145 protein-coding genes and 2 pseudogenes are annotated in these 189623 nt (G+C 54.9%); 79 read left to right on the top strand and 68 right to left on the bottom strand.

All coding sequences use genetic code 11. From position 1 onward, the window contains the following. Positions 1–219 precede the first annotated feature (219 nt). A pseudogene (locus ACHUEV_RS15600) lies at positions 220–546 on the bottom strand (GDP-mannose 4,6-dehydratase); the annotation flags it as partial. A 138-nt stretch (positions 547–684) separates the two neighbouring features. Beyond that, the gene (locus ACHUEV_RS15605; protein ID WP_394181479.1) at positions 685–1590 is read right to left on the bottom strand and encodes a LysR family transcriptional regulator; all 906 of its coding nucleotides are present in this window, start codon (positions 1588–1590) and stop codon (positions 685–687) included. A gap of 92 nt (positions 1591–1682) precedes the next feature. Between ACHUEV_RS15605 and ACHUEV_RS15610 the strand changes: the two genes are divergently transcribed. The 3 genes from ACHUEV_RS15610 to ACHUEV_RS15620 are packed head-to-tail and all read left to right on the top strand — an operon-like array spanning position 1683 to position 4921. Further along, entirely contained in the window at positions 1683–2891 is a 1209-nt protein-coding gene (locus ACHUEV_RS15610; RefSeq protein WP_394181481.1) for an acyl-CoA dehydrogenase, read from the top strand. A gap of 12 nt (positions 2892–2903) precedes the next feature. Continuing rightward, entirely contained in the window at positions 2904–4007 is a 1104-nt protein-coding gene (gene buk / locus ACHUEV_RS15615) for a butyrate kinase (protein ID WP_394181483.1), read from the top strand. Further along, the gene (locus tag ACHUEV_RS15620) at positions 4004–4921 is read left to right on the top strand and encodes a phosphate acyltransferase (protein ID WP_394181485.1); all 918 of its coding nucleotides are present in this window, start codon (positions 4004–4006) and stop codon (positions 4919–4921) included. The genes buk and ACHUEV_RS15620 overlap by 4 nt, the downstream gene beginning before the upstream one ends. Positions 4922–4930: 9 nt before the next feature. On the opposite strand, the gene mmsB is transcribed toward ACHUEV_RS15620, so the two are convergent. From mmsB to ACHUEV_RS15680, 12 genes are all read right to left on the bottom strand, one after another. Next, on the bottom strand, positions 4931–5803 hold the full coding sequence (gene mmsB / locus ACHUEV_RS15625; RefSeq protein ID WP_394181487.1) for a 3-hydroxyisobutyrate dehydrogenase: 873 nt from the start codon (positions 5801–5803) through the stop codon (positions 4931–4933). Then, positions 5800–6837 (bottom strand): enoyl-CoA hydratase/isomerase family protein, encoded by a 1038-nt coding sequence (locus ACHUEV_RS15630; RefSeq protein ID WP_394181489.1) that lies wholly within the window; start codon positions 6835–6837, stop codon positions 5800–5802. The genes mmsB and ACHUEV_RS15630 overlap by 4 nt, the downstream gene beginning before the upstream one ends. After that, positions 6834–7973, bottom strand: coding sequence for an acyl-CoA dehydrogenase family protein (locus ACHUEV_RS15635; RefSeq protein WP_394181491.1), 1140 nt, complete (start codon positions 7971–7973; stop codon positions 6834–6836). The genes ACHUEV_RS15630 and ACHUEV_RS15635 overlap by 4 nt, the downstream gene beginning before the upstream one ends. Positions 7974–7977: 4 nt before the next feature. Further along, positions 7978–8739 (bottom strand): SDR family NAD(P)-dependent oxidoreductase, encoded by a 762-nt coding sequence (locus ACHUEV_RS15640; RefSeq protein WP_394181493.1) that lies wholly within the window; start codon positions 8737–8739, stop codon positions 7978–7980. Continuing rightward, entirely contained in the window at positions 8740–9921 is a 1182-nt protein-coding gene (locus ACHUEV_RS15645) for a thiolase family protein (protein ID WP_394181495.1), read from the bottom strand. After that, entirely contained in the window at positions 9922–11058 is a 1137-nt protein-coding gene (locus tag ACHUEV_RS15650; protein WP_394181497.1) for a phenylacetate--CoA ligase family protein, read from the bottom strand. Positions 11059–11074: 16 nt separating this feature from the next. Beyond that, the gene (locus tag ACHUEV_RS15655; protein WP_394181499.1) at positions 11075–11902 is read right to left on the bottom strand and encodes an ABC transporter ATP-binding protein; all 828 of its coding nucleotides are present in this window, start codon (positions 11900–11902) and stop codon (positions 11075–11077) included. An 89-nt stretch (positions 11903–11991) separates the two neighbouring features. Next, entirely contained in the window at positions 11992–13275 is a 1284-nt protein-coding gene (locus ACHUEV_RS15660; protein ID WP_394181501.1) for an ABC transporter substrate-binding protein, read from the bottom strand. Between the two features lie 79 nt (positions 13276–13354). Beyond that, the gene (locus ACHUEV_RS15665) at positions 13355–14431 is read right to left on the bottom strand and encodes a branched-chain amino acid ABC transporter permease (RefSeq protein WP_394181503.1); all 1077 of its coding nucleotides are present in this window, start codon (positions 14429–14431) and stop codon (positions 13355–13357) included. A gap of 27 nt (positions 14432–14458) precedes the next feature. After that, complete coding sequence (locus ACHUEV_RS15670) at positions 14459–15454, bottom strand: branched-chain amino acid ABC transporter permease (protein WP_394181505.1); 996 nt, start codon at positions 15452–15454, stop codon at positions 14459–14461. Positions 15455–15465: 11 nt separating this feature from the next. Beyond that, complete coding sequence (locus ACHUEV_RS15675) at positions 15466–16275, bottom strand: ABC transporter ATP-binding protein (RefSeq protein WP_375342201.1); 810 nt, start codon at positions 16273–16275, stop codon at positions 15466–15468. 52 nt (positions 16276–16327) lie between these two features. Then, complete coding sequence (locus tag ACHUEV_RS15680) at positions 16328–18292, bottom strand: AMP-binding protein (protein WP_394181506.1); 1965 nt, start codon at positions 18290–18292, stop codon at positions 16328–16330. Between the two features lie 154 nt (positions 18293–18446). On the opposite strand from ACHUEV_RS15680, the gene ACHUEV_RS15685 reads away from it, so the two are divergent. Together ACHUEV_RS15685 and ACHUEV_RS15690 are read left to right on the top strand one after the other, a co-directional pair. Beyond that, complete coding sequence (locus ACHUEV_RS15685) at positions 18447–20363, top strand: hybrid sensor histidine kinase/response regulator (protein ID WP_394181507.1); 1917 nt, start codon at positions 18447–18449, stop codon at positions 20361–20363. Then, positions 20360–21067 (top strand): response regulator transcription factor, encoded by a 708-nt coding sequence (locus ACHUEV_RS15690; protein ID WP_394181509.1) that lies wholly within the window; start codon positions 20360–20362, stop codon positions 21065–21067. Before ACHUEV_RS15685 ends, ACHUEV_RS15690 begins: the two co-directional genes overlap by 4 nt. On the opposite strand, the gene ACHUEV_RS15695 is transcribed toward ACHUEV_RS15690, so the two are convergent. From ACHUEV_RS15695 to ACHUEV_RS15730, 8 genes are all read right to left on the bottom strand, one after another. Next, positions 21064–21855 carry a crotonase/enoyl-CoA hydratase family protein gene (locus ACHUEV_RS15695; RefSeq protein ID WP_394181511.1) on the bottom strand — a complete coding sequence of 264 codons (792 nt, stop codon included), beginning with the start codon at positions 21853–21855 and terminating at the stop codon, positions 21064–21066. The two genes, ACHUEV_RS15690 and ACHUEV_RS15695, sit on opposite strands and share 4 nt — an antisense overlap. 2 nt (positions 21856–21857) lie before the next feature. Next, entirely contained in the window at positions 21858–22712 is an 855-nt protein-coding gene (locus tag ACHUEV_RS15700) for a hydroxymethylglutaryl-CoA lyase (RefSeq protein WP_394181513.1), read from the bottom strand. After that, positions 22705–24705 (bottom strand): acetyl/propionyl/methylcrotonyl-CoA carboxylase subunit alpha, encoded by a 2001-nt coding sequence (locus ACHUEV_RS15705; protein ID WP_394181515.1) that lies wholly within the window; start codon positions 24703–24705, stop codon positions 22705–22707. Before ACHUEV_RS15705 ends, ACHUEV_RS15700 begins: the two co-directional genes overlap by 8 nt. A gap of 10 nt (positions 24706–24715) precedes the next feature. Beyond that, positions 24716–26323: a carboxyl transferase domain-containing protein gene (locus ACHUEV_RS15710; protein WP_394181517.1), complete on the bottom strand. Its 1608-nt coding sequence runs from the start codon at positions 26321–26323 to the stop codon at positions 24716–24718. After that, on the bottom strand, positions 26323–27486 hold the full coding sequence (locus ACHUEV_RS15715) for an acyl-CoA dehydrogenase family protein (RefSeq protein WP_394181519.1): 1164 nt from the start codon (positions 27484–27486) through the stop codon (positions 26323–26325). Before ACHUEV_RS15715 ends, ACHUEV_RS15710 begins: the two co-directional genes overlap by 1 nt. A 10-nt stretch (positions 27487–27496) precedes the next feature. After that, positions 27497–28108, bottom strand: a complete 612-nt coding sequence (locus ACHUEV_RS15720) for a TetR/AcrR family transcriptional regulator (RefSeq protein ID WP_394181521.1) — start codon at positions 28106–28108, stop codon at positions 27497–27499. Between the two features lie 96 nt (positions 28109–28204). Continuing rightward, on the bottom strand, positions 28205–29260 hold the full coding sequence (locus tag ACHUEV_RS15725) for an ABC transporter ATP-binding protein (protein WP_394181523.1): 1056 nt from the start codon (positions 29258–29260) through the stop codon (positions 28205–28207). Between the two features lie 10 nt (positions 29261–29270). Further along, on the bottom strand, positions 29271–30059 hold the full coding sequence (locus ACHUEV_RS15730; protein ID WP_394181525.1) for an IclR family transcriptional regulator: 789 nt from the start codon (positions 30057–30059) through the stop codon (positions 29271–29273). A gap of 148 nt (positions 30060–30207) precedes the next feature. On the opposite strand from ACHUEV_RS15730, the gene ACHUEV_RS15735 reads away from it, so the two are divergent. From ACHUEV_RS15735 to ACHUEV_RS15775, 9 genes are all read left to right on the top strand, one after another. Further along, complete coding sequence (locus ACHUEV_RS15735; protein ID WP_394181527.1) at positions 30208–31464, top strand: ABC transporter substrate-binding protein; 1257 nt, start codon at positions 30208–30210, stop codon at positions 31462–31464. 99 nt (positions 31465–31563) lie between these two features. Further along, positions 31564–32478 (top strand): carbohydrate ABC transporter permease, encoded by a 915-nt coding sequence (locus ACHUEV_RS15740; protein WP_106358467.1) that lies wholly within the window; start codon positions 31564–31566, stop codon positions 32476–32478. A 1-nt stretch (position 32479) separates the two neighbouring features. Continuing rightward, positions 32480–33328, top strand: coding sequence for a carbohydrate ABC transporter permease (locus ACHUEV_RS15745; protein ID WP_106358466.1), 849 nt, complete (start codon positions 32480–32482; stop codon positions 33326–33328). Next, entirely contained in the window at positions 33325–35409 is a 2085-nt protein-coding gene (locus ACHUEV_RS15750; protein WP_394181530.1) for an alpha-galactosidase, read from the top strand. The genes ACHUEV_RS15745 and ACHUEV_RS15750 overlap by 4 nt, the downstream gene beginning before the upstream one ends. After that, positions 35406–37115 (top strand): IlvD/Edd family dehydratase, encoded by a 1710-nt coding sequence (locus ACHUEV_RS15755; RefSeq protein WP_394181532.1) that lies wholly within the window; start codon positions 35406–35408, stop codon positions 37113–37115. The genes ACHUEV_RS15750 and ACHUEV_RS15755 overlap by 4 nt, the downstream gene beginning before the upstream one ends. Then, positions 37115–37882 carry an SDR family NAD(P)-dependent oxidoreductase gene (locus ACHUEV_RS15760; protein WP_394181534.1) on the top strand — a complete coding sequence of 256 codons (768 nt, stop codon included), beginning with the start codon at positions 37115–37117 and terminating at the stop codon, positions 37880–37882. The genes ACHUEV_RS15755 and ACHUEV_RS15760 overlap by 1 nt, the downstream gene beginning before the upstream one ends. Further along, the gene (locus ACHUEV_RS15765) at positions 37879–38787 is read left to right on the top strand and encodes a 2-dehydro-3-deoxygalactonokinase (RefSeq protein WP_394181536.1); all 909 of its coding nucleotides are present in this window, start codon (positions 37879–37881) and stop codon (positions 38785–38787) included. The genes ACHUEV_RS15760 and ACHUEV_RS15765 overlap by 4 nt, the downstream gene beginning before the upstream one ends. Further along, entirely contained in the window at positions 38784–39392 is a 609-nt protein-coding gene (locus tag ACHUEV_RS15770) for a 2-dehydro-3-deoxy-6-phosphogalactonate aldolase (protein ID WP_394181538.1), read from the top strand. Before ACHUEV_RS15765 ends, ACHUEV_RS15770 begins: the two co-directional genes overlap by 4 nt. Before the next feature lie 18 nt (positions 39393–39410). After that, positions 39411–41306, top strand: a complete 1896-nt coding sequence (locus tag ACHUEV_RS15775; RefSeq protein ID WP_394181540.1) for a beta-galactosidase — start codon at positions 39411–39413, stop codon at positions 41304–41306. On the opposite strand, the gene ACHUEV_RS15780 is transcribed toward ACHUEV_RS15775, so the two are convergent. After that, positions 41307–42416, bottom strand: a complete 1110-nt coding sequence (locus ACHUEV_RS15780; protein WP_394181542.1) for a Gfo/Idh/MocA family protein — start codon at positions 42414–42416, stop codon at positions 41307–41309. It lies immediately after the preceding gene. Between the two features lie 9 nt (positions 42417–42425). Further along, positions 42426–43136 (bottom strand): GntR family transcriptional regulator, encoded by a 711-nt coding sequence (locus tag ACHUEV_RS15785; RefSeq protein WP_394181544.1) that lies wholly within the window; start codon positions 43134–43136, stop codon positions 42426–42428. 120 nt (positions 43137–43256) lie between these two features. On the opposite strand from ACHUEV_RS15785, the gene ACHUEV_RS15790 reads away from it, so the two are divergent. The 8 genes from ACHUEV_RS15790 to ACHUEV_RS15825 are packed head-to-tail and all read left to right on the top strand — an operon-like array spanning position 43257 to position 51695. After that, entirely contained in the window at positions 43257–44411 is a 1155-nt protein-coding gene (locus ACHUEV_RS15790) for an LLM class flavin-dependent oxidoreductase (protein WP_394181546.1), read from the top strand. Positions 44412–44413: 2 nt separating this feature from the next. Beyond that, a complete protein-coding gene (locus tag ACHUEV_RS15795; RefSeq protein ID WP_394181748.1) occupies positions 44414–45304 on the top strand; it encodes an aldo/keto reductase in 891 nt (296 codons plus the stop codon). Then, a complete protein-coding gene (locus tag ACHUEV_RS15800) occupies positions 45301–45825 on the top strand; it encodes a flavin reductase family protein (RefSeq protein ID WP_394181548.1) in 525 nt (174 codons plus the stop codon). Before ACHUEV_RS15795 ends, ACHUEV_RS15800 begins: the two co-directional genes overlap by 4 nt. 43 nt (positions 45826–45868) lie before the next feature. Next, positions 45869–47134 (top strand): ABC transporter substrate-binding protein, encoded by a 1266-nt coding sequence (locus ACHUEV_RS15805; protein ID WP_394181550.1) that lies wholly within the window; start codon positions 45869–45871, stop codon positions 47132–47134. A gap of 28 nt (positions 47135–47162) precedes the next feature. Continuing rightward, positions 47163–48227, top strand: a complete 1065-nt coding sequence (locus tag ACHUEV_RS15810) for a carbohydrate ABC transporter permease (RefSeq protein ID WP_394181552.1) — start codon at positions 47163–47165, stop codon at positions 48225–48227. Next, a complete protein-coding gene (locus ACHUEV_RS15815; RefSeq protein ID WP_394181554.1) occupies positions 48224–49660 on the top strand; it encodes a carbohydrate ABC transporter permease in 1437 nt (478 codons plus the stop codon). The genes ACHUEV_RS15810 and ACHUEV_RS15815 overlap by 4 nt, the downstream gene beginning before the upstream one ends. Beyond that, positions 49660–50724, top strand: a complete 1065-nt coding sequence (locus ACHUEV_RS15820; protein WP_394181556.1) for an ABC transporter ATP-binding protein — start codon at positions 49660–49662, stop codon at positions 50722–50724. The genes ACHUEV_RS15815 and ACHUEV_RS15820 overlap by 1 nt, the downstream gene beginning before the upstream one ends. Then, complete coding sequence (locus ACHUEV_RS15825) at positions 50715–51695, top strand: YeiH family protein (RefSeq protein ID WP_394181558.1); 981 nt, start codon at positions 50715–50717, stop codon at positions 51693–51695. Before ACHUEV_RS15820 ends, ACHUEV_RS15825 begins: the two co-directional genes overlap by 10 nt. A gap of 129 nt (positions 51696–51824) precedes the next feature. Here the strand turns inward: ACHUEV_RS15825 and ACHUEV_RS15830 are convergent, their stop codons facing one another. The 4 genes from ACHUEV_RS15830 to ACHUEV_RS15845 all read right to left on the bottom strand — a co-directional run bounded on the left by ACHUEV_RS15830 (position 51825) and on the right by ACHUEV_RS15845 (position 56844). Beyond that, a complete protein-coding gene (locus tag ACHUEV_RS15830) occupies positions 51825–52256 on the bottom strand; it encodes a universal stress protein (protein WP_394181560.1) in 432 nt (143 codons plus the stop codon). Then, positions 52253–54862 (bottom strand): TRAP transporter permease, encoded by a 2610-nt coding sequence (locus tag ACHUEV_RS15835; RefSeq protein WP_394181562.1) that lies wholly within the window; start codon positions 54860–54862, stop codon positions 52253–52255. Before ACHUEV_RS15835 ends, ACHUEV_RS15830 begins: the two co-directional genes overlap by 4 nt. A 115-nt stretch (positions 54863–54977) precedes the next feature. Next, complete coding sequence (locus ACHUEV_RS15840) at positions 54978–55946, bottom strand: TAXI family TRAP transporter solute-binding subunit (RefSeq protein ID WP_394181564.1); 969 nt, start codon at positions 55944–55946, stop codon at positions 54978–54980. Positions 55947–55980: 34 nt separating this feature from the next. Then, entirely contained in the window at positions 55981–56844 is an 864-nt protein-coding gene (locus ACHUEV_RS15845) for a MurR/RpiR family transcriptional regulator (RefSeq protein WP_394181566.1), read from the bottom strand. Positions 56845–56954: 110 nt separating this feature from the next. Between ACHUEV_RS15845 and ACHUEV_RS15850 the strand changes: the two genes are divergently transcribed. Next, complete coding sequence (locus ACHUEV_RS15850) at positions 56955–58274, top strand: aspartate aminotransferase family protein (RefSeq protein WP_394181568.1); 1320 nt, start codon at positions 56955–56957, stop codon at positions 58272–58274. After that, positions 58274–59056, top strand: a complete 783-nt coding sequence (locus tag ACHUEV_RS15855; protein ID WP_394181570.1) for a 3-keto-5-aminohexanoate cleavage protein — start codon at positions 58274–58276, stop codon at positions 59054–59056. The genes ACHUEV_RS15850 and ACHUEV_RS15855 overlap by 1 nt, the downstream gene beginning before the upstream one ends. A 63-nt stretch (positions 59057–59119) precedes the next feature. On the opposite strand, the gene ACHUEV_RS15860 is transcribed toward ACHUEV_RS15855, so the two are convergent. After that, positions 59120–61180 carry a hypothetical protein gene (locus ACHUEV_RS15860; protein ID WP_394181572.1) on the bottom strand — a complete coding sequence of 687 codons (2061 nt, stop codon included), beginning with the start codon at positions 61178–61180 and terminating at the stop codon, positions 59120–59122. A 388-nt stretch (positions 61181–61568) separates the two neighbouring features. On the opposite strand from ACHUEV_RS15860, the gene ACHUEV_RS15865 reads away from it, so the two are divergent. The 19 genes from ACHUEV_RS15865 (at position 61569) to ACHUEV_RS15955 (ending at position 87032) form a co-directional block, all read left to right on the top strand. Continuing rightward, the gene (locus ACHUEV_RS15865; RefSeq protein WP_394181574.1) at positions 61569–62255 is read left to right on the top strand and encodes a helix-turn-helix transcriptional regulator; all 687 of its coding nucleotides are present in this window, start codon (positions 61569–61571) and stop codon (positions 62253–62255) included. A gap of 229 nt (positions 62256–62484) precedes the next feature. Next, positions 62485–63804, top strand: coding sequence for a nucleotide sugar dehydrogenase (locus tag ACHUEV_RS15870; RefSeq protein WP_394181576.1), 1320 nt, complete (start codon positions 62485–62487; stop codon positions 63802–63804). Between the two features lie 6 nt (positions 63805–63810). Beyond that, positions 63811–65286 (top strand): glycosyltransferase, encoded by a 1476-nt coding sequence (locus tag ACHUEV_RS15875; RefSeq protein ID WP_394181578.1) that lies wholly within the window; start codon positions 63811–63813, stop codon positions 65284–65286. Between the two features lie 26 nt (positions 65287–65312). Continuing rightward, entirely contained in the window at positions 65313–66401 is a 1089-nt protein-coding gene (locus ACHUEV_RS15880) for a hypothetical protein (RefSeq protein ID WP_394181580.1), read from the top strand. A 95-nt stretch (positions 66402–66496) separates the two neighbouring features. After that, positions 66497–67897: a mannose-1-phosphate guanylyltransferase gene (locus ACHUEV_RS15885; RefSeq protein WP_394181582.1), complete on the top strand. Its 1401-nt coding sequence runs from the start codon at positions 66497–66499 to the stop codon at positions 67895–67897. Next, entirely contained in the window at positions 67890–69413 is a 1524-nt protein-coding gene (locus tag ACHUEV_RS15890; RefSeq protein WP_394181584.1) for a right-handed parallel beta-helix repeat-containing protein, read from the top strand. Before ACHUEV_RS15885 ends, ACHUEV_RS15890 begins: the two co-directional genes overlap by 8 nt. A 3-nt stretch (positions 69414–69416) precedes the next feature. Further along, the gene (locus tag ACHUEV_RS15895; RefSeq protein WP_394181586.1) at positions 69417–70862 is read left to right on the top strand and encodes an MBOAT family O-acyltransferase; all 1446 of its coding nucleotides are present in this window, start codon (positions 69417–69419) and stop codon (positions 70860–70862) included. Positions 70863–70875: 13 nt separating this feature from the next. Then, positions 70876–71952 (top strand): alginate O-acetyltransferase AlgX-related protein, encoded by a 1077-nt coding sequence (locus tag ACHUEV_RS15900; RefSeq protein ID WP_394181588.1) that lies wholly within the window; start codon positions 70876–70878, stop codon positions 71950–71952. Then, the gene (locus ACHUEV_RS15905; RefSeq protein WP_394181590.1) at positions 71945–72697 is read left to right on the top strand and encodes a hypothetical protein; all 753 of its coding nucleotides are present in this window, start codon (positions 71945–71947) and stop codon (positions 72695–72697) included. The genes ACHUEV_RS15900 and ACHUEV_RS15905 overlap by 8 nt, the downstream gene beginning before the upstream one ends. Then, entirely contained in the window at positions 72694–74031 is a 1338-nt protein-coding gene (locus tag ACHUEV_RS15910; protein WP_394181592.1) for an alginate O-acetyltransferase AlgX-related protein, read from the top strand. The genes ACHUEV_RS15905 and ACHUEV_RS15910 overlap by 4 nt, the downstream gene beginning before the upstream one ends. Continuing rightward, positions 74028–74648, top strand: coding sequence for an alginate O-acetyltransferase AlgF (locus tag ACHUEV_RS15915; RefSeq protein ID WP_394181594.1), 621 nt, complete (start codon positions 74028–74030; stop codon positions 74646–74648). The genes ACHUEV_RS15910 and ACHUEV_RS15915 overlap by 4 nt, the downstream gene beginning before the upstream one ends. Positions 74649–74670: 22 nt before the next feature. Continuing rightward, on the top strand, positions 74671–77442 hold the full coding sequence (locus ACHUEV_RS15920; protein WP_394181596.1) for a hypothetical protein: 2772 nt from the start codon (positions 74671–74673) through the stop codon (positions 77440–77442). Continuing rightward, a complete protein-coding gene (locus tag ACHUEV_RS15925; protein ID WP_394181598.1) occupies positions 77442–78488 on the top strand; it encodes an alginate lyase family protein in 1047 nt (348 codons plus the stop codon). The genes ACHUEV_RS15920 and ACHUEV_RS15925 overlap by 1 nt, the downstream gene beginning before the upstream one ends. Before the next feature lie 156 nt (positions 78489–78644). Continuing rightward, on the top strand, positions 78645–79556 hold the full coding sequence (locus ACHUEV_RS15930) for a helix-turn-helix domain-containing protein (protein ID WP_394181600.1): 912 nt from the start codon (positions 78645–78647) through the stop codon (positions 79554–79556). A 45-nt stretch (positions 79557–79601) separates the two neighbouring features. Then, on the top strand, positions 79602–81713 hold the full coding sequence (locus ACHUEV_RS15935; RefSeq protein WP_394181602.1) for a TonB-dependent siderophore receptor: 2112 nt from the start codon (positions 79602–79604) through the stop codon (positions 81711–81713). Positions 81714–81745: 32 nt separating this feature from the next. Next, on the top strand, positions 81746–82588 hold the full coding sequence (locus ACHUEV_RS15940) for an iron-siderophore ABC transporter substrate-binding protein (protein ID WP_394181604.1): 843 nt from the start codon (positions 81746–81748) through the stop codon (positions 82586–82588). Then, positions 82585–84540 (top strand): Fe(3+)-hydroxamate ABC transporter permease FhuB, encoded by a 1956-nt coding sequence (fhuB, locus tag ACHUEV_RS15945; protein ID WP_394181606.1) that lies wholly within the window; start codon positions 82585–82587, stop codon positions 84538–84540. Before ACHUEV_RS15940 ends, fhuB begins: the two co-directional genes overlap by 4 nt. Continuing rightward, positions 84537–85310: an ABC transporter ATP-binding protein gene (locus ACHUEV_RS15950; protein ID WP_394181608.1), complete on the top strand. Its 774-nt coding sequence runs from the start codon at positions 84537–84539 to the stop codon at positions 85308–85310. Before fhuB ends, ACHUEV_RS15950 begins: the two co-directional genes overlap by 4 nt. A gap of 21 nt (positions 85311–85331) precedes the next feature. After that, positions 85332–87032, top strand: a complete 1701-nt coding sequence (locus ACHUEV_RS15955) for an ABC transporter ATP-binding protein (protein WP_394181610.1) — start codon at positions 85332–85334, stop codon at positions 87030–87032. 73 nt (positions 87033–87105) lie between these two features. Here the strand turns inward: ACHUEV_RS15955 and ACHUEV_RS15960 are convergent, their stop codons facing one another. The 8 genes from ACHUEV_RS15960 to ACHUEV_RS15995 form a co-directional block, all read right to left on the bottom strand. Continuing rightward, a complete protein-coding gene (locus tag ACHUEV_RS15960) occupies positions 87106–88578 on the bottom strand; it encodes an oligosaccharide flippase family protein (protein WP_394181612.1) in 1473 nt (490 codons plus the stop codon). Between the two features lie 378 nt (positions 88579–88956). Continuing rightward, a complete protein-coding gene (locus ACHUEV_RS15965; RefSeq protein ID WP_394181750.1) occupies positions 88957–89595 on the bottom strand; it encodes a sugar transferase in 639 nt (212 codons plus the stop codon). Between the two features lie 358 nt (positions 89596–89953). Beyond that, complete coding sequence (locus ACHUEV_RS15970) at positions 89954–90892, bottom strand: hypothetical protein (RefSeq protein WP_394181613.1); 939 nt, start codon at positions 90890–90892, stop codon at positions 89954–89956. A gap of 16 nt (positions 90893–90908) precedes the next feature. Beyond that, positions 90909–91691: a formyl transferase gene (locus ACHUEV_RS15975; RefSeq protein ID WP_394181614.1), complete on the bottom strand. Its 783-nt coding sequence runs from the start codon at positions 91689–91691 to the stop codon at positions 90909–90911. Beyond that, the gene (locus ACHUEV_RS15980) at positions 91688–92575 is read right to left on the bottom strand and encodes a PIG-L deacetylase family protein (RefSeq protein WP_394181616.1); all 888 of its coding nucleotides are present in this window, start codon (positions 92573–92575) and stop codon (positions 91688–91690) included. The genes ACHUEV_RS15975 and ACHUEV_RS15980 overlap by 4 nt, the downstream gene beginning before the upstream one ends. 4 nt (positions 92576–92579) lie before the next feature. Continuing rightward, positions 92580–93749 carry a glycosyltransferase family protein gene (locus ACHUEV_RS15985; RefSeq protein ID WP_394181618.1) on the bottom strand — a complete coding sequence of 390 codons (1170 nt, stop codon included), beginning with the start codon at positions 93747–93749 and terminating at the stop codon, positions 92580–92582. Continuing rightward, complete coding sequence (locus tag ACHUEV_RS15990) at positions 93746–95806, bottom strand: acyltransferase family protein (RefSeq protein WP_394181620.1); 2061 nt, start codon at positions 95804–95806, stop codon at positions 93746–93748. The genes ACHUEV_RS15985 and ACHUEV_RS15990 overlap by 4 nt, the downstream gene beginning before the upstream one ends. A 386-nt stretch (positions 95807–96192) precedes the next feature. Next, on the bottom strand, positions 96193–97836 hold the full coding sequence (locus ACHUEV_RS15995; protein WP_394181622.1) for an ArnT family glycosyltransferase: 1644 nt from the start codon (positions 97834–97836) through the stop codon (positions 96193–96195). 497 nt (positions 97837–98333) lie between these two features. Here ACHUEV_RS15995 and ACHUEV_RS16000 point away from each other — a divergent pair, with 497 nt between their 5' ends. The 3 genes from ACHUEV_RS16000 (at position 98334) to ACHUEV_RS16010 (ending at position 102968) form a co-directional block, all read left to right on the top strand. Then, a complete protein-coding gene (locus ACHUEV_RS16000) occupies positions 98334–99968 on the top strand; it encodes a hypothetical protein (protein ID WP_394181624.1) in 1635 nt (544 codons plus the stop codon). Positions 99969–100089: 121 nt separating this feature from the next. Continuing rightward, complete coding sequence (locus ACHUEV_RS16005; protein ID WP_394181626.1) at positions 100090–101736, top strand: GMC oxidoreductase; 1647 nt, start codon at positions 100090–100092, stop codon at positions 101734–101736. A 14-nt stretch (positions 101737–101750) separates the two neighbouring features. Beyond that, on the top strand, positions 101751–102968 hold the full coding sequence (locus tag ACHUEV_RS16010) for an O-antigen ligase family protein (RefSeq protein ID WP_394181628.1): 1218 nt from the start codon (positions 101751–101753) through the stop codon (positions 102966–102968). 73 nt (positions 102969–103041) lie between these two features. Here the strand turns inward: ACHUEV_RS16010 and ACHUEV_RS16015 are convergent, their stop codons facing one another. From ACHUEV_RS16015 to ACHUEV_RS16035, 5 genes are all read right to left on the bottom strand, one after another. Further along, positions 103042–106830 carry a LamG-like jellyroll fold domain-containing protein gene (locus ACHUEV_RS16015; protein WP_394181630.1) on the bottom strand — a complete coding sequence of 1263 codons (3789 nt, stop codon included), beginning with the start codon at positions 106828–106830 and terminating at the stop codon, positions 103042–103044. 1190 nt (positions 106831–108020) lie between these two features. Beyond that, on the bottom strand, positions 108021–108974 hold the full coding sequence (locus tag ACHUEV_RS16020) for a glycosyltransferase family 2 protein (RefSeq protein ID WP_394181632.1): 954 nt from the start codon (positions 108972–108974) through the stop codon (positions 108021–108023). After that, positions 108971–109798, bottom strand: coding sequence for a sulfotransferase family 2 domain-containing protein (locus tag ACHUEV_RS16025; RefSeq protein WP_394181634.1), 828 nt, complete (start codon positions 109796–109798; stop codon positions 108971–108973). Before ACHUEV_RS16025 ends, ACHUEV_RS16020 begins: the two co-directional genes overlap by 4 nt. Positions 109799–109834: 36 nt before the next feature. Then, positions 109835–110755, bottom strand: coding sequence for a glycosyltransferase family 2 protein (locus ACHUEV_RS16030; RefSeq protein WP_394181636.1), 921 nt, complete (start codon positions 110753–110755; stop codon positions 109835–109837). Then, complete coding sequence (locus ACHUEV_RS16035) at positions 110752–111672, bottom strand: glycosyltransferase family A protein (protein WP_394181638.1); 921 nt, start codon at positions 111670–111672, stop codon at positions 110752–110754. Before ACHUEV_RS16035 ends, ACHUEV_RS16030 begins: the two co-directional genes overlap by 4 nt. Positions 111673–112024: 352 nt before the next feature. Between ACHUEV_RS16035 and ACHUEV_RS16040 the strand changes: the two genes are divergently transcribed. Beyond that, a complete protein-coding gene (locus tag ACHUEV_RS16040; protein ID WP_394181640.1) occupies positions 112025–112930 on the top strand; it encodes a family 16 glycosylhydrolase in 906 nt (301 codons plus the stop codon). Positions 112931–112933: 3 nt separating this feature from the next. Here the strand turns inward: ACHUEV_RS16040 and ACHUEV_RS16045 are convergent, their stop codons facing one another. The 3 genes from ACHUEV_RS16045 to ACHUEV_RS16055 form a co-directional block, all read right to left on the bottom strand. After that, a complete protein-coding gene (locus ACHUEV_RS16045; RefSeq protein ID WP_394181642.1) occupies positions 112934–114160 on the bottom strand; it encodes a polysaccharide biosynthesis/export family protein in 1227 nt (408 codons plus the stop codon). Then, the gene (locus tag ACHUEV_RS16050; RefSeq protein WP_394181644.1) at positions 114157–116469 is read right to left on the bottom strand and encodes a GumC family protein; all 2313 of its coding nucleotides are present in this window, start codon (positions 116467–116469) and stop codon (positions 114157–114159) included. The genes ACHUEV_RS16045 and ACHUEV_RS16050 overlap by 4 nt, the downstream gene beginning before the upstream one ends. 93 nt (positions 116470–116562) lie before the next feature. Next, a complete protein-coding gene (locus ACHUEV_RS16055; protein WP_394181646.1) occupies positions 116563–117525 on the bottom strand; it encodes a sulfotransferase family protein in 963 nt (320 codons plus the stop codon). A gap of 327 nt (positions 117526–117852) precedes the next feature. Between ACHUEV_RS16055 and ACHUEV_RS16060 the strand changes: the two genes are divergently transcribed. The 3 genes from ACHUEV_RS16060 (at position 117853) to ACHUEV_RS16070 (ending at position 122580) form a co-directional block, all read left to right on the top strand. Beyond that, entirely contained in the window at positions 117853–119040 is a 1188-nt protein-coding gene (locus ACHUEV_RS16060) for a glycosyltransferase family 2 protein (protein ID WP_394181647.1), read from the top strand. Between the two features lie 224 nt (positions 119041–119264). Further along, entirely contained in the window at positions 119265–120329 is a 1065-nt protein-coding gene (locus ACHUEV_RS16065; RefSeq protein ID WP_394181649.1) for a glycosyltransferase family protein, read from the top strand. Positions 120330–120486: 157 nt separating this feature from the next. Continuing rightward, positions 120487–122580, top strand: coding sequence for a hypothetical protein (locus ACHUEV_RS16070; RefSeq protein WP_394181651.1), 2094 nt, complete (start codon positions 120487–120489; stop codon positions 122578–122580). Positions 122581–122624: 44 nt separating this feature from the next. On the opposite strand, the gene ACHUEV_RS16075 is transcribed toward ACHUEV_RS16070, so the two are convergent. The 6 genes from ACHUEV_RS16075 to ACHUEV_RS16100 form a co-directional block, all read right to left on the bottom strand. After that, positions 122625–123683 carry an AI-2E family transporter gene (locus ACHUEV_RS16075; protein WP_394181652.1) on the bottom strand — a complete coding sequence of 353 codons (1059 nt, stop codon included), beginning with the start codon at positions 123681–123683 and terminating at the stop codon, positions 122625–122627. Positions 123684–123763: 80 nt separating this feature from the next. Continuing rightward, a complete protein-coding gene (locus ACHUEV_RS16080; RefSeq protein WP_394181654.1) occupies positions 123764–124738 on the bottom strand; it encodes a glycosyltransferase family 2 protein in 975 nt (324 codons plus the stop codon). 1 nt (position 124739) lies between these two features. Next, a complete protein-coding gene (locus tag ACHUEV_RS16085) occupies positions 124740–125486 on the bottom strand; it encodes an SDR family oxidoreductase (RefSeq protein ID WP_394181656.1) in 747 nt (248 codons plus the stop codon). Next, positions 125483–126817, bottom strand: coding sequence for an FAD-binding oxidoreductase (locus tag ACHUEV_RS16090; RefSeq protein WP_394181658.1), 1335 nt, complete (start codon positions 126815–126817; stop codon positions 125483–125485). The genes ACHUEV_RS16085 and ACHUEV_RS16090 overlap by 4 nt, the downstream gene beginning before the upstream one ends. Further along, positions 126814–127236, bottom strand: coding sequence for a GtrA family protein (locus ACHUEV_RS16095; protein ID WP_394181660.1), 423 nt, complete (start codon positions 127234–127236; stop codon positions 126814–126816). Before ACHUEV_RS16095 ends, ACHUEV_RS16090 begins: the two co-directional genes overlap by 4 nt. After that, positions 127233–128684 carry a UbiA family prenyltransferase gene (locus ACHUEV_RS16100; protein WP_394181661.1) on the bottom strand — a complete coding sequence of 484 codons (1452 nt, stop codon included), beginning with the start codon at positions 128682–128684 and terminating at the stop codon, positions 127233–127235. Before ACHUEV_RS16100 ends, ACHUEV_RS16095 begins: the two co-directional genes overlap by 4 nt. A 211-nt stretch (positions 128685–128895) precedes the next feature. Here ACHUEV_RS16100 and ACHUEV_RS16105 point away from each other — a divergent pair, with 211 nt between their 5' ends. Then, the gene (locus tag ACHUEV_RS16105) at positions 128896–129933 is read left to right on the top strand and encodes a glycosyltransferase family 2 protein (protein WP_394181663.1); all 1038 of its coding nucleotides are present in this window, start codon (positions 128896–128898) and stop codon (positions 129931–129933) included. A 91-nt stretch (positions 129934–130024) separates the two neighbouring features. Here ACHUEV_RS16105 and ACHUEV_RS16110 read toward each other — a convergent pair whose 3' ends face one another. Both ACHUEV_RS16110 and ACHUEV_RS16115 read right to left on the bottom strand, forming a co-directional pair. Then, entirely contained in the window at positions 130025–131116 is a 1092-nt protein-coding gene (locus ACHUEV_RS16110; RefSeq protein WP_394181665.1) for a ParB/RepB/Spo0J family partition protein, read from the bottom strand. A gap of 10 nt (positions 131117–131126) precedes the next feature. Next, on the bottom strand, positions 131127–132458 hold the full coding sequence (locus tag ACHUEV_RS16115) for an AAA family ATPase (protein WP_394181667.1): 1332 nt from the start codon (positions 132456–132458) through the stop codon (positions 131127–131129). Between the two features lie 475 nt (positions 132459–132933). Between ACHUEV_RS16115 and ACHUEV_RS16120 the strand changes: the two genes are divergently transcribed. Together ACHUEV_RS16120 and ACHUEV_RS16125 are read left to right on the top strand one after the other, a co-directional pair. Then, complete coding sequence (locus ACHUEV_RS16120; RefSeq protein WP_394181669.1) at positions 132934–133617, top strand: hypothetical protein; 684 nt, start codon at positions 132934–132936, stop codon at positions 133615–133617. Between the two features lie 77 nt (positions 133618–133694). After that, on the top strand, positions 133695–134777 hold the full coding sequence (locus ACHUEV_RS16125; RefSeq protein ID WP_394181671.1) for a Fic family protein: 1083 nt from the start codon (positions 133695–133697) through the stop codon (positions 134775–134777). 4 nt (positions 134778–134781) lie between these two features. On the opposite strand, the gene ACHUEV_RS16130 is transcribed toward ACHUEV_RS16125, so the two are convergent. After that, positions 134782–135723: a LysR family transcriptional regulator gene (locus ACHUEV_RS16130; RefSeq protein WP_394181673.1), complete on the bottom strand. Its 942-nt coding sequence runs from the start codon at positions 135721–135723 to the stop codon at positions 134782–134784. Between the two features lie 100 nt (positions 135724–135823). On the opposite strand from ACHUEV_RS16130, the gene ACHUEV_RS16135 reads away from it, so the two are divergent. The 10 genes from ACHUEV_RS16135 to ACHUEV_RS16180 all read left to right on the top strand — a co-directional run bounded on the left by ACHUEV_RS16135 (position 135824) and on the right by ACHUEV_RS16180 (position 149606). Further along, positions 135824–136759, top strand: a complete 936-nt coding sequence (locus tag ACHUEV_RS16135; protein ID WP_394181675.1) for an amidohydrolase family protein — start codon at positions 135824–135826, stop codon at positions 136757–136759. Further along, positions 136752–138668, top strand: coding sequence for a TRAP transporter permease (locus tag ACHUEV_RS16140; RefSeq protein ID WP_394181677.1), 1917 nt, complete (start codon positions 136752–136754; stop codon positions 138666–138668). Before ACHUEV_RS16135 ends, ACHUEV_RS16140 begins: the two co-directional genes overlap by 8 nt. Positions 138669–138697: 29 nt before the next feature. Beyond that, complete coding sequence (locus tag ACHUEV_RS16145; protein ID WP_394181678.1) at positions 138698–139663, top strand: TAXI family TRAP transporter solute-binding subunit; 966 nt, start codon at positions 138698–138700, stop codon at positions 139661–139663. A 69-nt stretch (positions 139664–139732) separates the two neighbouring features. Continuing rightward, a complete protein-coding gene (locus ACHUEV_RS16150; protein WP_394181680.1) occupies positions 139733–140395 on the top strand; it encodes a dienelactone hydrolase family protein in 663 nt (220 codons plus the stop codon). Between the two features lie 262 nt (positions 140396–140657). After that, the gene (gene speA, locus ACHUEV_RS16155) at positions 140658–142553 is read left to right on the top strand and encodes a biosynthetic arginine decarboxylase (protein WP_394181682.1); all 1896 of its coding nucleotides are present in this window, start codon (positions 140658–140660) and stop codon (positions 142551–142553) included. Continuing rightward, positions 142554–143780 (top strand): saccharopine dehydrogenase family protein, encoded by a 1227-nt coding sequence (locus ACHUEV_RS16160; RefSeq protein ID WP_243394544.1) that lies wholly within the window; start codon positions 142554–142556, stop codon positions 143778–143780. Positions 143781–143787: 7 nt separating this feature from the next. Further along, positions 143788–144960: a carboxynorspermidine decarboxylase gene (gene nspC / locus ACHUEV_RS16165; RefSeq protein WP_394181753.1), complete on the top strand. Its 1173-nt coding sequence runs from the start codon at positions 143788–143790 to the stop codon at positions 144958–144960. Then, positions 144957–145811 carry an agmatinase gene (gene speB / locus ACHUEV_RS16170; protein ID WP_394181684.1) on the top strand — a complete coding sequence of 285 codons (855 nt, stop codon included), beginning with the start codon at positions 144957–144959 and terminating at the stop codon, positions 145809–145811. The genes nspC and speB overlap by 4 nt, the downstream gene beginning before the upstream one ends. A 166-nt stretch (positions 145812–145977) precedes the next feature. Beyond that, positions 145978–147813 carry an ABC transporter ATP-binding protein gene (locus tag ACHUEV_RS16175; protein WP_394181686.1) on the top strand — a complete coding sequence of 612 codons (1836 nt, stop codon included), beginning with the start codon at positions 145978–145980 and terminating at the stop codon, positions 147811–147813. Continuing rightward, complete coding sequence (locus ACHUEV_RS16180; protein ID WP_394181688.1) at positions 147813–149606, top strand: ABC transporter ATP-binding protein; 1794 nt, start codon at positions 147813–147815, stop codon at positions 149604–149606. The genes ACHUEV_RS16175 and ACHUEV_RS16180 overlap by 1 nt, the downstream gene beginning before the upstream one ends. Here ACHUEV_RS16180 and ACHUEV_RS16185 read toward each other — a convergent pair whose 3' ends face one another. The 7 genes from ACHUEV_RS16185 to ACHUEV_RS16215 all read right to left on the bottom strand — a co-directional run bounded on the left by ACHUEV_RS16185 (position 149607) and on the right by ACHUEV_RS16215 (position 161469). After that, positions 149607–150425 (bottom strand): ABC transporter ATP-binding protein, encoded by an 819-nt coding sequence (locus ACHUEV_RS16185; RefSeq protein ID WP_394181755.1) that lies wholly within the window; start codon positions 150423–150425, stop codon positions 149607–149609. Between the two features lie 43 nt (positions 150426–150468). After that, on the bottom strand, positions 150469–152616 hold the full coding sequence (locus ACHUEV_RS16190; protein WP_394181690.1) for a condensation domain-containing protein: 2148 nt from the start codon (positions 152614–152616) through the stop codon (positions 150469–150471). 121 nt (positions 152617–152737) lie between these two features. Continuing rightward, the gene (locus ACHUEV_RS16195; RefSeq protein WP_394181692.1) at positions 152738–153787 is read right to left on the bottom strand and encodes a FecCD family ABC transporter permease; all 1050 of its coding nucleotides are present in this window, start codon (positions 153785–153787) and stop codon (positions 152738–152740) included. Beyond that, the gene (locus ACHUEV_RS16200) at positions 153784–154794 is read right to left on the bottom strand and encodes a FecCD family ABC transporter permease (protein WP_394181694.1); all 1011 of its coding nucleotides are present in this window, start codon (positions 154792–154794) and stop codon (positions 153784–153786) included. The genes ACHUEV_RS16195 and ACHUEV_RS16200 overlap by 4 nt, the downstream gene beginning before the upstream one ends. Before the next feature lie 4 nt (positions 154795–154798). Beyond that, positions 154799–155743, bottom strand: a complete 945-nt coding sequence (fepB, locus tag ACHUEV_RS16205) for a Fe2+-enterobactin ABC transporter substrate-binding protein (protein WP_394181696.1) — start codon at positions 155741–155743, stop codon at positions 154799–154801. Further along, complete coding sequence (locus tag ACHUEV_RS16210) at positions 155740–157134, bottom strand: condensation domain-containing protein (protein WP_394181698.1); 1395 nt, start codon at positions 157132–157134, stop codon at positions 155740–155742. The genes fepB and ACHUEV_RS16210 overlap by 4 nt, the downstream gene beginning before the upstream one ends. 15 nt (positions 157135–157149) lie before the next feature. Further along, positions 157150–161469: an amino acid adenylation domain-containing protein gene (locus tag ACHUEV_RS16215; RefSeq protein ID WP_394181700.1), complete on the bottom strand. Its 4320-nt coding sequence runs from the start codon at positions 161467–161469 to the stop codon at positions 157150–157152. Positions 161470–161673: 204 nt separating this feature from the next. Between ACHUEV_RS16215 and ACHUEV_RS16220 the strand changes: the two genes are divergently transcribed. The 3 genes from ACHUEV_RS16220 to ACHUEV_RS16230 are packed head-to-tail and all read left to right on the top strand — an operon-like array spanning position 161674 to position 164199. Further along, entirely contained in the window at positions 161674–163281 is a 1608-nt protein-coding gene (locus tag ACHUEV_RS16220) for a (2,3-dihydroxybenzoyl)adenylate synthase (protein ID WP_394181702.1), read from the top strand. 14 nt (positions 163282–163295) lie between these two features. Further along, complete coding sequence (locus tag ACHUEV_RS16225; protein WP_394181704.1) at positions 163296–163544, top strand: phosphopantetheine-binding protein; 249 nt, start codon at positions 163296–163298, stop codon at positions 163542–163544. Beyond that, positions 163537–164199 carry a 4'-phosphopantetheinyl transferase family protein gene (locus ACHUEV_RS16230; RefSeq protein ID WP_394181706.1) on the top strand — a complete coding sequence of 221 codons (663 nt, stop codon included), beginning with the start codon at positions 163537–163539 and terminating at the stop codon, positions 164197–164199. The genes ACHUEV_RS16225 and ACHUEV_RS16230 overlap by 8 nt, the downstream gene beginning before the upstream one ends. On the opposite strand, the gene ACHUEV_RS16235 is transcribed toward ACHUEV_RS16230, so the two are convergent. From ACHUEV_RS16235 to ACHUEV_RS16245, 3 genes are read right to left on the bottom strand one after another with little or no spacing between them, the layout of a single operon-like run. Then, positions 164196–164972 (bottom strand): SDR family oxidoreductase, encoded by a 777-nt coding sequence (locus ACHUEV_RS16235; RefSeq protein ID WP_394181708.1) that lies wholly within the window; start codon positions 164970–164972, stop codon positions 164196–164198. The genes ACHUEV_RS16230 and ACHUEV_RS16235 overlap by 4 nt on opposite strands. Next, a complete protein-coding gene (locus ACHUEV_RS16240) occupies positions 164963–165616 on the bottom strand; it encodes an isochorismatase family protein (RefSeq protein WP_394181710.1) in 654 nt (217 codons plus the stop codon). Before ACHUEV_RS16240 ends, ACHUEV_RS16235 begins: the two co-directional genes overlap by 10 nt. Positions 165617–165636: 20 nt before the next feature. Further along, complete coding sequence (locus ACHUEV_RS16245) at positions 165637–166836, bottom strand: isochorismate synthase (protein ID WP_394181712.1); 1200 nt, start codon at positions 166834–166836, stop codon at positions 165637–165639. Between the two features lie 434 nt (positions 166837–167270). Here ACHUEV_RS16245 and ACHUEV_RS16250 point away from each other — a divergent pair, with 434 nt between their 5' ends. Then, positions 167271–169352 carry a TonB-dependent receptor gene (locus ACHUEV_RS16250; RefSeq protein ID WP_394181714.1) on the top strand — a complete coding sequence of 694 codons (2082 nt, stop codon included), beginning with the start codon at positions 167271–167273 and terminating at the stop codon, positions 169350–169352. 379 nt (positions 169353–169731) lie between these two features. Here the strand turns inward: ACHUEV_RS16250 and ACHUEV_RS16255 are convergent, their stop codons facing one another. After that, the gene (locus tag ACHUEV_RS16255) at positions 169732–171177 is read right to left on the bottom strand and encodes a tannase/feruloyl esterase family alpha/beta hydrolase (protein WP_394181716.1); all 1446 of its coding nucleotides are present in this window, start codon (positions 171175–171177) and stop codon (positions 169732–169734) included. A gap of 435 nt (positions 171178–171612) precedes the next feature. Here ACHUEV_RS16255 and kce point away from each other — a divergent pair, with 435 nt between their 5' ends. Continuing rightward, positions 171613–172545, top strand: a complete 933-nt coding sequence (gene kce / locus ACHUEV_RS16260) for a 3,5-dioxohexanoate:acetyl-CoA acetone transferase (RefSeq protein ID WP_394181718.1) — start codon at positions 171613–171615, stop codon at positions 172543–172545. Between the two features lie 21 nt (positions 172546–172566). Here kce and ACHUEV_RS16265 read toward each other — a convergent pair whose 3' ends face one another. Beyond that, positions 172567–174495, bottom strand: coding sequence for a helix-turn-helix domain-containing protein (locus ACHUEV_RS16265; protein WP_394181720.1), 1929 nt, complete (start codon positions 174493–174495; stop codon positions 172567–172569). Between the two features lie 192 nt (positions 174496–174687). On the opposite strand from ACHUEV_RS16265, the gene ACHUEV_RS16270 reads away from it, so the two are divergent. The 9 genes from ACHUEV_RS16270 (at position 174688) to ACHUEV_RS16310 (ending at position 183550) form a co-directional block, all read left to right on the top strand. Beyond that, positions 174688–175395, top strand: a complete 708-nt coding sequence (locus ACHUEV_RS16270; RefSeq protein ID WP_394181722.1) for a CoA transferase subunit A — start codon at positions 174688–174690, stop codon at positions 175393–175395. A gap of 71 nt (positions 175396–175466) precedes the next feature. After that, entirely contained in the window at positions 175467–176129 is a 663-nt protein-coding gene (locus ACHUEV_RS16275; RefSeq protein ID WP_394181724.1) for a 3-oxoacid CoA-transferase subunit B, read from the top strand. A 43-nt stretch (positions 176130–176172) separates the two neighbouring features. Next, positions 176173–177405, top strand: a complete 1233-nt coding sequence (locus tag ACHUEV_RS16280; RefSeq protein ID WP_394181726.1) for a branched-chain amino acid ABC transporter substrate-binding protein — start codon at positions 176173–176175, stop codon at positions 177403–177405. A gap of 81 nt (positions 177406–177486) precedes the next feature. Further along, positions 177487–178428 carry a branched-chain amino acid ABC transporter permease gene (locus ACHUEV_RS16285; RefSeq protein WP_394181728.1) on the top strand — a complete coding sequence of 314 codons (942 nt, stop codon included), beginning with the start codon at positions 177487–177489 and terminating at the stop codon, positions 178426–178428. Continuing rightward, complete coding sequence (locus ACHUEV_RS16290; protein ID WP_394181730.1) at positions 178428–179708, top strand: branched-chain amino acid ABC transporter permease; 1281 nt, start codon at positions 178428–178430, stop codon at positions 179706–179708. The genes ACHUEV_RS16285 and ACHUEV_RS16290 overlap by 1 nt, the downstream gene beginning before the upstream one ends. Further along, the gene (locus tag ACHUEV_RS16295; protein WP_394181732.1) at positions 179705–180469 is read left to right on the top strand and encodes an ABC transporter ATP-binding protein; all 765 of its coding nucleotides are present in this window, start codon (positions 179705–179707) and stop codon (positions 180467–180469) included. Before ACHUEV_RS16290 ends, ACHUEV_RS16295 begins: the two co-directional genes overlap by 4 nt. Further along, complete coding sequence (locus ACHUEV_RS16300; RefSeq protein ID WP_394181734.1) at positions 180466–181176, top strand: ABC transporter ATP-binding protein; 711 nt, start codon at positions 180466–180468, stop codon at positions 181174–181176. The genes ACHUEV_RS16295 and ACHUEV_RS16300 overlap by 4 nt, the downstream gene beginning before the upstream one ends. Positions 181177–181212: 36 nt before the next feature. Continuing rightward, complete coding sequence (locus ACHUEV_RS16305) at positions 181213–182001, top strand: SDR family oxidoreductase (protein ID WP_394181736.1); 789 nt, start codon at positions 181213–181215, stop codon at positions 181999–182001. 529 nt (positions 182002–182530) lie between these two features. Then, on the top strand, positions 182531–183550 hold the full coding sequence (locus ACHUEV_RS16310; RefSeq protein ID WP_394181738.1) for an IS110 family RNA-guided transposase: 1020 nt from the start codon (positions 182531–182533) through the stop codon (positions 183548–183550). Positions 183551–183878: 328 nt separating this feature from the next. On the opposite strand, the gene ACHUEV_RS16315 is transcribed toward ACHUEV_RS16310, so the two are convergent. Together ACHUEV_RS16315 and ACHUEV_RS17855 are read right to left on the bottom strand one after the other, a co-directional pair. Continuing rightward, positions 183879–184574 (bottom strand): YoaK family protein, encoded by a 696-nt coding sequence (locus tag ACHUEV_RS16315; protein ID WP_394181740.1) that lies wholly within the window; start codon positions 184572–184574, stop codon positions 183879–183881. A gap of 147 nt (positions 184575–184721) precedes the next feature. Further along, a pseudogene (locus ACHUEV_RS17855) lies at positions 184722–185438 on the bottom strand (IS30 family transposase). A gap of 396 nt (positions 185439–185834) precedes the next feature. On the opposite strand from ACHUEV_RS17855, the gene ACHUEV_RS16325 reads away from it, so the two are divergent. Beyond that, positions 185835–186170, top strand: a complete 336-nt coding sequence (locus ACHUEV_RS16325; protein ID WP_394181744.1) for a hypothetical protein — start codon at positions 185835–185837, stop codon at positions 186168–186170. After that, positions 186170–189490: a DUF4132 domain-containing protein gene (locus tag ACHUEV_RS16330; RefSeq protein ID WP_394181746.1), complete on the top strand. Its 3321-nt coding sequence runs from the start codon at positions 186170–186172 to the stop codon at positions 189488–189490. The genes ACHUEV_RS16325 and ACHUEV_RS16330 overlap by 1 nt, the downstream gene beginning before the upstream one ends. Positions 189491–189623 lie beyond the last annotated feature (133 nt).

Consider the following 189623-nt stretch of genomic DNA (forward strand, 5'->3'; position numbering starts at 1 on the left):
ACGGGCGAGAGTGACATTCCTGAATTGCAGATGGGTGACATTTTAGCTTTGCGGCTACAATTACGTATTCGCATAATGATAGTTATGTTAACTTAATTATGTGTTGCTAAGATCACAGTTATTACACACCGTAATACCCGCGATCCCATTTTACGTATTGTACGACCCCATCAGTAACGCTGGTCTGTGGTGCGTAACCGGTTAGCTTGCGAAGCAAGCTGTTGCCGCATAATACGACATTTGATGATCGAGCTGATCTGTCTCGCGATACGGCATTTTGGAGTTTGCGCCATAAACCGAACTTGTTGACGCAAGAAGCAAATGCTTTGGTGGAAACGCACGTGCGGCCTCTAATAACTCAAATGTTCCCAATAGGTTATCTTCTGTATAAGCTCTTGGATTGTCGATTGAGTATCGTACGCCAGCTTGAGCGGTCAAATGGACGACTGCGTCAAAACAGATCAATAGGCTTGCGCGCTGCCATGCAATTTGTGTCCGCTTTCTCAACACCCTGCAGAAAAATTTCGTGTTTGACGACAAGCCCATAGATTTCGACCCAGATACGCTTTTGCGGGCGTGTCCTTTCTTGGTTCCATCCTAATATACGGCTTCTTTCGCTGACCTGCTTAGCAGACAATTGATAAGGGTCTTGGTACACCGGCGGTCAGCGCACTTAGGGTAACTCTAGTCTAAGTCACATTGCGTTGTGGTTTTGAGCCAGCTTCCGAATGCGGCTAATGTTTCGCTTACTTCTTGTCGGTTTGGTCGGATCAGGGCGTAGGGCGTTGGTCCGTTTAGGGTTCGTGCGTGGACTTTGTGTAATGTTCCGGATGCGATTGCTTGTTGAGCAAAGATGTCAGGCAGGAGCGCGATGCCTAGACCGGCCTGGGCCGCAGAAATGACCATGTCGAAATGCTGTACCCGTGGTCCCCGCAAACGATCAATCTCCATATCCTCGCTACTCGCGAACCATTGGTTCCATAGCTCGGGCCGTGTCGCGAGTTGGATGAGCGGGTATGACGCCAGGTCAGCGAACGACAGGTTTTGACCTGCGGGGATCAGGCTGGGTGCCGCGACGGTGATCAGGGTTTCATCCAAAAGAGGCGTCACGTCGGTATCATTACCGGCCATCACCGCCCTTTGTATTGCGGCGTCGAAAGGGCTTTCGTCAAAATTCACGGGATGCAGTGCTGAGGCAAGATCGATTGAAACCTCGGGATGTGTTTTCAGAAATTCGGGTAGCCGTGGGATCAGCCATGTTGCTGCAAACGTCGGTAATACTGCCAGTCGCAGAACATCGCCGCCCCCGCCAAACCCCATGACCATTTTGGCGGATCGGTCTAGTTGGGTCAGGATATCGCGTGCTTCATAGACCATTGCGCGGCCTGCGTCCGATAGCTGTAATCGCTTTTTAACACGGTAGAATAGCTGCACGCCCAACCGTTGTTCTAACGAACGGATTGATCTGCTAACTGCACTTTGCGTCAAGTCTAGCGCGTTCGCCGCACCCGAAACTGTTCCGAGTTCAGCGCAAAACACCAATGCGCGCAGCTCTTGAACGCTAGGTGTATAGTTGGGGCGATACGTCATAATATTCCAAAAACTCATCAAGTATTGATTTTCAATCGTTATCACTTGGGTGAAAAGTTTGCTAGAAAAGCTGAAACCAGAAGGACCCTGATATGTCGCTGAAAGCAAAAGACGCCCCTGACCTGAACCGTTTCGATTTTGCAGATCCCTTCTCGCTTGAAACTCAGCTGACTGAAGAAGAGCGCATGATGCGCGACGCGGCCAAGGCTTATGCCCAAGGCAAACTGCAACCGCGCGTGATTGCCGCCTATCGTGATGCTGAAACTGATCCAGCAATCTTTCGTGAGATGGGCGAGATGGGTCTTCTTGGTATTACCATTCCCGAAGAATACGGCGGGCTTGGCGCATCTTACGTGTCTTACGGGCTTGCTGCGCGTGAAATTGAACGTGTCGACAGCGGTTACCGTTCGATGATGTCGGTGCAAAGTTCGCTTGTGATGTATCCGATCTATGCGTTTGGGTCAGAAGAGCAGCGCAAGAAATACCTGCCCAAGCTCGCAACCGGCGAATGGATTGGGTGCTTTGGCCTGACAGAACCCGACGCCGGAAGCGATCCATCGGGCATGAAGACAGTCGCGAAGAAAACAGCGACTGGCTATGTGATCTCGGGCGCGAAGATGTGGATTTCCAATAGCCCAATCGCGGATGTCTTTGTGGTTTGGGCCAAATCAGAGGCCCACGGCGGTAAAATACGGGGCTTTGTACTGGAAAAAGGCATGAAGGGTCTGTCCGCGCCAAAGGTTGGCGGAAAGCTATCGTTGCGCGCCAGCATCACGGGTGAAATCGTGATGGATGGTGTCGAGGTTGGTGAGGACGCGCTTTTGCCAAATGCCGAAGGCCTAAAGGGGCCTTTTGGGTGTTTGAACCGCGCGCGTTATGGCATCAGCTGGGGCGTGATGGGGGCTGCCGAATTTTGCATGGATGCGGCACGCCAATACGGTCTGGACCGCCAGCAGTTTGGCAAGCCTTTGGCGCAGACCCAGCTGCATCAGCTCAAGCTAGCGAACATGCTCACGGAAATCAGCCTTGGACTGCAAGCAAGCCTGCGTGTTGGTCGCCTGATGGATGAAGCAAAAGCCGCGCCAGAGATGATTTCGATCATCAAACGCAACAACTGCGGCAAGGCGTTGGATATTGCGCGGATGTCTCGGGACATGCACGGCGGCAATGGGATTTCAGAGGATTTCCAGATCATGCGCCATATGGTGAACCTTGAAACGGTTAATACATATGAAGGCACTCATGACATTCATGCACTGATCCTTGGCCGTGCGATCACCGGGTTGCAGGCGTTCTTTTAAAGCCGAGAGATCATGAAAAAACCACTGATCCTCACCATCAATCCGGGCACCACCACCACCCGTCTGGGGCTGTTTGAACCGGCTGACGGGACTGTCATTTGCGTCACGGAAACAACGATTGAGCATGATGAAACCCGGATGGCAGAGTTCGCTACGATCTCGGATCAGCTAGATTTTCGTGCGCAAGAGATTGCAGGGTTCCTTGCCGATTTGCCGGATGATGTGTCGCTTGTCGCGGTGGCCGGTCGAGGTGGGATGCTAAGCCCGGTCCCGGCGGGGGTAATTGCGGTGAATGACACGCTTGTCGATTTTGCGCTGAACACGCCCGTCTATAGCCATGCGTCCAACCTTGGCGCGCCTTTGGCCCAGGCAATTGCAGAGCAACACAAGATTGACGCCTTTATCGTGGACCCCGTTTCGGTGGATGAACTGCCTGATGTTGCCCGCATCTCTGGCTTTCCCGAAATCGCACGGTTTTCATTCGTTCATGCCCTGAATATTCGGGCCTGCGGGCGGAGATTGGCAGATGAATTGGGTAAGCCGTTTGAGGCACTAAATGCCGTCGTAGCCCATATGGGGGCAGGAATTTCTATCGCTGCGATCAAAAACGGACGCATCGTTGAAAGCTCTAACCGGATGGAAAATTCGCCGTTTTCGCCAGAACGTGCGGGCGGGCTGCCGATCATGCCGCTGATTGCGCTGTGCTATTCCGGGAGATATTCCGAGGCTGACCTAAAGAAAAAGCTATACGGAAACGGCGGTGTCTTTGCCTATCTTGGGACCAAAGACATGCGTCAGGTCGAAGAGTTGATTGCAAAGGGCGATACGCAGGCGGCGTTGGTTTGGGATGCAATGCTGTATCAGATTAAGAAGACCATTGGTGCGATGGCTGGCGTGTTGGATTTTGAACCAGACGGGATCATTCTAACGGGCGGCATGGCACACTCAGCCAAGGTTATTGCCACCTTGACATCAGGGTGTAAGGCACTGGCCCCGATCCATATCTACCCCGGCAGCTATGAGAGCGAAGCGCTCGCCTCTGGCGTGGCACGCGTTATGGCGGGCATGGAAAAGGCGATGATTTGGCCCTTCACACCAAACGGGAAAACCGCATGACGATCCGCACTTTCGATGAATTGGAACGCCAGATGTCAAAGCGCCCGCCGCTTCGGGTCGTGGTTGCCGGCGCTGATGACAGTCGCGTTTTGGATGCTATGTCTGCGGCCGCCAATCATGGACAAATTAGCAAAGCAATTCTGGTTGGTGACGCCGCCGAAATTCGCCGCCTAATACCTGCTGACTTGTCGGAAATCGCGGAAATCATTGACGCCCAAGACGCGGGTAGCTGCGCAAACCTAGCCGTCGCCAAGGCGCGAAGCGGGGCGGCTGATGTCCTTGTCAAAGGTAATATTAGCTCTGCTCCCTATCTGCGGGCGGTGGTGAACAAAGATACAGGCCTACGTAAATCCAGCGTGCTGTCAAACCTGACATTGGCCGAGATGCCATCGCTTGACCGGCTGATCGGTGCGACGGACAATGGGATTATCGTGCTCCCTACCCTCGCGCAAAAGCGTGGGATCCTGCAAAATAGCCGTGCGTTTTTTGCGGGCCTTGGCATCGCGAACCCGCGTGTCGCAGCGATCGCTGCATCGGAAAAGGTGACAGATACGCAACCAGCCACGACAGACGCAGCCGCCCTTGCTGCGGAATCGCAACGTGGTGATTTTGGCGGGATGCGTGTCGAAGGTCCGTTTGGTTATGACGTCGCGGTGTCTGCGGCGGCCGCAAAGGCGAAAGGTATGACTGACGACCAAGTCGCTGGCCGTGCCGACCTGATCCTATTTCCAAACATCGAGGCCGGTAACGCAACGGTCAAAGCATGGAAATTCCACGGAATGGCCCGCACCGCCAGCATCGTTTTGGGCGCGTCGATCCCTGTGCTGCTCAACTCGCGATCAGACGGGGTTGAACAACGCAGGTTAGGATTGGTCCTTGCACATGCCGTCATTGCCGGGTTGGAACAGGCCTAACAGCCTGATTTATTCCCGTGATTTAGAAGCAAAACGCGGCAGCATTGCCGAGAAATCTTTGCCAAGACCGTCTTCGTTTTCGACAAACTGCGCGTAGAGCCCGAGCGCAAGCTGCCCCATTGGCGTGTCTGCATCAACGCTTCGCGCGGCCTGCTGGGACAACCGTAGATCCTTGAGCATCAATTCAGCGGCGAAACCGGGCTTGTAATCATTGTCGGCCGGGCTTGGCACGCCAACGCCGGGCGCCGGGGTGTATGCATTCATCGACCAGCTAGAACCCGAAGACGTCGACACCACATCATAGAGCTTCCGACGATCCAGCCCAATTTTATCAGCGAGCGCAAAGGCCTCGCAGGTGGCGATCATCGTGGCGCCTAGGATCATGTTGTTGCAGATTTTTGCGGCTTGCCCTGCCCCGGCATCACCGCAATGCACCGTCTTTTTTCCCATAATATCCAGCAACGGCGTCATGGCGGCAAAAGCCTTGGCCGATCCACCAGCCATAAAGGTCAACGTGCCAGCCTGTGCGCCGCCGATACCACCAGAAACAGGGGCATCAAGGCTTTCCAAACCATGCGACGCGCAAAGATTTGCGACCGCGCGGGCGCTTTCGACATCCACTGTCGAACAATCGCAAAGCACGGCACCTTTGGCCATCACAGGGATCAGCTCATCCGCGACGCCCCGCAATATGGCACCATTCGGCAGCATTGTTATAACGACCTGCGCGTCTTTCGCGGCATCGGCTAGGGACGCCACCGAATTCACACCCTCTATCGTGATGCCAGCCACATCAAATCCAGCAACCTCGTGCCCCGCCTTTGCCAAATTGGCCGCCATCGGGCCACCCATGTTGCCTAGGCCTACAAATCCAATTTTCATAATACTGTCTCCAAATTCAAAGCTTCGCTGCCAAGGTCCGATAGCATCGCGTCAACTTCGGATGATGTGACATCCGAGATCGCAGCATGTGCCCAGTTTGGCGCATTGTCCTTATCAATAATCGCGGCGCGCACGCCTTCGGGGAAATCGCCCTGCGCTACGGCACGCGCGGTAAACCGAAATTCTAGCGCTAAGGCATCGCGCAGGCCGTGTGTGCCGCGCAGTGTTTTCAAAACTGCCATACAGCAAGACAGCGCAAGCGGCGCACCGCGCTTAAGCCCCTTAACTGCGCGCTGTGCAAATTCAGTATCTGAATCCTGCAAATTAGCAGCAATCTTATTCAAAGTGTCTGACGCGAAATAGCGGTCTATGGTTGCCAGATCGTTAGCCATCGCACTGGCTGGTGCCGTGCTGGCAAAATTCGCAATCTCGGCAATGTCGCCCGTTTGAACGAGTGCCGATTTCAACTGATCCCACTGATCATAGGCGACGAATGTATCAGCAAACCCCGCAAATATCGCGTCGCCCGGCCCCATACGCGCCCCCGTTAGCCCAAGGTAGCGCCCCAAAAACCCTGGCGCGTTCGCCAATAGCAAAGACCCACCAACATCAGGCAAAAGCCCAATGCCGCATTCTGGCATCGCGATCTTGGTGCTTTCGCAGACGATACGGTGTGACGTGTGACAGCCAAGCCCAACGCCCCCACCCATCACGAACCCTTGCAGAAAACTGACAATGGGCACCGGGTATTCGGCAAGCTTGGCGTTCAAACGGTATTCGTCTTGCCAAAATTTGCGACCATAGGCGATATCACCGCGCTGTGCGCTTTCATAAAGGCTCGCGATGTCGCCGCCTGCGCAAAACGCCTTGTTACCAGCGGCTTCGATAATAACCAGACGGACACTGTCGCGCCATTCGTCAAGCGCGGCTTCGATTGCCAAGCACATCTCGTGCGTTAGCGCATTCAGCACATCGGGGCGGTTCAGCGTGATCCGCCCGACATGGCCGTCGATCCGGCAAGATACATCATTCATTTAGCCAATAGCCCTCGGCTGACAATCAAACGCATGACTTCGTTGGTGCCTTCTAGGATTTCATGCACCCGTAAGTCACGCACCAGTTTTTCGATTCCGTAATCCGCAAGATAGCCATAGCCACCATGCAGTTGCAGGCAGTCATTCACAATTTTCGATCCGGCTTCGGTGACGAATTTCTTGGCCATGGCGCAGTAGTGCGTGGCGTCCGGTGCACCTGTGTCCAATTTCCACGCCGCCTGTCGTAAAACCACCCGCGCGGCCTGCAATTCAATTTCCATATCAGCAAGACGGAATTGCAGGGCTTGGAATTGGTCGATCGTTTTCCCAAAGGCCTTGCGTTCGCCCATATAGGCAATCGTTTTATCAAGTGCCGCTTGCGCGGCCCCCAACGAACAGGCCGATATATTCAGGCGCCCGCCGTCCAGCCCGGCCATCGCATATGAAAACCCTTTGCCTTCATCCCCAACAAGGTTGCCAGCGGGGATTTCGCAATTGTCCATTTGTACCTGACGGGTCGGTTGCGACCGCCAGCCCATCTTGTCCTCAAGCCCGCCAAAGGTCAGGCCGTCAGTGCCGTCTTTGACGATCAATGTGCTCACGCCTTTGGGGCCATCTACGCCTGTGCGACACATGACGATATAGGCGTCGGCATAGCCGCCAGCGGAAATAAACGCCTTTGTCCCCGTCAACGCATAACCGGTGTCGGTGCGCACGGCTTTGGTTTTGAGCGCGGCGGCGTCCGACCCGGAACCCGGTTCCGTAAGGCAATAGGCAAGGAAGGTGTTCATGGTCACGACGTCCGGCAGCATCTGAGCCTTCAACGCGTCCGACCCAAATTTATCAATCATCGCAGCGCACATATTGTGGATCGACAGCAAGGCCGAAACCGATGGGCAAGCCATGCTCAGTGCTTCGAAAATCAAGGTGCCATCCAGCCGGGACAGCCCCGCGCCGCCAGCGTCCTCAGAAACAAACAGCCCGCCAAACCCTAGTTCAGCCAGTTTCGGCCACAGGTCTTTGGGGATCTCGCCTGCCTTTTCCCATGCCTGCGCATTGGGTGCGATCTCGCTTTCGCCAAACGCTTTGGCCATGTCAAAGATGGCCTCTTGTTCTTGTGTTAGTGCAAAATCCATTGCGTCACCTCGGAGCTAAGCGAGCGGCACCGTCAAGGCGGATCACGCTCCCGTTTAGGAAATCGTTTTCAATGATATGCATCGCAAGCGCTGCGAATTCTTCTGGGTCACCAAGCCGTGCAGGGTTCGGGATGCCTTGTGCCAATGCATCCTGCAGCTCTTGGGTCATCGACGTTACCATGGGCGTGCCAAAAATGCCGGGTGCGATTGCCATGACCCGGATCTTGTCCCGGGCCAGATCGCGAGCCATCGGCAGCGTTAGACCAACGATCCCACCCTTTGACGCGGCATAGGCCACCTGCCCGATCTGTCCTTCAAAGGCGGCAATCGACGCGGTGTTGATAATCACCCCGGTGCAATCGGCATCGATCCCGGCGGCAACCATCCCCGCAGCGGATTGCGACGCGACATTGAATGACCCGACAAGGTTGACGTTGATCACCGTCTGGAAAAGCCCCAGATCATGCACGCCATTGCGGCCAACCGTTTTCGCGGCTGGCGCGATGCCAGCACAGTTCACGCAGATACGTTCTTGGCCATGTGCCGCGCGCGCAGTGTTTAGTGCTTCGGCAACGCTGTCCGCATCGGTCACATCCGCTTGGGCAAATAGTGCACCCAATTCGGCCGCCCGTGCGGCCCCTTTTTCAGCATCGCGGTCGATCAGTGTGACCTTGGCCCCAGCGGCACAAAGCGCAGCGGCAACCGCGCTTCCCAGCCCGGACGCGCCCCCAGTAACAACCGCCGCGATGTCATTTTCAATTTTCATTTAGTCAGGTCTTTCCACTGCAATCGCTGTCGCTTCGCCACCACCCAGACAGACAGCGGCAATCCCGCGTTTTAGCCCGCGTTTTTCCAACGCGTTCAACAGGGTCACGATAATCCGGCTGCCAGAGGCGCCAATCGGATGGCCCAATGCACAGGCACCACCGTTGACGTTTACAATATCGCGCGACAATCCAAGATCACGGATGAACGCCATTGCAACGACGGCAAAGGCTTCGTTCACTTCCCACAGGTCTACATCACCAACGGACCACCCCAGCTGATCCAGCAGCTTTTGCGCGGCATGAACGGGTGCTGTCGTGAACCATTCGGGTTCATGGGCAAATGTTGCGTGGCCTTTGATCACGGCCCGCGCAGTTAGGCCCAGTGCGTCAGCCCGTGATTGGGACGCCAGAACCAATGCCGACGCCCCATCAGAGATAGAGGATGAATTCGCCGCAGTAACCGACCCGTCAGGTTTAAAAGCTGGCTTGAGCTGCGGGATTTTTTCGGGGCGTGCATTGCCGGGCTGTTCGTCGGCGTCGACAGTGACATCACCCTTGCGGGTTTTCAGCGTGACCGCTGCGATCTCATTTGCGAAATGCCCGCCATTTTGGGCCGCAACCGCATTGGCCAGCGACGACAGCGCGTATTGATCCTGCTCTTGGCGGCTGAATTGGTAACGCTCTGCGCATAGTTCGGCAAAAGCACCCATCAAAGTACCTTTGTTATAGGCGTCTTCTAAGCCATCGAGGAACATATGGTCTTTGAGCGATGCATGCCCAAGCCGCGCACCGCTGCGCGTCGTTTCCGACAGATATGGTGCGCCAGACATGCTTTCCATACCGCCAGCGACAGCCATGTTCAGCGTCCCGCAACGGATTTGATCGTAGGCGAGCATCGCCGTTTTCATGCCAGAGCCGCAGACCTTATTCACCGTAGTGCATGGCACATTGATCGACAGGCCCGCACCTAATGACGCCTGACGCGCGGGCGCTTGCCCTAGTCCGGCGGGCAAAACGCACCCCATCAGAACTTCGTCGATGTGGTCGCGGTCGATCTTTGCGCCGTCAATTGCGGCACCGATGGCATGCGCGCCTAATTCGGGCGCGGTCATTGTGCTTAGCCCGCCTTGAAAGCCCCCGATGGGCGTCCGGGCGGCTCCTACGATTACAACATCATCCATCTAATTCTCCACGGGTCTTTGGTCATCAACCAGCACACCATCGCGCGGTAAATCACCTTTGGCCACAGCTACGATTTGCGTTCGAAGCTTTAGAATTTCAGCAGCCGAGGCAGCGATTGCTTCGGTGCCCGACTCTTCGGTTTCAACCTTCAACGTCACCACGTCCTTTGTGCCGTCAAAACCGATTTCAACGCGGGCACGGTGGATTTCTGGGTGGCGGGTCATCAGGCTTGCCACTTGTTCTGGTCGGATGAACATGCCCTTAACCTTGGCCGCCTGATCTGCACGACCACGCCAACCAACAATACGCTTTGGCCCCGATGTGGCTGGCATAATGGCACTAAGATCACCAACAGAGAAGCGTAGCAAAGGATAATCGGGGTTCAAAACGGTCACGACGACTTCGCCTATTTCGCCGGGCGCGACAGGTGTGCCTGTCCCTGGCGTGACGATTTCGACGATCACGTCATCATCAATCACCATGCCATCGATGCTATCCGCCGTTTCATAGGCAATCAGGCCGACATCAGCGGTGCCATAACATTGGCGACATAGGATGCCCCGGTCCTCATAGGCCTGCCGCAGCTTTGGAAACAAAGGACCTGCCGTCACCGCGGCGCGTTTGATCCGGCTTAGATCCAGACCAAGTTCATCACCTTTGGCCAAGATCGCGCCCAGATAGTCAGGCGTGCCGACATAGGCGGTTGTGCCAATCGTGGCGGCGACTTCAGCCTGTTGGCGGGTGTTGCCGGGGCCGGCAGGAAAGACAGTTACGCCAATCGCACGCGCACCGCTTTCGAACATCGCCCCTGCTGGGGTGAAATGATACGCAAAGGTGTTCTGCGCGATATCACCGGGGACAAACCCCATCGCGGTTAAAAAGCGACCGAACCGCCACCAATCGGGGCCAGTACCACCGGGTTCATAGATGGGACCGGGTGACTGAAAGATCGTCGCGACATTTTTTGCGGCGACCGCGCCAAAGGGCGGGTTGTCCGCTTGGGCTTGCAGCAACGCGCCTTTGCGCATGACCGGCAACGTTGCCAGTGCGGCGAGGCTATCCAGCGAGATATCATCGGGCAGCAAGGCATTCAGCGCCTTTAGCTGCTCTGCTTCAAGTTGGTCATGGGTTTTCATTTGATAATCCCTCCCATTACGCCAGCCACCGTTTGCGGCGCCGATAGCTGCGTACATCGCGGAATGATTTGCGGCCTTCGTCTGACATACCAAGGTAGAATTCCTTGACGTCTGGATTTTCGCGCAGCTCTGCGGCGGGGCCTTCCATCACGACGCGGCCGCTTTCTAGAATATAGCCGTGATGCGCGTAACGCAGCGCAACATTCGTATTCTGTTCGGCCAACAGAAATGACACGCCTTCTTTTTCGTTCAGGTTCTTCACAATCGTAAAGATTTCTTCGACCAGTTGCGGGGCGATCCCCATTGATGGCTCATCCAGCAAAATCGTTTCAGGGCGTGACATCAGCGCGCGGCCAATGGCGCACATTTGCTGTTCCCCGCCAGAGGTAAAGCCCGCTTGGCTTTTGCGGCGTTCGCGCAGGCGTGGGAAATAGCTATAGACCATTTCAAGGTCCGCTTTAATATTCGCTGCCCCATCGGTGCGGGTATAGGCACCTGTCATCAGGTTTTCTTCGACGGATAGGTGTTCAAAACAGTGACGGCCTTCCATCACCTGTACGACCCCGCGCTTGACCAGCGCCTCGGGGGATAGGTTTTGGATGGGTTTGCCGTGGTATTCGATCTTGCCCTTGGTGACTTCGCCGCGTTCAGAATGCAGCAAATTTGAAATCGCCTTTAGGGTTGTTGTTTTGCCAGCACCGTTACCGCCCAGCAAAGCCGTAATGCCGCCCCTTGGGACAGATAATGAAACACCCTTCAGCACCAAAATCACGTGATTGTAGATCACTTCAATATTGTTGACCTCTAGCAACGTATCCGTCGGGGTCGCGGCTGACTTCGTCATTAGTATGCTCCGTTTGTGCGTGGGGTCGCTGTGAAAATGGGTACGGGCGGTGGTGAACGGCCCCATTCAGGGGCCGTTCAATTGTTAGTTTATAGGCAACCGGGTGTGATGTTGTTCTCGGCGGCAAAGGCGGCGGCATCTTCCGTCACCAATGGGCCAGTCACGCTATCGTCGGGTGCGATATAATCGGTCAGCGCAGTCCAAGTGCCCGATGCAGCGTCCCATTCTTGGACGATACCAAAGCCGGTGCCGCCGTGGTCCTGGCAAGACACAGAAAACGCCGGGCCGATCTGGGCCATACCCAGTTCTTCCATGCGTGCATCTGTGATCTCTAGCGCCTCCATGCCGTCACGCACCATCGCTGGTGTTACTTGCGCGACACCATGGATTTCTTGCGCTTTAGCGATCGCTTCGGCGGCCAACATCGCAGCGTACATGCCACGTGTGTAAAGCACCTTACCGATGTTGGACCCGTCGCCAGCAGCGTTACCCGCGTCGTGAACCAGCGAAGAAATCTCTGCAAAGACAGGCAGATCATCGATCCGGTTCATGTTCAGTGACTTATAACCGTTGGCAGCAGCCCCGGCTGGGGTCACGTCATGTTCGGCACCTGCCCACCAGTTCCCGATAAAGTTTTCCATTGGGAAACCAATGTTGGCGGCTTCTTGGATTGCGACTTGGTTCATCACGCCCCATCCCCACATCAGAACATAATCAGGACGTTCACGGCGGATTTGCAGCCACTGTGATTTTTGTTCCTGACCAGGGTGGTCAACGGCGATCTGCGTCAAGTTAAACCCGTGCATTTCAGACAGGGTTTCCAGCGTACGGATCGGTTCCTTGCCATAGGCAGAGTTGTGGTAAACCAGCGCCAGTGTTTTACCGTCCATTGATCCGCCGTTTTCATCCAGCAGATAGTTCACCATCACGGATGCAGCGTCCCAGTAGTTCGCCGGATAGTTAAAGACCCAGTTGAACACTTCGCCATCTGCCGCAGATGTACGGCCATAGCCCATCGTGTGCAGCGGAATCTGATCTGCGGTTGTTTTTGGAATTAGCTGATACGCGATGCCAGTCGACAGCGGTTGATAGATCAACGCGCCTTCGCCTTTTGTGGATTCATAGCATTCCACGCCGCGTTCGGTGCTATACCCTGTTTCGCATTCGAGGATACGAACCGGCTCCCCTCCGATCCCTCCGTCGCGTGCGTTCAACAGGTTAAAGTAGTCTTGATACCCATCAGAGAATGGTGTGCCACCCGCCGCATATGGGCCGGTGCGATAGCTAAGATCAGGGATCACAAGTTCGGCCATCACAGGCGCAGCCGTCACTGAGGCCGCAATGGCCAAAGCGGCCAGTTTCTTCATCTTCATTGGGTTCTCCTCCCTTGGTTTACCAATAAGTCGTGCAAGTGCCGTCATTGCGGCTTGGCGGGTTGATCCCGCCAATCGGTTAATGTGGGAACGGCCATAGGCGCAGTTTCTCTTTGGTGACGCGCCATAGCTGCGCGAGGCCGTGTGGTTCTTTGATCAAGAAAAACATGATCAGCGCGCCGATAATCACCAGCTGCAAATGGCTGACCAGATCCGTCGGCCAACCCATCAGGTCGCTGCCAACAAACTTCAGCGCGACCGGCAGTAGCACAAGGAACGCGGCACCTGCGAAGCTGCCGAAAATCGACCCAAGCCCGCCGATAATCACCATGAACAAGACGAGGAATGACTTTTGAATGCCAAAGGCTTCGCCAACCTCGACCGCGCCAAGGTAAACCGCAAAAAACAACGCGCCAGAAATCCCGATAAAGAATGACGAAATCGCAAATGCCGTCAGCTTTGTGCGTAGCGGGTTCACACCGATGATTTCGGCGGCAATATCCATGTCGCGGATCGCCATCAGCTTACGGCCAAGCGTGCCCCGCGTCAGGTTACGCGCCACCACGGCGCAGACCGTCACAAAGACCAGACAGATCATATATTGCGCCCAGGGTGCCGCGTTTGGACCTGTCACCGCGAAAGGGCCGACAAACCGCTCTGGCGCACTGATCTGACCGGAAGCGGAATAGTTGTAGAACCAACCGACCTTGTTAAACAGCCACACCAAAAAGAACTGCGCGGCAAGCGTAGCAACGGCAAGGTAAAACCCCTTGATCCGCAGCGAAGGCAGGCCAAAGGCCGCGCCGACCATTGCTGTGATGCCGCCAGACACCAAGATGTGGAACACGATGTTCACATCCGGGAATGCCGTCATTAATTTATAGCAAGCATAGGCACCCACCGCCATGAAACCACCGGTTCCAAGGCTCACTTGCCCGCAATAGCCCGTCAGGATGTTCAGCCCAATCGCAGCGATCGCATAGATCAAGAACGGCACGAAAATCGCGTTCGCCCAATAATCGTTGATCATGAATGGGATCACCAGATAGGCGACGGCCAGCACCAGCCAATACCGATAACGATCAAATTTGATCGGGAAGGTTTGGTTATCCTCGGCGTAGGATGTTTTGAAATCACCGGCTTCACGATAAAACATCAGAGCGCTCCTTGGGTGGGTGTCAGATCATACGCGTTCAATAATTCTCTCCCCGAATAGACCCTGCGGGCGAAAGACGAGAAACAGCAGCGCAAGCACATAAGCGAACCAGTTTTCCGTGGCCCCGCCAACAAGCGACCCAACCGTATATTCAAACAGCTTTTCCCCCATCCCGATGATCAGCCCGCCAACAATCGCGCCGGGGATGGATGTAAACCCACCCAGCATCAGCACAGGCAGCGCCTTAAGTGCGATCATCGAAAGCGAAAACTGCACGCCTGATTTCGCGCCCCACATGATCCCCGCGACAAGCGCGACAAAGCCAGCCAGTGACCAAACCAAAATCCAGATGAAGTTCAACGAGATACCAACCGAAAGTGCGGCTTGGTGATCATCTGCAACGGCGCGCATTGCGCGGCCATGTTTCGTGTATTGGGAAAATGCGATCAGCGACGCGACCAATAGGATAGCAACGATAGTCGCGACCATATCTAGCTTGTCGATATAGAACCCGTAAAAGTCATCACCGCCCCAACCGACAGTCATGTCCTCTAACCAGCGCGACCCACCTTGGGGCAGACCCAATGCAAGCGTCTTGATATCTGACCCCCACATCAAATCGCCAACACCTTCAAGGAAATAGGCAAGCCCAATCGTCGCCATGAACAGGATGATCGGCTCTTGTCCTACCAGATGGCGGAACACGAACCGCTGAACGCCCCATGCAAAGCCTATCATGACAACAATCGTCATCAGGATCGCAAGCACCGCAGGCACATGCCAGCCAAAGTGATGGATATTCGTCCCCAAGACCGCGTTGATGATATGGGCAAAGGGCACTTGCCCCTCCATGATCCCGGCAAGGGTCAGCGCGGCAAACAGCGCCATCACGCCTTGGGCGTAGTTGAAAATCCCCGAGGCCTTAAAGATGAGCACAAACCCAAGTGCGACAAGCGAATACATCACGCCAGCCATCAGACCGTTGATAAGCACCTCAACAAGGTAAAGAAAGTCAGTCGACATTGCGCAAATCCTTAATCATGGGCCACGCCTAGATAGGCATCAATCACTTCTTGGTTGCCGCGCACTTCGTCGGGGGTGCCATCCCCAATCTTGCGGCCATAATCCATCACAACCACCCGGTCGCTTAGGTCCATCACAACGCCCATGTCGTGTTCGATCAGGGCAATTGTGGTGCCAAATTCGTCATTCACATCTAGAATAAAGCGGCTCATATCCTCTTTTTCTTCGACGTTCATGCCGGCCATTGGTTCATCGAGCAGCAGCAATTTGGGGTCCGCGGCAAGCGCACGCGCCAGTTCGACGCGTTTTTTCAAACCGTAAGGCAAACGGCCCACCGGCGTTTTGCGGATCGCTTGGATATCAAGAAAATCAATGACGCGTTCCACATGGGCGCGGTTTTCAATCTCTTCGCGCTCTGCGGCACCTTTCCAGATCGCCTGTTTGATGATGCCCGCCTTCATGTAATTCAGACGACCAGTCATGATGTTGTCCAGAACGGTCATGCCTTCGAACAGCGCGATATTTTGGAACGTACGCGCGATGCCTTGGCGGGCAACCTGATAGGGTTTCATCGCAGGACGCAGCGCACCACGGAAATAGACCTCGCCTTCTTGGGGTTTATAGAACCCCGAAATGACGTTGAGCATCGACGACTTCCCTGCCCCGTTCGGGCCGATGATCGCGCGAATTTCACCTTCGCGAATGTCGAACGAAATGTTCTTGATTGCCTCGACACCACCAAACCGCAGGGTGATTTCACGCAGGTCCATCAGGACGCCGCCAATCGTGCGGCCGTCTTCGGTCACATAAGAGTCTGCCATGGCGTTCATGCGGCCTCCGAACAATGAGAAATTTGAGATGGGATTTGGCGCATCATTCCGCCGCCACTTTTTGTGGGGACACGGGGATGACACTGGCGTCACAGGCTTGCAGCGTCGCCTTGATCTTGCCTTTGCGGCCGTCCTCATAGGTCACTTCGGTTTCGGTATAGACCGACGCCGATCCATCATAGAGAGCCGTGACCAAATCATCGTATTTGTCGCCAATGACTGCGCGGCGTACCTTGCGGGTGCGGGTCATTTCACCGTCGTCGGCATCCAATTCTTTATGCAAAACCATAAAGCGGTGAATCTGACAGCCTGCCAGCATTTCGTCTTTGGCCACCGTTTCGTTCACCGCATTCACATGACCTTTGATAATCTCTAGCACCTTGGGGTGCTGTGAAATCTCTTGATACGACGAATAGGCGATGTTGTTGCGTTCCGCCCAGTTCCCCACGGCAGTCAGGTCGATATTGATCAACGCGCAGCAGCGATCTTTGCCAGCGCCAAATACCACGGCCTCTAGGATATTGGGGAAAAACTTGAGCTTGTTTTCGACGTATTTGGGCGCAAACAGCGCGCCTTCTTGCATTTTAGATACGTCTTTGATGCGGTCAATAATGCGCAGGTGACCTGATTTTGGATCAATGAAACCAGCATCGCCCGTAGCAACCCAGCCTTCTGGGTCTTTCGTCGACGCGGTGCTTTCTGGGTTCTTGTAGTATTCGACGAATGTACCGGGGGACCGATACAGAACCTCGCCCGCATCGGTGATCTTTAGCTCAACACCCGGACTTGGGACGCCCACGGTGTCCGATCTAACCTGCCCATCTGGCTGCTGCGTAATGAAAACGGTAGCCTCGGTTTGGCCGTACAGTTGTTTAAGGTTGATCCCAAGCGAGCGGTAGAAATCGAACAATTCGGGACCGATCGCCTCGCCTGCGGTATAGCCGACCCGCACGCGGCTGAACCCCAAACGGTTCTTAAGAGGGCCGTAAACTAGAAAATCACCGACGGCATATTTCAGACGCGCCCATAACCCAACGGGTTCACCGTCTAGAATGCGCGGACCGACCTCTTTCGCCTGCGCCATAAAGTAATGGAACATCTTTTGTTTCAGACGGCTCGCGTCCTCCATCCGGATCATCACTTGGGTCAAGTGGGCCTCAAAGATGGCGGGGGGCGCAAAGAAATAGGTCGGGCCAATCTCGCGCAAATCTGCATGCATCGTGTCCGCGCTTTCCGGGCAATTGACGCAAAACCCAGCCCAATAGGCGTGACCAATCGAAAAGATGAAATCTCCGACCCAAGCCATCGGAAGATAGGCAAGCGTCTCTTCCTTTTCAGTTAGGTGATCAAACCCGGCGGTATTCTTGGCGGTTTCAATGACGTTACGGTTGGACAGCACAACACCCTTAGGGCGGCCCGTTGTGCCGGATGTGTAAAGCATCACGCAGGTATCATCATAGGTCAGCGCGTCGGTCAGCGCCTTCAGCTTTGCCTTATCCCCGCTTTCACGGCCCTTGGCCTGAACATCGGCCAATGACGTCATGGCAGCGTGGTCGTATTTCCGCAGCCCCTGCCCGTCGTGATAAATAATATGCGCAAGACCGGGCAGATCTTCGCGGACGTCCGCAATTTTATCGACCTGTTCTTGATCACCAACAATCGCAAACCGTGCGCCGCTGTTGTCCAAGGCATAGGCGATTTCTTCGGCAGCTGCGTCTTGGTACAGCGGGACAGGGATAGCGCCAGTCCTTTGCACTGCGACCATCGACCAATATAGCGCTGGCCGGTTACGCCCAATGATCGCGACACGATCACCTTTGACCACCCCAAGCAACAAAAGCCCAAGCGCAAGCGCCTCTATTTCCTTAGCAGCTTCGGACCATGTCCAGCTTTGCCAGATGCCAAATTCTTTTTCGCGGTACGCCGGACGTTGGCCGTATAAGGCGACGTTACGTTCCAGCAATTTGGGCACAGAGGTAATATCCCCTGCGTGCGCATCGGCGTTCATTAATGGTCTCCTCCCAGTGAGCGCTGAATCATCAACAGCTCCACAAGAGGTACCGTTGCACATCCCGCGACATAAAAGAATATTTGAAACCTAACGAATTCCAACGAAGGCTGTTGGCGCTTTGCGGACGCAAAATTGCTGCTAGGATAGCGGCATGAAAAAGACACCTATCGAGCTGTACGAGATGACCTTGTCAGGGCTGAACCTGATCAAACAAGCCATCTCAATTCATGATGCTGACCTCAAGCTCATGGTCGCGAACCGCCAATTCCAAAAGATGTTCAATTTGCCCGACCATCTGGTGAAATCAGGGGCCGAATTTCGCGATATCCTGACCTATCTTTCGGAAATGGGTGACTATGGGCAGATCGATGACATCCCGTCATTTGTACAAGAAAAGATCGACCTCGCGCTTGGATTTCAGCCCCATTATTTTGAACGTTCACGCGCGAATGGCACGTTGATTTCCGTCGAGGGCAACCCGCTTAGCCAAGGTGGCTGGATATCAGTGTACACCGATATCACAGAGGTAAAGCAGCAAGAGGAATTCATTCGTTCACACGCCGAAAGCCTTTCGGACGAATTGATCAAGCGCTCTGAAACGCTAGCCCAGACCAACCGCCGGATGACCGCGACCGTTACCGCGCTTGAGGCGACGAAACAGGAACTGACAGATAGCCGCGAACAGCTAAATCTGATCAGCACAATGACACCCGCACATATCGCGCATGTCGATGCAAAGGGGATCTATACCCATTCCAACGGCAAACTGCACACGATCCTACCCAACGCTGGCGCAAAGATCGTTGGCAGCAAATTTAGCGAAACACTGGGCGAGACCGTCTGGCGACAGGTGGAACCACGTTTCAATAGCGTCTTGCAGGGAAATCCGTCGATCTCGGAACTTTATGACGAGGTATCAGGCCACTATATCCGCTTGGCGATGACGCCAGATTTGGACGATGAAGGTGTGCATGGTTGCTATATTCTATCGATGGATGTCACCGACGAAGTATCAGCGCGTACCGCATTGGCCCATGCCCGCAGGCGCGAATTGGCGACGCAATTGACCAGCGGCATGGCGCATGATTTCGCGAACCTTTTGACCATCATCATGGGCCAACAAGCCCAGCTCGAGGCCCGCGCCCCCCAAGACCCGGACATCGCCCAAATTAGCGCGACAATAAAATCCGCAGCCAAACGCGGTGCCGAACTGATTGAAAGCCTGAGCCTGGTTGAAAGCCAACGCAACCTAGACCCAGTGGTCGTCAATATTCCCACATTTCTGGACAATTTCAGCCAGCTTGCCCGCGCCGCTGTCCCCAGGGACATTGAGCTAAGCATCGTGGCCGACCTACCCGACAGCCGGCTTATCTTTGACCCAGGGTTTGCGCAGGATGCTTTACTGAACCTCGTGCTGAACGCTTCCGAAGCAATGAAAGGCGTTGGCCGCGTTGGCATTCAACTGTCACGTTCGCAACAACATGTCCTAGAAATTCGCGTGGACGACGAAGGGCCGGGATTTAGTGCCGACGGGCTGAACAACGCATTGGCACCGTTTTATTCGACAAAGACCGGGAAGGTCGGCAGCGGCTTGGGCCTATCCGCTGCCTTTGATTTTGCCAAATCCTGTGGGGGTACTTTGCGGTTGAACAACCGGCACGATAGGGGCGCGTCTGTCAGCTTGCGCATTCCCTATAAGGCAGTGAAAACCCAGCAGGCAGGGCTTATCTTGCTTGTCGATGACGACGATGATGTACGCGAAACCGTGCGCCAGCATTTACGCCAAGCAGGCCACGCCGTGATCGAGGCGATCTCTGTCACAGAGGCCCAAAAGCTGGTGCATATCGACGGGCTAACCCATGTGGTGACGGACCTTGCGATTGGACCATCTGAAACCGGACTTGATGTTGTTGAAATTGTCCCAGACCACGTGCCGGTTTTGATCATCACTGGCCTGCCACGATCCAATGCATTGCGCCAAACGGCTGAACGCGATCACGTCGTGCTAAGCAAACCTTTTCACTTTGATGCGATGGAAGACGCGCTTTTGAAGGCGGAAATGCGATGAGCGCCAGCAAACAGATCGCTATTATTGAAGACGAACCAGAGGTTCTTGCGCTGCTGTCCACCACGCTGACAGATGCAGGCTACGACATTAAGACCTATTCGCATGCGGTTGATTTTGAAGAAGCACTTGCTGAATCTCCACCCGATCTTTGCATCGTTGATCTGGGCCTGCCGGACAAAGATGGGCTTGGCGTGGTCAGCAATATTGCCGCGCAAAGCGATGCGGCGATCCTCGTTATTTCCGGGCGCACCGGGTTGAACGACCGGATCACCGGGCTGGAACTGGGGGCTGATGATTATCTGGCCAAACCCTTTGAACCCAGAGAGGTCGTCGCACGCGTTCGCGCGCTCATCCGGCGTCGCGCCGCAACGACATCACCTGCTGAAACGACCATCTATCGGTTCTCAGGCTGGGAGGTGGATTTTGCCACCTTTTTGCTGACAGATGAAAAAGGCGCGACGCAACGGTTGTCAGCAAGCGAGGCATCTTTGCTATTGGTGTTCTTGAAAAGCGCGAAGCGTTTGATCACCCGCGAACAACTGCAAGTCGCCCTTGATGACCGAAGCGATAGCATTTCCTTTGACCGAACAATCGACGTGCGCGTGTCCCGACTGCGTTCGAAACTGAACGACAAAACAAGAAACCCCAAGATCATCAAAACGATCTATGGGGCCGGATATATCTTTATATCCGACGTGACCTAGCGCGGCATTGCCCAGCTTGGTTTGCGTTTGGCAAAGAACGCCTCGATGCCCTCTTTGGCTTCGGGGTGTTCCCAGACGTCAGCCAGCCGCGCAATGCTATCGTCCACCATCGCATCTGTGATCGGCGTACCCATCTCGCGGGCTAATTTCTTGGCTGCCGCCACGGCGTTTGGTGCGGCATCTAAAAAGGGAGAGATTTCGGCGTCGACAGCCGCATCCAGTTCATCTGCGTCACAACATTTAGACACGATCCCCAGTTTTTCGGCCTCTGGCGCATCGAAAATACGGGCTGACAGCATAATCTGGCGCGCGCGCCCTTCGCCCATGCGGTTGATCACATAGGGGCCAATTGTTGCGGGTATCAGCCCCAACCTTGTTTCGGTCAGGCCAAATTTTGCGCCCGCCTCGGCGATAACAATGTCGGACACACAGGCGATCCCGACACCACCGCCAAAGGCACCGCCGGTGATCTTTGCGATCAACGACAACGGCATGTCATTCAGGGCACGCAGCATATCTGCAAGTTTGCGGGCCTCTGTCATACGCGTCGTGCGATCCGCCGCGATTTGCGCTTTCATCCAGTCCAGATCACCACCGGCACAAAAAACCTTGCCCCGCCCCGACAGAACCACAACACGCATCTCAGGCCGATCCCTGGCGGTTCTGGCGAAATGCGTTAGTTCTGCAATCATCGTCGCGGATAGCGCATTGCGTTTTTCCGCGACATCCAGCGCAAGCGATACAACACCGTTTTGGTCAACACTGACATCAAGCGTTTCATATTCCACGGTTATTTTCCTTTCAGCGATTGCGCAAAAGCAGCCGTTTCTTGAAGCCGCTGCAAATCGATCCCTGTCTCAAATCCCTTGTCATGCAGCAGCTGCACGACCTTTTCAGTTGCCACATTTCCCTTCGCACCGGGCGCATAGGGGCAGCCACCCAACCCACCAGCCGAGGCATCAAAACACCGCAAGCCAGCATCAAGGCTGACCTCGATATTGCCCAGTGCGTTGCCTTTGGTGTCGTGGAAATGCCCAGCTAACTGTTGGGCGGGCACTTTGGCCAGAACTGCATCCAACATCTTAGCGACGGTTTCTTGCGTCCCTGCCCCGATCGTATCGCCAAGGCTAACTTCGAAACAGCCAAGGCCAATCAACAGCGCCGCAACATCCGCGACGCGGGCTGGGTCCGTGGGGCCGTCATAGGGGCAATCGGTCACGCAGGACACATAGCCACGCACGGGCATTTGAATGGCCTTTGCGGCCGCCAAGACCGGTTCAAAACGGGCGATGCTTTCGGCGACAGAACAGTTGATGTTCTTTTGGCTGAACCCTTCAGAGGCCGACGCAAAAATCGCGACCTCATCCGCGCCTACGGCAACTGCGGCCTCGAACCCGCGCAAATTTGGGGTAAGAACACAGTAGCTCACACCGGTTTTGCGGGTGATGCCCTGCATGACCTGTGCCGCATCACCAAGCTGTGGCACCCAGTCCGGGCTCACGAAACTGGTGACCTCGATCTTCGAAAATCCACAGTCTGACAACCTGTCAACCAAGGCAATTTTATCCGCCGTTGCGATCATCCCCGGTTCATTCTGGAGCCCGTCACGGGGACTCATTTCGACGATCCTGACAAAGTCATTCATCTTCGGGTTCCATCTGTAGCAACAGATCACCGTCTACCACTTGCATGCCGGGCTGGACTAACACCTCTGCGACGATCCCGTCGCGTGGGGCGCGTAACGCATGTTCCATCTTCATCGCCTCAAGCACGAACAGGCTGTCGCCTTCGGTCACGGATTGCCCGGGTTTTGCAGACACAATTGTGACCATCCCGGGCATCGGAGCAAAAACATTGTCGCCACCATCAGCGCCCTCGGCATGCCCGGCAAGCGGATCTGGGATTTCAAACGCAAAACTGCGTCCGTCTTGAAAGGCGAAAATCGATCTGCCCTGAACAACCAAACCCAGCGTGCTTTGCACGCCATCCAAATCCAGTGTGTATTGCGTTCCGGCCTTAAGAACGGTCCCGATAGTGCGGGATGTGTCGCCATCGTGGACCAAGAAACGCCCCTCAGACAGCGGTTCTATTTTGCGCGATATGGGCTCTGCATCATGCACGATCCGGCTCGTGTAGGTAGCATTCGACCAATGCCGCCAGTTGGCCAAACCCTGCCACGGATCGCCAGTTTCAGTCGGAACAAGCCCCAACGATAAAACCGAGGCCGCAGCGATGATATGATCTGCCGGGGTGGTCGTATCAATCAACTCTTCCAAATCACGCGCGATCAGATTGGTATCGACGTTGCCCGCCTGAAATCCGGCGTGTTTTGAAAGCGCAGACAAAAATGCAATGTTCGTCGTCGCGCCACCGACGTGGCATTGGGCCAAGACCGCCGTTAACATTTTCAACGCCGTGCGCCGATCAGGGCCGTGCACGATGACCTTGGCAATCATCGGGTCGTAAAACGGGCTGATATCATCGCCAGACCGAATGCCGCTATCAATGCGCACAGAACCGGTTTCAAACGTTGTCCCTGCCGGAAACGCCAGATGGTTGAGCGTACCAATCGCCGGTAAGAACCCCTTGGGGACGTCCTCTGCATAAATGCGCGCCTCGAACGCCCAGCCATCGATGGACAGATCATCCTGACAAAACGGCAGCGCATCGCCCGCCGCTACGCGCAATTGCAGCGCGACCAGATCAAGCCCAGTGATCGCTTCGGTAACGGGGTGTTCGACTTGCAGGCGGGTGTTCATCTCCATGAACCAAAACCCGTCCTCTTTCAGGCCATCAGACCCATCAGCAATGAATTCAACCGTGCCCGCCCCGACGTAGCCGATGGCCTTGGCAGCCTCGACGGCGGCCTTTCCCATTGCGGCACGCACGGCTGGCGGCATGTCTGGTGCGGGTGCTTCTTCGATGACTTTTTGGTAACGACGCTGCAGCGAACAATCACGTTCAAACAAATGAACAACATTGCCATGCTGATCACCAAAAACCTGAATTTCAACGTGACGCGGTTGCGCGATATATTTCTCGATCAGGCAGATGGGATCGCCAAAGCTGGACTGACCTTCGCGCTGTGCTGCCTCGAATTCACTTTTGAAATCCGCTGGATTTTCAACCAAACGCATGCCCTTACCGCCACCACCAGCGCGAGCCTTAATCAGGATCGGATAGCCGATTTTATCGGCTTCTGCGGCCAGAAAGGCGACATCCTGATTGCTGCCTTGATAGCCCGGAACAACAGGAACCCCTGCTTCTACCATCAGTGATTTAGCGGCATCTTTCAGACCCATCGCATCGATTGCCGATGCGGACGGCCCGATGAAGGTAAGCCCGGCAGCGCCGACCTTGCGCACGAAATCAGGGTTTTCGGACAAAAACCCATACCCCGGATGAATGGCTTGGGCACCCGTATCAAGCGCGGCTTGAATGATGCGATCCGCCTGAAGATAGCTTTCAGCGACGGGTGACGGGCCAATGTGGACCGCCTCATCCGCTAGCGATACATGCTGCGATTGCGCGTCGGCATCCGAATAAACAGCGACCGTTCTCACGCCCATTTTGCGGGCCGTCATGATAACGCGACAGGCGATTTCGCCCCTGTTGGCGATCAGAATTTTATCAAACACATCGCTATCCTTACATCCGGAACAGACCAAATGCGGTCTCTTTGATTGGCGCATTCAGCGCCGCGCGCAAACTAAGCGCCAGCACATCCCGGCTTTTGCGCGGATCAATGATGCCGTCGTCCCATAACCGGGCCGAGGCATAAAGCGGGTGACTTTGCTTGGTAAACATGTCGATTGTGGGCTGTTTGAACGCCGCCTCTTCGTCGGCGGACCATGATCCGCCCTTGCGTTCGATCGCATCGCGTTTGACCGTCGCCAAGACGCCTGCGGCTTGTTCGCCCCCCATCACCCCGATGCGTGAATTGGGCCAGGTCCACAAGAACCGAGGATCATAAGCGCGACCACACATGCCATAATTGCCCGCCCCAAAGGACCCGCCAACCAGCATCGTAATTTTCGGAACAGAGGTGGTGGCAACGGCGGTCACCAGCTTTGCACCATTCTTAGCGATGCCTTCGGTTTCGTATTTCTGACCCACCATAAATCCGGTGACGTTCTGCAAAAACACCAGCGGGGTTTTGCGTTGCGAACATAATTCGACGAAATGCGCGCCCTTTACCGATGCTTCTGACAACAGGACGCCATTATTGGCGACGATCCCAACGGGCATCCCCATGATATGCGCAAATCCACAGACCAAAGTTGTGCCATAGCGGGCCTTAAATTCATCAAACCGCGATCCATCTACCAGACGCGCGATCACCTCGCGGATGTCATAGGGCGTTTTCAGATCGGCCGGAACGACGCCCAAAATCTCTGACGGATCATAAAGCGGGGCTTCTGGGGTGCGCATGTCCAGCTGCGCGATCTTTGGACGGTTCAGGTTGCTAACGACCTCTCGGGCTAAGGCCAAAGCATGATCATCATCATTGGCCAAATAATCAGCAACACCCGAAAGACGGGTATGAACATCGCCACCGCCCAGATCTTCGGCAGATACGATTTCACCTGTCGCAGCCTTAACCAAGGGCGGGCCAGCCAGAAATATCGTGCCTTGTTCTTTGACGATGATTGAAATGTCGCTCATCGCGGGAACATAGGCACCGCCTGCGGTGCAGGATCCCATGACAACCGCAATCTGCGGAATACCCTTGGCGGACATCTGCGCCTGATTATAAAAAATCCGGCCAAAGTGGTTCTCATCTGGGAACACTTCATCCTGATTGGGCAGGTTGGCCCCGCCAGAATCCACCAGATAGATGCAAGGCAGATTGTTTTGCTCTGCGATCTTTTGCGCGCGCAAATGTTTCTTGACCGAGATCGGGAAATAGGTGCCGCCTTTGACGGTCGCGTCATTGCAAACCACCATGACATCTTGGCCGCAAACCCGGCCAACACCAGCGATCACACCACCCGCAGGGCAGGCAATTTCTGTCAGCTCATAACCTGCAAAAATCCCGATCTCCAAAAACGGGGAACCGGGGTCGAGCAAGCCATTCACACGGTCGCGCGGCAGCAGTTTACCCCGCGACAAATGCCGTTCTTGCGAAGCAGCGCCCCCACCTTGATGGGCGGTTTGTTCGGCTAAACGTACCGCCTCTAACCCGCTTTGATGGGCGGCAACATTGTCTTGAAAGGCGGCAGACTGGGGTGAAATGCTTGATTTCAGGACAGGCATTAGCGCATCGCCTGCATCATCTCGCGGCCAATCAACATGCGCCGGATTTCAGAGGTCCCCGCCCCAATTTCCATCAGCTTGGCATCACGGAAATAGCGGCTGACGGCGCTTTCATTCATAAAACCCGAACCGCCCATTGCTTGCACCGCTTGGTGCGCCACGACCATCGCTTCCTCGGATGCGTATAGCACACAGGCCGCCGCATCATGGCGCGTGACCTCACCGCGATCACAGGCGCGCGCGACCTCGTAAACATAGGCACGAGCCGAGTTCATTTTGGTGTACATGTCAGCCATTTTACCCTGCATCAGCTGAAAATTCCCGATGCTTTCGCCAAACTGCTTACGTTCGACCATGTAGGGCATCACTTCGTCCAAACAGGCCGCCATGATCCCACACCCAATGCCAGATAGAACCACGCGTTCATAATCCAGCCCGGACATTAGAACGCGGACACCTTTGTTGACCTCGCCCAGCACGTTTTCGAACGGGATATCGACATCTTCGAACACCAATTCGACGGTGTTTGATCCGCGCATACCCAGTTTGTCGAAATGCTTAGACTGGGTGAAACCCGCCATGGATTTTTCGACAATAAACGCGGTCATGCCTTTTGATCCGGCTTCTGGATCAGTCTTTGCATAGACAACCAATGTATCTGCTTCACCGCCGTTGGTGATCCAGAACTTCGTGCCATTCAGACGGTAGTAACCGTTAAATTTCTCAGCGCTTAGCTTCATGCCAACCACGTCAGACCCGGCACCTGATTCAGACATGGCAAGGGCTCCGACCTTTTTTCCGCTGATTAGATCAGGCAGATATTTGGCCTTTTGTTCGGCATTGCCGTTCAGCTTGATTTGATTGACGCAAAGGTTGGAATGCGCACCATAGCTAAGCGACACCGACGCGCTCGCGCGGGCGATTTCCTCGACCGCAATGGTATGGGCAAGATAGCTCATTCCGGAACCACCGTCTTCTTCTGAAACAGTGATCCCGAGCAGCCCAAGCGCGCCCATCTCTTCCCATAGTTCAGCCGGAAAATCGTTTGTTTGATCAATTTGCGCGGCCATCGGTTTCACCCGGTCCTGCGCCCAACGGTGCACCATGTCACGCAGAGCATTCACGTCTTCGCCAAGATCAAACTTCATCGTGTGATTAAACATTATTCTCTCCCTAAGAATGCGTATCTGGCAAACGGTGGCCAACAGCCCCCAGCACCATTGATGTGTAGATGTCTTCGATTTTTTGTTGCGACAGGCGCCCGCCGCTGCGGTACCAAGTGTTCACACCCGTCAGCATCGACAAAATAGCCATCGCCGATACATGCGGATCATCCAGCTGAAATGTTCCATCATTCACGCCGCGTTCGAGGATCGACTTCAAAATACGCTCGTATTTCCGGCGCTTGCCTTCAATCAGCGCATAGCCCTCTTCCTCAAGCGAACGCAGCTCCATGTAGGACACGAATACCTCGTCTGGGCGTGTGATGTGGTACTGAATATGAAAGCGTGCGAACCGCTCTAGCGCCTGCACCGAAGTACAATCGCCCTGCTGGTTTTCAGCCGAAGCCGCTAACAGCCCATCCATATGCGTATCTAAAACAGCGACCAAAAGCTGCTGCTTGTTCCGGTGATGCTGATAAATCGCCCCGGGCTGCACCCCGACCTTATCCGCGATCTGACGCATGGAAACCGCAGCAAACCCATATTGAGCAAACAACGACAAGCTCTCTCGCAAAATCGCCTCTGCCGTAACACGGCCATCAGCCCCAGCCCTACGCGCCATAAGTTGCTTCCATTAATTAAACGAACGTTCAGTTAATTATTGAGGCAACGCGTAATAAGTCAACAAAAAAGACATAGAGTGAAACGAGATTGACGACTACCGCAGCCGAAGCTCTGTTTGGGCGTCGAATAGCATGACATCGTTTGCTTCGAATTCTAGCGTGACGGTTTCGCCTTCTTTCATCCGCTCTAGCCCGCGTTCTTCGATGACGATCTTTTCGCCGTTGTTCGTGACGATGTGGGTGTAGCTGACGCCGCCTAATGCTTCGGAGAGTTCGACTTTTTGTGCGCCACCTTTGACTGCCCGGCAGTGTTCGGGGCGGATGCCAACCCAAATTTCTGTACCGTCAGCCGGAAGGTTCATTGCCACTTCGATTGTCCGGTCGAGCGATGGAATCTGCACCTGGCCGTTTGTCACAGTGCCAGAGAGGAAGTTCATTGAAGGCGAACCGATAAATCCCGCAACGAATTTGTTATCCGGGTCGCGATAGAGGTCCAGCGGTGCGCCGACCTGTTCGATTTTGCCGGCACGCAGCACTACGATCTTATCGGCCAATGTCATGGCTTCGACCTGATCGTGCGTGACGTAGATCATCGTCGCGCCGATTTCTTTGTGTAGACGCGCGATTTCGACGCGCATTTCGACACGTAGTTCAGCGTCGAGGTTCGACAGCGGTTCGTCGAACAAGAATACTTCGGGGCCGCGCACAATCGCACGACCAATAGATACCCGTTGGCGCTGACCGCCTGACAGGGCGGCGGGTTTGCGTTTCAGGTAGTCATCCAGTTTTAGAATGCGGCTGGCTTCGGCGACTTTGGCTTCGATTTCAGCCTTGGGGTAGCCGTTCATCTTTAGGCCAAACCCCATGTTCTGTTTGACTGTCATATGCGGATAAAGCGCGTAGGTCTGGAACACCATTGCGACACCGCGGTCGGCAGGTTCCATGCGGGTTACATCACGTTCACCGATTTCAATCTTACCGCTTGTGGTTTCTTCTAACCCGGCGACCATCCGCAGCAGGGTAGACTTACCGCAACCTGATGGGCCGACAAACACGCAGAACTCACCGTCTTCGATTTCCAGATCGACCCCGTGGATCACCTGAACATCACCGTATTTCTTGATCACATTATTTAGCGTAACACCGGTCATTGGACCCTCCCTAGGCGGTGGCTTTGGTTTCGGGGAAACGCCAATTCTGGGTCTCTCGCGCGATTTGGTCAGCGGTGTCGCGGATCAGCGGAACAAAGGTGTCCAGCTTGTCCAATGACGCCCGCAATGTTGATGACGTGATCGACAACGCCCCCAGCACACGGCCAGAGTCGTTACGAATCGGTACAGCCACACAGATGATCCCCGGCTCGTGTTCTTCGCGATCGTAGGCGTGCCCGCGTTCACGAATTGCAACAAGTTCAGCACGCAAAGCGGCCTCGTTGGTCAATGTGCCATCGGTAAAACGGTGCCATGATTGCTGCGCCAGAACATCCGTTAACTGGTCTTCGGGTAAGTAGGCCATCATTGCTTTGCCGACGCCTGTGCAATAGGCCGGGCCGACTTTGCCAGCTTCAGAATACATAGGCAGCGGTTGGGATGCGTTGCGTTTATCCACATAGATCACCTGCGCATGATCCAGCTGGGCAAGGTGCACGGTTTCGCCCGTCTTTTCAGACAGTTTATCCATATATGGCCGTGCGATAGGTGCCAGTGAACTGGTTTTCCAGGCGGCGTGCGCCAAACACACAAGACGTACGCCCAATGTATATGTCCCACTGTCGGGGTCATACGACAGCATCCGTTGTTTGGTCAGCGTTTGCAGCAGCCGGTACAGCGTTGCCTTGGGGTAATCGCTGCTGCCTTGCAGCTCGCTAAAGCGCACAGGCCGCTCAAAGCCCGCGACCAATTCCAACACCGCGAGCGCCTTGCCTACCGTTCCGTCTGCCTTCGATTGCATGTGGCCTCCCTACCCCGGGTTATCCGAGGAACCTATTGACAAGCCTATACCGATCCGCGTTAAGGTTTCAATATTAGAAATGCGGTTCCATTATATGAAACTAGAATGTTTTGGCGGGATCGTTGGGAGCATAAATAGGGAGGACACTATGCGTTCCATGAAGAAGCTGATGCTGGCCGGTCTGGCCGCGACAACAATGCTAAGCAGTTCTGCGTTTGCAGAAGGCCTATCAGGCGAACTGCGCGTATTTTCCGACATGTCGAACCCGGCGCCCCGTGCCGTAATGGAAGGCATGGTTGAACGCTTTGGTGCGATGCACCCTGATCTGGACATCGAACTGACGGTCATCGACCGCGAAGCCTACAAAACACAGATCCGTAACTTTTTGACCGCCGATGCGCCTGACGTTGCGAACTGGTATGCGGCGAACCGTATGGGTCCATATGTGAACGCTGGTCTTTTCGAAGATATCTCTGACCTATGGGCAGAGCCAGAATTCGCAGCGCTTGCATCCACCAAAGGCGCGATGACTATTGATGATAAGCAGTGGGGCGTTCCCTATACTTACTACCAATGGGGTGTTTACTACCGTCAGGACATCTTCGAAGAGCTGGGTCTAACAGCACCTGCGACCTTTGAAGAAGAGCTGGCGAACTGCGAAAAGATCGTGGAGTCTGGCCGTGCTTGCTACACCATCGGTTCCAAATTCCTTTGGACTGCTGGCGGTTGGTTCGACTACCTGAACATGCGTACAAACGGTTATGATTTCCACATGCAGCTTGCACGTGGCGAAATCGAATGGACAGATGACCGCGTTCGCGAGACATTCGCAAACTGGCGCAAGCTGATCGACATGGGCGGCTTCATCGAAGACCACCAGACATACAGCTGGCAAGAAGCCCTGCCATTCATGATCAATGGCGATGCGACTGCTTATCTGATGGGTAACTTTGCAGTGCCGCACTTCCGTGACGGTGGCCTGACTGATGACCAGCTTGGTTTCTATCAGTTCCCAGTGATCAACCCAGATGTGCCGATGGCAGAAGACGCGCCAACAGACACGTTCCACATCCCTGCGAACGCGCAAAACAAAGAAGCCGCACGTGAATTCCTGCGCTTCATCGTTTCTGCGGATAACCAGACACTGATCAACGCAGGTGATGCACTGGGTCAGCTGCCTGTGAACGCAGAGTCTTCGGTTGATGACGACAAGTTCCTCGAAGCTGGCTTCAACATGCTGTCCAACGACGCACCGGGCGGCGTGGCACAGTTCTTTGACCGGGATTTCTCGGCCGAGATGGCAAAGGCTGGCATGGAAGGTCTACAGGAATTCATGGTTTACCCTGATAACCTGGACGACATCCTAGAGCGTCTTGAATTCGTTCGTCAGGATACTGCTGAATAATTACAACAATTGCGGGGTGGCTTATGCTGCCCCGCTTTTCGTTCTAGCTGCACGCATCTGCGCTGCGGGTTTTTGCACTTGGGACTTGAGGAGTAGAAAATGACTGACACGACGGCTGCTGCGCCGCACCACAGTTGGTTCCATCGCAATCGGAAAACGATCACGCCTTGGCTGTTTTTGCTGCCGGGCATCCTGTTTTTCTCGGTCTATGTGATCTATCCGATCATCCAAAGCATCAACCTGTCCTTCTATAAATGGGACGGGTTGGGCGAGGCCGAATATGTCGGCACTGCCAACTATGAACGTTTGGCAAGCGACCGAGCATTCACCGTGTCGTTGTTCAACAACATGAAATGGCTGCTGCTGTATCTGCTGGCGATCCCGGCGGGTCTGTTTATCGCGCTGTTTCTAAACCAAACCGTGCGCGGCATTCGCATCTATAAATCGCTGTTCTTCTTTCCCTTTGTGATCTCCCAAGTCGTCGTGGGCCTAGTATTCACATGGTTCTATGATCCAAACTTTGGCCTTTTGAACGGTATCTTAGGTGCTGTCGGGCTTGGTCCAATCAACGTGCTGGGTGACCCTGCGCTGGCCACCTATGGCATCATCGCTGCGGGTCTTTGGCCGCAAACCGCATATTGCATGATCCTGTATCTGACAGGTCTAAACGCTGTTGATCCTGAACAGATCGAAGCCGCCCGTCTTGATGGCGCAAAGGGGTGGCGGATGCTGTGGCACATCATCATTCCACAGCTAAAGCCCGCGACCTTTATTGCCTTTGTGGTAACGATTATCGGTGCGCTGCGGTCGTTCGATCTGATCTCGATCATGACCAATGGTGGGCCATTCGGATCAACCCGCGTGCTGTCATTCTACATGTTCGAAAAGGCGCTGTCCGAATACGGGTTCCGCATGGGTTACGGCGCTGCCATCGCGGTTGTGCTGTTCTTTATCATGCTGTTCTTCATCGCCTATTTCCTATGGTCGATGTACCAAGACGAGAAAGGTCGCTAAGATGTTCCCTACCCCACTCGAGCGAACATCCCGGTCGTGGCAGATTGGCTATCAGTCACTGCTGCCCGTTGCGGTGATCGCATGGTTGCTGCCTTTGCTCGCAGTTGCGATGTTCTCGGTCAAGCCAAGCTCTGATTTCACAGGTGGTGACTATTGGTCGTGGCCGTCACGCTTTGCGGGTTTCGAAAACTATGGGCGTGTGTTCACCGACAGCCCAATGCCGCGCTACATTCTGAATTCCTTCATGATCACGATTCCAACGGTAATCGGCGCGGTTGCACTGTCCTGCATGACTGGCTTTGCACTGGGTGTGTATAGGTTCCGTTTTAACCTGCTGGTGTTCTTCCTGTTCATCGCAGGGAACTTTGTGCCGTTCCAAATCCTGATGATCCCAGTGCGCGATCTGACGATTGATGCCGGGCTTTATAATACCAAGCTGGGATTGGTCCTGTTCCACATCGCGTTCCAAACGGGGTTTTGCACGCTCTTCATGCGTAACTTTATCCGCGCCCTGCCCTTTGAGTTAATCGAGGCGGCCCGCGTCGAAGGCATCACAGAATTTCAAATTTTCTGGCACATCGTTCTACCCTTGATGAAACCCGCGATTGCCGCGCTGTCCGTGCTGATCTTTACCTTCATCTGGAACGACTATTTCTGGGCGGTTGTCCTGACCCAAGGTCCACAAGCACAGCCCGTGACCGCAGGTATCACCAGCTTTAACGCGCAGTTTGGCGTGGCCTATCACATGCTTTCGGCGGGTTCGATCGTTGCGGCCCTGCCCCCTGTGTTGATGTTCTTCTTGATGCAACGCCACTTTATCGCGGGCCTAACACTTGGGGCTGTCAAATGATCCAATGCTGGCGACTAGACGATGCCCGTCAGACCTTGGTCTTGGGCGTGCGCGACAAACAATTGGCCGAGGCTATCTATTGGGGACCGCGCCTGCCAGATAGTGAAAATCTGGAAACGCTCTATGCGATCCATGGCATCGACGTCGCAGGCGGAATGCTGGACCAGCACCCAGAGCTGTCAATTTGCCCCGCCGCAACGCGTACTTTTCAAGGGCAACCCGGCATGGCCCTGCGTGACACGGCAGGCAAACCGCTGTTACCAAAGCTGGCGTTCGAAAGCGTTGAGGCGAAGACAGACGCGCTTAGCCTAACGTACACGGACAAATACATTGGCCTAACCTATCGCGCCCATTTCGCGATTGATCCCGACACCCATCTGATCTCCATGTCCGCAGAACTGGAATCAGAGCACCCCATCAACCTACAATGGCTTGCCGCACCCGTGTTACCTGCGCCGCAGCTATCTGATGAGATGATAGACTTTGCCGGGCGCTGGTGTAGTGAATTCCAGATGAACCGCACCCCTTGGTCTGCCGGAATGCGCACGCGCGACAACCGTACCGGCCGCACGGGACACGAACATTTTCCGGGCCTCATCGTCCCTTGTCGTGGCACAACCAACACACAAGGTGCGGCATATGGCTTCCACTATGGTTGGTCCGGCGGACATAAAATGGTTGCCGAAGAATTACCTGATGGTCGCCGCCAAATCCAATTTGGCAACGCGTCAGACACTGAACTGACCCCGCTAACCCATTTCAAAACCGCACCGCTTTTCGCGACATATTCGGGTACTGGACTAAACGGCTGCGCGACTGCGTTCCAACGCCACCTGCGCGACCGTGTGGTGACTTGGCCGCATCCTGACCGCCCGCGCCCGGTGCATTATAACTGCTGGGAAGCCATCTATTTCGACCACAAAATCCCAGAGCTTCAGGAAATAGCCACACGTGCTGCCAGTCTAGGCGCGGAACGTTTCGTGCTGGATGATGGCTGGTTCGGGAAACGCGATGACGACACGACATCGCTTGGTGATTGGTTCATTGATACGCGCAAATATCCCGATGGATTAACCCCGCTGATCGACCACATCCATGGGTTAGGCATGACCTTTGGCATCTGGTTCGAACCAGAGATGATCAACCCAGATAGCGACACCTACCGCGCCCATCCCAACTGGGCATTGGGGGATGAAGATCAGATTTTGGGGCGCCATCAAAAGGTGCTGAACATGGCGCTGCCAGCCGTCCGCGATTACCTATTTGATCGGATCGCCAAAGTGCTAACCGACTACGATATCGATTACGTCAAATGGGATCATAACCGGGTTCTGCCGACCCCTGATGCGGATCAAACACGCGGCACATACGCCCTGCTTGATCGGTTGCGCACTGCGTTTCCACAGGTCGAGGTTGAAAGCTGCGCTTCGGGCGGTGGCCGTATTGATTTCGGGATCATGGAACATACCCAACGTGTCTGGCTGTCCGACAGCAACGACGCGCTAGAGCGGTTGAAAATCCAACACAACGCAGCACTATTCCTGCCCCAATGCGTGACAGGCAGCCATGTTGGCCCGCGCGTCTGTCATACCTCTGGTCGCATCTTAGATATCAGGTTCCGCGCTTGGGTTGCTGCCCAACGCCACATGGGGTTCGAGATGGACCCGCGTGAACTGACCGACGACGAAGCCGATGTGTTGCGCCGTGTCACCGGGTGGTGGAAAGACAACCGCGATTGGATGCGCCGCGCCGATATTTTGCGGCTTGATGCGGCAGATCCGGCGGTTCTGGCTGAACAACATCTACATCAGGATCAGTTCGTCGTCTTTGCCGGTAAGGCCGATACATCCACGCAAATCGCGCCCCGTCCGCTGCGCCTGACCGAGCTTGATGCAAACGCAACATACCGCGTTGATCTGGCGAACCGCGATGAACTCACCCGCAAGGCGCTGTCACGCGGACAGTCCCCCTTGAAAACAAACGCGATAAAGGTCAGTGGCCAATATTTGATGCATCACGGGATCACCCTCCCATGGAGCTTTCCAGAAACCATGTGGGTTATCGAGGGCCACAAAATATGAAGAAACCACGCCGCAGCAGTAATTGGTACGGAATGATGGACAAAGACGGGTTTATCCGTCGGTCCTGGATGAAGAACCAAGGCTTCCCGGATCACGCCTTTGATGGCCGCCCCGTTATCGGGATCTGTAACACTTGGTCTGAACTCACGCCCTGCAACAGCGGGCTGCGCGATCTAGCCGAAGCCGTAAAGCGCGGCGTCTGGGAGGCAGGCGGTTTCCCGGTCGAATTCCCGGTGATGTCGCTGGGCGAAACCCAGATGAAACCGACCGCGATGTTGTTCCGCAACCTGCTGGCGATGGATGTCGAAGAATCCATTCGCGCCTACGGCATCGATGGTGTCGTGTTGTTAGGCGGTTGTGACAAAACCACCCCCGGCCAGTTGATGGGGGCTGCATCGGTAGATTTGCCGTCAATCGTTGTGTCCTCTGGTCCGATGCTGAACGGCAAATGGAAGGGCCGCGATCTGGGCTCCGGCACTGATGTCCGCAAATTCGCGACCGCTGTGAAAGCGGGCGAAATGACATTGCAGGACTTCATGGCAACTGAATCCGGGATGAGCCGATCCAAGGGTGTCTGCATGACCATGGGCACTGCGTCCACAATGGCGTCATTGGTCGAGGCAATGGGCATGGCCCTACCAACCAACGCCGCCCTCCCCGCCGTTGACGCCCGCCGCGCGGCACTGGCCCATATGACGGGAAAGCGGATTGTTGAAATGGTCGACGAAGACCTAAAACCATCCGACATCCTGACCAAAGCGGCGTTTGAAAACGCGATCCTCACCAATGCCGCAGTCGGCGGATCGACAAACGCTGTGGTGCACCTGCTAGCACTGGCAGGTCGTGTTGGCGTGGACTTGACGCTTGAGGACATCGAAATCGGTGGCGAAATCCCATTGCTGGTCAACTGCATGCCATCGGGCAAATACCTGATGGAGGACTTTTGCTATGCAGGTGGCGTGCCTGCCGTGTTGAATGAACTCAAAGACATCCTGCGCCCGTCAAAAACGGTGCTTGGCGGGGATATCAGCGCGTATCACGTTGGTGCCGAATGCTATAATCCCGATGTGATCCGCCCGTTTAACGACCCAATCAAACCTGCCGCTGGTCTACGCGTGTTGCGTGGGAACCTTGCGCCGAATGGTGCCATCGTAAAACCATCGGCGGCGTCAGATCATCTGCTTGAACACACTGGCCCCGCCTATGTTTTCGAATCCATCGAAGACCTAAAAGCCAATATCGACCGTCCTGATCTACCAGTGACCAAAGATACCATTCTGGTGCTCAAAGGCTGCGGGCCCAAAGGGTACCCTGGCATGCCAGAGGTTGGCGATATGCCGATCCCGGCAGTGTTGGTGAAACAAGGCGTGCGCGATATGGTCCGGGTTTCGGATGCGCGGATGTCCGGTACGGCCTTTGGCACGGTGATCTTGCACGTCGCACCCGAAGCGAATGCAGGCGGCCCGCTCGGGCTTGTGCAAACCGGCGATACCATTCGGGTATCGGCAAGCACCGGTGTGCTTGATCTTCAGGTCGATGATGCCGAGCTTGAAAAACGCCGCGCCGCGTGGGTTGCGCCCGAACCGCATTACACGCGTGGCTATGCCAAGCTATACGTCGATACCGTGCTTCAGGCCGACAAAGGTGCTGATCTAGATTTCTTGGTGGGCAAAGACACCCGCCCCGTCACAAGGGAGAGCCACTAATGAGCCAACCAATTTTCCCTGACCTCAAATCAGCATCGGTATTCATCACCGGCGGTGGATCGGGCATCGGGGCCGCACTGACCGAAGGGTTCTTGCGCCAAGGCGCTAAGGTCGCTTTTGTTGGGCAATCTGATGCGTCAGCTTTTGTCGACCAGTTGGAAACTGCGACAGATAACCGCCCGTTGTTTATCCAATGCGACATTACCGATACGGGCGCGTTACAGGCAGCGATTGAACAGACAGCTGCGGCTCATGGCCCGATCACAACGCTAGTCAACAACGCAGCCAACGACAAACGCCATACCACCGCTGAAGTCGACGAAGCTTTCTGGGACTGGTCCATGGCGATTAATCTCAAGGCCTATTTCTTTGCTTGTCAGGCGGTGCTTCCAGCGATGAAATCGGCTGGCGGCGGAACAATCATCAATATGTCCTCGATCAGCTATATAATGGGGAACGCAGGCTATCCGCTTTATACGACGGCGAATGCTGGCATCACGGGTATGACCCGGTCACTGGCCCGCGAATTTGGCCCTGACGGTGTTCGTGTAAACGCAATCGCGCCGGGTTGGGTGATGACACAAAAACAAAAAGACATGTGGGTGACGCCAGAAGCTCTCGCCGGGCATCTCGACCGACAATGCGTCAAGACCGAACTGGAACCCGAAGACATGGTTGGTCCGGTCCTGTTCTTGGCGTCAAGCATAAGCCGGGCGATCACCGGCCAACTGATCGCTGCAGATGGTGGCGTGGTGGTGACAGGATGAGCAACAACACCAAAAACCCAAACTGGATTGGCGTCGACTGGGGCACATCAAACCTGCGCGTTGCCCTGATGTATGACGACGGCACCACGCAGTGCCTGACGTCTGACCAAGGCATGAGCGGGTTAACCCCGGACGCATTTGAACCCGCACTTTTGGCGATGATCAGCGACCACCTTGGCGCTGGCGTGACCCCTGTGGTCATCTGCGGCATGGCCGGATCGCGCCAAGGCTGGGCAGAGGCCCCCTATATCGCGACACCTTGCAACCCGCCGTCCATCGCAGAAGCCGTGAAGGTAAAAGTCACCGATCCGCGTATTTCGGTGTCAATTCTACCGGGTGTAAAACAGGCCAAACCTGCCGACGTAATGCGCGGCGAAGAAACCCAGATCGCAGGCTTTCTGGCGCAAAAACCTGATTTTGACGGTGTGCTGTGCCTGCCCGGCACCCATTCAAAATGGGTCCATATCAGCGCCAAAGAGATCGTGAGCTTTCGTACCTTCATGACTGGCGAAATGTTCGCGCTGTTGGCCGAACAATCTGTGCTGCGTTTCTCGGTGCAGGCGGAACTTGATCTTGATGCCTTTGACACTGCCGTTGGCGACGCGCTCAGCCGCCCTGAAACCGTCGGCGCAGAGCTATTCGCGCTGCGTGCTGGCACCCTTTTGGCGACACTTAGCGAAAGCGCGGCACGCGGGCGCTTGTCTGGTCTACTGATCGGCACAGAACTTGCTGGTGCACGCCCCTATTGGCTGGGCCGCGATATCGCGCTGATTGGCGCTGGCAAACTAACCGCCCTTTATCAGCGCGCACTTGCGCAACAGGGTATCACCGCGCCTGCTGTTTCAGGCGAAGACATGGTGCTGTCCGGCCTATCCGCCGCTTATACCCAACAGGTAAAATCATGAGCCGCAATATCATCGCTATCTTGCGCGGCGTCACCCCGCCAGACGTCCACGCAATCGGTCAATCCTTGATCGACGCAGGTATCGACAAGATCGAAGTTCCGCTGAATTCGCCTGACCCATTGGAAAGCATCGGCATTCTTGCAGACGCGTTTGGTGAAGTGGCGCTGATTGGTGCAGGCACCGTCCAAACGACCAAAGACGTGGCGGATGTCGCAAGCGTTGGTGGCAAACTGATCGTGTCACCTGACTGCAATCCAGATGTTATTCGCGCAACGAAAGCCGCCGGATTGGCCAGCTATCCGGGCGTCATGACGCCAACCGAATGCTTTGCGGCGCTGCGCAACGGCGCGGATGGGCTCAAATTCTTTCCCGGATCACTTGTCGGCGTTGATGGGTTCAAGGCCGTCTCAGCTGTCCTACCCAAAGGCACGCGCAGCTATGCTGTGGGTGGCGCGGACGCATCCAATTTTGCCGACTGGGCCAAGGTCGGGATCACCGGGTTTGGCATCGGATCGGCCATTTATAGCGCCGGGATAACCGCCCAAGACGTGCGCACACGCGCTGATAAAATCGTTGCCGCATATGACGCGGCGATGCCTGCCTAAGAAACGAAAGATCACCCGATGAAACGCACCCTTGGCACCTGCTACTACCCCGAACATTGGGACGAAGAAATCTGGGCAGAAGACGCCCGGCGCATGACCGAGCTTGGACTGACATGGGTGCGGATCGGTGAATTTGCGTGGTCGCGGCTAGAACCATCGCCCGGTGATCTACAGCTAGATTGGCTGGATCGCGCGATTGATGTGCTGAATGATGCGGGGCTTTCTGTGGTGCTGGGCACGCCAACAGCCACGCCGCCACGCTGGATGCTTGATAAGCACCCCGACATGATCGCGCTGGATGCTGACGGCAAACCACGCGGGTTTGGATCGCGACGGCATTATTGCTTTAGCCACGCTGGGTTTCGCGCTGAATCGCAACGGATCACACGGATTATCGCCGAACGGTTTGGGCACAAAGTTGCAGCATGGCAGACCGACAACGAATACGGATGCCACGACACGGTAATCAGCTATTCAGACGCAGCCCGCGTTGCGTTTCAGGGTTGGCTACAGGCCCGATATGGCACGGTCGATGCGCTGAACGCTGCTTGGGGTAACGTGTTTTGGTCAATGGACTATGACCGTTTTGACCAAATCGGCCTACCTAACCTGACCGTCACAGAACCAAACCCTGCCCACGCGCAGGCATTCCGTCGGTTTAGTTCGGATCAGGTCGTCGCATTCAACCGCGAACAGGTCGATGAGATTCGTACGCACTCAACCGCGCCAATCAGCCATAACTACATGGGACGCGTCACAGACTTTGATCATTTCGAAGTTGGCAAAGACCTCGAGATCGCGACATGGGACAGTTACCCGCTTGGGTTTCTCGAAGACCGCGTGGGCGCAAGCCCCGAACACCAACGCGCCTTTGCCCGCCAAGGTGACCCCGATTTTCAGGCGTTTCACCACGACCTATACCGCGCTGTCGGCCGGGGCCGTTGGTGGGTGATGGAACAACAACCCGGCCCCGTAAACTGGGCACCGCACAATCCAGCCCCCCTGCCCGGCATGGTCCGCCTTTGGACGTGGGAGGCATTGGCGCATGGCGCCGAAGCTGTCTGTTATTTTCGCTGGCGTCAGGCCCCATTCGCCCAAGAACAACTACATTCCGGCCTTTTGCGCCCTGACAGCGTAGAGGCCCCAGCAATGGTTGAAGCCCGCCAAGTCGCGAGCGAAATCCAAGACGCGCCCGATGTCAGCATCCCGCGTGCCGATGTGGGGCTCATCTTTGACTACGACGCCGATTGGGCGTGGTCGGTACAGCCGCACGGTGCAGAGCTTAGCTATTTCGGCCTCGTGCTCGACCACTACCGCGCGTTAAGGCGTGCGGGGTTAAACGTGGATATCCTATCGCCAGACACGCAGAATTTCAGCGGGTACAAAATCGTACTCGCACCCGGCTTAATGCATCTGACCGACGAACTGCGAACCGCTTTGGCACAGACCGAAGCGCATGTTGTCTATGGCCCACGCACCGGCGCACGCGATGCTGATTTCAAAATGCCTATCCCGCTACCGCCCGCGATTGCCGGGCTGGATGTCACGGTCGCAAGGTTAGAGAGCCTGCGCCCCGACAGCCCAACCCCCTTGGCAGGCGGCGGTGCGGTGCAAGGCTATCTCGAAGAACTCGAAACCACCGCGACACCGATGTTCACACGCGAAGACGGGCAGCCAATAGTCGTAACAGACGGAAACCGGACCTACAACGGCGGCTGGCTAGACGACATCGGAATGGACCGACTGGTCGCACAGTTTTGCGAAACAGCCGGCGTCGCGACACGAACCCTGCCAAATGGCATCCGCGTTCGACGCACTGAGACCGAAGAATTCTGGTTCAATCACTGCGCGGAAGCTGTCGAAACTGAAATCGGAACCTTAGCGCCAGCATCGGTGACACGCCGGGCAATTTGATTAAGGAACAAGCTCCTCCATCCCAACTACGCGGTGTTCTTTAATGGATATCTGCGCGGCCATGCCCATCAGCACGGCCATTTTGCCGTCATCTAATGTGACTTCGGCTTTGTCGCGTTGACCGCGTACCAGTTCGAGGAACTTTTGATGTTGGTAATAGGTCGATCCGTTGTGATCGCCGGCGTCTAGCAACGCTGGATCAACGGGAATATCTTGCTTTACCGGGCCCTTGGGATGGCGCGGGCTTACAATCAGCTGTGGGGTTGGTGCGTCACCCAAATGTTCGGGCCAGAACCGCCCTGGTCCGGGAACAAAGGCTTCGACCTTGCCGGCTGGGCCGACGGCTGACACCTCTTCTTGGTATTCTGCACCTTCGGCGAACATGCATAATTCCAGCATCGCGCGGCTGCCATTGGCAAAATCCACGATGACATAGCCGTTGTCCAAAATATCAGGCTTTTGCCCATCATAACGTTCATCCAGATGGTTTGCGTCTTGGCCACCCGACGCCATCACGCGCAGTGGTTCGGATTTCAGCGCCAGGCGCATGAGATCGAAGAAGTGGCAGCACTTTTCAACGAACGTCCCGCCCGAATAGCGATCAAACCGGTTCCAATCCCCGACTTTTTCAAGAAACGGAAAGCGGTGTTCTCGGATCGTCATCATCTTGATGCCACCTGTCGCCCCATCAACACTGTCCAAAAATGCGGCAATGGGCGGCATATAGCGGTACTCCATCGCGACCCAGACGGGCGACGGATATGTTTCAGCGAAATCATTCAACCGCGCCAGCTGATCAAGATCGGTGAACAGTGGCTTTTCGACCAGCACAGGCAGATACCGTTTTGCTGCTAGCATTTCCAACTGTTCGACATGGCGAAAATTGGGGCTGGCAATCAGGATGCAATCCAGATCAGGGATCATCAAAAGCGTATCAATGCTATCAACCAGTAGGGCGTCCGGCGCGATAGATTGGGCGATTTGCGCCATACCCGCGTCGGGCTCAAAAATCCCCGCGACGGCGGCACCATCCAGCAAGGCAATATTACGCATGTGTTCGTGGCCCATCATGCCGCAGCCGATGATCCCATACTTCGTGATGTTTGGCATATTTCCTCCCTAACGCAGGCGCTGCACATAGCGGGCGCGCTGCGGGTCAAACCAAGTTCGTGAGAACTCGACCGAACCATGTTGTTCTGCATAGCTGATACGCTCGATGAACCCGACGGTTTGGCCGGGCTTGGGCGCGAAATCTGTTGGGGCCCAATCGGGTACTTGGCCGACAGATACGTAATCTTCGGCATGGGTGATCCAAAACCCAAGCCGCATTTTGTAATAACGGTAAAGCGAATCTGATAGATCCTCGGGGACGATCCGCCCCGCCTGTAGATCAAGCCAGATCTCTTCGACCGCGATCGGCACTTGGTTCAAAAATCGCAAACGGCGGATGCGTGTCCCGCGTGGTGATTGCCCGAATTCCGGCAAGCCATCGGGTTTATCCATTTCATCGACGGCTAAGACCTTCGCCGTTGGCAAGCCGCCGCCGCGCAATATCTCTAGCCGAAACATCGAATAGATGCTTTCGACATCCGGGGTCTTGCGGACATAATTCCCGGACCCTTGGATGCTTTCGATCAGGCCTTTTTCTTCCAATATTGCCAATGCCTTGCGTAATGTACGCACGGTTGTGCCGTGCTGTTTGGCAAGGTCACGTTCGGGCGGCAGCCGTGCCCCGTCTAGCAATTGACCCGATGCAATTTCACGGATCAGGACTTCGCTGATCTGCACATATAGTGGCAACGCGGTTGGGGTTTCGCTTTTGACATACATTGCGGGTTGGGTTGCCTTCGAAAAAAATTGATACACCATTGATCCAGATCAAAGACACTGTTAGCGATAGGGAAAGTCAAGCGATTTTATCAACGGATCGCCCAAGGGAGGATGACGACAATGACCGTAGTACCGGTGACATCAGCCGACCTAGACGCAGCCGAAGTGTCATGGTTTTCAGCCTTATGTTCAGACGACTACCAGTTCCTTGGCCAGCCCGATGGAGATTTGCGGTCATCATGGGACCATTGTTCAAACATTGTGAAAACAGCCGAAAAACAGGGGTTCAGGAATATCCTTTGCCCCTCGTCTTATCAGGTTGGGCAAGACACGCTTAGCTTTGTAGCGGGCTGCGCACCGATCACGACAGACATCAACATGCTGGCCGCCGTGCGCTGCGGTGAGATGCAGCCGATCATGCTGGCCCGCACAATCGCCACGCTTGATCACATGCTGAACGGGCGACTGACGGTGAACATCATCAGCTCTGACTTTCCGGGTCAGGTCGAAGAAAGCAACTACCGCTATCAGCGTTCCCGCGAGGTCGTTGAGATATTGAAACAGGCCTGGACGCAGGACGAAATCAATTACAAAGGCGAGATTTACAATTTCTCGGGCCTCACGACCGACCCTGTGCGCCCGTATCAAACTGGTGGTCCGCTTTTGTATTTCGGTGGATACTCTCCTGCTGCGCTTGAACTGTGTGGGCAGCACTGTGACGTTTACCTGATGTGGCCCGAAAAGGTCGAAGAACTGCAAGGCAGGATGAAGGCGGTCAACGCCGTTGCCGAAAAATACCAACGCACGCTGGACTATGGCCTGCGTGTGCACGTAATCGTCCGCGACACCGAAGCCGAGGCGCGTGAATATGCTGATTACATCGTATCAAAGCTGGACGATGACCAAGGCGACGCGATCCGCAATCGGGCGCAGGACGCAAAATCGCTTGGGGTTAGCCATCAGGCCAAGAACCGCGAGATCGCGGATGATCACGGCTATATCGAACCAAATCTATGGACGGGCGTTGGCCGGGCCCGGTCTGGTTGCGGCGCTGCCCTTGTCGGGTCGACAGATCAAGTTATGTCAAAACTAGAGACATATCAAAAGATGGGCATCCGTGCGTTTATCCTATCAGGTTATCCGCACATTGATGAGGCTGAACATTTCGGAAAGCGCGTGCTACCACTGATGAAAACATGTTCATTACCGCATGAATACGGGCGCGTACCCGCCGGTGTTCCTGCAACCCCACTCGGAAACGGAGTCCGCCGCTAATGATGCCCCGCATAGAAATCACCCCTGACCTATCCTTTAGCCAACTTGTCTATGGCATGTGGCGGATCGGGGACGCTTCGGACACCTCTGCCGCCCATGTCGAGGCTAAGATTCAAAGCTGCCTATCCCAAGGGATCACGACGTTCGATCAGGCCGACATTTATGGCGGCTATGTCGCCGAAGACATTCTTGGCACGGCCCTAAAGGCAAACCCTTCCCTGCGCCCGCAGATGGAGATCGTAACCAAATGCGATATCGTGGCCCCGATGGGCCGCTATGCGGATGCCAAATGCAAATATTACGACACCACACGCGCGCATATCACGTCGTCGGTTGATCTTTCGCTGACGGCGATGGGGATTGAACAGATCGATCTGTTGCTGATCCACCGTCCCGATCCGCTGATGGACCATAATGAAACGGGTGGCGCACTTGATGAGATGGTCACATCCGGCAAAGTCCGCGCTGTTGGCGTGTCAAACTTTCGTCCGTGGGATTGGGAACTGCTGCAATCAGCCATGAAAAACCCGCTGGTTACCAACCAGATCGAGATTTCAGCCGGTACAATCGACGCTTTCACAAACGGCGACATTGCTTTCCACCAACGCCAAGATCAGCCGATCATGGCATGGTCCCCGCTGGGTGGGGGCGACCTCATGACAGGGCAAAACGCGTTGACCGACCGGATGGATGAAATCGCCAAAGACCAAGGCGTAGACCGCGCCGCAGTTGCCGTCGCATTTCTACTGCGGCACCCGTCAAAAATCCTGCCGGTTCTTGGCACCAATAACCTTGATCGGATTGGTCGGCTGTCGGATGCACTAACTGTTACAATTTCGCGCGAAGACTGGTTCTATCTTTACGAAGCAGGCCTAGGAACAGAAGTGCCATGATTGCGACAGATACTGGCAACTTGGCGATGACGTCATTCACCCCGGACCCCAGCAACCCGCGCCAATTGCGGGATGCTTTCGGGCGGTTTGCGACAGGCGTTACGATTGTGACGGTCGCGACGGACGACGGGCCGATGGCGATCACCGCGAACAGTTTTTCGTCCCTGTCACTTGACCCGCCGTTGGTTCTTTGGGCGCCTGATAAATCTTCGCGGCGCTTTGCGCATTTCGCGCAGGCCGAACATTTTGCGATCCATATTCTGGCACATGACCAAGACGATATATGCTGGAAAGTCGCCCGCGATGGGGCCTGCCTTCTGGATGCTGAACTGACCCAAAATGTCGAAGGCGTCCCGATCTTGCCTAACTGCCTCGCGCGGTTCGAATGCAGCCAATACGCATCTTATGACGGGGGCGACCACGAAATTATCGTGGGCAAAGTCCTACGTGCCGCCACCCGCGAAAGCGGCGACGCATTGGGTTTTTTCAAAGGGAATATGAAAATATTCACCGACAAATAAGGCCAAAACCAAATTTACAATCTGAATGTCTAGGGAGGAAAACATGAAGGTAACGACAAAGAGGGGCGCAATCGCTGCGCTTATGCTGACAGGTGCATCCGGTGTATACGCGGACGAAGTATCGTTCCTGTGCTACCAAGATAGCAACGAATGCGACGTGATCGCCGACATGCTGCCTACATTCACTGATAAAACCGGGCACACCGTGAAATTGGAAACCGTCGCCTATGACGTGATCCGCGATCAGCTGGAAAACCAGCTACAGACAGATGCAGCCCCAGACGTGGCCCGGGTAACCAACTTGGGCGGTTTAAACCAATATTACCTCGATCTGGCCCCTTACGTGGACGGCGCAACATGGGAATCCAGCTATGGCGCAACCTTGCCATGGTTCCGTAAACCCGGCGGCGACGATAGCGGCATCTATGGCTGGATGACCCAGCTGACTGTCACCGGGCCCTATGTAAACGTCACCCTGTTTGAAGACGCAGGCGTTGAAATGCCCGGCGAAGGCGCGACCTGGGACGATTGGGCAACCGCCCTGATGGAAGTCAAAGAAATGACCGGGATCACCGCAGGTCTTGCGATGGACCGGACAGCGCACCGCATGGCTGGCCCCGCATTCAGCTATGGCGCGAAATTCTTTGACGATGCAGGTGAACCGATCCTTGTTGACGCTGGTTTCCGCGACTTCGCAGAAACATTTGTGGGTTGGCACGTCTCTGGCCTGATGCCCGCCGAAGGCTGGCCTGCTGGCGAAGGCACGCAATACCGCAACGCTGCACCATTGTTCCAATCGGGCGACGTTGCGATGCACATGTCCGGATCTTGGATGATCAACAGCTATGCTGACAACATCACCGATTTCGACTGGAAAGCCGTCCCTGCCCCATGTGGCACCGGTGGCTGTGGGGCGATGCCCGGTGGCGCTGCCATCGTTGCGTTTGCGTCCACTGACGTTCCCGAAGCCGCAGCAGCGCTGATTGATTTCCTTGCCGCTGAAGAAAACGCTGCCAGCTTTGCGGCCTCTACGCGCAATATCACCGCGCATCAGGGGCTTCAGGCATCTGGGATCGACTATGCGGACGCGTCCCCTGCGGTTGCGGCGGCCCTGTCTGTCTTTGCGGCCAACGCTGGAGTTGCTGCCGACACCACACCGCAGGCCTACACCCTGCAAGGCTACCCTAAGAACTTTGTCATCTATGGCGCCGTTCCTGATTACCTGACCAAGGCAATCACCGGTGAAATGTCACTCGACGAAGCCCTTGCTGCGATTGATGCGGATGTAGCCGCGAAAATCGCCGAGTAGCCTGTAAATTAAGGGGGGGGGGTACGGCATGACCGAAGCACTATCCGCTGCTTTTTCCGGTTCGCCGTGGCCGCTTTACCTTTTAGTTTATTTGATCATCGGGTGGGCGCTGCTGCGCCCGTCCGGCACCTTTTGGGATCAACTGATCAGCACGATCGGCTGGCCCATTGAAATGACCCAACGGCTGTCGGGGGCGACCGGCCTGCCCTATCTTTTCTTGCTGCCGAACATGCTCGTCTTTGGGCTGTTCACCTTTGCACCCCTGTTCATCAACATGGGATTTTCGGTCACCGAAGGGCAATCTATCCTGTTTTCTGACCGCGAATGGGCTGGGTTGGATAACCTGCGCCGCCTACTATCTGAAACGCAGATCGACACAGGCGCAGCGAACCTCGAAGACGACAAATTCCTAAGCGCTGTCTATGACACCGCCACTTTTGTTGTGTTCCAAGTCCCGATCATGATCGCCGTCGCACTGATTTCCGCGCTGGCACTAAACCGCAAAATCGTCGCACGCGGCCTGTGGCGTGCGGTGTTCTTTTACCCGGTGATGCTATCGCCCGTTGTGGTTGGTTTTCTTTGGAGCCTGATCCTCAAACGCCAAGGCGTGCTATCAGAAACGCTGATGCGCTGGGGCTGGCTGGATGAACCGATCCAATGGCTAACCGATCCATCTTGGACAATGTTCTGGTCCGTTTTCGTCTACACTTGGGCGCATCTTGGGTTCTATATGCTGATCCTGTTGGCCGGGCTTCAGGCAATCCCACGTGATGTCTATGAAGCCGCAGAAATGGACGGAACCCCGGCATGGCGGCAACTGACGCGGATCACGATCCCGCTTTTGGCCCCTACCCTGCTGGTCGTCACCGTGCTGTCGCTGGTCAAAGCATTCCAAGCATTCGAAGAACTTTACGCGATGTCCGTGCGCTGGACGTCATTGGTAGGCTACATTTTTGAAACCTCAGGTCTACGTGGGCAACCAACGGCCAACGGGCTTGGGATCGCGGCAATGGCGTCACTTCTTGTCGCGGTCGTTTTGATCATGCTGTCGCTGCTTCAGGTCTACCTTTCATCGAAGTCGAGCAAGCCATGACCGCAATCGTTACCTTTCTGACCCGCAAGGCTGGCGGACGCCGTGCCAATTGGCTTGATTGGATGACCTACGCCTATCTGTTCACTGGATTTTTGGTCATCGTCCTGCCCGTGATGTGGCTTGCGCTGAATTCACTCAAGTCCGCATCGCAGCTCGAAAAACAAGACCTTTCACTACTGCCATCAAGTTTTGAAAGCGTCGCACGGGCAACCGTTTCCGGACCTGATGGCAAGCAGATCTTCTTTATCCAAGAACTGCCCGACTGGGTGCTTAACTGGAACGATTTGTCCGACGCACAACAGGCAAGCCACGACATCCCAGCCTTCCTAGCCGACTGGTCAGGGCGGGAATTATACGCATTGCGGTCGCAACTGGGTTACGTGCCAACCTTGGTCCGTGATCTGGTCGCAGCCCAAGATTTACCCGATTGGTTGCTACGCTATCCGTCTATGTCAGCAACGGCCAAACAAGATTTCGACGCCGACGCGGTGATCGCGGCACTAAACGCCGAAGACCAGCGATTGCTGTCCGAATTCTTAGGCGTCGGATCATATGAGCCATCCCGGCTGACGCTTCAAATTCTGGCGCGTGCACCGGATCCGGTCACTGGCGAAGAAACGCAATTTGGCGTCTCGAATTTCAAGGCGACCCGTGAATTCACGCCCGCCCGTTACGTCGATAACCGCAGCGAAGAGGTCGTCCGCCTGAACACGGCTGAAATCACAATGCGGCGGCCCATTGATCCGTCATGGAACAACTTTTCCGATCCACTGACCGGCAACGCCTTTGGGGTGAACGTGAACTTTGCGACATGTTTCACCAATTCCGTGCTGGTGACGCTGATCGCAACGGTCCTAACGCTGCTGATCAACTCGATGGCTGCGTTTTCGCTGGCGAAATACAAATTCCGCGGCCAAGTCGCGTTCTTTATCGTCATCCTTGCGACGCTCATGGTGCCGCCAACAATCACTTTGGTGGGCGTGTTCAAGGCGGTAAACGCTACTGGTCTTTCGGGGTCTATCTGGGGGGTCATCATCCCCGGCGCTGCCACCCCAACAGGCGTTTTCCTCCTGCGCCAATACATGCTGTCGATCCCCGATGAACTGATCGAGGCCGCCCGCATGGACGCCGCATCCGAATGGAAAGTCTACTGGCGCATCGTGCTACCACTTGCGATGCCGGCGCTTGCGGCACTCGGTATCCTGTCGATCATCTGGCGCTGGAACGATCTGATCCTGCCGTTGGTCGCCATCGCCACCACCAAAGAAGCCTATACAATCCAGCTTTGCCTGCTCGAATTCCGGGGCGAACACCTGTCGCAGGAACACTACAGACTGGCCATGACCATGGTTAGCCTTGTGCCCTCGACGCTCGTCTTTGTGTTCCTGCAAAAATACATCACCACCGGCATTGCCAATACGGGACTAAAATAATGACCAACCTTGTCCTGAAAAACGTGACCAAATCCTATGGCGACGTTCCCGTAATCCACGGGATCGACATGGAGATCAAAACCGGCGAATTCTGCGTCTTTGTTGGGCCATCCGGCTGCGGTAAATCCACGCTGCTGCGCATGATTTCGGGGCTCGAGGACATCACCGGCGGTGAGATCGAAATCGACAACGAAGTCGTGAACCACATTCCCGCCGCACAGCGCGGTCTGGCAATGGTTTTTCAATCCTACGCGCTCTACCCGCATATGTCCGTGCGCAAGAACCTTAGTTTCGGGCTAGAGAACCTGAAAACCTCAAAGCCCGAAATCGAAAAGCGCGTGATTGAGGCCGCGCGGATGCTGCAAATTGATCCCTATCTTGATCGCAGGCCCGGCCAATTATCGGGCGGTCAGCGGCAGCGCGTCGCCATCGGGCGCGCAGTTGTGCGCGAACCCAAAGTCTTCTTGTTCGACGAACCGCTTTCCAACCTCGATGCCGAACTGCGGGTCAGCATGCGCCGCGAAATCGGGGCGTTACACCGACGGCTGGGGAATACGATGATCTACGTGACCCATGATCAGGTCGAAGCCATGACAATGGCGGATAAGATCGCAGTCTTGCGCGCCGGAAAGGTCGAACAATTCGGCACCCCGCTTGAGCTGTTCAACCACCCAAAGAACCGCTTTGTAGCCGGTTTTATCGGGTCTCCTGCGATGAATTTCCTCCAAGGCAAGGTTGGCCCGCAAGGAATCCAGCTGGACGACAACACAAACGTCGCCATCAACCCGGCCCGGATCAAAGGCCCACAAGACACGCCAGTCGAACTTGGCGTGCGCCCCCGCGACTTGATCATCGACCCCGATGGCCCAATCACCGTGCGCGTATCAGAGGTCGAACAGCTGGGCGCAGAAAGCTACTTGTTTGCGGAACTCAGCACCGGAGAGGCAATCGTTGTGCATCAACCAGGTCAAACGAACGTACAAATTGGAGACAATTTACATCTATCCATCAATAACGAAGCATTATTTCTATTCGACAAGGCAAGCGGCACAGCATGGTACTGAACGCAAAGTCGATCTTTCCCGGCCTTCTATTCGCCGGGATGGTCGCCATGGCCGCTCAGTTCCTGTCCGATCACTATGGTGCACCAGTTATGCTCATGGCGATCCTACTTGGGATACCGTTCCAGTTTCTATCAACCGAAGAACGCACCGCCCCCGGCATCGGTTTTGCATCGCGCATGGTGCTGCGCGTCGGTGTGGCACTGCTGGGCGTGCGGGTTAGCGTTGATATGGTCGCAGAAATTGGGCTGGCGAACGTCGCGCTGGTTGCCTCTGGCGTGGCTTTAACCATTGCGCTGGGGCTGATCATGGCCCCGCTATTCGGCCGCGACCGCGCCTTTGGATTTCTGACAGGCGGCGCTGTGGCGATTTGTGGGGCGTCCGCAGCAATGGCGATTGCCTCGCTCTTGCCCAAGGGTGAAAATACCGAACGCGATGTGACATTTACCGTCGTTTCCGTGACGCTTGCCTCAACGGTTGCGATGATCGCCTACCCGATTTTAATCAGCTACCTTGGCATGGATAGCCAATCCGCCGGTGTCTTTCTGGGTGGCACAATCCATGACGTGGCCCAAGTCGTCGGTGCCGGATATTCAGTATCGGACGAAACCGGTGACATTTCCACGCTGGTGAAACTGTTCCGGGTCGGGATGCTTGCGCCCGTCGTGTTCATCGGCACACTGTTCTTACGACAATCCGGCAAAGGGGCCGAAGGCGTACCGCTCATACCCGGCTTTGTCATTGGGTTCTTGGTACTGGCCGGGCTGAATTCATTCGGCTGGCTACCAGCATGGGCAATTCAATCCGCCGACACCGTGTCACGGGCCTGTCTGGTAACCGCAGTCGCCGCCGTCGGCATGAAAACATCATTCGAGGACCTAAGATCCGTAGGCAGATCCGCCCCAATCATGATCCTAATCCTAACCGCCGCACTTGCAGCATATGTCCTAATCGGGCAGCAAATGCTGGTCTAAACAGCCTGCAACCCAAGAATTTGAGGCCGGAATTTGCCCAAGTAAGACGAAATCACCTTACATTGATCAGTTAGCTAATATCGTCACCTGCACTTAAGAGAAGATCACACAACTGTCCGACCTCTTCGATCATCTGACGACATAAACGGAACAATTCGAATGCCGTACGACGCGCGCGGCGTTTGGACCCAGAAGGTAGTCTTTTAAGTCCGGCCGATGGGCGCCGATTACGATTAAGTCGGCGTTGGACAACCTAGCGGCTTTGAGGACCTCTTCGTAGACGCTGCCAATCGCGACGATGTGTCGGACTTTCTTGTTTGCTTCGTCGCCCACCACGCCGCGTACCAAGTCGTTTAGTGCCTTAACTGCGCCGTCGCGGGCGGTTTTGACGTGGTGTTCTTCGAAGTAGGCACCAACAAGTGATGCGCCGAAATCGGGAACGACGGCGATCACATCGAGTTGCGCACCGTCAAGATCCGCCATTTTTTTGGCCTGCACGAGAACGTGCGCATCTTCTTGGGGGCGGTTGATGTCAATGGCGCAGAGGACAGTCTTGATCATGCCGTTTCTCCTTCACGGATGTGGATGGCGCGTCGTGATTGCAGCAAAGCGATAAGCGCCAGCAACAACAGGGCCGGGATGAACATCAGCTCTTTGGGGAGTTGATCAGCCGTGGTCTGAACGCTGGCGATTTGAACAGGATCATCGCCGTAGAAGTCGAACGAAGCCAGCGCGTCCCCCAGATCGGTGCCGAACATCGGCTCGTCTAGGCGCTGGACGTCTCCCTCGGGGACGATCATGAAGCCGAGCGCATCAAGGCGTGCATCGGCGCCTTCGACGTCTGGCACGGTCAGCGGCACGGTCAGGTCTTTGACTTCGAGTGTGTCAAAGTCTGGACCAGAGATTACTGTGCGCAACTGGCTACCTGGCTCGGCCGCGCCAAGCGCTTGGGCAAATGAGGCCGGTTCGATCTCATCATATGGTGCTTGGAACTGGTTCATAAAGAAACCGGGTCTGAACAGCGCAAAGGCGATCACCAGCATAGCGACTGTTTCCCAAATGCGGTTCTTGGTCAGGAACCAGCCCATTGTGGCGGCAGTGAACACCAAAATGCCGACCGTCGCCGTCACAAATACGATTATCCCTTGGGTCCACGTCACATCGATCAACAAGAGGTCTGTATTGAAGATGAACACAAACGGCAGGGCAACCGTCCGCAGGCTGTAGAAAAAGGCGATGAACCCTGTGCGGATTGCGTCGCCACCTGACACCGCAGCAGCGGCGAAACTGGCAAGGCCCACTGGAGGTGTTACATCCGCCATAATCCCAAAGTAGAAGACAAACAGGTGCACAGCGATCAGTGGCACGACTAGCCCCGATTGTGCGCCTAGCTCCATGACCACGCCAACCATCAAGGAAGACACAACAATATAGTTGGCTGTTGTTGGCAGCCCCATGCCGAGGATCAACGATAGGATCGCGACGAAGATCAGCATTAGGATCAGGTTACCACCGGACAGGAATTCAACGAAATCCGCCATGACTTGGCCGATACCCGTCAGGGATACGGTGCCGACAATGATACCGGCCGTGGCGGTAGCAAGCCCGATTCCGATCATGTTCCGAGCACCATCAATCATGCCATCGATCAGGTCCATCAGACCATCGCGCAGACGGCTGATTGCGTTGCTTTCGCCGCGGAAGAACGCCTTGAGCGTTTTCTGCGTCAATAGGATGCCGAACAGCAAGAAGGTGGCCCAGAAGGCTGAAAGCCCAGGGGATTTACGTTCGATCATTAGGAAATAAACCAGAACGATGATCGGCAGTAGGTAATAGAGACCGGATTTGTAGATTTTAGCGACATCGGGCAGCTCGACCACTTGGGCATTGGGGTCGTCGGGTTCTAGGTCAGGGACCTGAGCCGCGAGATAAAGCAATGCGACATAGATCGCTGCCAAAAGAACCGTTAAGATCCAACCTGACCCTTCAGGGAAAGCCGAGACAATCCAGCTAACGGGGTATTGCGTCGCGTAACACAACAGCGCGAACCCTGCGAAAAACCCGAACATCCCCAACACGGTGTTGAATAGGTTCACCACCTTGTTGCCGATGGTCGGCATATTGGTTTTCACTGCTTCAAGGTGAACAATATAGACTAGCGCGATGTAGCTGATGATCGCGGGTAGGAACGCGTGAGTGATCACCTCGACATAAGAAATGCCGACATATTCAACCATCAGGAATGCGGCAGCACCCATCACTGGTGGCATGATTTGGCCATTTACAGATGACGCAACCTCGACCGCGCCGGCCTTTTCGGCAGAAAACCCGACGCGTTTCATCAGTGGTATGGTGAATGTGCCAGTTGTGACCACGTTGGCGATAGAAGAGCCAGAGATCAGGCCAGTTGCGGCAGAGCCAACAACCGCCGCTTTCGCAGGGCCACCGCGAAGGTGACCAAGCGCGCCGAATGCCATCTTAATAAAGTAGTTACCCGCACCCGCCTTATCGAGCAGTGCGCCAAAGAGCACGAACAGGAACACAAACTTGGTCGACACACCAAGCGCGATCCCAAAGACCCCCTCGGACGTGATCCACATATGGCTCATTGCTTTGCGCAGCGATGCACCGGCCCAGCGGATTTGATCTGGCACGGCCTCGGATGAGCCGAAGAAGACATAGAATAAGAAAACAAACGCGAGGATGACCATCACAGGGCCAAGAACGCGGTACGATGAAACGAAAAGGACAATTAGGCCCGCAAGTGCGAAATAGGCGTCCTGCATATCTGCAAGGCCACCATTGCCAACGATCTTATCATAGAAGAAATAGCCATAAAGCGCGAGGAACGCCCCAGAGAGGCCAAGCACCCAGTCATACCACGGGATGTGGTTGCGGGGGCTTGATTTGAACAGCGGATAAGCCATCGCGGCAAGGAATATGGCAAACGCCAAATGGATTTGGCGAGAGTTGTTAATAAGGTCACCGGGCAAGATATAAGGCGCGACAGGAGATGCCAGAAGCACTTGAAAGATCGACCAGATGAGGGCGACAGCTGCGATGAACCAGCCGACTGCTCCGGTCGGACTACGGGACCCGCTGTCACTGGCCGCGACCAGTTCCTGAAGTTCCTCTTCGCTTAAAGCGCGGTTCTCATTCGTTGACATCTATATCCCCCTACTACCGTTGTCCGGTTTTCATTCCGTTCAGATCTACCGGCAATTAGGCCAGCGATAGTTTCGGGGGCAGTTGCCCGCCCCCGATTGATGTTAATTGGTCTGGTTACTCGATCCAGCCTTTTTCACGGTAGTATTTAGCCGCACCGGGGTGCAGTGGCGCTGACAGGCCAGCTGTCGCCATTTCTTCGGGTACAAGGTTTGCGAATGCAGGGTGCAGACCGCGGAAGTCGTCGATGTTGTCAAACACTGCGCTGACAAGCGTGTAGACCACTTCGTCAGACACATCCGCAGAGGTCACGAAAGTCGCGCCAACACCGAATGTCATCGTGTCTGCATCGTTGCCGCGGTACATGCCGCCCGGAATGGTCGCAGTACGGTAGAACGGATTGTCAGCCACTAGGCCGTCAACTGCTTCACCAGAGACTTCTACCAGCACGGAATCACAAGCTGTGGTCGCTTCCTGAATGGAACCAGATGGGTGACCAACGGTGTAAACCATCGCGTCGATTTGGTTGTCACACAGAGCCGCAGACTGTTCAGCTGCTTTCAGCTCGGTTGCCAAAGCAAAGTCGTCTGTTGTCCAGCCAAGTGCTTCCATTAGGACTTCCATCGTGCCGCGCTGACCAGAGCCAGGGTTGCCGATGTTCACACGCTTACCTTTTAGGTCAGCGACTGATGTGATGCCACTGTCAGCACGGGCCACAACGGTAAACGGCTCTGGGTGGACAGAAAAGACAGCCCGCAGGCCTTCAAATGGGCCAGCTTCTTCGAAACGCGATGTTCCGTTATAGGCGTGGTACTGCCAGTCAGACTGGGCCACACCAAATTCCAACTCACCTTCGCGGATGGTGTTGATGTTGTAGACAGAGCCGCCTGTGGATTCCACGGAGCAGCGTACGCCGTGGTCGCGGCGGCCTTTGTTGACCATACGGCAAATTGCGCCGCCTGTCGGATAGTAAACGCCAGTGACGCCACCGGTGCCGATAGTGATGAATTCTTCTGCGTAAGCCGCAGGGGCCATCATCGCTGTCGTCACCGCAGCGGCGGCTGTAAGTTTGAGTTTAGCAAACATTTTCATCTCCCTTTGAGTGTATGTTCCTGGTCGTTCAAAGATCCCAGACTTCGGCTAGGACCCGGTTAGCACCTTCCACCTCGGCGATTCTTGCGCGGGCGGCCGGAACTGAGCGGCTTACCAGAACCCCGATCAGGGTTTCCACAAGAAACATGGTGACGACGTAGGAGGAATAGAAATGCGGGCTTTGTGTTGGCACGATAAATTGCGCCGCCGCATGTTTGAGGGCCGGGCAAGTGTGTGTGTCGGTAATCAAGACAACATAGACACCCTGTTCTTGCGCGAGCTTGGCCGCGCGCAACGCCTGACCCGAAAAAGGGGGCTTAGTGACGATGATCAACACATCGCTTTCGTCCAAGCCAACAATGCCTGCACCCAGCGACGCGCCCATCCGGCTTGCCATTGCCCAGTTGTCGGCACAAAAGTTCGCCATGTATGACAAGTATTCGACAACGCCGGTGGAGCCGAGCGCGCCCAACAAAAGCACCTTGCGGGCCTGCGCAATACGTTCCACCGCAGCATTAAGCGTGGCACGATCAAGATCATCCACAAAGGTCTGAAGGTTAAGCTGGCAGGCCGCCAAATGCGCAGTCACAAAATCCGTTTCATCCGCGCTATGGGTCTGGTGCAGACGTTCCGCCCGTTCCGCAAAGTTATTCACACGGCGGTTGATCTTTTTGCGCATTTCTTCGCGCAGCTCTTCGAAACCATTGTAATCCAACGCACGGGCCAGCCGCGAAAATGCGGCGGGGGAAATGCCGCTGTCGCGCGCAACCGCGCGCAAGGGCCGCGTGGCCGTATCAACCGGGTTGTTCGCAAGGTAGTCCGCAGCAGACCGTAGTGTCCCGCTAAGGTCACTATATCTTTGTGTCAGTCTGGTCTCGAATGATTGGCGCAAAAAAATGACCCCGGGCAAATATTTGTTAACTGTCGAGTTTGTTTCATGAGTTGTCAACATTTGAATCATCTGTTTCACTAGCGCATCGCATATTGAGGTCAGGGCCCTACATGTCACATGTCTTCCCACGTCATACTAAGTCGGTCATGCCCACAGCCGTTCGCGGCGAGGGTATCTATATTTATGATTCTAATGGCAAATCGTACCTTGACGGATCGGGCGGCGCGGCAGTTTCGTGCCTTGGACACAGCGACCCCGACGTAATAGCAGCGATTAAATCACAGCTCGATTCTTTGGATTTCGCTCATACGGGTTTCTTAACCTCTGAACCGGCCGAGGCGCTCGCAACCCGTTTGATAAAGCACGCACCAGAGGGAATCGACCGCGTGTATCTTGTGTCCGGCGGGTCAGAAGCGGTTGAAGCCGCCTTAAAGCTTTCCCGGCAGTATATGCTTGAGATTGGCCAGCCCAAACGTACCAAATTCATATCACGGCGCCAAAGTTATCATGGCAACACGCTCGGGGCGCTTGGGACGGGGGGTAACATGTGGCGGCGCGAACCCTTCGATCCAGTGATGGTTTCAGCCAGTCATATCGCCCCGTGCTACGAATACCGCGGCCGTGCCGAAGGCGAGAGCGCCGAGGACTATGGCTTGCGGGTCGCGAACGAACTTGAAACTGAACTGCTACGGCTTGGTCCAGAAACGGTCATTGGATTCTTGGCAGAACCTGTAGTCGGTGCAACGGCGGGGGCGGTGCCCTCTGTTCCCGGCTATTTCAAACGTATCCGGGAGATTTGTGACCAGTACGGCATCCTACTTATCCTTGATGAGGTCATGTGCGGGATGGGCCGGACCGGCACTTTCTTTGCCTGCGAACAAGACGATGTGGCCCCCGACATCATCACAATCGCCAAGGGCCTTGGTGCGGGGTATCAGCCGATTGGCGCCATGTTGTGCACAAATGAAATCTATGGCGCGATTGAACAAGGCACGGGGTTCTTTCAGCATGGGCATACATATTTGGGGCATCCGGTCGCCTGCGCCGCAGCCAATGCTGTGGTAACGAAACTTACAGATGGGGGGCTAACCAAGCGATCCGCCACGATGGGCAAGTATTTCGAAAAAGCACTACACGCCGAATTTGGTCAACACCCCCACGTTGGCGACATCCGTGGGCGTGGGATGTTTCGCGCACTGGAATTCGTGTCCGATTGCGGCACCAAAACACCGTTTGACCCTGACAAAAGAGTTGCAGCGCGCCTGAAAGCAAAAGCGATGGAAAACGGCCTGATTTGCTATCCAATGAACGGAACGATTGACGGCCACCACGGCGACCACGTCTTGCTCGCGCCACCGTTCATCAGCACCGAAGCGCAGATCGACGAACTGGTTGGTAAGCTTTCTGACAGTCTGGCGGCGATACTTTGATGTCGCTTCCAAAACTCATGGTCGCCCCAAACGGCGCCAGATTGCGCAAAGCGGATCACCCCGCTGTGCCATTAACGCATGATGAGATCGTCGCCTGCGCTGTTTCGTGCTATGAGGCAGGAGCAGATGGAATTCATGCGCATATTCGTGACGAAAATGGCAATCATCTGTTGGATACAAAGCGTTACGCGGAGCTGATTTCGACCCTGCGAAATACGCTACCTGAAATTGCAGTTCAGATCACGACCGAAGCAGTTGGCGTCTATGAACCTGACACACAAATGCATGTGGCGTTGGAATCTGGGGCGAATATGGTGTCCGCATCGATACGTGAAATTCGGCGCACTGGCCGCCAAACCGCTGCCGATTTTTACGCCGAATGCGCGCATAAAGACATCGCCGTACAACACATTCTCTATGACCTGTCCGACTGCCTTCTTCTAGAGGAAACGCTTGACCCAGCGGCACTGACCAGCCAGCAGCTTCAACTTCTTTACGTGCTGGGCCGCCACAGCCCGAATTCGACCGCTGACCCAGCCGAACTCACTCCCTTTCTTGAGTGGCAGCAGAAACGACAGCTGGCACCAGACTGGGCAGTTTGCGCATTCGGCACGACAGAAATGACCTGCCTACAAAACGCTGTAAAACTGGGCGGCAAATGCCGGATCGGATTTGAGAATTCGTTGTACCTATCGGACAGTAACATAGCAGCAGATAACGCTGAAAAGGTCGTGGACTTCGTCACAAAGTTAAGTCTCTTGCGGGCCGAAAACGGTGCATGAACAACACCAAGCTTCGGTAGGATTGTCTGTGCCACACTATTGCGACCCCTCCCCATACCCTTCTTAGACAAACAAATCGTTGATTGTCGTATCGAGAAGGATCAGCGTGCCTTCGTCGCCGTAGCTGATGGTTAGGTCACCGTCGGCATAGGTGAACTGGAACCCGTCGGTATCCTTGCCTGTCATCTGGTAATTGCTGAGCGCCGCGCTAAAGGTTGCGCCGGTGTCGGCGTTGAACTGTAGCTTGTCACCTTTTGATGCATCAAAATCGATGATCGTGCTGATGCCGCCGTTGGCAACGAACGTATCGGCGCCCACGCCACCGACCAATGTGTTCTTGCCTGCGCCACCAATTAAAACGTCGTCCCCTGATTGACCGTGCAAAAAGTCATCGTCGTCCCCACCAAACACAACATCGTCTCCTGCCCGCGCAAAGATACGGTCGTTGCCAGCGCCACCCTCGATAAGGTTATCGCCGATGTTTCCCAAGATGCTGTTGTTTGACTTGTTCCCGATGGCCGCTGCATTGCTTTTACCAATCATCAGCAGCCCTTCAAGATATTCGCCCATTGTGGCCGAACCAGTCACGGTTTCGCGTTGCCAGCCGCTACCGCCATCAACCTGTTCGAATGAATCGTCATCGCCCGTTTCAGTCCATTTCGGTTGGGTCGGCTGTGCTGGCGCGCTACGTTCCTGAACATCGTCAAATTCGTATATCGTGTCTGCGAAAACGACGACTTCAAAATTGGTGAGCTTCGTCACGTTGTTACCGTTTGCGACGATAAGCGTATCGCCGTCCCACGCGATGGCATAGCTTTCTTCGGGCAGTTCAAAGACAACTTGGTCAGTGCCTTTGCCACCATCAAACGTATCGATCCCGTCCGAGGCGTAAACAGTGTCGGTCCCTGTTCCCATATCGACAATATCGTTGCCCGCACCTGTATGTGCGATATCTGCGGCGCCCATCAATGAAATCGTCGCACCCTTATCAGAGGCGGTGACTTCGTCAGCGCGCACTGTTCCGACAACCTTTTCAAAGGTGACGTCGTTTGTGCTTTTGTCAGTTGGTGCGCCGTATGACGTACCTTCGTTAAAGAAGACAGACGGCGACATATAACTGATTTCATTGCCCGATCTGATCGAATCGCCAACGGTGACAGTGTTGTCCTGATCAAGCCCACCGTGAAAGTTGATGTCCCGGTTTGTGCTCGTAACATCGACAGTATTTCCGACAGCCGATGTATAGCTTGCGAAAACCACAGCGTGCCGCGTGTCCGTGATGGATAGGTCAGTAAAAGAGCTGTTGTAAACGTCGCGAATCCAAACGCCGTAACCGTTGCCGCCTGCACCTTTGTCATGCGCACCGTCGATGATGACGTCGCTCATCTCAAACCCGGTCGAGTTCGCAACCGTGATCCCATGCGACGCGGCATCCATCACTGCAACATCCTCGATGACTGCACCGCTTGTTCCAGCGACAAGGATCGCCGTCGCACCATTTGCGGTACCAAGCGTATTTGAAAACTTGGATGGGTCTGCATCGCCCCAGCTTCCGGCGACGGTAAAACCGGAAAGCGTGTTGTCCTCTAGAATTGTGCGGTGTTCGACTGTGGTGATGTCCGGATCAAAATCAAATGGTAGCTCGTCGTCAAAGGTCACGGTGTTCCCGCTGACACTTGTTACCTCGACCAACACGGTGCGCAGGGCTGAATCCTTTTGCCATTTTTCATCACCGATCTCTTTGAAAAATTCGTCCGTGTTTTCTTGGGTAATATAGATGTAGTCGCCGACACTAATATCATGTCCAGATTCCAGCGTGATTTTAGTACTGCCTGCTGACACGGCTTTTGAAAGCTTAAATATGTCGATGATCTCTGGTTCAAAGACATCATGCCCGACTTGAATGACTGGCACGTCTTCCATGCTTTTTGCGGCGTAGATAACTGTCTTTTCTGCGCCCGCACCGACCAAGGAAATATCGCTTCTGTCGATAACAAGCGTTTCCGAAAACTTGTATGTGCCAGCTTCAAGGTGAATCGTCGCGCCTGGGGCTGCCGAATTGATAAGCGCCTGAATCTCAGCAGCGGACATGTCAGTTGTTGTATAGATGTCGGTGGCAGGCATCGCCGTTATCCTCTCGGGCAAAAATGGGTCAAATTCGCAACACACGCGACTCGTTAGCGTTAGCAATACTGTACGCGTGTAAGGTTAAAACTAAAGCGTATGTGCTTATTAATCGGTCATATTCCGCCTAATCGGTGGAATTTCGCCGCATTGTCCACGCCACCAACAGAAACCACTGGCACTGTCACAATTATATAGACAATAACTAAGACAATATTCTCATTGGTTCACCTTTCGTGGGGGGAGGTCCGGACCAGCGGTCGAAATTTTTAAAAGGTGAGCCACTAGCCGGTTTTCGGCATTTTTAGTGGCATCGCGTGTGCTCTCGTTTGCCGGAATGGCAGCGTTTTGTGGGAGGAGCATGCCGAAGTTATAAGGAACGCCAGTTGTGACGAAATACGACGACCAGAACATGTCCTCGCTCGTAGGCGAGGGACAGGCAAAGCGCCGTGTGCTGATCTCCGAAAGGAATCCAGTACTCGCCGAGGTGCTTGCGAACGAATTGAATCTTACTGAAGTTCTTGAATGCAGTTTCGTACCGCATGGCGTCAAAATTGTTGACGAAGTCGCGGCGCGCAAACCAGAAGCGCTTATTCTTGATCCGGCGGATCTGACGCTATCTAAACAAAACGATATCTTAGAAATTGGTCGGGACATCCGGCGTGCAAACCCGACGACACGGGTGTTGGGTTACAGCTTTAAAACGACTAACGCGATGGTCCGCGCCACACTGGACGCTGGCTTTTGCGGATGCATTTCAAAAGACGCAAGCCTGCGCCAACTGGCCATCGCCCTCGCCGTGATTCTTGATGGCGGGTTATACTTTGACAAAGTCTTTGGATCGCACCTGCGGCCAATGCTGGCAGACACCTCTGATGCTGACGGCCTAAGCGAACGCGAAAAAGAAGTACTGGTTGGATTCGCCCGCGGCCTAAGCGCCAAACAGATCGCCCATGATCTAAAGATCAGCAATAAAACCGTCGATACCTACAAAGCACGCGCCAGCCAAAAACTGGATTTAAATGACCGTGCGCAATTGGTCGGGTACGTCCTTGAACAGGGCTGGATGAATTAGCCCCGCCTTCAAAACGACACATTCAAACATTCACTACAATGCAGGTGCAGCATAAGCGGCGCCTGCATTGTCGTTTTGGCTGCGTCATTTTTCTGCCTATTAAATCAACCCATTAAGCGGAGTTACGCCAAAAGGTGAATGAATCCTTACAGTGTAGGGATTTTTCCCGACTGGTGAATCTTCTGCAATGCGGCAATTTCGAGGCGAAGCAAATTACTGCGAGGAAAGAATGGCACGCATTAGTATTTTTGGAATCGGCTATGTCGGTGTTGTCGCGGCTGGTTGTCTGGCTAAGGACGGTCACGACGTAATCGCGGTCGATGTTGACCCCGGCAAGATTGACGCGATCAACGCGGGTTTGTCCCCTATTGTAGAAAACGGTCTAGACGACCTTATTAAAGACGTTGTCGCCGCTGGCCGCCTGACCGCCACTGACGATGTTGAATATGCGGTCAACAACACTGACGCGTCATTCGTATGTGTCGGCACACCAAGCGCCCCAGACGGGTCGGTTGGTCTGAAATACGTTGATGTAGTCTGCCAGAACATTGGCGAGGCGCTCGCGAAAAAAGATGCGTTCCACTCGGTTATTATCCGGTCGACCATCGTACCGGGCAGCTGTGAAAACACATGCATCCCGACGCTCGAATCCGCGTCCGGCAAGAAAGCAGGCACTGGTTTCGGCGTTGGCTACTATCCAGAATTCCTGCGCGAAAGCACCGCGATCGAAGACTACTATGATCCTGGTCTAATCGTATTCGGTGCACTGGATGACGGCACACGTGCAATCCTGACCGAGCTCAACGAGAACCTGAACTGCAAAATCCACACCGTGGATCTGCGTACCGCCGAGATGGTGAAATACACATCTAACACATGGCGCGCGGTCAAAGTGACCTTTGCAAATGAAATCGGGAACATCGCGAAATCATGCGGCCTTGATGGTCAAGACGTGATGGAAATCCTGTGTTCCGATCTTAAGGTAAACATGTCGCCCTACTTTATGCGGCCTGGTTTTGCCTTTGGCGGGTCTTGCCTGCCAAAAGATGTCCGCGCGTTGCGCCATCTGGCAGCCGAAAACAACACCCCTGCCCCGCTGTTGAATGCCGTTCTTGATGCGAACGAAGCACAGATCGTCAAAGCGGAAAAGATGGTCGCGTCTTCTAAGGCGTCAAAGGTCGGCTTTGTCGGGATCAGCTTTAAACCGGGCACAGACGATATGCGCGAAAGCCCATTGGCTGAACTTGCGTCGCGTTTGATCAAGTCCGGCGTTGCTGTCGAAATCTATGACCCCTTCGTGCACGAAGCCTATGCAAACGATAACTCGACTGCGGGTCGCGGCAACGATGTCGTTCCTGATCTTAAGGAACGCCTGAACCCGAACCTAACAGCGATGATCGACGGATCAGACATGATCGTGGTCGGCAATATCTATAAAGATACGCTTTCTGAACTTGATGCGGCAATCAGCAACAAACCAATGGTTGACCTGACACGCATCAGCCGTAACCGGGTGACCGGTGGTGGCTATGATGGGATTTGTTGGTAATCCGTCATGCTACAAGCCCTCAGCCACATCGCGTATCTTTCCGTCATTGTCATGCTAGCCGCGCTCGTCCCGGCAGGGCTGCTTGGGGACGTGAAAGAAGCCGTTGTTGTGCTGGGGGTGCTTGGCGCTTGGCGGTATTCGTGGGCGTCTATTAACTTTACCCGGGCGGCGATTTTCCGGTTCTACAGCTATCCCCGCCGCAAGGCCCGCGCCCACGCGCGTTACGCCAAACGCACTGTGCGTGCGCATGCTTACTTTCTAACGACATCATATATGATCGAAAGCAGCGTCACGATCCCAGTCTATCGCAGCATCTTTTTAGCCGCGTCCAAGTCTGAGAACGGCGCGACAATCGTGTCATCCGTCGTTGATGGTGCGGACGAACGGCTGATCCAGAATATTTACGCCACAATGCCTGTCGATATGTCGTCGGTAAAGCTGATCATCGACCGCATTCCCGGCACCGGCAAACGTGACGCGCTTGCCAAATCGTTAAACCTGATCGCACGTGAATGCCCGACAGCAAACGACATCGTTTTGTTCGTCGATGGCGACAGCTGCGTGCCCGAAGACATCGTCGCACAATCCGCGCCTGTCTTTACGAACCCGAAAATCGGCGCGCTGACCACCGACGAAGAAGTTGAGATCCCCCAACCCGGCCTATTCCGTGATTGGTTCGAACTACGCTTTGACCAACGCCAAGTCATGATGTGTTCGATGGGTCTTGGTAACCGCGTGCTGACTCTGACCGGCCGCATGTCCGTGTTCCGCGGTGATCTGGCGACTGACCCTGATTTCATCAATTCGGTCCAGCACGACTTTATCGACCACTGGCGTTTGGGCCGCGTCAACTTCCTGACCGGCGATGATAAATCAACTTGGTTCTGGCTGATGAAGAACGGCTATCAGATGGCTTATCTGCCCGATGTCGCCAGTTCTTCGATGGAAACACAGCCAAAGCCGACCTTTGTCGGCAGCGCCACCGCGCTCATGGTCCGCTGGTTTGGCAACATGCTGCGCACCAATGGCCGCGCGTTGGAATTGTCGCCGTCGCAGATCGGATACTTCACTTGGTGGTCGATCCTTGATCAGCGCCTTTCCATGTGGACCACGCTCGCTGGCCCAATCTGCATGGTCGCCGCAGCAATCTTTTTCGACCCAATGGTAATCCCGATCTACATCGCCTGGGTCATGTTGACACGTTATGTGTTCTGTACGGCAATTTGTTTGTTCCGAGGCCGCAGTTTCCCCATCGTTTACACGGGCTTACTGTATTTCGGCCAGCTATTTGGAGCAGCGGTAAAAAGCTACGTTCTGTTCCGGCTTGATCGCCAAAAATGGACACGACAGGCCAGCGCTGGATCCTCTGGAATCCGCCGCCCTGTTGGTGAACGTCTGCGCGCCGCCAGCTCTGCTTACCTGCACGTCTTAACTCTTGGATGGCTGACGATCGCCGCCCTGTACCTGACCGGCGTCGTCTAACTCACATTGAAGTATTGGAAATCACGATGAGCGAAACACAACCAACACAGCCAACGAGCCCCGACACTTCTGTTTCTGGCGGCTTCATCTATGAAAACGAACATCCGCAACTGCCGATCCCATTCACTGCACGGGTTGGTGACCGCCGGCTTGAAGGGAATTCAATCTCGATCACACAGGCGCTTGTTTCTGGGCTAATGCCGCCAAACGGCAACATGCAAAAATGCCCAGTCGCGCTTCAGTTCGATTTCGAAGGGTTTTCCGTAAACCTGTTCTTGGAAGCCAACGTTCTGAAAATCGGCGCACCCGATAGCCCTGAATACAGCCTGCAGTTCTGTGACCCGTCCGGCAGCCATCTTGCGCCGCTGCGTTACATCATGAACAGCCACTTGGCAGGCGATCTAGTCACCGTGGGCCGCTTTTTGGGTTACACTGGGCCAACGCAGGTTAAACCGAAAAAGCCCGTTGAAAAGCCGCGCCTAACGCAGCGCATTGGCCGTACCGTGCGGCAGGCTGGCATCATCGTCCTCAGCCTTGGGCTTGTTGCGATGGCTGCAAATATCGTGCGTGAACGCGTGGTCTTTAGCTATGAACCACGCCCCGTTGTGATTAGCCAAAGTGGTGAAACGCTGCGCGCGACTTCTGCCGGGCAAATCACCTACATCAACGAAGCAGCCGGTGTCGGTGACGTTGTTTACTCAATCGGTGCTAACTCTGGCGATCTACTTAGCGTGCGGATGCCGTGCGACTGCACCATGCTGCCATCCCCCGACTTTTATGAAGGTGCGACCATCCTAGCGGGCGCGCCATTGGTGAAACTTATCGGCCCAGATGCCGAAATCGAAGCCAACACCCAGATCAGTTTCGAAGGTGCTGCCCGCTTGCTTGCCGGTGACTCTGCGGAACTTGAACTCAGCGATGGGCGGGTTGTCCCTGTAACTGTCAAGCTTGCTGAAACGACCGACGGTTCGCGCGCGAACGATAACATAGCCGCGCAAATCATCATCAGTCCAGAAGCAGCCGAACAAATAGAAATCGGCGAAACTGCGCGGCTCCGGTTCCGGCGCCAGCTGCTGCCAGACAGCGTTACGAACAATTCCACGAACGCCCTTTGAAATAAGGAAAGGGCATCATCACCGGTTCACAACGAGCCGAATTAATTTCCCTAACAGCCCAACACGAACGGGCTCAAACTAGGAATTTTAGACCGATGCAAGACATTAGACCGATTATCCTGTGTGGTGGTACTGGTTCACGCCTGTGGCCCATGTCCCGCACCCAAAGCCCAAAGCAATTTCAACCTGTTGCGGGCGCAGGATCGCTTACGTTCTTCCAAGCCACAGTACAGCGTCACCGCTCTAAGGGGTTTGGTAAACCTGTCGTCGTCACAGCGATGCAGCATTACCGGACCGTTCAGCAACAGCTGACAGAATTGCAGTGCGACGCGACAATTATCTGCGAACCAATGGCCCGCAATACTGGCCCTGCTGTTCTCGCTGCCGCAATGGTCGTGGCCAATGAAGACCCCAAAGCATTGATGCTGATCCTTCCAGCCGATCACATCATCGAAGGGAACCTGAACACGCCAATCCTTGCCATGCGCCAAGCCGCCGCCGATGGTCGGATCGTCACATTCGGGATCACGCCGACCTACCCTGAAACGGGCTACGGCTATATCACTGATGGCGGTGCATTCTCAAACTACAAAGGTTTGCACAGCGTTGCGGAATTCGTTGAAAAACCCCCCCTTAGCAAAGCATCAAGCCTAGTCGGCACGGGCTGCGCTTATTGGGCATCTGGCATTTCATTGTATTCCACCAAGACAATCATCCAAGAATTCACCCGCCTTGATAAACCGTCGCTAGACGCCGTCACCGAAGCCGTCGCCCAAGGCGAATGGGCTGGTAACTGTCTTAAGCTACACGCAGATAGCTTCCGTAAAGCGACAAATGAACCAACCGAACGCGTCATCTTTGAACGCGCCAAATCGGTTGCATTCGCGCCGCTTGATGTCGAATGGAGCGACGTCGGCTGCTGGACATCAATGCATGCGATCGGCCACTCGGATACCGACGGCAACGTGCTGACCGGCGATGTGATATCGGTGAATTCTAAGAACACATTGGTGCGTGGCGACAAACGGCTGGTTGCAGTGGTTGGTGTGTCTGACGTGATCGTCGTGGATACGCCCGATGCTGTTCTCGTGACAGCACGTGGTCAGTGCCAAGACGTTAAGAAAGTCGTCGAGACGCTGAAATCAGAATCCCGCCGTGAATCCGTGCGTCACTTGGCACGCGAACACCAGTGGGGCCAAAGCCACCATGTCATGACGTCAAAAGACCACGACATGACCATGCTAAGCATCAACCCCGGTTCATCCATCACCGTTGATCCCCTGCCCGGTCGTCAGATCATCGCAGGTCGCGGTGGGCTGTCGGTCTTTGACGGGCTTAGCAACCGGACATTGGGCAAAGGTGAACGCGCCATGCTTGATGTTTTGGATCGGACAAAACTGACCAACACGTCGTCAGACAAAATCGACGTCATCATGGTGACGTTGAATTCTTCGATCTCAAACTCAATGCCAATGGATACTGCGTTGAATGCCTAAGCGGCGCGCACATATCGCTTTGGCCGCTGGCCTGACTGCACTGTTCTGCGGCGCTGGGGCATCTATGTCCCACGCCCAGACAATGCAGGGCTATACCGCGCTGCGCGAACAGGTTGCGGACATTTATGCTGACCTGAAAGAACAAGTGCCGCATATTCGGCAGCCATCAGAGCTGTCCGATGCCACCCACGCGCTTAACACGGCCCAGACCGCGCCCGGGTCACAAGTAGCCCAAGAATTGCCGCCTATGCCGGACGGCGAATTTGAACTAATGGACCTTCGACTTGCGCTGGTTCAGCTATCATTTGCAGTTGGCAGTAACGACCAAATCACTGTCGTCCGCGCCCAACCAGCAGAGCAGCCTCGCGTGATCGGCGTGCAAAACGGCACTGTTGATTTCGCACAATTGCGCGAATGGGTTGCGACGCAATCCAGCCCTGAAACGCTGATGACGGGCGACACTTTGCGGGTGCCGATTGTCGTGCTGCAAAACGCGCGGCTTCGCATTCAACCCGACGACATCCTGCACCTCAGTCGCGCCGACGGCGCGTTTATTGCCAACCTTGGGTCAATGATCATCGACGGCGCTGAAATCTCAGCGACCGCCGCGCCAAACACTGGTGCGTCTGACTTTGTACCCTTTGTGACCACCGCTGGCACAGGGATGGTGCAGATATCAAACAGCCTGTTCGAAGGTTTGGGCTTTGGCGACACCGCCGCCTTTTCCGGTGTGTCTGTGATTAACCGCGGACTTTACGCGCCGATTGGCGACTCTTTCATGGCCCAAAACGTGCTACGCGACATCGGAAAAGTCACCTTTGACGGCACCGATGCCGCCATCATCAAAGGCAATATATTCGCAGGCGAAGACGCCGGCACCGTTGAACTACGGCACACAAAAAACGCGCGCGTGATCGCCAATATTTTTGCCGATAGCGCAAATGGCAGCGCATTACGGATCACCGACGGTTCCACGGGGACAACACTAACCCGCAACGTCGTTCTTAGCAGCGCCAGCAACGGCATCACCGTCAACCACGGCAGCAGCAACACAATCATTTCAGACAATATCGTCTGGAAAAGCACAGGCGGTGGCATTTCGATCACCGGTTCTGACTGTGTTTATCTGGCAAATAACATCGCCATTGATAACCGCCGCAAAGGTATCGAACTGCGCACCAGCCAAAGCTCTGCGGTGGTCGCGAACCATCTGCTGGGCAACCAAAGCTCTGGTCTGTTTGTCGGCGACCAGCCAATCGGCAGCCACACAACGATCAGCGACAACATCTTTGTCGGTAACCGGATCGGGCTTTCGTCGGCCTCTGCGCACCGGCTGACCCTTCAGGGCAACAACTTCCTGAACCAGTTCCCGCGCTTTCTGGACGGTGACCTTGCCTCGCAAAGCCACAAAATCGTTGCCGACCTGCGCGGCGAACAAGACATCGACCTAACAGCGGGCGGGATCCGGTCCTTTGCCACTGCGCCCGTCACCTGCACATATAAATTGGATAGCTGAGCAATGGTATTCTCGTCAGAATCATTCCTGTTCCTGTTCTTGCCAGTGTTTTTGTTGGTCTATTACGCCACGCCTGAGCGGTTGAAATCCTATGCGATCCTTGCAGGTTCATATGTATTTTACGCGTGGTGGCGTGTCGATTTTCTGGGGCTCTTATTCCTGACGACTGCCTTTGCCTATGTGATCGGTCAAAAGGTCGCCAAACACCGCGGCACGTCACTGGGCAGGACCTATCTGATTATCGGGGTTGTGGGCTGTTTGGGTGTTCTGGGGATTTTCAAATACCTGAATTTCTTTGTCGACAGCTTTGCCGCGCTTGTTGGTACGGATGCCGCTGGTCTGGGCATTCACTGGCGCTTGATCCTGCCAATCGGGATTTCGTTCTATGTGTTTCAGGCCCTTAGCTATCTGATTGACGTGCATCGTGGCGACGCCACAGCCGACGCGCCATTCATCGACTTTGCGGCCTTTATCGCGCTCTTCCCACAGCTAATCGCTGGCCCAATCCTGCGCTACAAAGACCTAGAGGATCAGTTCCGCGAACGCACTCATTCGGTTGAGATGTTCAGCGATGGCTTTGCGCGGTTCATCATCGGGCTTGGTAAAAAGGTCATCCTTGCCGACGCGGTCGCGCCGCTCGCTGATCTGGCCTTTGCGACTGACAACCCCGGTATGGCGCTCGCTTGGGCAGGGGCGGCTGCCTACATGCTGCAGCTTTACTTCGACTTTTCTGGCTACAGCGATATGGCGATTGGGCTGGGCAAGATGATGGGGTTCAATTTCCTCGAAAACTTTCGGTTTCCATACATCAGTAAATCAATCACTGAATTCTGGCGGCGCTGGCATATCTCTTTGTCGAACTGGCTGCGCGATTATCTTTACATCTCGCTTGGCGGTAACCGCAAAGGGCCGACCCGCACCTATGTAAACCTAATGATGGTCATGGTTTTAGGTGGCCTATGGCACGGCGCGAACTGGACCTTTGTTCTGTGGGGCTTCTGGCACGGCGGTCTGCTGGCAACCGAACGCTTTGTCGGCTGGGATCGGAATGCCAAAAGCCACTGGTTCGCCCTGCCCCTGACGCTACTCTTTGTGTTGATCGGTTGGGTCATGTTTCGCGCGGCCTATGTTGGCGAAGCGTTCGAAATTTACGGTGGCATGATCGGATTGAACGGCATCATCGGTGATCCAACCGTCTGGCTGTCTGTAACCCGCGAAAGCCTTGTCCTGACTGCGCTCGCTATAATCGTCGTCTTTGCCGAACCCCGGATTTCGGCAGCAATAGAAGCCAACGGCACAGGCATGACGCAGATCCACCCCGATGGGACTGCGGTCGCCAACCCAACCGTGCAGGTGCTGAACACGCTGGCCATTTTGTTGATCGGCACGGTGACGATCCTCAAGCTGGCCGAGCAAAGCTTTTCACCCTTCTTGTACTTCCAATTCTGACCAGAGGACCGTGATGTATTTTCAAACTGCGACAAAACTAGCGGCCCCCGTAGCATTCTTTGGCTACGCCGCATTCGCGAATATCGCCCTGTTTCAGGCCGACGTCGAAGCTCTGCACCTTGGCGGCTTTGTCAAAGGTGGGTTCACCCAAGAGGTCGACACGCTCTACCGCGCAAACCTGCCCCACCGCGATGTCGCTGTGGGCTGGGTCGGTGCCGCCCGCTATGTCCTTCTGAACGAAGGCCGCAAAGGCGTGATCGCTGGCGAAAAAGGTTGGCTGTTCAGTTCCGAGGAATTCCGCACGCAAGACCCCGATCAGATTGGCCTGAACGATACGTTGGATTGGATGGTAACCGTCCAAGACCAGCTGGCCGCGATGGGAACCGAATTGGTTGTCGTGCCGCTTCCGGCCAAGCTTGAGATCGCGCAAATCCATGGCGGCGACGCAGAACAAGCGCGATCAATTGCAGGCACATATGACCTGTTTCTGGCCGAACTGGCCGCGCGCAACATTGCCACGGTCGACACACGCCCCGCCCTAGCCGCACAAAACGCAGCATTCTTTCAAACCGACACGCACTGGACGTCGGCGGGCGCGCAGACAGTTGCCCAAACTGTCGCCGCATCTGGCATAGTTGATCACGGCACCGATACCTTCATCCGCACTGACCTCGACCCTATCCACTTTACGGGTGATCTGGTGTCGTTTGTCACCTCTGATGAACTCGCGCCAACGGTCGGGCTAACGATGGAAATGGTCACACCGTACACAGCCGAAACAACTGCTGCGTCAGCTACGGTTGATCTATTCGGCAACGACGGCCCCATCCCGATCACTTTGGTCGGCACCAGCTATTCCGCCAACCCAAACTGGAGCTTCGTCGAAGCCCTGAAATTGGCGCTAAACCACGACGTTCTGAACTATGCCGAAGAAGGCAAAGGGCCAGTCGCGCCAATGCACACCTATCTAGAAACGCTTGATCCGGCTGATGCGCCGCCGGTCGTCATCTGGGAGTTCCCAGTGCGGTATCTTAGCGACCCCGCCCTGATGAATAGCCTTTTGCCAACAAACGAGGGCGACAATGTTTAAGCTCACCACCGCACTGATCCTTTGTCTGGCGGCACCCGCTTTTGCGCAAAGCAGCGAACCCATTGAACCTAGCCGGATCACCGTTAAAATGATGCCTGGCATCACATCCTCGGCACAACTGCCGTCGCAAGAACTGATCAACGCACGCAAGGCGCTGACACAGGGCCAAACGATCTATACATCGCAAATGCGCCAAATTGCCGACCTAGGCGATGGGTTTGCCGCTTTCAAATTCGCCGAATGGCTGGCCGCAGCAGAAAACGCGCAACCGTCGGACATCGCGCATTACTATGGCATGGCGGCGGCGACTGGTCGGCTCGTGGCGTTTAACAGGCTGATCGAAACGCTTGATCATATGGATCCAGCGGACTTGCCGCGCGCGCGCAGTAACGTTCTTGAAGGGATCGTTTTCGCCTATGCCCGCGCGGGCAACAGCCGCGCTGTCGATGCCGTCATCCGCTACCAGCTTTCACAGCGTCCCTTTGGGCGGCTCGATACCGAAGTCGAAAGCCTGTTGAAGGAAGCGCACGGCGAAACGGCCGCGGCAATTTCACTGCACCTTGCCCTGACCATTCTGCAAAACCCGGCACACACCGCCGACGATCTGGAACGTGCACAGACCTATTTGGCAACCGCATCGGCGTCAGAATCCTTAGAAACACAGCTGGTCGCATCCAACCTTGGTCCGATGCTTGAACAGGCGTTCGCCGAACAACCCACACTGCCGTCGGAGGTAATCCAATGATGCCGCGCAAATCCCCTTTCAAACGGTTCATGGCCATCGCCTTTTCCGCCTTGGCGACCACCGCTGCTGCCGATTCAAATTTTGATTGCTACGGACTGGCAACCGATAGTGAACTGCCAACAGTCGAAGGCAAAGACGGCGTCTTTTTCCGGATCAAAACTGACCTGCGCATGAACCACCCGTTTTCGGACCAAAGCGTCGAACAGGTGGCCGAGTTGTCGCGTGCGCTTGCCGAAAACGGCACCACGCTGATTTTCGTACCGATCCCAACCAAAAGCGTGACGATGCCAGACTACCTGCCTGAAGAAGCCGCGCTTTATGGGTTCGATCTGGATATCGCTGTCGCCGTTCACCAAGACATCCTTGACCGACTAAATGCGGCCGGCGTCACCACCGTCGATGCACGCGAGGCGATGCGCGAAACCACAGACGGGGACCTGCCGTTCTTTAAGGCCGATTTCCACTGGTCCGCAGCCGGCGCACGCGAAACGGCGCAGGCGATTGCCGATACAATCCAAGGCTTCCCAACCTACGAAGAACTGGACCCAACACAGTTTGAAACGACACCTTTGGTAGTCGGGATCGCGTTTTCGGGGATGCGCCGCGAACTGCAAGAACATTGCATGGATACGCTGCCAGAAGCCGAAACAATGACCTATGAAACCACCCAGACCGAGGCGCTTGACCTAGGCGAAGGCGGGCTGGATTTGTTTGGCGACGAGGAAATCACGACCCAAGTTGCCCTGCTAGGCACGTCGTTCTCTGACAGCCCGATCAACAACTTTCCGGGTTTTCTGGCGGAATACACCCAGCTCGAGGTCGTGAACTACGCGCTAACCGGCGGGAACCAGTTTGGCGCGATGACGTCTTACCTGACATCGACCGAATTTCAGGAAACGCGACCGCGTTTTTTGGTCTGGGAAAACCCGATCTACACCAACCTTGCACAATATGGCGATCAGCCGATGCGCGAATTGATCGCCGCTGCCGGACAGACCTGTACCGTTCCGCTGGACGCACAGGTCGATGATACGAACTCTGTGATCACTGTTGATCTAACCCCTTACGATTTGGGCCCTGAAGACACGATATTCTTTGATATCCACCAGCTTGCAGGCACCAAAGCAAATTTCCAGTTTCAGTCGCATGACGGCTTGAAGCGGAACAAAATTATCGAACGAGGCGAGCGTCTAAGCCGGACAGGCCGCTTTTACATGCCGTTGTCGGGACTTTGGGCCGATGGCGCAGCTTCGGTCGATATATCGACGTCGGGCCCTTTTACCACTCAGCCCAGCGTTTTTGCCTGTACCTCCCAAATAAAGGAAGAAATATGAAACGTCCGCTTATAGCCGCAGCCGCGGTGTTCCTTGCTCAGGTTAGCCCCTCTTTGGCCGACGATGGCCTATATCAGGACGTGGCAGACCCTAACTCTAGTTTTGTTCGGGTCGTCGCACCCGGCCAAACAGTCGCTTCGATCAATGGGGAAAGCGTCCGCGACATCGCTTCAGGTGTCTCTGACTATGTGAACGTCATGCCCGGTGAAATCGATGTGGTTTTACCAAACGGGACTGGCGTCGTCGAAGTCGGCCCAAGCGCCTATTACACTGTGCTGTTCACAGATGACGGGCAAACAGAAGTCATCACAGATGACATTACCAACAGCCCCTCAAAGGCCGATATTTCCGTCTACAACCTGACGGACACGCCGGGCATCGACGTATTTGTTCCACAGGCAAATGCAGTCGCGCTTGAAGGTATCGAAGCCATGCAAGGGCAGTCCATCGCGATCAAAGCGCCGCTGACGCTGGATTTCGAACTGCGCACTGGTGACGAAGTGCTTGCCACGGTTTCGCAGGTCGATCTGGTCCGCAACGCTGGTGTCTCTATCGTTCTGTTACAAACAGACGACGGATACTCCGCATTCGCTACGGAAAATTCCTACCTCAAGTGAGGTAGCTAACAGGAGTAACCACATGTTCGGTTTCGTTCATTCGCCAAAACAACACTGGTCAGCGATCCTTTCGGTGCTTGCCCTGTCAGTCGCACCGATCGCGACCATTGCCCAAGAGGCGAGCACAAACGTGCTCGACCTCGAATTCCTTCCTCCCGAAATCACACCGACTCGCATCTGTGTCCCGCGTGCGCCCGACGCTGATACCATCGCAGCATGGGAAAACTGGGACGGCAATGCGCTCCCTAATATTGAGCCATCCTTGATCAAACGCGATATCAATCGCCTGCAACAGATTGACGCGTCATATTGGCATGAAACGATCGAGCTGATGATCACCCGCCTTGCGGAATCCGACGATGGCTATGCCGGAAACAACGCACTGATGGCGCGCATTTCCGCGATGATTGCGGCCGGCAAATTCGAAGAACTGCGCAGCCAGCAATTGGTGACACAGCTGGCCGCCGACGAAGACCTGCTGTCCCCGCGCCTGAAAAACGCGCTGTCAGGTTACTTTCGTGACGGGGTTGGCGTTGACCGCGATATTGACCGTGCCAATGCGTTGCTTGTTGACGCCGGGTATTCCGGCAACGCTGACGCGCTATTGGCGCTCACCAGACTTGAACTGTCTGGCAAAGGCATCGAAGGCTGGGACGTAGCCCCAGAACTCGCCGTAACAATGGCCTTTGGGTCGTTGGTGGGCGAACTTGATCCCTCAATCTGCGACCGCGTTGCGCGGATCGCCCGCGAATATAACAGCGGTGAAATCGTAAAACACAGTCCGCAATTGGCGCATGACTGGTTCCGTTTTGCTGCCGACCTTGGCGATTCAAATTCAGCATGGAAGATCGTCGAATACCACATGCTGGCCGAGAACTTTGAAAAAGATAACGACGTTCTTATCCAATATCTGACCCAAGCATCAGACGCGCAGCTGCCCTATGCGCAAATTGCACTAGGGCGTATTTTTGAAACCGGTGCCTTGGTCGAACGCGACCTTGATAGATCCCTGCAACTGTTTCGCGCTGCGGCCAGATCAGGGCTGCGCCCCGGCCTAACCCGCCTTGCGCTATTCTTGGAAGCACACGGTGACCGCTACCCCGGCACCTATAATGAACGCATCGCTGCGCTTCATAAGCTTGCCGAATTGGACGACGTCGCCGGCTGGGTTTTTGCCCGCCTCGCAGAGGACGTCTATCAACGCGAAGGTCGTTGGGCTGGCCAAGAACAAGCCGTGGCCTATCTAGAACGCGCTGCCGAACTGGGTGACATGGATGGATCAATCGACCTTGCGCTTGCCTTGGTCGCACAACGTGGCAGCCCACAAGACTTTGAACGCGCCGTCGATTTGCTGTCCTATTCCGTTTCTGCACTGGGCGGCGGTACGCCAGCTAAGCTGCTGCACGGTGTTTTCATGTGCCAAGCCCAAGACAGCCCGCGCATTCAAGAGGCCCAATATTGGTTGGATGTGGAACGGGCGACAGGCACGGCAAACGCGGAAATCAGCGCACGTGACCTGATCGCGCTTGACCGCAAAGATGACGCGCTCACCATCGCGCTGATCCAGTCTCAGGCGCTTTACGGTCGTGCCAAAGCAATGGCGAGCTATCTCAAATACATCGAAAACGCCCCTGAAACCACGCCTGCGATGCTGGAATTCTGGCGCGACTATTCGAACCAATACACCAGCGTTCTAGAAGCCCTTGCCGATCTGGAATTCGAACTGGCCCAAAACCCATCGGAACGGGTCGTTGCCTTTGATCTGCTCCGCAAAGAATACCAGCAATCAGGTGCGCCTGCCGCGCTGGCCCTTGCCCAAGCGATGATCGACTACCAATCAGACGCATCATTTAGCACCGACGAAGTGCGCGCCCTGCTCGAAGTCCCTGCTTACGAAGGCCAAGGTGCCGCAATGCGCCTGCTGACAGCACTGGACACGGACGAAGAAAGCGGTCGCCGGGTATTCGAACAATTCGCTGATGTCATCGAAGCAAACGGCGACTTTGACGCGCTGGTCTTCGCGATCCCTCATTTGGATGTCGAAAGCCGGATCAACTATCTATCACGCGCTGCTGGTATCATTCCGTGTGACTATAAAAACGTCATGGCCATGTCCCGCCTGTATCTTGAAATCGGCGATACCGAAAAAGCGCTGCATTGGATGGGCATCGCTGAATATCTTCTCGAAGAAAACCCTTGGACCATGGTCGACCTTGCCCGGACAGAGCTGGACATCCTTGGCATGGAAGCCGCACCAAAAGCGATGGACCTGTTTGAACGCGCCGCCGCGCTGGGTGACACCAACGCCCCAAAGGGCATGTTCGATCTGCTGGTGACCACCGACGCCGAAACCTACGATCCAGAACGCGCCGCTGGTATGATTACCCAAGCAATGGACGATCCCGCCCACGCACATCTGACCCGCTTTCTTGGGGTGTACCGCGGTGCCAATGACGACGCCAAAGCCGAGATCGAGTCTCGATTGGATATGCCGCAGGTCTATCTGACCGCTGCAAATTCTGGTGATGTGTTCTCGATGCGGGCCTACGCGCTGCACCTACGCGAAAACGCCGCAAACAATGCGGAACTGGCCACCTCAACCGAATGGCTCGAACGCGCAGCCGAAGGTGGCGATACGACAGCAATGGCTGAATTTGGCTATGCTCTTGCCTTTGGGATCGGAACAGAAGCCAACCTCGAAAGCGCGGTATCGTGGCTCGAACGCGCAGCCGCGAACGGGTCTGAAAAAGCAGCCACAATCACTGCGCTGCTCAATATTAGCGAGGACACCTAATGCGTAGATATGTTGCACTGATGGGGGCCAGCGTTCTGATGTCCATAGCAAGCCCCGCAATCGCCCAAGACGAAACCTGCGCACCCGCGCCAGAACCGGTGATCACGCTGGGTTTTGGCAGCCGCTACACCGACGACAGCAAATCACGCTCTGAGATCGACAAAGAAAGCAATGACGCGGTGAACGCCGCGCTTGGGCCGATTGACGATTTCTTGCGCGATCTAACCCGAATGGCAAACAACGTCACCCGTGGTGACGACGACCAAATCGCCCAAGCCGATTGCGTCGTCGCGCAAATGGCGACATGGGCGGACGCTGACGCCTTTTCTGACCTTGAAACCATCACCGCCAATTTCTCAATCGGGTCGCGGCTAGCAGCCTTTGCCTTGGCTTATCGGCAGGTCGCACCCTTTGCGGCAGACACAAAGGCACGCCAATCCATCGAAGACTGGCTTGGCCGTCGCACAGATGAACAAATGACGTTCTGGGAAGAGGACGCAACGTCAGGCGCCAAGACAGGCAACCTTCGGGCATGGTCCACCCTTGGGATCAACCTCGTTGGGCAAATCCGCAATGATCCCGTCGCGCTACGTTGGTCCGCGTGGTCGGCCACATTCCTACAATGTCAGGCGCTAGAAGATGGCAGCCTTCCCCAAGAAATGCGGCGCGGAAAATACGCGCTGCACTATCAACTCCATGCAGTTGCACCGCTGGTTGTGACGACGCTTTTGCTTGAACAGCAAGGGCTGTCGATCAAAGGGGTCTGCGACAATGCATTAGACCGGATCGTCGCCTTCACACTCGCTGATCTTGAAACGGGCGAAGCCAGCGCCGCCTATTCCGGCGAAACGCAAACGCTGTTTGATGGAACCGAGGAACTGCAAAGCTTCCAAATGGCATGGCTCGAGGCATATTTGGCGCTTTCTCCAAACGCTGAACTTGATGCCTATGCTGACACTTTCCGACCTTTGGGAAACAGCAAATTGGGTGGGGATCAAGCATTGCTCTGGGCAAATGATGGGTTCGGCGCGGGCTCTGATGGGTAACTAAAGGCTAGGTTGGCGCTCCGTTGACGTTTTTGCTGCAATGCGGCACAATATCCTTGCTCAGCTGTCGCCAGGCCATCCCTTAATCATTTGTTCATAACACGTATCGTCGCGTTGCGCCGCGGCCGTTGTGAACCCCGTTCCAGCGAGTCCGCAATGACATTTATGCCCCGTATGACTGCCGAGACGCATGCGATCCGCACCGTGCGTCCCTTGTCGTGGCGTCGTTGGCCGGGTGTTATCGCAGACGTCTGGCACGTTCATGGCGATGCAGGTGGCGGCGGTTTCTACCGCTCGCCCGATCCGCGATTGGTCGTGTTTTTGGGGGACGGTGCCAACGATCTGCGCATTCGCACGGATGAAACCGCACCATGGACCCATGATGTTGGCGTCTTTTACGTCCCCGCTGGCGTCCCATTGTGGAGCGAGCTGGACCGCGAAGGCCCCTATGCCCATCTTGATCTGCATCTAGATGCTGGCCCACTCGCACAGCGCATGCAAACATTGGTCGCCCCGTCCGCGCTCACACAGCCACGGCTTTTGAAAAGCACCGACCGCATAAACGCGCTCGCCAGTATGATCGCCGAAGAAGTGATGACGCCATCGCGCCCCGATCTTATGATTGACGGCTTGTTTTCTGCGCTCATGACCGAGGTACTCGAACTGCCCGCGCCGCAGCCAGAGGCCGAGCGCGGTGGCCTCTCACCCCATACACTGACCAAACTGGAAAATTACGCGCGGCAAAGTCTGGATCGGCGTATCACGGTCGCCGAACTGGCCGATGTCGCCAACCTGTCCGAAAGCTGGCTAACGCGTGCATTCCGTCAAAGCCTTGGCACGACCCCGCAAAGATGGCTGACATCTCTGCGCCTTGCCACGGCCCAAGACCTGATGGCTAACTTGTCACTCCCCTTGGCCGAAGTCGCAGCCGAGGCTGGATTCGCCGATCAGGCCCACCTCACACGTGTTTTCCGAACCCATCACGGTCAGACGCCGGGTGACTGGAGAAAACGTCGTTTTGTCCCGAATCCGACAAATCACGACAGTTTGGTTCAAGCCAATCGTTAATTTCCGACTTAAACGGTCGGAAATTAAATTACCTCGGACACGCACATGACCCTTACATCTCGGCTTACCTTGCTGGCCAGCGCCAGCATTTTTGCGCTTTCATCATCAGCGCAAGCTCAATCAACGGCGGATCTTTACGATCTTGGCTCGATCCAACTCGAAGGAGAGATCGATCCATCCGACCCGGTCCCCGGCTACGTTGCCACAAACGCACAGACCGCGACCAAAACAGGCACGCCAATCCTCGAGACACAGCAATCTGTTTCTGTAATCACCGGCGAACAGATCGAAGACCAAGGCGCAACGACACTGGGCGATACGCTCGGCTACACTGCCGGACTGACAGCACAGCCTTTCGGCACCGACCCGCGCTTTGACAGCCCCACCATCCGCGGCTTCAACGGGTCTGACGCGCAGTACCTGAACGGCCTGCGTATCATGCGCGACTTTGGTGCGCCTTCGTTTGAGATCTACTCGCTTGAGCGCGTCGAAGTCCTAAAAGGGCCTTCATCTGTGATGTACGGCTCTGGCATCCCCGGCGGCGTCATCAACCAAGTCCAAAAACGTGCGCAATTTGTCGACTTTGGCGAAGCTGGCGTTGGCGTCGGTGACCCAACCGCGACTGAAGGCTTTGTGGATTGGAACCACAACTACACCGACAACTTTGCAGCACGTTTCACAGCAGTGGCACGCGACAGCGAAGAAGATGTCGAAGAACTCACAAACCAGCGTGGCTATTTGGGCGTGGCAACACGTTGGGAAATTTCAGACGCCACAACATTGCAGTTCCTCGGCTCCTACCAGAAAGACTCGCCAATCACTCCGGCTGGCGTTCCTTATGACCTAATCGGCCAGGTTAACGACAAAGACCTGCGTAGCTTCTATGCCGGTGATCCAACAGACGACAACAGCGACCGCGAAACATTGAACCTCGGGTTCGAACTCAGCCACGACTTGAACGAAGATTGGTCGATTGACGTTGGCTACCGCCACCAAAACTTCGATTGGGACTACACCGGTTTCTATGTGAACAACGCAGTTGCAGATGGCGACACAGTTACACGGGGCGGAAACAACCAATTCGAAGACAGCGTCACAGACAACCTAGACGTCCGCCTAAGTGGCACCGTCTGGACTGGGGCTGCTACACACGATCTGCTGTTTGGTGTCGATGTTCGTCGCTATGATGTTCAAAACCAAACTGATTTCTTATCTGCCGATGACATCAGCTTCTCTGACCCTGATTACAGCGGTGCAAACCTAGGTGCAGCTTGGTACACGGCAACTAACGATCTGGTTCTCGAACAGCTCGGTGTTTATGCTCAAGATGAAATTTCTATCGGTAACTTGCGTGCTTCCCTTGCGTTGCGCCATGACAGTGCCGAGCAGACTGGCACATCTTGGAACAACTTTGGTGGTGAATCTGACGCCAGCCAAAGCGACAAAGCGACCACCGGTCGGGCAGGTCTATCGTATGTGTTCGACAATGGCGTCGCACCCTATGCAAGCTATGCAACATCGTTCGATCCGACAGTTGGCAGCGATATCGATGGTAACGCACTGAAGCCAACTGAAGGCGAGCAGTGGGAACTGGGAGTCAAATGGGAACCAACAACCTTTAATGGCTTCTTCTCAGCAGCGGTTTACGACCTGACACAAAGCAACCTCTCAGCAGCGGTTGAGGAAAACGGCGTCTCGGGCACACGTCAAATCGGCGAAGTAACGTCCAAAGGTCTAGAGCTGGAAGGTTCTGTCGATCTGGACAACGGCTGGAACCTTCGTGGACAGTACACTTGGAACGAAACTGAGCAGACCAAGGGCGACAACGTCGGTAACGAAATGCCAAACGCACCCGCGCATAACGCAAGCCTTTGGGCCAACTATGGCTTTGGCAACGACAGCGCTCTCGAAGGGCTGCGCGTTGGTGGCGGTGTTCGCTACATCGGCACACGTTTCGGCGACACAGCAAACGCATACGAAATGGAAGACGTCACATTGCTTGATCTTCAGACAAGCTATGACGTGACCGAAGACATCGCAGTATCGCTGAACGTCACCAACCTGACTGACGTCGCATATGTCGCCAACTGTGGCGGGTTTGGTTGCTACTATGGCGACGGCCGCACCGTTCAGGCGCGTATGTCTTACAAGTGGTAAACGCTTCTAACACCTTTGGGCGCCGCGCATTTATGTGCGGCGCTCTTGCGTCGCTCGCGCTTCCTGCGCGGGCGGATACGCCTCGGATTGCGGCCATTGATTGGGCCATGCTTGAAACCGCTATGGCGCTTGGCATTGTTCCCGTCGCCGCCTGCGAACTGATCCGATTTCGCGCAGATGCCGTGACCCCCGACCTTCCGCAATCGGTTGTTGATCTGGGACTACGCAGCGCACCAAATTTCGAACTTTTGCAATTAACGCGCCCAACCCTGATCCTTTCGTCGCCATGGTACGGCTATATTGAGCCGCGCCTTTCCGCGATTGCGCCTGTGTTCAGCCAGACCTTCTATTTCGCCGACAAAGACCCGTGGCAAAAATCCATCGAGGCATTGCACGGCTTGGCCGGGCAGCTTGGTATCCCTGAAACTGCAAATCAGGTCGAAGCCGCTGCACAGGCTGAACTGGCCCAAATGCGCGACGCACTCACGCCATTTCGTGACCGTCCCGTTTACATCACCCAAATCGGCGACCCTCGCCATTTCCGCGCGTTCGGCGCAGATAGCATGTTTGGCGCCGTCTTATCCCTATTGGGTCTAACCAATGCGTGGGATGGCAGCACCGAATACTCATTTGCCGCGCCGGTCCCGCTTGAACGGCTTGCACCAAAGCCTGACGCCCGCATCATCGCGGTGTCCGGCATTCCTGCCGTCGCCGAACAAGGCCTACGCAATTCGGTGCTTTGGAACCGGCTAGAGCCAGTCGCCCAAGGCCGTTTTGCCACAATAGGCAACATCAACCCATTTGGCGGGCTTCCCGCCGGGCTGCGGTTTGCGCGGTTGTTGACCAACGCCTTAACCCAAGGGCACGCTGGATGAAGATCGCTATACTGCCACTTTCGTTTCTTCTTGCGGTTGGGCTTTGGCTCGCTGCGGCGCAGCCTTGGGTAACGGGTGGATGGCCGCTGCCGCCGTTTGACGCTGCAAGCCTTAGCTTTGACCACATCCTACTTGCCTATGGTCACATGCCGCGCGGGATTATCGCATTGCTGGTTGGGGCATTACTTGGACTTTCGGGTGCCTTGCTGCAGATCGTCCTGCGCAACCCTATCGCCGATCCGTCAACACTGGGCATTTCCGCGGGGGCGCAACTTGCCCTAGTCGCCGTGACTGTTTTGGCCCCCGAGTGGCTGGCGTGGGGGCGTTGGCCAATCGCCATGTTCGGCGCGATGGCTGCACTGGCAATCGTGATGGGCATCGGGGCGGCACGCGCATTCCACCCTGTGACAATGGTGATCGCCGGCATGCTTGTCGCGTTGTTCGCCTCATCATTTGCGGCGGCATTAACGCTGGCGCAGGGGCAATATCTGTTCTCACTGGTCGTTTGGAATGGCGGTTCATTGGTGCAAACAGGCTGGGGACCAACCTTCACATTGATCGCGGCCCTCATCATTGGCGGCATCGGCGCAGCGCTTTTGGCACGCCCGCTTAGCGTTTTGGGACTAGCGGCAGAAACGGCGCGATCGCTTGGGCTGAACGTCGCGTGGGTGCGCGGTTTAGCGGTGCTTTTGGCATGTGGACTGGCGGCAAGCGTATCGGCAACTGTTGGACTGGTCGCCTTTGTCGGGCTTGCAGCCCCCGCAATCAGCCGCGCATTGGGCGCACGCAAACCAGCGCAGGTGCTTTGGATGGCACCAATCGCAGGCGCGCTGCTACTGTCAGTATGTGATGGGCTGGTGCTGACCGTCGCTGGCGCAGGCGGCGAAATGTTCCCAACTGGCGCTGTAACAGGTTTGATCGGCGGGCCCCTATTGCTGTGGCTACTGCCGCGCCTTCGCGCAACACCGCCGCCAGCGCATTCAGATGCATTACCACGACGCAAACGCCCTGCCCTAATGCTATGGGCATTGGCAGTCTTTTCAATCGTCTTGCTCGTGATCCTTGTTATGGTCGGTCGCCTGCCTGATGGCTGGGCCTTACTTGACCGCGAAAGCCTTGCCCTGTTCCTGCCCAATCGGCTACCGCGTCTGATTGGCGCGGCAAGCGCTGGTGGGCTGCTCGCCCTTTCAGGCGCAATCCTTCAGCGGCTTACAGCAAACCCGCTTGCCTCGCCCGAGGTGTTAGGCGTCTCTGGCGGGGCGGCAATGGGATATGCTGGGCTGTTGTTCCTGACGGCGGCACCAACTGCATTGCAGCTAACGCTAGGGGCAACAGTCGGCGGGGCGCTGGCGCTGGCATTAATTACCCTATGCGTTTTGGGCCGGAACGCACGGCCAGAGCGGCTGTTGCTGGCAGGTGTGGCCGTGTCATCGCTTGCGGCATCGGTACTTTCACTTTTGATGGCCGCAGGCACAATGAAAAGCTTTGCTATTCTCGCTTGGCTGTCTGGGTCCGCATCGGCACTCACAGGTACTGGGGCGGCGGCATTGGCCGGATTGCTAGTCGGACTAACTATCGGCGCGCTCTTCTTGGGCCGTTGGCTGGCGATCCTCCCACTGGGGCCAGAGGTCGCGCGCGCGCTTGGCATTCCAGTACGGTTGGCGACGGTTGCTATGGTCCTTCTTGCTGGGCTGGCGACTGGGGCCGCCACAATCCTTGTTGGGCCACTTAGCTTTGTTGGCTTGATGGCACCACATTTGGCGCGGCATTTGGGATTTGCCCGCGCAACTGATCACTTGCTTGGCAGTATGCTTATCGGCGTATTGCTGATGCTTGCCGCCGATTTCGGCGCACGTATGGCAAGCTTTCCTTATGACCTGCCACTTGGCCTGTTTGCGTCGCTTTTGGGCGCACCCTGGCTGATCTGGCTACTACTGCGGAGACCCGCATGACCACACTGTATGACATTCAAAACCTGACCTTCACCGTGCCGGGACGCACGCTGCTGGACGATGTGAAACTGTCGGTGCCTGCGGGCAAGGTAACCGGGCTGATCGGGCATAATGGGTCTGGCAAATCGACACTGCTAAAACTGCTGGCACGGCAGATCACGCCCACATCCGGCACCATCGCCTTTCACGGTCAATCACTGCCCGACTGGAATGCACGCAAACTGGCACGGCGACTTGCGTATCTGCCGCAACACCTGCCCACGGCCGAAGGATTGCTGGTACGCGAACTCGCGGCACTCGGGCGATATCCTTGGCATGGGCCGCTTGGCCGACCCGGCCCCGAAGACCAAAACGCCATCGATGAAGCTGTCACCGCCTGCGGGTTGGATGGGCTTGCGGATCGACGGGTTGATACGCTTTCGGGGGGTGAGGCACAGCGCGCATGGCTTGCTATGTTGATCGCGCAAGAGGCCGATTGCCTGCTGCTGGATGAACCGATCTCGGCGCTGGATATCGTGCATCAGGTCGAAGTTCTGAACCTCGTGCAGAAACTTAGCCACGACAGCGGGCGCAGCATCATCGTCGTGTTACACGATCTCAATATGGCAGCACGGTTCTGCGATCACATCGTCGCACTACGCGGCGGGACAGTCGCCATGCAAGGGACCCCGACTGACCTGATGAACCCAACCGAACTGCAATCCATCTATGGTGCCAATATGGAGGTGCTTTCCCGCGCCGATGGCACCCCAATCGCACACCCCAACTAAACCCGAAGGTCACGCAGCCACATGCTCCGCAAATTCTTCGCCTACTACCGGCCACACAAGAAACTTCTGTGGCTGGATCTTTCCTGTGCCATCCTGTCAGGTCTTCTAGAACTGGTGTTTCCGCTCGCCATTGCAGCGTTTATCGACCAACTGCTTCCGGCGGGTGATTGGGCCATGACGGTATTGGCCGCCTTTGGGCTGGTTGCGGTCTATCTGGTGAATACCGGGCTGATGGCAGTGGTGATCTATTGGGGCCATACGCTTGGGATCAATATCGAAACAGAAATGCGCGCCCGCGCCTTTGCGCATATCACCCGGCTTAGCTGGACATGGTTTGACCGCAATGAAACAGGCAAACTGGTATCCCGGGTCACCCGCGATCTCGAAGAAATCGGCGAAGTCGCCCACCACGGCCCCGAAGATGTGCTGATCGCGCTGATGACGTTCATCGGGGCATTCGCACTGATGCTTTACCTGCATCCACCACTTGCGTTTATCACGCTCACGATTGTTCCGGTGATGGTCTGGCTTCTTGCCGTCTATGGCGGACGGATGACACGCACATGGCAGGCCATCTATGGCCGGGTCGGCGCGTTTAATGTTCGGCTCGAAGAAAGCATCGGCGGCATCCGTGTTGTCCAAGCCTTTACCAACGAAAACCATGAACGCGACCTGTTCGACAGCGACAACCAGCGCTACCGCAAAACCAAGCTAGAGGCATACCGGATCATCGCCGCCCTCACCGCGCTGCACTATATGGGGCTGCGCGCGGTGCAAGTCGTCGTGATGGTCGCTGGCGCTGGCTACGTGTTTCAGGGCGGGCTGTCTGCCGGGGGTTATGTCGCATTCTTGCTGCTGGTTGGCGTGTTTTTCCGCCCACTGGAAAAAATCGCCGCCGTGGTCGAAACCTACCCACGCGGGATCGCCGGATTCCGCAGCTATTTGGACCTGCTTTCGCAAAAGCCCGACATTACCGACGCAGCAGACGCAACACCCGCCCCTGCCCTTCGCGGCGAAATCACATTCGACAACGTAGAGCTCAGCTATGACGGCGCCCGCGGTGTGCTGCATGGAATTTCACTAGATGTGAAGCCGGGCGAAACCGTAGCCTTTGTCGGGCCATCGGGGGCTGGGAAAACCTCGCTCATGGCACTGATCCCACGTTTTTACGACCCAACCAGCGGCGAAATCCGGATCGACGGGGTGCCGCTGCAGAAAATGACGCTAGATTCTCTGCGAAAACAGGTCGGGCTCGTGTCCCAAGACGTGTTCCTGTTCGGCGGCACATTGCGCGATAACATTGCGTATGGACGGCTAGACGCGACCGACGCAGAAATCCGCGAGGCCGTGAAACAGGCCCGGCTTGAACCGCTCATCGAAACTCTACCCGAGGGGTTGAACACAATCGTCGGCGAACGCGGCGTGATGCTGTCTGGCGGACAACGCCAACGAGTCGCAATCGCGCGCGTCTTCCTGCGTAATCCACCTGTGCTTCTGCTCGACGAAGCCACTTCAGCGCTCGATCGCAGCACGGAACGCGAAGTACAGGCTGAACTCGCACGGCTTGCCGTCGGACGAACAACGCTGATCATCGCCCACCGGCTAGACACAATCCGCCACGCCGACAGGATCGTGGTGATCGACGCTGGCAAAATCGTCGAAATAGGGACCCACGACGAACTCGTCGCACGACAGGCCGCCTATTTCGCTATGTTGGGGTAACGCCCAGCATATCAAGCATGCACATCATCCGGCGTAATCGTGCACAGTCAAAAGTTTAGCGCATAGGTGCTTATCAACGACCGTTTGCGTTTGCAGAACTATGCAACCAGTTGATGTCTGCTTTTATGCCCTGCCACGTCACTAACGCGGTCAGCCCGCTCGCTAAAAGGCATAGTACGAGTATGAGAAGCGTCTGTACGGCGTCGGGAAAATCCAACGGCAGTATGATGAATGACCCCAACCAACCGATCACTAGCCCCACGAACGACGGGAGGACTAGCGGCATCGCGACGGATCGGATGCTCAGTGGCACACAGCGGTTCATGTAGCTCCAGTACCGCGGCAGGTAGGCAACGGCGAATAGGCTACGCACCAAAACCGCAATTTCTAACCCCAAAGGCAAAGCCGCGAGAAAGATCGCAACACCTAAGAAACAACGCTCAATAGCCATTCGTAGCCGCAGGTCAGTTCTGTCGGCGACCATGAAGACGCGAGCGCCAAGTGACGTGATCATATCGACAAGAAATCCGGGAGCAGCGAGCCCGAATATAATGGCGATCCCACCCCAAGGTTCAGAAAGCAGCCACGTGAAGACCGGTCGTCCATTAAAAGCCAACACCAGAATGCCCGGAAACATGAACGTCGCAAGCAACCGCGTGGCCGCAATATAAGATCGTCCAACATCCGCCCCACCCGCGCCATCACGCCATTGTCGTGACATCGAGACCATGGCGACTTGGGACAGTGGACCGGTAATACCAAGGCGCGGAAACCTGGATACGCGCTCGGCCATAGACCACAACGAAACGGCAAGGGTCCCGAATACCTGGTTAAAGGCGATGACCGGTGCCTGATTTTGCAGGACCATCACACCCGAAAACAGCAGCGTATTGGTGCCAAATTTCAGATGAGGCCGCAGCAATGACCGGCGAAAGACAAGCCGTGGCCGAAACGATGATAGCCAAAACACACCGAACATTCGTATCCCAACCAAAAGCACCTGCTGAATCACAAGTGACCAATAGCCGTAGCCAAGAAACGCCATACCAACCGCCACACCTACGCTTGTTATACCAGAAAAACCGATGACGCCTGACATGACATCAAAGCGGAACGACCGCTCAATCTCGGCCTGATGCACGGAAATAAGCGACTGCATCATGGGGACCGAGGCCAGAACAATTATGACCGCAACCAGTTCTGGTTGGTTCATGGCATGGGCGTAAAACGGTGCGATGGCCGCGACGATCAGGCCAAGAAAAACGCCCAAGGCGGCGAGGAACCAAAACACGGTGCTCCATTCGGTTTCGTCGTAATGCTGCGTCCGGATAAGCGAGCGGCCAAAACCCGCGTCGCTAAAGGTATTTGCAAAAACCGGAACCACCATTCCAAGGCTCACAATGGCAAAGTCTTCGATCGTTAAAAGGCGGGCAAGGATTGGCAGGCTGAGGAACTGCAAAAACATCATGATTGCGCGTGCGCCCATTAATTGGCTGACGCTCGCAAAGAAGTTGTCAGTGGAAGGGCGTGCCCGTGTCAGACGCACGATTGGACCTCAGGATAAAAACAATCGGCAGGCTTTCGCTGCTTTGTCGCCAATGATCGGCAAAAAGCCGCCGAAATGTCGTATTTGCGCCCCAATAACGACCGGGCAATATGATCAACATAAAAAATGACTGCTAACAGCACATATGCGCGTGATAAACACTCCGACATGCAATTACAGCGTGTAGTTCTCATCATATGCCTTACCGTCCTAGCTGCGGGCGTGCTGAGCATGAGCATTGGCGGCAACCTATTCGTCTGGGTCTGCGCTGGCTGGTTACTAAGTGGACCGCTCGTTCTGATCGATGCTCAGCTTTCCACGCGACGGAATAACACATCCCGCCGCGCGCAGCCACAGTTTGGTTCTGAACCGGCAGCCCTAGTAGGCACCGCTGGCGTTAAGTTTGAGAAACTTGCGAGCAGTCAGCAAGACAATCACGACATCCTTAACTAACGTTCCGTTGCGGACATAGTCCGCATCAAGACGCACACGTTCGCTGTAAGTGCTGTCAGAGCGCTGTGCAGATTGCCATGGTCCTGTTAGACCCGGACGCACCGACAAATACGCATGCCGATATCTGCCGTAGTACTCTAGCTCGTCCTCCACGACTGGGCGTGGCCCGACGATGCTCATATCACCAAGGATAACGTTAAAGACCTGCGGCAGCTCATCCAAGCTGGACTTCCGAAGAAGATGACCAATGCCAGGAATGATGCGAGGGTCTTCACGCAGCTTGCGCGTATCGTTCCATTCTGCACGCAATGCAGGGTTGTCTTTTAGAAGCGCATCCAGACGTTGGTCTGCATTCATCGCCATCGTTCTGAATTTATAGCAACGGAATTCCTCGCCTCCTTTACCGACACGAGTATGACCATAGAACACTGGGCCGCCGTCCATAAACTTTAGTAGCAAAGCAATGGTGAGCATGACAGGCGTGAATAGAACGAGCATGAATACAGAGAATACGACATCAAAAATACGTTTGCCGCGAGAAGAGGTCGTCCACGAATTGGGCACGTGTAGAGAATATGACTGATACATATCGATTGAATCCACCTATTTAACAAACAGCGGACCCAAGAACAGAAATTGGAAGGGGAACTCCGCCGTACTTAATTATTTCAATGCCTTTATACTTATCGGAGAAGGGTTAGATGGCAAGGAAATATTAATCATTTGCTGTCCTATGCATCACAACCTGTGGTTCTTCTGCCTAAAATTCGACCCAAGCGCCAAATAAGTTAGCGAGCTGCAACACCTTCCGTTAGGTAATCAACAAATTCCAATCACTAACAAAAGATCATTGTCGCTTTCAAAAATTGGTCAACAATCACTACTATGCTTATGAAATGTATCGCAAATATGACTGCCCAAATTATTCACGTGAAATAAAGTGAGTCGTTTTCGGCATTGGATCTTCGCCATATATTTCGATATCAAAATCCTTCAAAACGCGGCACATGCGTTCAATTTGACGATCAGAAAACTTTGTCCGCCACTTGCTAACCTGGTCTTCTGGATTCTCCAAAAGGCTCTGTTCTTGGGTCATTCGACTGGCTTTTTGAACTTGCGCAAGGGCATTTTCAGGAACCGATTCTCCCCAACCAGCAAAGAGCCTTTCGATCTCTTGCTCCGGAAATAGCGATAAGGTTTCGTAGTACATCCGCGTCACACACGCTTCGGTCACCTCGTCTTCAAGGGCTGTTTTTTGCGTCCGACACCACATCCCCACGATCTTTTCTTCGGGGGTTTCTAACCCGCGAATATAGGCCGCACTTTCGGCCAAATCTGACGAATATCTGCCGCGATTTAGGTCCGCGCCCATACCCGAAGTGTCAAAATTCCCCATCTTGATTTGCGAGGCCGTGATGGCAAATGGGTGACGCAGAAAGTGAATGGGCCGCCTGTTGAACGCGACCTTTCTTACCATCCAGGGTAGAAAACCATTCGCGCGGCAGCATTTTACAATCAGTCGCTCTGCCTTGATGTAATCAGCGACCGGGCTCGCCCAGCTTGTCCATTCATTAATCAAACCACCCGACAGAATTTTGCGTAGAAGCCTTTCCGCCTCGGGCCAGTCGGCCTCTGGCGGGATGTACTGGCGCCACGCAAAGCCGATGTCACGGATTTGCGGCACATGATCACGGTGAAATGGCTCCCAAATGACAGCACTTGGCGTCGACGCGCTTAGCACCTCACTCAGCCACGTCGACCCACTGCGCGGATCACAAGACAAAACAATCGCGTCTTCGGCCTTGTGCTGGCGTACCTGCAAAATCGCCGCAACGGCAGCTGATCTAATACGTTGTTTCATAGGCTTAGCGAAATCCTCATGTGTTCATCGCCCGGTAACCAAGTCCCGCAAGAAGACGCGCACGCAAGGCAAGCGTCTTATCTTGGCTGCGACGGGCGGTGCCCCCCTGCCCTTGTTGGCTCGGCTCAGCGCTGCCATCAAACACGCTTTCTAGGGCGTCGGGCATCGCATCCAATGCTGTGATTAGATTCCGCGTACGCACCATCTGCGGGGATGTCGTGGGGTCTGCTTGCGTCGGACGTTGCAGCACGATTTGACCAGTATCGACCCCCGCATCGATATAGTGAATCGTCACACCGCAGGTATCTACCCGCCCTTCAAGCACTTGCCAAAACTCGGCCTGCGTCCCGCGATAATCGGGCAAGATCGAAGAATGCATATTTAGCGCGCCCATAGGCGCAAGATCAAAGACCGGTTGGCGAAGAATAGGTGCGCCCGTGACCGCAATGATGTCAGGTGCGTGATCCGCCAGCCAAGCGACGCTAGCGGCGTTATTTGGGTTGTCGGTATAGTGAACCGCGATCCCTTGCGGCCATGTCTCAGGCGGTTTGGCCCGTTGTAAAAAGACGCTTTCCGCTTCGCGCGCTAACTTACGTTCTACCCGCAAGACGCGGCGCTCAAGTCGTGTTGTTGTTAGCGCCTTTTTAATACGGCTGCGTAGTTGTTTAAGCCGAGATTTCTTGCGGTCGATGGCAAGAACGCCAACAAAGCCATCCCCAAATCGTTCACTTAACGCCGCTGCCATTGCTTTGCCGAATGGTGCTTTGTGACAGATCAATATGATCGCTGGCTGCTTCATTCTGATCCCTTTTGTACGGGCGGCACATGGCGAAAGGTCTCAGTATTTCTAAGAAAATGATCAAGAAACGCGTCGGGCAGTCCAGACCAATGCGGCTCTTGCGGATAGTCCCCAAGCTGCGACCGATGGGCATACAGCGCCTCTGTCTTGATCCGCAACACTGGCCCGATGGACACCGACCGCATGCGCCAGCTAAACGCTGTGCGCATCATGTCGCGAACCCCAAACAAGAAGCCAAGCGTGTTTGTTTTGCCTTGATGGCGCCACGAACGAAAATCAAAACTCCAAACCGGATATTCAAACAGATCAACTCTTGGGTCAGACAGATTTTGCATCGCGAGATGGGCAGCCTGAGCCAGCGCAACATGGTCTGGATGTCCGTCGACTTCTGCACAAACATATACCTCGCGGGGCTGCGTCTGCCGGATGAGCGCCAGAATTGCCTCGCTCAGATCAGCGACTTGGTTCGCTAACTCACTGTCCTTAAAGCCAAGAAAGCGCACACCTTCGGGCGACATGCCAAGTGCCTCACAAGCCGTACGGGTTTCAACCTCGCGCAATGCGATCAACTGCTCCTTTGTGGTCGTCAGCCAACGCTCATGGCGATGACTAGCCGACCCATCGGTGGCAATTGCGACTGTCACCTGCGTGCCTGCCTGACGCTTTAGCGCAATGATGCCGCCGCAACCCAATGTCTCATCATCCGCATGTGGGGCAAGGATAAGCGCGGGCCGGGTCTTAACCGCTTCGGTCATATCTTGGGATTTCGCACGCAGAACCCAACGGAAAATCGTGCAGGCAGATTTCTCTGCCCGGTCCCAAAAGGCTTTGCGCAGCTCTTTAACACCTATCTTGCGGCTTGGTACGTCAGCGGGGATACTCATTCAGTTACTGCCTCGCGCCAAGCTGGGAAAGAAAATACTCGCGCCGCCGCATCATTCCGGCAGTCTTGCGTAGAACCTCGAGCGGCGAAACGACACGTTCCTCTGTTTGGTTATCCGCAGTCTTGCCCGCCATTAGGTCATTTAGCCGGCCAGGAACCGACCCAATACTATGGCGTGCAGCAATGCTGTTTCTGGCACGGTCGGCAAGGCTGCGGGCTGCAGCCGGGTCCGCGCGCAAGCGCCCGATCATTGCGGCGGTTTCATCTGGCAAGCAATACAAAGCAAGATCACCAAATGTCGGCTCTAGCCGCGGATCAAGGATACAAACCGCGCCCATCAACATCGCCTCAGCCACTGTACGGCCAAAGCTTTCACTGGAATTGGGGTGAAAATGATAAATGAACACGTCCAACTGATCGAGGAACTGCGCAACTGGTTCGGCATCAAACGGGATCACGGTCCAGCTGGAACGATCAACGCCCATCGTATCCAGTTCTGCCGTCGGCGCGCCCATGACCCGAATGCGCGTGTTTGGTAACGATGGCAGGCTCGCCGCGATCTCGGCCGCAGTTTCCGGCCATTTCAACAGATCAGCACGCCCGTGCCGCCCAATCGTGATGTGATCGCCAGTAAAAATCTCGCGCGTGGGGGTCCAAGCGCTGACATCGAATACGTTCGGCCAGTCTTGCGAGGCAAGGCGTATCAGGGGCGCAAAGGACTGTAATTGCTGACGACATATCCCCGACACCGGCGCCCAAATGGGCTTGGCCCCGGTCGCACGGTACGCACGCCACGACGTTACAATTGGATCATATTGCAGCGAGCCATCGCCCCGGAACGGCAGGTGATGCGCCACCATAAACGACTTTTCGACCTGCAACTGAATCGGCTGATCCAGCCCATAAAAAAACGTCATCGGATGATGAAGAAACGCCGCACGCGCCTTAACCACACGGTAGGCGGTATCGTGAATAACATGAAGACGGTTGTCTTCGCGGATCTTGGCAACGGCTTTGCTCCGTGCTTCGGTCACATCGCTAAGATAGGGGCTTTTTACCTCGACCAACCCCACTTCAAGTCCCGCATCCAGGAACGCATTGATATCGCTAGCCATCGCCGCAGCGGTCCCCCCGGCAAAACGCGGGTCGATGACACAGATCACATCAAGCGTCATAATGTGCCATCCCCTTCCATAACCTGCGCTGCCACTTGGCCCGCTTTCATGACGCGATCGAACTCGTGTCTCAACAGGGCCGCACCCGCACTGCTCAGGTGATCATCATCGTAATATAGCGCTTCACCTTCTTCATAAGTGCGGCAAAGCAGATCATCACATAGATACCGATAAGGTCGTATCTGCATCGCCCCAGTCTTGGCCGTTATCTCATCCAATCTTTCGATGATTGCATGATTACGCGCTTCAAAATCGGCACGCGGCAGTCCAAACTCTGCGACGGGCCGCCCCTGCAGCGAAAGTTTAGCTAGTGTTTCTGGCACTTTGTGCCCGATTTCGGGGATGGGATAGACGACCGCCACGTTTATCCCGGCATCGGTGATACGCGTGACGGTTTCATCAATTTTCGCCATCAACTGTTCAAACCGCTGTCCTTCTTCCCACCGACCCGAGGTAGCGTCTTCAAATATCGTTGGGCCAAAGCCCCTTTCGGCAAGCCCGTAATCTAAAAGATAGCCGTCGGCGGCCATCGCGTACCGCGCAACGATAATTACGGTCGTCAGCGACGGGGTGTCCAAAATATAGTCCATCGCGCCGTTGCCATATTCAACGCAGCGCCCTGTCCGCCCGTCTAAGCGCTCCACATTTTCCACTGGCAGGCAGCCCGACCGAGACAAATAAGCGACCCGCAGTGATGCCCGATGCGCTGCGGCCTCGACCTCGGGTAGCAACGCAGCGGCATGGCTATCACCCCATAGTGCGATGCTCGGATCACCCGCAGAGGCACCAAAGATACAAGGATCACTGGGTGCCCGCCACCCATCAAACCGCGCTGTGCATTCACGCAATTGCGGATGTCGGTCATCTGTAAATGCAGCTAATCGTACCGCTTCATCCGGCAGACGCCACGGCCAACCCTGCCCCTGAACAATCCCCCAAGACAACGCAGCAATGGCAAAAATCCCTGCCAGCGAAAGGCCAAATATCCGACCCTGCGAAAACGTGGGCGCAGCATTTTTTACGCGCCCGAATGCCGGAGATTTACGAAACGGCGCCTCGACGTATTTCCAACTGATCCACGCAAGAATGATCGACACAGCAACCACAATGACGCAGCCAACAAGGCCCGGCCTGTCAAATGTAATCTGCTGATAAAACACGATAACCGGCCAGTGCCATAGGTAAAGCGAGTATGAAATCAGCCCAATCCCAACAACCGGCGACATCGAAAGGAAGCGATCGCTGATTGTATCACCGTGCCCCCCGCAGGCCAAAAGCAGACCGGCACCTGCAACTGGCAACAACGCAGCATAGCCGGGGAAATTCGTCGTCTCATCAAAGGCGGCAACCGCAAACAGAATGCTGGCCAAACCAAAGAGGCTCAGACCTTCGCGCATACGACGGCCAAGGCGAATATCGTCCATACTCAGCGCGATCAGCGCCCCCAACCCCAGTTCCCATGCGCGCCAAGGCAGCAGGAAATACGCCATCTCGGGGCGCATCGATGTGGTTAACGCGCTCAGCGCGAATGAAAGCAATGTCAGCGCCGCAATTACTTTTCTAGGACCCTGACGCATCCATGCCAGCAGCATCATGAGCGGCGGAAAGAAGATATAGAACTGCTCTTCAATCGCGAGCGACCAAGTGTGTAGCAATGGCTGACTATAAATGCCGGGGCTAAAATACCCGGTTTCAGACCAGAACAGGATATTTGAAACAAACATGACAGTCGCGATTGCAGACTTCGCAGCATCTTCGAATTCTGTCGGCATAAAAAAGAAATAGCTCGCCGCCAGCGTCCCCACGATGACAGCAAACAACGCGGGCAATATGCGCCGGGCCCTACGTTCGTAAAAGCGCAAAATCGAAAAATTTCTGGTAGAAATTTCTCGCTGGATAATCGAGGTGATCAAGAAACCCGAGATCACAAAAAATACGTCCACCCCAACATACCCACCAGAAACGCCACTGACATGGGCATGAAACAAAACGACTGGCAACACTGCCACCGCCCGTAAACCGTCAATATCCCGCCTATACCTGTTCACAAACGCCACCCCCTACGTTCGAATCATTAGGCAACATACGACGTGGATGAAAATGTATGCTCTGGCTGGCTCGCGCAGTGGTCGTAGGAACGTTGTTAACAAAATGCTGATGAGCATTGAATGGAATAGAGAAATTGCCATTCGGCGAATGGGTATGAACTGCAATAGTTACGCCATTAGCTTCGAATATACCTAACAATAACCGGCTCCTACAGTGCCACTTTCGCAGCAAATAAATTAAAGTAAAAAATCAACTTTATTGAAATTTTACCGCATTTCAGGCGTTCATCAAATAACATTCTAAGACGCGCCCATTCGTAACCTAAAGTGCCAATAAGTACCCTTTTCACGTCTAATCGTGGCTCACCTGTACAAAACTGAAGCGCCCTATAACGTCATTCTCCGCAAAGATTTTCATAATAGGTAAATCTGAGTGTTTCTTGGTTTGGTCGAAATCGTTTCAGCGTTTCCGGGACTTCCAAAACGACACTGTTTTTATGATAGCACTCAGAGAACTGCTCAATTTGGCTAAGCTCGACGCCAGTCAAGAACCATTTATCCGCGTCGGCGGCATCGATCCCCTCGGCACCGCCTAGGACGATATAATCCGGCTGCCTCGAAAGTACGTAGGCTCCGTCACCTTTTCCATGGCCTGGCATCGCTTGGCGTCGCGCCAAGACAGGGACATCTTCGCGCAGCGCGATCGTGCGATCGTTCAGTCCCAGCATGTCGATGTAACGATGCGACGCCCCGAAATACGGCGTTGATCCCGCTGTATTCAGGGCGACCAGTGAGTCTGCGGGCCATGCTTCTTCGATATATTGACCAACGACTGTCCCATTGAACGCCGCCCAGTCCATCCGGAAAGAGCGTGCCTTGAACGTCGCGATAAACAACATGCCCAGCATAATCACAATGACCACCCTGCCCTGTGCCTTTGGCAGCCCCGATAATGCGACAACGGCTAGCAGCGTCGCAGGTCCGGCTATTGGCAATAACACGCGCGCGGCGGCCATATGGTCGCCTCCGGACCAAGCGACATACAGTGCAAAGCCCATGCAGACGGCCAATAGGGTCGCTCCAATTCGCGTGATACGGCCCCAGAACAAAGCTGAAGCGACCGCCACGGACGCACAACTTATCAATGGAAGATAAAGCAGCGATGATTTCACGAAGTAATCGACAACTTTTCCAAGGCGGTGCCCAAGCTCCAAACCAACCTTCGCGTGGAAAGTGTTGGGCACGACATCACCATAATAGGAAATGCGCCACGCCATATGGACCATAAAGATGACGAAAGGGATGCCAGCGATGATCGCTGCCCTACCCAAACGCCTTTGCCAGCTACCAGATGATGTGAACAGGTATGCGATGGCGGCAAAGGCAACCACAATCACCCCGTCAGGGCGCGTGAGGACGGCAAGCGCAAGGGATATTCCGGCGAGGATCAGTAATTTCACCTGCCGGGCTTCAGTGTCGGCGGCCATCCCTGCGACCATGAATCCCATACCCCAAGCGATAAACGCCGCTGCAACCGGCGCTTCCAAGCCGCCATAAATCCAGACGGCGACAGATACGTTTGCCAGAACAAGGGTTACGGCAAGCGCGTGCAGGTCTTTTCTGTCAGGAAAAACTGCGCGCGCGCCATAGACGACTGCAGCCACCATCAAAGCTATCGCAATACCGTTGATCACCCTAAGGGCCATGACCGGATCAAAACCAAGGTCGATGAAGGCAGCGGTCATCAAAACGTAAAGAAAGTTGGTGTAACCTTCGACACGATCACCCAAATTCCAGGACAGCTCTCCGCTTTCGACCAAATTGCGCGCGTATTTAAGCGAAATGAACGCATCGTCGTGAAGAAAGAAGCGATTACGCCATAGATTCATGCCAAATACGGCGATACCAGAGCAAAGGATCAGGGCGGTGAAATACCGCTCTGACCTGGCGCTGATCGTGCTTGAGCGATCGGAATGACCACTGAACAGCCGTCTGACGGCTGGCAGCACGCCGGCTTTTCCATCAGAAGACGAAGACATCAGCTTCAGCCCCTCTAACTTTGGCTACCGAGCCGTCGCCAGTAGGGTAAGTGCCGCAAGTGAGCACTGAAACGTTTTTTACCGCCTCAAACGATCTTCGGCATTCGTTTATATATTTACCTGTGGAAAGCATCTTTTGAATATCAATGCCCAAATTATCGGTCTCAAATACGTAGTTCACGACAGACCTACTCTCCTATTCAATCATTACAAAATGCTCTCTTAAACAATGGAAACGCGCAAACGAGAGCCGCGCCGGAAGGTAAAATTAATTGTACGAATTCGCTGTTCGGACCACGCACCGGTAATACTGGCACACTTGAATCAACAGACTAAGGACGCCACCACAACCTGTCAATCTTGCGACATAGGTTAGCGAAGTGCCTGCGTTCTACCTTGGATTATTTGCTCCGAATTAGGCCGCTTGCCGTATCACTGTTTTCTTTCTACGGTGGCTATAGAATTTTTTTGATTTTATTTGGTTTTTAGGGGCGCGCATGATCCAGCACCCAACGTTTTTTGGCCTAATAGCCCTAATCATGACGGGCATAGTCGCCGCACTGGCATGGCAATTGATTGGCGCACCCGCATTAGTCGGCATCGACGATGCGGCCATTACCCGTACTTACGCCGAAAATATCGCCGGCGGCTATGGCTTCGTTTACAATGCTGGCGGTGAACGCGTCGAAGGCGCAACATCTTTTCTTTGGACCGTTCTGGTAGCCCTGATCTACCTGCTGCCGTTCGATCCAAATATCGCAATTCTCCTCGCCTGTTTCGCGATTACTGTCGCAGCAACAGGGCTTCACCTTGCAATTGCAGCAAGGCTGGCTCACCTAACCGGGATATCAGCTACAACAAGCGTTGCCGCCGCTGCAGTTTTGCTTATCGGCGTACCCGATTTTTTCGTTTGGTCAGTTTTTTCGATGATGGAGCTAGCGCTTTGGTCAACAGCGCTCGCACTTTTACTGTTTCGTCTTATCGTTCTTTCTGATCCATCAGAACGTTCAATTGGACCTGTCGACCCTTGGCTTCTCATCGCTGCAATAACCCTTCCTCTAATCAGACCGGAAGGTGTTGCGATGGCTACGGGCCTGATTGTATTGTCGATGGTTCTGGTCCGCAGAGTAGCTAAGCCGCTCGTTGTGTCGCTTGTGGCAAGCCTTATTTCCTTTGCTGGGCTGGTCGCGTTTCGCTTGGCTTATTTCGGATTTCCGATGCCAAATACTTATTACGCTAAGGTATCTTCCGACCGTCTGCAGAATGTCGAAGACGGTACGAAATTCTTAGCTAGCTTTTTGCAGGCGCGCCCCTTTGCAGAGGTCGCCGTGTTATTCTGCGTGCTCGGTCTCATGCTCGCTGTTTTGCGCCTGCGTCAAAATTGGGCACCTGCAATTGTGCTTATCGGCTGCACCGTTCTTGGTGTTCTTGGCACATACGTCGTTTTGGGTGGCGACCACTTCGCGCTTTGGCGTCTCTACCAACCTGTCGTTCCGTTGATGATTGTATTTTTGGCGATCACCGTCCAAGTGATAGGCCAAAACGTAAGTAACATGTTACCGAATAAATTATTCGTGCCACTATCTCTTGTTGGCGTCGTGTTTTACCTCGCGTTGAACTGGCTTTTTCTTTTTCAAAGCCGTGCAGATGTGGTCAAGGAATATGACCTAACTGCCAAAGGAATTGAGTTTGGAACGTTCCTCAATTCAGTAAGCCCCCGTCCTCACTTAGGTGTTATTGCAGCTGGCGGTATCGCTCTTGGTTATGACGGCAAAATTTCAGACTTGATGGGCCTAAACTGGGTAAAGATGGCCCACGCAAATACAGTAAAAGAAGGCTTCCGAAATCATGCCAGCTTTGACAAGGAGACTTTCTATCAGTTCCCACCTGAAATGATTGCTATGTTCACGCGTGATCAATGTCAGACAACTGGTTGGATCGAACCTCGGGCAATTTCTGGCCCGCTCAAGGGCCTGCTGACCGAGCAAAGGTTCCAGGACATGTTTCAACCCATCATAATGACCTCTGACAATGGTGAATGTTGGAATGGATTTGCTCAGACGACATGGCTCGGGGTTATTGACGATCCTCGAATCCAGCAACTGTCTTGGGCAAGCCTAACATTGATGTAGAATGGGTAAATGCAGACCATCAGAATTTAAGCTGGAATGCCAAAATACTTGTATGAAATCACGGCGGACTTTGCGCCGATTATCTTTAACTTTTTGAGTACCGAACCGATTGGAGCAACCAATGCCGATGATCGACATCCACAAGGCTGCAGCGCGGACCTATGATGCATGCATCGTCGGGTCTGGCCCGGCCGGAACTGCCACCGCTATGGCAATGTCGGAAGCAGGCAAAGCCGTCTTGTTGATTGATGCCGGTGATATGGCACCTGCCCCCGGACCAAGCGCCGAGAGATCTGTACCGCGCGCGCATTCGCCATTGGATGAAACCAATTGCCGCGCCTTTGGTGGTACCTCTTGGCTGTGGGGCGGACGAATAATGCCCTTATCAGAACCCGAACTTCGTCGTCACGATTGGCCCGTTGATTACGAAACCGTTGCTCGTCATTTTGAAGAAGCGGCGGCTCTTCTTGGTGGCTCGTCTATTGATCGTCCTTTCTTGCAACCAGATAAAACAAAGCCATTTGATCTTAATGCGGTCGAGATGCTGGGACCTGACGGACCAGTTTCAGAGCGATTTCGTGACCGGCTAGAAGCGGCCACCGGTCCTGACATCCTGCTCTCCACTGTCGTCGTTGGTCTGATCCTCGTGTCAGAAGCAACGAACACGCCTTACTGTTCAGGTGTCCGCGTACGTCATGGGTCAGAAAACGCTATCAGAGAACTTAAGGCTGGCGTCACTGTTGTCGCTTCCGGCGGAGTCGAAACAGCGCGGCTGCTACTCGCGGATCAGGCACGGCATCCTGACACGCTTGGGCATTTGCAGGCACTCGGTGTCGGATATAGTGGGCACCTGACTGGCAGTGTGTCCCGTATTACGTTTCCCACAAAAACGGATCCACGTGAATATGGCTGGCGACCGCGCAAAACTGGAGAGTTCGTGCGTCGGGTTTTCCGAAGCACTGCGGTCGGCGTCGCCGAAGAAGCAAATATGTTCTTTTGGGCCAAAAACTGGCCACCAGAAAATGCCATACATGGCTCTGGGATTTTATCCGCCAAGCACCTCGTATCACGGGCACTGGGACGCGGCGGCCCACCCAAAGCCGATGGACCGGGAGTACCCGACCAATTGCGACCGACGTCGATGATGTCTCATGTGAAAAATATGTTCACTGACGCGCCCACTTCTTTTCGCGCTCTGCCAGATTTGTTTCGGGCAACGACAAATCGGTCGCGCCGCAGCCTTGATCATTTGATCCCAAACCGGGCCAACAGTTTTAGGCTATGTTATCATGCTGAACAGGAACGGAACCTCGACAACCGGATCGAACTTGCCGGGCCGGTTTCACATGACGAATTGCCAGATATCCGAATTCACTACGACTATTCGGATCGCGATGTCGATGCCGTTCTGCGTGGTCACGCCCTATTGGAAAAGGAACTAAAAGCATCCGGTCTGGCAGAAATGGTCTATGATAACGGCAAAGACGACCTGCGCGATATCGTACGTCAAAAGGCGCGTGATGGGTATCATCAGATCGGCACTGCCCGCATGGGCCGGGACCCCCAAGATAGCGTTGTTGACGGTGACTGCCGGATGCATGGGCTAAACGGTGTATACCTTGCAGGATCAAGCGTCTTCCGCAGCAGTGGCGCGGCTCTGCCCACGCAGACAATTGTCGCGCTTGCACTACGCCTGGCCGATCATCTGTGCGCAGACATGGACGGCGATAGCGAACCAAAGACCAAAGCCGGGGATCAACTGAAATGACGATGACCGCCAGCATGACCACTATGAAAGGGCTAACAGTCCCTGCCCGGCCAATCGAGAAGCTAATGACGGTCATGTGGTTTGTGGTCACTTTCACAGTGTTCCCAAACGATGAGCTGATCCTCTATCCGCTCGCCATATATTTTTTCTACGCGTTCTTTCGACATGGCCGAGATACACTGCCAATTTTACTAAGATGCTGGCCACTGCTTTTGCTGCCCGTTTGGGCCGTGCTGACGTCACCCTTCGCCGTCGTCCCTACCGTCGCGCTGCGATCAGCGATCCAAATGCTGCTGACATTTCAGGTCTGTATACTTCTGGTCGTCTGGATGCGGCCGCGCGAAATCCTCCTAACCGTACTAGCAGCGACGGGTATTTGCGGTGTGCTAAGCCTGTTCATCACATCCTACCATGACGGAGCGAGGACAGGCATCTTTGCCCATAAAAACATGCTCGGCGCGAAGATGCTGTTGCTGTGGTTGTCGGCACTATGCGTCGCCTTTGACCCTTGGATGCGACTATGGGTACGCAGCGTCGCGCTTAGTCTAGCGTTGCTAGCTTTCTTCCTCATTTTGGCCAGTCATTCGGCCACAGCACTGGTGCTAGCGGTCCTAATCGCAACGATGATTATCGGCTTTTATTTCTTTGCTGGTCGGGGCGCGCAGACACCTGTGGATCGGGCCGCTATCGGGCTCATTATTCTCGGCGTGCTCGGCATTGCGATCCCATTCGCGCTTTCAGCAACCGCGGAATCTCCGATTTCAATTCTTCTGCAGAAACTGGGGAAAAGCAGCACATTGACTGGGCGCACAGAGCTTTGGGACTATGCAAAGGATGTTATACGTCAACGGCCCGTGATTGGACATGGCTCCGGTGGTTTTTGGCGGTATGAAGAGAACGATCTGGTTAGACAGATCTTTGCAGAATTTCACAAAAGCCCAAACCAAGTTTTCTCGTTCCACAACTCATTCTATGAAGTCGCAGTGCACTTTGGTTGGATTGGCCTCGGCCTTACAACTCTTACACTTGGCTGGGCGCTACTCAGACATTTCCTGCAACTTTTACGAAGAGGCGGGATGCCTTTCGTCTTCTTTTCGACAATTGGCATCATCGAACTGATCAGGGCATTCGTTGAAAGCGAACTAATGCGGCCCTTTGTTCTCGCGCATATGCTGATTTGGATCGGTGCGATATACGTGTCCAAACATCCGCTGGCCGTCAGTAAGCGCTAGAAAAGACCTGACGCGGATCACCTACAGGCCATCCGCGTCAGGGTAACAAGTGACAAAGAACACCTAGATTGATTTAGATCAGATCATAAAGACCGATGTCGCCAGCAATCCAGCTGATGCTCTCGCCTAAGTGCCAAACTTCACTGTCCTTAGCTGTCTCTTCTTGCAAAAAGACGGATGCAGACCCGCTGTCCAAGTCATCAAGACGAAGTGCAACTGTATCATTGCCGTTGTGACTGGCAACAGAGCCTACGAACGCTACATCGTCAAAGTCTGAAGTGAAGTCGATGGTTCCGCCGTTATGGTTCAGGCTGTCGAATACACCGCTCGCAAACACAAACTGATCTGATTGGCCTTCATCAATCCGAACGACAAACACCGTCTCAGCATCGAAGCTACCAGAGCTTCCCTCTTGGCGTTGAAGTTCGACAGCCACGTCACCGTTGTCCTGAATGTCGGTCCGTACAACGACAGCCTCTTCGTTTTTGTCAGATCCGACCTGAGCGAAGACGACTTCAGAACTACCCAAATCGACCAGAGCTTCTCCAGCGCTGTTTGTTTCGACTCGTGCCGCAGAAATCGTACGCCCATCAGCAAGCGTATGCGTGCCCTCGGACAGAGCCATCCAACTGATTTCTTCAGTCGTATGCTTGCCATCAAGGTAATCCCATTCCTCGATCTGGTACTCAAAGCCTTCGTCCGTCACGTTGCGAACACGGGCAAAGCTTTCTTGAACACCATTGTTTGAAACTGGGCCCATCACGACCACTGCATCAGGGATTTCCTTGCTGAAGGTGACACTAATCCATTCCGAACTGCTGTTCTGCTTCGACTCAACCCGGCCCAATTCCATTACCGACGATGGTGATGGATCTTGAGACGCTGGTTGCGATGCAGCCGGAATTGAGGATTCAACGATCGACGTGCTGTTGCCTAAGTCTTTCTGATCTTCAAAGTCATAGACCGCGACAGGATCAGCATTCTCACCAATGGGCAGTTCGCCAACAAGAACATCGTTAATTTGTTCTTCGTTGTGCGCGCTGTCCCAGATGCGGACCTCGTCAAGCAGACCCACCAGGCCACGGGAGACGAATTGACCGTCGCCGAGCATGTTAACGTTGACCGGTTCGGTCCAGCTCGATTCAGATCTGCCAACCTCTGCACCGTCCTGATAGATACGGACTTCGCCGCCCTCGCGCACGACAGCGTAGTGTGACCATACGCCTTCAACGGATTCTTCGCTTGACGTAGCAATGACTTTGTTTCGATGGCTGACTGTCAGTCGACCATCCATAAAGTTGACATCAAAGCCATCGCCACCAACGATTGCGTCTGCAAGACTAATGCTCCGACCTTCTTTGAAATTGACCCAAGCAGCAATTGTGAAATCGTTGTTTAGGTTAACCTCAGGAATTTCTACGCCAGTTCTTGTAAGAGACAGAGCCCAATTCACAAGTTCACCAATGTCACCGCCCGTATTCGTAGGCCCTTCAACGACGACTGGTTCTTCAGCTGGAGTCTCTGGCTCTTCGACCGGCACCTCAGGCTGTTCAACTGGGGTTTCTGGCTCTTCTGCCGGCATCTCAGGCTGTTCAACCGGGGTTTCTGGCTCTTCGACCGGCACCTCAGGCTGTTCAACTGGAGTTTCTGGCTCTTCGACCGGCATATCAGGCATATGAGGTGTCGAGCCGTTGTCGCCAGAGTGGGTCATCGCATAGCTATCAAACACTTTAATCTCATTTGACGGTAAGGAGAATTCAGTGATCTCAAACTGCTCGAGATACGCATCTGTATAGCCCGTTAGTGTGATATCGATACGGTATGCAAAATGCTCGCCAGTAACGCGGTCAGTAATCCAAATAGCAACCGGCATGATCCATCCGCCGCCACCCCGCATCGCACCATGTACCGCCAGCAGTTCTTCGGGCTCTGAATTGCCATTCACGTTTGCAGTCGAGTCAATCCCGTCGTGATCAGACGTCGTTGTGCTTGTCCAACGATTGGACCCCAACTGAAGCGTTCCCGCACTGTCAGTGATCGTACCGGAAATAAAGATCTTGTCGTCACGCTGGCCCATTGTCAGGTCAGACGACTTGTCAATCGACAGGATTGGCTTGCTAACGAGATTGACGTTCGCATAGGATTCGAGACGGTTTTCGCCGTAAAGTTCGGCTTCCAGTTTGTTATTAACGTTATCAAACGTCAGACCAATATAGACACCATCGTTGTTCAAACCAGCATCGTAGATTGCTGAGCGGAAGTTTTCGAAATGGGTGTTAACGATGGACGTGCTTTCATGCTTCTCCGGCATGATAATGGCGCGCCCTGCTCCGTCTGCACCGATAAATAGCCCGTCACGGATGACGTATTCGCCCGTATAACTAAAGATGTCGAATACTCGGTTCACTTCCCAAGCGGTCATATCGACCATGTCGCTACGCAAGTCAGTTGTCGTAGATACGCCCTGGCGGTGCCCAGTATCCAAAACAGTTTTAACCGCGATAGCTTCGTTTCCGTGAAAGCCGATGATTGCTGGCTCTTCGTTATTGATCACATTTTTGAACGGTGCAGGGTCAAACTGAAGCGCATCACGATCAGGGTTATCAACACTTGTTGCCGCCGCGCGATACATCCAACCTGTATTGGCATTCGCGGCGATATTGTCCTGCTGAACGATTTGGCGCGCTTGGTTTTCATAGGCAACACCGCTGTGACCAAAATCAGCATCATGTTCATCACGTGCGATTGTGAACTTGCTCCCCGTGCCTGGAACGCCAGTCACAAAGTTGCCGATCCACTGGCCAATCTCATCGCCGTCTTCCGATACGATGCCTGCCCCATCAATGTCGTGCACAAAGTTGAAATCGACGGCAGCAGCGCTCGAGTGCTGGACGATCCCCCAGCTTGGAGAGCCATGGACAGAGTTACCGTAAAGAACAGCCATATCGCTATCCACAGTTGTCCCTGTTTCGTGCAGGTGTAGCGGATAACGCGAAGCAACGTTGTCTGTATCATTCAGCAAACGCGACTTGTCTGTACGGCCCAATTCAGTGAACTCGGCGAACTGTACGGACACGTCAGCGGTATGCATCATCATAACATGACCGCGAACGCCTTCTGGGTTCTCAGATGAGAATTCAATATTGCGGGTCGAGTTACCAACGTAGATATCGAGGTCATGGCCCTCAGGCGTTGTATGATTATGTGACAGCGCGCGATCAAGCTTAACAACAACGTCGCCACCGCTTTCACTGATAGACGTAATCGTGCGGTATTCATCCTGGAACTTACCCAGTGATGTACCCATAACAACGATCGTATCGCCAACGGCCCACCCTTCGGTGCCACCATCCAGCCTAAGCGTCGTCGCACCAGACAAAGCATTCCCTTCGAGAGTAGTATAAGGGCTCTTCTCATGTCCGTGGATTTCGACGCTGCCTTCAGCAATCAATCCGTGGCCAACCTGCTCTGGGTCAGTTGCTAGATCAATCTTACCATCTGCGAATACCATTTCAGCTGTGACATTCGCTTTGACGGGATCTTCAGCTGTACCAATCGTCAAACGTGACATCGTGCCAGTAAAAACTGTCTCAACGAACATGTATGTGTTCTGATCGGTCGCGAAGTTAAGCTCACCATCCACACGCACGACTTCTAAGCGTGCATCTGAGACTGAGTCATACTCGACCTTGATGCCCATTGGGATGTGGACTTTGGCATCTGCATTTGGGATACGTCCGCCCTTCCATGTGCTTGCATCAGTCCAAGCACCGGATGAAACCGCAACATGGGTCGCATCAGAACCGTCAAAAATGCTATCTGTCATACCGTGCGCCATCGCAGCGCCTTGAGTGTCGTTCATTTCCATTTCAATCTTCCCGATTGGGTCCCATTACGCGGAACCAAAGTTTCTACTACTCGTACTTCTTGCCCGCGGCAGTCTTTGCATCAGCGAGAGCCTAATCTTGGTCTTTCGAGGCGTCTCATCGTGCAGAAGCACAAAGCTAACTATCTATACGCGATTAGGAGAGCATCTACTCACCTTCAGGTTGTATACCCACATAAGTCTTCCCGAATTGGGGCGGGAATTGTGTCAAAATTGGGCATTGGTAGTTCCAAATTGTGGCAACTGATTTATCCACAGACTTGGATGTTCCCGATAGTGGTGGTCGTGCGTTCCTTCGTTTACGCGTTTACATATAGGCCCGTATCCACGCGTGAGTGGCGTAGGAGCTGGAAACCGGAGCCCATGGTTTTCCGGCAGTGCTTTTACTAATGTGATAACCGCTGAACACCGGGAAAATTGAAGGATTCATCGCACGCCCCAGTTGTGAGCGGATTCCCGTTAATAATCATTCAGAAATTGGCTGATTATCGCTTAGTTTTGACGTGCCCCAACGTAATAAATAGGCACCCAAAGCTGTTTTGAGAGCTTTTTAGACGTCAAAATGAAAGTGACAGACCCCATTCAGCGACAAAGATCACACGATGATCGAATCGTTTCCGAATCAAAGACACCCAAATCCAAGTTTTACGAGGCAGGCCTTTCAACTGTGGCAAAGATAGAAAAACGGCCTTGCAAATATGTCTTATCCGTGATTCCGGCCACATTTAAACCACAAATAATGATCTAATTATTAGATGAAAAAGAACCATATCAGCAGGGCGCCCATATGAATCGGCAGATACGAATCCTCATATGGCGGAAGATTCGGCACAAAATTTCACGAATTGCGGTAGATTCGACGGCTTAAAACCGGCATTAAACGCGCGCTCCACCCAAAGCATTCACCATTTGAAATGCGCTATTTAAATGCATCATTCTGACAGCCCGAAAATACACAAAACGAATGACACATTTCCCACAGGCTAGACCTTAAGAGCAGCCAGAAGTGAGACATTTTCTAGTCTGTCTGTGCCCTTGCTCACTTGACGCACATCTTGTGCTGCGCAGCTCAAGACGCGAGCTGCGACCGTGGGATTACCTCACTATGCGATAGTATTTCGCAAAACACGCTTAATGTCCGCTTTCAGGACGACACCAAACTGCACTTAATCTTCGGCACCTCGAATGCGTTTACGGACCGCCTCACCAAGGTGCCCCAAAACCCGTCCAGTCGCGCCCGGGTGCCGTACCAAGCTTGAGATCGCACTTAGTGGTTGGCGCGACTTCAACTTGCCCATCACATCCTCGGTCACAATCAATCGCATCAGGTTTTCCCGCCGTTTTCTTAACAAGGCACAGGCCACGGATTGCGCTTTCGGGTCCAACCTTGCTGCAACCGCATCGTCTGCCGTTAGCAGGGCACGCATGTGATCATCCTGCGCACGCCGCGATACTGATCCCGCCCGCCGGGTATAGCGATAGCCCGGATTTCCCGTGAAATAGAGAGTTGCCCCAGCAACGAGCGCCTCCAATATCAGGTGAAAGTCCTCACCGTTGCGCAGGGTTTCATTATAACGAAGACCCGTGCGAGCCAGAAACTCCCGCGAAATGATCGGTTTCGCGTATCCAAAACTCAGCTCTGATCGCTCAAAAGAATTCAGCGCAACCCAATCATCAAGGCCCAAAATCCCAGCTGCCCGCCGATCGGCCAGACAATCGCCATCAAGTATCTTCCCATCGGGATCCACGGAAACAAAATCATCAATAACAATGTCCGCTTCAGCTTCGACAGCCGCCCGGATCATTTCGGCCAATCGATCGGGTTCAAGGCTGTCGTCAGAATCCAGTATCGCAATCCAGTCGCCCCGCGCACGATCAAGCGCAAGATTACGCACGCCGGCCGGGCCGACATTCACCGGACTGAAAATAGGGATAATGCGGTCGTCCTTTTGGGACAGTTCTAAAAGGACGGATTGGGTAGTATCGTTTGAAGCATCATCTACAATAAGCAGTTCCAATTCGACCCCGCCTTGGGCCAACGCGCTGTCGATTGCACCAACGATGAATGCCTCTGCGTTGTGGGCCGCTATCACAACAGAAACGAAGGGAAGCTGGCTCATTGTCCTACTTGAGCCCGACTTTTACGCTTTGAAGATTTTCGAAAACGCTCAATCATACCGTAGTCCGAAGCATATCGCGCCTTAAGGCGACCTTTTAGATCTGCAGGTAGAAAGCTTTCATTGTCGGGCATGAATCCTTGCTCTTCGAAAACCTGACGGACCTGAGCCAACGGCAGCTCCGACGCCCCTGCAACATGTCTCAGCTCAATATCAGACGTCCGATTGACGGGACGCTGAAAATACCTGTCTGCAATCTCGGGGCCTAGGACTTCGGTCATACCCTCATGCAATTTCTTGACCGGAATGACGTCAGTATAAACCGCACGCCTCAGATGCACCGACTGAGGCTGAACATGTCGGTCAACTTGATGAAAATCGCGCTGCAGATAGCGTTCTACAAAATAGCGGAATGTTATTTCATCCGCCTGTCGTTCCTCCAGCCTTTCAAAGTTCCGGTGGATATCGACGGCGCCATTGACGGCAATGAACTTGTTACGGAACATCGACATGATGCGCTGCACCGGATCACGATAAACAAGCACAAGCCGGTCGCATTGGGCCAAATCACTTTCGGTCATAAGGTGATGTCGACGCATAAAATCAATTGGTCGTTCATCCGTCCGACGCTCATACTTCGCGGGTGCTAGATCAAGAAACATTCGCTTGAAGCTCGAACAGGCATTCTTGCGGATGTAGCAATACCCCAATCTCTGATCGCCAACATTAATTGCAAAGTGTTGACGCCCCTGCCCTCGGTAATCATCAAACCGCTTTTGCAGCCCTGACAATCCTACTTTGTTGATGAGCGTGCGATTATCAAACATGTGGGCTCAACCTCACAGTTTGCTTAGCAACCTCTTTCATGTTGGTTGATCCTTGCCATAAATCTCGTGCGAACGTCCTCCCAAGAACTGAAAAGCGACGCCTGCGTGAAGCGTCCCGCGCAAAAACCAAGAGATGCTCCTTTGTGCGGACGGGGCTGTAATTATCATCATACCCAAGCACGCAAGGCACTTGCCGGTAGCTCGCAAAAACTCACGCAGCTGACCAACGATTGAACCGTTCAGTCCCGCTTGCAACATCACTCCGTGAGTATGACCGAACCGAAACTTGCGCTGCAACAACCACCAAAGCGACGCGCGTTGCGGCAAAACCGCTTCTGTGACTTCCGCGTCCGGGGCATATGAAATTTTGCCACCGTTTCGATGAATGCTCGCAAAGTATATCGTGTCTTCGCCGCCGCTGCGGCCCAGCTTCTCACTAAACCTAAGGCCCACGACGCTCGGCGCGGTCCGCATCAAAAGCGCATTGCAACTGTACCCAGTCTTGATTTCGCCGTGGACATAGACAGGACGTGAAGAATGATGATCGCCAGCGCGCATCCAGCCGGGCGCATCGTCAGGGTAAATAGCACGGGCTGGCCCTAGCACGACTTCCGCCCCTGAAGCCTTCTGCTCTGCAACCAGCGCGTCGAGCCATCCGACACTTACCAATTCGTCATCGTCGATAAAGATCAATATTGGCGCGGTTGCAGCATCAAGGGCCGCGTTTCTTGCGATCGAAATATTGCGCCCAGGTGCATGTATATAGGCAAGCGCAAAGGGCATTTCACAAGCCTCAACGCGCACGCGCGCCGACGGTGTGTCATCATTATCTATGACAATCACCCGCACAGTTAATCCTTCTGGAACTGAAGCATCAGCAATCGATTTCAAAGTCGTGATGATATGATCACGTTGAAAGGTGCAGATCGCGATATCGATGTCAGTCGGCGCTGTCATCGCGCATATTCCAGCTTTCGGCGTCCAACCATGCCGGAAAGTATCCCAGCAGAGCGCGACAACAGCGCGACTCCGTTCGCAATACCAATTCGTCCTCTGAGCAAGGCAGTTACCAAAAAGCCAATACCAACAACAGCCATCCCACACCCGCGCACAAGACAATATAATGTAGCCTCTAGCCGAGATCGGCGAAGCAGTACTGTCATCGCGCGCGTCGTTCCATATCGAAACTGCCGGTTAATCGCCCACTTCCATGTTAGACGATTTGGCGGCTGTACTTCGCGCACCCAAGCATTCGCGGCATAAGCGCCTGAGCCACCGCTGTTTACAATGTCTTGAAAGAATAATGTGTCAGTTCCGCCATCGTACCGCAGCCGATTTTCGAAACGGCAGTCGTTCTCGGTAAGGAATGCTAAGTCTACCAATACGTTGTTCGTCCAGCTTTCGATCCGGCTCGCACCGTCAGCAAACTCTTTCTGCCGAAAAAACAGCGTCTTTAGCCACCATTCATCCTCGTTGTTATCAACCAGCATCTGAACTGGCCCCTGCACGAACGTTGCATTGGTTTCTTGTTCGATTCGCCACAGCTCCACGAGCCAATTTGGCGTTACAGTTTCGTCATCATCAACGAAAATCAAATACCCTTCAGTTCCCGCCTCCTGAACAACGCGGTTACGCGCTATTGGAATTCCAGGTTCTGGTTCATGAACATAGCGAAATGGCCAAGGAAAATCCCGTGTTATCTGCTCGAAAACTTCATAAGAAGAGGGTGTTAGATCATTATCAATAACAATAAATGTCAGTTCAATTTCATCCGGGACATTTAACGACCGATACGATTCTATGAGATTGGTCAAGCCATCAGGCCGTCGAAATGTACACGCCCCCACAGTTACCTTGGTTTTCGCACTGATCATAATAATAACCTTAGAAATAAATAGACAGGTAAAGACTTGAAACAACTTTAGTGTTGTTCATGAATGAATTAATCGCAAGTCTTAAGGTTGAAACGGGATTTCTCGCATTGCCGTGATGATGCACAGCAATCAGCACGATTGCATCAATCTATATTCTCTCTAGAATGTCACACTAAGCTAGCCTGCATACCGCTCTTTAAAAGTTGCGCGGGTGATATTTGCTCCGCAATTTTGGTGCTCCACCTCCGCGGGAACCAAGGCATGCGCGAACGGCATAATTTCTGTCGCTGCGCACTCGATACAAGACAAAGCAAGGATATTTATTAAGCGTTTAAACGAGGAACATATTTACATGTATGGAAATAAAAAGATGAATCTAAAGCGTTTTTTTGCCAAGCTAATTCTATTCGGCACGAGTCTTATAGCGGCGCAACTTGCAGCAGGAATTGCCCATGCTCAAGATGCAGCCGAGACCAATCAACGAAAACGCCAATTCGGCGAACCCTTCCAGAGCGTGTTTCCATTCTCTGGACTCGGTTCGCAATGGTGGATCGCACAATACGATCATCCTGCAAATTGGTTTCAAACAGCTTGGCGCAAATCCTCTGTTGATTTGGGCGCTGCAGGCATCGCCTTTAGTCTTACGGCGACGGACCAAGATAACATCGTTGAGGCATCCGTGCTCAAAGAGGACGACGGCACCTTAATCGGTGAGGGTATGACGACGAAAGCGTTCACAAGCGGCCAAATGCAACGCAACAAATGGTATGGTTATGGACGCTACGAAGTCATCATGCAGCCCGCCAGTGGTGACGGCTTAATCACGGCGTTTTACCTCTACACTGGCCCGTATTTCGGTGACACGCACGAAGAAGTCGATATCGAATTCTTGGGACGCAACCCGAATAAGATTCACCTGAATCGTTATCGTGACGGCCAGCCACTGGAAGAGCCTAAATGGATGGATCTTGGTTTTGATTCCACTGAAAGGCCCCGTCTTTATGCGTTTGAATGGAACGAAGACTCACTCGTATGGTACGCGGGAGAAACAGAACTATTCCGCATTTCAGATCCTGACGAAGTTCCCGTGCCACCAGCAAAAATCTACCTCGATCTCTGGGCAGGTGGAACAGGTCAAGCCGACTGGGCAGGTCAGGCCACGGAAACCTCGGCAGGTAATGCCTTAGTGCAATGCGCCTCCTATACCCCGCCGTCGCAAGATACACCGCAGTGCAGCGACCTGATGAACGGCGAGTAAGCTTTACTCGCTGGACATTTCCAACCTCAGCTCAACCTCGAAGACGTCTCCTGGCAGGATCATGTCATCGGGGCCGACTGATACGACTGAAACTTCATCATTCTCGGACCGGCGCACGCGCATGTCAGTCACAAAGGTTGTGTTCACCGGGCGCACGCCGCTCATCGCGGCTAGCCCGGCGAGCATCTCTTCGCGTTTCGTTTGCAGGACGATCTCATGCCGGGTGCTTTGCAATTCTGACATCACTTGCTGACGGCGGTTGTCGGTGATTTGCAGCAGGTCGCGCTGCGTTTCGCCAATCCGTTGCCGTGCCCGGAAAATCGCTGTGTTCAGGTCCAGTTCTTCCGCGCTTTGATCCATCAGGTTTTGTTCCATCGCGATCAGACGATTTGCGGGAACCAATCCGCGTTCCTCTAGTGATTTTAGGTTTTCAACCTGTTCGCGGGTCAATTCCAACTGACGTTGTTGACCCACAATCTTGCTTTCTAGACTGGCAAGTTCAGTCTCATATAGCGCGATCAAGGCTTCATTTGATTCAATCGACCGCTTTTGTGATTCAAGGCGAATGGCCATGATTTCACGTTCATCGGCCTTGATCCGTTCAACAACATGCGGACCGTCAGGGTGAAAAATTGGATCAGGGAAATCAATTGTCGACGTTCCCGTTAGCTCGGCCTCTAGGCGGGCAGCACGGGTTTTTAGCTGGGCCAGTTCGACCTGAACAGCTTGCAGCAAATTGACCTCGCGAAATCCGCTTGCCTCATCGAATGCATCTTCGCGCGCCCGCAGCACACCACCGGCAAGAGCTACGGCTTTTGTCGCGGTCAATGCTGGCCGCCATGCATAAGACCCCGGATTACTAACGTCACCGGTAATGTAAATCGGGCGGTATTCTACGATCTGCAAGGAAACAGCCGGCAACTGAAACAGACCGGCCGAGGATTGAAGACGTTCGGCAACACGGTCTCCCAATGCCTCTGGGGTTTGGCCTTCGGCCATCACGCTGCCGACCACCGGCAATGAAATCATGCCGCCGACAGAAACCTTATAGTCGCCCGTGATTGCCTGCATCGGAACATAAGTGGCCGTTGCATCGTCCCACGTCGCCACACGAACCGAAACGAGATCTTCTGGACCAAGTAGGTATTCCTCTGCGGCGGCGAAAACGGGGGTGAGTAGCGCGATCAATGCAATGCAAAGAGCGCAAATCGTTTTAGGCCATCCGTTCATTTGCTGACCTTTCCAGCCTTCAGCGATTTGCTGAATCCCGCGTATTCGTATTTGCGTTCCGCGCTGCGTTTTACCTGTGTCATCACCATATACATGTTCTCGGCAGCGAGATCGTGCAGCTTTTGAACACAGGCTTCGACGGTTTGGCGCGCCGTTGAATTCCAGCGGGACGTAATCACAATCGCATCCGCATCGCGCACAAACCGCAAGGCAACCGCCGAAGACAATACAGGCGGTGCATCAATCACGATGTAATCATATTTAGCGGTGATGGTTTTCATCAGCTCCATCTTACGCTTTTCTGACATTAGTCGTGGGTCGGTTTGCGCTGCGCCAGACAGCGTTAAGACTGGGACACCAGATTCCGTTTTGACAATCTGGATCGGATCCCAGTTTTGCGTCACCGCGCCATCGGTCGGGACGGACGCCGCTGTTGGGCCACCATGAACCGCATCGATCAGCAAAACGGATTCCTCTTGGTTGGCCAGTGCATCCGCGAATAGCAACGCTACAGTAGATGCCCCCTCGCCCGGCACAGCCGAGGTCACCAAGATCGTCCCTTTTTCCTCGTCCATGACATTCAGCAAGAACGATGAAACCGCATGACCTTCAGCCATCAGGGTCTTTTCATCGCGGGTCAATTTCGGCCGAACACCGGCCCGCAGACTGTCACGCAATTTGCGCGCATTTCCGGTGGCAATCTTGCTAAAGCTACCAATAACAGGAAGCCCCGATACCTGCCGCAACTGGCGATCCGTCTTGATGTTGTTGTTCACCGCTTCGATCATAATCGCGATGCCTAGGCCAATCGCAAGACTGGCCAGCCCCGACGCACCAAGCAACAGCAGCGATCTTGGCGAACTAGGTGCTTTGGGCACCTCTGCATATGACAACAGGCGCACCGTCGATTGCTGAAGCGCCTTATACTGGGCCGATTCCGTCGCGATGGTCAGGAATTCCTCGTATGCAATACGGTTCGCGTCAGCGATCCGGCGCAGCTTACTTAGCTCGACTGCGTTGCGCGACCGGGATAACATGACCTCTTCCAGCTCGAGCAGGTCTTCGTTAATGCCTGCCGCGATTGTCTCGGTGATGTTTAGCTCGGTCTCATACTCCGACACGATCCGGGCTGTCTCGATCTTAATCTCTTCCGAGATGCGGTTAATGACGGCGTCAATTCCCCGCACTTGGCTCGACTCCGGCCCGAACAATTCAATCGCGCGACTGCGGTCGATCCGCAGTTGCGAGAGTTCTGCACGAACATTGGCAAGGATAGGCGACGTCAGAACATCTGCCGCTGTCACGGCACCTTGTTCTGATACGATCTCAAGCACCTTTTGGTACTGCGCATTCGCCCGCACGACATCGGCACGGGCATCAACCAAACGACGGCTTAGGTCTGAAACTTGGCTCGTTAACCGGTCTGCACTGGTGTTATCGACGCGCATAACGCCTTGCTGAAAATCAACAACGGCTGTTTCCGCCTCTTCCAGATTACGGCCCAAATCATCAACGCGGTCGCGCAGCAAACGGACCTGTTCTTCAATCGCATCGCCCCGGATGTTCAGACTAAAACGGGTGTATTCAGCAGCGGCCGCATTGGCGATCCGCGCGGCAAGCGCGGGATCAGTTGACTGCGCCGACACGCCGATCACATAGCTGTTGCCAAGCTGGGCAACCCTGATCATCCCGCTTAGCTGGTCAGCCATATCACCATATTTTTCTAGATCAGCGGCCAAGACAACAAACGCGGCCTCTTGGGTCAGATCGACAGCTTCGGTTGGTACGTCACCTTCGGCAACCTCGCCCACTGTCGGCGATGGGGTGACGGGTTCAGCCACTTCGACAGGCGCAGGTGCTGGCATAATCAACCCAGACACAAACCGTTTCACGCCACGCAGCACCCGAACAGGCAAGATAGGCTCTGCCGGGGGATCAATAACCAATTCACCCGTTTCGGCCTCAAGCCGCTTAACGACTTCAATCATAAAGGCCTTGGACTGCATGGTGATGATTTCTTGCTGAACAAGCTGACGACTTAGCGGTACCCCGGTCACCAGATCGGCAATCGGCGTGCTTTGCTGTCTTTGATCGATCAGCGTAAGTTCAGCAGTCGCAGTATAGCGCGGCTGGATGGTCGTAAGCATCGCGCCTACCAAAATGACGATCACCGCCGCGATGGCTGCAATCATCAACCAACGACGTTTTAGAAATAAAACAACGTCCGCAATTCCAAACGCATACTCCCGCGGCGTCGCATCTAGCTGGTCGTCGACCATAAAATCAAAAGCCCCATACTGTCGATTCACTTTAGATACTCCGAAAAACAATTAATTAATAAGATGCCGAAATGATGGCAGATCACTGCCATTCAAAGCAAGTTTACAAATCCAAATCCAATTCTAGCACTTCATTCCCTCCCAAACCGCGGAAATATCGCGGCCAAGTAGATCGGATAAACCTGCATTACGCGCTGTAAGATGCTGTTCAAGATAGGCTTTGGTCGCGGGCGACATCGGCGGCGGTCGGTCGGCGGTCATCAGCCGGGCGTTCACATGTTTGAACCACCAATAATGTAGCTTGTTTATGACCCGTCCACGCAACCCCCTGCCCTGTGCCATGTGCCCACGATATTTGCGGCGCACAAGCGGCCCACCAATCAGATTTGCGACGCGTTGCACGCGCAGGTTCGCAGGGTATTTGGTCTTATTGAACCACGACTTTTCAGGGTCGATCTTCATTGGAGCAGCACCGATAAAATCGGTCACGTCGTCCAGACAGGCCTGATTGTCTTTGCGAAAATCTTCGAACAGGCACAGCTTCACCTGATCCGCGCCAAAGGTTTCAATGAACCGTCGAATGCCACAGGCATAGCTGGACCCCAGCAGAATTTGCGGAAACTGAATAAGCGCCTGTTCAAAGCTTGCCGTCGTGCGCGCGGTCTTAACCAGATGCCAATACTGCGAATAGGCGCGTTCAACCGGGTGACGCAGCATGAAGATCAGGCGCGCGTCAGGCAACACCGCATGAATACGGGCGGCTGCGACTTCTGACATCAAATAGGTTGTTGAATCCTCGCCGATGAGCTGGGCCGCATCGTCGTTGGCAAACCGATCTGCGTACCAATCCAGATTATCATCCGCCGCAGGACCAGAGTCCCACCAAACAAGCCGACCTTGCTGTACGCTTAGGAAATCAGGATGCGCAATTGGATCGTCAGCGTCAAAGAAATGGACCTCATCGAATGGGATGGAAATGTCGCTGTGCTGATCCAAAATGAAATGCAGCGAGGTGGTCCCGCATTTGGGAGCACCACCAATTATGAAATCCGGATAGCGTCGACCGCCAGATATACCTTGTGGCACCGGGGGCTGAATCCGGTGAAAGCCAGTTTGATCCAAACAAAAACTCCAACAAAAAACGGGTCGAACCTCGTCGTTCGACCAACGCCAGCTATAAATCGAATAAGTAATAAACACCGAATAATTACGGCATTTTACGCGTTCGGTCAATGTTCTAGGCTAGCGCGGACCCGCCCCATTCGGCGGCTCAAAGGGACAAACTGGCGACATCCCGCGACTTATTTTGCGCTGATATCAAAATGCCGATAGTCTTTTCATCAAGTCGAACGAATCACGACTTGCACCATTTTTATACGCGATCATTTTAATTTTTTGGGCGGCTCGTTAATTGTGTCTACGCTTTCCGTAATAATCCCGACCTTCAATCGAAAAGACTTTCTGTTAGAAGCCTTGGAATCCGTGCAGGCCCAAACTCGCCCGGTTGATGAAATCATCGTCTGGGATGATGGCTCTACCGATGGCACCCAAGATGTGATGGCTGGTTTCGATGATCCAAAGTTGCAATACCATCGTGCCGAAAACGCGGGCAAATCCGCTGCCCTGAACCAAGCGATGAAGCTTGCCAGTGGCTGCTATATCTGGATTTGCGACGACGATGATCTCGCCGTGCCTGACGCCGCAGAAGAATTGACACGGGTTCTGGACAACGATCCAACCATCGGCATTTCCGGCGGCAGCTATCAGCGTTTTCGCGATACGCAAAACGGACGTGAATTATCAGGCCCCGGTTACTGGCCCGATCTGGATAACGGAACGCCCCTGCGCCACCTGCTAGAAGATATCTACCTATTCCAGAACGCGACCATCGTGCGGCGCAGTTGCTATGATGAAGTCGGCCCTTTCCGCGAAGACCTCGCACGCTCCATCGACTATGAAATGCTGGTTAGGCTGGCGACCCGATACCCCATTCACATGTCTCAGGACGTGATGTTCCTTCAGCGCAAACATGACGGCGATCGCGGCCCAGCCAGTATGCGGCACGCGGCATCAGCCGTTGATAACGTATGGGCCGCGCAAGATAGGATCGTCTTTGACAGCCTGCGCGACCATATCCCTCTATCGCTGATACAAGCGATGTACGAAGGCGAAGACCCAGAGGTCAAACGGGCAGCCCACATCGAACGCGCGTGTATCTTCGCACGGCACGACCTATGGGATTACGCGCTCGACGATCTTGCAGCCGCCGCGCAAATTGCCCCTGCGACGCCGCTTGGACCAACTGAATTTGATATCTGCAGACGGGCTGTTTCTGGGAAGCACGGCGTCCATCTGACTGCAAAACACAAACACCGGATCACCCAGCTCAAACGTTCCGGAACGATCGGCAAACAAATCACACGCAGCCTTGGCCGTGGCCTGCTCTGGTCCGTGCGGCAGGCAATCCGCCAAGGCGACTTAACCGAAGTCATCCGATTAGGGCGCATCCTGCTCCGTACCGGCGTCCAAATGGAACCGCAGCAAGGCGGTTCAAAAGTGCGCGAACGCGGCGCCCTACCGCTAAATGCTTTTAAATGGTAATTTAAACTCCTCTGAAGCACAGTTGCAGCGCTCACGAACCACTAATTTTGGCTAGAGAACGAGGGGCAGTAGCTGGAAAAGCAATTTTACATAGAATTATTCCGAAAAATCGAAGCGGGTTTTGACTACGACGGCGCCGGTCTACGAAAAGGCATAACAAGATGGTGAAAGTGGCATTTTTCGGTCACAACTCAAACGAACCGACGGTGCGTAAAAGAACTAGCTTGTTTAAACTCGCTGGTGCTGAAGTGATTGGCGTCATGCCATACCGAGGCACATTGGATCCAACGCCATTTGATCTACTGTCCTTGGGCGAAACACACGACAATAGCTATTTCAGTCGGCTGGGCACCTTAGTCAAAAGCTTTGCGATGACGCCGCGCCGTCACGCACAGCTACGCAATATTGATCTGATCTATGCCCGCAATCTCGACATGCTGATGTGTGCACACGTCTTTCGGCTACGCAACCGTTTGAAAATACCAATCGTTTATGAATGCTTGGACATACATGTTCTATTGGTAGGCAACAAATTACAAACGTCTATTCTACAATGGCTCGAAGGTATCCTGCTCCGACGCAGTGATATGCTTGTCTATTCGTCCGAACGCTACATCGACCAATACTTCGCGATCCATCATCCCGGCGACTACAGCAAACGACTGGTCGAAAACCGCCTGAACCAAGCAGATGTCGGACCACGCCCAACGTCACGACCCAATCCCGCCCAAGGGCAACTAAAGCTCGGTTGGATTGGCAACTTGCGGTGCCGCCGCACGCTCGGCCTACTTAAACAACTCGGCGAAGAATTCGCGCCCCAGCTTCAGATTGAGATCCACGGCTATCCAGCCGCGAATGTCTTCCCAGACTTCGAAGCGGAGATCAAAAACGCACCGGGGTTAACCTACCACGGGCGCTACAACGGCGCTCAAGACTTGGCGAAAATATACGGCGATCTAGATGCTGTCTGGGCGGCAGACTGGTACGAGGCAGGGCATAACTCCATCTGGCAAATCCCTAATCGCATTTACGAGGGCGGCTATTTCGGCGTCCCGGCAATTACGTCACAAGGGACAGAGACAGCGCGCATGATCAACCAATGGAACGCAGGTTGGGATTTTGACGAACCCGCCGAAACGACAGTCCCTGCGTTGATCCAAAGGCTCCTGAACGATGGCAGCGAAGTAAAACAGAAAAGCGACGCATTATTCGCCCTGCCCTTATCCACTTTCGTCGAAACACCCGCCGAAACACGTGCAATGATCGACGAAGTCATCACCAAAAGCTAACGCTTGCGCCCGACAGCGTCGGCTCCAAACCAATCTACCATTCCCAAAATACTTGCGTGACAGTTGAATCACCTGCGGCTAATCCTAGAGCTGATTTTGATTCATTTCATTCTCGCCGCTAAACGCCCTAACTATAACGTATTAAAGAGTTCTACGCATGACGAACGACGGCAACGATTTTGCAAAGCGCCTTGAACGTATCCAAGAAAGATCTGGCGACCTTGGTTCTCCTATTGAAACAGTGGGCTCTGGCCGATCAGGATCAAAAACCATTGCAGGTGTAGTGTTTGTTGTCGGGATTGCTCTCATCGTCGGCGGCGGCACTACTGCCGTCATCACATCGCCAAGCTTTCAAGATTGGAAGGGCGAATTTCTTGCTGGCTTGAAAGACCTCACAACTTTTGAAATGGCCGCTCTGCCCGATGTACACGACATCCTGGTGGAATCCGCGTTCAACTCAGTCGATAAGCAGGCACAAGCGACGCTTGCCGAAAACGAAGAGGAGAGGCGCCGTACCTTGATCGCACCAGAGCGTGACTGGAGAGGCACACCCCCGACCGACCCAGTTACAACATCGCGTATGGGGCCAGAATACGGCGTTGACTATGCCGTAGCTGCATCGGGCGAAGCGGTGGCGTTAAATGCGATCGTTGCAAACTTTGAACCTAGCGGGCCAAATAGTGTGCATGGGGAAATCCAAGCATTCGAAGCGAATGAAAACTGTACGTTGCGACCCATCGGTGCTGATGAAAAATTCGTCAACATTAACGTCAGCCGCACCAATACCACTGGACCGATCCAAACCATTCACACCGAAAGCATCAATGAAATCATCCGCGATGCGGCCAAAGAAGCTATCGGTGAAGGGCACTCACCGGGTCTAATCAAAGTTCCTCGGGGCAAAATGGGAATCCTCGACGTTATTGTCACTGACACCAGCGGTCCGCTTTATCTTGCGTTACAAACCTCAAGCAGTAACACCCTGTGGAATATCCATGCGGCACCCGGTGTCGAAATTGCCCATATCGCAATGATTTCTGGCGGGCCTTCTGCGCTTACGGGCATGATCGGCAATGCAAGTTTCGAAGCTGTGCGGTCAAGCCGAGACGCTAACCAAACACGCTTTTATGATTTTCGCGGCGACCCCGGCGATATCGAATGTATGACCCGTCCCTTCCGGAAACCTGACGAAAGCTGGGGTGCTTGGGCAGGTGCCAAAGGAGGCAATTCAATGGATGGGAATTTGCTGTTTGGTCAGGACAAAGGCTTCGATTCATATGAGTTTTGGTTCAAAGACGCACTTGGCCTAAGCCCCACGCAGGACCTAATACATGCTGAGCGTGCCGGCACGATCCTTGTGGGTGAGATACCGGCAGAGCCAATTACTATGCCAACCGCGCCTACAACGGTTCACATGCCAACCCATAACCGAATTGTGACAGGTACTGAGGCCGAGCGTGAAAGCGAAATTGTACGTGTCTATACTGATCTTATTCGCGCCGCCGCTGGCGGAGACCATAGCGAGGTTATGCCTGCAGCTATATCGCTTAATCAACAAACAGACGTCGTCGAATCCGAGGTAAGCGGGGGTTATCGCAGTTTGGCCGACCGGGTCATGAATTCCAACGATATCGCAAGCAAAGTTAGCCTGACCGACCTAAATCGTGAGCGCCGTGTCAGTTTCTCAGTCAATCTAACGCTCGACGATCTACTACGCGAAGGTGAGGCAATGCCTCCCGAAGAGCAACGCCACAGTTATGCGATCATGCGCGCACCCCGCCATATGATGCATTTTTGCGAAGACACGTTGATAGAGATCGCGAGCAAATGCAAAATCTTCAAAGCGACCGTCCACGATCGGGGCGATGACCAATACCAGGTACGCGCTGATTTTGCCTACGTTCCTAACTATACTATTGGCGACGTAGAACGCATCCAAGGCGGCGATTTCATATCTGCTTTCATTCCAGATGAGACCGAGGGCAATACCCATGAAACACCTGAGGATCGCCGCGCGTTTTTAATCTCGCTCAAGGAGATGTGTGATGAGCTGCGCCCCGAATATGGTAACTGCCTGATTGGCACTGCAGGTTTCTATCTTGATCGTCCCGCAAGCTTTTCTTCAAGCGGCGTCCGAGCAAGCGCAGCGGGATGGCTTGAAGTCTACCAACCGGACAACCCCTTTGAAGAACGGAACTTTCAGGAACGCGTCGAAGCATTGCGAGAGGCAATATCTGAAACGGCTGACTAAATTGTCCCTCTTTGGAAACGCGTTCGGTATTTCGTAGGCCCCAACTAAACGATTTGTTTTGTTCGGGCGCCTAAGAAGTCTCCGAACGTGGCCAAGGGTTGTACGTTGTCGCAGATGACCTTCGTCACGACCAAGAATGGCACAGCCATGAGCGCTCCGGGTAGGCTCCACAGCCAGCTCCAGATGATGACGGCAAGGAATACCGACACGGTATTCATCTCGAGCCGTCTGCCAAGAATTGCGGGCGTCACGAATTGGCCTTCGAGGGACGTGAGAAGAAGATAAATCGCCGGTGCGCTTAGTCCTAAACCCAGCGTATCGAAGGCGATGATGCTATAGACGCCAACGGCGGCGACCCCGATCATCGCGCCGACAAAAGGTAAGAAATTAAGCGCAAATGCGAACACGCCCCACAGGATCGCGTTGGGCAAGCCAAGCCAATACAGTGACCCTGCGATGCACAGGCCAAGACCCGCGTTAATCAGCGTGATGGTTAGCAAATAGCGTGAAAGCCTGCGTTCCACATCGCGGACTGTTTTTACCGCGAGCTTCTTGTCTGACAAGTTGGGAAGGGCGTTCACCAATTTCACATAGAACAGATCACCAGACGCGAGGATAAACAGCGCCAGTATCATCCCAACGAACCCAAGCGAGAAAAAGCTCGCGACGCTTCCTGCTGCAAAGGCAAGCAGGCTTGGTTGCTCTATCGCGACTGTTGGTGCCTGTCCGCCGCCATTGGTAAGGCTTTCGACTTCATCCGTGGCGTCCTGAACAGCCTCTAAGGAATCGAACAAAAACCCTAATTTGGCGCGCAAGTCTGTTCCCAAATGCGGTGCGCGTTCGATGATATCGGCGGCTGGCCCCGATAGCGCGTAAACCCCACCCGCACATAGGATGGTTGCGCCAAAGATCAAAACGATTGCTGATATGACTTCTGGGATGCCAGCGCGGGCAAGGCCGCGCACGATTGGGCTAAGTGTGAGTGCGACCAATATGCCAATGACGATGGGCAAAAGCATATCGCGTGCGAAATAGACGGCCCCGAACGACAGTATAAGCAATATCCCAATCAACAGGTTTTTGATCTTACGTGTGTCGTCCATCGCATATCCCCTTTGAATCCAGACGCCAAAATCTGCGTTGAACGTAACTTGGGATAACGCGCGGGCACGCGAATGGTTCCTTACCCTGCCCTGCGAAGCCGTGCAGCACCGCGAAGCCAGACCTGTTCGACCAGTTTTCCGACGAGCGAAAGCACCACGCGCGGTGGCTCGGCGCATAGGCTGGCCATCGTCCGCAGGTCTTTGTCGTGCACCGCATCGATCAGCCGCCGCCAGGCCCATTCCTTGCGCGTATCAAGGCAGTGTTGCCGCAGAACGGCGCGGTCCTTTGGTGTCAGGGCGGGATGCAGGGCGAGGGCCAGGTCGGCCTTTACGATTGCGCCAAGGTCTTTGGTGCTGTGTTGGGAACTGAGTGAATCGTCGCGATAGACCGCGAAATACCCCAACGGATCGACCAACCGAAAACGCGCACCTGCGGCAAGCGCTTTGGCGTATAGCAGATAATCCTCGGCCAGCCGCAGATCGGGATCATAGGCCAGATCATTTGCATCGAAGAACGCACGGCGCATCAACGGTTTTACAAAGCCCAATTCGCCGCGTTGTCCGTTGCGATTGCGTCGGTTGCCATCCACGAATTGCGCGAATGTCACCGTGGTCTGCCCAATGTCTATTTGGCTCCACAGCCGTTTGTTCGTGGCGTTTAGGTCGGCATCGGTTACCCGGTAGATATCATCGGCAAGCAGATCAAGGTTGTCGGCTTCTGCCTGTTGGACAAGCTGCGCAATGCGGTCCGGCGCCATAAAGTCATCAGCATCAAGCACAGCAATCCACGGTGCGGTGCTATTCTTAATCGCCAGATTACGTGCGCCCGCCGGCCCCGTGTTGTGGGCCTGTTGGTAAACGCGGACCCTTGGGTCGGTTTGGCTGTAATCTTGGGCAATGGCATAGGTCCCGTCTGTCGAACAATCATCGACGACCACGATCTCGACCGGGGCGGTCTGCAAACTGGCGGATTGCAGTGCGCGCAGGATCGTCTTTTCCGCGCAATAGGCAGCAATCACAATCGTCGCGACAGGATTACTGGCCATTCCGTCCATGCTACAGGCTCATCTTTTTGAAGATGCGTTCCGGGATTGCGCGAATGATCCGCATGATCAGCCACCAAACCGGGCGCACATAGATCACATCGCGTTGGCGTTCGACGGCTTGGAACGTCTTTTCAGCGACTTCTTCGGGGGCGGCTGTCAGCGCCTTTGGCAGGTCCATGCCTTCGGTCATGCGGGTCGCGACAAAGCCGGGTTTGACAGTGACCACATGCACCCCTTGCTTAGCCAGCCGGTTACGTAGCCCCGACAGAAACGCGGTAAAGCCCGCCTTGGCCGAACCGTAGACGTAATTGGTTGCCCGCCCGCGGTCACCAGCGACCGAGCTAACGCCAACCAGCACCCCCTGCCCTGCGTCCGCCATCCGTTCTGCAAAGATGCCAAGCATCAACGCTGGCCCTTCGTAATTGGACCGCATGACGACTGCGGCGGCGTCTGGGTCTTTTTCATTGTCAGACTGTTCGCCCATTGCCCCGATAACCGAGATGACCACTGATGGCGCGGGGTCGATACTGTCGGCAAAGGCGGCCATCGCGCCGGTCTGAAGCACATCAAATTCGGTCAACGTCACATCGACGTTGTGGCGCAGGGCGATATCGCTGCGATTGGATTCGAGCCGTTCGACATTACGCGCGGCAAGGATGATGGGGTTTCCTGCCTGCGCAAATCGGTGCGCGATGGCCAGCCCAATGTCAGAGCCGCCCCCAAGGATAACGACAGGTTTCGTGGTCGGGCCGGTCATAAAAGTAGCCTTTCAGATTGTGCGGATGTGAATTGGTCATGCAGACCAGTATCATGCCGCATCTTGGTGAATGTGGTGGCGCGTGGATCGGCGCTATGCAGTGTTGTCGCGGCCATACGGGCGTCTTTTGCCAAATAAACGCGGCCCCCATGGGCGACTGTAATCGCGTCAAGCTTGTCCAGCAGGGTTAGCGTCCGCGCATTCGCCGGGAAATCAAGCGCGAGCGTGTAACCTTCCATCGGAAAGGAAAACCGGCTTTCTTGGGCGCCAAAGCGTTTGAGAACCGCCAAAAACGACCCCTGCCCCGTGCGGGCTGTTTCGGTCAGTATCTCGGTCAATCCGGCCTCTGATGTCGATAGCGGTAGAACGCATTGGTACTGCATAAACCCGCGACGCCCGTAGATCTTGTTCCAGCCCAAGATGCCGTCTAGCGGATAGAAATAGCTGTCCCAGTCAACAAAAGTCTCGCCAGCCGCGCGTTTGCCTTTGCGCCAGTACAGCGCATTAAAGGCTTTGACTGTCAGGCTGTTTAGCGCGGCAGATGGTGCATCAAACGGCACCGATTTTTTCGACTTATCTGGCGTCTTAAAGGGATGCAGCCGGTGCTGATGCGGTAAGTCGCTGTCGGTTGCATGTTCGCCCAGCATGACCAGCGATCGACCAAGGTCCGCACCAGTCGCCAAACAGTCGATCCATGCCACCGAATAGGTCGCGTCCTGTGCGGCTTCAAATGCGGCCATAGCGGATGACAGATTAGGGGTCACAATGGTTTGCTGCTTGATCCACGCACTTTGCACCGGGCGCAGCCGAACGGCGGCACGCAAGATTACCCCAGTTAGCCCCATGCCACCGATGGTCCATGCAAAAAGATCAGGATTTTCATCACGGCTTGCCCGCGTGATCTGACCATCTGCGCCGATCACGTCGATCCAATCAACAAATGATCCAAACGACCCATCGCTGTGGTGATTTTTACCATGCACATCAGCGGCAATGGCACCGCCAAGCGATACGAACTTGGTCCCGGGCGTCACATAGGGAAACCAACCGCGCGGCAGGAACGCATCGATAACATCGCCCAGTATCAAACCCGCCTCAGCCTCTAGCTGGCCTGTTTCGGGGTCAAAGGCGATCATCCGGTTCAACCTACGCATATCAATCGTGGCGGCGGCACCCATGGCGCTGTCACCATATGCGCGCCCATTGCCACGGGCGACCACGCCTTGCAGCTTTGCCAGATCACATGCCTCGGCCACTGTGCGCGGCGCGCCAAGCGGGCCGGGCCGCCGGGGGTAGCGCCCCCACCCCATAAGTTCAGAAGTACGCATCATGCGATCTTAGCACTTTCCGCGTCATTGAAAACAAAGCGGCGGTCCAATTGGTATTTGACGGTATAGCCAATAGCCAAGCCGATCACCGCCCCCAATTCACGCATCGCATCGGTGTGCCACGTCAGCCAAAACGCTGTCTCTGTGATCCAAAAGATCGCCGTCGTGATCAGGCCCATCGCGCTATAAAGCAGGAACTTTTTGCTATGCGCTGCCGCACCTGTCGATCGGTCCTCAAATATCCAGCGCTTATCCAGCACGTATTTCAACAGTAGCCCAACCAGCGTCCCTGAAAACACCGCAAACGCGAAACCAACTGCACCGTCATTTGCCGCCAATACGAGCCGCTGCATTGCGAGATTGGCAATGGTCGCCAGAACAGCAAAAGCCACGTAAAGGCCAAGATGGGAAAGGCGGCTCACCACAGGGCACCCAGAACGGCAAACCCAAAGATAAACAAGGCGCAAATAATCGAAATCCGGTCCCTTGCGGCAAAGACGACGGGATCATCATGCATCCAGCCACGGTGGGATATCATCACCATCCGGCTAAGCCAGTACAACAGAACAAGGCAAATCCCCCAAAGCGGAGCTGGATTTGAATACAGCCCAGAAACAGCGTCGGTATTCAAATAAAGCGCCATAACAAGCACCGAAACGTAGCCCGAAGACACCGCCATATTGGCAATCAAAGGCAGGTCGGTTGTCTGGTAACCACGGCCATGGGCCTTGCGCTGACCGGCGGCTTGGCTGGCCTTTAGTTCGGCCTGACGTTTCATCGCGGCAAGCGACAAAAAGAAGAAGATCGAAAAGGCCAGCAACCAGACTGACAGCGGGATCCCGGTCGCGACCCCACCTGCAATAATCCGCAGCGTATAAAGGCCCGCCAATGTACAAATATCGACGATCAATTCACGTTTCAGCCAAAAGGAATAGGCCGTCGTCACGGCGTAATAGAACAGCATCACCCCGACAAATTGCAGGTTCAAAAGCAGCGCCAAAGCAAAGCCAACAATCAGCAAAGTAGGTGCGATCAATGTGCCCCACAGCAAAGGTAAATCACCGCTCGCAAAGGGTCGCAGCCGTTTGCGCGGATGGACCCTGTCAGCGGCTAGATCGAGAAGATCATTCAACAAATAGACCGACGATGCGACCAGACTAAACACCACAAAACCCAGCATCGCTTGGCCAATAGTGACCAAGTTGAACTGATGCGCCGCCATCATGGGCAAGAAAACGAGAACGTTCTTCAACCATTGATGCGGGCGCATGGCCTTTATCAGCGGCTTTAGCCTGCTGCCGCGCGTTGTCAGATGCTCGACCCTGGCTGCCTGATCATCCACCCGTGCCGCAAGCGACGCAGACACATCTACCGTCACAGCGCAGGCCGCATCGCGCCAGATATCTAAATCTGCTTCGGCATCGCCGATATAGACAAAGCCGCCTTTGCCGTAGGTGTCATTCAGATGCGCGGCCTTATTTGGCCCTTTAAGGTTTCGCACCCCGTCAGAGCCGCAAACTTCGTCAAACAGCTCTAGATGCGACGCAATCTTTTCGACAACACGTTGATCGGATGCGGAAACAAGCGCGGTCCGGCCACCACGGCTACGCCAATCCTCAATGTATCTGATAACTTCTTGATTGTATGGCAGTAATTCAGGGCTAACCGTGCCCATTTCTTCGAGGGCACGTTTGAACGCAGCTTTACCTTTGAACAGGGCGCGCATTGCCGGAATGATATTCAGCCAGCGCACAGAAATGGCCGCCCAGAATGTCTCGAGCAGCATATCTGTATGGATCAAAGTATCATCTAGATCGACGACAAGCGTGACGCCTTCGACGCTGATCGCAAGACCTCGCGTATCATCCATAACCAACATCCCATCAAAAAATTCACTGCAAAAATGTACGCTCCGAAGACTAAAATGCGCCCTCGTCGAATAAAATTACACTGCCCGATTCGGGATTCTCGTTCAAGTCCCGCAACCTAATGGCTTGACAGGTCCTGTCGGACTGCGATCATTGCTGCATTCTTAATCGCTTATTTTTCAGTGTCCGGAACTTTGTTCTAAGGTTTTTTCAATGTCGCTTTCCAAGAACGAACAGGCCGACCTGTATCATTCAAATCAAGTTCTGGTTGTCATCCCCGCCCTGAACGAGGCCGATCATATAGAACAATGCCTTAGGTCCTTGATTGATGACGATCCGTTTATGGCGCGGGTTAAGATCGTTGTGGCAGATGGTGGCAGTACGGATGGCACCCAAGAGATCGTTGCGCAATTCACCCGCCACCATTCCGATCTGCACCTTGTCGATAACCCACAGCGTCTTCAGTCTGCCGGCATCAATATCGCGGTCACGCAATACGCCGCGCCACAGCATCGGCTGCTTATCCGCTGTGATGCCCATGCGATCTATCCCGTTAACTATGTCCGTAACATCGTCAGCGCATTTGAACGGCACCCAGAGGCAGCATCGGTAGCGACAGTGATGGACGCCAAAGGGTCATCATGTTTTCAACACGCATCTGCTTGGGTCGTAGACACGCCGCTAGGATCGGGTGGATCGGCACACCGTGGCGGATCAAAATCTGGCTGGGTCGATCACGCGCATCACGCAGGGTTTAGGCTAGACTGGTTTCAGCGCATCGGCGGGTATGATCCGGAATTTAGCCACAACGAGGACGCCGAATACGACCACCGTTTGGGGCTGGCAGGCGGACGGGTCTGGTTAGAGGCGGATATCCGGCTCGACTATCAAATGCGCCCTACCCCCGGTCGGTTGTTCCGCCAATATTGGACCTATGGCCGTGGGCGCGCGAAGACGGTTTTGAAACACAGCATGCGACCACGCCTGCGCCAAATCATTCCAGTCATCAATTTTGCGCTGATCGCGGACTGTCTGATTTTCGGAATTTTTTGGAAGCCACTGCTGATCTGGCCGGGCATTTATCTTGGCGCACTAATCGCTGTCTCATGCGTAGGCGCGATCAAAATGCGGTCCCCTTGCGGGGTTTGGGCGGGCGTTGTCTTAGGGATCCTACACAACGCATGGGCCGCCGGTTTTATATGGGAGGCGATAACGACCCAGATAGGCTCAAAACGTAAGGCAATAGGTTAAGAAGGCATCAAAAATACATATTTTTCATATAGTTAAGGTGCCTTCCTATCTGTTTTCCTAGACAAAACAGTGTTCTACGCTGGTAATCGCGTCAATCTAGCGCTGCAAGCAGCCTTGCGATGCCGTTTTCCAGCTTTTGCCGGTCAACGGCTGTCAGATCACGGTCCATTTTCAATGTCAGTTGCCCGACCCCTGCGACGCATTTCACCCGGTCGGCCCCTTCGCCGACTTCGAATGTGGTGCGTGGACGGCGGCCTGCGCCCTGCCCTGTTTCACTGGCTGCTTTGGTGGTTGTCCGCGCTGGTGTGTCCGCCACCATATCGCGGAGCACGCCGAGCTCATCAGCGACTGAACGGTTGTCCCAACCATCCAGCTTAGCCCGCAGTGCGCGCAGCGCCTTTGGGTCTGTCTCGATCAGCTTTAGGACAGCCAGCCCGAGATTACGCGACATTTCTTCGGGGTATTTGAGAACGCCATCGACCAAATCCATCAGCCGCGCAAATGATCTGATGTAGCTGCGGCGCTGATAGTTGGCAGATTGGAACAGCTCGGCAACCGCGTCATCGACATTCATCGGTGTGGTGTCAGGATCGGCGGCATATGCCTGCGCAGTTAGCGCCATTTCTGCAAATGACAAATCTTTACGGATCAGGTTTTCATCAACCATGCGACGGTACAATCCGGCGACACCTTCCCCGCGGGGAAGAATACCAGCAGGGATTTCGCCCCACCCTTCGCCATCCTCTGCAAGCAACGCGCGATAGGCTGACAGTCGACGGAAGCCTTGGATCAGTTCATATTTGCCGTCGTCGCGTTCTTCGACACGGATCGGGTTTGAAAGGCCCACGTCACGGATAGAGGTTACCAATTCGGACAGGTCCGGGTCTGGGCCCGGCTTGCGGTCGCGCACCAACGCCTGCGTTACGATAGCATCAAGCGGGATCATGGCGGTGACCAGCCCTGCCCGTTTCAGCGCGACGAACTCATGCGCAAGTGCGTCGTTTTCGGCTCTGATCTTTGCTTCGGCTGCGGCGCGTTCATTTAATGCACCCGCGTTTTCTGAAATTGCGCTGGCCATCGGACCTTTGCGACGTGTGCTGGCATCTGGGGTACTGACACGCGGCTTTTCAGGCTCGGCCATGTCGGGCATCGCGATGTCAAAAATGCGTTTCTTCTTGCTCATCTTCGGATCCTTATTCTGTCACATCTTCCCCGCGGGGAAGATCTTCTGCGGCCATCTTTTCCCACGCAGGAAGCATAGCATCGTGGAATTCGGTCCAAGCTTGATCAAACGATCCACGCGCACGGCGCCATGTTTCGCGCGTCATTTCCCGGTAGTCGATTTCATAAACCGAGCTAAGGAAGCGGTTGGATTGTTCGACAGCCCTTGTGGTTTCAATTGGGTGTTTTGCCAATCTATCGCCAAAGACCTGTTCAAATGCCTGATACATCGCGCGGTGCAAATCGTTGCCTTGTTCATAGCGCGTCAGCAAAAACCGGATTTCGCGGAATACTTTGGGCAGGTCGATCTTCCCCGCGGGGAAGGATCCGGTGAACCCGTCTGACAAATCCTCAAGCGCCTCGGCCAGCTGACCGATAAAGGATGTCGTGCTGTCGTATTCCCAATAGCCAGGACCGGATGGAATGCAGAGCATGTCGGCGGCGAACACAGCGTTCATCGACTGGTAGCCAATTGCTGGCGGGCAATCGAAAAAGATCAGGTCCCATGTGTCGTCAGGCAGCTGATCCAGATAGCGCGACACAGCCGCAAAGAACGACCATTCGGGGTTCAAGTGCCGGTACTGGGCGCTGGCGAATTCAACAAAGGCCGCGTTCGCACAGGATGGGATGATATCGATCGTGGGCCAGTTGGTTGGACGCACGAAGTCTCCGATGCGCAAATCCTGAAGGCCGAGCCCGCGAATTGAATCCGGGATTGACCGACGGGGCAGGGCGGTGCCGCTTTCGGCGGCAACGGGCGCTGCATTCATCCGATCTGTTTCGCGGACCAGATCGCGCGCCATGATGCCCCAGACGGTTTGTTCTTCGCTGACGTCAGTCAGCCCCATAGAGTGTGAGAGCGTGGCTTGGGGGTCAAAGTCGACCACCAGCACCCGGTAACCATCAAGTGCGGCGGCGTGCGCGAAGTGCAGAGCGACGGTAGATTTACCAGCACCGCCTTTGAAGTTGGCGATAGCAGTACGGAAAGCGCGGCCGGCAGGGCGGGCGGGCATCAGGGATTTACCCTTAACCTTCATCTTGCGGCGCAGGGTGTTCACCTCTTCTAATGAAAACCAACGCTGCCGCCCGTCTGGTTCGACCTTCCCCGCGGGGAAGGTGGGGTCAGCGGCAAGGCGCCCCCGAAAGGTAGACTGGTTCATCCCCAAGATCAGCTCTGACACTTCCCATGAGGAGAAGCGGCGCAGCACCTTTTGATCCTCTGGAGAGAAGGTCTGCTGGCGGATCCAGCTTTGCATTTTCAGTGAACGCGTTTGCATGTCACGCAGGTCTTCGTGTGTATACATTAGTTCCTCGGACGCTAATTCTTGTATAATTTTTAAATACGCCTAATTTGCACGTTGTGTCTACACGCGATATCGTTTTTTTATATCTTCCCCGTGGGGAAGGTCCCCAAGGAAAATAAGGGGCCGCAGGCAGGTGAACCGATTCGGAGCAATGAGGCTCTATCCTGCGGGTTGGTGACCATATTTAGGGGGACACGGGATGTGTTCTTCTAGCTGATGGGGGGACATCAAGACCCAATAGGGTGACACCCTGCATGTCCCCCTATACCATTATATATACCCATTTCTTTTTTCTTTGATTGGGAATGGGGTTGTAAAAACACGAATCCTTGACAATTCATCCCAACTCAACGCTAATCACGCCGAGGTTCGGAATAGCGTTGTAAATTCGTAAATCGACCGTACGGTTGGTACATAACAAATATACGAAGCAGCGTTCAAACTATCCGTGGCAGTGCCGCACGGGAGAGCAGTGATGCAGGTGAAAGCAACGGGGCCTAAGGCTTCCGTCGTCAAATATGATATTCTAACAGCCCTGATGACGCTGGGGCTGCATGATAAAGGTATTGATGGCCGCCTTGCGCAACGTCTGGCTTTGTTGATCACCGCACGGTTTAATTGGCAATCTGAGACATTCTGCGTTGGCTTGCGCGAGATTGCGCGGATGTGGTCTGTGACTGAGCGGACAACAAAACGCGAGCTGGCGCTTATGCGGGCGCGTGGGTGGATTTCTGTTCATCGCAATGCGGCGCGGGGCAGGGTGACAGAACATCGTGTGCATCTGAACGCTGTGCTGGACGCCACTCGTTTGTGCTGGCCACTGGTTGGCCCTGACTTTGTTGCACGGATGGGGCAGGGCCCCCAAGAACAGCCAGCGAGCGAAAACGTGGTACCCTTTGCCAAGGCGGGTGCAGAGGCCCCGCAAAACGACGGGACAATTTGGGCGGCTGCTTCGCGGGTGATGTTCGACAATGACCCGGCAGTGCATGCGGCGTGGTTTTCGAAGGTTACCGAAGTCGGTCGTGATGGTTCACGGTTAGAATTGGCGGCGCCAAGCGCCTTTGCTGCGCGTTATATTGAAACCCATTATGCGGGGCGTGTTTTGGCTGCGGTTACGGCCTGCGATCCAAGTGTGACGACGGTGCGGATCACTGGATAATGCTATGAAGTGATTGGCTGGGTTTTTCACATCAAAATAGTTCTTTATTTGATCTGAATAGCTGCTACAATCACCTCATGGTACAGATATGGCAGTCGGGGCTTTGGCCCAAGTTCATTTACGATCACGTAGCAGTGGAACCGCATTTGGCGGATGCGATGCAGGTTCTGGGCGAGGTGCAGGGCGTTCATGCTGGTATGGGGCCAGATGATCTGGCCGAGCTACGCCGCATGCAGATCGTGCAAGAGGCGCTTGCTTCGTTCGAGATTGAGGGCGTTACCCTTAACCATGATGAGATCGAAGCCTCTGTCATCGCGTCGATAAAACATCGCGAGGGTGCCGCTATTGCCCGCAGGTCTGATGCGATTGCGGCCTTGATGATGGCCGCCCGCAATGTGCAGGGACCTGTGACAGGGCAAGACCTGTGCGAATGGCATCGTTTGTTGTTCTATGGGATTGAGGTTGAAAACCTTGGTGCTTGGCGCGGTTTCGATATTGAGATCGTACGCTCTGCGACCGCAGGATCCCATGATGTGCTGTATAAGGCGCCGCCGCCTGATTTGGTGCCGGGGCATATGCAGGACTTTACCGCATGGTTGGCGGAGGAGGTCGCGTTGCCTGTGCCGATCCGCGCGGCGATTGCCCATTTGTGGTTTGAATCCATTCACCCGTTCTCGGATGGGAATGGCCGGATTGGCCGCGCGCTGATCGAGGCGGTTTTTGCCGCGTCTCATCCGCTGCCTTTTTCGCTGTCGCGTCAAATTGAGAAAGAAAAGCTGGATTACTACGCGGCCCTTCAGGCCGGTCGCCAAGAGGGCAGGGGGGGCATTGATGCGACCCCGTTTGTGGTCTGGTTCTTGAACACGCTGACCCGTGCCGCTGATGCTGGCCGGGCAGAGGCGATGTATTTGGTCCGTCGTAATCATTTCTTTGTGCGCCATGCGGCTGATCTAAACGCCCGTCAGCACAAGGCGCTGACGGCGGTGTTCGCGCAAGGTCCTGACCGAGTGATGCTTGGCCTAAGTGCGAAGGGGTATCGTAAGATTGCCAAAACCACAGCGCCCACTGCCACCCGCGATCTGGCGGCGCTGGAAAAGGCAGGGGTGCTGGAACGATCAGAGGCCGGCGGGCGTTCGACAAGCTATGAAATCTTGTACTGACGCATTATTTGCGTCGCCGCGGTTTTTCGGGATCTCGCATTTTGCCGGTGAAGGCCATTTCGATTTGTTGCCGTAGCCAGGCGTGTGCTTGGTCTTCTTCAAAGCGGCAGTGCCAGATCAGGTGGTTGGCGATTGGTGCGACTTCGAGTGGGACAGGTACCGTTGCCAGAGCGTAGCGCGATGCGAAGTATTCGCTGGCCCGGTGTGTGAAGACCCCGATCAGATCGGATTCCAACAGCAATTCGGGCACGATGGTGAAGCTCATCAATGTGGCTGCGATGGTGCGTTTGACCCCGTGTTCTGCGAGCACCGCATCAAAAGCGGCGCGGCGGTCGCTGGTCGAGCTTACGACAAGGTGGGAGTATTTGAGGATGTCATCGACGCTGGGCCGTTCCGTTTCTGCCAAAAGCGGATGATCCCGGCGGCATAGGCAGACAAATTGGTCTTCGTAGGCGAAGCTGCTTTTGAGATGTGGCGGCGTGCCGTCGATCCAACCCACAGCAAGGTCGATTTCGCCGTCTTCGATCAGGCGGGTGGCATAGTCCCGGTCGGTTGTCCGCAGGTTAACCACGATGCCCGGCGCGACCTTTCCCAGATGTTTGAGTAGCGGCAAGAACACAGGCAGGCTGAATCTGTCGGGCGCACCGATTGAAAAACTGGCTTGGGCGGTGGCGGGGTCGAAATCGGCCTTTGGTGTCACGCAGAATTTCACGTCTTGCACAATCCGGGCAACCAGCGGCGCAAGTTCTGCTGCGCGTGGTGTCGGGCTAAGCCCGTCGGGGGTGCGCACCAAAAGCGGGTCTTCGAACCGATCCCGCAGCCGTTTTAGGGAATTCGAAATTGCTGATTGTGTACGGCCCAGCCGTTCGCCTGTCCGCGTGACGCTACGCTCTTGGAGAAGAACGTGGAACACGACGAGAAGGTTGAGGTCAAAATTTGCAAGCATTTTCAATTCGCCATCATTTTAAATGATGTTTTAGAACACGAATATCCATTTTTCAAATGAATAGCCCTCAGGCAACATATGTGGAGGGAGGATTATTCTAATGGCGAAATTGAACGCAGCAAAAAGCATGGGCGATGGCCTGTCGGGGCCTGCCCCTGATTACCTATCGTTTCATCCTGCCCCATCGCGTCCGGCGTTCCGCTCGCCAGAGGGTGCAGTTGACGCGCATTGCCATGTTTTTGGTCCTGCGGCGCAGTTCAATTTTTCGCCGGCCCGAAAATATACGCCCGTTGATGCGCCTGCTTCGCAGTTGTTTGCCTTGCGGGACCATCTGGGTTTTGCCCGTAATGTCATCGTGCAGGCAACGTGCCATGGTACTGACAACGCAGCGATGCTGGATGCGATTGCCCGATCTGAGGGTCGCGCGCGCGGCGTCGCGGTCATTGAAAAGGACACATCAGATACCGAGCTGGCCCGCCTGCACGACGGTGGTGTGCGCGGTGTGCGTTTCAATTTTTTGAAGCGCCTTGTCGGTGACGCGCCCAAGGATGACTATATTCGCGTTGCTGCCCGTGCCGCCGAGATGGGTTGGCACATTGTTGTTTATTTTGAATCTGATGAATTGGCCGATCTCGCGCCTTTCATAACTTCGCTGCCCGGCACCATCGTGATTGACCATATGGGCCGCCCTGACATTGCGAATGGGTTGGAAGACCCTGGCTTTGCCCGTGTTCGCGGTTTGATGGATCGTGATGATCGGTTTTGGATTAAGGTGTCCTGCCCGGAACGCCTAACTGTTGCGGGGCCGCCTTATGGTGATGTCGTGCCGTTTGGTCGCAAATTGGTCGCGGACTATCCCGACCGTGTGCTTTGGGGGACAGATTGGCCGCATCCGAATATGCGTTCGCATATGCCTGATGACGGAGCGCTCGTGGATATGATCCCGCAGATCGCGCCCACCGCTGAGCAGCAGCGCAAGCTGTTGGTCGACAATCCGATGCGCCTGTACTGGCCAGAGGAGCAGGCAAATGACTGAGCCAGTAACCCAAGCCGTTTGGTCACGCCGTGCAATTGCAGTTCTTGCGACGACTATGTGTGCGGTTTGCATTCTGTGGAACATTGAGGCCCATACCCGCCTTGGCTTTGCCGTGCTACGGCAGCAATACATGGCGTTGCAGCTTGGTCTTGCGCTAACGATTGCGTTTCTTAGCTATGATTTTCGGGGTAATGTCGCCCGGGCACCGCATATCATTAACCTTGTGATTGCCGTGATCTGTTTGGCGACGCTGCTATATGCCGCCGCCAATTTTGTTTGGTTGCTGCAAGAGCAGTTTTATCGTCCTTGGCAGATCACCGTTGTTGGCACCGTTGTGGTGCTGGGCGTGATGGAAGGCGTGCGCCGCCGTGCGGGGTGGATGCTGTTTTCGATTGTGACGGTGTTCTTGATCTACGCACTGTTTGCGGATCGTATTCCCGGTCGGCTTGTTGGGCGAGGGATGTCGCCGGTGCGTTTGGTCGACTACGTGGGCTTTGACAGTTCAGCGGTGTTTTCGTCACCGCTAGCGGTGGGTACGATCACCGTTTTGCTTTTCGTTTTCTTTGGACAGTTGTTGTTTGCTGCAGGGGGCGGGGCGTTCTTTACCGACCTTGCCATGGCGGCAACAGGCCGGGCACGTGGCGGTAGCGCAAAGATCGCGGTTGTTGGGTCGGCGCTGTTTGGCTCCATCTCGGGTTCAGCCGTTTCGAACGTTGCCACAACAGGGGTCATCACCATCCCGATGATGCAGCGCGGTGGTTATTCCAAAGAAGACGCTGGCGCGATCGAGGCAGTTGCATCCACAGGTGGTCAGTTAACCCCGCCGATTATGGGTGCCGCTGCGTTCTTGATGGCAGAGTTCCTTGATATTCCTTACACAACGGTTGCTGCTGCTGCGTTGATCCCGGCGCTTTTGTATTATCTTGGCGTTTTCACGCAGGTTGATCTTATCGCTGCGCGCGACGGGATCGAGGCACCAGAAGACGCTGATCTTACCGTGCGCAAAGTACTTGCCGCTGGTTGGCATTTTCTGATCCCCTTTGCGGTACTGCTTTATGCGTTGTTTGTGATGCGGCTGGACCCAGAGGATTCTGCGCTGCTTGCATCGCTGGCGATTGTGGCTGTGGGGGGCATCCGAGGATATAAGGGCACGCGCCTTACGCTGGCTACTTTTGGTCAGGTCTTTGTGAAAACCGGAACGTCGATGGTGGATCTGATCCTTGTGGTCGCGGCTGCTGGATTTGTCATCGGGGTGCTGAACGTCACCGGGCTAGGCTTTGCGCTGACGCTGGTGTTGGTGGATTCCGTGGGATCCAGCCTGTTCCTGTTGCTGCTGATTTCAGCGGTCGTTTGCATCATCCTTGGGATGGGGATGCCGACGTCTGGGGTCTATGTGTTGCTTGCCAGCCTTGTCGCGCCGTCATTGGTGCAGGCCGGCGTGACCCCAATCGCGGCGCATTTGTTCATCCTATATTTTGGCATGATGTCGATGATCACCCCGCCCGTGGCACTTGCGGCATTTGCTGCGGCGACCATTTCGGGGGCAGGGGCCTTTGCTACTGGTGCCGCGGCGATGCGGATCGGTTGGGCCGCGTTCATCTTGCCATTCGCATTTGTTGCAACACCCGCGCTGTTGTTTGAGGGCACAGCACAAGAGGTGATCACCGCAACCGCCCTAACCGCTATCGGTGTAACCGGGGTGACAATCGGCATCGTTGGTTTTTGGGGGCAGAAACTGGGCAACCTGATGCGCGTCGCCTTTGGTGGGCTGGGGGCGTTGGCGCTGCCGCTTGGGTTCATCACGATTTCAATCTTGATCCACTTTGCCGCAGCGGCGGCGCTGCTGGGGCTAGGTGCCTTGTTCATGCTGAAAGGTGGAAAGACGCAAAACAGCAGCCAACCGACATAAGACATTAACAATCCATGGGAGGATACGAAATGAAACGACTTACTTTTGCAGGCATCGGCCTAAGCGCGATGATGCTGGCCAGTGCCGCGACAGCGCAGGTTGTGTCGATGGCAACCGGGGCGCAGGGGTCTTTGGCCTATAACTCTGGTCAGGCCGTTGCAGTTGTCGCAAACGACAATGGCATTACCGTGCGCACGCAGCCATTGGTGGGCTATATGCCTTTGCTCAATTCGGGCGAGATCGACTTTGGTTATTCTAACGGCGCCGAGGCAAGCTTTGCCCTGACGGGCACTGGCAACTTTAGCCGCGAGCACCCGAATGTGCGTCTGGTTGGGGAAATGTTTGGTCTGACCACGGGTATTATGGCGGCTTGTGATCTAGGGCTGAAATCCGTTGCTGACCTGAAGGGGCGCAATGATTTGCGCATCGCATCAGAATACACATCATCCACGATCATTCCGTTCTACATCAAGGGTGCCTTGGCGACTGGCGGTCTGGGTTATGACGATTTCGAACAGGTGCCAGTGTCCAGCTTTGTTGCGGGCATCAATGCGTTGGGTGACGGGCTTGTCGATCTTGCGCTGGTTAGTCTGAATGCTGGCGCTGGTCAGCAAGCAGCCGTCCAACTGAAAAGCCGCGGTGGTCTGTGCTATGTATCGATGGAAAGCGGCGATGAGGCAGCGGCGGCCCTAGCCGAGGTTCTGCCAAGCGGCACAATCGCGACGCTGCCACAAAACGAAAACATCAATGGCCTGCAAGACTGGGGTGCAAATTTTGTCAGCATACCTTGGATGCTACTCACCAACGCCGATGCGGACGACGACATGGTTTATGAACTGGTCAAAGTCATCCACGCCAACAAAGAAGCACTTGGCCAATCATTTGGCGCATTCAACCGTGCGAACTTTGATGCCATGGCCCCGGCAAGTGTGACGCCATACCACCCCGGCGCTATCCGCTTTTACGAAGAAGCTGGCGTTCCGGTCGGCGAGTAATCGCAAACGACCTGTCCCGGATAGCTGGGGCAGGTCACGGCACTTCATTTCTATAAGGATTATCAAACCATGATGACGACACTTACGGCCGAGGATGGCCATACGCTTGATTGCTGGATGGCCGAGGCACAGGGCACGCGCCGGGGCGGTATCGTGATCTTGCAGGAAATCTTTGGCATTACCGACCAGCTAAAGGGCGTCGCGGACCGCTATGCCAAGCTGGGCTATGACGTTGCCATCCCAGCGCTGTTTGATCGTCAACAAAAGGGCGCGGTTATTCCATTTGCCGAAGCTCTGCGCGGTCGCGATCTGATGCTTGCTGCGGAACTTGATACGACAATGAAAGACGTCGATGCTGCCGTGCAGGCGCTGAAGGTGAAGGGCGGTAAAGTTGGCGTAATTGGTTTTTGCTGGGGCGGTGGTCTGGCCATTCGCGCGGCGCAAATCCTTGATGTCGCGGCTTCGGTCGCTTTCTACGGCACGCGCCTGCCTAGCTATCAAATCGCCCCGCTTCAGGTGCCGGTCCAAGGGCACTGGGGCGCCGACGATAGCCACGTCCCCGCTGAAATGCTTGACGCTGCCCGCGCATATTTTCCGCAAATGGAAGTGCACAGCTACGAAGGCGCTGGCCACGCCTTTGCCAACGACGCAAGACCAGCCGACTACGACCATGACGCAGCCGAACAAGCCCACAAACGTACACAGGATTTCTTGGCGCAGCATCTTGGCTGACATAGCAACAGAACCAAGGCCGTTATTCGGCCTTGGTTTTATTTCGGCAATTTCCTCGCGGGGGACGGCCAATTACCGATCCAAAGATGGTTGCATCTTATTTGGCATGGCTCTATGCATTCGGACAACCGCCCGGTTGGTAAACTGATACCTGTATCGCATGTTACCTACCTAGCTATTCATCAATAGCGGGCAGCAATATGACCTTAGATAAAATATACGTCACATTGATGCCGTCTGATTACAAAAATACGGTGCATCCATGAGAGACGTTAAGCACGAAGTTACTGACATTTATGGTGTTTCTTCTTGGTCGGATGGCTTGGTCGATGTTGCTGATAGCGGCGATTTGGCGCTGCGTAATCCGCATGACGACAGCCCGCCGGTATCATTGCCAGAGGTGATGAACGCACTAACGCAGCGCGGAATTTCGGCACCGATTTTGTTGCGCGTTCAGCCCTATTTGGACCGTGCGCTAGACCGCCTTCATACCGCTTTTGACTCTGCATTTCGCGAGGTGAACTACAAAGGCAAGTATCGCGGCGTTTTCCCGATCAAGGTGAACCAGCAGTCCGATGTTGTAGAGCGTCTGACTGAAGTTGGGCGTCAGTATCACTTTGGCCTTGAGGTCGGTTCAAAGCCCGAGCTGTTGATCGCCTTGTCGCAAACCATGTCGCCGGATGCATTGTTGATTTGTAACGGGGCAAAGGATGCGGGTTTTATGCATCTTGCGATCTTGTCGCAGAAGCTGGGCTTTAACACGATCATCGTGCTGGAAAGCCTGCACGAGTTTGAAACTGTGTACCGGATTGCGTCTGAATTGGATGTGCGCCCGACGCTGGGCGTGCGGATTAAGCTGACTGAAACCGTGACCGGCAAATGGCAGGCGTCATCGGGTGACCGTTCTGTGTTTGGCCTAAGCGCGCTGGATGTGGTCAAGCTAACCGCGCGTTTGGAAGAAACCGGATTGATGGATTGTCTGGTGTTGCAGCACACCCATTTGGGGTCGCAAGTGCCCAACATCATGGATGTCCGCCGTGCCGCGACCGAGGCCTGCCGTTTTTACGTTGAACTGACCCGCTTGGGTGCGCCGCTTTCTTATATGGATTTGGGCGGCGGTTTGGGCGTTGATTATACCGGTGAACGCCGCCCTGATGAGAATTCGGTCAATTACACCGTGAACGAATACTGCACGAACCTTGTGGAAACCGTCGCTTATGCAATGGACGAAGCGGGCATTGATCACCCAACAATCGTGACCGAAAGCGGGCGCTTTGTCGTCGCGCAGTCGGCGATCTTTGTGTTCAATATCTTGGGCGCGACGCTATACGACAATTCGGAAAAGCCCGAGGTCCACGAAGGTGATCACCACCTGCTAAGCGATCTATTGGCGGTTGAAGGCTATATCGCGGGCGCGCGCCTGCAAGAGGCGTTGAACGACGCGATTTATTATCGTGATGAAATCCGTGCGTTGTTCCGGCGTGGTCAGATCGACCTGCAGCTTTTGGCGCGTGCAGAGCAGGCTTTCCTATATCTGCTGTCGCGTTTCAAGACTGCGGCAAAGCTGGAAGATAGTGCAGGCCAGATTGATGAACAGCTGACTGGGTTTGTTGACTACTACCACGGCAATTTCTCGTTGTTCCAATCGCTGCCTGACGTTTGGGCGATTGACCAATTGCATCCGATCATGCCGCTACAGCGCCTGAACGAAGAACCGACGCGTAGCGCTGTTTTGACCGATATTACCTGTGATAGTGACGGTAAAATTGATCAGTTTGTGCTGGCTGATGGTGTTTCCGGCGCGCTGCCTGTGCACGAGCTGCGCAAGGACGAGGATTACTATATCGGCGTGTTTTTCGTGGGTGCGTATCAGGAAACCTTGGGCGATTTGCACAATCTGTTTGGTGACCCGAATGTGGTAACCATTTCGCTTGATGGCGAAGGCGGCTTTGACATCGAACACGAAGTCGAAGGCGACACCATCTCGCAGGTGTTGTCCTTTGTGGAATACGACCCCCAAGACTGTCTTGCCACGTTCCGCAAGACGGTAGAAAAGGCCGTGAAAGCGGGCAAGGTGAATGCCGCGGAACGGCGTACGATGATGGCAGCTTATAAAGATAGTCTTGCAGGTTCGACCTACTTTGGCACGGACGGCTGAATGAAAATGAAGGATCAAAACATGGAAAAAGTTCTGGTTGTAGGGGCCGGTGGCGTTGGTGCCGTGGCAGTCGTTAAGATGGCGATGCACCCCGAGATATTCAAAGAGATCACATTGGCCAGCCGCACGGTTTCAAAGTGCGATGATATTGCGGCAAACGTTAAGACCCGTACTGGTGTGACGATCAAGACTGCCGCACTGGATGCGATGGACGTTGCCGCCACGGTTGCGCTGATCAAGGAAACTGGTGCTGAGCTGGTGGTGAACCTTGCGTTGCCTTATCAGGATTTGGCGTTGATGGATGCCTGCCTTGAGGCGGGCGTGCATTATCTGGATACCGCCAACTATGAACCCGAAGACGAGGCCAAGTTCGAATATCACTGGCAGTGGGCCTATCAGGAACGCTTTGAAAAGGCGGGTTTGACGGCTGTTCTGGGGTCTGGTTTTGATCCGGGTGTTACATCGATTTTTGCGACATGGATTCGTAAACACAAGCTGGACGGCATTCGCCTGATCGACGTTTTGGATTGTAACGGTGGCGATAATGGCAAGCCATTTGCGACCAACTTTAACCCAGAGATCAACATCCGCGAAGTGACCGCAACTGCGCGTCACTGGGAAAACGGTGATTGGGTCGAAACACCGCCAATGTCGCATAAGGTTGCGTTCGATTTCCCTGCTGTGGGCGAAAAGAACATGTACCTGATGTATCACGAAGAACTGGAAAGCATGAAAACGCACTTCCCCGAGATCGAGCGGGCGCGTTTCTGGATGACCTTCGGTGATGCCTACATCAACCACGTCACTGTTCTGCAAAACATCGGCATGACCAGCATCGAACCTGTGACCTATGAAGGCCACGAGATCATCCCGCTTCAGTTCCTAAAGGCCGTGCTGCCAGACCCAAGCGATTTGGGTGCGTTGACCAAAGGGAAAACCTGTATTGGTGACATCATCACAGGTCCTGCGGGCGACAGCGAAAAGACCTATTACATCTACAACATCTGCGATCACGAAGAATGCTTTGCAGAGGTCGGCAGCCAAGCCGTTGCATACACCACTGGTGTACCTGCGATGATTGGTGCGGCGATGATGATGAAAGGTATTTGGCTGGAACCGGGTGTTTGGAACACTGAACAGCTGGACCCAGACGCATTCATGGACATGCTGAACACCGATGGTCTGCCTTGGCAGGTGGTCGAGCTTGACGGGCATCCAGAGTTCTAAGCGGACGATGGATATCGAAGAACTCTCCCGCACGAGCTTTGCGCGGTTTGACCTGAACCGTGTGCCTTCGCCATGCTTTGTCGTGGACGAAGTCGCGATCGAACGTAACCTGAGCATCTTGGCCGATGTGGCCAAGCAATCAGGTGCGCATGTTCTATTGGCGCTCAAGGCGTTTTCGATGTTTGCGACGGCGCCTTTGGTCAACAAATACCTGTCGGGTGTTTGCGCGTCGGGTCTTTATGAGGCCCGGCTAGGCCGCGAAAAATATGCGGGTGAGGTCACCACCTATTGCGCCGGGTTCAAGGCGGATGATCTGGATGAAATCATCCATCTGTCCGATCACCTGATCTTTAACACACCAAGCCAGCATCAGCGTTTCGCCAGCCAGGTACAAGCGGCCCGGGACGCGGGCGAAACCATTAGCCTTGGTCTGCGTATCAACCCGGAACATTCCGAAGGGTGGAACCCAAAATACGATCCGGCCGCGCAATGTTCGCGGCTCGGTACGCCGATATCAAAGGTCAGCGCGGCTGATCTGATTGGCATCGACGGGCTGCATATGCACACACTGTGCGAACAGGGTTTTGAACCTCTCAAGCGGACTTGGGATGCGGTTGAAGACCGTCTTGGGCCGTGGCTGAAGAACATGAAGTGGCTGAACCTTGGTGGCGGGCATCACATCACCAAGTCTGATTATGATCGCGCGGGATTGATCGCGCTGATCCAGCACATCAAAGAAACCTACGGCGTCGCCGTATATCTGGAACCGGGCGAGGCCTGCGCGCTGCATGCAGGCATCTTGGTCGGCGAAGTGTTGGATGTTGCCGAAAACGATATGCCGCTGGCGATCACGGATATCTCGGCGACATGCCATATGCCGGACGTGATCGAAGCGCCTTATCGTCCTGATCTATTGGGTGAGGTTACTGAGGGCACGACCTATCGTTTGGGCGGGCCATCGTGTTTGGCGGGTGACGTGATCGGTGACTACACCCCAGCACAGGAATTGGCACCGGGCGACCGCATCGCGTTTTTGGATCAGGCGCATTATTCGATGGTGAAAACCAATACGTTTAACGGGGTTCCTTTGCCTGCGATTGCGCTTTGGAATTCTGACACTGATGACCTGCGGATGATCCGCGAATTTACCTACGAAGATTTCTTGGAGCGCTTGTCATGACTTATTTTCTTGAAGGCGAACTATCAGGTCGCGAACGCGATCCGCAGTCGGCCAAGTTTCGGGTGATCCCCGTGCCGTTAGAGCGCACCGTGTCTTACGGGGCAGGGACGGCGGGCGGCCCTGATGCAATCCTTGAGGCCAGCGTTGAGCTAGAGCGCCTGTTTCGCAATTCCGAACCCTGTGCGCAGGGTATCGCGACCGAAGATTTTGTGGATTGTTCCGGTCCATTGCCCGAAGTCATGGAACGGATTGCCGCCCGCACCGAAGGCGCCGTAAAGGCAGGCGCTGTTCCTGTCACCTTGGGTGGCGAACATGCGCTTTCCTATGGTGCGGTGCGCGGTGTGGTGCGCGGCTTGGGCCGCGATGTTGGTATTGTCCAGATCGACGCCCACGCTGATTTGCGGCTTGCCTATCAAGATGAACGCCATTCGCATGCATCGGTCATGCAATTGCTGGCTGAAGAAGACGGCATTCGCATTGCCCAGTTCGGCGTCCGGGCGCTTTGCACCGAAGAGGCCACGCGCCGTACCGATTGCGGTGTCTTTTATCGCGATGCCGAAGAATTGGTGACGCAAAACATTAGCGCGGTCGATCTGCCCGATGATTTTCCCCACGACGTCTATGTCAGCTTTGACGTTGATGGGTTGGATCCGTCGATCTTGCCAGCGACGGGGACGCCCGTGCCGGGTGGACTGGGGTACTATCAGGCGCTGAACCTTGTCCGTCATGCCCTAAAGGGGCGTCGTTTGGTTGGGTTTGATGTGGTTGAACTGGCCCCCCATGACGACAGCACCGTGTCCGATTTCACGACAGCGCAGATCACCTATGCCATCATGGAAATGGCTGATTAACCAACATTAATCAGTTTCTGAGCGATCAAAGAAATTGCGTCCGACTGACCTCGGGCGCTTGTAGTCGTGGTGCGCGGTTGTTATCGTCCGCCTCGATCAGCCAAGCTGCTGCGGCACCGCCGAAAGCCTAGCCAACAGTCCCGCATAAAGCATGAAGAGGCAGGCAATGGCGATCAAAGAGCCGCGCGCAGAACAAACCCCGAAACCAAAACGCGTTTCGCCCTGGCGCATTCTTACCCCGGTCAAGACACAGATTAATCTGGCGATGGCGATTTCAGCCAGTTCGGCGCTGTTTGGTTTGGCCGTGATGCTGCAACTGATGATGGTTGTGCAACGCCTGATCGAAGACCCAACCACGGTTCCGTGGCTTTGGTTTGCGGGTGCTGCAATCTGCACAGTCGGTGCCTATGTCGCCCGGCTGGGCGCGTTCAATCAGGCGCATTATGCGGCGTTTCGGTTGGAACGAGTACTGCGCACTGGTTTGGCAGAGCGTCTGGCGCGGGTGTCGCTTGGCTATGTCGAAACCCAAGGTGCGGGTGCGCTGGCCAAGGTGATCCATGACGATGTGAAGGCGCTGCATGTTTTTGTGGCCGATAGTACGCCGCTTTATGCGCGTGCTTATGTGACACCGGTCGTGACGCTAGCACTGTTGATTGCGTTGGATTGGCGGCTGGCCCTTGTGACCTTGATCGTCCTCGGGTTTGGCTATGGCATCTTGAACGGCGCACAAAAACGCCGCCGTGACATGGTGCGCAAATATAACGCCGCACGTGAACAGGTCAGCGCGGCGGTCGTCGAATACGTGCAGGCCATGCCTGTTGTGCGCAACTTTGACAGCGGCAAGATGAGCTTTGGCCGCTATCAGAATGCGTTGGACGGCTATCTGACGGTGATGTTGGATTGGTACCGCGCGGCTGGATTTCCGGCGCGGTTCTCTTGGCTTGTGCTTAGCCCGATGCCAACGCTGACCTTGGTGTTGGGTACAGGGCTTTGGCTGACATCAGCGGGTGATTTATCTGTATCGCGGTGGCTTGGCGTGCTGCTGATCTGTACCGGCATGGCCGAAGCGATGATGCCGATGATGATGCTGCGCCACATGATCGAGAAAGTATCGCTGAGCGTTGCGCGTATCGAAGAAGTAATGACTGCGCCCGAACTGGGGCAGGGCGCAAAGGCGCCATCGGAAACGCCGCTAACCTTGGACCCAACAGCGCCAGCGTTGCAGTTTGAAAACGTGACCTTTTCCTATGGTCCTGATTTGGACCCCGCGCTGCGCGATATCAGCTTTTCAGTTGCCGAAGGTAGCGTTACCGCTTTGGTCGGGCCATCGGGTGCAGGCAAGACAACAGTCGCGCGTCTGATCCCACGATTTTGGGATGTGACATCGGGTGCGATTTCTTTGGGCGGTCATGATATCCGCGACATGGGCCCTGATCAGTTGATGGAACAAGTCGCGTTCGTGTTTCAGGAAAGCTTTCTATTTGCTGAGTCGATCGCCGCAAACATTCGCATCGGTAAGCCGGACGCGAGTGACGAAGACGTAATTGCCGCTGCGACTGCTGCGCAGGCACATGGTTTCATCAGTGATCTACCCCAAGGATACGACACGCCCGTCGGTGAACGGGGCGTGTTCTTGTCCGGGGGACAACGGCAGCGGATCGCGATTGCGCGGGCACTTTTGCAAAGCCGTCCCATTCTGGTGCTGGACGAGGCGACAGCCTTTGCCGACCCCGAAAACGAGGCCGAGCTGATCGCCGCCCTGTCCGAGCTGATGCGCGGGCGGACTGTCATCATGGTGGCGCACCGTTTGGCGACGATCCGCGACGCCGATCAAATCTTGGTCTTTGATCGCGGGCAGATTGCCGAACGTGGCGAGCATGATGATTTGGTCGCGCAGGGCGGGGTCTATGCGCGCCTATGGAACAATTATGAACAGGCGCAAAACTGGTCGCTGGGCGGTGCACGCACCCCCGAAGCACCCGTGATCGAGATGGTGAAATGATGCAAAAAGCCGCAAATGTACCGCCGCGTAAAACAAGCGCGAGTTCCTTTTTCACGACCTTCCGTCAGCTAGCCGATAGCGTCGGACCAGAGGCCGCGCCGGGCCTGCGTTGGTCATTGGCTGGATTGATCGCTGCCGCAGCTTTTCAGGGCTTCGGCCTAGCCGCGATTGCGCCGCTGTTCACTGCCGCCGCGACTGATCCGGACCTAAGCCGGGCGTTGGTTTGGTTTGGCGTGATGATCGCCCTGATGGGCACGGCTTCGGGTTTGCGCTGGTTTGCCCAAGGGTTTGATTTCGACGGCCGCATGGTGCGTGCGACATGGCGATTGCGGGGCCAGTTGGGCGCGAAATTGCGCGAAATCCCGTTAGAGCAATTACAGAACAAACGCGCCGGAGAGTTGAACTCGATGGTTCTTGGCAACGTCGATGAGAACCTGCTTTATGCGCTGACGGTGCTTAATCTGGTGTTCACTGCGATTGTTACGCCACTGTGTGCCGCGCTTGGCATCGTGATGTTTGACTGGCGGCTGGGTCTGCTGTTGCTGATGATTTTCCCGGCCATCGTGCCGCTTTATCGTTGGCGCAGGCCCGCGCTGGGGCGCGGCAAACGTATTTTGGGCCAAGCCCACCAAGAAGCGAGCGCCGACGTGTTGGAATATACGCAGGGGCTTCCGATTTTGCGGGCCGCTGGTCGCGCTGGCGAAAAGGCCGAGAAGCTTTCCCAGACATTCCATAAACTGGAATCGATTCAGGCGTTCGGCCACCGCAAGGGCGCAAAGCCGAACATCATCGTAGCAAGCGTTGTTGAGCTTGGCTTAGTTGCAGTTTTGGGCCTTGGCGTTTGGCTGGTCGTTGCCGGAAGCCTGCATCCCGCAACGCTGGGTGCTGTCTTTGTGATTGTGGTGCGCCTGTCAGAACCACTGTCCACGTTTATCCTATACACCGCGATGCTAGAGGTGATGGAAGCCGCGCTTGAACGCATCGGCGCGTTGATGGCAACCAAGCCTTTGCCGCAAACCGAACCAGCGCAGGTGCCCACGGAATTCGGGATCCAGTTTAAGGATGTCGATTTCACATATGCGCAGGGCGATGGTCAGGCGATCAGCAGCTTTAACGCCGATCTGCCCGAACGGTCGTTGACCGCGCTTGTAGGTCCATCGGGCTGTGGCAAGACGACTCTGACCCGCCTTTTGCTACGGCATTTCGATCCACAGAATGGTGCAGTGACAATTGGCGGCGTTGATCTGCGGCAAATCCCTGCGGATCGCATCAATGGTCTGATTTCTGTCGTGTTTCAGGATGTGTACCTGTTCAACGACACGGTTCTTGCCAACATCCGCATGGGTCGCCCCGAGGCAAAAGACGAAGAAGTCCGCGCCGCTGCCAAGGCCGCGCAATGTTTGGATTTCATCGAACGCTTGCCACAGGGCTGGCAGACCCCGTTGGGCGAAATTGGTGGGCGTTTGTCTGGTGGTGAACGTCAGCGGATTTCAATCGCGCGTGCGCTGTTGAAAGATGCCCCGATTATTGTTTTGGATGAACCAACTGCGGCGCTTGATACCGAAAGCGAACTGGCCGTGCAGCGTGCGCTGGATGCGTTGGTATCACAAAAGACCGTGATCGTGATTGCCCATCGCCTGTCTACCATTGTTGGTGCAGACCAAATTCTGGTGATCGAAGACGGTACCCTTATGCAAGCAGGAAAGCATGCCGATTTGCTGGCCAAAGGCGGCCGCTATGCCCGGATGTGGGCGGCGCAGGGTGCGGTCAAAAAGTGGTCAGTCGCGAGCTAATCAACGCGGTACGATCATCGGCGTATGGCTGATGGGATCGTCGATGATGATCCCATCCAGCCCAAACACCTGCTGGAGCAAATCTGGCGTCATCAGCGCCTTTGGCGTGCCTTCGGCCACGATTTTGCCAGCGGTCATCACCACCAGATGATCGGCGTAGCGGCAGGCCTGATTAAGGTCATGCAGCACGGCCACAATCGTGCGCCCCCGTTCACGGTTCAACTGGCGCAGCAGCGAAAGCAGTTCAAGCTGGTGCGCGATATCAAGATATGTTGTCGGCTCGTCCAGCAGCAAGATTGGTGTTTCTTGGGCAAGGACAAGTGCGATCCAGACGCGTTGGCGTTGGCCACCAGAGAGCGCTTCGACGTCGTGATGTGCCAAATCGGCGACACCGGCGGCGTCCATTGCCATGGCGACGATACGTTCATCTTCCGCGCTTTGCTGGCGGAACGGGCCCTGATGTGGGTAGCGCCCGCGCGCGACAAGATCGACGACAGTGATCCCCGGCGGGGCCTGTGCGCTTTGCGGTAACAACCCGATTTCTTGGGCGAGCTTGCGCGGGGGGAGCCGCGCGATGTCATGCCCTTCAAGAAGAACCTGACCCGCGCTTGGCGGCAGCAGATTACAAAGCCCCCGTAATAGTGTGGATTTTCCACAGCCATTCGGGCCGATAATGACGGAGAACTTGCCCTCTTCGACGCCCATCGAAATGTCGGCGCTGACCGTTTTGCCAGCATAGCTAAGCGAAAGCCCCTGCGCCTGAAGGCGCGGGGTGTTTGTGGTGGGCTGCTGGTTGGGGGCGTTATGAGAGCGTGAAATTGCGTTCAAGGTGGCCTCTGACTGGCGAATTACGGGCAAGGGATTAGGGTAAAAGCTCGGCGAGCGGACGATCTGCGGCATTGTCGCTGGCGAAGACTGCACAGCTATTTTCGACTGCTGAAATCAGTGCTTTGACATCATCGGGACCGTAATGCGCGGTGCGATAGCTCATCATTACGCGCAGGCGTTTTGCGCCCTCGATCACGTCTTCGACGACCTCGAACTGTAGGCCAAGGACCGAGTCGCTTTTCTCGGGGTCGACTTGACGGAACCGGATCGGGCCTTGGGGTCCTTCTAGTGTGCCGTTCAGTTTGTTTTGCGCGTGGATTTGAATGAAGACTTCGAACATGTGTTCGCCCAATGGGGCTTTGCCACCCGTCAGCGCATCTTCGACAAGGTCAATTGGGATTTCGCAGTAAGGCAGCGAACCATTGATCATGTCGCGGACGTTGCCGATCAACGCCCGTGGCGTCAGATGGCCGGGGGTGCGCAGCGAATGGGCGGTCACAGTGGTGAAATACCCGATGGTGTCGAAATATTCGGGGTCGGTGCGCCCTGATGCCGATGTTCCGATTGTCAGATCATCGAGGCCCGCAAGCCGTTGCAGCGCACATGAAATCGCGGCGTAAACGGTGTTGAACAATGAAGCAGAGCAATCTTTGGATAGCGCGTAAAGCGCGTCTGAAACGGGCCGATCAAGCATGATCTCGGTCCAGCCACCGTCGGCGGCATGACCATCTGTTGGCGGCTGCCAAGGTGCGGCTGTCGCGGCGCGGATTGGCTGTGGCGGTGACGCGTCTTTGAGAGCATCAACCCAGTAGTCCAACGCGTCTTGGTCAAATCCAGACGCCGCTTGTTTGTGGGCAAAGGCGTGGAATGGCGCGATTGGTTGCCCCCAGTCAGATGCGTTGCCCGCGACCCTTGCGGCATAGGCCTTGGCAAGGTCATCCATCATCAGGTTCACGGACCATTCGTCAACGACGATGTGATGGAACAGGAACGACAGTGTTTGCCCTTCGGCGTCACGCACAAAACGCAGGCGGATCGGTAGTTCACGCGCCAGGTCAAAGTCGTAACCGGCCTCTGCGCCTAGGATCGGCGCGGGGTCTTGGACCCCTTCGGACGGCCAGAACCATTGCTGTTGGTCTACCTCTGACATCGGAATGCATTCTTGTTCGACGGTGTCGCCTTCGGCGATAAACCGGCTGCGTAGGGCAGGGTGGCGTTCAAGAATATCGCGGAAGGCTGCGGCGAATATGGTTTCATCAACCGGATCAAGAAAACGCAGCACAAAGGGGATGTTGAACATTGGGCCAAACCCAAGTGCGGCGTAGATTTTCCACAATGACGCCTGCGCGTGCGACAGGGGCGTGCGTTCTGTGGTTTCATAAAGCGTCGGAAGCGGCCCCGGTTTCACCGCAGCCCAATCGTCCGCTTGCTGATCGGTGGCAGGCGTTTCGATCTTGGCGACTTTGGCCAGTGACGCAGCGGTGGCATGTGAAAACAGGTCGTTGAACCGCAGTTCGATCCCATGTTGCGACGCAAGCCGCCCGATGACGCGTGTGGCCACCAGCGAATGCCCACCGAAATCAAAGAAATCACTGTCGGCGGCCATTTCGGGTGCATCAAGCGCGAGCCGGAATTCATCGAGGATGGTTTGTGTCGTGTGATCTGTCGCTGTATCCTGAAGGGCCAGGTCAGTCGCCTGATTTTCAGCTTTCGGAGCAAGTGTCGCCAACAGCGAGTTGCTGTCTGGCAGGTCAGCCGCAATCGGGTGCCGGATCAACCCAAGATGTGTCGTGTTTTCCGCCATAATCAGCGCGAGCCCCAATGGTCCACGCGTCGCTAGATCCCAGGTCTCGGCAGCCAAATCTGTTACGACTTGTGCCACCTGTGATGCGTTTTGCGCCCAGCGGATTTGCAGGCCAGCCGTGGTTTGTGACGGACGCACCAGCAATTCACCCGTATCATCGAAATGATAGCTCCGCCCCAATTCCGGCGTATCGATCACCAATTGGACAAAAGCCGCCGCGATTGTGCCCGGCTCGGTTTCTGCAGGCAGTTGGACAAGCTGAACAGAAGGCACAAGACCGTTTTCTGTCTGCATATGTTCAAGCCATATCCGCGCTTCGTCTGGTGTCGCAGGGCGAGAACCGAACTGGTCGTCGGTATGCGGGTTATGCTTGGTCATGATGGTGTCCTGCTGGTTCCGGGGGGCGTCATTTTGGGCTGGGGACCCTTGTGCGAGGGCCCGGATCTGGCGCGTGTAAACAAGGGCAGGGCCACCATAATGTCAAGTGTTTTTGTCGGATTTACGGGGCGCCGTTCCGCAGCCGATTTCCGGCCAGTAACCAGATCAGGTAGACCCCACCAATGATCCCGGTGACTTGTCCGATTGGCATGGTCAGGTCGAAGGGCGCAACGCGTGTCAGAAGGTCCGCGCCAAGCATGAGGCACGCGCCAAACAACGTCGCCCCGATAAGCGGTTGTGTTGGTGCACGCCCCAGCCGCCGCGCAAGCTGTGGTGCTGCCAGGGCGACGAATGCGATCGGGCCGGTGGCGCTTGTCGCGAGGGCGGCGAGTATCAGCGCGCCCAGTAGCATCCAGCGGCGCACGCGTTCGACAGGCACGCCTAGTGGCCCGGCCAAATCGTCGCCCATCTCCATCATTCCGAGTGGCCGCATTCCCAAAAGCATCGGCACCATCAGCGCGATCAGCCCGAGCCATAGCGGCCAAACATGCCCCCAATCGCGCGCGTCGACGGACCCTGCCAGCCAAAGGTTCGCCGAAATCGCGACGTCTAGATCGCCCTTTACCAGCAGCAGTGCGTTGATCGCGTGCAGCACTGCACCAACGCCGATCCCTGTCAGGACAAGCCGATAGGCGCTGACTCGTCCGTCTTTGCGTGCCAGCAGGTACACGCCGACGCCAGTCAGAAGTGCGCCGGCCATTGCCGCAAGCACGACGTTGGCACCTGTACCCCCAAAGACGATAATCCAGATAAGCGCACCAGTCGCAGCGCCTGCGGTAAAACCGATGACATCAGGCGAGCCAAGCGGATTCCGTGAAATCGTTTGAAACACCGCGCCCGACGCGCCAAGTGCCGCACCTGCGCCGATTGTAACCAAAAGCCGAGGTAGGCGGATGTCGATTAGCACATGTTCGACGGCGCGCGATGGGGCATTGCCCGTGATGACTTGCCAAATCTCTTGCGTCCCGATTGGAAGCCGCCCGAGCATAAGCGCAGTAGTCGAGCCAATCACGAGCAGCCCAAACAGGATCACATTCAGCCAAAACGCGCGGCGTGCCAAAAGCAATGACCACCCCCGCCAACGCAGGACAATGTTTGGTGCAATCGTCATAGCCCGCTCATCTTTAGGCGCCGTGCCAAAGCGACGAATATCGGCCCGCCGATAAGTGCGGACATGATACCAACATCGATTTGTGCAGCGGGGTCGATCAGCCGCCCGGCCAGATCAGCGACACTGACAAGCGCCGCGCCGATCAGCATGGAAAGAAGCAGCAAAGCACGATGCGAGGGACCAGTGATATGACGTGCCAGATGTGGCGCGGCCAAACCGACAAAGCTGATTGGCCCGGCTGCGGCTGTCGCTGTCCCGCAAAGCACGACGATCACGGCGGCTGCGGCAAACCAGACACGGCGCGGATCAGCACCAAGGCTTTGACCGAAATCTTGGCCCAATGCCAGCGCATCAAGCGGCCGCGCCAAAGCGATCGCCGCAAGGCCCCCAATGAGCGTCAGCCAGATACTGGGCCACAGAACATCCCAACCGCGTCCCTGCAATGATCCGACAGCCCAATGGCGGAACTGATCGAAAACATGGGCTTCGGCGTTTAACGTGATCACGCGTGTCAGCGTCATCAGCACGATAGATAACGCCGCACCTGCCAGCACCAGCCGCACCGGATCATGTGTTTTGGTCATCCCACCCAGCAAAAATACGGCTGCGCCACCAACCCCGGCCCCAAAGATGCCCGCCCAAAGCGAGGCACCGATATTGATTTGGCCAGTCGCAGCGATCAGGCAAACAATGGCGAGCGTCGCGCCCGCTGAAATGCCCAATAGCCCCGGATCAGCCAGCGGATTGCGCGTCAGCGTTTGCATCACCCCGCCTGCGGTCCCAAGCGCTGCGCCGACGCAAAGCGCAATGATCACGCGCGGCAGACGCTGGTCACGCACCAACAGATGTGCGCCGTTCGCGGCGTCAAAGTCTAGTAGCGCGGTCAATGTTGTCGCCGGAGTGATCGCTCGTGGGCCAACAAAGAGGCTGGCGATTGCGGTCAACACAACGAATAGAATTGCACCCCAAAGCAGCAGGCGCGGCATGGGTGAAAGGGGCGGTGTCATGTGTTTAGGCCCGGCCAAAGCGTTGTGCGATACCAGCGACGATTTCCGAGGCGCTGTAATAATCGACCCTGAATGAATTGCGCCCAAGCCCGTAAACTTGGCCCAGCTGCACCGATGGCAGGTTGTTTAGGATTGGATCGTCCAGCAAGCGCTGCGCGTCCTCATCCGTGCCTGCCAAAACAAATGTGGTCTGCGCGGTCAGTTCGGTCAGATGTTCATAGGCTGCGCGGATGAAATCGGCGGCTGGTGGGGTGTTGGCGCTTTGCCAGCTGCGCGGCGGATCTTCGAGCTGGAACCCAAGCGCGTTCAGCAACCGACCGTGTACGCCACCTGCTGTGGCAATCGGGTTAGGTGCGCCGGGGCCGTTATAGCTGATGATATTTGTCAGCCCTTGGGGTAGCTGTAGCTGCGCGCGGGTGGTTTGCAGTTCGGTTGCAAATAGGCTGAGAAGCGCATCGGCCTCGGCCTCGTGACCGATGGCTTGGCCAAGCTGCGATGCCAAATCTTCCCAGCCGATCGCGCCGTAATCTAGCACCAGAACGGGTGCGACTTCTTCTAGGGCGGCACGTTGCGCAAGGGCGGAATCCGCGCCGCTGGCGGACACAACGATCAGGTCAGGGGCAAAGGCCCAGACGGCTTCGAGGTCGACGGCACCTGCACGCCACAGTTTTTCAACGTCGCGTTCTTTTGCGATATCTTGCCATTGCCCAAAATAGTCACCGCGCACCGTTGTGGCACTGGCGACAAGCGGCGCGTCGATGGCCAGCAGACTGCCTGACAGCGTGACAGAGGTCGAAAGTATTCGTTTCGGCTGCGCCTGAAGGGTCGTTTCGCTGCCGTCTGCATTGATGACTGTGCGCGGCCAACCGGAGTTTGCCTGAACAGTGGTCGGCAACATAAATGCGCTTGCGGCACATGCGCCGCTGGTTATGAATGATCGACGTTTCATGCGCCCTCTAAACGGCCAGCGATGGGCCTGATTGGTGTTGATTTGTTTTGCGCAGCTATGGGCCGGGCAGGTGCCGCGTGCCGGAGCAATTCTGCAAGCGGCATATCAAACGCGCCATCCGCACAGGCCCGGATGATAAACGGCACCAGGTCAATGGTGCTGGCGGTGAATTGCGTCTGTGATGCGGGATCGGCATCAATCCACAATCCCAGTCCATCTGCATCGGATGCACCGCCCCACGTGAGGTTAAACCCGTCACCCGGACCAGCGGCCAGCACTTCGCGTTCTGCTGTGCAGCCGATGAATTGGGGTGGATCAAATGGGATGACGTTGATCAACGGCGAAAAGAAGAACCGTTGCCCTTCTTTCAGGCCACGGTCGGCGGCAAGCTGTTCCACCCGATACCGCCCGTGGCGGCGAAGTTTGCGCAGCACTTTGCCCATCCGCACAAGGTAATCGCCCAGCGTTTCATCAGCGACGTTTGTGACGATCAGCGGCAAAATATTCACGACGAGCGCTGGGATTTCTGCGCTGACGCTGCCGAACCTGCTCATATATGGTAGCCAAACCGGCAGGCCCGGACCATCGGCGGATAGGTCGCGTGTGACCCATGCCGCGCTAAGCAGCGTAAGCAGATCAGGCCAGCCCATATCGTTGTTTTCGGCGGTTTGCCTTAGCAAGGTGGGCAATGTTGGCGGCAGTTCGGGGGCCGCGCTAAGTGGCGAGCAACCGTAGTCTTCTTCGTCTTTTTCCAACACTGTCAGGTCGGGACCATCGGCAAGCGTTTGCGTCCAGCGGTCTTGGTCGCGGGTATGGTGGGGGCTTGCGCGATAGGCGGTTTCTTCTTCGAGGTAACGCGGGAACGGCTGAAAGGCACCCAAATCAGCCGCATGCCCAAGCGCCTGCGCATAAAGCGCAGCAGCGCGGCGTTCGATTAGCGAAACGCCGTAACCATCAAGCATGATGTGATGACCGCGAAGGTACCAAAGCCACCGCGTGCCGCTAAGCTTCAACAACCAAAGCGCGGATATCTGGTCACGCTCTAGATCAATCGGCTTGGCGATGTCGGCTTCCATCATTTTACGCGCCGCTGCTTCGGGGTCCGTATCAGATGTCAGGTCGTGATAATGCATCGTTGGGATGCGCGCGGGATCAATTTGTTGGCGCGGCCCGTCTGGCCCATCGCGAAACCGCAGCGCGAGAACGTCGGTTTCCTGCGCAAGCTGATTTAATGCGCCGATCAACGCGGCCTCGACCACCGGTCCTTCGATGATGGTGCAGTGGGCCACCGTTGAAAGCGACCGATCTGGGTGCAGCCGGAATTCTTCCCAGAAATCAAACTGGGCAAGCGTCAGATCAAGCCAGGGCGCAGCGGTTGGTTGGGCGGACATTGGGTTTCCTTCGCCTTAAGTCGCAGAGATTGCTGGCTGACGTACGATCAGCGCGGCGGCTTGCCGTGCTGTGCGTGCCCCAAGCAATTGTGCTGGGCTAAGCTTGCTTCCAAAACGTTCATTCATTGCGGTCGCGATAACCGCGAGGTGGTTCGGCAGCAGGCCAAGGCTAAGCAAGGTACTGTCTGCGGTCGCGTTTTCATGCGGCCCTAAGTGTTCAAGGTAGATCCCAAGCACTTGGTTCACGAGATCCTGATCCGGTTCTGCCACTTTTGGTGCGGCCGGGGCTGTCGGGCGTTCGTTCGCCAAACGCCGCGCGGCGGCCCTATCAATTTTGCCATTCGCCGAAAGCGGCAAAGCGGGAACCAGCATGAACCGATCAGGCAGATGCGATTGCGGTAACCTGTCACGCATGTAGGTCCGCAATTCGGCGGGGTTCGTCTGGGCGTCATCGTGTCCGACACAAAGTGCCGCAATCGTTGTCTCGCGGCCATCGGCGGATGCGATATCAACGACCATCGCTTGGCGCAGCGCAGGGTGATCGCCCAGCACCGTTTCGATTTCACCAAGCGACACACGGACGCCGCGGACTTTGACATAGCCGCCGACACGTCCCGCAAACAAGATGGTCCCTTCGGGCGTCCATTGGCCCAAATCACCTGTACGGAAGGCCCGTCGCTGATTGCCGTTTTCGTCGGGCAGGGTCACGAAATCTGTCGACACCAGTTTGCCGTCATCAAGATACCCAAGCGACAGGCAATCACCCGCTGTGTGGATGCGCCCGACAACGCCGGTGGGGCACAGTTCGCCTTCGGGATTGCAGATGAGGTATTCAGCGCCCTTTAGGCCGCGACCATATGGCACGGCCCCGGTTTCAGACCCGATTTCGTACCAGATGCTCCAGATCGTTGTTTCTGTCGGACCGCCCAACGAAAACAGCCGCGCATTCGGGCGCAGTTCATGCAGGCGGGAAATTTGGGCAGGCTTAATATAGTCACCACCCTGCGCGATCAGCCGCAATGAACGCAGCTGTTCGGGTCGTGCGCTATCCAACAGCATCTCAAGGATGGCTGGGACTGACACCCAGATCGTTACCTTATGATGGGCGACAATCTTGGCCCATTCCATCGCGTCTTTGTCTTGGCCGATGTCTGGCATGGCCAGCGTGGCACCCGCGCTAAGCGCGCCAAAGATATCAAACAGTGACATGTCGTGATGCAGCGGGGTGGCCGACATCAGAACGTCGTTTGCCCCGACTTGCCATTCATCGAGCGACTGTTCCAACACATTGGCCGTCGCGCGGTTGTTCAGCACGACGCATTTCGGTGCTCCGGTGGTGCCCGATGTGAACAGGTAATAACTAGGTTCGCGGGTCAAGCTGCGTTCAGCAAGCACAGCGTCTGATGGCAAAGCGCCGCCCGGTGCCGCCAGATCGGCCGGCCGGATACAGGGCCAATCAGCGATATCGTCGTTTGAAACAACAAGCGTCGGCGCACAGCGGGAAAGCTGATAATCCCGGCGTTCGGTTGGGGCCGATGCATCAAGCGGCACCCAGATCACCCCGGCAAGCGATGCTGCGAGTTGGAGCGCAATATGGTCAATGCCGCGTGGCAAATGGATGGCGAGTACAGAACCCGCATGAACCTCGCGTTCGGCAAATCCGCCAAGGATTGCTTTGACGCGCGTATGCAGGTCTGCATAGCTTAGCTGTGTTTCGCCTTGGACCAGCGCGGTGCCTTGTCCGGCACGCAGATACGCGGCGATTTTGGGTAGGTGTGCGACAGGGTCGGGAATATCTGGCTGTTGATCCGGCTGATTGGCGGGCACAACAGGCAGGCAGAGTGTGTCTTGGTCACAGATTTCGACAAGTGTGGCTGTGATCGCATCAAGCATGGTGTTGATCGTATCGGCGTTTAGCGCGCTTTCTGCATAATCGGCGGCGATCTCGATCCCGCCACCCGGCGCGTTCATCAATCTGATATCCAGCGCGACTTGCGGCGTTTGCGTTTGGCCGGCGACCTCTTGCATCTGGCCATTTGGCGTTGTCCAGTTCAGCCCGTTGGTTAACACAACTGGCAAGGCAAGCGGTTCTTGGGTTTGCGACAGCAGGTGGCGCGCGATATCGACGCCAGCGAACCCCATATGCGACAGCCCTTCCATCGTTTGGGTTTGAAGCGCAGCAGCCCGTTCAATTGGCGTGCCAACACGGGCGTCATGGTCCACGGCAATAAAGGATGACCGATTGCCTAGTCCCGTTTGTTCAAGCGCGGGCGCGGTTGGTAAGCCAACGCAAACCCGCATGTCTGGGGTGAAGCGCGCCAAAACGTCCAGCACCACAAAGCTAAGCAAGCTATTCAAAAACAGCTTATCCTTTGCCCCAGCCCGGCGCAGTTGGCGTTTTTGGGTGGCGTCAATTTGCCGGATGCAACGGCGATAGCGCGACGTTTCGATCTGATGCAGTGGTGTACGCCAAGGCAGGCGCGGCGCGGTTTCGACGGATTGCAGCGCCTTGGCCCAATATGCGGCGTCGGCCCGTTGTTGGGGCGCGGGCGCTGCAGGTGTCTTTGATGGGTTCTCTGGTACGAGTGGTTCGTGCCCGAACATCTCTGAGCAGATTTGCGCGATTGCGGGGCCGTCTAGCGCGATTGCGTCGAACTTGACGGCGACGGCATCTTGTTCACCTTCGGGCATCTGGACCGCAAAAACCTGCCACAACGCGCCATCAAGCGGGCAGGGGGTTTGCGCGTATTTATCCCAAAACGCGTCAAGCTGTGCTGCTGCGGTTTGATCGGCACTAAGATCGCGTACCTCAATGGGTGACTGTACTTGCGGCAGATAGGTTAGCCGCAGATCGGTTGCGTTCACGCGGGCGCGCAGTGCGGGATAGGCCGCGCAAAGCGCATCAAGCCGGGCCCGTAGCTGTGGCAAATCAAGCGTGCCGCGAAACAAGCGGACCTCTTGCATGGCGACACCGCCCAGCGGAAGCGCCTTGTCGCGGCCCATGATATAGGCGCGTTGCAATTGCGACAGTGGCTGACTGTTTGCGGCAGTTTCGTTTTCAGCCAGCAGGGTGCGAAGCCGGGCAACAAAGCCGTTGAACAGCTGTTCGATCCATTCTTGGTCAACAAGATCCAGTCGGATATCCCAGTTGATCAGAATCTGATCGCCCAGCTTTGCGATCTGTGCGTCTAGGGCCACGCCGGGGCCTTGTGAAACGCTCCAGACAAGATCGCCAAGCGTTTTGGCGGCGTTTTCGGGCAGGATCGAACCAAGTTCGTGGTCAAAGCCAGCGGTGAACACAACGGGCGCATTCGGCACATTACCCAAGTGACGCGCGAGATCGCGCATCAACTGTGGGCCGGGGCGGGCGGCGCGTGTCACGGCTTGGATCAGGTCAGTTTGTACAGTACGTGCCAGAACCCCTAGATCCGCGCCTGTGTTTTTGACCCCCAGCAAGGTGAAATCGGCGAAATCACCAACTGTCGTGGCACAGTCGGCGCGGTGGAACATTGGAACGGTCAATCGCAGTGCGGGTTGTGCGCAGGCTTTGGCAAGTTCTTGGCTGAATACAGCAAGCGCCAGCGCCGATGGTGTCACCCGAAACGCGCGGGCCAAAGTTATGAAATCGGAGGATTGTTCGGGGCTTAGCGTGGCTGCAAGCCGGGTCGTGTTGGTGCCCCGATCACGCGGTGAAACGCGGGGGGCCGGAAGATTGGGTTCTTGCGGTAGCGTCGGAATTTTGACCTTCCAAAAATCACGCGCGGCGGCCTCTTTTCCAGTGCGCGCAGGGTCATTGCGACGCGCCTGCAGGTAGGCCGCAAAATTACCAGCATCATCGGGCAGGGCGTCTGGCCCGGCTTCGTAAAGCTGTGCGAGTTCGGCCATCAGATAGGGAAAACACGACGGATCGGCGGCGACCATATCGATATCGATATGCAGCCGATGCCGCCCTTCGGGCAATTGGGTCAGCGTGAATTCGCAGGCTTCGCCGTTTGCCAATGCAAGCCGCTGGTGTGTTTTTTCATCGCGGATGCGGGCAAGGGCGGCGTCGCAGCCCAAAGGATCAAGCCCGCGCAGATCGTTGAAGTGCAATCGGTGCAGCGCAGATGGTTCGGCGATGCTGGGCTGCCCTTGGGCATCGACCGCCAGTCGCAACTGCGGGTGCCGGGTGATCAGTGCAGAAACCGCAACAGACAGCCGATCGGGGTCCAAAGCGGGCTGATTATCGGTGCTGTCCAATTCAACATAGAGATGGGCCGTGGGGCTTTTTTCGTCCTCGCCTTTGGCGTGTCCATTGACCCAGCAGGCGGCCTGCATCGCGGTTAGTTCGTACATCTGCAATCACCCGTTGACAATTCCAGACATAAATACTCAAGTATTAGAGCACGTCAACCTGTGGAATCCGCACGCCTTACAAATTGCCGGTAAAATGTTGAAATTGTTGTCGGTTCTAGAAAAACGACCGGCTGACGCGTTGGATTTGGACGAAGATAAATCTCGGGGTGGGTACAGGCTGCTTCGAAAAGAACCGGATACGCGATGACTGATTTCACCCCTTGGCCAGAAAATCTGGCGGAACTTTATCGGCAAAAAGGATATTGGATCGACAAGCCGCTAACGCATGGGTTGCGCTCTCAGGTCCAGGCCCGCCCCGACGCCTGCGCGATTCAGTGCGGTGCGCGGGCGATCAGCTATGCCGATCTTGATCAAATGTCGTCAGCTCTTGCCGTGCGGTTGTCGGCCCACGGTCTGAAGCCCGGTGAACGCGCTGTGGTTCAATTGCCGAACTGCGCGGAATTTTACATCACGTTTTTTGCGCTTTTGAAGGCGGGCATCATGCCTGTGAATGCGCTGTTTAATCACCGGGCGCTTGAATTGCGGTCCTATGTGGAACAGTTGCAACCGACATTGTTCATTGGGTCGCGGGGACATGCCTTGTTCAAGGATGATGCCTTTGGAACGGAACTGCGCGAGATTTCAAAGGGGTTGAAGCTGTGTCTTTATCTTGATGATGCAGATCCGAGGGCTGATTTGCAGCAATGGATGGCACCAGAGGTCGCTGAAATCGCCGAATTGCCCAAACTCGATCCCGGTAGCGTTGCATTTTACCAGCTTTCGGGGGGCAGTACCGGCACGCCAAAGCTGATCCCCCGCACGCATAACGACTATGATTATTCCGTGCGTGCCAGTGCCGAAATATGCGCATTGTCCCCGCAAACCCGGTTCCTCTGTGCGCTTCCAGCGCCGCATAACTATGTGATGAGCTCGCCGGGTGCGCTTGGTGTGTTTTTTGCGGGCGGTACGGTTGTGATGGCCGACAATCCAGACCCAAGCCTGTGTTTTGATATCATGGAACAGCACGGCGTCACGGTGGCGGCGTTGGTGCCATCTGCGGTTGGTCTTTGGCTAGAGGCCGTGCGCGAAGGCAAGACACCCCCGAAAAGCCTTGAGTTGCTTCAGGTTGGCGGAGCGAGCTTTGCCGAAGCGCTGGCGCGTCAGGTGCCTGAATTGTTGGGATGTCAGTTGCAGCAGGTCTTTGGCATGGCCGAGGGGTTGGTGAACTACACCCGCTTTGATGATCCCGAAGAACGCATCTTTACCACGCAGGGCTGCCCGATTTCGGAACATGACGAAGTGCGCGTGCGTAACGCTGACGGCTATGATTGCGCCGTTGGTGAACCCGGCCAGTTGTGGGTGCGCGGGCCATATACGTTCCGTGGTTATTTCCGCAGCCCCGAACATAACAAATCCGCTTTTGATGCCGAAGGGTTCTATTTCAGTGGTGACCTCGTGCAGCGTGATGCGGACGGGTATTTGCGTGTGGTTGGCCGGGTAAAGGACCAGATCAATCGTGGTGGCGAAAAGATCGCCGCAGAAGAGGTCGAAGGTCTGCTGCTGCGCCATCCAGAGGTGCTTGAGGCCGCATTGGTTGCACAGCCTGATGCCCGGCTTGGCGAACGTGGTTGCGCAGTTTTGGTGACCCGCAATCCGCTGCGCCCGGTTGAATTACGCCGCCATCTGATGGGGTTGGGCGTTGCAGAATACAAACTGCCCGACCGGTTTATCTTTGTTGAAACCATGCCTTTGACGGCTGTTGGCAAAATCAACAAACGCGTTTTGCGCGACACAATTCTAGAAACTCAATGACGAAGGACACGAACGTGACTGTAACAACGACTGAGGCGACCGATTTCGATTGGTTGGAAACGCGCGTATCAAAGCTGATCGAAGACGAAGGCCCGATCGATCCTGCAGAAAGCCTGATTTACTATGGGCTGGATTCATTGCGCGTTATGAAATTGGCGGCAGAGCTAAAAGAACGGGGCATCACCGTTAGCTTTGAAGACCTTGCCAAAGACCCAACGTTGAATGCGTGGTCCGCGTTGATCGACGCGCGGAAGAATGGCTAAGGCGCAGTCAGCGCAGAATGATTGGCAGGTCGGTCTTGATCAGTTGCGTGTGGCTTTGCCCGCGTGCCGGATCGAGATGCGATCAGCCGACTATACGTCCGCCCCACAATCGGGGGGCGGGCGCCACCGACGCGCCGCGCAGCATGATGCCGGGCGGTTGGCGGCGGCGGCGGCAGGCAAAGGTCTGACCGGATTGCCGTGCTTTGCTGGGCGTGGGGCAGATGGTGCGCCCGATTGGCCCGAAGGGTTGCGCGGTTCCATCAGCCATTGCGCGGACCGCTCGGTCGCAATGGTTGGGAATGCCGCCAACTGGTGTGGTCTTGGCGTCGATATCGAACAGCATTTAACCACCCAAATCGCTCAAGAGATCGCCCCGGTCGCATTGACCCAGCGCGAACGCGTCACGTTTGGCACTGACCCTTTGTGGGTCGCGCTGATATTTTCCGCCAAGGAAAGCCTGTTTAAGGCGCTTAGCCCATTGATCAACCGCCGTTTCGATTTTGACGCGGCAGAGCTGTGCGCGGATCCGAAAGGCGCACCGCATCTGCGGCTGACATGCGACCTTGCGCCAGATTGGCCAGCGGGCCGCATGATCAAACCATTGCTCATCCCCTGCAGGGCAGGGGTGTTAACGGCAGTCGCATTGCCCGCCTAAGCGCGCAACGTTGCCCCGCCGTCGATATATAGATCAGCCATCGTGATATGGCCTGCTTCTTCTGAGAGCAGGAACATCGCCGCCTTGGCGATATCATCAGGGGTGGCCAGTTTGCCCAGAGGAATGCCAGTGCGATAGTTTTCCAGATCACCTGCCAACACCCGCTTGGGGCCTTCGTCGTCTTGCCACATGCCCGTTTGCATTGGGGTCAGCGTTGAACCGGGTGCAATGACGTTACAGCGCACGCCGTGTTCTGCCAGTTCAAGCCCAAGGCACCGTGTTAGCATGGTCAGCGCCGCCTTTGACGCGCAATAGGCCCCCATGTTCATGCGGGGAATGCCTGCGGCGTTGGAACTAACCACCACCAAGGCGGCGTTGGATTGTGTGATCAGACGTTTGCCCAAATTCTGCATGACATGAAAACTGCCATTTAGGTTGATGTCTTGAACGCGTTGCCATTCCTCTGTGCTGGTTTCCAGCAAAGGCCCCATACCCAAGACGCCTGCGGTATGCAGGCCAAGGCTGATCGGACCAACGGCGGCTTCGGCTTGGGCGACCAAATGGGCAACGGCCTCTGGGTCGCGCAGATCGCAGGGCAGCCAGTCGACCGCTTGCGCGCGTTGATCTGCGGGTACTGCGTTGATTGCGGCTTCGGTATCGGTGGCGACGACCTTTGCGCCGGCGGCTTGCAGTAGCGCAACGGCCTTAAGCCCAATGCCACCCGCAGCGCCTGTGACCAAAGCGCTGCGTCCTTCAAATCCCGTTAGGCGCATGCGGCGACCTTTGGCATGTTGGCCAGCACATCTTGGGTTGAAACCACGCCGCCACAGCAGCCCGCCACCCAGTTCATCGCCATTTCATGACGTGGTGCGTCAAAATCTGCTTGGGCATCGGCAATCGCAATCGGTTGGATATCGCGTTGAAATGCCTCGGCTGCGGTCGCGAGACAGCCAATGTGGGCGTAGATTCCAGTGATCAGCAGTTGGTCACGACCGCGCGCACGCATCAGCGTTTCAAGGTTCGACCGCTGAAACGCACTGTAGCGATGTTTGACTAGAACGATGTCTTCGTCGCCCGGCGTCAGTTCCGGCACGATCTGCTGATGTTCGTCGCGTGTCGACATGCCCGGTCCCCAAAGGTCCGCTTGTAAACCGCGATCAGCACGCAGTTGGTTGCCCTCTTGCGCGGTGTAAAACACCGGAATGTTGTTGGCCCGCGCAGCGCTGGCCAGTGCCGCGATGTTGCGGATGATGTCGGGCAGGGGTGCTGCGTCCTGTGGAAAAGGGGCGCAGAAATAACGCTGCATGTCATGGATCAACAGCGCGGCGCGATCGGGCGCGAATGTCCATGGTGCGCGTGCAGTTGGCAAAGCGTCCTGTGTCGGTAATGGATAGGACGGAATTCCGGGAAGTGCCATTGGGTGGTTTATCCTTGGGGTTAGTTAAGGTCATGCAATGCGGCGTCACGCGGCAAGCCAAGCGCAGCGAGGAGCGCACCAAATTTAGCGCCGGTTTCAGCCGCTTCGAGCTGCGGTTCCGAACCAAGCACGATACCCGCGCCAGCATAAAGCCGCGCTTGCGCGCCGCATAGTTCCGCGCAACGGATCGCGACGTACCATGCGCCATCGCCGTTGCGATTACACCAGCCGACAGCACCAGCATAGAAATCGCGCGGCACAGATTCCAGCTCACGAATAAGGCTTGCTGCGCGTTGGCACGGCATGCCGCAAACAGCAGGGGTTGGGTGTAGTTTTGCCGTAAGAACAACAGCCGGGGTGTCTGGGTCTTTTAGGACGCCCTTAATCTGCGTGCCGATGTGCCACATTGAACGGGTTGTGGTCAGTGTCGCCCCTTCGGGTGCGCCCAGTTCGGTACAATATGGGGCAAGCGTATCAAGGATATATTCCACGACAACCGCATGTTCGTGTTGATCTTTTGCCGAATTCTTTAGGCCCTGCGCCGCAGCGTGGTCAGCAGCGGCGTCATCTAGTCGGCGGGCCGATCCCGCCAATGGGTGTGACCAAATATCGGCCCCTTGTTTGCGCAGCAGCAGCTCTGGCGTGGCCCCAACAAGGTGACGCGGTGTTGGATTTCCTGCCATTGCGGGCAACGCAACCTGAAACGCGGTGACTGATGGGTCTTCGGCAAGGCGGGCAAGAACATCGTTGATTGGGATCTCTTGCGTCTGTTCCAGCATAAGCGTGCGGGCCAAAACGACTTTGCTAAGGCCTTGGGGCACGTCTTTCTCTGCGCGCATGATATCAAGCGCTTGGGAAACGCTTTGCATATAATTTTGCGGGGAAGGCTGTGAACGTGGGCTTGATACGGTCGCCACCTGCATGGGGGACTGCGATTTCGGCTGATCGCCGGGCCAAATCCCGTCGGAACGGTCGACATGCCAAAGATAATCGGGTTCGGATTTATCAAAAGGAAGCGCGCCGCCCAAAAGCGCGCCATCATCTGAGCCGTTAAAGAACGCCCCAACGCGATCGCTGAGCGTCTCATCGTTTCCGCGATCAATCGGATGGGCTGGACCCGCGGCGCAGATCATCCCGTCGCTATTGCGAAATGCAAACGGTTGATCAGGTGTGGCGTGGGTCCCATCGTTTGAGCGGGCGTTTAGGAATGGCAAAGTCATTTTGCTGCCTCTGTACTACGCGCAAGGTCAGGGTGAGTGCCTGCATGCGCGTCCAGTTCACGAAAATGCCGACAGCGCATAGCGGCTTCGGCTGCGAATTTTATGTGTGGGTTCGCTAGTTCAAAGCCATCGCATCAATGACGCTGGCCAGAATGGGCCCGCAAGGGGCCTGGCTGCCTGCGCGGAACATGTCAGAGTGCTGGGGGGCCTTCAAGATTTAATTTAGTATAATAGTCAGGTATCTGCCGATCAGAGTACTCAACCTAAGGGCTCGGTGCAAAATAATCACATTCTGACAATTTTAGTCACTTATTATTTTACCGCTCGCCATAGGGGCTTAGTGTGCGCACATAATTTACTGCGCGCCTGCGTAGGACAATTTCAGTTCACTGCCAGCCATTCAAAGCCAGCCTGACAAATCCAAGGGAAAACGAATGGAACAACGGCGAACCGCGCGATTGCTCGGTGGTGTAAGTATTGTAGCGATTTGCGCAATCTCACCTTTATCAGTGCTAGCGCAAGACGGCCCCGAAGAGGCCTATTCACTAGGAACCATCTACATCACTGGCGATACGATGACACGCAGTCAGCAGCGTACTGCTTCCTCGGTTACAGCTGTTGAAGAGGACGAAATCGAAGCACTCAAAGGTGCCGACTCTGTCAGCGATGTGGTCCGTGGTTTGGCTAACGTGACGCTTCCTGCCGAAGGTGGACAGGGCGGGACGCCTACAGTGCGCGGCCAAAATGGCGAAGGTCCGAACTCGGGTGCGACCGCGTTCTTCGGTGGCACCGCACCGCGTCTGGCCGTGAACGTTGATGGCCATTACCTGAGCTACAATGAACTGGTCTATGCGACTACGTCACTTTGGGACGTTGAACGCGTCGAGCTTTTCCGTGGGCCGCAAACCGTCAGTCAGGGTGCAAACAGCATCGCGGGTGCATTGGTTATCGAAACGGCTGATCCGTCATTCACACGCGAAGGCGCGGTTAAGCTTGAGGCCGGTACTGGCGGACGACGCAGTGCTGGGCTTATGGCATCTGGTCAGATTGCGCCGGATGTTGCGGCACGGTTCACATTGGACCACACCCAGCGAGAGAATTTCATCGATTACACAAATCCAGCGTTCTCGATGGGCGATACTGATCAGGATCACAGGTCTACAACTGCGCGGGTTAAGCTTTTGTGGGAACCTTCCCAATTGCAGCAGCTTAGCACGCAATTCACGTATTCTCATTCCGACAGCAACCGTCCGACGTGGGAAGCAGCAACCGAAGATTATTCCGACTATGAGAGTATCGTCACTGGCAATCCAAGCTGGGGTCAGATCACAGATACTGCTGTTCACGATCTAAGCTATGAATTTGATAGCGCCGTCACATTGACGAACCAGCTACAGTATTCAGCGATGCAAACAACGCGGACAACTTCGCCAGAAGCGTCGGGCAGCGCTGAAATTGATCAAGACAACTTCTCGAACGAAATACGTCTTGTCTTTGGCGACGAGACAGAAGCCGTCAGTGGTGTCGTAGGGGTGTTCGGATCGCACACAACAAGCGACGAAATGCTGAACTTGCGCGGCATTTCTGAGTTTGAAGACGAAAAAGACAGTGTCGGGGTCTTTGCGGAGGCTAACCTCCGCCTGACTGACCGGTTGTATCTGGGCGGCTCACTTCGTTTCCAAAACGACCGCGTTCAGCGTACAGGGACAAGCCCGTTTACGCCGAACGACGTGGCATATGACAAAACCTTCGAAGCTTGGTTGCCCAAGCTAACGGTCGCATATGACGTGAATGACAGTACGACCATCGGCGCGATGGTGTCAAACGGCTATAACCCAGGTGGTGTTACGCTCGGATTTTCCTCGCAACAGTGGGTCGAATTTGACGAAGAAACCTCGGTTGATTACGAGATTTTCGCGCGTACGAAGGTGCTCGACAATCGGCTCGGGTTGACTGCCAACCTGTTCTACACCGAATTCGACGACATGCAGCGCTATGTGACGTCAGAAGCGGTGGACGGATATTTTGAAGCGGTCACCGTCAACGCTGAAGAAGCCCATTCCTACGGGCTAGAGCTTGGCTTTGATTTTGAGCCAAGCGATGTGTTGTCGATTAGAGGTAACCTTGGTCTTCTGGAGACAGAAACCGACGAATTCACCAGCGCACAGGGCGATTACAGCGGTAACAGCTTCGGAAGCGCACCTAGCCATACACTCACCATTAGTGCTGATTGGCAGGTCGTTGAGGATATCACGCTGAGCGGAAACGTACGTTACACCGGTTCGTACTATTCGGATGACGAAAACACCGAGGCAAGCAAGATCGAGGCTTACACGGTTGCTGATACGCGGGTCGTCTATACACCGCGCGATAACGTCGAACTCTATGGCTACGTCAACAACGTATTCGGAGAAGATGCTGTCACAAGTATGCGTTACGGACGGGCCCTTGCCGCTTATGAGGCAACGATCGTACAACCACGCGAAATCGGACTGGGCGTTCAAGTAACGTTCTGATCGAAATAAACAATCCTTCCGCGTCCCGGTCAGTTCCGTAGGCGCGGAAGAACCGCACGCGTTCTAACAGTATGCAATTCGACGTTCAATCAAGAGGGACATGCCTGCCCGACCGATATGGGTATGCTGCGGCGACATGCGCCTTGGACGAGGACGCGAGTGACATTCCTGAATTGCAGATTGGTGACATTTTAGCTTTGCCGGAGTTCTTTAATGTTGAGACTGTGGTTATAGCGAAATCAACAACTTAGAATTTTCAATTAATGGCACGCTAAGTTCAGCAAGTTTTCCATGCCTTGTCCGCCGACGGGCCGGTCTCACGAGCCGCGCTAATAAACCACTTACCTTATACTGCAGAACGCGCGACCCCTGATAAAAGTCAGTTTGCTCTTATAATTGTTTCAGGAGTGATACCGTCGTCCATCCACCGCTCAAGCGCTGTAAGCGGGTCGATGCTCTCCATTGCGACTCCGTCAGGACCCGGGAGCAAACCGCAATGATCCATACCTGGAATCATGAAAAGCCGCACGTTCTCGGCTAGCGCATCTGCACCGCCGGCCTCTTGTTGCGCTTTCTTGTGCCAGTCCACTGTCTGACCGGGTGTCACGATGGCATCAGCCCATCCATGCCAAACGATCATTTTGCCACCTGCCGCACGAAACTCTGAGATGTCTGGAGAATGCGCATTAAACATCGCTGCCGCTTTGGTCATGCGAGAAATGTCACTTTCAAAGTCAAAATCGGTTGCCTTCCAGTCCTCACCCGGATCTTGTTCGAACGCGAGATAAGCGCCAAACGACTGCGCAAATAACGGATTTAAGGGCACGGCACCTTCGGTGTTTCCGGTAAGCCAAAGCCACCAAAATGGTTCCGATCCTGCTGGTACACCACCGGGGTACAGTTCTTCGCCCGCTGCGTTGACCGGGGCCTGATACCATTTAGTAACCACGCCGATCTCTGCCTCGGAGAGGCACTGCGCGCTGTCTTGACCGTCTTGGCACAAGAGCGTGGAAACATCTGGTACGCATTGGCGCGGGTCCGAAATCAGCCCATCCTCTGTTCCATCCAGCCCGTCACACTGGCGCATTACTTCGTCGCCAATCAGCCCATCCTTACCGGGGCCGAGAATTGGTTGACCATCAGGACCAGTATTGGCCTTAGCCATCCAAGCCAACGCAACGCCAGCAAGACCCGTCTCGTTCATCGCAGGTGCACCCGAGATAATGCCCTGAAAATGGTCCGGGTATCGAAGTGACGCCATATGCGCCATGCGCCCCCCGGTGGAACACCCTTGGAACACCGCCTTTTCATGGGCGTTGCCATAAAATTCTTCGATCAAAATCTGGGCAACGCGGTAGGTTTCGCCGATAGACCGCCACCCCCAATCTCGTTCTGCATGCGTATTTTCCTCGGCCCATGCCCCATCAACTACAGACAGACCATGATGTCCGCTATCCGACGTCGCGGTCGCATAGCCGCGTTCTAAACCTTCTTTCATCGCGTTGACCCATCGGCCGCTATCGTCCCCACGACCAAGGATACCGCACCATCCTCCACAACCGGCCTGATAGAATTTGCCGTTCCAATCCTCTAACGGCAGCCGCGCCTCAATCGAGATTGCTGGCAATGCAGTCGCGCGTATCTCACAATATGCGGGTAGCGTTTCAGCCGCCTCTACTATCTTCGTCGATGTGACATATGCCGCATCCATTCCAAAATTACTAAACGCTTCGCACCGTGCGGCTGGATCCTCCTGAGCCGCAACCGGCGCACCAAGTAAGACGGTGACGAGAAAAACAACCGCCGTAGGTGTCCATAATTTCATGTTCTTTCCCCCTCCTATCGCAATTAAATGTCTATGACGCTGGTCAGTGTTTGTTCGCCATGGGGTCCTGTGACTTTGCCTGAGGTAGACGGTCAGGCTGATACCTCACTTCTCCCTCAAGGGTATGATCATTGGACGCCAAACAAGAGGAACACGGAACACTTGGGCCTAATATGGACAAGGCATCCAATTCAAATGAGGATTCTTGTGTGAAGCCTACAAGTCAATGGTACGTCGGTCTAGCTTGCTAAGCTCTTTCGCCGTGAAGCCAATGCCACACCTCTGGCAGTGGTATGTAGAAACGGCACATTAGAAACCTAAGTTCAAATGGCAAACATACATGGTTCGACCCAGCACAATGGGGTCTGTCAGGGGGAAAGCAAATGACGGGAACATGCAACCCGCCGCAGCAAGAACCTATAGGGAGATCAAAAATTGTCGCGCAAAACCATCATCACTTGCGCCGTGACAGGTGCAGTTCACACGCCATCTATGTCGGACTATCTGCCTGTCACACCGGAAGAAATCGCCGAGCAGTCGATTGCCGCCGCAGAGGCAGGGGCGGCGGTTTTGCACCTACACGCCCGTGACCCAAAGGACGGTCGCCCTACACCTGATGCAGCCGTGTTTGACCAGTTTGTCCCAAAGATCGCATCAGCGACCAATGCAATCATAAACATCACAACAGGTGGCAGTACGCGGATGACACTAGACGAACGTTTGTCTTATCCGCTTCTGGCCAAACCCGAACTGTGTTCGCTGAATGTCGGATCAATGAATTTCGCATTCCACAAGGCGGCGAAGGGCATCAAGAATTGGAAGCACGATTGGGAAAAACCCTTTATTGAAGGCACCGAAGATCTGATTTTCCGTAATACATTTGTCGATATGAAATCAGTTCTTTCGCGACTTGGCGACGCCCACGGCACCCGGTTCGAGTTCGAGTGCTACGACGTCGGGCACCTTTATAACTTGGCGCATTTGGTCGACGAGGGGCTGGTTAAAGGGCCACTCTTTTTGCAATGTGTATTGGGAATTCTAGGCGGGCTGAGCGCAGACGCCGAAAACTTGTTCTTGATGCGTAGTACCGCTGACCGGTTGTTCGGGCGGGACGGGTATGAATTCTCGGTTTTGGGTGCGGGCCGCCATCAAACGGGTTTGGCGACGATGGGCGCCGTAATGGGCGGACATGTCAGGGTCGGCCTTGAGGATAGCCTCTATCTTGGGCGTGGAAAACTTGCGCAAACTTGCGCCTCTCAAGTCACTAAGATTCGTGGAATCCTTGAAGAGCTTTCGCTTGAAATTGCTACCCCAAACGAGGCGCGCAGTATCCTAGGCACCAAAGGCGCGGACAAAGTCGGGTTCTAGCGAAACTAATCGCGGCCGAAGTCAGTCAGAAGAGGCGAGGTCATCTAGTCGCAGGGCTACATGAAGTTCGAGCGACGCAATTGGATCTTTCCAACCGCCGGTGACCTCGCGCAGCGTATCGAGACGCTGGCGCACAGTATTGACATGGACATCTAACCGTTCGGCGGTGCGCGCAATGTTATAGTGGTTATCGAAAAAACACAGTAGAGTAGTCTTTAGATGTGCCCGGTTTCGCGGATCACGCGCGGCAATCGGCGCAAGTACATCGGCCACAAATTCTTTGATGCGACTTGGGTCGCTGCGTTCGAATATCCGTGCAAACAAACTAATGTCTGCGGCATCAATAAATCGGCTAAGCGGTGCAATCTTTTTCATAGCACGCATCGCGTTGCCAAGTTCCGCGTAATGCTGGGGGCTGGTCTCTAGCTCAGTAAATGGCGCTGAGACAAGACCACCAATCTTTTTTTTGCCAACGCGGCGGCTAAGAATCGTTGTTAGTTTCTCCATCTCCGAAATCGGCCCAATAGCCAGATATGCATCGTCGATCAGATCAACCAACACATTCAGACGTCCGCCAGCATCGCGGATCAGTTCGGTTTGCTCGGCGCGGTCCATTCCAGAAACCACCATTAGCGCCATGCGGATTGGCTGCTCCGAACTAAGCGAAAGGCGGTTGCGCGCTGAATCGATCGTCGGCGCATCGGGTGGCGAAACAAGAACGAGGTGCCTAAGTAGCGTAGAGGATGCGATCAAACGCTCTGTATGACGTTTCTCTGCCCAAAGTTTAGCAATCGAAAGCGCCACTGTACTTCGTTCAAGGTTGCGAAGCTGGATTTCATCAATTTTTCCAGTATGGCAAACAACCAAGCTATCGCCACGTGTGGCGCCTCCGTGGAGCGCCAAGATAAGGCATCTCTCATTGCTATCCTCGATGAGAACCGCTGACCGCCCGTTTTCGCGAGACCGGGCAATCGCCGAAAGCATCTTTGCCTGATCAATCCGTCCTGCGCGAATATCCTTGTTCAAAGTGCCATTAAACCCAGGTGCGGTGAATCCTTCTCTGATTGTTAAATTGCTGTCTAGATATTGAATCGATCCTCCAATGTTCCCCGCCATCCGCTGCATAAACGTCATTAGGTCAGCGCCACGCGCCAATAAGGACATCATGTCGTCATGTGCCTGCGCAGACGCTTCGACGCGCTGAATATGTTCCTCTAGCGAACTTCGATTGCGCTCTGTCTCTTCTAAGGCTTCGGAAAGGCGCGAAAATATTCTGGCGTTGCGCATGGCAACACCAGCATGCTGCGCAAAGGACCCAAGCACGGATATCTCGCGCCCGGAGTAATCTCGGCCATAGCGATCAGCAACAAACAAAAGGCCTTGTACCTTGTCATCAGCAAGGATCGGAAACCCAGCGAGAGACTTTATACTTTCGTCTTCGAAGCGACGATCAAGATCGCGAGAGTGCCGAAACCTGTCGTCACCAAGATAGTCTTTCGTCACAAAGAAACTGCGTGTTTCAGCAATCAGGCTAACAACGCCTCGATCGACACTGCTCGACATATGTGCCGTGCCAGGAGAAAGGTTACCTTCAATGGCAAAGTTGCGGAACACCTGCTTTTCTTCATCCAACATAGTAAGCCAAGCGATATTCGCGCTAACCAAGTTTCTTGCACGAGAGACAATTTTGCGCAGCAAATCTTGCAGCGACAACGTGCGCGAAAGGTCGTGTGTTGTGTCGATTAACAGATTGAGACCACGTTCCGTTAGCGCAGACCCGCTTGGCTGTTTGATGAGTGAAGCAAGCTGAGCATGTAGCTTTTGTGCGACCTCGGGGTCGCCAGCATCTTGTCCAAGCTTCAACAGCAATGGCTGTAATTCTGCCTCTGTTGCGCCGCGCGTGATTTGTTCGAGTACGGAGGAAGTCAACGAAGCAATTGAGTTAGTCATTTCTTGTTCCTGTGCGTGGTCTGGTGCGCTTCTGAGGGAGCGGTATCTGCGCCTGATACGATATGTGTAATACATCCATAAAAATGATCAACTTATGACGTAATACAACATATTTATGCGTATCGCCTCATGCCACAAAATTGATGGGAGAAGAGGCTGGCAGCAATTGCCAGTAAATTCTGGGAGGAAAAATTGTCCAAAGTTTACCCTGACGCAGGATCTGCGTTGGACGGATTATTGCGGGATGAAATGTTGGTCGCGGCTGGCGGATTTGGGCTGTGTGGCATTCCCGAGCTGTTGATCGCTGCCATTCGTGCAAGCGGTGTGCGCAAACTGACGGTCGCTTCGAATAATGCTGGCGTCGATGGCTTTGGCTTGGGGCAGCTACTTGAGACCAAACAAGTCAGGAAGATGATCTCGTCCTATGTCGGCGAAAACGCCGAGTTCATGCGCCAGTATCTGGCCGGCGAGCTTGAAATTGAGTTCAACCCGCAAGGAACGCTGGCAGAGCGCATGAGGGCAGGTGGAGCAGGGATACCAGGTTTTTATACCAAAACCGGGGTCGGCACGGTCGTCGCAGAGGGCAAACCACACATGGATTTCGACAGTATAACCTATGTGCTTGAGCGTGGGTTGGTTGCTGATCTGGCCATCGTAAAGGCTTGGAAGGCCGATCCAACAGGAAATCTGGTGTTTCGAAAAACTGCGCGCAATTTCAACGTACCGGCCGCGATGTGCGGGAAGGTTTGCGTCGCTGAAGTCGAAGAGATCGTTCCCACAGGTAATCTTGACCCCGACCAAATCCACCTACCCGGTGTCTACGTTCATCGGCTTGTGGTTGGGCAGCATGAAAAACGTATCGAGCAGCGAACAACAAGGGCGCAACCTGAAAATGCCTAGCGCAAACCTAAACGTGGTTAGGGCGCAGGCCGTCACAAACATCGGGTTTGTGTAATTTTAAGAGGATATGAATGAGCTGGAACCGAAATCAAATGGCAGCGCGCGCAGCAAAAGAGCTGAAAGATGGCTCCTATGTAAACCTTGGGATTGGTATTCCGACGTTGGTGTCGAATTTTATTCCCGATGGTGTTTCGGTCACGCTTCAGTCCGAAAATGGCATGCTCGGCATGGGGCCATTTCCCTATGAAGGCACAGAAGATCCCGATCTGATTAATGCCGGCAAGCAGACAATCACAGAGCTTGCGAATACCGCATATTTTGACAGTGCAATGAGCTTTGGCATGATCCGCGGCGGCAAGATTGCGATGGCTATTCTTGGTGCAATGGAGGTGGCCGAGAATGGCGATATCGCTAACTGGATGATCCCGGGAAAGCTCGTAAAGGGAATGGGCGGCGCAATGGATCTTGTGGCGGGCGTCGGTCGCGTTGTCGTTGTCATGGATCACACCAACAAACACGGCGACAGCAAAGTCCTAAAAAATTGCACCCTTCCGCTGACAGGCGCAGGGGTGGTCGATCGGATCATCACAGATCTAGGCGTGCTTGATGTTGTCGAGGGCGGGTTACGCATCGTCGAGCTCGCCCATGGTGTCACGGAAAATCAACTACGCGCCGCAACGCAGGCAACCATCGTCAAGACAATGGCGCCAGTTACCCATGCGCGGGCGCAATAAAGATCGCGAACGACGCGACATACGCAAAACAAGGAGGAAATCATTGAAACATATTTTAAAAACGACCGCAGCAGCTGCGGCGCTTCTTGCGGCTGCACCAGCAGTTCAGGCAGAGCCGCTTAAGATCGGCATCATCGAGAGCCTTTCAGGTGCACAGACGTCGACCGGGCGCTTATTTGCTGCTGGCGTGAAATTTGGCATCGACCAAATCAACGCTGAAGGCGGCTTCAACGGGGAACCAATTGAAGTCGTTGAATACGACAACGCCGGTGGGGCAACGGAAGCTGCGGACAAGTTCCGTCAGGCAGCAGCAGACGGTGTCAACATCGTCATTCAAGGGGCTTCGTCCGCAATCGCCGGACAAATCACCGAAGATGTACGCAAGCACAACATCCGCAATCCCGGCAACGAGATCTTGTTCATGAACATCGGTGCCGAGGCGATGGAGCTAACTGGCGAGAAGTGCCATTTCTACCATTTCCGATTTACCACAACTGCACCCATGCGTGTGAACGCGCTAACCAATGCAATGGGGCAGGCCGGTGAACTGGGCACCAAAGTAATGTCGATGAACCAGAACTATTCTTGGGGTCAGGACATGCAGGCTGCAATTGCCGCTGCGGCTGAGAACAACAACTATCAGGTAGTAGACGAGGTCCTGCACGACGTTAATAAGATTCAGGATTTCGCCCCTTTCGTCGCCCGGATCAAGTCAGCCGAACCAGATACTGTGATTACTGGCAACTGGTCGAATGACTTGCTGTTATTGATGAAAGCCAGTGGCGACGCAGGCCTTGACGTGCGCTTTGGCACTGCCTTTCTGGATCAGCCGGGCAATCTCGCCAATGCGGGCGCGACCGCATTGGGCCATTATATCGCAAATAACTATGACAATAGCGCCGGTTCCGAAGAGTTCGCTGAAGAATACAAGAGCGCCATCGGGCACTACCCGCGGTTTGTTGAACCACAGGCAGCATTCGCGTCCGGTATGCTAGGCGAGGCCCTCGCTGGGCTCGACTTTGGGGGCGGTGAAGTCAACGTGACTGATATCGCCTTGGCGCTCGAAAACGCTACCTATGAAAGCCCAATCGGCACGATTTCAGTTCGGGCCGAAGATCACCAGACCATTCGCCCGGTCGTAGTTTCTAAGGTTGTCGAAAACGCCACTTATCCTGCTGACGATACTGAGATGGGATTCCAATCTGTGGCCGTCGTGCCCGCAGAACAAGCGATCTATCCGGTGCAGGAAAGCTGCTCGATGGAACGTCCCGGTTAACGATACGCAATGACCCTGGCGGACCCAAGTCGTGCGCCGGGGATAACACTAACTTGGCGCGCCAAGTCGGCGGAGATCTCAATGGAATTCTTAATTATATCAACGCTGAATGGCGTGATCTACGGCTTACTGCTGTTTATGGTGTCGGCAGGGCTGACGCTGATTTTTGGCATGATGGGCATCCTGAACTTTGCCCATGCATCATTCTATATGCTTGGCGCATATCTGGCCTATGCCTTATCTCCGATAATCGGGTTTTGGGGTGGCATCTTGGTAGCGCCCTTGCTGGTCGGGCTATTTGGCATGTTAACCGAGCGTTACCTGCTTCGCCAGGTTCATGCTCATGGTCACGCACATGAATTGCTGCTGACCTTTGGTCTGGCGTTGATCATTGCAGAGGTGGTCAAGCTGTTCTTTGGCGACTTCCCGGTCGCTTATCAGATCCCCGACGACCTACGCTTTGCAGCGTTCTCTGTATTTGGGACAGACTATCCGTTCTACCGGGTGTTTATCGGAACGGTCGCGGTTGCGATGTTCGTGGTCCTTTGGCTCCTTTTGTCACGTACCCGCGTGGGTATCGTTGTACGCGCGGCTGAACGGCTTCCCGAAATTGCCGAAGCACTTGGCCATAATATTCCCGTTGTATTCATGTGTGTCTTCGGCGCTGGCGCTGCACTCGCGGGCTTGGCAGGGGCGGTCGCGGGGGCGTTCTATCCAACCAATCCAAACATGGCCGCTGAACTAGGCGTGATCGTCTTTGTTGTCGTTGTCGTCGGTGGGCTCGGTTCTCTTAAGGGATCACTGCTCGCATCTCTGTTGATCGGCCTATTCTCATCCTTTGCGGTCGGGATTGATTTGTCTCTGGCCAATCTGCTCGGACTAGTCGGGCTTGGTGATTGGGCACGTTCCGTGGGTGGTCTGTTAACCACAGAAGTTTCATCGATCAGCGGAACCATTCCATTCGCGCTGATGCTGCTAGTGTTATTGGTCCGCCCTGCCGGACTCATGGGAGAGCGCAACTAATGTCCATAAAAGCAAAATTAACATTGGGAACTGCAGTTTTGTTGGCCCTGATAATCATGCCGCCGTTTCTAGATGCTGGCTGGCAAAACGCGCTCAATACTATGCTGATCGCAAGCTTGTTCGCGTTGTCTTTCAATCTTTTGACCGGGCAAGCGGGACTATTGTCCTTTGGTCATGCTGCATATTTCGGAATTGGGGCCTTTGCTGCGCTGCATTTGATGCAAGCAATCGAAGATGGGCTACCAGTCGCGACACCAATGCTGCCTCTGGCAGGCGCCCTAGCCGGATTGATCGCTGGCGTATGTGCGGGCTGGTTTGCCACGATGCGATCAGGGGTATATTTTGCTCTGGTTACATTGGCGATTGCTGAACTATTCCATTCCTTTGCTCCGCACCTCAAGAACCTCTTTGGAGGCGAATCTGGGATTTCAGGCATGCGCATGCCTTGGGCCGGTTTCAACTTTGGCACTGTACTCGAAGTTTACTACCTCACCCTTGCTTGGGTTGTCGTCTGCACCGCATTGCTATGGGCCTATACCCGTACACCTTTTGGGCGCCTGACTTTAGCCCTGCGCGACAACGAACAACGTGTTCTTTTTATGGGGTACGACGCCCATATAGCTAAGACTGTGATCTTTGCGGTCTCCGCAATGTTTTCGGGCGTCGCAGGTGCTTTGCAGGCAATGTCGAACGAGACAGCGAACTATGCGCTCTTTGCGTCCCATGTTTCTGCGCAAGTCGTACTGTATACTTACGTCGGTGGCGCAACACTGTTCTTCGGACCAGTTTTTGGTGCTGTCGCGTTTACGCTTTTTGCGTTCTTGGTTTCTGACCTGACGCGTAGCTGGCTGTTTTATCAAGGGCTGATATTCGTACTTGTAATGCTGTACGCACCCAACGGGATCGGCGGCGCAATCGCCTATCATGTCCGCCACTGGCGTGAACTCAATTGGTCGCGACTGGCACAACCATATGGGATCGCGTTGATCGGCGGGATGTTGGTGACGGCAGGCGTTGTATTCGTGACCGAGACTGTCTCGATCTTGTTCGGGCTGGAATACGCAAATCTGCGTCGGAGCGCAGAGGGCGGCTTCCCTGAATTCGCCTTGCTAGGCGGAACATGGTCACCCACTTCACCGATTACTTGGGCATTACCCGCATCGTTGTTGATCGGAGGCATATGGCTAATCCGTAAGGCCATAAAACAGATCAACGACACCCAAGATGACAACCGTGAACTAGACCACAGCGTCACCGACAAAGAAGGGGTCCAAGCATGACTACAGAACAGGCAAACGAAGCGCTCACCTTAAAAGATGTCGGCAAGTCCTTTGGCGCTCTATCGGTGATCCAAGGGGTCGAACTGTCGGTCAAGGCAGGAGAGCGTCACGCGGTGATCGGACCAAACGGGGCGGGTAAATCGACGTTGTTCAATTTGATCTCGGGGATGTTTCCCCTGACTGCGGGCGAAATACTTCTGAACGGCAGTCGCATATCGGGCCTTACACCGCATCAGATTAATCGGGCAGGATTGTCCCGATCTTTTCAGATTACCAATATATTCCATAGAATGAGTGTGTTTGAAAACGTGCGTATGGGCGTTCTGGCTCGCCACAAGACACGATTTGACCTTTTGCGTCCGATTTCACGGATGCGGGCAGTAAACGACGAAACCGCTGAAATTTTGGATACGGTCGGTCTGGCTGCACGGGCAGATCATCTCGCAGGCGATCTTAGCTATTCGGAACAACGCGCACTGGAAATCGGTATGACGTTGTCGACCGGGGCCGAAGTGATTTTGCTCGATGAACCAACCGCAGGCATGTCACGCGAGGAAACTGCCCAGGCCGTCGAATTGATCCGCAATGTCACCGAAGGCAAGACATTGCTAATGGTCGAACATGACATGAGCGTGGTCTTTAGCCTTTGCGATTACGTATCGGTACTGGTGTATGGCAGCATCCTTGCCACCGACACTCCCGAAGCGATCAGCCAGAACAGTGCGGTCCAGCAGGCCTATTTGGGCGAGGACGCAGCATGAATCTTTTTGAAATCAACGGACTGCATGCCCACTACGGCAAAAGCCACATCCTACATGGTATCAACATGGCAATCCCCGAGGCGTCCATAGTCTCGCTGTTGGGGCGCAACGGGTCAGGTCGTTCAACACTGATGAAGACCATCATGGGTCTTGTCCCACCAACCGCTGGATCAGTTCAACTGGTCGGTCAGGAGCTGGCTGGTCAGCGACCCTACGATATTTGCCGCAGCGGTATCGGCTATGTCCCCGAGGAACGTTTGGTTTTTCCGAACCTGACCGTCGAAGAAAACCTAATGATGGGTGTCCAGAAAGCATATTCAGACGTTCCGCAATGGACCGTCGACGAAATGTACAACTACTTCCCACGTCTGAAAGAGCGACGCGATATCAACGCCGGTTATTTGTCTGGTGGGGAACAGCAAATGCTAACCATGTGCCGGTCGTTACTCGGTAACCCGCGGCTCTTGCTCATCGACGAGCCGACCGAGGGCCTAGCCCCTAAGATCGTCGAGGTGGTCATGGAAGTCATTCTAGACATCGCCCGACGTGGTGTCGCCGTCGTCCTCGTAGAACAAAAGCTGACGATCGCGCTGAAGGTTGCCGACGAAGTCCATGTCATGGGCCATGGTGAGCTGGTCTTTAAAGGCACCCCAAAGGCGCTGGCAGATGATCCTGATATACGGCGCCGCTGGCTAGAAGTCGCCTAAGTAATCAGAAAAAAACATAAAATCGACAGGAACGAGATGAGTTATATTGAACGTATGCGCCCGGAGCCGGGCAAAAAGGTGCTGATCACAGCTGGGGCGTCTGGCATCGGCGCGGCCATTGCAAAGGCTTACTTAGAAGCAGGGGCAAAGGTCGCAATCTGTGATGTAGACAGAGCAGCGATTGAACAGTTTACATCGGAAAACACTGGGGTTTGTGGCATCGTTGCAGATGTCTCTGACCCAATTGCAGTCAGCAATATGCTTGAAACCGTTGAACGTGATCTTGGCGGTCTGGATATGCTGATCAACAACGCTGGTATCGCCGGACCGACAGGTCCAATCGAAGAGCTGGCGCTTGATGACATTCGAAAGACGCTCGACATCGATCTATTGAGCCAATTCATCGTCATTCGCCAAGCTGTACCTTTGCTTGCCCAAAGTTCCAATGCGTCCATAATCAATGTCGCGTCGGTTGCCGGACGGCTTGGGTACCCGCTACGTACCCCATATGCGGCTGCCAAGTGGGGTATCGTTGGATTGACCGCCAGCCTCGCCAAAGAGATGGGCCCACGTCAGATCCGCGTTAATGCGATCCTACCCGGGCCGGTCTTGGGCCCGCGCATGGACGGCGTAATCCGCGACAAAGCAGATGCCGAAGGGCGCAGCCTAGCAGATGTAGGGCAAGAGTTTGTCGCGAATATCTCGCTTCGCCGGATGGTCGGCCCAGAGGACATCGCCGGCATGGCACTATTTCTAGGTTCACCAGCAGGCGCAAATATCGCGGGTCAAGCAATCAGCGTGTGCGGCAATGTCGAGACACTTTGAATACTCTGCCCCGGTCCATTCACAAGCGATACTATGGACGACGAAGTCCGCACCGTTACGGTCGCGGACACCGGTCTAATCGGCGCAAGCTGGGTCTGCCTGTCGACGGCTGACGCCTGAGGGCCGCACCAACCCCATCGGATGTATTGCATTTGCTACCCCAAGAGCGTTCTCCTGTGATCAAAACAGACCAACCGGACCGCCAAAAGGCCGGCGCTCAAGCGTTATTCCTGAGCAGCGATTGATCTGCCGATGTACGGAGAGCCGTCGCCTCTAATTATTCAAAAATACGGTTATATTCCCGCCATTGAGCGTTTTGCCCGACTTGGAGTGGTTTCCTGAAGTAATTGGCACTGGTGCGTCAAGCATTCTTGGCCCAAATGTCATGAAATTCTGACCCAAGCCGGGCTTTGAGCATCCGCTACGCCAAAGTCTGCAGTGCGGATGGTGTGGATGGCTCCTGCATCAACCGGCGTCGCAATGCGCCATAGTGCAGGTGTCATAACCTGCGTATGAGAGGAGCCGCCCAATGCATGTTACAACAATCGGCCTAGATTTGGCTAAGAACGTTTTTCAGGTCCACGGGATTGATGATCATGGTGAGGTCGCGTTCAACCGCGCTCTGAGACGGGCACAAGTCTTGGCATTCTTCGAACGTCTGGAGCCGTGTCTGGTTGGCATTGAGGCCTGTGGAACGAGCCATCACTGGGCACGGGAATTGATCAAGCTTGGTCATAATGTGAAGCTGATCCCACCAGCTTATGTGAAGCCCTACGTCAAGCGTGGCAAGTCTGATGCCGTTGATGCTGCGGCCATTTGTGAAGCGGTAGCGCGCCTAACAATGCGGTTTGTTGAAGTAAAGACGCCTGAGCAACAGGCGATACTCTCGGTCCATCGCACACGCGATCTAATCGTGAGACAGCGTACGCAGACCATCAATATGCTGCGGGCACAGCTGGCCGAGTTTGGTATTATCTTGCCGCAAGGCATTTACCACGCGCTGCAATTTGCTAAGGATTGCGTGGGTGGAGAACAACCCAACCTGCCAATGGACGCCCAAGAAATGGTCTTCGATCTGTGCGAGCAGTTGCTCTTCTTACATTCGAAGATCCTGCGTCACACACGGCATATGACCCAGATTGCCAAGCGGGAGAAACAGGTGGCACTTTTGCGCACCATACCTGGCGTTGGTCCGATTACAGCATCAGCAATCGTTGCAACCGTCGGCAGTGGCAAACAGTTCAACAACGGGCGAGAGTTTGCCGCGTGGCTGGGGCTGACACCGCTCAATCGATCAAGTGGTGGAAAGGAGCGGCTGGGCCATATCTCCAAAATGGGTGACCAGTATATACGTCGATTATTGGTTCTAGGCATGACCTCCCGCATCAAGTCCATTAGGTTGGAGCCAGCAAAATTCGATCCATGGTTCGCAGACATCTTGTCTCGAAAACCAAGCAGAGTGGCTGCTGTTGCCATGGCCAACAAAACCGCTCGTATGATCTGGGCTGTGCTGACAAAGAATGAGCCCTACAAAGTAAGAACCGTTTAAACACGCGAACCGACACATAGGAGTTTGCAAGACCAATGAAGTGATGGAACTTTGTCAGCCCTAAAACCAAGACACCCCGAGCTTTGTCCAGAACGCTTGCTGTTCGATGTGCGGAATGGGACTTGGTTGGTGGAAACCATCAGGGCCAGCGGCCATGTGCGTCGCTCTCACAGGCCGAACACAAGACTGCATCTGACAAAAACGCCCAGCACAAATAGGACTTGTAAAAAGGGAGCCATCCACACAGGACGAAACGCCATTTCGCGGCGTCTGCGCCAATGGCCGCGTTGGAGGTGTCGTTCAACAAACCGTCGTTTTGGGAAGGTACTCAAGAACGGTGTGCTCTAAAAATTTCTGGCACTGCTATGAGCAGCAATAGTGTTGCGGCAAATATAAAAAGCCAGCTTCCGACAATTTGAAACAACAGCGCACCGCAAAAACCGCCGGAGGTAAAACAGGCAAGTGTTAAACTGTGCAGCCAGAGCTTTGGCACAACCGCTCGCCGTGACGTTTCACTCCCGACCAATGCCGCCAATTCTATTCCGATGTCAGTCGCCATTCCCGACACATGGGTTGTGCGGACCCGCGCCCGCGAAATCATCGTTGTCACAGCGTTTTGTAGACCCATGATAAAGCTGAGGGTGATGACCAGAGATATCTCGTGCTCTGTGGCCGATGACATCACAAGAGTCGTACCTACCAGTAGAAGTATAATTGCCTCTGCGGCAACTGCTAAAGCATAGACCGACCGGATATGTTTTCTTTCGCCAGCTTGAATGGCAAGTGCTGCCATACTGGCACCGCAGATGAAGGCCACGACTAGGCCCAAAAAGGAAAACGCGATTGGGATAGCGCCATTAGCAATGTGGTCAGAAAATGCCGAGATGTTTCCTGTCATATTTGCAGTGAACGAACCGGCAATAAGGAATCCGACGGCGTTCAGCGCACCAGCAACTGAAGAAAGCAGGCCCGCCAGAACCAGATCAATATTTGGGGTGCGGGCATCGCCAACTTTGATGAGCATTATAATTCCGAATAGTTAGGTCTGTAAGAGTGGCACTGCCCCCATATCTGCACCACTATCATTTAAGCCCCGATCAAAACCCAGACAGACATTGGATATCTGAGCGATACGTGAACCGCGACTCTAGTTAGTGTCAGGGTAGGGATGTCATCGCATTTCCTCCACCATCTTTTCACGGAATACTTCGGTGGGTGTCTTCCATCCGAGGCACTTGCCAGGTGTGTTGTTGAGACGATCGCAGCTCTCTTTCATATCCTGCTCCGTCATCGATCTGATGTCGAGGTTTCGCGGTAGCCATCGTCGCAATCGTCGGTTTGTATTCTCGACAGTACCTTTTTGCCAAGGCGAGGAGGGGCCGCAGAACCAGGTTTGGGTGCTAATCTCTACCTGAAGATGTGGCCGACTCACAAACTCTGTTCCGCGATCAAAGGTGATTGACCTGCGCGCGACACGGTGGGTGGGCAGTTCCCACCACATATCATCGCGTTGACCTTCTTTCGAGTAGATATATCGGTAGATCGTTTCTTGGCAGACCCGAAGTGGTGCTTGTTCATGGATTATACGGTTGCCGATTTGCTCGGGCGTCCAGCCGTTCTTGAGCAGATCAATCACGTGTTTGCACAATGCAGGGTGCCTGATAATCTCGCGGTCTCGCGGTCTCGCGCACGTCGATCCGCTGTCGTTAGCTGAGCAACAGCACCGTAGTATCCATCGTGTGTGGGCATGCTTTCGTCACTGAAGTCATTGCGCTTCAGCTCGCGAAAAACCGTCGAGCGACAGCGCTTCAGCACACGCGCCATCTGATCTACACGGACCTTAGCGTGTCTCCTAGCGTTCTATTTTACGACGTTCTGAGATACCCAACTACTTGTAAGTTGTTCCCATATCGATTCCTCTTGTCAGATAACGTGCTGCTTTCTAACAAGAGTCGCAGTTGAGAGTAGCGCGCGCCGGCTACAATTAGTGTTGCAACCAAGTAGAAATGTCACCCGGAGTGCAAAGCAGAAGTGTCACCAAAAGCGCTGACGGTAGCAAAGCCTGACAGGGCGGAGACCTCACACATCGCAGCCCTGGCTGGCTTTGCGGGACAGGGGGAGCGGACGTTCGCACTCACAGCAGCGAAGGTGTCAAAAGAGCCCTTTGTGCTAGGTTTCTGTTGTGCAGCGAATGACGGCTTTGGTAGTCTGTGAATTTATCAAAGGTCCTGTCAAAATACAGCCACTATTTGGTCGGATACCTTGACCCAAAGAGGTACAGACGTTGCTAGATATTCTTGTGCAGGATCGTGAGGGGCTTACTGGGCCGGTAAAAAATGTGCCTATTCAGGTGCCAACTGAAGACAAAATTACCGTTCGCGACCTGATCGTCACGCGTGTCAGGGCAGAGTTGTCTGACGGTAATCACGATGTGGCAGTGTCCGCGGCATCGCGATTGGACCAAAGGTCAGCAGAACAGCATGCGATTAGAAGTTTTACAGAAAATGGATTATTTGTCATCGTCGACGACATGCAGCTAACAGAGCTCGATCAGTTGGTCGATCTACATGCAGAATCGCTTGTGGAATTTTTGCGGATAATTCCGTTGAAAGGTGGCTAATGTTCAGAAGCTTCAAGAAACTGCTTGGCGGATCGCGCGCAGCAACAACAGGAGATACCGAAGTCTCAAGTGCTCAGATGGACAGGTCACGGCAAGGCATTTCGCAGCGCATGCAAGACAGACGCGATGCGCTAAAAGTAGCGCGGGAGCCATTTGTAGACCAGATTGCAAAACACCTTGAAGAAGGTGCACATGTCGAAATATTAGACCGCATTTTTCCTTTAGACGTCTGTGAAACGCTGCCATCCGATACCGTTTTTAAGCTACTGAGAAATGCTGGCGAACCATTCTGCTCTGATCTGTTTCAAGCCTTGAATGCGCTAAGAAAGCAGTATGATTGGTGCGCAACTGTTGGAAAAAAGGGCGCTGGTGGATGGGATGGTTTTTTATCCCCAGAGACCACAATGTTTCGTCATGGCGAAGATGTGTTATTTGCACTGTGTGAAGTTGGATTTACGCCAAAGCCCAGCTGGGCCAAGGATATCTTGCATTTTGTGAGCCAAGCGCAGGAGTATCAGGCGCCGTATGGTTTGATTTCTGAATATCGCAAGATGACCGTCCTACGTAGCTTGGCCAAGCTTTTCCCGACGCATCAAGACCTGCCGGAAGACGCACGGCCATTTGCCATCGCAATTGCACAATCCACTTTCCAAAGCAATTCAGGTTCTATGAAGAGCCCTTTGAGCCCTGGTGGAAAAATCTTACCTAAGCACAAGGCAATGATGCAGCTTGCTGGAACTGAAGAAGACAACTTTCTGGACAAGATGCGCAAGTTACCTGCCCCACGCATTGGGCATCCCGACCCTAACGGGAACTATAGAATGTGGCTTGCCGATTTCCGCAAGGTGCAGGACCGTCTCAAGATATTGGTTAGCGAATTCAAAGACACACACGGCAAACCAGCGTGGTGGCGTGATGAAACCGCCTACACTGCAACTTTTGGCACCACTGACGATGAGCAGGAAAAGTTTGGTTGGTGGTTACGTCCACACCCGCAAGGTGCCGGGTGTGCCATTCTGTCAGCTGAAACCTATGAACGTATGATCGCACCTAATGCATATGATGATATGTATGATTGGGTCGGCGCACTCGAAACACTGCTGGCTCAAGATACTGATACCCTTCCGTTTTCGTTTGGCAGCGATGCCGTGCCGGATATCGAACTTTTTACATTTGGTGGCGCCGATCCTGATGGTCAGTTGCTAGCCCACTTGGCAACGGCAACCACGGCCAAACCAACAGCTGCGTGGCGCAAAACTGCCCGCGAACACATCTATCGTATTGGCCCCGACGTCGTGTTTAGTGGGTTTCGTACTTGGCTTGGGTATGCGGTTGAGTTGGATGACGCTTTCTTCGAAACGCTTTTGATTGGTGATGTCCCAGCAGCTGCCCGACGGTTGGCGGGTGGAGGGTGGAGCGCCGCAGAAACGCCAATTTCAGAGCGTAATCAAGGTAAGGTCGACACTACGATCTTAAACCGTGCGGCACTCGTCATCATGCGGATGCCAGCCTATGTCAACGAAGAACAAGCAAGGCGCCAATGGCAACACAGCGGACACTCTGAAAAGATGCAACATCGCGGGGAGATTTCGCATGTCAATGTTTGCATCATGACGGGCATCTTTTGGGCTATGGAAAATTGGCCCGAAGGAGCCTCGCTCGAAAGCATCGAAAAAGCGGGTACTTTTTGCTTTCAAAAGAACTTTGGCGCGTTTCGTTCACGCAAAGCCGGTAACGCTGCCCTTTGGGTGTTGGGTCAGATTGGTACGCGGGATGCAGTGCACATGCTGGCCCGCCTGCGTCGCACAGTAGCCCGCGACAAGGCTGTATCGAAGCAGATCGACAAGGCCCTGACGGAAACCGGGCAACAAGTCGGCCTTGATCTGGATGATATGAAAGAACTCTCAGCCGATGATTGGGGTATTACCAATGCAGGTCTAAGGATAGAGCGATTGGGCGACTGCCGTGTAACCTTGCGCGTTGTTTCATCACGCCGTGTCACACTTGAAAGTCAGCCATGGGACGACGCTAATGCGCCGTCCAAACGCGGCATAATCAAGGCGGCTATTGTCGATCAAAAAGACAAGGAACTGGCGGCAGAGCTCAAGAAAGCCGCAACTGACATCCCAACGTTACTTGCGGAAGCACGACAAAGGTTTGTCGCTGCAATGCGCAATGAGCGAAGCTGGGCTTGGTCAGATTTTCATGAGAGATTTTTGGTCAATGAACTGGTCGCAACCCTAACGCGACGGATTATCTGGCAAATAACACAGTCTGATGGCACGTCGGTTGAAGCTTTGTACGATGGGCGTGACTTCTGTGACGTTGCGGGCAATCGCATCGGCACATTACTTGACACAGCTAGAATTGCAGTTTGGCACCCACTCTCGCCTGGCACAACCGATGCTATTGATTGGGCCGATAGGCTCGCCGCTCTGGATATTCGCCAACCCTTCGCGCAAGCGTGGCGGACAATCTATCGGCTAACCCCGCCAGAAGAAGAAACACGCACATATTCTAACCGTTTTGCAGGGCATATTCTGCACCAACCTACCTTTGTCGCAATGCTCAGAAAACGGGGCTGGAACGCGGGCAGCAAAATGGGGACGGGACAGGATGATCTAAAGGCACGGAACTGGCTTGACTTCCCGACCCATCATATTCGCGCGGAATACTGGGTGGCAGGCGTCGGAGCCGCTGAATATACCAATCACGAATATGGTGCCGACAACTATGAGTTTGTCGCCACTGATCGGGTGCAATTTTTTGCTATCGACGATGCAGGACATCTGTCCAAAAAACCGATGAAGCTGGAGGATGTGCCCCCAAGGGCATTTTCGGAAGCGTTGACCGATATCGAAGTGGTTGTTGGTGCCACATCAATCGGGCGAGATCACCATTGGGAAGACCTTGGTGAAAATACAAGTCACCCCGCAAACTTCCCCCCAGATTCGCTGTCTTACCGGGACGCGTTCGCTGTCAGTGGGTCGAAGGAAGCTATCGCATTGCGGCGTACTGTTCTTGAACGGCTTCTTCCGAAACTCGCAATTGCACCCGTCACGACATTGGAAAATGACTGGTTGCTGGTTGTTGGCAACACAGGCAACCGATACCAAATACACCTTGGTTCTGCCGCTATCACCCTGTCAAAGCGCAATCAGCATATCTGCATCGTTCCCAAAAAAGACAGCGATCCAAACCGCCCAATGCTTCCTTTTGAGGGCGACGCAACGTTCTCGGAGATACTATCGAAGGCTGTCATGTTAAGTAATGATGACAAGATCAAAAACCCAGATATTCGAAAACAAATCGGTATCTGATCTTCTACTTGTTGGCTCAAAAAGCGGTCGCAGGCAGAATTGGGTCCAATGGCAGCTTCGTCCGCAAGGCGGTAATTGATCATCAATATCACAAGGTCAGCTTTTGCTTGCCGCAGCGGCTTCGCCCGCCCGC

The sequence above is a fragment of the Yoonia maritima genome, from assembly GCF_043641945.1.
Classification (GTDB): domain Bacteria; phylum Pseudomonadota; class Alphaproteobacteria; order Rhodobacterales; family Rhodobacteraceae; genus Yoonia; species Yoonia maritima_B.

Bases quoted from the DNA above. Each gene is read 5' to 3' on its own strand.
- ACHUEV_RS15605 (WP_394181479.1), bottom strand. From the start codon at position 1,590: ATGACGTATCGCCCCAACTATACACCTAGCGTTCAAGAGCTGCGCGCA.
- ACHUEV_RS15610 (WP_394181481.1), top strand. From the start codon at position 1,683: ATGTCGCTGAAAGCAAAAGACGCCCCTGACCTGAACCGTTTCGATTTT.
- buk (WP_394181483.1), top strand. From the start codon at position 2,904: ATGAAAAAACCACTGATCCTCACCATCAATCCGGGCACCACCACCACC.
- ACHUEV_RS15620 (WP_394181485.1), top strand. From the start codon at position 4,004: ATGACGATCCGCACTTTCGATGAATTGGAACGCCAGATGTCAAAGCGC.
- mmsB (WP_394181487.1), bottom strand. From the start codon at position 5,803: ATGAAAATTGGATTTGTAGGCCTAGGCAACATGGGTGGCCCGATGGCG.
- ACHUEV_RS15630 (WP_394181489.1), bottom strand. From the start codon at position 6,837: ATGAATGATGTATCTTGCCGGATCGACGGCCATGTCGGGCGGATCACG.
- ACHUEV_RS15635 (WP_394181491.1), bottom strand. From the start codon at position 7,973: ATGGATTTTGCACTAACACAAGAACAAGAGGCCATCTTTGACATGGCC.
- ACHUEV_RS15640 (WP_394181493.1), bottom strand. From the start codon at position 8,739: ATGAAAATTGAAAATGACATCGCGGCGGTTGTTACTGGGGGCGCGTCC.
- ACHUEV_RS15645 (WP_394181495.1), bottom strand. From the start codon at position 9,921: ATGGATGATGTTGTAATCGTAGGAGCCGCCCGGACGCCCATCGGGGGC.
- ACHUEV_RS15650 (WP_394181497.1), bottom strand. From the start codon at position 11,058: ATGAAAACCCATGACCAACTTGAAGCAGAGCAGCTAAAGGCGCTGAAT.
- ACHUEV_RS15655 (WP_394181499.1), bottom strand. From the start codon at position 11,902: ATGACGAAGTCAGCCGCGACCCCGACGGATACGTTGCTAGAGGTCAAC.
- ACHUEV_RS15660 (WP_394181501.1), bottom strand. From the start codon at position 13,275: ATGAAGATGAAGAAACTGGCCGCTTTGGCCATTGCGGCCTCAGTGACG.
- ACHUEV_RS15665 (WP_394181503.1), bottom strand. From the start codon at position 14,431: ATGTTTTATCGTGAAGCCGGTGATTTCAAAACATCCTACGCCGAGGAT.
- ACHUEV_RS15670 (WP_394181505.1), bottom strand. From the start codon at position 15,454: ATGTCGACTGACTTTCTTTACCTTGTTGAGGTGCTTATCAACGGTCTG.
- ACHUEV_RS15675 (WP_375342201.1), bottom strand. From the start codon at position 16,275: ATGGCAGACTCTTATGTGACCGAAGACGGCCGCACGATTGGCGGCGTC.
- ACHUEV_RS15680 (WP_394181506.1), bottom strand. From the start codon at position 18,292: ATGAACGCCGATGCGCACGCAGGGGATATTACCTCTGTGCCCAAATTG.
- ACHUEV_RS15685 (WP_394181507.1), top strand. From the start codon at position 18,447: ATGAAAAAGACACCTATCGAGCTGTACGAGATGACCTTGTCAGGGCTG.
- ACHUEV_RS15690 (WP_394181509.1), top strand. From the start codon at position 20,360: ATGAGCGCCAGCAAACAGATCGCTATTATTGAAGACGAACCAGAGGTT.
- ACHUEV_RS15700 (WP_394181513.1), bottom strand. From the start codon at position 22,712: ATGAATGACTTTGTCAGGATCGTCGAAATGAGTCCCCGTGACGGGCTC.
- ACHUEV_RS15710 (WP_394181517.1), bottom strand. From the start codon at position 26,323: ATGCCTGTCCTGAAATCAAGCATTTCACCCCAGTCTGCCGCCTTTCAA.
- ACHUEV_RS15715 (WP_394181519.1), bottom strand. From the start codon at position 27,486: ATGTTTAATCACACGATGAAGTTTGATCTTGGCGAAGACGTGAATGCT.
- ACHUEV_RS15720 (WP_394181521.1), bottom strand. From the start codon at position 28,108: ATGGCGCGTAGGGCTGGGGCTGATGGCCGTGTTACGGCAGAGGCGATT.
- ACHUEV_RS15725 (WP_394181523.1), bottom strand. From the start codon at position 29,260: ATGACCGGTGTTACGCTAAATAATGTGATCAAGAAATACGGTGATGTT.
- ACHUEV_RS15730 (WP_394181525.1), bottom strand. From the start codon at position 30,059: ATGCAATCGAAGGCAGACGGAACGGTAGGCAAGGCGCTCGCGGTGTTG.
- ACHUEV_RS15735 (WP_394181527.1), top strand. From the start codon at position 30,208: ATGCGTTCCATGAAGAAGCTGATGCTGGCCGGTCTGGCCGCGACAACA.
- ACHUEV_RS15740 (WP_106358467.1), top strand. From the start codon at position 31,564: ATGACTGACACGACGGCTGCTGCGCCGCACCACAGTTGGTTCCATCGC.
- ACHUEV_RS15745 (WP_106358466.1), top strand. From the start codon at position 32,480: ATGTTCCCTACCCCACTCGAGCGAACATCCCGGTCGTGGCAGATTGGC.
- ACHUEV_RS15750 (WP_394181530.1), top strand. From the start codon at position 33,325: ATGATCCAATGCTGGCGACTAGACGATGCCCGTCAGACCTTGGTCTTG.
- ACHUEV_RS15755 (WP_394181532.1), top strand. From the start codon at position 35,406: ATGAAGAAACCACGCCGCAGCAGTAATTGGTACGGAATGATGGACAAA.
- ACHUEV_RS15760 (WP_394181534.1), top strand. From the start codon at position 37,115: ATGAGCCAACCAATTTTCCCTGACCTCAAATCAGCATCGGTATTCATC.
- ACHUEV_RS15765 (WP_394181536.1), top strand. From the start codon at position 37,879: ATGAGCAACAACACCAAAAACCCAAACTGGATTGGCGTCGACTGGGGC.
- ACHUEV_RS15770 (WP_394181538.1), top strand. From the start codon at position 38,784: ATGAGCCGCAATATCATCGCTATCTTGCGCGGCGTCACCCCGCCAGAC.
- ACHUEV_RS15775 (WP_394181540.1), top strand. From the start codon at position 39,411: ATGAAACGCACCCTTGGCACCTGCTACTACCCCGAACATTGGGACGAA.
- ACHUEV_RS15780 (WP_394181542.1), bottom strand. From the start codon at position 42,416: ATGCCAAACATCACGAAGTATGGGATCATCGGCTGCGGCATGATGGGC.
- ACHUEV_RS15785 (WP_394181544.1), bottom strand. From the start codon at position 43,136: ATGTATGTCAAAAGCGAAACCCCAACCGCGTTGCCACTATATGTGCAG.
- ACHUEV_RS15790 (WP_394181546.1), top strand. From the start codon at position 43,257: ATGACCGTAGTACCGGTGACATCAGCCGACCTAGACGCAGCCGAAGTG.
- ACHUEV_RS15795 (WP_394181748.1), top strand. From the start codon at position 44,414: ATGCCCCGCATAGAAATCACCCCTGACCTATCCTTTAGCCAACTTGTC.
- ACHUEV_RS15800 (WP_394181548.1), top strand. From the start codon at position 45,301: ATGATTGCGACAGATACTGGCAACTTGGCGATGACGTCATTCACCCCG.
- ACHUEV_RS15805 (WP_394181550.1), top strand. From the start codon at position 45,869: ATGAAGGTAACGACAAAGAGGGGCGCAATCGCTGCGCTTATGCTGACA.
- ACHUEV_RS15810 (WP_394181552.1), top strand. From the start codon at position 47,163: ATGACCGAAGCACTATCCGCTGCTTTTTCCGGTTCGCCGTGGCCGCTT.
- ACHUEV_RS15815 (WP_394181554.1), top strand. From the start codon at position 48,224: ATGACCGCAATCGTTACCTTTCTGACCCGCAAGGCTGGCGGACGCCGT.
- ACHUEV_RS15820 (WP_394181556.1), top strand. From the start codon at position 49,660: ATGACCAACCTTGTCCTGAAAAACGTGACCAAATCCTATGGCGACGTT.
- ACHUEV_RS15825 (WP_394181558.1), top strand. From the start codon at position 50,715: ATGGTACTGAACGCAAAGTCGATCTTTCCCGGCCTTCTATTCGCCGGG.
- ACHUEV_RS15830 (WP_394181560.1), bottom strand. From the start codon at position 52,256: ATGATCAAGACTGTCCTCTGCGCCATTGACATCAACCGCCCCCAAGAA.
- ACHUEV_RS15835 (WP_394181562.1), bottom strand. From the start codon at position 54,862: ATGTCAACGAATGAGAACCGCGCTTTAAGCGAAGAGGAACTTCAGGAA.
- ACHUEV_RS15840 (WP_394181564.1), bottom strand. From the start codon at position 55,946: ATGTTTGCTAAACTCAAACTTACAGCCGCCGCTGCGGTGACGACAGCG.
- ACHUEV_RS15850 (WP_394181568.1), top strand. From the start codon at position 56,955: ATGTCACATGTCTTCCCACGTCATACTAAGTCGGTCATGCCCACAGCC.
- ACHUEV_RS15855 (WP_394181570.1), top strand. From the start codon at position 58,274: ATGTCGCTTCCAAAACTCATGGTCGCCCCAAACGGCGCCAGATTGCGC.
- ACHUEV_RS15860 (WP_394181572.1), bottom strand. From the start codon at position 61,180: ATGCCTGCCACCGACATCTATACAACAACTGACATGTCCGCTGCTGAG.
- ACHUEV_RS15870 (WP_394181576.1), top strand. From the start codon at position 62,485: ATGGCACGCATTAGTATTTTTGGAATCGGCTATGTCGGTGTTGTCGCG.
- ACHUEV_RS15875 (WP_394181578.1), top strand. From the start codon at position 63,811: ATGCTACAAGCCCTCAGCCACATCGCGTATCTTTCCGTCATTGTCATG.
- ACHUEV_RS15880 (WP_394181580.1), top strand. From the start codon at position 65,313: ATGAGCGAAACACAACCAACACAGCCAACGAGCCCCGACACTTCTGTT.
- ACHUEV_RS15885 (WP_394181582.1), top strand. From the start codon at position 66,497: ATGCAAGACATTAGACCGATTATCCTGTGTGGTGGTACTGGTTCACGC.
- ACHUEV_RS15890 (WP_394181584.1), top strand. From the start codon at position 67,890: ATGCCTAAGCGGCGCGCACATATCGCTTTGGCCGCTGGCCTGACTGCA.
- ACHUEV_RS15895 (WP_394181586.1), top strand. From the start codon at position 69,417: ATGGTATTCTCGTCAGAATCATTCCTGTTCCTGTTCTTGCCAGTGTTT.
- ACHUEV_RS15900 (WP_394181588.1), top strand. From the start codon at position 70,876: ATGTATTTTCAAACTGCGACAAAACTAGCGGCCCCCGTAGCATTCTTT.
- ACHUEV_RS15905 (WP_394181590.1), top strand. From the start codon at position 71,945: ATGTTTAAGCTCACCACCGCACTGATCCTTTGTCTGGCGGCACCCGCT.
- ACHUEV_RS15910 (WP_394181592.1), top strand. From the start codon at position 72,694: ATGATGCCGCGCAAATCCCCTTTCAAACGGTTCATGGCCATCGCCTTT.
- ACHUEV_RS15915 (WP_394181594.1), top strand. From the start codon at position 74,028: ATGAAACGTCCGCTTATAGCCGCAGCCGCGGTGTTCCTTGCTCAGGTT.
- ACHUEV_RS15920 (WP_394181596.1), top strand. From the start codon at position 74,671: ATGTTCGGTTTCGTTCATTCGCCAAAACAACACTGGTCAGCGATCCTT.
- ACHUEV_RS15925 (WP_394181598.1), top strand. From the start codon at position 77,442: ATGCGTAGATATGTTGCACTGATGGGGGCCAGCGTTCTGATGTCCATA.
- ACHUEV_RS15930 (WP_394181600.1), top strand. From the start codon at position 78,645: ATGACATTTATGCCCCGTATGACTGCCGAGACGCATGCGATCCGCACC.
- ACHUEV_RS15935 (WP_394181602.1), top strand. From the start codon at position 79,602: ATGACCCTTACATCTCGGCTTACCTTGCTGGCCAGCGCCAGCATTTTT.
- ACHUEV_RS15940 (WP_394181604.1), top strand. From the start codon at position 81,746: ATGTGCGGCGCTCTTGCGTCGCTCGCGCTTCCTGCGCGGGCGGATACG.
- fhuB (WP_394181606.1), top strand. From the start codon at position 82,585: ATGAAGATCGCTATACTGCCACTTTCGTTTCTTCTTGCGGTTGGGCTT.
- ACHUEV_RS15950 (WP_394181608.1), top strand. From the start codon at position 84,537: ATGACCACACTGTATGACATTCAAAACCTGACCTTCACCGTGCCGGGA.
- ACHUEV_RS15955 (WP_394181610.1), top strand. From the start codon at position 85,332: ATGCTCCGCAAATTCTTCGCCTACTACCGGCCACACAAGAAACTTCTG.
- ACHUEV_RS15970 (WP_394181613.1), bottom strand. From the start codon at position 90,892: ATGAAACAACGTATTAGATCAGCTGCCGTTGCGGCGATTTTGCAGGTA.
- ACHUEV_RS15975 (WP_394181614.1), bottom strand. From the start codon at position 91,691: ATGAAGCAGCCAGCGATCATATTGATCTGTCACAAAGCACCATTCGGC.
- ACHUEV_RS15980 (WP_394181616.1), bottom strand. From the start codon at position 92,575: ATGAGTATCCCCGCTGACGTACCAAGCCGCAAGATAGGTGTTAAAGAG.
- ACHUEV_RS15985 (WP_394181618.1), bottom strand. From the start codon at position 93,749: ATGACGCTTGATGTGATCTGTGTCATCGACCCGCGTTTTGCCGGGGGG.
- ACHUEV_RS15995 (WP_394181622.1), bottom strand. From the start codon at position 97,836: ATGTCTTCGTCTTCTGATGGAAAAGCCGGCGTGCTGCCAGCCGTCAGA.
- ACHUEV_RS16000 (WP_394181624.1), top strand. From the start codon at position 98,334: ATGATCCAGCACCCAACGTTTTTTGGCCTAATAGCCCTAATCATGACG.
- ACHUEV_RS16005 (WP_394181626.1), top strand. From the start codon at position 100,090: ATGCCGATGATCGACATCCACAAGGCTGCAGCGCGGACCTATGATGCA.
- ACHUEV_RS16010 (WP_394181628.1), top strand. From the start codon at position 101,751: ATGACCACTATGAAAGGGCTAACAGTCCCTGCCCGGCCAATCGAGAAG.
- ACHUEV_RS16015 (WP_394181630.1), bottom strand. From the start codon at position 106,830: ATGAACGACACTCAAGGCGCTGCGATGGCGCACGGTATGACAGATAGC.
- ACHUEV_RS16020 (WP_394181632.1), bottom strand. From the start codon at position 108,974: ATGAGCCAGCTTCCCTTCGTTTCTGTTGTGATAGCGGCCCACAACGCA.
- ACHUEV_RS16025 (WP_394181634.1), bottom strand. From the start codon at position 109,798: ATGTTTGATAATCGCACGCTCATCAACAAAGTAGGATTGTCAGGGCTG.
- ACHUEV_RS16030 (WP_394181636.1), bottom strand. From the start codon at position 110,755: ATGACAGCGCCGACTGACATCGATATCGCGATCTGCACCTTTCAACGT.
- ACHUEV_RS16035 (WP_394181638.1), bottom strand. From the start codon at position 111,672: ATGATCAGTGCGAAAACCAAGGTAACTGTGGGGGCGTGTACATTTCGA.
- ACHUEV_RS16040 (WP_394181640.1), top strand. From the start codon at position 112,025: ATGTATGGAAATAAAAAGATGAATCTAAAGCGTTTTTTTGCCAAGCTA.
- ACHUEV_RS16045 (WP_394181642.1), bottom strand. From the start codon at position 114,160: ATGAACGGATGGCCTAAAACGATTTGCGCTCTTTGCATTGCATTGATC.
- ACHUEV_RS16070 (WP_394181651.1), top strand. From the start codon at position 120,487: ATGACGAACGACGGCAACGATTTTGCAAAGCGCCTTGAACGTATCCAA.
- ACHUEV_RS16075 (WP_394181652.1), bottom strand. From the start codon at position 123,683: ATGGACGACACACGTAAGATCAAAAACCTGTTGATTGGGATATTGCTT.
- ACHUEV_RS16080 (WP_394181654.1), bottom strand. From the start codon at position 124,738: ATGGACGGAATGGCCAGTAATCCTGTCGCGACGATTGTGATTGCTGCC.
- ACHUEV_RS16085 (WP_394181656.1), bottom strand. From the start codon at position 125,486: ATGACCGGCCCGACCACGAAACCTGTCGTTATCCTTGGGGGCGGCTCT.
- ACHUEV_RS16090 (WP_394181658.1), bottom strand. From the start codon at position 126,817: ATGATGCGTACTTCTGAACTTATGGGGTGGGGGCGCTACCCCCGGCGG.
- ACHUEV_RS16100 (WP_394181661.1), bottom strand. From the start codon at position 128,684: ATGGATGATACGCGAGGTCTTGCGATCAGCGTCGAAGGCGTCACGCTT.
- ACHUEV_RS16105 (WP_394181663.1), top strand. From the start codon at position 128,896: ATGTCGCTTTCCAAGAACGAACAGGCCGACCTGTATCATTCAAATCAA.
- ACHUEV_RS16110 (WP_394181665.1), bottom strand. From the start codon at position 131,116: ATGAGCAAGAAGAAACGCATTTTTGACATCGCGATGCCCGACATGGCC.
- ACHUEV_RS16115 (WP_394181667.1), bottom strand. From the start codon at position 132,458: ATGTATACACACGAAGACCTGCGTGACATGCAAACGCGTTCACTGAAA.
- ACHUEV_RS16120 (WP_394181669.1), top strand. From the start codon at position 132,934: ATGCAGGTGAAAGCAACGGGGCCTAAGGCTTCCGTCGTCAAATATGAT.
- ACHUEV_RS16125 (WP_394181671.1), top strand. From the start codon at position 133,695: ATGGTACAGATATGGCAGTCGGGGCTTTGGCCCAAGTTCATTTACGAT.
- ACHUEV_RS16130 (WP_394181673.1), bottom strand. From the start codon at position 135,723: ATGCTTGCAAATTTTGACCTCAACCTTCTCGTCGTGTTCCACGTTCTT.
- ACHUEV_RS16135 (WP_394181675.1), top strand. From the start codon at position 135,824: ATGGCGAAATTGAACGCAGCAAAAAGCATGGGCGATGGCCTGTCGGGG.
- ACHUEV_RS16140 (WP_394181677.1), top strand. From the start codon at position 136,752: ATGACTGAGCCAGTAACCCAAGCCGTTTGGTCACGCCGTGCAATTGCA.
- ACHUEV_RS16145 (WP_394181678.1), top strand. From the start codon at position 138,698: ATGAAACGACTTACTTTTGCAGGCATCGGCCTAAGCGCGATGATGCTG.
- ACHUEV_RS16150 (WP_394181680.1), top strand. From the start codon at position 139,733: ATGATGACGACACTTACGGCCGAGGATGGCCATACGCTTGATTGCTGG.
- speA (WP_394181682.1), top strand. From the start codon at position 140,658: ATGAGAGACGTTAAGCACGAAGTTACTGACATTTATGGTGTTTCTTCT.
- ACHUEV_RS16160 (WP_243394544.1), top strand. From the start codon at position 142,554: ATGAAAATGAAGGATCAAAACATGGAAAAAGTTCTGGTTGTAGGGGCC.
- nspC (WP_394181753.1), top strand. From the start codon at position 143,788: ATGGATATCGAAGAACTCTCCCGCACGAGCTTTGCGCGGTTTGACCTG.
- speB (WP_394181684.1), top strand. From the start codon at position 144,957: ATGACTTATTTTCTTGAAGGCGAACTATCAGGTCGCGAACGCGATCCG.
- ACHUEV_RS16175 (WP_394181686.1), top strand. From the start codon at position 145,978: ATGGCGATCAAAGAGCCGCGCGCAGAACAAACCCCGAAACCAAAACGC.
- ACHUEV_RS16180 (WP_394181688.1), top strand. From the start codon at position 147,813: ATGCAAAAAGCCGCAAATGTACCGCCGCGTAAAACAAGCGCGAGTTCC.
- ACHUEV_RS16190 (WP_394181690.1), bottom strand. From the start codon at position 152,616: ATGACCAAGCATAACCCGCATACCGACGACCAGTTCGGTTCTCGCCCT.
- ACHUEV_RS16195 (WP_394181692.1), bottom strand. From the start codon at position 153,787: ATGACGATTGCACCAAACATTGTCCTGCGTTGGCGGGGGTGGTCATTG.
- ACHUEV_RS16200 (WP_394181694.1), bottom strand. From the start codon at position 154,794: ATGACACCGCCCCTTTCACCCATGCCGCGCCTGCTGCTTTGGGGTGCA.
- fepB (WP_394181696.1), bottom strand. From the start codon at position 155,743: ATGAAACGTCGATCATTCATAACCAGCGGCGCATGTGCCGCAAGCGCA.
- ACHUEV_RS16210 (WP_394181698.1), bottom strand. From the start codon at position 157,134: ATGTCCGCCCAACCAACCGCTGCGCCCTGGCTTGATCTGACGCTTGCC.
- ACHUEV_RS16215 (WP_394181700.1), bottom strand. From the start codon at position 161,469: ATGTACGAACTAACCGCGATGCAGGCCGCCTGCTGGGTCAATGGACAC.
- ACHUEV_RS16220 (WP_394181702.1), top strand. From the start codon at position 161,674: ATGACTGATTTCACCCCTTGGCCAGAAAATCTGGCGGAACTTTATCGG.
- ACHUEV_RS16230 (WP_394181706.1), top strand. From the start codon at position 163,537: ATGGCTAAGGCGCAGTCAGCGCAGAATGATTGGCAGGTCGGTCTTGAT.
- ACHUEV_RS16235 (WP_394181708.1), bottom strand. From the start codon at position 164,972: ATGCGCCTAACGGGATTTGAAGGACGCAGCGCTTTGGTCACAGGCGCT.
- ACHUEV_RS16240 (WP_394181710.1), bottom strand. From the start codon at position 165,616: ATGGCACTTCCCGGAATTCCGTCCTATCCATTACCGACACAGGACGCT.
- ACHUEV_RS16245 (WP_394181712.1), bottom strand. From the start codon at position 166,836: ATGACTTTGCCATTCCTAAACGCCCGCTCAAACGATGGGACCCACGCC.
- ACHUEV_RS16250 (WP_394181714.1), top strand. From the start codon at position 167,271: ATGGAACAACGGCGAACCGCGCGATTGCTCGGTGGTGTAAGTATTGTA.
- ACHUEV_RS16255 (WP_394181716.1), bottom strand. From the start codon at position 171,177: ATGAAATTATGGACACCTACGGCGGTTGTTTTTCTCGTCACCGTCTTA.
- ACHUEV_RS16265 (WP_394181720.1), bottom strand. From the start codon at position 174,495: ATGACTAACTCAATTGCTTCGTTGACTTCCTCCGTACTCGAACAAATC.
- ACHUEV_RS16275 (WP_394181724.1), top strand. From the start codon at position 175,467: ATGAGCTGGAACCGAAATCAAATGGCAGCGCGCGCAGCAAAAGAGCTG.
- ACHUEV_RS16285 (WP_394181728.1), top strand. From the start codon at position 177,487: ATGGAATTCTTAATTATATCAACGCTGAATGGCGTGATCTACGGCTTA.
- ACHUEV_RS16290 (WP_394181730.1), top strand. From the start codon at position 178,428: ATGTCCATAAAAGCAAAATTAACATTGGGAACTGCAGTTTTGTTGGCC.
- ACHUEV_RS16295 (WP_394181732.1), top strand. From the start codon at position 179,705: ATGACTACAGAACAGGCAAACGAAGCGCTCACCTTAAAAGATGTCGGC.
- ACHUEV_RS16300 (WP_394181734.1), top strand. From the start codon at position 180,466: ATGAATCTTTTTGAAATCAACGGACTGCATGCCCACTACGGCAAAAGC.
- ACHUEV_RS16305 (WP_394181736.1), top strand. From the start codon at position 181,213: ATGAGTTATATTGAACGTATGCGCCCGGAGCCGGGCAAAAAGGTGCTG.
- ACHUEV_RS16310 (WP_394181738.1), top strand. From the start codon at position 182,531: ATGCATGTTACAACAATCGGCCTAGATTTGGCTAAGAACGTTTTTCAG.
- ACHUEV_RS16315 (WP_394181740.1), bottom strand. From the start codon at position 184,574: ATGCTCATCAAAGTTGGCGATGCCCGCACCCCAAATATTGATCTGGTT.
- ACHUEV_RS16330 (WP_394181746.1), top strand. From the start codon at position 186,170: ATGTTCAGAAGCTTCAAGAAACTGCTTGGCGGATCGCGCGCAGCAACA.